We start from the raw sequence: 225237 nt of genomic DNA, 5'->3' as shown, positions 1-225237 counted from the left end.
CGACGACGTACGGAAGCCTGCTGGGCACGCTGCGCCATGTGCTCGCGCTCGGCGAGGACGGGACCGGCGAAGGCCAAGATCTTCTCGACCGTGGTGCCGGCGACAGCGGCGACCTCCTCGGCACTCTCACCCGCACGGATACGGGTCTGAATGTCACGGGGCCGCAGGCTGCTGCTCGGGGTCTTGTTCACGGTTTGCTCCGATCGGCGGGTCGACACAGCCTCGAGTGCTGCACGGAGACGGTCGTCGATGTCGGCGGTGTATTCACGATCCTCGTCATCGACGAGAAACATGCGTAGACCATCGTCACTGACCGAGATGAGCCGCAGAAGGACGGGCCCAGCCTCATCCGGTGCCTGCTCTTCGAGCTGGCCCGGAGTCAGGGGTAGTCCTTCGGCCGACATCCTCTTCTCAATTCTAGAAACGGTTGTGACGACCCTACGCCACTGACCTTCATCGTATGGGGTGCCCATGCCGCGAGACCGTGGCATTTGGGGTTTTTGGGACGTACGAGGCGACCATTTGTCGGTGGAACAGACGCTGACCCTTCTCGTGCTCGACCTGGTCGGGTGCTTCGTCTTCGCGCTCTCCGGAGGCCTGATGGCGGTCCGCAAGGAGCTCGACATCTTCGGCGTGATCGTCCTCGCCTGCGTCACCGGTCTCGGCGGCGGCTTCCTGCGCGACATGGCGATCGGCGCGACGCCGGTCGCTGCGCTCTCCGACTGGCGCTACCTCGCCGTGCCGATGGCGGCCGGTCTGCTGACGTTCTACTTCCATCCCGCGCTCGGCCGCGTGGAGCCGCTCGTCAACGTCTTCGACGCCCTCGGGCTGGGGCTGTTCGTCATCGCCGGCGCGGTCAAGGGCCTCGACTTCGGGCTCTCCCCGCTCGCCGCCGCGGTCATGGGCCTGGCCACCGGCGTGGGCGGCGGCGCGATCCGCGACGTGCTCGCCGGCCGCGTCCCGATCATCCTGCGTCGCAGCGTCTTCTACGCGATCCCGGCCTTCGCCGGCGCCGCGGTCGCGGCCTTCGGCCTGTACGCGGGGGTGCCGGCGACGCTCGCGATGTCGGTCGCGTTCGTGACCTGCTCGGGGTGGCGGCTGCTGGCGATGTGGCGCCACTGGGAGGCGCCGCTGCCGAGGGGCTCGGCCTCGGTCTGAGGCTTCTGCTCAGTGGTCGGAGCAGCAGGGGATCTGGTGGCGCATCTCGAACGGCACCAGACCCGAGACGGCCCGCTGGACGAGGAGCACGCAGCGCCCCTCGCGCCACACCGGTCGCGCGAACCCGGTGAGATCGAGGGTGTCGCCGGGCTCGAGGTCGATGCCCGCCAGTCCCTGGACGGCGTCGACGATGCTGTCGGCCTCGACCGCCGCCACCGTGGTGACCGTCTCGATCCTCGTCCGGCCCGGATAGCGGGCCAGGCGCCCGGCGGTGCGGGCCGCGGCCTCGGCGATCGCGGGGGAGTCGGTGGTGACGTACGCGTCGGGGAGGCGGTCCGCCAGCAGCGCGGTCAGCTCCTCGACCGCCGGACCGCCGGGCCAGTCCAGGACGGCGACGAGGCGGGCGGTCGGCTTGCGCACGACATGGGTGCTGATGACGTACGCGTCGTCGGGCTGCGCCGCGCCGAGCACCTCGTCCAGGCGGTGGACGAGGTGCTCGGCGCCGGCGAGATCCCGGGCTTCGGCGTCGACGGCCAGGGTGGTCATCGAGTCGGGACGACCCAGACCGGGTTGGTGTAGAACCACAGGTCGACCCACGGGTCGGCGTCGCCGACGACGTCGATCGCGGGACCGGCCGGGTCGATGCTCGCACCCAGGTAGCCGGGCTGCGACCGGTTGGCGTCGGTGCCGCGGACGCGCACGTAGAACGCCTCCTCGACGCGACCGAGGTCGTAGCGCAGCTGGAACGTGCCGGTGCGACCCGAGGTGTCGGTCTGCTCGATCACCTTGGTGTCGGGGGCCTTCCAGGTGTCGCGGTCGGTGACGTACGTCGGGTCGACCGCGCCCCGGATCACGTCGACCCGGTTGAGCGACGGGACGAACTGCGACCAGTTCGGGACGTCCTGGGCGGCGATGGTGACGACCAGCGAGATCCGGCTGCCCTTCTTGGCCTTGAGGGTGCCGCCGAGGCTCTCCGAGCCGCCGTCGGAGGAGACGACGCGGACGTCCACCGACTTCACCAGTGCGCCGTGGTCGACCCAGACGCGGCCGTTGCGCAGGCCCTTCATGACCGCCCCGTAGCTGCGCTCGGTGGCGCCGACGTGGGTGCGGCTGTAGTAGCCCGGCCAGAAATCACCGGCGGTGGTGTTGAGAGAGCCCGCGTAGACCGGGTCGCCGTAGCGGCCGTTGGCGTTGAAGGAGGCCGAGTCGGAGCCGTCGGGGCGACGCGAGGTCGTGCCCCAGTTCACGTGGGAGTCGGAGTTGGCGCTGATCGACCACGGCTTGCCCTCGGCGAGCAGCGAGTCCCACAGACCGCCGACGGTCGAGGTGAACCAGTCGAAGCCGCCCCAGGAGCGGTAGGACTCGGCGGGGTAGCCGGGGAAGGAGTTCGGGCCCGGGCCGTTGCCGTAGTAGCCGCGGGCGCTGCCGGGGCCGTAGCCGGCGGGCAGGCCCGCCGCCTGGTGGCCGGGCGCGCCCTCCCAGCCGACCGCGATCCGCGGGTCCGCGTCGCGCCAGGCACGCACCTCGTGCGGGCTGTCGATGCCGTTGCGGGCCGGGTGGTTGGCGAGGAAGAGGGCGTCGGCGACGCGGCGCTTGTCGACCTGCTTGCCGAGCCACTGGATGCCGGCGACGGCGAGCGCCTCGTTCTGCGGGGAGTTGCCGCTGGCGCCCTTGACCGACCCGTCGTAGTCGTTCTCGAACTGCTTGAGCACCGCGACCTCGTTGGCGCCCGGGGCGACGAAGACGGTGCCGTGCTCGGCGGCCGGGATGTTCCACTCCAGGCCCTGGAAGATCAGGGTGTCCTTGAGGATCTTGCGCGCGGCGACGATGTCGGGGTTGACCAGGTCGACGCCCAGCTTCGCGTGGGTCGCGCCGCCGTGGTCGGTGATGACCAGCCAGTCCAGGCCGTACGCCGCGCCGTGCTGCGCCTGGTCGATGACCCGGTACATCGCGTCCGAGCTGTACTGGGTGTGGATGTGGTGGTCGCCGGCGAGCCAGTGCCGGATCGTCGCCCGGTTGCCGCTGCGCGCCGTGGCGGTCGCGGTCTCGGCCATCGCCGGGGTCACGCCGGTCATGCCCGCCATCCCGGCGGTCACCGCGCCGGCGATCCCGGCGGCGCGGAGCAGGTTGCGACGCGTGACCTCGGCGGGACGCAGGTCGCTGTCGGACGCGTCCGAGGAGGCGGCGAGGGTGATCCCGTCGACCTCGTGGGAGTGAGAGTGGGCGTGGCCGTGATCGTGGGCGTGATCGTGGGCGTGGTGCTCGTGTGACACGTTGAAACCTCCGCTGGGGGTAAGCCGTCTCCGCGTGCCCGAGCAGCGGCGCTCAGAGCCAATCGGCGCCGGGTGGCCGGGGTACGTCGCCCGGTTGCCCTCCCGGTGAAATTTTGCCGAGGCGTCGGCCCCGCAGGCCGAGGCGTCACCCGCGTCGGCCGAGGCGTCACTTCCGCCGACCGAGACGTCACCCTGCTTGTTGGTAAGGCTACCCTTACTCGCGTGACGACGACCGACCGCCGCGACGACGACGCCGAGACCCTCGCCGACCTCCTCGGAGGGGCCCGCGGCGCGATCGACGCGACCGTCCCGCCGGTCGCGTTTGTGGCCGGCTGGCTGGTCAGCGGCGAGATGTGGGTGGCGACCGCGGTCGCGCTCGGTCTGGCCGCGTTCGTGGCCGTCTGGCAGTGGCGCAAGGGCCGCAAGCCGCGCGCCGTGCTGCTGGGCGTGGCCGGGGTCGCGGTCGCGGCGATGATCGCGCTGCGTACCGGGCGGGCGGAGGACTTCTTCGTGGTCCAGCTCGCGGTCAACGCGGCCAGCGCCCTGGTGTGGGTGGTCAGCATCGCGTTCCGCTGGCCGCTGCTCGGCGTGGTCGTGGGGCTGATCCTGCGCCAGCGCGGCGCCTGGCGCCGTGACCCCGTCCTGCTGCGCGGCTACGCGCTGGCGAGCTGGGTGTGGGTCTGTCAGTACGTCATCCGGGTCGCGATCTTCGGGCCGCTGTGGTGGTCCGGCGACGTGGTCGCCCTGGCGATCGCCCGGGTGGCGCTCAGCTGGCCGCTGGTCGCGTTGTGCCTGGTGGTGAGCTGGTTCGTGCTGCGCCGTTCGCTGCCCGCCGACCACCCCGGGCTGCGTCACCCTCAGGTCAGCGCCGCCTGAAGCAGCTCGTAGAGCCGGCGGGTGGCGCGCTGCTGGTCGCCCTCCCGGATCACCAGCGCCAGCCCGGCGCGCACGTCCGCGTCCACGATCGGGGTCGCGACCAGATCGGTCCCCGCCACCATCGACTCGGCGAGCACGCAGACCCCCAGCCCGCGGGCGGTGAGCCCGAGCAGCGTCTCCGGGTTGGATCCCGACAGGTCGACCTTCGCGGCCACGCCTGCCCGGGCGCAGGACGTCTCCAGCGCCGTCCGTACGCCGGTCCCCGGCGGGATGCACAGCACCGTCTCCTCGTGGAGGTCGGCGAGCCGCACCCGGGCGCCGGCGAGCCGATGCCCGGCCGGTGTGATCACCGCGAGCCGCTCGTCGCTGACCGACTCCGTGGCCAGGCCGTCGAGGACAGGGCCGGCGTGGGAGATCAGGCCCAGGTCGAGCTCGCCGGCGACCGTACGTTGCTGGAGCCGGTCGGAGGTGTCCTCGACGAGCTCGACGCTGACGCCGGGATGCTCCCGGTGAAAGGTGGCGACGGCGTCGAGGAAGCCGGGGATCGTGCAGCCGGCGATCATCCCGAGACGTACGTGCCCATGGATCAGGTCGCTCAGCTCATCGGCGCTCTGCCGCACGCCCTCGATCGCGCGGATCGCCTCGCGGGCGCGGGGGAGGAGCGTCTCGCCGGCATGGGTGAGCCGTACGTTGCGTGGGCCCCGGACGAGCAGGTCGTGGCCGAGCTCGCGCTCGAGCTTGGCCAGCTGGGCGCTGATGCCCGACTGGCTGACGTGCAGCCGCTGCGCCGCGGCCGTGAACGAGCCGTGGTCGACGACGGCGACGAAATAACGGAGCTGTCCGATTTCCATAAGCAATGATGCTAGCAAGCAGCAGAACTATCTGTTTGAGTGTTCACAGGATCCGGGCCAGGCTGGGTGGCGAAAGCCCAACGACCCAAGGAGAGATCCCGATGACCGCAACCGCTGCCGAGCTCGCCGAGGCGTACTTCACCTCCTGGCAGGACCGCGACTTCACCCGCCTGCGCTCGCTGCTGGCTGATGACGTGAGCTTCGCCGGCCCGCTCGCCACGATCGAGGGCGCCGACGGCTGCATCGCCGGCCTGGAGGGGATGGCGCAGGTGCTCGACAAGATCGAGGTGAAGGAGCGGCTCTCCGACGGGCCGAGCGTGATCACCTGGTTCGACCTGCACACCACCGTCGCCGAGCCCGCCCCCACCGCCAACTGGATGCGCGTCGAGGACGGGCTGATCACCGAGATCCGGGTCGCCTTCGACCCGCGCGCGATCCTGGCGGCTCGCGGCTAGGCGACTTGGTCGCGCGGCTTCGTCCGGGCGGTCTCGCGGATGACCTCGGCCACCAGGTCGGGGTCATCGTTCATCGGTACGTGGCCGCAGCCCGGCAGCCACCGGTGGTTCGCATGCGGGAGGCGTCGTGCAGCCACCTTCGCCTGGTAGGGGAGCAGGGTGAGGTCGCGTGTTGCCCAGGCGATCGTGGTGGGGACCTCGGGCTCGGGCGGCCCGGGGTAGTCGTAGCGGTAGACGCCGCTGAAGAACGTCTTGATCCCCTCCCGCGAGGCGACCATGTTGGCCGTGTCGGCGGCCGCGACAACCGGGTCGATCCGCTCGGGGTGGGCGAAGAAGCAGCTCATCGTGACCGTACGCGCCACCCGTGACTGCAGCACCGTCCCCGCCACCGGCGCCAGCGGCCGCGCGATCGCCTGGATGCCGGCGAACAGGCCGCGCACGTAGAGGTAGTCGACGCGGTTCATCCAGAACCCGGCGGGGGAGAGCGCCGTCACCGTGCGTGCGTGCCCGGCGTCGCCCATCTCCAGCGCGAGCAGTCCGCCGAGGCTGTTGCCGGCGACGTGCGGCCGCTCGATCCCGAGCTCGGCCCGAAGCGCGTGCAGCTCCTCGGTCACCGCCTCCCGCACCGTACGTCCCGCCAGGTCGAACTCCGGCGACTCGCCGTGTCCCGGCAGATCGATCGTGATCACCTCGAACTCGTCGGCCAGCCGCTCCACCACGCCCGCCCACGCCTGCCTGCGGTGCGCGATGCCGTGGATCAGGAGCAGCGGCTCCCCGCTGCCGGTCCGTTCGTACGCGAGCATCCTCGCTCCTTCGGATTGCCTCTGGGTGTCGTACCGATGGTCGGGAGCCTACGTCGCCGAGGTGTCGAGCGGCGTGACCCGGTGCGCAGGAACGCGTGACCTCGCAGATCAGGGTTGTGCAAGTGCAATGTCACACCGTAGTGTGCGATCGCTGTGACTGCCGTCACTTCTGCTGAGACTGAAAGAGGTAGCCGTGGATCTGCTTGTGAAGATCAACGAGTGGTTGTGGAACCCCTTGATCGTGTTGTCCCTGGGCCTGGGGCTCGTCCTGACCGTCCGTACCCGCGTGCTGCAGGTGCGACGTCTGCCGGACATGGTTCGGCAGCTGCGCGGGGGTAGCTCGACCGACGAGGGGATCTCGTCCTTCCAGGCGCTCGCGCTGACGTTGTCGAGCCGCATCGGTGTGGGCAACATCGCCGGCGTCGCGACCGCGATCTACGCGGGGGGACCGGGGGCGCTGTTCTGGATGGGGGTGATGGCCTTCCTCGGCGGCGCGACCGCCTTCGTCGAGTCGACGCTCGCGCAGATCTACAAGGAACGGGTCGACGGTCAGTTCCGTGGTGGGATCCCGTACTACCTCGAGAAGGCGCTGGGCCTGCGTTGGCTGGGCGTGATCGCGGCGGTCACGGCAGTGAGCCTGTACGCCGTGCTCGCGCCCGGCATCCAGTCGAACAACATCGCGGCGAGCTTCGAGGGCGCGTTCGGGGTTCCGACGTGGATCACCGGGCTCGTCATCGTCGCCGCTCTGGGATTCATCGTCCTCGGTGAGCGCAAGCGCATCGTCGGATTCGCCGACAAGGTGGTGCCGTTCATGGCGATCGCCTACATCGTCGCCGCTGTCGTGGTGCTGGCCGTGAACATCACCGCGCTGCCGGACGCGCTGCGACTGGTCGTGTCGAGCGCGCTCGGGGTCGACTCGGTCTTCGGGGGCATGGTCGGCGCGGCGATCGCCTGGGGCGTTCGCCGGGCGATGTTCTCGAACGTCGCCGGCGTGGGGGAGGGGACCTACGGCTCGGCTGCCGCCGACGTCTCGCACCCGGCCAAGCAGGGCCTGGTGCAGTGCTTCTCGATCTACGTCGACACCCTGATGGTCTGCATGGCGACCGGGTTCATGATCATCGTCACCGGCAGCTACAACGTCGCCACCGCGGACGGCGAGGTGGTCGTGAACCATCTCGACGGCGTCGAGGCCGGCCCTGCCTACACCCAGACGGCTCTGGACACGATCGGAGCCGGTGTCGGGGGACCGGTCGTGGCGATCGCGCTCGCGCTCTTCGCGTTCACGACGCTGGTCGCCTTCTACTACATCTGTGACACCAGCCTGACCTACCTGCTGCACGGCACCAACCGCGCGGCCAGCATGGTGCTCAAGCTCGCCCTGCTCGCGATGACGTTCTTCGGGTCCGTCCAGGCCGCCGACCTGATCTGGGCGATCGGCGATGTCGGGTATGCCAGCCTCGCCTGGGTCAACCTGGTCTGCCTGCTGTTCCTGCTCAAGCCTGCCCTCGTGGCGCTCCGTGACTACGACGAGCAGCGGCGAGCGGGCGTCGACCCGACCTTCGACCCCGTACGACTCGGAATCCGTCGCGCCGACTACTGGGTCGCCCGCCAGGCCGAGGCGACGAAGACCGGACACGCGCTGTGACCCTTGTGTGACAGTGCAATGTCACATAACATTCAAGCCACACTGGAACTAGGAGAACGCATGACGCACAAGCCCTGGCGCGGCATCACTGTCGCGACCGCCCTGCCCCTGACCGACGATCTGGCCGTCGACTTCGACGGATACGCGGAGCACGTCGCCTGGCTCGCCGAGAACGGCGTGGACGGTGTCGCCCCGAACGGGTCGCTCGGCGAGTACCACAACCTCACCGACGAGGAGCGCGCTCGCGTCGTCGAGATCGCGGTCGAGGCCTCGCCCGACGGGTTCGGCGTGATGCCGGGCGTGGCGGCGTACGGGTCGCAGGAGACGTGCCGCTGGATCGAGCAGGCCGCCTCCGCCGGCGCGCAGTCGGTGCTGCTGCTCCCGCCGAACGCCTACCGCGCAGATCGTGCGGCCGTGATCGAGCACTACCGCGCCGCGGCTGCGGTCGGGCTGCCCGTCGTGGCCTACAACAACCCCTACGACACCAAGGTCGACCTCACCCCTGACCTGCTCGCCGAGCTCCACGGGGAGGGCCTGATCGTCGCGGTGAAGGAGTTCACCGGAGACGTACGCCGCGCCTACGAGATCCGCGAGCTGGCACCGGAGCTGGACCTGCTGATCGGGTCCGACGACGTCCTCCTCGAGCTCGGCCTGGCCGGTGCGGTCGGGTGGATCGCCGGCTACACGAACGCCTTCCCGCGTGCGTGCAAGGAGCTCTACGACCTGGCCACCTCCGGGCGCGCCGAGGGCATCGAGAAGGCCCTGCCGATCTACCGCGACCTGCACCCGCTGCTGCGCTGGGACTCCAAGACGGAGTTCGTGCAGGCGATCAAGCTGTCCATGGACATCGCCGGGCGTCGTGGCGGTCCGTGCCGACCGCCTCGGCTCCCGCTCGCTCCGGAGACCGCCGAGCGCGTCACCGCGGACACCAAGGCCGCGATCAGCAAGGGCTTCAACTGATCTCCCCGGGTCTGCCGTTCCGACCCGGTCGGAACGGCAGACCCACCCCGCCGACCTCAGAGGAGAATCGAGAGTCATGGAACTGACAGACGTCGCCCGCGAACGGCTCGTCGCCGACGCGGTGCGTGCCGGCGAGATCTGGGCGCAGACGTCGCCCGTGGATCGCGCCACCGTGCTGGGCGCGGTCGCCGACGCGCTCGACGCGGCTGCCGACAGCCTGGTCCCGATCGCGATCACCGAGACGCATCTGCCCGAGCCGCGGTTGCGAGGGGAGCTGACACGGACCACCTTCCAGCTCCGGCTGCTGGCCGAGTCCGCTGCCGCGGGGGAGCACCTCGACGTCCGGATCGACCACGCCGACGCAGACTGGCCGATGGGCGCACCTCGTCCGGATCTGCGGCGTACGGCCGTGCCCCTTGGGCCGGTGATCGTGTTCGCCGCCTCGAACTTCCCGTTCGCGTTCAGCGTCGCCGGCGGCGACACCGCATCTGCGCTCGCGGCCGGATGCCCGGTCATCCTCAAAGCCCATGGCGGTCATCCCGAGCTGTCGCTCGCGACCGCGAAGGTCGTCACCGACGCGCTGCGGGACGCGGGCGCACCGGACGGGCTGTTCGCCCTGGTCGAGGAGGCGTCCGACGCGCGGGCGATCCTGACGCACCCGGAGATCAAGGCCGGCGCCTTCACCGGCTCGATCCCCGCCGGACGTACGCTGTTCGACCTCGCCCAGGCCCGGGCCGAGCCGATCCCGTTCTACGGTGAGCTCGGCAGCGTGAACCCGGTCTTCGTCACGGAGCGGGCGGCGAACCAGCGACCCCAGGAGATCACCGACGGGTTCCTGGCATCGTTCACGCTCGGCGCCGGGCAGTTCTGCACCAAGCCCGGCGTGCTCCTCGCGCCGGCCGGCTCCGACCTGGTCGAGCGGCTGGGCGCCGCGGCCCTTCCAGCGGCGGCACCGCTGCTCAACGACCGGATCGTGGCCGGTCACCGCGAGGTGCTCGACGAGCTCCTCCGGCATCCTGGGGTGACTGCGCTCGTGGGCGGAGACGAGGAACCGGCCGATCCGCCCGCACCGGTCCTGCTCGCGACGACGGCCGACGTCCTCCTCGAAGACGTCGACGGCATCCTGACGGAGTGCTTCGGGCCGACGGCGGTCGTGGTGACGTACCGCGACGAGAAGCAGCTGCTCGAGGTCGCCCGCGCCCTCGACGGTCAGCTCACCGCGACGATCGCGGGTGAGACCGACGACGCGATCGTCCCCGAGCTGGCCGCCACCCTCGCCCGCAAGGCCGGCCGGGTCCTGTGGAACCAGTGGCCGACCGGTGTCTCGGTGACCCACGCCCAGCAGCACGGTGGTCCCTACCCGGCCACCACCGCTCCGGGCACCACCTCGGTGGGCACCGCGGCCCTGAGCCGCTTCGTCCGCCCCGTCGCCTGGCAGGGTTTCCCTGACACGCTGCTTCCCGACGAGCTCCGTGACACGCCGCACCACCCGATCGCCCGGCGCATCGACGGCCGGCTCATCCCAGGAGGGACCGCATGAGAACCACCCGCGTCATCCACGCCGTCGACTCCCACACCGAGGGGATGCCGACCCGCGTCGTCACCGGCGGGGTCGGCGTCTTCCCCGGCGCCACGATGGCCGAGCGGCGGCAGTGGTTCATCGAGAACAACGACGAGCTGCGTACGTTCCTGATGTGCGAGCCCCGCGGTCATGCGTCGATGAGCGGCAGCATCCTGCAGCCGCCGACCCGCCCCGACGCCGACTTCGGTGTGCTCTTCATCGAGGTCAGCGGGCTGCTCCCGATGTGCGGCCACGGCACCATCGGCACCGCGACGGTCCTGGTGGAGACCGGGATGGTGCCGGTCGTCGAACCGGTCACCACGGTCCGGTTGGACACGCCCGCGGGCCTGGTGGTGGCCGACGTCGCGGTGGAGGACGGGCACGCCCGGTCGGTGACGATCAGGAACGTCCCGTCGTTCGTGCTCGGGCTCGATCAGAGCGTCGAGGTCCCGGCGTACGGAAGCGTCGGCTACGACATGGCCTTCGGCGGCAACTTCTACGCCGTGGTCGACCTGGAGAAGCTCGGGCTCCCGTTCGAGCGCGCGGCCAAGAACCAGCTGCTCGAGGCCGGACTGGCGATCATGGACGCGATCAACGAGCAGAACCGCCCGCAGCACCCGGAGCGACCCGACATCTCCGGCTGTCACCACGTCTACCTGAAAGCCCCGGGATCGACGGCGCAGCACTCGCGGCACGCGATGGCGATCCACCCCGGCTGGTTCGACCGGTCGCCCTGCGGGACCGGCACCAGCGCCCGGATGGCGCAGCTGTACGCCCGCGGCGAGCTCGCGCTCGGCACCGACTTCGTCAACGAGTCCTTCATCGGCACCACCTTCACCGGGCGACTCGTGGAGACGACCGAGGTCGGCGGCATCGAGGCGGTCGTCCCGACGATCACGGGCAGGGCCTGGGTCACCGGGACGGCGCAGTACATGCTCGACCCCGACGACCCGTTCCCGGCCGGATTCGAGCTGTGACGATGCCCGGTACGCATCCGGACGTCGTCGTCATCGGCGCCGGCGCGCTGGGGGCCGCGACCGCCTGGTTCGCGACGCGTGCCGGCCTCACGGTCGAGGTCGTCGAGCGAGGCTCGATCGTCAGCGGCACCACCAGCGCCTGCGAGGGAAACCTGCTGGTCTCCGACAAGGAGGCCGGCCCCGAGCTCGACCTCGCCCTGCTCTCGCACCAGCTGTGGCGCGGCGAGCTGGGCGAGTTCGGCGGGCTGTGGGAGTTCGAGGAGAAGGGCGGTCTGGTGGTCGCGGCGACCGCGGGCGGCATGGCGGGCCTGACGGAGCTGACCGAGCGGCAGCGCGCTGCCGGCATCGACGTACGCGAGGTCGCGGCCGACGAGATCCACGACTTCGAACCACATCTGACCCCCGATCTGGCCGGCGCCGCGTTCTATCCCCAGGACTGCCAGGTCCAGCCCATGCTCATGGCGGCGCACCTGCTCCGGCTGGCCCGCGAGCTGGGCGCACGCGTACGCACCGGCACCACGGTCACCGGGTTCCTCCGCGACGGCGATCGCGTCACCGGGGTCCGCACCGACCGTGGTGACATCGCCGCGGGGCACGTCGTCAACGCCGCCGGGACCTGGGCGGGGGAGCTGGCTGCCCTCGCCGGCGTCGAGGTGCCGGTCCTGCCACGGCGCGGCTTCATCCTGGTGACCGAACCGCTGCCGCCGACGGTCTTCCACAAGGTCTACGCCGGTGAGTACGTCGCCAGCACGCAGAGCTCCGACGAAGGCCTGCAGACCTCCACCGTCATCGAGGGCACGCGTGCCGGGACCGTGCTGATCGGGTCGTCCCGCGAGCGTGTCGGCTTCGACCGAACCGTCTCGCTGCCGGCGCTGCGGGAGATCGCCGGCAAGGCGCTGGCGCTCTACCCCGGCCTGGCGCCGGTCGCCCTGATGCGTACCTATCTCGGCTTCCGGCCCTACTGCCCCGACCACCTCCCGGTGATCGGCACCGACCCGCGCGCGCCCGGCCTGGCCCACGTCGCCGGGCACGAGGGCGCCGGCATCGGGCTCTCCGTGGGCAGCGCCAAGCTCCTGGTCGAGGCGATGACAGGAGCGACTCCGACGATCGACATCACGCCGTTCCGCCCCGAACGGTTCAGCCTCCAGGAGGTGTCATGACCGACCAGGTGAGCCTCACCTTCGACGGTGTCGCCATCACCGCAGCCGCCGGCCAGAGCGTCGGCGCCGCGCTCACCGACGCCGGGATCCGATCCTGGCGGAGCACTCGCCGCGGCGGCCGTCCGCGCGGCCTCTTCTGCGGGATCGGCGTCTGCTTCGACTGCCTGGTGACCGTCGACGGACGCCCGAACCAGCGTGCCTGCCTGGTGCCGGTCCGCGACGGGATGCGCCTCGAGAGCGGCGGACTGAGGGAGGTGGACGCGCGTGGTTGAGTTCGACCTCGCCGTGGTCGGGGCGGGCCCTGCCGGGCTGAGCGCGGCCGTCACCGCCGCCGAGCACGGCCTGCGGGTCGCCTTGGTCGACGCCGGTACGCAGCCCGGTGGTCAGTTCTGGCGGCACCCCGACGAGCAGCACCCGCGTCCGGACGAGGGCCGGGGCCAGCACCTGTGGTCGCGCTTCACGGACCTGCGCGCCAGGCTGCACGGACTGGAGTCCGCGGCCGCGACGACCGGACGCATCGAGCTGGTCTCCGGTCACCAGGTGTGGTTCGTGGAGCCTGCCGGAGAGGGTTTTGCGCTCCACCTGACCGCGGTCCATGGCGAGACCCGGCTGCCGCGGGTCCGTGCCGCCGCGTTGGTGCTGTGCCCAGGCGGCTACGACCGGCAGCTGCCGGTCCCCGGGTGGGAGCTGCCGGGCGTGATGGCCGCTGGTGGCGTACAGGCGCTGTTGAAGGCACACAGGAGCGTGGCCGGGCGGCGTGCGGTGGTCGCCGGCACCGGTCCGTTCCTGCTGCCGGTCGCCACCGGTCTGGCCGAAGCGGGCGCCGAGGTCGTCGCGATCTGCGAGGCCGGCTCGCTCTCCGGGTGGGCGCGGCGTCCGATCGACGCCGCGGCGGTGCCGTCGAAGGCGCTCGAGGCGGTCGAGTACGCCGCGCTGCTCGCGAAGCACCGCATCCCCTACCGGATGCGCACCGTGGTCACCGCGATCCACGGTGAGACCGAGGTCGGCGCGGTCAGTGTCGGACGGCTGGATCGCAGCGGCCGGCTGCGGACCGACGTCAGCCTCCCCGACCTCGACGTCGACCTGGTCGCCTTCGGGTGGGGCTTCACCCCGTCGCTCGAGCTGATCACCGCCGTCGGCGCGTCGACGCGCGTGGACGTCGACGAGTCGCTGGTCGCGAACGTCGACGACTGGCAGCGCACCGATGTCCCCGGCGCGTACGTCGCGGGGGAGGCGACCGGGGTCGGGGGAGCGCTGCTCGCGATCGCCGAAGGCGAGCTCGCCGCCCTGGCGGCGAGCCGCGACGCCGGACGCCCCGTCTCCGAGGCGTCGGTGCGGCGCCTGCAGCGGCAGATCGCCCGTGGACGCAGGTTCGCGGCCGCGATGCATCGAGCCCACCCTGTTCCTGCCGGATGGCAGGACTGGCTCCGGCAGGACACCACCGTCTGTCGGTGCGAGGAGACGACCCTCGGTGAGATCTGCGATGCCAGGCGAGAGCTCGGCGCCACGGATGCCCGCACGGTCAAGCTGCTGGCACGCCCAGGGATGGGCTGGTGTCAGGGCAGGGTCTGCGGCTTCGCCGCGGCGAAGCTGGCGAAACCGGTCGGCGAGGCGCTGACGACGTCGGACCTGGCGCCACTGGCCAAGCGTACGTTTGCAGCGCCCGTGTCCCTGGAGACCCTCGCCACCGCCCCGACCGAGAGCGACGGTGCCACGTGACATGACAATGACGCATAAGATCGCACTGTCCGGTGATCAGGAGATGACAGTGTCGGTGCACATCACGAATCTGCAGCAGCTCGAGAAGGTCAGCCTGCGCGAACGAGTCTCGCGGGCGCTCCGCGCCGCGATCGTGTCCGGCGAGCTCGAGCCGGGGGAGGTCTACTCCGCTCCGGCGCTCGGCGCCAAGTTCGGTGTCTCCGCGACCCCGGTGCGTGAGGCGATGCTCGACCTGGTGCGCGAGAACCTCGTCACGACCGTGCCGAACAAGGGCTACCGCATCACCACCGTGGGGGAAGCGGACCTGGACGACATCACCGAGCTGCGGATGTTGATCGAACCTCCGCTGGCGGCCAAGGTCACCGCGGAGATCCCGGCCGAGGACATGCCGAAGCTGCGGGACCTGGCGCGCGCGATCGTCGATGGTGCTCTTGCCGGCGACCTGGTGGCCTACACCGATGCCGACCACGCCTTCCACCTCCAGCTCCTGGCCTATGTCGGGAACGCCCGGGTCAGCGCGCTGATCGCCGATCTCCGGGCGCACACCCGGCTCTACGGCCTGTCCTCCCTCGACGGCAGCGAGCTCGAGGAATCCGCGCGCGAGCACGACCTCATCCTCGACGCGATCGAGGCGAACGACCCGCAGGAGGTCGAGCGCCTGATGCAGGCCCACATCAGCCAGACCCGGGGCCGCTGGGCACGCCCCGAAGGTTCCTGACGTCGCATCTGCCCGTCCGCGGCAGCGAGCATGTCCGACGTCGGGGCCCGGCGAGGCGGCCTGGGCGCAGCGGATCGTGCGCAGGGGAGTGGCGAATGTGAACGGAGAGGTGGGATGCGGTAGTGTTTCGGCAGCAGCGAGCCGCTCCGGCGGCAGCGAATGCGTGATTGGCGCAGTGGTAGCGCACTTCGTTCACACCGAAGGGGTCACTGGTTCGAACCCAGTATCACGCACCAGCCGACAAGCCCCGCCTGACCTGGTGGTTCACCAGTTCAGACGGGGCTTTCGTGTTGTCGAGATGAATCTGCCGGCGGGACTCTAGTGCTGTTCCAACGGCCCATCGACCTTCGACGGATGCTTGGCCAGCGGCGTGACCTGAACGTCCATGTAGGGGAACAGCGGGAGGCCGGAGAGGATCTGGTGCAGCTCGTCGTGGGACTCGACATCGAAGACCGAGAAGTTGGCGTACTCCCCGGCGATCCGCCACAGGTGCGGCCACTTGCCGGCGAGCTGGAGCTCCTGGGCGTAGGCCTTCTCGCGGGCGATGGTGTCGTCGCGGACGTCCGGATCCAGGTCGTGCGGGATCCGGACGTCCATGCGTACGTGGTAGAGCATCAGCCGCGGACCGGGTCGAGGACGAAGCCGTAGTCGACGCTGACCGAGCCGTCGTCGTTGGTGACGGGCGCGAGCACGAGCTCGGGCTTGACCGCCGAGGCGATGTCGTCGTCGTTGTGCTCGTCACCGGGGAAGTAGAGCTGGGCGGTGAGGAGCTCGTGGCCCGGGGCGGACACCTTGACGTGCAGGTGGGCGGGACGCCAGGCGTGCCAGCCGGCGGCGGCGATGAGCTTGCCGCAGGAGCCGTCGGTCGGGATCTGGTAGGGCGCCGGCTGGATCGTGTGGATCTCGAAGGCGCCGTCGGCGCCGACGGTGAAGGTGCCGCGCAGGTTCCACTCCGGGATGCCCGGGGCGAACTGGGAGTAGAAGCCGTCGGCGTCGGCGTGCCAGAGCTCGACCTTGGCGCCGTCGAGCGGGGTGCCGTCGGTGGAGGTGATCTTCCCGGTCCAGGTCAGCGGCGTGCCGGCCTCGCCGTCGCGCATCGGGATGGTGCCGTTGGCACCCTGCTCGGGGGCGTTGGGGACGTAGTAGGGACCCTCGATGGTGCCCTTGTTGCCCTCGCGGTGCTCGGTGGCGACCTTCTCGATCTCGTGCTCGACCCAGACGTCGAGGAAGAGCGGCCACTCGCCGTCCTTGCCGACCTGGATCAGCCACGCCTTGAGCGCGTTGTACTCGTCGTAGCTGACCTTCTCCTCGCGGATCGTGTCGTAGACGGCGTTGAGCACGCGCTTGGCGAGCCGGTCGACGCGCTCCGGCGAGGTGTCCTTGACGGCCTCGAAGGGCGACTTGTCGGCGGCGAACCGCTCGGTGGCGGAAGCGCCCGAGGCAGCGGCGGTGGCGGCTTCGGTGGGCTCGAGGGTCTGGTCGGTGGTCATGAGTGTGTCCTCTCGTGTTGCGGTGTGGGGTCTGGTGTTCAGTTGTCGGTGCGGTAGCGATCCAGCTTCTCCGGATCGATCTCGACCCCGAGGCCGGCACCAGGACGTACGGCGAGCTCGCCGTCGCGGATCTCGAGCGGCTCGGTGAGCAGGTCATCGGCCATGTCGAGGAAGTTGGAGAGCTCGCCGGCGCGGCGGGAGGTCAGCCGGTGGGCGGCGCCGAAGGCGAGCGTGCAGGCGGTGCCGAGCTGGCCGTCGATCTGGTTGCCCATCACGACCTCCAGCCCGAGGCCCTCGGCGAGGTGGAGCACCTGCTGCGACCCGGTGAAGCCGGTACGCGCGGTCTTGATGCTGATGGCGGTCGCGGAGCCGCCGAGCACCTCGCGGGTGACGTCGGCCGCCGTCGGCACCGACTCGTCGGCGATGAACGGCACGTCGATCTGGCTGACCAGCCAGCGGCGCCCGAGCACGTCGTCGGCCGGGTTGAGCTCCTCGGCGAACAGCAGGTCCAGGTCGGCCATCTGCCTCATCGCCCGCGCGGACTCGGCCGCGGTCCAGCCGCGGTTGCCGTCGACGTACAGCTCGATCTTGTCGCCGAACCGTTCGCGCAGGGCGCGGACGACGGCGGTGTCGAGCTCGCTGGGGGAGCGGCCGACCTTCACCTTGAACGTCGAGATCCCGTACGTCTCCCGCATCCGCTCCGCCTCGGCGACCATCGCCTCGGGCGAGTCGAAGCCGAGCATGTGCGAGACCCGCATCCGGTCGGTGAAGGCGCCGAGGAGGTCGACGACCCGCAGGTCGAGGGTCTTGCCGAGGGCGTCCCACATGGCCATGTCGACCGCGGCCTTCGCGGTCGGGTTGCCGACGGTGCGCTCCATCAGCGCCCGGGCGGACTCGCGCTCGAGCAGCGTGAGCCCGGCGAGCTGCGGGGCGAAGAGCTGGTCGATCACGGCGATGATCCCGGCCTGGGTCTCGCCGTAGGTGAACGGCCGCGGCGGCGCCTCGGCGATGCCGACGACACCGTCGTCGGTGTGGACCCGGACCAGCACGTGCCGGGCGGTGTGGACCTCGCCGGAGGCGAAGCGCAGCGGCTTGCGGTAGGGGATGGCGAACGGGATCGCCTCGATCTTGGTGATCTTCATGACCGGGGAGCTTCCAGACGGGGTGCGGTGAACAGGTCGGCTGCCTCGAGGACCTCGATGACGGCGTCGACGACGGGGTTGTCGTCGTCGGTGCGGTAGGCGAGGGAGAGCTCGACGCTGCCCGCGTCGAGCAGGTCGCGGAAGACCACGCCCTCCAGCGGCAGGGCCCGGACCGAGGCGGGGACGACCGCGACGCCGAGGCCTGCGGCGACCAGCGCCAGCAGGACCGCGGTGCTCGGGGCGTCGTGCTCGCGGCGCGGCACGAACCCGGCCTCACGGCAGCTGCGCAGGACGGCCTCGTTGACCGCGGAGTCGCGGGCGCTGTAGCCGATGAAAGGCTCGGTGCGCAGGTCGGCGAGCGCCACCACCGGCTCGACGGCGAGCCGGTGGTCGACCGGGATGGCGAGGGCGAGCGGCTCGACCTCGAGGGTGCGCAGCGTCAGGCCCTCGCCGACCGCCGGCGGTCGCAGTACGCCGAGATCGAGCGCCCCGCTCTGCAGCCGCTCGCACTGGGCCGGCGTGAGCAGGTCGGCGTGGATCTCGAGCGCCACCTCGGGCAGCTCGCGCTTGACCACCCGGGCGATGCCCGGAAGGTGCGAGAACGAGGCGGTGCCGGTCAGGCCCAGGCGGACCAGGCCGTGGCGGCCGGCCCCGATGCGGCGTACGCCTCGGACGCTGTCGTCGATGGCCGACAGCACCCGGGTGGCCTCGGTGCGCAGGAACTCGCCGGCGGGGGTGAGGGAGACCTGGCGGGTGGTCCGGGTGAACAGGGTGACGTCGAGCTCGGACTCGAGCTGGCGGATCGCCTGGGAGAGCGCCGGCTGGGCGATGTGCAGCTGCGCCGCGGCCTGGCCGAAGTGGCAGGTCTCGGCGACGGCGGCGAAGTACCGCAGGTGGCGTAGCTCCATGAAACGCTCCTCACGAGGTGGTGATGCCCGCCACACTAGGACTGCGATAGATAAACAACAAGGACGAAACTGGCGCGTATTGATTGATCTGAGCGATCAATGGATGCCTAGGTCGGGACTGGGCATTCGCCTGGTGTGACGGTCGCCACGTCTTGCGAAGGTGTGGTGACCGTCACCCGTTGGAGGCATCACCATGACCGCACCGCTCACCGAGAGCCTGGGCCACATCGAGAACGTCCTGGCGGACGCCGTGGTCGAGGACCGCGAGGCCGGGATCTACCGCGCCAACCGCCGGATCTTCACCGACGAAGAGATCTTCGAGCTGGAGATGAAGCACATCTTCGAGGGCAACTGGATCTACCTCGCTCACGAGAGCCAGGTGCCGAACCCCGGCGACTACTTCACCACGTACATCGGGCGCCAGCCGGTCGTGATCACCCGCGACAAGGACGGCGAGCTGCACTGCATGATCAACGCCTGCGCCCACCGCGGCGCGATGCTGTGCCGCCGCAAGACCGACAACCGGATGACCCTGACCTGCCCGTTCCACGGCTGGACGTTCCGCAACGACGGCACCCTGCTCAAGGTCAAGGACCCCGACGACGCCGGCTACCCGGAGAGCTTCAACACCGAGGGCTCCCACAACCTGACCCACGTGGCCCGCTTCGACAGCTACCGGGGCTTCCTGTTCGGCTCGCTCAACGAGGACGTGCTCCCGCTGGACGAGCACCTCGGCGACACCGTCAAGGTCATCGACATGCTCGTCGACCAGTCGCCCGACGGGCTCGAGGTGCTGCGCGGCGCCTCGACCTACACCTACGACGGCAACTGGAAGGTCCAGGCGGAGAACGGCGCCGACGGCTACCACGTCACCGCCACCCACTGGAACTACGCCGCCACGACCTCGCGCCGCAACACCGGCGAGTCGAAGAACACCACCAAGACCGTCGACGCCGGCAGCTGGGGCAAGGCCGGCGGCGGCTACTGGTCCTACCCGAACGGCCACCTGTGCCTGTGGACCTGGGCGGCCAACCCGGCCGACCGGCCGCTGTGGGACCAGATGGACACCCTCAAGGAGAAGTTCGGCGAGGCAAAGGGCGAGTTCATGGTCAAGGGCTCCCGCAACCTGCTGCTCTACCCGAACGTGTACCTGATGGACCAGTTCTCGACCCAGATCCGGCACTTCCGCCCGATCTCCGTCGACAAGACCGAGGTGACCATCTACTGCATCGCCCCCAAGGGCGATAGCCCGGAGTCGAGGGCCTGGCGGATCCGGCAGTACGAGGACTTCTTCAACGCCTCCGGCATGGCCACGCCCGACGACCTGGAGGAGTTCCGCTCCTGCTACGTGACGTACCAGGCCTCCGCCGCGCCGTGGAACGACATGAGCCGCGGCGCCGAGCACTGGCTCACCGGGCCCGACGAGGTCGCCGAGGCGCTGGACATGCCGGGTGTCATCTCGGCCGGCGCGAAGAACGAGGACGAGGGCCTCTACCCGGTCATGCACGCCCAGTGGGCCGACCAGATGCGTACGGCCATCGCGAACGAGAAGGGGAAGTGACGATGACGCTCACGCAGCAGAACACCGCGACCGGGACGAAGCTCATCACGCAGAACTCGATCGAGCAGTTCCTCTACCGCGAGGCGCGCTTCCTCGACGACCGCGAGTTCGAGAAGTGGCTCGAGTGCTACGCCGACGACGTCGTCTACTGGATGCCCTGCTGGGACGACGCCGACCTCCTCACCGAGGACCCGCAGACCGAGATGTCGCTCATCTACTACCCCAACAAGGGTGGTCTGGAGGACCGCGTCTTCCGGATCCGTACGGAGCGGTCCTCGGCCACCTCGCTGCCGGAGCCGCGTACGTCCCACAACATCAGCAACGTCGAGGTCATCGAGCGCCGCGGCGACCTGGTCGACGTGCGCTTCAACTGGCACACCATGTACTTCCGCTACAAGACCGTCGACCCCTACTACGGCACGTCGTTCTACACCATCGACTTCTCCGGTGAGCAGCCGCTGATCCGCCGCAAGACCGTGGTGCTGAAGAACGACTACATCCACCACGTCGTCGACATCTACCACGTCTGAGGCGCGCGATGACTGCAACAGAGACCGAGCCGACCACCGGGGTCGCGACCCACCAGGTCGCGCTGTCCTTCGAGGACGGCGTGACCCGGTTCATCACCGTGCGTGAGGACCAGACCGTCGCCGACGCCTCCTACCGGCAGCGGATCAACATCCCGCTGGACTGCCGCGACGGCGCCTGCGGGACGTGCAAGGCGCTGTGTGAGTCGGGGGAGTACGACGGCGGCGCCTACATCGAGGACGCGCTGTCCGAGGCGGAGGCCGCCGAGGGGTACGCCCTGCCGTGCTCGATGAAGCCGCGCTCGGACCTCACGCTGCAGATCGCCACCACCTCCGAGGTCGCCAAGACCGGGGCCGCGAGCTACACCGGCACCGTCGTCGGCCTGGACCGGCTGAGCCCGACCACGGTCGAGCTCTCCATCGACATCCCCAACCGGGGCGAGCTCGCCTTCCTGCCCGGGCAGTACGTCAACATCGCCGTCCCGGGCACCGACGTCACCCGCTCGTACTCCTTCGCGAACGCCCCGCACGAGGAGCGGCTCGTCTTCCTGGTCAAGCTGACCGACGGCGGTGCGATGTCGACCTGGCTGACCGAGCGGGCCGCCGTCGGCGACGAGGTCACCTTCACCGGGCCGAACGGCTCCTTCTTCCTGCGCGAGGCGCGCCGGCCGGTGCTGATGCTGGCCGGCGGCACCGGGCTCGCGCCGGTGCTCTCGATGCTGCGCCAGCTCGAGGTCGACGGCTGCGACCGCGGCGGCCGGCTGGTCTACGGCGTCAGCACCCACGACGACCTGGTCAAGCTCGACGAGGTCGGAGAGCTGATCGCGAGGATCCCCGGCTTCACCTGGGACCACTGCGTCTCCGACCCCGCCTCGACCGCCGCCAACAAGGGCTACGTGATGAGCCTGATCGGCGAGGAGGACCTGCACGACGGCGACGTCGCGATCTACCTCTGCGGCCCGCCCCCGATGGTCGAGGCGGTGCGTACGCACGTCGCCGGCGCCGGCATCGAGCCCACCGGGTTCTACTACGAGAAGTTCGCCCTCGCCGTCCCTGCCGATGAGGCCCCGACCCCCGTCGGTCGAGCCGCGAGCGCCAGCGAGCGTGTCGAGACCAACACAGTCTCGGCGCTGATCGAGTCCCCAGAGGCGCGAACCATTGGCGGGCAGGAGGTGTTCGCGGTCGACGACTCTGTTGGTCTCGACACGCCTTCGCCTAGCGGCTCCGGCGGCTCGACCGACGATGGCGACCGGATTCGCCGCATCGCCGGTCAGCTGGTACTTCCTCCGCTGGTCGAGCCCGGACACGCAGTGGCCGGTGTCGAGACCAACACGGTCGAGGACCTGATCGAGTCTCCCAAGGCGCGAGCCATTGGCGGGCAGGAGGTGTTCGCGGTTGACGACTCTGTTGGTCTCGACAGGCCTCCGCCTAGCGGCTCCGGCGGCTCGACCAGCGGGGGAGCCGGCTCGACCAGCGGGGGCGGAGATACCACCGAGGATGGCTACACGATCGGGGAGGAGCACCCGGACATCTCCGCGTCCGACGCGATCTTCGAGGCGCGGGCGGCGCTGGAGGTGGGGGCGCTCGATCTGACCATCGGGCGGCTCGACTCCCAGCAGCTGGCCGGCTACCGGCTGCTCGCCGAGTCGACCCTGCCGTACGTCGACGGCGACTGGTTCCTCGACGCCCACGGCTACACCGAGTCGAACGCGGCCTTCCACGACTACCTGTTCACCCTCACCGGCAACGGCCATCTGCTGGCCGCCTACCAGGCGCTCGGGGTCAAGGGCCGGATGGAGGACGTGCTGCGCAACGCCACCTGGTGCCACCCGCGGTGCACCCAGGACCACCTCGACATCGTCGAGGCCTTCGAGCGCGGCGACCGGAACGCCGCACGCGACCTGATCAAGGCCCACAGCGAGCGGTCCAAGGAGACGATGCGGCGGGCGATGGCCGAGTCGGCCGCCGCGACCAGGCCGAGGTTCATCACCCCGGGGCGGTTCGCCGGGCAGGTCGTGGTGGTCACCGGGGCTGCCCAGGGCATCGGTGCCCAGGTGGCCCGCCGGGTGGCCGCCGAGGGCGGCAAGGTCGTGCTCGCCGACCGGTCCCCGCTGGTCGCCGAGGTCACCGACGAGCTCACCGGCCAGGGCGGCACCGCCAGCGCGGTGGAGTGCGACCTCGAGCACTACGAGGGCGCGGCCGCGCTGGTGGAGCAGGCTCTGGCCGCGTACGGGCGGATCGACGTGCTGATCAACAACGTCGGCGGGGCGATCAACTTCAAGCCGTTCACGGAGTTCACCGCCGAGCAGATCGACGCCGAGATCACCCGGTCGCTGATGACCACCCTCTACGCGTGCCGGGCCGCGCTGCCGGGCATGGTCGAGCGCGGCCGCGGCGTGATCGTCAACGTGTCCTCGGCCGCGACCCGGGGCATCCACCGGATCCCGTACTCCGCCGCGAAGGGTGGGATCAACGCGATCACCGCCTCCCTCGCGCTCGAGTATGCCGGTGCCGGCATCCGGGTCGCCGCGACCGCGCCGGGAGGCACCGAGGCGCCCCCGCGAAGGATCTCCCGGGGCACACCGACGCCCCGGACCGACACCGAGAAGGCATGGTTCCAGGCCCACATCGATCAGACCCTCGAGACCTCACTGATGCATCGCTACGGCACGCTCGACGAGCAGGCCGCCGCGATCTGCTTCCTCGCCTCCGAGGAGGCCTCCTACATCACCGGCACGGTCCTGCCCGTCGCCGGCGGTGACCTCGGCTGAGCCACCAGGTTCCTCTCTCGGGGCCGTCCCTCCCTTCGCGAGTGCGCTCGCGTCACCCATGGAGATCACCGATGCCCGACAACACCGAAAACACGCACGACAAGAACCGGCGCCAGCTCGCCTGGGTCGTCGCGCTCTCCGCGCTGGCCCTGATGTTCGACGGCTACGACCTCGTGGTCTACGGCACGGTGCTGCCGACCCTGATGGCCGATCCGTCCCAGATCGGGCAGCTCTCCGCGGGTCAGGCGGGCACGCTGGGCAGCTATGCCCTGGTCGGCGTGCTCGTCGGCGCGCTGAGCGCCGGCGCGGTGAGCGACCGGATCGGCCGTCGCAAGGTCGTGCTCGCCAGCATCACCTGGTTCTCGATCGGGATGGCCGCGACCGCGTTCGCGCAGTCGATCGCCGTCTTCGGCATCCTGCGCTTCCTCACCGGCATCGGCCTGGGCGCGATCCTGGCGACGGTCGGTGCCCTGGTCGCCGAGTTCGCGCCGCCGGAGCAGAAGAACCGGCTCAACGCGATCGTCTACAGCGGCATCCCCGCCGGTGGCGTGAGCGCCTCGCTGATGGCCCTGATCGTCGACCCGAGCGGCTCCAACTGGCGGATCCTGATGGCGATCGGCGCCGCGCCGCTGGTCCTGCTGCTTCCGTTCGCCATCGCGAAGCTGCCCGAGTCGCAGCTGTGGCTCGACTCCCGAGGACAGACGGTGGAGGCGGCGCGTGCCGCCGCGGCGACGGACGCGGTCGGCTTCGGCGCTCTCGCGCGCCGGCCGCTGGCCTTCCCGACGATGCTGCTCGGCCTGATGAGCTTCTCCGGCCTGCTGCTGACCTACGGGCTCAACACCTGGCTGCCGAAGATCATGGAGGACAACGGCTACGGCAAGGCGTACGCGCTCACCTTCCTGCTGGTCCTCAACGGCGGCGCCATCCTCGGCGGCCTCCTGGCTTCGTACGTCGCCGACCGGACCGGCGCCAAGCCGGTGGTCGCGACCACCTTCGTGCTCGCCAGCCTGATGCTCCTGCTCCTGCCGCTCGGACTGCCGCTCGGGGTGCTGTTCGCGGCCGTGGCGATCGCCGGTGTCGGGACGATCGGCACCCAGGTGCTGATCTACGGGCTCGTCGCCAACTACTACCCGACCCGAGCCCGCGGGGCCGGCGTCGCCTGGTGCGCCGGGTTCGGCCGGCTGGGCGGCATCGTCGGGCCGATCATCGGCGGAGCGCTCGTCGCTGCCGGGGTGGGCAGCACGACCGCGTTCCAGATCTTCGCCGGCGTCGCGCTGCTGGGTGCCGTGGTCGCCGTGGCGGTCCCGCGCTCCCCGGAGGAGCCGGTCGTGGATGTCGCGCTCGACGACGGCCTGCCGGCCTGAGGAGGCCTAGGGTGTGACCGTGCTCATAGAGCGAGCGGGCTGTGTCGGTCGCGAGGAGGAGCTCGTCGAGCTCACCTCGCGGCTGGCCTCCGCTCGCACCGAAGGCGCCACCGCCGTCCTGGTCCTCGGGGACCCGGGGCTGGGGAAGACCGCGCTGCTGCGCGGTCTGGCGGACCGGGTCACCACGCCGACGCTGAAGGCCCGCGCGGGTTCCTGGGAGCAGGACTGCCCGGGCTCGGTGCTGCGCCAGCTGCTGGGAGATGACCCGCCGGAGAACGCGGTCGCCGCGGCCGACATCCTGGTCGCGAGAGCCCTGGCCGAGTGTGCGGAGGAGTCCGGTCTCGTCCTGGTCGACGACGCCGATCTCGCCGACACGCTCTCGCTGCAGGCGATCGCCTCCGCGCTGCGCCGCCACCGCGACGCACCCGTGCTGGTGGTGCTGGCGGCCACCCGCAGCACCCCGTTCCTCGGCGAGATCGCCGCCGACACCGTACGCATCGAGGGGCTGGACGCGACTGCGATCGGCGAGCTCGCCGCCCTGCGCGGCCGGGTCCTGCACCCGGCGATGGCCGAGGTCCTCACCCGCCACACCGCCGGCAGCCCGCGCGACGCGGTCGCCCTGCTCGACGAGCTCCCGCCGAGCCGCTGGGCACGGCCCGACACCCAGCTGCCCGCCCCCGTCCACGTACGCGACGAGGTCCAGGTCGCGCTCGCCGGCTGCGGCGCCGAGGGTCGTGCCCTCGCCGAGGCCTTCGCGATCCTGGGGGAGGACGCGTCGCTGGGCCAGGCCGCGACCCTCGCCGGGCTCGAGGACCCGCTGTCCGCGGTCGACGCCCTGGTCTTGGCCGGGCTGGTCGAGACCACCCGCGACCACCGCCCCCGATGGCGTACGCCGCTGGTCGGTGTCGCCGTGCTCGGCACGATGGGCGCTCGCCGCGCTGCCGACGCGCACCAGCGCGCGGCCGCGATCGTCGATGACGAGGTCCGGCGGGCTCGGCATCTCGTCGCCGCGACCCCGGTGCCCGACGCCGTGCTCGCCGAGGAGGTCGCCCGGCTGGCGCAGCGGCGTGGTGACGAGGGCGCCTGGGCGCAGGCCGCTGCGCTCTACCGCGACTCCAGCCGGCTCACCGTGGACCCGGTGCGGCGAGACGACCGGCTGATCCGCTCCGTCGACGCCCTGGTCGCGGCGGGCGACGGCATGGGTGCCGCGGCTCTGGTGCCGGTGGTCGAGGGCCTGCGCGAGACGCCGCTGCGCGACGCGGTGCTCGCCTACCTGGCGATTCTGCGGGGCCGGGCGACCGAGGCCGAGGTGCGACTCAAGCGCGCCTGGGACATCGTCAACCCAGACCGGGAGCCGGAGACCGCCGCGCTGATCGCGACCCGTCACGTGCTGCACTCGCTGGCGCTGTGCCGCGGCGAGGAGCTGGTCACCTGGGCCGACCGGGCGATCTCGCTCGCCGGCCGCGACTCGGCGGCGGGCGTCGAGGCGGCCGCCATCCGTGGGCTCGGGCTGGCGATGTCGGGCCGGTTCGAGGAGGCCCACGCGGCGTACGCCCTGGCCGCCCGCCGCGTCGGGCACAGCGCCCAGACCCAGCGGGTCACCATGGGTCGTGGCTGGCTGGGTGTCCTCACCGACGAGCCCGACGAGAGCCGCAGCCGCCTGGAGGGCGTCACCGACCCGCGGATCCTGGGCGGCTCGACACGGATCGCGATGTGGGCGCTGGCCTGGCTGGCGCGGGTGCAGTTCCTGACCGGCGAGGTCGACGCGGCCCTGCAGACGGTCGCGGCCGGGCGAGCGCTCGCCACGACGTCGGGCATCGCGCTGGTCACCCCGCTCCTGGAGTGGACCGCCACCGAGACCCACCTGCTGCGCGGCAGCTGGGAGGACGCCGCCCGCACCGCCCGCGCCGCCGAGATCGGCGCCCAGGGCTACGAGATCATGCGCGTCCCCGCGCTGCTGGCCCGCGCCCACATCGCCGAGGCGCGCAGCGACTTCCGTGCCGTCCTCCGCATCCTCGAGCCGCTCACCCACGCCCCGGCCGGCAGCGTCCTGAGCGAGCCGGCCATCTGGCCCTGGGCCGAGACGTACGCCGCAGCGCTGGTCGCCGAGGGCCGCCTGGACGAGGCCGACGAGTTCCTGCGCCCCCACGAGACCCGTGCCCGCGAGGAGGAGCACCGCTCCGCCCAGGCCAGGCTGGCCACCGCCCGCGGCCGCTGGCACGGCGCGCGTGGCGACCTCGCCGGGGTCCGCGACACGTTCGACCGCGCCCTCGAGCTGCTCGACGGGCTGCCGCTGCGCTACGAGCGCGCCCGGATCACCTTCGCCTACGGCCAGGCGCTGCGTCGGGCCGGCCGCCGCCGCGACGCCGAGGTGCTGCTCTCGTCCGCGCGCGACCTGTGGGACGGCCTCGGCGCGACCATGTACGTCGACGCCGCCGAGCGCGAGCTGCGCGCCGGGGGAGTGCGGGCACCGCGCGGCCAGCGCGGCCCGGTCGACCTGACCCCGCAGGAGGAGACCGTCGCCGAGATGGTCGCCTCGGGCCTCTCCAACCGCGAGGTCGCCGCGCAGCTGTTCGTCTCGCCCAAGACCGTGCAGTACCACCTGACCCGCATCTACGCGAAGCTCGGCGTACGCAGCCGGACCGAGCTCGCCGCGATGGCCGCCGAGCCGACGGAGGAACCATGAGCACCCTCGTCCGCGAGCCCCGCACCGGCCTGAGACGCGACCTGGGCCGGCACGAGCTGGTCAACGGCTTCATCGGGTTCCTGTTCTCCTGCACCGGCCCGGTCGCGGTGATCCTGGCCGTCGGCCAGGGCGCCGGCCTCTCCGCCGGTGTGGTCGCCTCCTGGGTGAGCGCGGTCTTCTGCCTCAACGGCGTCCTGACGATCGCCGCCTCGCGCTGGAGCAGACAGCCGTTGGTCTACTTCTGGACCATCCCCGGGACGGTGGTCGTCGGCCAGGCGATGGCCGCCGGCACCACCTGGCCGGAGGCCGTCGGCGGGTTCGTCATGGCCGCGCTGCTGCTGGTCGCGCTGGCCCTGACCCGGCAGGTCGACCGGGTGATGCACCTGCTGCCGATGCCGATCGTGATGGCGATGGTGGCCGGTGTCTTCCTCCGCTTCGGCACCGACCTGGTCCTCGCCGTCGACCGCGACCTGGCGGTCGCCGGGCCGATGGTGGTCGCCTTCGTCGCCGTCAGCGCGATCCCGCGGCTGGTCCGCTGGCTCCCCGCGGTGCTCGTGGCGCTGGCCGTCGGCGCGGTCGCGGTGAGCCTCGCCGACCGGCCCGCCGTCGAGGTCTCCGGGCGCTGGGTGATCGATCCGGTCTGGACCACCCCGGTCTTCACCGGGTCCGCCTTCGTCGAGCTCACCATCCCTCTCCTCATCACCGTCCTGATCGTCCAGAACGGCCAGGGCATGGCGGTGCTGCGCGCCGCCGGCCACGACCCGCGGATGAACCAGGTGACCGGCTGGTGCGGCGTCGCCTCCCTGATCGCGGCGCCGTTCGGCGGAGTCTCCACCTGCCTGGCCGGGCCGACCAACGCGCTGGTCACCGCCTCGGGGGAGCGGCGTCGGCACCACGCCGCGGCGGTCTGGTGCGGCGTACTCGCGATCGGGTTCGGGCTGCTCGCCCCCGGCATGGTGCGGGTCATCACCACCATGCCCGAGGCGTACGTCGCCGCCCTCGGCGGCCTCGCCATGCTCAAGCCGCTCCAAGGCGCGTTCCAGACCGCCTTCAGCGGTCCCCACGTCACCGGCGCGCTCGTCACCTTCCTGGTGACCGTCGCCGACATCACCGTCTTCAACATCGGCTCCGCCTTCTGGGGTCTGGTGGCCGGTCTCGCGGTCAGCGTGCTGCTCGACCGCCCGGCCACCCCCGGCGGCGACAACAAGGAGAAGTCATGACCACGACCGACACCACCTACCCCGACGCGACGATGCGCTACGGCGCCACCGCCCGTCAGGTCGCCGACGTCTTCGAGCCGGCCGAGGCGACCGACTCGCTCGTCCTCCTGCTGCACGGCGGGATGTGGCGCGACTCCGACCGGATGCGCACCTGGTCGGCCGGCCGGGCGCTGGCCGAGGCGGGCCACCTGACCGCGACCGTGGAGTACCGGCACGGCCCCGGCCAGTGGCGGCAGGCCTTCGAGGACGTCGAGACCGCCATCGAGTCGATCCAGCTCAGCGGCCGGGAGTGGACCGTCCACAACGACGCGCCCCGGCGGATCACCCTGGTCGGCCACTCCTCCGGCGGTCAGCTCGCCCTCTGGGCCGTCTCCCGCCCGGGCATCCTGGTCACCGGGGTCGTCGCGCTGGCCCCGGCCGCTGCGCTGGCAGCGATGAGCGAGGACGGCCTCGGCGACTGCGCGGTCGAGGAGTTCCTCGGCGGCCGCCCGGCCGAGACCCCCGAGGCGTACGCCGCCGCCGACCCGCTCGGCCTCGCTCCGCAGGTTCCGGTGCAGATCCTCCACGGCTCCGCCGACACCGTGATCCCGCTCGCGATCTCCGAGCGCTACGTGGCAGCACACCCCGGCGTACGTCTCGAGGTGGTCGACGGCGCCGACCACGACGGCTGGGGCGACCCGTCGCTGGACACGTGGAGGCACGTCCTGGACGCGGTCGACCGACTGACTCGGTAGTCCCTCCGCGATCTTCTCTCGCCTCACCCCTGCTCGCGGCTCAGCGACCGCGGCGGCAGGAGCGGGTGCGGTTGCAGGTCGACACGACGTACGCCGCATTCGCCGCAGCGCACGTAGAGGACTCGACCCTCCGACGTCTGGTGGCTGGACTCGGTGACCCAGCCGTGCTCGTGGAGAGCGTGATCGCCCCGGGACTGCTCTGCTGCGATGTCGGTCATGCCTGCCACTTTGCTGTAATGGTCTTATGCACCTCAACCCTTACGGCGAGTACGCCGTTCTGATGGCCGCGTCGCTCGCCAACGACTGGCCCGAGGACCGTGCCGGCATCGAGGCCCGGACGCGAGAGTTCGGGATGACGATGGACTTCGGGGAGTCTCCGGACGACCATCGGCGCACTCGGCTGGTGATCGACGAGTGGCTCCGAGTCGTCGATGCGCCGGAGCCTGCAGCACGGGCGCGGCTGCTCAACGACCTGATGGCGCAGGCGACCGCGTATCCGCGGCTGACCGACCACGGGCGGGAGGGGTGGCACATCCACTACCGCGACGACACCAACGATTCGCTTCCCGACGTGCTCCGAGCGGTGATCAGCGTGGGCACGGCGCTTCACCTGACCACTCGCGGCATCCATCGCCTGAGCCGGTGCGCCGCCGGGCAGGTCGAGGGGGACCCCTGCACCGCGGTGGTCGCGGACGTCACCCGCAACGGACGACAGCGCTACTGCTCCGTCCGCTGCGCCAACCGGGCCGCCGTACGCCGGCACCGCGCCCGACGCTCCATGACTGCCCACTGAGGGGCGAAGCCAAGCGCCACCAGCAACTGACGAGGTCGACACGCCGACGCCAACCGGCCTCAGGCGTGGCGTAGCGCGGTTGTGCGGCGCCGATCACACTCAAACGCGGTCTACGGGTTAGGTTCTGCGGCGGCGTTTCCCCCGATTTTGGAGTTTTGATGTCAGACCTGACCTATCAGATGCTGGCGCTGGTGGCCTACATGGTCGCCATGCTCGGCATCGGCGCCTGGGCGTACCGGCGCACCTCGAACCTCGACGACTACATGCTGGGCGGCCGCGACCTCGGCCCGATGGTGAGTGCGCTGAGCGCGGGTGCCTCGGACATGTCCGGGTGGTTGCTCATGGGGCTGCCCGGTGCGATCTACGCGACCGGGCTGATGGAGGGCTGGATCGCCGTCGGTCTGACCGTCGGTGCCTGGCTCAACTGGAAGGTCGTGGCGCCCCGGCTGCGGACGTACACCGAGGTCTCGGGTGACTCGATCACCGTGCCGAGCTTCCTGGAGAACCGGCTGAAGGACAGCACGCGGCTGCTGCGGATGGCCTCCGGCGCCGTCATCCTGGTGTTCTTCACCTTCTACGTCTCCTCGGGCATGGTCGCCGGCGGCGTCTTCTTCGAGAGCTCGTTCAACACCGACTACCACACCGGCATGCTGGTGGTGGCCGCGGTCGTGGTGGCGTACACGCTCTTCGGTGGCTTCCTCGCGGTCTCCTACACCGACTTCGTGCAGGGCGCGATCATGCTGCTCGCGCTGATCCTGGTGCCCGTCGTCGGTGTCTTCGTGACCGGCGGGCCGGCCGAGACCGTCGACAGCATCCGCGCCGTCGACCCCTCGCGCCTGAGCATGCTCGAAGGCGCGACCGCGCTGGGTGTCATCTCCGCGGCGGCCTGGGGCCTGGGCTACTTCGGCCAGCCGCACATCATCGTGCGCTTCATGGCCCTGCGTACGGCAGGGGAGGCCGCCTCCGCGCGGCGCATCGGTATCGGCTGGATGCTGCTGAGCCTGTTCGGCGCCGTCGGCACCGCGCTCGTGGGCATCGCCTACTACCAGCAGAACCCCGACCAGAAGCTGAACGACCCGGAGGCGGTCTTCATCGTCCTGGGGCAGATCCTCTTCCACCCGCTGATCGCCGGCATCATGCTGGCCGCCGTGCTCGCCGCGATCATGAGCACCATCTCCTCCCAGCTCCTGGTGACCTCCTCGGCGCTGGTCGAGGACCTCTACAAGGCGGTCTTCAAGAACGACGCCTCCGACCGCCAGCTGGTCCTGTTCGGCCGGCTCGCCGTGCTCGGCATCGCCGTGGTGGCGGCGTTCCTGGCGTGGCCGAAGACCGGCACGGTGCTCGACCTGGTCGCGTACGCCTGGGCGGGCTTCGGTGCGTCCTTCGGCCCGATCATCCTGCTGGCGCTGTGGTGGCGGAAGCTCACCGCGCCCGGTGCGATCGCCGGTCTGGTCGTCGGCGCCGTCACCGTCGTGGTGTGGGGCAACATCGAGGCGCTCAGCTCGCAGATGTACGAGATCGTGCCGGGCTTCGTGCTCAACACGATCGTCGCCGTGGCGGTCAGCCTGGTGACCTACAAGGAGAACCCGGCGATCGACGCAGAGTTCGACGAGGCGATCCGGCTGCTCGACGCCGAGGGCACGCGCGAGAAGGCGGCGCGGGTCTGACCCGCCGGGCCCGGGATCTCGTGGAAACCACGATCCCGGGCCCGATGGCGTACTGTTGATCGTGTTGAAGGGATGGCTCTGAAAGCCGTCCTGGCCGCACACCACGTCGCGGCTTGTATCTCTTATTCCTGGTTTTCGGTTCGCTGGACATCAGCACAGATGGATGTCTTCAGCGGCCCGGGGCACAGTGCCCCCGGCACGGAACAAAGGAAAAGATCATGGCTCAGGGCACCGTCAAGTGGTTCAACGCTGACAAGGGCTTCGGCTTCATCGCTCAGGACGGTGGCGGCGAGGACGTGTTCGTTCACTTCTCCGCCATCCAGACCAACGGTTACAAGTCGCTCGACGAGAACCAGAAGGTCGAGTTCGACGTCACGCAGGGCCCCAAGGGTCCGCAGGCCGAGAACGTCCGCGTCTCCTGATTCACCACGAAGGGCCCCGACCGCTGCTGCGGTCGGGGCCCTTCGTGTATGTAGGGTCAGTGCAGGTGCAGCTGCCAGTCCTGCGGGACGCGATCCGCAGGCCCGGGCGCGGGCTGCGACTCGGGCCGACTCGTCGGCTCGGCCAACGCCGGGCCCTTCAGCGCCTCTTGGTTCTCGAAGTCCCAGAACCATGTCTCGCCGGGCTCGAAGCTCTGCATGTAGCGGTGGCCCGTCTCGCGGAAGTGGTGGCTGGCGTGCTGTGCCGGGGAGCTGTCGCAGCAACCGACGTGCCCGCACTCGGCGCACCGCCGGAGGTGGAACCACCATCCGGAATCGCTCGCGAGGCACTCGGCGCAACCGGTGCCGGACGGCGGGACAGCGACGTCGATTCCTGGTGTGCCGGTCATGCCGGAGACGTTACCGGTTGTGGCGCTCTCACGTGCGCCGCCCGCCGAACTCCCACTGATGGACCTCGACCCCGACATACAGGGCGGGGGAGAGGACCGCCCGCGCGGCCGTCTCGGAGGCGGCCTCCAGCAGTACGGCCGCGCCGACCATCACGGTCCCGTCGTCGGAGAGCAGCGGCCCGGCCGCGATCAGCGCGTCGCCGTTCGGCAGGTCGAGACGGTCCGGCGTCGGCTCCGTGAACCCGAGGACGAGGTAGCGGCCGCTGTCGGGTCGGCCGTCGAAGTCCCACATGGTCCGGCCGAGCGAGTTGCTCCATCGCCGCAGCATCACGTCGCGATAGGCCCCGGCCTGGTAGCCGGGCTCCTCGAAGGCGAACGCGCGAGCCGTGGCGGCGTCCGGGAGATCGAGGATGTGCACGCTGCCGGTGAGGGTGTCGTCGGAGAACGTCGGGCCGCGGGCGATCATCGTCTCCGCGAACCGGTCCATGTAGGCCCAGTGCTCCTCCACCATCTCGGTGCGCAGCGGCGTCGATCCCGGGCGATCGCGGTGGTAGCAGAAGAACTCCATGGGCCGAGAGTCACCGGCCACGGCCGCCCACGCAATCGGTTTATGCCGGCGGGTCCTAGGGTGGAGCCGTGGTGGGCGATCGCGATCGGAACGAGCAGGGGCGGGCACAGCAGGCTCGCCCGCGCGACGCGCTCGGACGACCGCTGCCCTATGGCGAGGTCGGTGTCGAGCCGATCTCCGAGGAGCCGCTTCCGCCGCAGGAGACCCTGGCGTACGCCCGCGAGCTCCTCGACGCCGGCCGCCCGTTCGCCGCCCATGAGGCGCTCGAGGTCCGGTGGAAATCGTGCCCGGAGGAGGAGCGTGAGCTGTGGCAGGGGCTGGCCCAGCTGTGCGTCGGGCTGACCCACCACGAGCGCGGCAACGCCGTCGGTGCTGCGCGGCTCATCGAGAGGGCGGCGAGGCGACTGGAGGCGTACGGGCAGGGGGATGGGCCGACCTACGGTCTCGATCTCGGGGCGCTGATCGCGTGTGCCCGAGACCGGGTATAGCTCCTTCTGCCTATTGACCGCGAAGGTCCGCGCCGTGCTTGGGTGGAGCCATGAGTCGCACGGCTGAGGTGGACTACCTGGTGGTGGGTGCCGGCGCCATGGGGATGGCGTTCACGGACGCCCTGATCGAGCATGCCGACGTGCGCGTGGCCCTGGTCGATCGTCGCCACGGTGTCGGCGGGCACTGGCTGGAGGCGTACCCGTTCGTACGTCTGCACCAGGCCTCCGCCTTCTACGGCGTCGCCTCGACCCTGCTCGGCGGCGGGCAGCTGCAGCAGCGCGGGCCGGAGGCGGGCCTTCAGGAGCGGGCGACGCAGCCGGAGATCTGTGCCTACTACGCGCGGGTGCTCGACCGGATGGTGGAATCCGGCAAGGTCGAGTTCTTCCCGAACAGCGAGTACGTCGGCGACAACGCCGTCGTCTCGCACATCTCGGGGGAGCGCGTCGAGATGCCCGGTGCCCGGGTCGTCGATGCTCGCTACCTGGCGCCCAGCATCCCCGCGGAGAAGCCGCCGCCGTTCGGTGTCGCGGACGATGCCCGGGTGCTGCCGGTCAACGAGCTCGCGCGCCTCGAGGACGCGCCGAGCCAGTACGTCATCGTCGGCTCCGGCAAGACCGCGACCGACGCCTGCATCTGGCTGCTCTCGCGTGGCGTCGACCCCGACGCGATCTGCTGGGTGCGGCCGCGCGACCCGTGGATGATCAACCGTGCCGTCGTCCAGCCCGATCCCGCGATCTTCCTCGGCATGGCCGCCGACACGATGGCGGCCGCGGAGCGGTCGACCTCGCCCGAGGACTTGTTCCTCCGGCTCGAGGACGCCGGCATCATGCTCCGCATCGACCGCTCGGTCATGCCGACCATGGCGAAGGCGCCGACGCTGGCGACCTGGGAGCTCGAGCAGCTGCGTACGGTCGAGAACGTCGTACGCCGCGGCCACATCCAGCACGTCGACCGCGGTTCCCTCGGCTTCGCCGACGGATCGGTGGCTGTCGCCGATGACGCCCTCGTGGTCCATTGCGCCGCCGACGGCCTGAAGTATCCGCCCCTGGTCCCGGTCTGGGGTCCCGAGGCGATCACGCTGCAGCCGATCCGGGCCGGCTTCCCGTGCTTCGGCGCCGCCATCGCGGGCTACGTGGAGGCCACCCGCGACTCCGACGCGGAGAAGAACCGGCTCTGCCCGCCGAGCCCCCTCGGCAACACGATGGCGTCGTGGGCGCGGATGAACGTCCTCGGCACTCAGGCGGCGATGTCCTTCTCGTCCGAGCCGGACGTCAAGGAGTGGTCGGACCGGGTCGCGCTGAACCCGGCCCGGGTGCCGCCCGGTCACCCCGGATCAGCGGCGCTGGACGATGCGCGGGAGAGGCTGGCGCGGCACACCAAGCCTGGCATCGCCCAGATGGCGCAGCTGGCCGAGATGGTCTGAGGCCGACGTCCTTTCGGGCCGTCAGTGGCCCCGGCAGGCGTCGCCGGGCGACGGCACGAAATCCTTGAGCCCGGCCCGCACGTAGATGCCGTAGCTCTGCACCCCGTGGTAGCGGTCGGTGCCGCCGGGGCTCTGGTTGCCACGTTCGGCGAGCGCGTCGTCGTCGAAGCCCGGCGGGTTGCCCTCGACGGCGTCCGCGGTGTCCTGGCCTGAGAACACGCACTCCGAGGACGCGCGGTCCGGCGCGGGGATGTCGTCGCCGTTGCCGTTCACCTCGGCCGCGCTCGCGGCCCCGGCTCCGGCCAGCACGAGCCCCGCCGCGGCGGCACAGCTCTTCATCAACAGCTTCATGATCTCTGTTCCTTCCCCCTTCGATGCCCCTTGCAGTTTCATCATCAGTCGGCGTCGACGGGTTGTCATACGCCAATCTGGGGGAGTCCCGTGCGGGACCGACGCGCGGCGTGGGAGCCTGTCTACATCTGTTTCATGCGGTTGGCGGAGAGGATGTCGATGGCTCAGGGCGGTGACTCCGCGACGGGGAGCACGGACTGGGAGCGTACGAAGGCCTATCTGCAGCACGACCCGACCAAGTGGAACAGCCTCTCCTGGATCACCGCACGCAGCCTGATCGACTCGGTCAACGACATCCTGGGACGCGGCACGCACAGGCTCGTCGAGAAGCTGCGTGCGCACTGGACTAAGCCGGACGTGCCCCTGACGATCGCCGCCCCTGAGGTCTCGAGGTTCCTGGTCATCGGCGACACCGGCGAGCAGGACCCGTCCCAGTACGTCGTCGCGCCCGCGCTGGCGCGTGCTGCGGCCGCGCGCCCTGACCGGGAGCAGGCCGGCTTCGTGCTCGTGCTGAGCGACGTGATCTACCCCTCGGGCAACGTCAACGACTACGTGGACGGCTTCTACAAGCCGTACCGGTCGAACCGGGTGCCGGGCCTCAAGGCGCCCGCCGACGTACGGACCGAGTTCGCGCTCCCCGAGGACGTCCCGGTCTACGCGATGCCGGGCAACCACGACTGGTACGACGGCCTCTACGGCTTCGCCCACCAGTTCCTGTTCGCGGCGGACGAGCCGCCGACCTGGCCCCGCGAGCTCCTGGCACCGTCGTTCGACGACAGGCTCGGCGCCTGGCAGCTCATCCGGGACCGCTTCGGCCGGATCATGTGGCGCACGCCGAGCGAGCCGGTCGGCAACGCTCTGACGTCGCGGTGGGGCGAGCCGGCGGGCGGCGGGCCGGCACCGGAGTCCCAGCTGCAGCCGGCGCCGTACTTCGTCATCGAGACGGAGCACGTGGACCTGGTGTGCATCGACACCGGCATCGACGGCACCATCGACGAGCGGCAGTTCACCTGGCTGAGGTCGCTGGGCGGCGAGAAGCCGAAGATCCTGATGACCGGCAAGCCGCTGTTCGTCAACGGTGAGCGCCGGAAAGGTGAGGTGTCCGGACGACCCGACAAGACCGTCTACGACGTCGTGGCCGAGAGCGAGCACGGCTACGTCGCGACCGTGGGCGGCGACACCCACAACTTCCAGCTGTACGACCCGCACAGCGAGGGCAGCTCGCGCGACGGCCTGTGGCACATCGTCAGCGGTGGCGGCGGTGCCTACACGCATGCCACGCATCCCATCCGGACGGCCGCCTCAGACGCGCGAACCGACCTGCGATTCCGGCCGACCAGGCTCTTCCCGGCATCGGCCGAGTCCCTGGCGTACTTCGCCCAGCAGCTGGTCCCCAGCATCTGGCGTCTGCTGCTGACCGTCCTGATGTTCGGCGGGGGAGTGGTCCTGGGCCGGTGGCTCGCCGGCGCCGGTGGTGCGGCCGTCGCCGCGATGGTGGTGCTGATCCTGCTGCACCAGCTGCCGCAACGTCTCGGTCACAGTCTCTTCGTACGCCGCCTGCTCCTGCGCCTCGAAGCGCTGGTCATGGGGGTCTCGGCGACGCTGTTCGTGCAGCAGTATCTGCCGGACGCGGCAGAGGCCCTGCTGGTGCTGTTCGGCTGGAGCACCCTGTGGATCTGCCTCAACGCCTGGTGCGTGCGCTGGTCGAGATGGTGGAACCCGGTCGAGTCGGTCCCCAGATGGCATCACGTCGCGTTCGCGTGCGTGCTGGCGGCCCTCGTGGCCCTGGCTCTGGTGCCCTGGGGTGTGGCCCGGCTCGGGTCGGGCGAGGGACGTACGGCGTCGTGGTGGCTGTTCGCCGCGATCGGCATCTACGTCGTCGTGGGGATCGTCGGGTGGCGGACGCGGATCGTCACCACCGTGAACGGCGCGAGGGCCGCGCGTTGGCTGAAGCGCTCGGTGGTGTGGGCCGTGCTCGCGCAGGCCGCCGTGGTGTCGGGCGAGATGCTGCGCGTCCTGAGCGGCGAGGGCTTGACCCTGCTGTTCTTCAGCGGCCTGCTCGGACTCGTGCCGCTGGCAGTGATCGCGGTGGTGATCCTCGCCGTGCTCTTGGCCCCCGACCTTCTCACTCGGCCTCTGGGAGATGAGCCCGTACGCCGGGTGCAGGCGTGGCTCCGCTGGCGGCAGGTCGCTCGGCCCCTCGTGTTCCTCGCAGGGCCCGTGACGCTGGTCGTCTGGTGGTGCCTCACCGATGCCGTCGACTCGGAGTGGATGCGGGCCGCCTTCGCCCTGCCGGCGCTGATCACGGTGACCGCGATCGGCATGTTCGTCATCGACTGGATCAGACGGGAGCACCCGCGCCTGTACACGCCGCTGGTGGTCCTCGTCATCCTGGCCTCCGGCGCGCTCTTGCTGGGCGCGGCGGCGCCGGGTCTGCTCGACGTACCGGGCTTCTCGGAGCTCGGCGGGCTTGCCGACGGCCTTCGGACGTGGTGGCCGGCCGTGGCGGTCGCCGGGGCCCTCTTCACCATGGTCGCGGTCGGTGCCGCCGCCCTCCTCGCCCACCTGGTGTTCCTCGGTGCCCACTCACTCATCGCGGATCCCGGTGCGTGGGTGAGTCCGCGCTACCGCCCGGGCCTCTCGACCCCCTACGACTTCATCAGCGAGGCCGACGCGACCGCCATCATCGCGGCCGAGCAGGAGCAGATGGGCGGCCAAGCCGCCATCGTCGACGGCGTCAGCCGGCGGACCAGACGCCGCGCACAGATCGCCTTCCCCGGCCTGAACCCGCCCTTCGGCCCGATCCAGAAGTTCGTCTCCGAGATCTACTCCCTCGACGAGCCTCCGTTCTTCAAGCACTTCCTCGAGTTCGAGACCTCACCCACCGAGGCCGTGGTGAAGATCCACCGCGTCCGTGGCGACCAGCCCGTCGAGATCGAAGAGGTGGCGAGGATCAGTCTCACGAGTGCGGCTGCCGCGCGGGAATGATCGCTCCCAGCCTCGTGAGACGCAGCCCCGGCATCCAGGCGCGGAGACCCTGATGGCTGGCCGAGCCCGACCAAGGCGGGCTCGGCGAAGAGAACGTGGACGTCAGGCCATCTCGGGGACATGCAGGTGGGCGTACGCGAGTTCGAACTCGTGCACGTCGACGATCTCGCCGCCCGCGTCGCTCGCGGCCCGGCTGCGCATCTCGTCGGCCGCCGAGCGGCTGGCTTCCATCGCGGCGCGGGACTCCCAGGCCGTGGTGGCGCAACCCAGGCCGGACGACCGGTTCACCAGCAGGCTGGCGCTGCAGAACCCATCGGTCTGCTCGAGCTCGGGAAGGATCCCGACCCGGAAGATCTCGGCCATGGCGTCGACGTCGCCCTGCAGCCAGCTGACTCGGGCGCACTCGCCGTGATGGCTACGGTGCATGACGACGATCTCCCACTCGTCGATCTGCATGTCGCCGCCGAGGATGTCCTTCCCTCGATCGCGTAGCGCGCGAAGCTGCTCGTCGCTGGCGCGCATGGCTGCCTCGTCTTCCCACGAACTCGTGGCGATGCATCGCCCGGACTCGCGGTCGACCAGCAGCGACAGGCCTCGACAGCCTTCGATGCTGTCGAGCATGGGCCCGGCCTCGTTCTTGACGAACGTGATGCCCGCGTCGATGTTGCCGGGACTCCCGTGGAACGTAGTGGAACGTGCGTACACAGCCCGCTCCTTTCTAGGACAGGGCAGTGCCCGGACCGGCACCGCCGGTTCTTCCCTGTCTACTCCTCTGGGCGCGGGGAGGCCATACCCAAGCTATGTGGTTCTCGGCCTCCCGTCTGGCTCTGCCAGACATTGTTCTGTGCTGGACGGAGATCCCCGGCGGACCGCTCGCGGCGGTATGACGCGAGCCCTTTCTGTCAGCCGGGGTTGCACGCCCGATCAAAGTTCGCTGCGTAATGGCAAGATGACTACATGGCATCGGACTCCCGGATGGTGGCATTGGGCTTCGGAAAGTTCGCGCGCGCCGACCGCATCTTCGCCCTGGAGCGCATCACTGGGGAGGAGCGCGGCGATGGCCGCCGCACTCGAGTATGGATCGACGGGGTCACCGACCCGTTGATCGCGTCCAGGACCGAGATCACAATCCTTCGCGATATGGGCCAGGAGTCCGCGGTCACCGCACCCGAGCTCGACGAGGCAATGGATCTCGCCGCGCGTCTGGCGGCCGCGGCTGAGGAGGGTCGGGTGGATCTGAGCGATCTGGGTCGTCGTGCGCGGCGCCTTCTTGCGGCGACGACGCCATAGGAAGGGAGGCCCGGACAGCCTGCCCCTTCGGTGAGTGACCCACAGCGGCGAAGTAGCGCGCTCGCGGCGATATGACGCACCCTGATGGCCGCATGATCGAGGTGCCGCTACAAGTAGTGTTCACGCATGCCGACGACCTTGGGCCGAGCGTTCCCCTCGGGCCTGCGCGCTTCGCTCTCGGAGGCTCTCGTCGCCATGCCTCGGCCCCTACACGCACCGTCAGGCGACATCACATCGAGCTACTCCCGCAAGTGGCCAGAGATTACGGTCGGCGGTGAGCCGGTCGAGATTCCGTATCGGGTCTACAACCCTGTTCCGTCGAACAGGGTGGCTCCAGAAGGCTCTCAAGCCACGGTCGCTGTCGATTGCCTCTACACACGACATCACGACGGCTTTGTCCGGCAGCAGGCCCTCCGACGAGTGCTGCGTTTCGAACAGGCGTGGATCATCCCATTCGTTGTGCAGTTGCTCGGCGAGTACGTCATCGAGATCTGCGAGGACATCCACGGCTTCGTCGTGCGCGACCTCCCGCGGCGTCCCGCAATGGTCCGTGGACTTCGGTCGTTCGTGACAGAGAACTCCGACTTCTTCACGCTCACCGAGCTGCGGGCTACGAGCTACTGGGCGTGCTACTACCGCAGCACTCATCTGTATCGGGACACGTATCCCGCCATGCTCGCCCTCAAGGCGATGCGCGACCTGGCAGCTTGAGTCAGAGCGGTCATCGGGCAAGAGCGAGTCGACAGCGGCGGAGTGACGCACATTCTCGGCAGGGGGAATGCCCGCTCTACGTCCTCGGACGGTTGGCCCACTGCAGCAGTGACGCGAACCATCCCGGACGGCGAGTGCGACCATCGACCACTGCTTGCTCGTCGTCGAAGCAGTTGATTACAGGATGCGGGAAGTGGAAGAACTGCGAACGATCAGGGATGCCTTCCTCCTGCCACTCGTATCGGACGCCGATGGAGCCCACGTAGGCCGCCATGATCCACGTGGTGATGCGGTTCATCTGCCGGTCGATTGCTGCGAAGTCTGGACTGATTGAGAGCCCTGTCCCGAAACGCTTGTGGACAGTGTCGGTAGTTATCAACCCCATGTGCGCGTCGGGCATGTCGTTTGCTCCGTCGAGGAACGCACGTAGAGACGGTGGGACGGGCAATCCTGTGCGGGCTATGCGACACCCGAAGTGCTTAGCGTAATAGCGAGCCAAGTTGAGCGTCGACTCCTCCCAGTCGCCGGCGAAGACTTCCTGAAAGTCGACACCAGGCATGATGCGCAGCCATGTCTGGCTGACGTAGGCGGAATAGATCTCATACGCGGTGTCGAACGGCTTGGACCGTTTGTTGTTGCAGGTCTCGCAGAGTGATTTCGGGAACTTGATGACGCCGTAGCGGTCGCGAGTGATCCCGCTGGTTCCGCGGATCTCGCGAGTGCTCTTCCCTCGTTCACCCCAGATCAGCGAATCACCCTCACCCATGAGGCGAGCAAGGTCTGTGCGCTTGAACTTGTGCTCACCCGTCGTGGCGGGCCGCTCCTGGCACCACCAGCACGTCCCGTCCGACGGAACGTGCAGGCGGGCGAAATCATCGGGCCCAAGAACGGGGGGACCCTCGGGGACCTGATCGGACACCACCACATTTCATCACCTGCCGCCGACATTTCCGGTCAATCTTCCCGCCTCCCGGGGGGCGAGGGAGGGAGTTGCTGCACCATCAGGGGAGAGCACATGCCCGTAGTTGGCACTCGTGGCGGAACGACGCGCTCGCATGCCCGTGGATGCTCTTGCGTCAAGCGCTCCGAATCAGCCGCCCCAACGAGCACACCTATGGGTGTGAACGCCGTCCCTCCCGAGTGGACATTGAGCCCTCGACTCGAGAGCTTGCCGCGACGAGCCTGACCGCGCCAGCTTGAAGTCCTCAGGATCCCATGCTGACTGCCCAGGGCCGCCGGTATGTTTCTTCATGTAGTGAGGGCTTAGGGGCCATGGTTCGCACGTGGAGGAAACGTAATGACTTCTAACACTTCCGCTGCGTCCGCAGGGGGGTCAGCTGGAGCGTCCGGAGTCGGCTTTCAGAACCAGGTCTTCGCTTGGGCCGCGAGCTGGCTTGTTGCTGAGGAACCGCTGCCGATTTCGCTCATTGCTGGGAAGGTAGTCCAGGTTGGCGCGCAGACTGGGTTCGAGGTTGATGACGTCGCTGTCCTGACCGACCTGGGGAGCGGCATGTTCGTTCAGGCCAAGGTCGGAATGGCGCTTGGCACTACCGATGACTCCCCTCTTGCGAAGGCGCTTAGGCAGGCGGTTGAGCTGTACCTCGAGGGGACCGTTCCTGAGGTTGGTACCGGGGGGCGGCCTGTGGATGCTTCACGCGATGCCATCGTCCTGTGTACTGACTACAGCGCTCCTGCGACCGTGCGCAATGACCTTCGACAGGCTCTTCGGAGAGTTGCTTCCCAGCCGCCCGGGACGGTTCTCGGGAAGGAACTGACTGGTCCGCAGAATGCTGCATTAAAGGTCGCGCTGGGCCATATTCAGCCGGCCTGGAGCGCTGCGCGTGCCAGCGTGGAGCCGACCGATGAGGAACTGCGTACCTTGTTCAGGGCTCTCCATGTACTGGTCTTGGACCTGGAAGACGGTCGTCAAGACCAGCAGGCTGCACTCAGCACCCTCCATCGTGGCCTCGCCCAGCAGACCTCGGCATTGCTGGCCTGGAAGGTCCTCGTTGATGAGGGCCAAGCGGCCTCCGTGACGCGCCAGTGGCGCGACCGATCAGCGCTCACACTGGCGTTGGCTCAACACGGCATCTCAACAACCTTGCCGGCGAAGCACGCATCGGATATAGAGGTTCTTTGTGAGCGATCGGCAGTAAACCTGCATGCCCTGCATGGAGAAGCGGTGTTACCGGTCGCCGGCGGTCTGTACATTTCGCGCGCCGTCGCCAAGACACTGCGCGAAACGGTGGGGCGTGAGCCCGTGCTCGTTGTTGGCGATGCGGGGGCTGGCAAGTCGGCTGTCATCCAGGACCTGGCGTCGGCAAGGCTAGGCGATGAGGAGGTCATCGTCCTTCGTGCGTCTGATGTCGCCGGCACGAACCGACTCGTAACGAACGCACCGCTGCAAGAGGTCCTGCGAGCGTGGGCAGGACCGCCCGGCCTGCTCGTGATCGACGGCGTGGACGCCTTGCGCGGCTCCGAGGACCGTGAGTACCTAAGCAGCATCGTGGCCGGCCTGGCCGGTACCCGATGGCAGGTCGTCGCGAGTGCTCGCTCCTTCGACACGCGAAACAGCCAGCCTCTCCAACGTGCGTTCGCCGGCGAACCGGTCTCAATGGAAGGAAGCATGGTCGACCCGCAACTTTCTGCTGTTCGGCACCTGCTGGTGGCCGACTTGAGCGACGACGATCTGAACCAGGTGATCGTGGCACCGATGCCTGTCGCCGAGGTCCTCGCTGAGGCTGCCCCTGACCTGCGAAAGCTCTTGCGCAATCCGTTCAACCTACGACTGGCGGCAACCCTCGCCGGCCAGATGACGGCCGGCCAGCATGCCGAACTCGTCAGCGTGCGGAGTCGAGTCGAACTGCTAGGCCACTACTGGACGTGGCGCATCCGCAACCAAGACAAGACGGCACGCGACGCACTACTGAAACGCTTGGCGTCCAGCATGCTGACGAACCGCCGATTGCAGACCACCGAGGAAGAGCCGACTGTTCGCGAGACCGACAGTGTGGCGCTCGAAAGCCTCCTCAGCCAGAGCGTGCTTAGCGCTTTGGACGGCCCGATTCCTGGTGTCGGGCGGGTCTTGGCTTTCTCGCACAACATCCTGTTCGACTACGCCACTGCAATTTACGTCCTTTACCACCCTCTCGACGCAACGGGTTTGGTGAAGAGTCTCGACGCCGACCCGATTCTCCCGCTGGTTGCTCGTCCGAGCTTTGATCTCCTCGTCGACCTGCTTTGGCAGGCCCGGGCGACCGGCGGCTTCTGGCCGGTTGCGTTCTCGGTAGCAGGCAGCGAGCACGTGCTCGCGTCGCTCGCGGTCGCTTCGCGCGTCGTGAACCTGGCTCATGACCCAAACGACCTCCTCGAGCTCGCTTCCAACGGGCATGGCAGCTCGGGCTCGAATGAGCACTTGCCTCGGCAGCGGTTCACCCGCCAGGTCATTGGCGCGATCCGTGCCCGCGCCGTGGTCCCGGACCTAACGACCGCGATGCTTCCGCTCGCCACTCTCGCGAAGCAGCTCGCCGAGAACGCAGAGGCATCCTTCGAGGATGCAGCGCTGGCGACCGATCTACTGATCGCGTTGCATTTCCGGGCACCGGTTTCTGCCAAGGAACCGGATGCTGCAGGCATTGCTGAACGTGCCGCAGCGATTGCGATGCTGCTAGACGCGGCGCCCTCGGACCCTGCGCGCAGGGAGCGGATGGCCGGGCTGCTCGTGCGCCAGGCTGTGGCTGTCGTGGGTATCAGCTCTGAGGTGCGCGCCGCGATGCACCGACTTCTCAATTCCGATGCTGCACTCGCTCAGTGGGGCGGGACCGTTCTAACTTGGTTCCCCGAGGCAGTCGCTCCTGCGATGGCACACGACCCTGACCTCGCCCGGAGGCTTGCGGTCATCTCGATGACCTTCGAGGAGACGCGCGACGAAGACGTCGCATTTGGCGGGGGCTCCGTCCTTCCGTTGCGTGAGTCACGGAAGCAGCAGTCGCAGCATGCTGCGTGGCGGCTCGGGGAAGAGTTCCCGAAGATCTGCGCCGATGACATCGTCACCGCGACCGACATCATCTGCGAGGTCCTGGGAGCGGCGGACTCTGCGGACGACCCCGAGATGTGGCCCATGTTCGCGCATGGAGTGACGGGCTGGCTCGAGCACGGGTACGGATTCGGGGTGGACTTCCACAGCCAGGACAATGAGCAGAAGATGTTGTCTGCCTTGGCCGACGCCCTCGTCGAACAGGAAATCGAAGCCGCGCAACCGGTCGTCACCCTGCTGGTCGACAAGGTCCACAACACCGGCGTATGGGCCGCATTGATGGAGAGTCCGAGGCAGCCCGCAGCATTGTGCCGCGCTCTGTTCCCCGCGTTCGAGTCCGGCAGTTTGTTGACCCATCCCGACACGTTTTCCCAGGCAGCAACTCTGCTGAAGGCTGCCGCAACGGAGGGCACCGTCCCACACCAGGATCTCGAAGCGGTCGTGGGTGAGGCGCTCAAGCTGGTCGATCAGAACGGCCGCAGCGAGTACGTGAAAGACGTGCTCGTAGGCTGCCTCGATGTTGACGCGATCACAGACGAATCCATTGCCGCGCATCGCGCAAGCGTAGGCGAGAAAGCCCCCGACATCCCAGCACCACCGTCGATGATCACTCAGGCACTACCGTACTCTCCAATCGACCACCTTCTAGAGGGCGGTGTTACCGTCGGGCCGCAGGTCGCGGCGGCTGCGCGTGACCTGCATACGGCCCTCGACAAACTTGACGACAACGAGGCATCGGACCCCGACGCCATTGCCCAGCTCGTCGACATGTTCGCTCTGGCCCATGATGTGTTCGCGGCAGCGGAGACAACTCCCAGCCAGATCCAATACTTGCTGGTTGACGCGGCGCGCCGGTTGGCGCGCGCGAAGGACATCACTCCTGAACATGTTCGCGGACCCCTGGTGATCAAGGTCCTTGCTGAGGCCGCGGGATGCAGCGACGCAGGAACCTTCCTCTCGTGAGCGCATGGAGCCCCGGAATGCGTGACAAGGCCATCGACGGACTGGGAAGTCTTGCGTTCCGGGAAACGTGGCGCACGTCGCAACATGGAGACCTCATTGTCGCCCTGGTAACGGACGCGATGGCGGACGAGAACCCCGTCGTGCGCATGTCGGCCGCGCGCGCGTTCCGTGCTGTCTACTTCGACAAACCCTCACCTGTGCGCGTCCGCCTGATCGGCGAACTCCTCCAGGGCGAATCCAACAAAAACGTCCGGAACCAGTACATGCGTCTGCTTGGGTCTGAGGCACATGAGTCGCCTCAGGAGGTGGACAACGTTCTGCGCGGACTCGCGAACGAACCCGATTCACCGACCGAAGCGGACCCGACGGACGACGACGCCCTCGACCTCCCAGTCGAGATAATGACATTCCTAGCGATGCACCACCAGACGCCGTTCGCAACCGAAACAGTGCATACCTGGGCCACCAATGCACCGTGGTCAGAGGAGGCCCTGCGGGCCACGCAATGCGTCCGTAATTACTTGCGGCCGAAATCGGACCCCGCAGTTCAGGGCCGCGCCTTCGACATGGTGACCAAAGCCGCCGACTCTTCCCTCGGGCACTGGATCACCACGCTGGAAGAGGTCTCAGACGCCGAACCGTCGGAATCCGAACAGAACGAACTCAAGCACAGTGTGACGGTCCTGGACAGCATCGCGAACCAGCTGTACTTCGCCAGCGGCGCGTTCGACCGAATGAATGGCGATGAAGATGCGACGGCTTCTCGCACGGCGCAAGAGCGGTTCGCAGACCTGGCAACCCCAGTCCTCATCACGTGCGCCCGCAGCAAAGTCTCAGGCATCGTCCACCATGTCGTGGAAACGCTCATCTTTCTTGCGCCGCTGGACGAAAGGCGCACTCTTCTCTCGACGACGGAGGCAGTCGCATCCGACGGAAGCTATGCTTACGACCCTCTTTCCAGCGACGTGGTCGTCCCATATCTGAAGCGGCTCCTAGCCGAACACCGCCAGCTCGTCCTGTTCGACGACGAAGGCGTGGCCGCGTTTCGAACGCTTCTTTCCGCATTCGCATCTGCCGGCAATGAGTCAGCTCTAGAGCTCGCATTCACATTCTCCGACGTCTTTCGCTAGCCGCACTCGCGCGTCGTCCCTCAGGATGGTCGGGTTCGACGCTGCCCTTGGCTCTCGGATCTCATGCGCGTCGATCTGGGCGGAATGACGCCCACTGCCTCCAAACGCGGTCGTGGTAAGTCAGCGCTTCAGCCGTCGAACGCCTCGACCAGTTCCGCTGGGGCGGCGGCGAGCCAAGCGTCGACCAGCAGGTCGCGAAGGTCGCCAGGGTTGATGACGCTGAGCTCGATGAGCACGGCGGGGTAGTTGTTGAAGTGCTCGATGGTGAAGACGCCGTCGATGCCGGCGGCGAGGACGCCTTCCTTCTCGTGCAGGTCGGCGGTGTTGACCGCGAGGATCGGCGGGTCCGGCGGGGTCTGGTCGCCGAAGCGTTTGATGTCGGCCTTGCTGAACGGGCGCAGCCAGGCGATGCTCTTGCCGCGTACGGCCCAGGTCGGGTGTCCGTAGCGTTCGCCCTCGGTGACCTCGGGCAGCTCGCCGATGATCCGGGCGAGGTCTTCGAGCGTTGCCATTCCTGGAGCGTAACTCCCGGTGTCACCAGATCGGGCCGGATCGCCCGAGCTCGTCGGTAAGGTCGGGTCGGTGACGTCGATGATCGACTCGGTGGTGTCTCGGCTGCTGCGGACGCGGGCCGTCGTACGTGCGCCGATCTGGCTCTATCGGCACAACGCCGGGTGGCTCTTCGGGCCCCGGATGCTGATGCTCGAGCATGTCGGTCGTAGATCGGGGGTCGCACGGTACGTGTGCCTCGAGGTCGTCGAGCGGCCGAGTGCGGACGAGATCGTGGTGGTGAGCGGCTTCGGCACGGGTGCGCAGTGGTACCAGAACCTCTTGGTCGAGCCGTCGTGTCGCGTCAGCATGGGGACGCGAACCGGCGTCACGGCCACGGCGCGGTTCCTGACCGACGAGGAGGCCGCTGCCGCGTTGGGCCGATATCAGCAGGCGCACCCGAAGGCATGGCAGCGGCTGCGTGGGGCGATCGAGGCGGCGGTCGGTCACGAGGTCGAGACGCTGCCGATGGTGAACCTGAAGCTCGAAGGAGACTGAGATGCGTCGTAAGTGGCTGTGGTTGCTGAAGAACACGCTCAACCGGGTGACGACCCGGGCGGCTCGCTCGGGGCACGGCCCGTTCTCGCTCGTGCGGCACGTGGGGCGGAAGTCGGGGAAGACGTACGAGACGCCGATCATCGTCGCGCGGGTGCCGGAGGGATTCATCGCGGAGCTGACGTACGGCGAGGGCGTCAACTGGTATCGCAACATCGTCGCCGCTGGTGGCTGTGAGCTGATGGTCGACGGGCGGTGGCATCAGGTGTCCGCGATCGAGCCCTATCCGTCCGAAGCCGGGCGGGACGCATTCGGCTATCCGGCCAAGCTGGTGCTGCAGGTGCTGCAGCGGCACGAGTTCAGGCTGCTGCGTACGGCCTGAACGCCTGGACTAGGGTTTCGCGGGTGTCCAGCATGCTGATCAGTGCCCGCAGTGAGGCGCGTCAGTTTGTCGAGCCACTGGGGCGTCGCTGGTTGCACGTGCAGGCGGTGGCCGACTCGGCGATCGGCGTCGCGGACAAGTTGGGATTGGACTCGGAGACACTGGTCGCCGCGGCATGGCTTCATGACATCGGCTATGCCGATGAGTTGCGCGGGACCGGCTTCCATCCCGTTGACGGCGCCCGCTACTTGAGGCGCACGGGGTGGAATGAGGAGGTCGTACGCCTGGTAGCCCACCACTCGTGCAGCAGATTCGAGGCTGGGCTGCGCGGGATGAGTGGCGCGCTCGGCGAGTTCCCACGTCCGTCGCCTGACCTCGAGGATGCGTTGTGCTTCTGCGACATGACGACGGGTCCAGGAGGTGAGCGCGTGACGGTGGTGGATCGGCTGGCCGAGATCCAGGCGCGCTACGGAGAGGGCGACGTCGTCGGTCGCTTCGTCGAGGTTGCGCGCGGCGACATCGTTGAGACCGTGCGCCGGATCGAGGACCGTCTTCTGACGGCCGAGTGATCAGGGGTTGGGATCGAGGTGTGGGTAGTTGCGGTTGAGCGCCCAGTCGATCCTCATGCGTTGGCTGCGGTCCATCTGGAGACTTGGCACCTTGTCGGGGGAGACCCACTCGACGTGCGTGCTCTCGGCCGACGGGGTGGGTTCGCCGGCGAGGTAGCGGCCGGAGTAGATGATGGTGAACTCCTGGCGTACCTCGCCGTTGGAGGTGTACTCGATGCGATGGCGAGGATCGGTCCAGATCCCGACGAGGCCCGTGACCTCGATGCTGATGCCGGTCTCCTCGAGGGTCTCGCGAACCGCGCAGGCCGTAAGCGACTCACCCGGATCCATCGCCCCGCCCGGCATTGACCAGTTCCCGTTGTCGTCACGTCGGATCAAGAGGATCCGGCCAGGGTCGTCGCGTACGAAGGCGCCGGCGCTGGGTTTGATGCTGTTGACCTCAGGAGCGGAGGGGTCGTCGTACCAGTCGATTCTGCGGCCCATGTCGATTCACCTTATGGGGCTGGGGGAGTGGCGGTCTCCCAGACACGGTCGAACGCCTTCTCGTAGTAGCCGAACAACCCGCCGGTCCCGACGCGTTCGTAGTGGAAGACCGGTGAGTCCTTGGCCCCGATCCCGTGGGTGTGCGGGTTGACGAGCATGTCGTCGTCGAAGCGGTAGATCGACGCGTACAACGGCACGTCATGTACCCGGATCTCAACTCCCGGAAGGCCGCGTACGTCGCGGAGGTAGTCGAGCGTGGAGGCTGCGCGTGCGGGAAGTGTCGGGAGGCCCTCAGCCACACCTCGCCGCCTGACCTCCTCAGAGCTGGAATCGCCGAGCAAGATCCTGACGCTGCCATCGTCGGCAGCCATCCGTCTGATCTCGCGAGGTAACCCGAAGGCCTCGACCACGAACCCACCGGAGTAGACGAGCACTTCGAGTCGGCGGCTGACTCGCGACGAGAGCGAGCGCCACACGTCGCCCGGGACGCTGTCCCGCGTGGGCCACATACCGACGAGTTCAGAGGCGGTTGCCGTTGTCGCAGCCAGCCCGGCCCGGAGGCTCGGCCACAGGTACGTCTCTTCGTGGCCGAGCACCGTCGCGACCCGAGCGCGGGTGCCGCGGTGTGGGACGCGGTCCTGGGTGAGCCATCGCTCCACGCTTTTCGGATCGACTCCGACGGTGGCGGCCAGTCCCGCCGTGGTCATGTCGCGTGCCGCGAGCGCGGATCGGAGCCTGGGATTTGGCATGCCGTCAACGTACCGGACAAACGTCCCCATATGTCCCTTGCGGGAGGTGCAAACGTCCCGGCCTTCGGGGCGATGGTGGTTGAGTCCCCGGCGCGCCGGGCTGCACACGGTGCTGGAGCGCTGGGGACCTCCAGTCCCACTCTGCTCCTGAGAAGGAACCGATGAGCACGTACGCGCCTGCAGGTGTCACTCGCCCCGGAAGGCCTCGGGTCATCCCACACGCGGCAAGCGTGGCCGCGCCGCGCGACGAGATCCTTCAGGCAGCGGCGGAGCTCTTCGTCAACCGCGGGTACGCGGCGACCTCGACCCGGGACATCGCGGAGAAGGTCGGGATCAGGCAGGCGTCGCTCTACTACCACTTCGCGGGCAAGCCGGGGATCCTCGCCGAGCTCCTCGAGCTCTCCGTGCGGCCCAGCCTCGACCAGGTCGAGAGGATCGAGGGGGAGTGCCCGGCCGACCTGCCGGAGGCCGCGCTCTACCTGCTTGCGTTGATCGACGCGGACACGCTCGCGACGGTGCCGCACAACATCGGCAGGCTCTACCGGATGCCGGATGTCAGGAGCAGCGAGGTCTTCGGGGAGTTCCAGCCTGCGCTTCGGGAGTTGGTCGCTGCGTACGGCCGGTTGGGTGCTGCGGTCATCAGTGGTCCTGTTGCCGCGACGGTGAGCGTGGACCAGCTGGGTGGGCTGTTGGTCCAGGTGGTCGAGGTGGTGATCAGGATCCGTGCCCGCGGCGACGAGGTCACGCGTGCCGATGCACGGGCGATCGCGGCGACCTGCCTGCGGGTATGCGGTGTGCGGGATGGGAGGATCGCGCTGGCCGCAGCTGCTGCCGACGAGCTCATGCCGATGTTCGCGACGGACGCTCGGAGTCGCGGAGCCGGCGGCTGACGAGCGAGAAAGGGAGTGAGTCCCATGGGAACGGGGATCGATCTCCTGCTTCGGGCTCGCAGTGCCGACGCGGATTCGTGGCCCTCGATGTTCGGGCCAGAGGCGTCCGGACCGGTCGATGCGGTGGACAGGCCGGCGATCGTTGCGACGCTGCTGACCGAACGGCACGCGGGTGATCTCGACCTGCTTCGAGCTGTCACTGCGTACGAGATCGCCTCGCGCAAGGAGGCGGGTGACGGTTGTGGGGATGTCCTGCTGGCCTGCTGCTGGATGCTCTTCTGCGATGGTCGCCTCGAGGATGTCCCTCTGATCTGGCGCGCGAAGAACATCAACTTCGACGCGTACTGCTACATCGACGCAGCCCTTCTGCTGCCCCAGGGATTGGATGCGTCGATCGCTCTTGCTGCGCGGGCCGGGGTCGACGATCTTCTTGCGTATCTGCAGCGATTGCTGCCCGGCGACATGGTCGAGGAGATCACGAGCTGGCGTACGTCGTCGTTCTTCGCGGCATGTCCTCCGCCGACATCGGAGACCGTCGATCTGGCCGCCTGGCTACGGGACGACTGACTCCTTGCGGGCCGGATGCCGGCTCGCACGACCATGATCAGGGGTTGGGGTCGAGGTGGGGGAAGTCGCGGTTGAGGGCCCAGTCGATCCTCACACGCTGGCTGCGGTCCATCTGAAGGCTGGGAATGATCGCCGGAGACACCCATTCGGCGTGGGTGTTCTCAGGCGAGGGGGTGGGCTCGCCGGCGAGGTATCGGCCGGCGTAGATGATGGAGCACTCCTGGCGTACCTCGCCGTTGGCGGTGTTCTCGATCCGGTGGCGAGGATTGGTCCAGATCCCGACCAGGCCGGTCACCTCGATGGTGATGCCGGTCTCCTCGAACGTCTTGCGGACCGCGGCCGCTGTCAGCGACTCGCCGGGCTCCATCGCCCCGCCGGGCATGGTCCAGTTGCCGGTGTCGTTGCGGCGGACCAGCAGGATGCGGCCCGGGTCGTCGAGTACGAAGGCGCCGGCGCTGGGCCGGATGCTGTTCACCTCAGGGGCTGCGGGATCGTTGTGCCAGTCGACTCGCTGGCTCATGCCGCTCGCGCCCGGGGCGCGAGGGCGTGGCGGTTGTATGTGCGCGTCGATTGTCGGCCGAGATCCCACGGTCGCGAGCATAGCCGAATCAGCCGAGGTCAAGCGCAGAGAAACGGGGCTGTGCCGGTGACTATTTCGCCCCCTCGACGCTGGTGACGATGGGCTCGATCCTCAGGGCTTCGATGAGGCCGTCGCGGTCGGCGCGGACGACAGGAGAACCGTCACGGGGTGAGGCGCAGCGTTGATCGCCTGCCGGATCTCGGGCCAAGCCGGTTCGTCCGTGGTCGCGAGGTCGTCGGCTGTCTTCGACACACGGACATCGTCGCAGGTCGTGCAGGGGAGGAAACCTGGTTGCGGTCGGATCTTCGTGGACAGGACGATGCGTACCGTGAAGAAGATCGAAACGGCCGTCGCAGGGGCGATGGCGGTCACCACGAGGGTGACCGGATGAGCGCGCGGCTGCGCGCGCTCGCGCAGGAGAACGAGCAGTTCATCGCGGCCGGGTTCTACCGGCGTGCGGATGGCACGAAGGTGCTCATCGGCGATGCCGTCCAGGCGGCGCGAGAAGGGACACAGCTGTACGGGCCGGAGCCGGTCGAGGTGCCGTCGACCGAGCCGGTGGAGACGCGGTTCGCGGTCACCGGCGGCAGCAGCCTGTGGGAGGCGCGGCAGCTGCCGGCACCGGTGGCGGTGCTGAACTTCGCCTCGGCGAGGAACCCTGGCGGCGGGTACGTCAACGGGGCTCAGGCGCAGGAGGAAGCTTTGTGCCGGGCGTCGGCGCTCTACACCTGCCTGCTGGAGGCGCCCGAATACTACGAGCACCATCGCGCGGTCCGAGACCCGTTCTACAGCGACCGGGTCATCCACTCGCCGGGTGTACCGGTCTTCCGTGACGACCGCGGCGCGCTGCTCGACGAGCCGGTGCTGGTCGGGTTCCTGACCTCGCCCGCTCCGAACGCGGGCGTCATCCGCAGGCAGGTTCCGGAGCGTACGGACGATATCCCGGCTGCGCTCGCGACCCGTGCGGCGCGTGTCCTCGAGACCGCGGCAGCGAACGGGTACCGCAGTCTCGTCCTCGGTGCCTGGGGATGCGGGGTGTTCCAGAACGACCCGGTCATGGTCGCTGGATCGTTCCGGGACCTGTTCGGTCCGGGCGGGCGGTTCGAGGGGACCTTCGAACAGGTGGTGTTCGGGGTGCTCGACCGTACGCCGGGAGCGGTCGTGCGGCGGGCGTTCGAGGATGCTTTCGCGGACCTCGCGTCATGATCTCGACAACCCGCCGACGCTCCGGGTGATGGCTCTGCCGGCGCGGGCAGCCGACTAGCTCGTGACGGCGCCGACGGCGGCCGACTGCACCGTACGCCGGTACTTGCCGAGCACTCCGCGCTGATACTTCGAGGGAAGTGGCTCCCAGCCGACCTTTCGCCGCTCCAGCTCCTCGGGTTCCACCTCGACATCGAGGGTGCGGTTGACGACGTCGAGGACGATGGGGTCGCCGTCGCGGACGAAGGCGATCGGGCCGGCGTCGACGGCCTCCGGGGCGATGTGGCCGACGCAGAGGCCCGTGGTCCCTCCCGAGAAGCGGCCGTCGGTGATCAGCAGGACATCCTTCCCGAGGCCAGCGCCCTTGATGGCTCCCGTGATGGCGAGCATCTCCCGCATGCCCGGGCCGCCCTTCGGGCCCTCGTTGCGAATGACCACGACGTCGCCCGCGACGATGAGGCCTGCCTCGAGGGCGTCCATCGCGGCCCGCTCCCCGTCGAAGACCCGGGCAGTGCCGCGGAAGACGGTGTCGTCGAAGCCGGCCGTCTTGACGACCGCACCCTCGGGCGCGAGCGAGCCCTTCAGGATGGTGAGACCGCCGGTGCGGTGGATCGGCCGCTCGAAGGAGTGGATCACGTCGTCGTCGAGCCTGGGCGGGCTCAACTCGGCGAGGTTCTCCGCCATGGTCTTCCCGGTCACCGTGAGGCAGTCGCCGTGGAGCAGTCCCGCGTCCAGGAGCGCCTTCATCACGACCGGGATCCCGCCGATCTTGTCGACGTCGTTCATGACGTACTTGCCGTACGGCTTGAGGTCGGCGAGGTGGGGGACCTTCTCTCCGATCCGGGTGAAGTCGTCGAGCGTCAGGTCGACCTCGGCCTCGTTGGCGATGGCCAGCAGGTGCAGCACGGCGTTGGTGGAACCGCCAAGCGCCATCACGACGGCGATGGCGTTCTCGAAGGCCTCCTTGGTCATGATCTGGCGCGCCGTGATGCCGCGGCGCAGCAGCCCGACCACGGCTTCACCCGAGCGGTGGGCGAAGCCGTCGCGGCGTCGGTCGACGGCGGGAGGCGCGGCCGAACCGGGCAGCGACATGCCCATCGCCTCGGCGACAGCAGCCATCGTGTTGGCGGTGTACATGCCCCCGCAGGCGCCCTCGCCAGGACAGATCGCCTTCTCGATGCGGGTGACCTCATCGCGGCTCATCTTCCCCGCGATACAGGCCCCGACCGCTTCGAAGGCGTCGATGATCGTGACGTCGCGGCCGTCGACCTGCCCGGGCATGATCGAGCCGGCGTAGAGGAAGACCGAGGCGAGATCGAGCCTCGCGGCTGCCATCAACATGCCGGGCAGCGACTTGTCACAGCCCGCGAGCAGCACGGAGCCGTCGAGCCGCTCGGCGCTCATCACCGTCTCGACCGAGTCGGCGATGATCTCGCGCGACACCAGCGAGAAGTGCATACCCTCGTGACCCATCGAGATTCCGTCGGAGACGGAGATGGTGCCGAACTCCAGCGGATAGCCGCCGGCCGCGTGCACCCCGTTCTTCACCGCCTTTGCGAGCCGGTCGAGGGAGAGGTTGCACGGGGTGATCTCGTTCCACGACGACGCGACGCCGATCTGCGACTTCGCGAAGTCGTCGTCGCCGAGGCCGACGGCCCGCAACATGCCTCGGGCAGCGGTGGCCTCCAGGCCGTCGGTGACGGCGCGCGACCTGGGTTTGATGTCAGGTGTCTCGGGGCTCGGTGGGTTCACATGTACGAGGCTAGCCGTGTGTGATGACCTTGGGCGGGAGCGCAACCGTACGAGGTTTGGAGTCGGAGATCTGTGCCCACTGGACCTTTATCGAATGGTCGCCGGCGCGCCTTAGGTCGTTGGCCCTGGGGAGGGCTATCCGAACCAGGTTCGGATAGCCCTCCCCAGGGTTGTGGCCCGGTGCCGAGCATGTGTGACAACTTTTGCGCAATACGTAGCCAATCCGCGCAAAACTCTGCATGATGGACGGACCTCGTCAGGCCCACCCCCACCCTTGGGAGTCACGATGCCGAAGCGTTTCCCCACCGCCCTCCTCGCGTCCGTGACGGCCTTCGCCGGCGTGATCGCGATCGCGCCCGAAAGCCACGCCGCCCCAGTGGTTGCGTTCACCCTGACCTCACCCCTGCTGACCGTCCAGGTGGCCGAGGACTTCCCGGCCGTGCTCGGCTACCGGCACACCGCCGGCGGCGAGATCGGCGGCGCGGCCACGGTGCCCACGGACGTACGCATCAACGGCACAACGCACACGGCGACCGTGACCGGCACCCAGGTAGACGCCGACACCGCGACCTACCGGCTGACCTTCGCCGACCTGCCCGGCGTCGAGCTCGACGCGAAGCTCGAGGTGGCCGTCGACGTCGTCACCTTCGCGGTCACCAAGGTGACCGACACCGCCGAGCACCGGGTCGGCACCCTCGACATCCCGGGGCACGACCTCCTCTCGGTCAGCTCCGACCAGGCCGGCGCCACCGTGAGCACCGCGATCGTGAGCGCGGACCGCACCAAGAACGGCGACACCCACACCGAGGTCACCGCCGACCTGGCCACGACCGCGACGCCGGTCGGGTCTGCATACGCCATCGTCGACACCGACCAGCTGGCCGCCGCCATCGAGACCAACTCGGTCTACGACCAGAGCGGCGGCGACTCGACCAACGAGCGCGGCCGGATCTGGCGCAAGGTCAGCGCCACCGACAACGGCCGCCGGGTCGGGCTGTGGAGCGGCCAGTGGACCTACCGCGCGACGGGCTCGCCCTACACCGAGGAGCTCCCGTGGGCGAAGGTCACCGTCACCCCTGACGCCAACGATGACCAGCGGGTCGACTGGCAGGACGGCGCGATCGCGCTGCGCGACATCCAGCGGCCCATGAATGGCGCGGACGAGACGCCCGAGCGGGTGGTCACCCACATCCCGTTCAACTTCGCCAGCCAGGCGACCCATCCGTTCCTGCGTACGCTCGACGACGTCAAGCGGGTCTCGCTGGCCACCGACGGGCTGGGTCAGCTGGCCGTGCTGAAGGGCTACGGCTCCGAGGGCCACGACTCCGCGCACCCCGACTACGGCGGCAACTACAACACCCGCGCCGGCGGGCTCGAGGACCTCAACACCCTCGCCCGCGAGGGCGAGAAGTGGGGCGCCGACTTCGGCGTCCACGTCAACGCGACCGAGGCCTACCCCGAGGCCAAGACCTTCGACGAGACCCTGGTCAACGAGAACAGCCCCGGCTGGGACTGGATCGACCAGTCCTACTACATCGACCAGCGCACCGACCTCGCGACCAAGAACATCGTCGACCGCTTCGCTCAGCTGCGCCGCGAGACGCACGACAACCTCGACTTCCTCTACATCGACGTCTACTACTCCTACGGCTGGCTGCAGGAGCGGCTCGCTCAGGAGCTGCGCGGGCAGGGCTGGAACATCGGCACCGAGTGGTCCTACCACTTCGAGGAGGACGCGCTCTGGTCCCACTGGGCCAACGACGAGTCCTACGGCGGCGCCACCAACAAGGGCCTGAACAGCCAGATGATCCGGTTCGTACGCAACGGGCAGAAGGACACCTGGAACCCCGACAAGCTGCTCGGGCACACCGAGATCGTCGAGTTCGAGGGCTGGACCGGTGAGAACGACGTCGACGCCTTCTACGACAACATCTGGCGGACCAACCTGCCGACGAAGTACCTCCAGCAGAACCCGATCCTGCGCTGGAGCGCCGACGAGATCGTCCAGGACGGCGGCGTCCGTGTAGTCAACACCGGCTCCACCGCCGCGACGCGGAAGATCTACCAGGACGGCGACCTCGTCCTCGACGGCGACGCCTACCTGCTGCCCTGGAAGGACGACACCAAGCTCTACCACCACAACACCGACGGCGGCCGGACGACGTGGAGTCTCACCGACGAGTGGAGCACCAGCGGTCGGCTCAACGTCTACGAGCTCACCGAGCAGGGCCGGGTCGCGGCCGGCAGCGTGCCGGTGCGTGCCGGCAAGGTCACCCTCGACGCGAAGGCGGGCACGGCGTACGTCCTGACCAAGACCCCCGGCAGCTCGCCCGAGCCGCAGTGGGGCCAGGGCAGCCACGTCGCCGACCCCGGCTTCAACGCCGGCAACCTGGAGGCGTGGCACCCGAGCGGCCCGGCCACCACGGGACGTACCTCGACCGGGCAGCAGGTCGCCGTCCTCGGCGCCGGCGGGCAGGCCGCGATCAGCCAGCGCCTCCACGGCCTGCGCAGCGGCCGCAACGCGCTGGGCGTCTGGGTGGAGGTCGAGCCCGGCCACAGCCGCCCCACCACGGTCACCGTCACCTCCGGCGGGAAGACCTACACCAACCGCGTCGAGCGCTCGAGCGCCAAGAACCTGGTCGCCGCCGACGAGCTGCACAGCACCTACTTCCAGCGGGTCGAGGTGCCCTTCGACGCCGGCCGGGACGGCACCGCGACCGTCAAGATCTCCGCGGCGGCGGGCCCTGGACGCGTCCGCGTGGATGACGTACGCGTCGTCGCGATCGACCGCGACCTGGCTCCCGCCCCTGGGGCGAAGGTCATCGTCCAGGAGGACTTCGAGGAGGTCGTCCAGGGCTGGTCGCCGTTCGTCAAGGGCACCTCGGGCGGCGTCACCGACCCGCGTACGCACCTGGCCGAGCGCCACGAGCCCTACACGCAGAGCGGCTGGAACGGGAAGGTCACCGACGACGTGATCAGCGGCGACTGGTCGCTCAAGTCGCACGCCGAGAACGGCGGTCTCGTCTACCGCACCGTCCCGCAGACCGTACGTCTCGAGCCCGGCCACCGCTACCGGGTCTCCTTCGACCACCAGGCCGAGCGGGACGACGACTACGAGTGGGTGACCGGCTACGACTCGGTCGCGAGCGGCGAGCCGCGCTCGGTCGAGGTCGCTGCCCGCCCGATCGGCCGGGAGGTCGAGACCGCCCGGTTCAGCGACGAGTTCGTGGCCGGCGGCTGCGGTGACTACTGGGTCGGTCTGCGGACCGCCGACGGCAACGGCGCGAACGGCGACATCAGCATCGACGACTTCACCGTCGAGGACCTCGGCGAGGCGGCCGACCAGCCGGCCTGCGCGACCCTCGCCGTCGACGCCGGCGAGGAGAAGCTGCTGCCGGGCGGCGTCAGCGAGGTCACCGCGACGCTGACCAGCGACGAGGCGTCGGCGACCGGCGCCGGGAAGGTCGACCTCGAGGTGCCGGAGGGCTGGACGGCGGAGGCCTCCACCCCGGCGGCCTTCGACTCGCTCGCTCCCGGGGCGAGCCACACGGTCACCTGGAAGGTCACACCGCCGGCCGACGCCGCCGAGTCGAGCTATCGGCTCGATGCTGCTGCGACGTACGAGATCGCGGGTCGGACGCGCACGGTGACCCGCTCCGCCACCGTGCAGACCGCGCCGCCCCCGCCGACCGCGGACACCTACGCCAGCGATCTCGGCTGGATCTCGGGCACCAACGGCTGGGGACCGGTCGAGCGCGACACCAGCGTGGGGGAGAACGCCGCCGGTGACGGCCGGCCGATCACGCTGAACGGCAAGGTCTACGCCAAGGGCTTGGGCGCGCACGCGGTCTCGAAGGTCCGCTACTACCTGGCCGGCAACTGCACCTCCTTCACCGCCGACGTCGGGGTGGACGACGCCCAGACCTCGCGCGGGTCGGTGCGGTTCTCGGTGGTCGCGGACGGGCGTACCGTCGCCGAGACCGGCACCCTCGGGCCGGCCAGCGCGACCGAGTCGGTCACCGCCGACGTCACCGGCGCCGACTTCGTCGACCTGGTCGTGGGCGATGCCGGTGACGGGATCGGCAACGATCACGCCGACTGGGCCGACGCGATGTTCCGCTGCGGCTCCTGAGGCGCCGGAACTGCGTAGGCTGTCCGGGACCCAGGAAGGGGGCCCATGAGACAACAGCGACTCAACCAGCTGCTCGAGCTGATCAGCGAGCACGGGCACGTCACGATCGCGGAGGTCGAGAGCGCGCTCGGTGTCTCGGCGGCGACCGCCCGCCGCGACATCGGGCACCTCGCCGACCAGCGGCTGGTCACCCGGACGCATGGTGGGGCGACGGCGCTCGGGTCGGCGTACGAGCTGCCGCTGCAGTACAAGATCGGTCGCCAGGCCGAGGCCAAGCGGGCGATCGCGGCCGCGGTCGCCGACCTGCTGGTGCCGGGGGAGACGGTCGCGCTCAACGGCGGGACGACCACCAGCGAGGTGGCACGCTCCATCGGGCGCCACCCCGACCTGGCCGAGGACGACAGCATCACCGTCGTCACCAACGCGCTCAACATCGCCTACGAGCTGTCGATCCGGCCCAACGTCAACATCGTGGTGACCGGGGGAGCAGCCCGCACCCAGTCCTACGAGCTGGTCGGTCCGCTGAGCGAGGGGGTGCTGTCGAAGATCCACATCGACACCGCGATCCTCGGCGTCGACGGCATCAGCACTCGCGCCGGCCTCACCACGATCCACCCGGCCGAGGCCAAGATCAGCGCCGACTTCATCGCGGCCGCGCAGCGCACCATCGTCGTGGCCGACAGCACGAAGCTCGAGCATCCGACGTTCGCGCGCATCCGCGATCTCGACTCCGTCTCCATGCTGGTCACCGACCGTGCGGTGCCCGAGCCGCTCGCGAAGGCGCTGGCCGAGCACGGCGCGGAGATCGTCATCGCGACTGAGCGAAAATGATCATTTAGCGCACTTTATTGACAGAAACGCGCAGCGCGTTGGATGATTCGGCTCCAGCCTGGCAACACATCGGAGGGTGACCCGACACCATGACCGCATCCGCACCGACGCATCTCGCCGCCGAGATCGCGACCCAGCCCGCCAACTGGCTGGCGGCCCGTGACACCGCCGAGCGCTTCGCCGACGCGCTGCCGAAGCCGGGGGAGAAGGTCGCGGTCGTCGGCTGCGGCACCTCGCTCTACATGGCCCAGGCGTACGCCGCGCTCCGCGAGGAGCAGGGCCAGGGCATCACCGACGCCTGGACGCCGACCGAGGCCCGGATCGACCGCGGCTACGACCGGCTGCTGGCGATCACCCGGTCCGGCACGACGACCGAGGTCATCGACCTGCTCACCCGGGTCGAGGGACGGATCCCGGCGTCGGTGATCTCGTCCTCGCCCGGCACCCCGGCGCTCGAGGTGGCGGAGCCGATCCTGATGCCCGAGGTGGACGAGAAGTCCGTGGTGCAGACCCGCTTCGCGACCACCGCGCTCGCGATGCTGCGCTGGCACCTCGGTCACGACCTGACCCGGGCCTCCGAGCAGGCCCAGCAGATCATCGACGCCGGTGCGGACGGGTCCGGTCCGGCGCTGACCGCCGACCAGCTCACCTTCGTCGGCCGAGGCTGGACCAACGGGGTCGCGCAGGAGGCGGCGCTCAAGCTGCGGGAGTCGGCGCAGCTGTGGACCGAGTCCTACCCGATGATGGAGTATCGTCACGGCCCGCTCTCGATCAGCGCCCCCGGCCGGGTCGTGTGGGCCTTCGGCGACCTGGTGTCCGGCTTCGCCGAGGACGTCGCGGTCACCGGCGCCGACCTGATCCGCTCCGAGGTCGACCCGCTCGCAGAGCTGGTGCGGGTGCACCTGCTCTGCGTGGAGCGGGCCCGTCGCGCCGGCCTCGATCCGGACGCGCCGCGCAACCTGACGCGCTCGATCATCCTCAGCCCGGCTGCCGCCCCTCCCGCGTGATGCGAGCCCTCGCGTTCGACGTCGGCGGCACCTCGGTGCGAGGCGCCGTGGTCGGGCCTGACGACGTGGTGCTGGCCGAGTCGCGGGTGGCCACCCGGACCGGCCCGGCCGTGCTCGGCGACATCGCGCGGATGGGCGAGGAGCTCCTCGCCGGCCTGAGCCCGGCCGCCCGGGCGGAGGTCTCCGGGGTCGGCGTCGCCTTCCCCGGTCTCGTCGACACCGAGTCCGGCATCTCCCGCCGGGCGGTCAACCTCGGCCTGGTCGACACCCCGGTGGCGGCGCCGCTCGCCGAGCGCCTGGGCCTGCCGGTCACGGTCGTGCACGACACGGCCGCCGCCGCGGGCGCGATCTGGGCCGATGCCGGGTCACCGGCCTCGGCGCTCGTGGCGGTGCTCGGCACGGGTGTTGCTGCGGTGACGTACGTCGAGGGTCGGGCGGTCGTCGGGGTCTCCGGGCAGGCCGGCGAGCTCGGCCACCTGGTGGTCGACCCGGCCGGGCCGCCGTGCGTCTGCGGCCGGCGCGGCTGCGTGGAGGCGCGCGCGGGCGCCCGCGCGATGCTGGAGAGGTACGCCGCGCTGGGCGGCGACACCAGCGACACCAGTGACGCCGGGATCACCGGTGTCGCCGAGCTGGTCGTGCGAGCCGAGCACGACGGACTCGCCGCCGAGGTCTGGTCCGAGGCGATCACCGCGCTGGCCGACGGCTTCCTCGCCGTCGGAGCGCTGCTGGCCCCCGGCGAGATCATCCTGGGCGGCGGCATCGCCGAGGCCGGGGGAGCGCTGCTCGACCCGCTGCAAGCCCGGATGCACGAGCGCGCCGGCGTGACCGCGGTGCCACCCGTACGCCTCTCCTCCCTCGGCGGCCGGGCAGGCCTCGTCGGCGCCGCCAGACTCGCCCTCGCCCCGACGGAGAATCGCGCATGATCCTCACGGTCACCCTCAACCCGGCGATCGACGTGACCTACCGGCTGCCCCGGCTGACCGTGGGCGAGGTCCACCGGGTTGCCGAGGTCACCACCCGGCTCGGCGGCAAGGGCGTGAACGTCGCCCGGGTGCTGCACCAGCTGGGCGAGCCGACGCACGCGATCGGTCTCGCCGACGCCCGGTTCGCGGAGGCCCTCACAGCGGAGCTGCCGTCGACGTTCCTGCCCGAGCTCGAGGACGTACGCCGCGCCCTGGTCGTCGTCGCCGAGTCGACGACCTCGCTGTGGGAGCCCGGCCGGCAGGCGGCGCCCGGCGCCGACCAGCGGCTGCTCGACCTCGTCGAGGCTCGGCTGGCGGCCGCGACGGCCGTCACCGTCTCCGGCAGCCTGGCACCCGGGGTGCCCGTCGACCTGCCGGTGCGGATCGCGCGGCTCGCGGCCGCCGCCGGCGTGCCGGTGCTCCTCGACCTCGACGACGCGGCGCTGGCCGCGGCGGTCGGGACCGGGGCCGTCCTGACCCCCAACGAGGACGAGATCGCGCGACTTCTCGGGCGCGCCCCCGACGACCTGGTGGCCGCGGTCGCCGAGCTCGCCGAGCGCCACGGCGGACCCGTCGTGCTGACCCGCGGCCGGCTCGGCCTGGTCGCGTGCGCCGACGGCGCCTGCTGGGAGGTGAACCCGCCCGCCGGGATCTCCGGGAACCCGACCGGCGCCGGGGACGCGGCCGCCGCGGGGCTCGCCCGCGGTCTCGCCCACGGCAGACCGTGGCCGGAGATCCTGCGCGACGCCGCTGCCCTGGGCGCCGCCGCGGTGGTCGCGCCGATCGCCGGCGAGATCGACGCCGCGACGTACGCGTCGGTCCTGGCGGACATCAAGGTCGGACGAGTCGACAAGGAGGCCTGAGATGCCCCTGGCACCGATGTCCCTGCTGCTCGACCACGCTCGGGGAACCGGTCGCGGGCTGGGCGCGATGAACGTCATCCAGCTCGAGCTGGCCGAGGCGATCGTCGCCGGCGCCGAGCACGCCGGCCGTCCGGTCGTCCTGCAGATCTCGGAGAACACCGCCGACTACCGCGGCGGCCTCGCGCCGTTGCTGGGCGCCACCCTCGCGATCGCGGAGCGCGCCACGGTGCCGGTGTGCGTCCACCTCGACCACGCGACCCGGGTCGAGCTGGTCGAGGAGGCCGTCGAGCTGGGCTGTCCCTCGGTGATGTTCGACGCCTCCAGGCTCGACTACGACTCGAACGTCGCCGCCACCGCCAAGATCGCTGCCTGGTGCCACGAGCGCGGCGTCTCCGTCGAGTCCGAGCTCGGCGAGGTGGGTGGCAAGGACGGCGTGCACGCACCGGGAGCCCGCACCCGGCCGGACGAGGCCACGGCCTACGTCGAGGCCACCGGGGTCGACGCGCTCGCGGTCGCGGTCGGGTCCTCGCACGCGATGACGACGCGCACGGCGTCCCTCGACAACGAGCTCATCACCCGGCTGGCCGACGCCGTCGACGTTCCGCTCGTGCTGCACGGCTCCTCCGGGGTCCCCGACGAGGGCATCGTGGCGGCCGTCCGGGCCGGGATGACCAAGATCAACATCGCGACCCACCTCAACGCGACCTTCACCCGGGCCGTTCGCGAGGCCCTGACGGACGAGGCGAAGGTCGACCCCCGCAAGTACCTCGGCGCCGGCCGCGACGCGGTCGCCGGCGAGGCAGCGCGCGTGCTCGCGCTGATCGGTGGACCGATGGTGGACCGCGCCGTGTGACCTGCGTTACAGTCGCCCTCGACTTCGATTGATTCTGACTAATTAGGGCGTGATGCGATCATGTTCAATCAATTACTCAGACGGTTTCTGGTCGCGGGAGTCGGGTTGGCTGCGGGCCTGGTCGCGCTCAGCCCGGTCAGCTCGGTGGCGGCCGAGGCGACCGGCGAGCTCGGCGACGTCAGCGGCTTCGAGCGCGACGGCGACAGCTACACCTTCGCCTCCGGAGAGGCAGCGCTGCGCGTGACCTTCGAGGACACCGACATGGTCCGCGTACGCCTCGCCCCGAACGGCGAGTTCGACGACCCGGCCAACGAGGACCCCACCGACCCCGCCGCTCCCGACGCCGACATCGTCGTCAAGCGCGACTACCCCGGCGGGCAGTCGCAGGTGAAGGAGACCGACGCGGCGTACGTCATCAGCACGGCGAAGGCCGTGCTCACCGTGACCAAGCGGCCGATCACCCTGCGCCTCACCGACCCGAGCGGGCGGGTGCTGATGTCCGAGGCCTCGCCGCTGACCTGGGACGACAACGGCACCTCGCAGCACCTGGAGCGCGGCGCCGAGGAGCAGTTCTTCGGCGGCGGCATGCAGAACGGCCGGTTCAGCCACCGCGGCGAGACGATCAAGATCTCGCGCGACTTCAACTGGAACGACGGCGGCAACCCCAACGCGGTGCCGTTCTACGTCTCCTCCCGCGGCTACGGGGTGCTGCGCAACACCTTCGCGCCCGGCAGCTACGACTTCGGCGCGCCGACCACGACCACCCATGACGAGCAGCGCTTCGACGCCTACTACTTCGTCGGCGACGCCAAGCGCGTCATCGACTCCTACACCGAGCTGACCGGCCGACCGGTCGCGGTCCCGATGTACGCCCTGGAGGTCGGCGACGCCGACTGCTACCTGCACAACGCCAACCGCGGCGAGCGCGAGACCCTGCGCGACTCGAAGGCGATCGCAGACGGCTACGCCGAGCACGACCTGCCTCTGGGCTGGATGCTGGTCAACGACGGCTACGGCTGCGGCTACGAGGACCTGGCCGAGACCGGCGATATGCTCAACGACCACGGCGCCGAGCTCGGCCTGTGGACCGAGGACGACCTCACCGAGCAGGAGACCGAGGTCAAGGCCGGCGTACGCGTCCGCAAGACCGACGTCGCCTGGGTCGGCCCGGGCTACCGCTTCGCGCTCGACGCCTGCGAGCAGGCCCGCGACGGCATCGAGACCAACAGCGCCGACCGCTCGACCGTGCTCACCGTCGAGGGGTGGGCCGGCACCCAGCGCTGTGCCGCGGTGTGGAGCGGCGACCAGTCGGGGAGCTGGGACTACATCCGCTGGCAGATCCCGACGTACGCCGGCTCCACCATGTCCGGCCAGCACCTCGCCACCGGTGACGTCGACGGCATCTTCGGCGGCAGCGCGGAGACGTACGTCCGGGACATGCAGTGGAAGATGTTCCTGCCGATGACCTACCTGATGAGCGGGTGGGCCGCCTCCGACAAGCAGCCGTGGCGCTACGGCGAGCCCTACACCTCGATCAACCGGAAGTACCTGAGCCTGCACGAGCGGCTGCTGCCCTACTTCTACACGCACACGATGCGGGCCCACCGCAACGGCGTCGGTGCGGTCAAGCCGCTCTACCTCAACTATCCCGAGGACCCGAAGACCTGGGGCGACGCGGTGAAGTACGAGTTCCTCGCCGGGGACGACTTCCTGGTCGCGCCGGTCTACGAGGACAGCACGACCCGCGACGGGATCTACCTCCCCGAGGGCACCTGGGTCGACTACCGGAGCGGCCGGGTCCACCAGGGGCCGACCACGATCGACGGCTACAAGGCTCCGCTGGACACGCTGCCGCTGTTCGTACGCGCCGGTGCGGTCGTGCCGCAGTTCCCGGAGGGCACGCTCGACTGGCAGCAGGGCAAGAAGTCGGGCCGCCTCGACCTGGACATCTACCCGCAGGGCTCCTCGTCGTTCGTGAACTACGAGGACGACGGGCGCAGCCAAGCACACGCCTCGGGCGAGTCCGCCACCCAGAAGTTCCAGGTCGACGCGCCCGAGCAGGGCCGCGGCCGCGTCGTGGTGCGACTGGGCGAGGTCGACGGCTCGTACGCCGGCAAGCCCGCCTCGCGCGAGTACGGGCTCTCGGTGCACGCCGACGCGGAGCCCGGAAGCGTGGAGCTGGGTGGCAAGGAGCTGCCCCAGCGGGGCTCCGCCGCCGAGCTGGAGAACGCGGCGACCGGATGGTTCCACGACGCCGCGACGGGCGTCACGTCGGTGAAGACCGGGAAGCTGTCCACGTCCGCGGCGGCCGTGGTCGCGCTGAACGGCTCCTCCGCCGTCGGCGGCGGCCACCCGGGCGACCGCAACGTGAGCCTCGACGCCACCACCTCCGCGATCGCGGTCGCCGGTGAGGCGGCCGAGGTCAGCGCCACCTTCATCAACGACACCGGATCCCGCGTGCAGCTCGAGTCGGTCACCGCCACCGCTCCCGAGGGCTGGGACGTGCGCGCGGGTGGTCCTGTGTCCGGTGGACTCGCGCCGGGCGCGTCCCGCACCGCGACCTTCAGCGTCACGCCGCCGGCGGATGCGGAACCCGGACGTGTCCAGATCGGCGTCGAGGCGACGTACGTGACCCACGACCGGACCTACACGGTGACCGACTCGGCGACCACGACCGTCGCCCACCCGGACCTGGCCTCGGCGTTCAACAACGTCGGCGTGACCAGGGCCGAGGACCCGGCGCCGGGTGACATCGACGGGGGAGGGAGCAGCTTCCTCGCGAACAAGCTCGCCGAGAAGGGGGTCACGCCCGGAGCGACGGTGAGCGCGAACGGCTTCGACTTCAGCTGGCCGGAGTCGGAACCGGGCACCGCGGACAACGTGGCCTCTGGCGGCGAGACGATCAGGGTCAGCGGGCGCGGCAACGCGCTGGCGTTCCTCGGCACCGGCACCAGCCTGTCGGCGTCGGGGAAGGCGACGGTGCACTACGCCGACGGCACCACCTCCACGGGGACGCTCGGCTTCCCGAACTGGTGCTGTGCGGCGACCGACAGCTACGGCGCCAAGGTGGCCGTCACCACGCTCGGGAAGAACACGCCGAGCGGACCGGCCTACCCGACCGTCTCTTACCGGCTGTTCACCAAGACGCTGCGCACCGACCCGGCCAAGGAGATCGCGGCGGTCACGCTGCCCTCGAACGCGGCGGTGCACGTCTTCGCGATGACGGTCGGCGACGAGGAGATCGTGCCGCCGGCCCTGGCGGACGGCCAGTACTCGCTCGGTAACGTCGGCTCCGGCCTCGCTCTCGATGCCGCCCGCAGCACCACCAACGGGCAGCTGACCACGTCGGCGGTCGGGGCGGCGGCGTCGCAGAAGTGGGTGGTCACCCGGAATGAGGACGACGGCAGCTATCAGCTGAAGAACGCCGGCACCGGTCTGTGCGCCGACGTCGCCTACGGCTCGAGGACGAGCGGCGACCCGGTCGTGGAGTACACCTGCACCGGCACGCCCAACCAGCGCTGGGTCATCGCGGCCGACGGTGCGGCTCTGAAGATCTCCGCCAAGCACAGCGGTCTCAGCCTGGCGGTCCGTGCTGACGGGCTCGTGATCCAGCAGACTGACGCCGGGACGGAGGCCCAGCGCTGGCGGGCGACGCCGAACTAGTGGTGACCGGCGCTTGACCCTGGGGAGGGTTGTCCGAACCTGGTTCGGACAACCCTCCCCAGGGTGCCGCCCTAATCAGCGGGCGAGGGAGTGGAGCAGGCCGGTGACAGCAGCCGCAGCGGCAGTCGGGTCTTGCCTGCGGATCCCGTCCAGGACGGCGGCGTGCTCGTCGGCGAGCTCGTCCGTCTCGTCATCGAGATGGATCATCGTGCGCAGGGTGTCCTCGAAGCCCGCGTAGAGCTCGATGAGGAGCGGGTTGTGGGTCGCCGTGACGACCCCGAGATGGAACTCCGCGTCGGCGTCGACGAAGGCGTCGGCATCCCCGGCCGCGACGGCGGTAGCTCGCCGCTCCATGATTGCGGTCAGTGCCTGTAGGTCGTCGTCGGTACGCCGCTGGGCGGCCAGCGCAGCAGCCTGGGTCTCGATCGCGTGGCGGACCTCGAGGACGTGCTGCAGGTCGACCCGGCCGACCTGGCGTCGCATCATCGCGGCCACCTCGTTGGCGGCGGCGACGTACGTCCCGTCCCCGCGACGCACCTCCAGCAGGCCGGTGTGGGCCAGCGCCCGCACCGCCTCGCGCACGGTGTTGCGGCTGACACCGAGCGCCGCGGCGAGCTCCGGCTCGGGCGGGATGCGGGCGCCGACAGCCCACTCGCCGTCGGTGAGCAGCTCGCGCATGCCGTCGATCGCCTGGTCGACCAGGGAGCGGGGCGTGGTGGTGGAGAGTGGCACCGTGCCGTCCTTTCGTCCAATCATCCTACGTCTGGCATCCTAGGGGGTGTGACCTCCCGACTCCAGTCCCGCCCCGAGTCCCCGTCGACGACCACCGCCGTACGGTCGGCGGCCTGGCTTCTGGTCGCGGTCCTGCTGGTGGCGGCGAACCTGCGCGGCGGCGTCACGTCCCTCGGTGCCCTGCTCGACGGGCTCGACGGGCTCTCGGCCGGCACCAGGTCCTTCCTGACCTCGCTGCCGGTGCTGTGCTTTGCGGTGGTGGGTGCGACCGGGATGACCCTCGCGCGTCGGCTCGGCGTACACCGTGGCCTCGGCGTCGCGCTCGGCCTCCTGGTGGCCGGGCTGCTGGTCCGGGTGATCGGTGACCCCTGGCTGCTGCTGGCCGGCACGTTCGTCGCCTGCGCCGGCATCGCGCTCGCCAACGTACTGCTGCCTGCGGTCGTCAAGGAGGGCTTCCCGGACCGGGTCGGCGCCGTCACGGGTGCCTACAGCGCGATCATGTCTCTGGGCGCGGCGATCGCCGCCGGTGTCACGGTTCCGATCGCCCATGCCGCCGGAAGCTGGCGGGTCGGTCTGGGGGTCTGGGCGCTGCTCGCCGCCCTGGCCCTGCTGGCGTGGGTGCCGCACCTGCGGGACCGCGGCCACCGCCGCGGTGGTGGGACCCGGGTCTCGCTGTGGCGCGAGCCGGTCGCCTGGGCGGTGACGGTCGTGTTCGGCACGCAGTCGCTGTTCGCGTACGTAGTGATGAGCTGGCTGCCCAGCATCTACGCCGACGCCGGCTTCAGCCACGCGATGGCGGGACTGCTGCTCTCGGTGAGCATCCTGGTCGGCGTACCCGTCTTCTTCCTGGCCCCGTCGCTCGCGATCCGCGCGTCGTCCCAGGGTCACCTGATCGCGGTCCTGACCGCGCTCCTGGCGGTCGGCTTCGCCGGGCTCTGGCTCGCGCCCGTCGCGGGCGCGTGGCTCTGGGCGGTGCTGATCGGCATAGGCGGCGCGGTCTTCCCGGTGACGCTGACGCTGTTCAGCATCCGCACCGCGACCACCGCCGGCACCACCGCGCTGTCCTCGATGGCGCAGAGCATCGGCTACCTGCTCGCCGCCGGTGGCCCGTTCGTCGTCGGCCTCCTCCGCGAGTCCACCGGCTCGTGGTCGGTGCCGATCGCGCTGCTGCTCGGTGTCGGGGCCGTCCAGATCGTCGCCGGGTACGTCGCCGGCCGCCCGGTCGTCATCGGAGGCTCGGCCGAGGACTAAGCCTCTGGCTAGGGCGCCGAACCTCGGTTACACTTGCACCAGTTGGCTTCAGATGAGTGTAGGGAGGCTCTGAGATGTCGGAGATGCTGAATGACGACGTACGGATGCTCCGTGCAGCACTTGATGACGCGGACGAGACGGTGCATGTCTCCTTGAGTCTGCCGCGCGCCAGCGCGGAGAAAGTGCTGGCGCTCCTGGATGCCGAGCGTACGTCTGGTGCTGTGGTCGTGCCGATCAAAGAGGCGTTCACGACGACGGAGGCAGCCAGTTTCCTCGGGGTCTCGCGCCCGACCTTGATGAAGATGATCGCTGCCGGCGACATCGAGCACGTCATGGTGGGTTCTCACCATCGGATCCCGGCTGAGCCGCTGGTGGCGTTCGAGCGCGCAAGGCGGGCCCGACGGGCGAAGGCGGCGGATGCTCTGGCCGAGTTCTCGAACGAGATCGGTTTCGTCGATTGACCTTCAGTGTCGTCCTCGCGGACGCCAACATTCTCTACTCCCGCACGCTTCGGGACTACTTCCTGTACGCCGCCGACGCAGGCGCGATCGAGATCCACTGGTCCCAGGAGATCTTGGATGAGATGTCCCGCAACCTGCGGGCCAGCCTCGGCCTTGATGTCGAGGACACCGACCGGCTCGAAGAGCTGATGAACGCTTACCTGGAGTATGCCCTCATCGACGTCACCACCGACGCGGCCAACGATGTCGCAGACGTCGAGATGGATGCGAAGGATCGACACGTTCTGGCGGCCGCGATCTCGGCGGACGCCGACATCCTCCTCACCGACAATGTTCGGCACTTTCCGAAGTCATGGATGGACGAGCGTGGCATCGAGCTGATCGGCTCCGGCGACCTGGTCGTCCGCCTCGCCGATTCGATGCCGGCCAAGATGCGGCTGGCGCACGAGATGACTCTGAGACACTCGAAGAAGGACGAAGGGGACCTGCTCGCCACACTCGCGCGATGCGCGGGTGACCGTGCGGCCGCTGCGGTTCGGCGGGCAGTTGCTGGTGATTGACCGACACGTCGGTTCTTCCACGCATACGTCGGCGGGCCCGCGATACTGCTGGACATGACGACAACCGCGGAGCGGACGGATCGGGTCGGGCTCTCGGTCGTGGCGGTGGTCATCGTCCTGGCTGCCGAGGTCGTGCGCTCGGTGGTCATGGACCGGCTCCGCTGGGAGGTCGGGTATCCCGAGATGTTCGCGGTCCAAGGTGCCTCGATGACGCTCGTCCTCATGGCGTACGCAGCGGTGCTGATCTGGCGTGGACGCACGCTCGTGCGTCGTCTCACTGCCCCGCTCCTGGTGCTTCCGACGTGGCTGAGCCAGATGTCCGTGCTGGTCGTCCTCTTCATGCTGACGCGTGGTCCGGTCGACCTCGTGCGCACCGAGTGGTGGATGGTGCTGACGCGGGTCCTGTTCGTGATCTCGGTGGTATGCCCGGTGGTCGCATGGGGCGTCGCTCGACGCCGAGGCACTCTATGGCTGATCGGCCTCCTGGTCCCGGTCGGTCTCGCGGTCGGGTGGCTGGCGGGGCGATCGAGGTTGGATGCGTCGTTGCCTCCCCAGGCACTGAGCACCGACCTGGTCTTGACCGCCTCGGTCTTGGTCATCCCGATCCTCGGCTGCCTCGCCTGCTGGGGCATCGAGGCCCTGTCGCGCCGACGGGCATGAGATCAGGATCGTAGTCCGGATTTCTTTGCGTCCTTGGGCAAATTCGGATCGATCGGGGTGACCCGCACGCCGAGCGCGGCGTGGGCGTAGCTGGCCAGCTGCTGCTCGGCCCGCTCGAGACTGAGTGACGAGTTGTGGGCGAGCAGGTGGAGGCCGAACGCGTCCTCCAGGGCCACGAAGTTGCGGGCGATGGCCTCGGCCGAGTCGGTCAGCGTGAAGGCGCCCGTGGCGCGGCCGACCTCGAGCACGGCGGTGTAGAGCGAGACCTCGCGGTCGAAGAGCAGGGTCATCAGGGTGGCGTGCATCGGGCTGCGGCTCGCGTTGACCGAGATCTCGTCGAGGACCTGGCTCAGGAGGAGGTCCTCACCTCGGGGAAGACCGGAGTACATCAGGCGGCCGAGCTTCTCGGCGGGGGAGAGGTCGCCCCCGATCGCCCGCTGACGTGACCAGTAGTAACGGTCGGTCGCGGCTTGGTGGGCGGCCTCGATGAGGCCGTCGAGCTCGGGGTAGTAGTAGGCGATCAGGCGCGGCGAGATGCCGGCCTCGGCGGCGATGTTCTTCATCGTGGCGCCGGCCAAGCCGTGGGCGGCGATGACGGTGAGCGTTGCCGCGGTCAGGTGTTCGCGCCGAGCGGCCTGGTCCTTGCGTCGAGCCATGCTCAACCGTAACGCGTGTGTGAAATCTGCGGGCGATTGATTGACACCTGGTGTGGCGAGGCTCATATTTGCGGTGAAGCGCAAAGAAAGGATTTGCTTGTGCGTACCCACCAGGACTGGCGAGAGATCGCCGCCGAGGTCCGCCCCCGGACCCGAGCGTTCGTCGGCGGCCGTTCCGTCGACACTGCGGAGGGCTCCTTCGAGAACCGCAACCCCGCGACCGGCGCCCTGCTCGCCGAGGTCGCCGACGCCGGCGCCGCCGGGGTCGACGAGGCCGTGCGCGCGGCGCGCGCTGCGTACGACGACGGCGGCTGGTCGCGGGCGGGGGTCGCCTTCCGGCGGGAGCGGATGCTCCGTTTCGCCGACCTCCTCGCCGACCACGCCGCCGAGCTGGCGGTCCTGGACTCGCTCGACATGGGCAAGCGGGTGGTGGATGCGTACGACCTCGACCTGCCGTTCTCGGTGAACCTGTTCCGCTACTACGCCGAGGCGATCGACAAGATCAACGACGAGGTCGCGCCCACCCCGCCGGGCACGACCGCCCTGATCCGCCGCGTCCCGCTCGGCGTCGTGGGCGCCGTCGTGCCGTGGAACTACCCCGTCGACATGCTCGCCTGGAAGGTCGCCCCGGCGATGGTGGCCGGCAACAGCGTCGTGCTCAAGCCCGCCGAGCAGTCCCCGTCCTCGGCGCTGCGGATCGCCGAGCTCGCCAGCGAGGCCGGGATCCCGGACGGCGTCCTCAACGTCGTCCCCGGACTGGGTGAGACGACCGGCAGGGCTCTCGGGCTCCACCCGGGCGTCGACGTGCTGGCCTTCACCGGCTCGACCGAGGTGGGGGCGTACTTCCTGCAGTACGCCGGGCAGTCGAACCTCAAGCAGGTCTGGCTCGAGTGCGGCGGCAAGAGCCCGCACGTCGTCTTCGCCGACGCCGAGGACCTCGCCGCCACGGCCAAGCAGACCGCCTTCGGCATCTGGTTCAACCAGGGCGCGGTCTGCTCTGCGCACTCCCGGGTCCTGGTGCAGCGCGAGGTCCACGAGGAGTTCGTCGACCTCGTCGCCAAGGAGGCCGAGGCGTACGCCCCGGGCGACCCGCTCGACCCGGCCGCCGGGATGGGCGCGATCGTCTCGCCCGAGCAGACCGACCGGATCATGGAGTTCGTCGACGGCGCCAGGGCCTCAGCCGCCCGGCTCGTCACCGGCGGCGACCGGATCACCCGCGACGGCAGCGACTGCTACGTCCAGCCGACCGTCTTCGACGACGTCGACCCGGCCTCGACCCTCGCTCGCGAGGAGGTCTTCGGTCCGGTCCTCGCGGTCACGCCCTTCGACACCGAGGACGAGGCCGTCACGCTCGCCAACGACACCGCCTACGGCCTGGCCGCCTCGGTCGCGACCGGCAGCCTGAGCCGCGCGCACCGGCTCGCCGAGCGGATCCACGCCGGCACGGTGACCGTCAACGGCGTCGACGCCTTCAGCGCCTGGACCCCGTTCGGCGGGTTCAAGGGGTCCGGCTTCGGGCGCGACCTCTCGCTGCACGCCCTCGACAAGTACGTCGGTCTCAAGACCGTCTGGATCAACCACTGACCGCCAGCCCGACCGGCCATCCACCACAGCCAGGGACACACCATGACGCAGACCAACCAGCCGACCGCGCTCGCGGCCGAGCAACAGACACATCTCCGCAAGACGCTGCGACGCTTCGACATCGTCTTCCTGCTCATCGCCGCCGTCGTCGGCCTCGAGACCCTCGGGCAGGTCTCGCTCTACGGCGCCGAGGCGTTCACGTGGGCGCTCGTGCTCGCGATCTTCTTCCTCGTGCCGTACGGCCTGATCTTCGCCGAGACCGGCGCGGCCTTCAGCGAGGAGGGCGGGGCCTACACCTGGGTCCGCGACGCCTTCGGGCGTCCGGCCGCCGCCGTGGCGGCGATCCTGACCTGGATCACCCAGCCGGTGTAGGTCGGCGGCTCGATGGCCTTCCTCGCGGCCGAGACCGTGAGCGTCCACATCACGCCGCTGGAGCACGGCTCGGTCGGTGACTACGTCTTCAAGATCGTGTTCATCTGGATCACCGTCGTCGCGGCGATCGCCAGCCTCAGCAAGGGCAAGTGGCTGCCGACCAGCGGCGCGATCCTCAAGGTCGGCCTGCTCGCCTTCTTCGTGTTGACCACGATCATCTACGCCGCGAGGAACGGTGTCGTCGGCCTCAGCGGTGGCGACTTCAGCCCGACGCTGCTCGGCCTGTTCGGCTCGGTGCCGATCCTGCTCTTCGCCTACCTCGGCTTCGAGTCCTCCAACAGCGCCGCCGGGGAGATGGAGAACCCGGCCCGCGACGTACCGGTCTCGATCTTCCGCTCCTGCGCCACCGCCGCGGTCTGCTACCTGGTGCCGATCTTCGCGATCCTGCTCGTCGTCCCCAGCGACGACATCACCGGCATCGGTGGGCTGCTCGACGCCGTCGGCACCGTCTACTCCGTCTACGGCCCCGCGGCCGAGCCGCTGCTCGCCCTGACCGCCGTCGTCTTCGTCTACATCCTGATGAGCCAGGGCGCCGCATGGATGATCATTTCCGACCGGATGCAGGCGATGACCGCCGCCGACGGCTCCTTCTTCGGCGGGTTCTTCGGGCGCTTCCACGAGGGCCTGGGCACCCCGGTCCGGGTCAACCTGCTCTCCGGCGTCGTGGCCACCGCCTTCCTGCTGGTCGCCATGCAGGTCACCGGTGACGGAGCCTCGATCTTCGGCGTCGTGCTCACCATCTCCATCTCGACCTTCCTGCTCAGCTACCTGCTGGTGATCCCGGCTGCGATCCGGCTGCGAACCCGCTACCCGGAGCGTCCGCGCCCGTTCCGCGTTCCCGTCTCCGACCGCGGCTTCGCGGTGCTTGGCTGGCTGGCCTTCGCCTGGATCCTGCTCGGCTCCTGGGTCGCCGTCTTCCCGGGCACCCTGGAGCGGCTCTTCGGCGAGACGTACCCGTTCGAGGAGATCTGGGGTGTCAGCCAGCTGACCTTCGAGGTCTTCACCCTCGGCACCCTCGGCTTCCTGCTCCTGCTGTGCGCCGTCGGGTACGTCCGAGGTGCCCGCGTCCGCGCCCAGGTCGGCGCGCCCGTCCCGTCCGTTCCCGCCAAGGAGCCCACCCGATGACCGCTGCCCCGTACGACATCCTGTTCGAGCCCGTCCAGATCGGGCCGTTCACGACCAAGAACCGCTTCTACCAGGTGCCCCACTGCAACGGGATGGGCTACCGCGACCCCAGCGCCCAGGCGGCGATGCGCAAGATCAAGGCCGAGGGCGGCTGGTCGGTGGTGTGTACCGAGCAGGTCGAGATCCACGCGACCTCCGACATCGCGCCGTTCATCGAGCTGCGGATCTGGGACGACCAGGACCTGCCCGCGCTCAAGCGGATCGCGGACGCGATCCACGAGGGCGGCGGCCTGGCCGGCATCGAGCTCGCCCACAACGGCATGAACGCGCCCAACCAGCTCAGCCGTGAGACCCCGCTCGGCCCCGCGCACCTGCCGGTCGCTCCCGACACGATCGCTCCGGTCCAGGCCCGCGCGATGTCGCTGCAGGACATCGCGGACCTGCGCCGCTGGCACCGCAACGCCGTCCGCCGCTCGCTCGAGGCCGGCTACGACATCGTCTACGTCTACGGCGCCCACGGCTACGGCGCCCCGCACCACTTCCTCTCGCGGCGCTACAACAACCGCACCGACGCGTACGGCGGCACGCTGGAGAACCGGATGCGGCTGCTGCGCGAGCTGCTCGAGGACACGATCGAGGAGGTCGCAGGCAAGGCCGCCGTGGCCTGCCGGATCACGGTCGAGGAGGAGATCGACGGCGGCATCACTCGCGAGGACATCGAAGGCGTGCTGCGCGAGCTCGGCGAGCTGCCGGACCTGTGGGACTTCGCCATGGGCAGCTGGGAGGGCGACTCGGTCACCTCCCGGTTCGCGCCGGAGGGCCGTCAGGAGGAGTTCGTCGCCGGGCTGAAGAAGCTGACCACCAAGCCCGTCGTCGGCGTCGGCCGGTTCACCTCGCCCGACGCGATGGTGCGCCAGGTCAGGGCCGGCATCCTCGACCTGATCGGCGCGGCCCGCCCGTCGATCGCGGATCCGTTCCTGCCCAACAAGATCCGCGACGGCCGGCTCAACCTGATCCGCGAGTGCATCGGCTGCAACATCTGCGTCTCCGGCGACCTCACCATGTCGCCGATCCGCTGCACCCAGAACCCGAGCATGGGGGAGGAGTGGCGTCGCGGCTGGCACCCGGAGAAGATCCGTGCCAAGGAGAGCGACTCGCGCGTGCTGATCGTCGGCGCGGGCCCCTCCGGGCTGGAGGCCGCGCGTGCCCTGGGCCTGCGGGGCTACGACGTGGTGCTGGCCGAGGCCGGCCGCGACCTCGGCGGCCGGGTGACGCAGGAGTCCGCGCTGCCGGGACTGTCCGCGTGGGGCCGGGTCAAGGAGTACCGCGAGGCCGTCCTCGCCGATCTCCCCAACGTCGAGATCTACCGCGAGAGCCCGATGGCGGCCGCGGACATCGTCGAGTTCGGCTTCGAGCACGTCATCACCGCCACCGGGGCAACCTGGCGCACCGACGGCGTCGCCCGCTTCCACACCACCGCGATGCCGATCGCCGAGGGTGCGCAGGTGCTCGGGCCCGACGACCTCTTCGCCGGCCGCCTGCCCGACGGCAAGAAGGTCGTCGTCTACGACGACGACCACTACTACCTGGGCGGTGTCGTCGCCGAGCTGCTCGCGCAGAAGGGCTATGACGTCTCGATCGTCACCACCGGCTCGCAGGTCTCCTCGTGGACCAACAACACCTTCGAGATCAACCGGATCCAGCGCCGCCTGATCGAGAACGGCATCACCCGGGTGACCGACCACGCGGTCGTGTCCGTCGGGACCGGCGGCGTCCGGGTCCAGGACGTGTACGCCGGCGCCGAGCGCGACCTCGACTGCGACGCGGTCGTCATGGTGACCGCCCGGCTCCCGCGCGAGGAGCTCTACCTCGACCTGGTGGCGCGTCGCGACGCCGGTGAGATCGCCTCCGTACGCGGCATCGGCGACTCCTGGGCGCCCGCGACGATCGCGGCCGCGGTGTGGTCCGGTCGCCGCGCGGCCGAGGAGTTCGACGCCGTCCTGCCGTTGAACGACGAGGTGCCGTTCCGGCGCGAGGTCACCCAGCTGGCCTGAGATCGAGCTCGAGGATCCGGTGGTCCGAGACCTCCGGCTCCGCACGGACCCGGAAGCCCGCGACGGCTTCCGGGTCCGAGACGAGCAGATAGCTCGCATGTCGCACCGGCTTGGGGTACGACGACGTGCGGGTGTCGGCCGTGCCGACCAGGTCGTGCAGCCCGATGTCGCGCAGCACGTCGAAGGTGGCGCTGTCCGGCAGCAGATTGAGGTCGCCGGCCACCACCACGAGGTCGCCGGGAGCCCAGGTCGCCTCGACGAAGGCAGCGAGCCGCTCGGCCTGCTCGCGCCGGGCCGGAGTGTCGCCCTTGCCGGCCGGGTCGCGCAGGCCGTGCAGCTGCACGACGCAGACGGTGCGACCGGCCGTACGGTCGACGACCCGCACCGCCTGCACCGCGCGTGGGCGGTCAGTGACGGTCCACTCGTCGTGGTCGACGAAGCCGCCGTGCACGAACGCGCTCGCCATGCCGATGAGCGGCAGCTCCTCGCTGACGTACGTGCCGAGGCCGAAGTCCTGCTGGTGTCGGCGACCCTCGCCGTCGGTCACCGGCCCGGCGTCGCTGGCCAGGAACAGGCCCTCGTGCGACGGCAGCAGGCGGCGGACGTCGTCGTGCAGGTTCGCCCGCTGGGGGAGCGACCGCTCACCGTCGGCGAAGGACGTCCAGCCGGACAGGCCAGCCGTGCGGGTCACCTCCTGGAGGCAGACGACGTCGGCGGCGGTGGTGCACAGCCAGGCCGCGAGGTCGTCGTACCGGGCGCCACCCCACGCGTTGACCGAGACGATGTGCATGCGCGGAGTCTGTCAGACGGCGTGCCGGCCCCAGGCCACGTGTCGAGCCAACGCCGAAGGCCCGGACCCCGTGCGGGATCCGGGCCTTCGACCGGTGCGGCTGTGCGCCCTTGATCAGCCGCGCGCCTGACGGTCGTACGCCGCGTAGCTCCGCTGCGTCGCGATGTGGCCGGCGACGTGCTTGGCGTCGTGCCAGACGCCCCAGATGAAGCTCGAGCCACGGCGGGAGAGCCAGGGGAGTCCGACGAAATAGACGCCGGGCTCGGTGGAGACGCCGCGGCGGTGGGCCGGGCGGCCGTTCTCGTCGAGGGCGTCGACCTTCAGCCAGCCGTAGTCGGTCGCGAAGCCGGTCGCCCAGATCACCGTGGTGATGCCGGCCTCGGCCAGGTCGACGGAGAGGACTGGCGTGGTCGCAGCCGAGGGGATCGGGCCGAGATTGCGGGCCGAGGGCTCCTCGGGGAGATCGATGCCGTTGCGAGCGACGTACTGGTCTGCGGCGTCGAGGAGGGCGAGGTAGCTGGCGTCGCCTCGGGCGATGTTCTCGGCCAGGTCCTCGCGGAAGGTGAGCGTGCCGGCGTCGAACCGGTCGGTCATGCCGACGAGCTGGATCCCGCCGGCCTCGAGCGTGCGGAAGTCGACGGTGTGGCCGCCGCGGGCGCCGCTGACGGCGATGGTGACGTGCTCGGCGCCGGCGGCCGGGGTCTCCAGGTCCCACAGGCCGAGGACGCCGAGCCACCAGCAGAAGTCGCGGCCGCGGTAGCTGCGCGGGGGACGGTCGTGCGGGCCGACGGAGAGGTAGACCTGGCGGCCGGAGCGCTGCAGCTCGTCGGCGATCTGGACGCCGGAGGAGCCGGTGCCGACGACCAGGACGTTGCCCTCGGGGAGCTGGTCGGGGTTGCGGTATTCGCTCGAGTGCAGCTGCCGACGGACCGCACCGTCGGGGACGATCGGCGGGTAGACCGGCTTCTGGAACGGGCCGGTGGCGGCGACGACGAACCGGGCGTCGATGACGCCGTCGGAGGTCTCGACCCGGAAGCCCGGACGACCCTCGTTGCGGGTCACCGAGGTGACCTCGACGCCGGTCCGGATCGGGGCGGCGATCTTCTCGGCGTACGCCTCGAAGTAGGCCGCGACCTGGTCCTTGGTGGCGAACGCGTCCGCGTCGACGTCCTGGAACTCCAGGCCCGGGAACCGGTCGTGCCAGGCCGGGCCGTTCGCGACGAGCGAGTCCCAGCGCATCGTGCGCCAGCGCTCGGCGATCCGGTCGCGCTCCAGCACGAGGTGGGGTACGCCGTTGTCGCTCAGGTGCTCGCTCATCGCCACCCCGGCCTGACCTGCGCCGACGACGAGGACCTCGATGTCTTCGTTTGCCATACCCGAAATCCTGAGGTGCGGCCCTGCGCATGTCCAACAGATGTTGTTGGCCTTATCCATCGGATCAGTTGATGCAGGAGTCGCCGCCGCCGTTGCATCTGTTTCATTGACGATAGTCGTTGGAAACATCTGTTGGACACATGCTCCGGGACGAGGTGAACTGGACGTCGTGGAGACCAAGAAGAGCAGCATCGTCGTCGGCGGACACACCCGGATCCGCCCGTTCAACACGAGCGTCACCTACCCCGAGCAGAACCTCGACAACGACCTGTGCCAGGCCGTCGTCGCGGGCAACACCGTCTACGTGCGGGGCCAGATCGGGCAGAACCTGGACACCAGCGAGTCGGTGGGCATCGGCGACGTCGAGGCGCAGACCGAGCAGGCGATGGCCAACATCAAGATGCTGCTCGAAGAGGCCGGTGCCGAGATGGAGCACCTGGTCAAGCTCACCATCTACATCGTCGACCCGCGCTACCGCGAGGTCGTCTACCGCACCATCGGCCGCTGGACGAAGGGCGTGCACCCGATCTCGACCGGCCTGGTGATCTCCGCCCTGGCCCGCCCGGAGTGGCTGGTCGAGGTCGACGCGATCGCGGTCATCCCGGAGGCGTCGAAGTGACCTTCTCCGTCCTCGCCACCGACGGCAACGGCGCCGTCGGCATCGCCGTGACCTCCTCCAGCCCGGCTGTCGCCGCGCGCTGCATCCACCTGCGCCCCGGCGTCGGCGGCGCCTCCTCGCAGAACATCACCGACCCGCGCCTCGGCACCGAGCTGCTCGACGCGCTCGCCTCCGGGCTCGACGCCCGGGCGGCGCTGGCCGCAGTCACCCAGGGCCGCGAGCACATCGACCACCGCCAGCTGACCGTGCTCGGTCTCGACGGGGCCGGTGCGGCGTACAGCGGGTCGGGCTCGCTCGGCGTGCACCACCACGTCGTCGCTCCGCGGGTCGTCGCTGCCGGCAACCTGCTGTCCGGCACCGAGGTCGTCGACGCCGTCGTCGCGGGCTTCGAGGCCGCGACCGGAGAGCTCGAGGAGCGGCTGCTCGCCGCGCTCGAGGCCGGGCTGGCCGCGGGCGGCGAGGCCGGACCGCTGCACTCGGCGGGCCTGTCGGTCGTACGCGACGTCGCCTGGCGGGTGACCGACCTCCGCGTCGACTGGAGCGAGCGCCCGATCGAGGAGCTCCGCGACCTGCTGAAGGTCTGGCTGCCACAGCGCGACGACTACGTCACCCGCGGTCTCGACCCCACCGCCGCACCGTCCTACGGCGTGCCCGGAGACGAGTGACCTCGATGGCCACCACCGCGAAGCAGGACGCCGCCGCGACCGTCAGCAGCGACGCCGGGCGGCTCATCCGGCTCTCCGAGCAGCTGCACGCCCACCCCGAGACCGCCTGGGAGGAGCACCGCTCCTCGCGCTGGGTCGCGGAGTCGCTCGAGGAGGCCGGGTTCACCGTGACCCCGGCCTACCTCGGCCTGGAGACCGCCTTCCAGGCGAGTTTCGGCAGCGGTCCGTTCCGGCTCGGCCTGTGTGCCGAGTACGACGCGCTCCCCGGTCTCGGCCACGCCTGCGGCCACAACCTGATCTCCGCGATCGCCGTCGGCGCCGCCCGTGCGCTCGCGCCCCTGGCCGACGCGGCCGGCCTGACGATCGAGGTCTACGGCACCCCCGCCGAGGAGGGCGGCGGTGGCAAGATCGAGCTGCTCGAACGCGGCGCCTTCGCCGGGCTCGACCTGGCGATGATGGCCCACCCGGCGCCCGTCGACGTGGCCGAGGCCGAGCCGTTCGCGGTCTCGCACTCGCACGTCGAATACCGAGGCAAGGCCGCCCACGCCGCGGCCTACCCCGAGCAGGGTGTCAATGCCGCCGACGCCTTCACCATCGCCCAGGTCGCGATCGGCCTGCTCCGCCAGCAGCTGCCGCCGACGGTGCGCGTGCACGGCGTGATGACCAATGGGGGAGAGGCGCCCAACGCCATCCCCGCGCGCACCGAGGGCCGTTGGTACGTCCGCGCCGAGAGCCTCGCCCAGCTCGCCGAGGCCGAGGAGAAGGTCTGGCGCTGCTTCGAGGCCGGCGCCCTCGCCACCGGCGCGACGTTCACGGTCGAGCCGGAGAGCAAACCGTACGCCGAGTTCCGCACGTTCGCGCCCGCGCTGGCGGCGTACCGGCGCAACGCCGAGGAGATCGGCCGGGTCTTCGACGACGGATCGCCGGCGCGCCGGATGAACCGGGCCTCGACCGACATGGGCAACGTCTCCCAGGTCGTGAACGCGATCCACCCCTACGTCGGCATCAACTCCGGCACCGCCCTCAACCACCAGCCCGAGTTCGCCGCGCACTGCGTCGGCGGGGACGCCGAGAAGGCGCTCCTCGACGCCGCGACCGCGCTGGCCTGGACCGCGCTCGACGTCGCCGACGAGGCGCGTTGTATCGAGCCTGTCGAGATGACCGCCCGATGACCGCCGTCGATGCCCCGTCCACCCGCACCGAGCACGACTCGCTCGGCGCGTTCGAGGTCCCGGCCACCGCCTACTGGGGCGTCCACACCGCTCGCGCGCTGCGGAACTTCCCGGTCAGCGGCACACCGGTCGGGAGCCATCGCTCGCTCGTCGCCGCTCTCGGCGCGGTCAAGCTCGCCGCGGCCCGTGCCAACCACGACCTCGGCCTGCTCGACGACCGCCGCCACAGCGCCATCGCCGCGGCTGCCCAGGACGTACGTGACGGGGTGCTCGACGACCAGTTCGTCGTCGACGTGATCCAGGGCGGCGCCGGCACCTCGACCAACATGAACGCCAACGAGGTCGTCGCCAACCGGGCGCTCGAGATCCTCGGCCTGCGTTCGGCAGCTACGACGTGATCCACCCGCTGGACCACGTGAACCGCTGCCAGTCCACCAACGACGTCTACCCGACCGCGGTCCGGCTCGCGCTCGTCGGCGCGATCGACCGCCTGGTCGAGTCGACGGAGGCCCTCGCCGACTCCTTCGCCCGCAAGGCGACCGAGTTCCGCGCCGTCCCCAAGATCGGACCTACGCAGCTCCAGGACGCCGTCCCGATGACGGTCGGCCAGGAGCTCGGTGCCTTCGCGACCACGCTGCGCGAGGAGCTGGCCCGGCTGGCCGACTCACGCACGCTGCTGTGCGAGATCAACCTCGGCGCCACCGCGATCGGCACCGGGATCACTGCCCACCCCGACTACCGCCGGCTCGCGGTCCGCCACCTCGCCGAGATCACCGGCCTGCCGGTGGTCGGGGCCGGTGACCTGGTCGAGGCGACCAGCGACACCGGCGCGTTCGTGCAGGTCTCCAGCGTGCTGAAGCGGATCGTCGTCAAGGCCTCCAAGATCTGCAACGACCTCCGGCTGCTCGCCTCCGGACCGCAGGCCGGCCTCGGCGAGCTCCGGCTCCCCGCCCGCCAGGCCGGGTCGAGCATCATGCCCGGCAAGGTCAACCCGGTCATCCCGGAGATGGTCAACCAGGTCGCCTTCTGGGTGATCGGCAACGACCTCACCGTCACCATGGCGGCCGAGGGTGGCCAGCTCCAGCTCAACGCCTTCGAGCCGGTGATGGCGCACGGCCTGCTCCAGGGCTTCACCTGGACCGCCGCGGCCTTCGACTCGCTGCGGGAGACGTGCGTCGACGGGATCACCGTGGACGCGGCCAAGCTCGCTGCCGCTGCCGCCACCAACGCCGGCCTCGCGACCGCGCTGACCCCGCTGCTCGGCTATGCGAGGTCCGCGGAGATCGCCAAGGCGGCCCTCGGCGGCGCCGGAGCGGTGCGGGACCTCGCGCTGGCGACCGGCGGACTCGACCCGGCGGTCCTCGACGCGCTGCTGCGCCCCGAGACGCTCGCCAACCTCGACGCGACCGGCTTCGACGGCGCCAACGGTGTCGACGGGGCGAAACGAGAGTGACGTCGGGCAGGATGGCTCGCATGGCCGAGCCGTCCTTCACCCTGACCCAGCTGCGCTACTTCGCGGCAGCTGCGGAGCTGGGCTCCATGACCGCCGCGTCACGGCAGCTGGTGGTCTCGCAGTCGGCCGTCTCGACGGCCGTGGCGCAGCTCGAGAAAGAGCTCGGCGTCCAGCTCCTCCTCCGCCACCACGCGCGCGGCCTGACGTTGACGGCCGCCGGCGAGGAGTTCTACCGCGAGCTGCGCAGCTACCTGGTGCACACCAGCGAGCTGGTCGAGGTCGCGCGCTCCGCGGGCCAGGCGCTCGTCGGCGACCTCACCATCGGCTGCTTCACCACCCTGGGCCCGTTCGAGCTGCCCCGGCTGCTGGCCGCCTGCGAGCAGGAGCACCCCGGTATCCACGTCTCCGTCCTCGAGGACGAGCACGCCGCGCTCAAGCACGCGCTTCGCTCGGGCCGCTGCGAGCTGGCGCTGATGTACGGCTACGACCTCGACGACGACATCGACCACGTCCGGGTCGGCGTCGCGGCGCCGTACGTCCTCGTCGGCAAGGGCCACCGGCTGGCCCGCCGGAAGAAGATCGCCCTCGCCGAGCTCGAGAAGGAGCCGATGGTGCTGCTCGACCTGCCCCACAGCGGCCAGTACTTCGAGCGGCTGGTCGAGTCGGCCGGGTTCCGCCCCGAGATCCGCCACCGCAGCGCCGGCTTCGAGACCGTCCGCGCGATGGTCGCCAACGGCCAGGGCTGGTCGGTGCTCAACCAGCGTCCGGCCAGCTCCACGACGTACGACGGTGCCGAGATCGTGACCCTGGAGATCAGCGATCCGGTCGAGCCTCTCGAGGTCGTGCTGGCCTCGATGAAGGGCGTGCGCCTCACCGCCCGCGCCCAGGCGTTCGTCCGCTCCTCGGGCCGTGCAGCACGTCGGCGGGAAGGCCGCTGACGCGACCTTCCCGCCGACGGCCGGGGGAGTGGTGGGTGGCTCAGGCCTGCGGGGCGAGCGCCACCTCGCTGGGAGCGAGCTTGCGGCCGCGCGCCAGCAGGTAGTAGATCGGCGCGGTCGCGACCAGGCCCAGGATCCAGCTCAGGTCGGCGCCGTTGAGCTTGTCCGCGACCGGACCGGTGTAGAGCGGCGTCGCCATGAACGGGATCTGCACGATGATGCCGATCACGTAAGCGAGGATCGCCTGGCCGTTGAACCGGCCGTAGATGCCGCCGTCGGCCGCGAAGATCGAGTCGAGGTCGTAGTTGCCGCGGTGGATCAGGTAGAAGTCGATCAGGTTGATCGCGGTCCACGGGACCAGCACGACGAGCAGCGCGAGCACGATGTCGACGAAGTGCGAGATGAAGTTGCCGGAGACGCCGATGGCGAAGTACGTCGAGGCGGCCATCACCACGAGCGAGAGCACCACGCGGCTGCGAGCCGTCGGGATCCAGGTGGCGACGAAGGTCTGCACGCAGGTGATCACCGAGAGCACGGTGCCGTAGAGGTTGAGTGCGTTGTGGCTGATCACCGACAGGAGGAACAGGATCAGCAGCGGGGTGCCGAAGGCCCCGGTGGTGTCGCGGACGCCGGTCATGACCTCGATGCCCGGCTTCATCGCCAGCGCGACGATCGCGCCGAAGGTGAACGGCAGGATCGAGCCCAGGGTGCAGCCGAGGTAGGTGGCGTAGAAGGTCGCCTTCACCCCGACGCCGGCGGGCAGGTAGCGCGAGTAGTCCGAGACGTACGGGGCGAACGCGATCTGCCACAGCGCACCCAGCGAGACCGTGGCGAGGAAGCCGGCGGTGCTGTAGCCGCCCTGCGTCCAGAAGCCGGCGGGCAGGCCGGAGACGAAGATGGCGATGGTGCCCAGCACGATGCCGATGCCGAGGACCCAGGTGGCGATCTTGTTGAGCGAGTGGATGACCTTGTAGCCGATCACCGCGATCAGGCCGGAGCCGAGCGCGCCGATGACGATGCCGGCTTCCACCGGGATGGGCTCGGCGATGCCGTGCAGCGACTGGCCGGCCAGGACGATGTTGGAGGCGAAGAACGCCAGGTACATCACGGCTGCGATCACCACGACGATCAGTGCGCCGTACGAGCCGAACTGGCCGCGGCTCTGGATCATCTGCGGGATGCCCATCTGCGGGCCCTGTGCCGAGTGCAGTGCCATGAAGACGCCACCCACGAGGTGGCCGACGATGATCGCGACGACGCACCAGAAGAGGTCGAGGCCGAAGACGGTGACTCCGGCGGCACCGGTGACGACGGGCAGGGGAGCGATGTTCGTCCCGAACCACAGGGTGAAGAGGTCGCGCACCTTGCCGTGGCGGTCCTCGGGTGGGATGTAGCCGATGGTGTGCTTCTCGACGACTGGCTGGTCTGGCATTTTTCATTCTCCCAATGGGTGTGAGGCGCACCACCCATGGTCGTGACCACCAGGTTCCTCTGGCAAACGAATCCTTTTGGGGTAAGGCATCGGCAAAACCGATGCACGGCCGGCTCGGCGCCAGGCATGAGCCGAGTGTCCCGCATACCCGTGCTCGCTTTCTTAGGTAAACCTTTCTAAGGTCAGCCTTACCAAATGAAAGGATGGCCGTGAAGCCTCTCTCCGCTGTTGTGGTCTCGGTCTCGGTTGCCCTGCTCGGGGCAACGCTCACCTCCTGCTCCTCCGACGACGCGCTGGTCGTCTACAACGCCCAGCACGAGCAGCTCATGGAGGAGCTGGTGCCGGCCTTCGAGAAGGAGACCGGTATCGACGTCGAGCTCCGCAACGGCAAGGACCTCGAGCTGGCCGCCCAGCTCGTGGCCGAGGGCAAGAAGTCACCGGCCGACGTCTTCCTCACCGAGAACTCACCGGCGATGGCCGCGGTCGAGCGCGAGGGACTGCTGGCGAAGCTGCCGGAGGATGTCACCGCGCCGATCCCGGAGCAGTACCGGCCGACGAGCAACGCCTGGACCGGGTTCGTGGCCCGCTCCACCGTGCTGGTCTACAACACCGACCAGATCACCGAGGCCGAGCTGCCCGCCTCGATGCTCGACCTGGCGAAGCCGGAGTGGAAGGGCAAGGTCTCCTTCTCGCCGACCGGTGCTGACTTCCAGGCGATCGTCGCGGGGGTGCTGGCGACCCAGGGCGAGGAGGCCACCAGGACGTGGCTCGAGGGTCTCAAGGCCAACGGCACCGTCTACGACGGCAACAACGTCGTGCTCGAGTCCGTCAACGCGGGCGAGTCGCCGGTCGGGATCATCTACCACTACTACTGGTACCGCGACCAGGCCGAGGCCGGCGAGGTCAGCGACAACTCGAAGCTCCACTTCTTCGGCAACCAGGACCCCGGCGCCTTCGTGAGCGTCTCCGGCGCGGGCGTGCTGGCCAACGCCAAGCACAAGTCCGACGCCGAGAAGTTCGTCGGCTACCTCACCGGCAAGACCGGCCAGCAGGGCCTGGCCGACAGCTACGCGCTGGAGTACCCGCTCAACCCCGAGGTCCAGCTCGACCCGCCGGTCAAGAAGTTCTCCGAGCTCGCGCCGCCCGCTGTGGCGGTCTCCGACCTCGACAGCGCCGCGGTGGTCGACATGATGACGGAAGTCGGTTTCCTCTGAGCAGCGTGCATCTCGGCACGTTGGACACCGTCCGGTACGGGCGGTGGCTGGTCCCGGCGCTGGCCGGCGCGATCGTCGCCGCCTGCCTGGTGCCGGTCGGGTACGTCCTGTGGTCGGCCGCGTCGGTCGGACCGGACGAGGCGTACGACTTCCTCGTCCGGCCCCGGATCGGTGAGCTGCTGTGGAACACCGGCCGGCTGATGGTCGGTGGGGTCGTCCTCTCCGTGGTGTTCGGGGTCTGCGGGGCGTGGGTGGTCGAGCGGACCTCCCTGCCCCTGGCCGGGTGGTGGCACGGGGCGCTGTGCGCGCCGCTGGCCATCCCGGCCTTCGTCAACGGCTACGCCTGGGTGGCGACCACCCACGCGGTGCAGTCCTATCCCGGGACGGTGCTGGTCGTCTCGCTGTCCTACTACCCGCTGGTCTACCTGCCGACGGTGGCCGCGCTGAGGCGCCTCGACCCCTCGCTCGAAGAGGTCGCGGCGGCGCTCGGGCGGCGGCCGCGGGAGGTCTTCACGCGCGTCGTCCTGCCCGCCCTCGCCCCGGCCGTCCTCGGCGGCGCACTGCTGGTCGGGCTGCACCTGCTGGCCGAGTACGGCGCCCTGCAGCTGCTCAACTACCCGACGCTGACGACCGCGATCCTGCAGCAGTACGGCACGGCCTTCAACGGTCCGGCCGCGACCCTGCTGGCCAGCGTGCTGCTGCTGGCCTGCCTCGGGCTGCTCGCCCTGGAGATGCTGGCCCGCGGGCCGGCCCACCGGGCGCGGGTCGGCAGCGGTACCGCCCGCCCCGCGCCGAGGACCCGGCTCGGCCGCTGGACCGCGCCCGTCGTGCTGGGGCTCGGGTTCTTCGTGGCGCTGGCCGTCGGCCTCCCCGCGGCCAGCCTGGTGCGCTGGCTGGTGAAGGGTGCCTCGGCCGAGCTCGACCTGGCCCGGATGCTCCCGGCCGCCGGCACCAGCATCGGCCTCGCCGCCGTCGCCGGGCTGGTCGCGACCGCTGCGGCTCTTCCGGTCGTCTGGCAGGCGGTGCGCCGCCGTTCCAGCTGGTCGCTCGGCGTCGAACGGGCGGCGTACACGACCAGTGCGCTGCCGGGCGTCGTGGTTGCGCTGGCCCTGGTCACGGTCGCGATCAGCTGGCTGCCGGGGCTCTACCAGACCCTGCCGCTGCTCGTGGCGGCGTATGTCATCCTCTTCCTGCCGCGGGCGCTCGTCGCGGTCCGCGGGGTGCTGGAGCTGGTGCCGCCGCGGCTGGAGGAGGTCGCGCTGACCCTGGGGCAGAGCCGGGCCGGGGCGATGCGGCGGGTCACGCTGCCGCTGCTCCTGCCGGGGCTGGTCACGGCCACCGCGCTGGTCGCGCTCGCGGTCTCGACCGAGCTGACCGCCACCCTGCTGCTGGCCCCGATCGGGACCACGACCCTGGCCACCGAGTTCTGGAGCGAGGCGTCGGCGGTCGCCTACGGGGCCGCGGCGCCCTACGCGCTGGCGCTGGTGCTGCTCGCGGTGCCGGCGACGGTGCTGCTGGGGCGCTCCTCGAGAGGGGAGGCCCGATGACTGCGCTTCAGGTGAGCGGGCTGCGCGCCGGCCACGGTCGGCGCGAGGTGCTCGACGGCCTCGACCTGACCGTCGAGGACGGTGTGACCGCCGTGCTCGGTGCTTCCGGCTGCGGCAAGACGACGCTGCTGCGGTGCGTGGCCGGGTTCATCACGCCGACCGCCGGCGAGATCAGGATCGCCGGCCGCTCGGTGGTCGGGCTGGCGCCGCGCCGGCGGGGGATCGGGTACGTCCCGCAGGAGGGCGCGCTCTTCCCGCATCTCGATGTCGGCGGCAACATCGCGTTCGGGCTGGGCCGTTCCGTCGGGCGCCCGGAGCGACAGGATCGTGTGGCTGAGCTGCTTCGGCTGCTCGAACTGCCGGGCGAGCTCGCCGAGCGCCATCCCCACGAGCTCTCCGGCGGCCAGCAGCAGCGGGTCGCGGTCGCTCGTGCGCTCGCGCCCCGGCCGGGTCTGGTGCTCCTCGACGAGCCGTTCTCCTCGCTGGACGCGGGGCTGCGCGAGGAGTCCGGTCGCGCCGTCGTGCGGGCGCTGCGTACGGCCGGCGCGGCAGCGCTGCTGGTCACCCACGACCAGGGCGAGGCGCTCTCGTTGGCCGACCAGGTGGCCGTGATGGCCTCCGGGCGGTTCCTCCAGGTCGGCTCCGCGGTGGACGTCTACCTGACCCCGGAGCATCCCGGCGTCGCCGCGTTCCTCGGCTCGGCGACGTTGCTGCCCGGCGAGGCGGGGCCCGATGGCAGGGTCGACTCGCCGTTCGGCGAGGTCGCGCTCACCGCGCCGCAGCCCGCCGGGCCGGTGACGCTGGTCGTCCGCGCCGAGCAGGTGCAGGTCTCGGCCGACGCCACCTCGGGCACCAAGGGCGTCGTCGAGGAGGTCTCCTTCTTCGGTCACGACGCCACCATCCGGGTGCGGCTGAGCGATGACGTACACGTCACCGCCCGCGTCGCCGGCACCGGGATCCCCGACATCGGGACCACGGTCGCGCTCGAGGTCGTCGGGCCGCTGGTCGGCTACGCCGGGGATCTGCGATGAGCTCCACGATCGCGACCGGCGCGCATCTGCTCCTCAACGGTAGGCCGGGGGATCCGGCGGTGATCACGGCCGAGGCGACGCTGACCTACGCCGAGCTGGAGCAGGCGGTGACGGACCGCGTGGCTGCGTACGGTGTCACGCGCGGGGTCGTGCTGCTCGAGGCCGGCAACGACCTGGACTCGGTGGTCGGCTACCTGGCCGCGCTCGCCGCTCGACGGCCGGTGCTGCTGACGCCGCCCGGCAGCGACCTCGGTGAGCTCCGGGCGCGCTACCGGGCCGCGTTCGAGGGCTCGGCGGTGCTCCACCCGGACCTCGCCCTGCTGCTGTCGACCTCGGGCTCGACCGGGTCGCCGAAGCTGGTCCGGCTCTCGCGGGACAACCTGGCCGCCAACGCGGCCAGCATCGCCGCCTACCTCGGGCTCACCTCCGCCGACCGGGCGATGACCTCGCTGCCGCTCCACTACTGCTACGGCCTCTCGGTGCTCAACTCCCACCTCAGCGCCGGGGCTGCGGTGATCCTCACCGACCTCTCGGTCGCCGACGAGTGCTTCTGGGAGGTCGCCGCCCGCAACGGCGCCACCTCGTTCGCCGGGGTGCCCTACACCTTCGACCTGCTCGACACCTCGGGCTTCGCCGAGCGCTCGCTGCCGTCGCTGCGCTACATCACCCAGGCCGGCGGCAAGATGCCGCCCGAGACAGTCCGTCGCTACGCCGCGCTTGGCGCGTCCCGCGGATGGGACCTGGTCGTGATGTACGGCCAGACCGAAGCCACCGCCCGGATGGCCTACCTCCCGCCGGACCTCGCCGCGAGCCGGCCCGAGGCGATCGGCATCCCGATCCCCGGCGGTCACTTCCGCCTCGATCCCGTCGACGGCGTGGGGGAGGGCATCGGCGAGCTGGTCTACAGCGGGCCGAACGTGATGATGGGGTATGCCGAGAGCGTCGGCGACCTCGCCCGCGGTCCCGAGCTCACTGAGCTCCGCACCGGCGACCTCGCCCGGCAGGCCGACGACGGGCTGTGGGAGATCACCGGCCGGCGCAGCCGGTTCGGCAAGGTCCTCGGGCTGCGTCTCGACCTCGATCGGATCGAGTCAGAGCTCTTGTCCGGGGGAGTGCGTGCCGTCGCGCCGGGTGGCCGCCTGCACCTGTTCACCACCGATCCCGGGTCCGTCGCCGGGCTGCCGGAGCGCGTCGGTGGCATCGTGGCGCTGCCACGCGCGGCGGTCCAGGTCCACCGGATCGACGAGGTGCCGCGTACGCCGAACGGGAAGGTCGACTACGCCACGCTCAACGCCTGGGCGAGCGTCGCCGACGCCGGCCCGCCTGCCGGACCGGCGGTCGAGGGGCTGGCCGCAGGCACGGACGCCGAGGCGCTGCGTACGGTCTATGCCGCCGTGCTGGGGCGCCCCGACGCGACCGTGGCCGACAGCTTCGTCTCGCTCGGCGGCGACTCGCTCTCCTTCGTCGAGATCGCGACCCAGCTCGGCGAGCGGCTCGGCACCCTGCCGACCGGCTGGCAGCACCGGAGCATCACCGAGCTCGCCGCGAGCGCGCGGAGCCCGCGACGCTGGCTGCGGCCAGTCGAGATCCCGGTCCTGCTGCGCGCCGTGGCCATCGTGGCCATCGTCGGCAGCCATGCGGATGTGTGGACGCTGCTGGGCGGCGCGCACATCCTGCTCGCGGTGGCCGGCTTCAACCTCGCCCGGTTCGGGCTCACCGCTCCGACCCGGGTTCTGCGCGCCCGTCGGCTGCTGCGGGGTGCGGCCGCGGTCGCGCTCCCGGCCGGCCTCTGGGTCGCCGCGGTGGCTCTGGTCAGCGACCGTTACCACTGGCCGACCGCGCTCGGGCTCAACCAGGCGCTCGGCAGCGACGAGTGGACCCGCGACTGGCAGCTGTGGTTCCTCGAGGTCATCACCTGGTCCTTCGCCGGGCTCGCCGTCCTGCTGCTGGTGCCGGTCCTCGACCGATGGCAGCGACGCCATCGCTTCGGTGCGGCGGTCGCGGTGGTGGGTGCGACCCTGGCGGTGCGGTATCTGTGGGTCGGCCTCGAGGCCGGCGCCACCGAGCGCTACACGATCGGCTGCGTCCTGTGGTGCCTCGCGCTGGGATGGGCCGCGGCCGAGGCGCAACGGCCGTGGCAGCGTTTCCTCGTCGCGGTGATGGTTGTGGTGGGGACGTACGGCTTCTTCGGCGACCCGGTCCGTGAGGCCACCGTCGCCCTCGGCATCCTCGTCCTGCTGATCCCGTGGCCCGCCCAGGTGCCGTGGCCGCTGGCCCGGGTGACCGCGGTGCTCGCCGCGTCGTCGCTGTGGATCTACCTCGTCCACTGGCAGGTCTACCCGGGGCTCGAGGCCGCGGGACTGGGGTGGCTCGGCGTCCTCGCCTCCCTTGCTGCAGGAGTGGCCGTCGCGCTCGGTCCGGCGGCCTGGGTGAGCCGCGCCCGGGTCGCTAGATTGACCGCGTGAGGATCACGGTCGTACGCGGGGACATCACCGAGCAGCAGGTCGACGCGATCGTCAACGCCGCCAACTCGTCTCTGCTGGGCGGGGGAGGGGTGGACGGGGCGATCCACCGGCGCGGCGGCCCGGCGATCCTCGAGGAGTGCCGACGGCTGCGGGTGGGGCACCTCGGTGGTGGGCTTCCCGTCGGGCAGGCCGTCGCGACGACCGCGGGGAACCTGCCCGCGCGGTGGGTGATCCACACGGTCGGCCCCGTGTTCGGCGAGGGCCACGACAATATCGGTCCGCTGGCCTCGTGCTTCCGAGAGGCGCTCCGGGTCGCCGACGAGCTCGGTGCGCGCACCGTCGCGTTCCCGGCTATCTCGACCGGCGTCTACCGCTACCCGCTCGAGGAGGCCGCGTACGTCTCGCTGTGGACCCTCGCCCGGACCCCGACCTCAGTCGACGAGGCCCGCGTGGTGCTCTTCGACCAGAAGGCGTACGACGCCTTCGACCGTGCCCGCCAGGCCCTCGATCCCTCGGACGCCGAGGTCGAGGCCGAGCTGCGGAAGTTGCCGGAGAAGATGTGGCGGGAGACGTTCGAAGCGGCCGACGGGCTGACGGCCGAGGACCGCGACTGGACGTGGGGAGGTGGCCAGAAGACGGAGAGCGGCGCGACCCAGGCGCCGTACCCGGTCTACAGCAACCGGGTCCGACAGCTCTACGTCTCGCTGCCAGGCGCCACCATCGACTGGATGAAGTGGATGAGCGGCAACCCGCTCCTCTCCGATCCCGCCCGTCTTGCCGACCTGCCCGCCGCTGACGCCGCCCGCCTGGCGACCGTCTATACCCGCGGCGAGCGGTTCAGCGACGGTGTCTTCGGGCGTGCTCTTCAGGACGGCTCCCTCGACGCGATCGTCGCGCGGCTGCGTACCTGGTACGACACCGAGCGGTGAGACCATGCCCTTGTCTCGGGACCTAAGGGGATGTTGTGAACTCTCGTGTAGTCGTCGTGGGCGTCGTGATCGTGCTGCTGATGGTCGGTGGTGGCGTCTGGAAGTGGCGCAGCGGACTGACGCCTCGCTATGAGAAAGCGACGGTGTGTGGAGTACGGGCAGACCTCGTCGAGGATCTGCTCGGCACCGACAGGTTCGTGGAAAGGTATGGCTTCGGCAAGCGCTGCTCGGCCATCGTCGGGGGAGAAGGGGCCGATGACGGCGAGGTCGAGTTCATGGCGCTCGCCGACGATGCGGCCAGCTGGCCGACGCGGCTCCGGAGGGTGGAGTCGAGCGCTCACTGGATGAGCTTCAACGGCGGGCGCGGCGGCTTCGGCCGCGCCGACGGCGGCTTCGAGGGCACCTGGGTGTGTTCGCGATACTGGCCGGGGTTGCCGGCTGTCTCCGTCTGGTCCTCCTCCGAGGTCGAAGGGTCGGCGAAGGCGTTCGGCAAGGTGCTCCGGGCGGCGGCTGAGTACGAGGCCGGGTGCGTCGCCGATCCGCTCGACGGACCCTTCGAGACGTACGCCGAGCCGACCGCCTGTGGGATGAGCACCGGCGGCGTCGCGTCTGTGCTCGGCACTTCGTTGTTCCGGGGCGCCGATCCTGAGCCGCTGCCTCTCGGCGAGCGGGGGAGTTGGAGCTGTGCGGTCCTCACCGACAGTGTCGGCGGAGAGGTGGGCAGCGTTGTGGCCGCGGCGTCGGTCGAGCAGAACGACTGGGACGACGAGCACCGGCGGATCGACGCGGTGAAGGACCCGTTCGCGGTTGCCGGTGGGCGGGCGTACGTCCGTGCGGACGGCCGGAGTGCGCGGGCCTTCTGGGCGTGTGATCTCGGGCCGGATGTCGAGGGTGGGGGCATGGTCGTGACGATCGGTGCCACGGGGGTTGCTCGGCAGGCTGTGTCGCTTGGCGATGTTCGGGTGATGGTTGTCGAGGTCGCGCGGGCTGTTGGTTGTGGGGCGGGCGGCGAGTGACTCTCGGTGGTCGAGCTTGTCGAGACCAGCCCGGCTCCCTGCCGGAGCGTTCTGCCAAGGGCCGGTCTGGGCCGCCGACCCTTTCCTGGAGGGTCTTCTCGATCTGGTCCGGCGTCAAGGACGCCCTTCGGGCGCCGGCTTCGCCGGCCGCCTTCGGCGGTCCTGGACTCCGGACCAGATCGAGAAAAAACTTGGCTGGCTATCGGGGCGGCGGCCCGGGTGTGGCGCAGCAGAAGAGGTTGTTCACTGACCGCGAAAGCGGGCGTTTACCTGGGAAAATAGGTTCCCGCAGGGATGGTTCCGGAGTAGAATAGGACTCATCACAGCACACCCTTGAAGGCGGGAAAGCGATGAGTCTCGGGAGCGGGATCGACCACTGGGGAACCAACCCCGGCGACTCGATCGACGCTGCTCTGACGGCTATCGAATCCTCCGTTCAAGAACTGCTCGCGACCGATCCGGCGTATTGGCGGACCGGGCAGAAGAAAGACCTCCTCGAACGGCTCGAGAAGCTGCAGGCCCAACAGGCCGCGTTGAAGCTCCGAGTCCTCGCTGTTGGCGGTGATATCGCCGAAGAGACCGGGGCCAAGGACGCCTCGGGGTGGCTACGGACCGAACTGCTGGTCGACAAGACGGTGGCCCGTGCCCAGATCAAGCTGGCGGTCGGGGTCGCGAAGTACGACCTCGTCGCCGCCGGTCTGGCCGAGGGCGTCGTGTCTTTGGACAAGGCTCGGGTGATCATCAAGGCGCTCGACAAGATCGGCACTGATCCGGTCGCCAGCGCCGACGACCTCGTGCTGGCCGAGAAGCTCCTGATCGACCACGCCACCCACCTGACCGCCAACGAGCTGCGGATCGTGGGCAACCGGATCCTGGCCGAGATCGACCCTGAACGGTTCGAGGACGCCGAAGCCAAAGCACTGCTGGCGGAGGAAGAACGCGCCCAGCAGAAGACCGCCCTGCGGGTGTGGGACAACTACGACGGCACCATCGGGTTCGACGGGGTGTTGCCGACCTCGGTGGGGATGAGGTTCAAGCGGCTGGTCGAGGCCTACGCCCAACCTAGGAAGCAGCAACTGGTCGACAAGGGTGCCCCGTTGCCGCCGTGGGAACGGCTGATGGGACAGGGATTCTCGCGCCTGCTCGAGACCATCGACCCCGCGGCCCTGCCGCGCCATGGCGGGGACGCGACCACCATCAACGTCGTGATCAGCCTCGAGGAGCTCCACAAAGACCTCGGTGTCGCGACCCTGGGCTACGACGAGACCAACGGCACCACCATCTCTGCCGCGGAGGCGCGGCGGATGGCGTGCAACGCCACCATCATCCCCTGGGTGTTGGGTGGCGACAGCGAGGTCCTCGATGCCGGCCGGGGCAGTCGGTTCTTCCAGCCGATCCAACGCAAAGCACTCCGGTTGCAGGCCAAGTGCTGTCAGGCCGAGGGCTGTGACATGCCACCGGAGTGGTGCGACGCCCACCACCTAGATCCCTGGGCTGCTGGCGGCAAGACCAACCTCAACGATGGGGCGCTGTTGTGCCCGCATCATCACCGTCTGGCGCACAACCCGGCGTACGTTCATGAACGGTTGCCGGACGGCCCCATCCGATTCACCCGCCGCCCCTGATTGGGCCGTTGGATACCCGCCGGAAGTCACGGGCGGTGAGCCCTAGGTTCGGGGCATGGTTACGCATGTCGACATCGATCCGGCCATCCGCTACTTCGGCACTCCGGTGGTGCTGCTTTCCATGCTCAACGAGGACGGCACCACGAACCTGATGCCGATGCGGTGTCCTGAGCCTGTCGAAGGGTCGTCGGTCTTCTGGCTGGGACGTACGGCGGTCCTCGGGATCGGTGGGTCGTCGCAGACGGCGATCGCGCCGGAGCTGCGACTCGACGGCTTTGCCGTCGGATGACCCCGATCGCTGGCGTCCGCTGGTGATGAGCTTCCAGCAGTTCTACGGGTTCGGGGAGCGGGTGCACCCGTCGCGGCTGGCGAGCATCGACGAGGAGCTCTATCGGTGACGGCTGCGGGATCGATACATCCGCACCGCGGAATGTGGTCCGGACCGACATAGACCTGTGGCGACGGTCACATCTACCGTCGATCTGCCTGCCGGGCGGCGGCGGGCTGGTCTCGTACAGGAGGATCGGTCATGCGTCTCGGGAGTTCGCTCAGACTCGTACGAAACCGAGGCGGTGCCGCGCTCGCGGCCCTCGGACTGGTGGTCGCCGGTGGCGCCGCGGTCGCGGTGGCGCCCTCCGCCGGCAGCACGGCCGCGGCCGCCGCCGGCACGTGGACGGCCCGGACAGCGGGAGGCATGACCACCCAGCTGTACGTCCCCAGCAGCGCCCCGATGCTCGGCACCGGACGTGCGCTCATGGTCAACCTGCACGGCTGCGTCCAGACCTCGGCCAACCTGCGCGACGGGGGCAACTGGACCGCGACCGCGGACGCGCGCGGGATGGTGGTGGCCATCCCCGCGGCACCGAACGGCGGCGTACTCCTCGGCTGCTGGGACTACTACGACAGCAACCATTCTCGGACCTCGCCCGGGCGGCACGACGACAACCTGCTCCAGCTGGTCAGAGACCTGCTCGCCGATCCAGCGCTGGACATCGATCCTGACCAGGTCTACCTGTCTGGGCTGTCCTCGGGTGGCGGCGAGACGATGGTGATGGGCTGTCTCGCGCCCGACGTGTTCGCCGGGATCGGGATCAACGCCGGTCCGTCGGTGGGTACGACCTCCAGCCAGATCGGGTCGGTGGCGGTGACCCAGTCGCAGGTGACCAACACCTGCCGGACCTTCGCCGGCTCCTCCTCATCAGGCTTCGGCAGCCAGCTCACCTCGGTGGTGTACGGCTCCAACGACACCACGGTCGCACCCGGATACAACACCCTGAATGCGCAGGTCATGGCGGGGATCTACGGCGCCTCGTCGCAGTCGTCGTTCTCCCTGGCGGGCCTGGCCGGCAACAACACCGCCGGCTCCGGGACGCTCTGGTCGGACGGTACCGGTCCGCGGGTGTCGCTGATCCAGAACACCGGGATGGGACACAACTGGCCGGCCGGTGCGGCCCGGGCGGCTCGTACATCACGACGAACTCGATCGACTACCCGGCGTACGTCACCGACTTCTTCTTCGACAACAACCGCCGGGTCGAGCGGGGCACGGGGCCGACGGACCCGCCGACAGAGGAGCCCACCGACCCGCCGACCGATCCCGGCCTCTACTGCGGTTCGGCGACCAACGCCCAGCACGAGGCAGCCGGACGCGCCCACTCGTACGGCACCAACCCCTACAACCCGTTCTACGCCGACGTCTCCGAGGACTACATGGGCCAGGGCGACGCCACCGTGACGACCCTCCAGGAGTCGGCGGGCGGCCGCTTCGACGTCGTCGCGAGCTGCTGACGTAGGCTTCGTCTCCCGACGAGAACGAGGTGCAGCATGACGGCGAGCAAGTCGGCTCGTGAGAGGAAGGCAGCCGCACAGGCCGGACCGCTGGCGACCGTGAGGATCGATCTCGACGCCCAGGACCAATTCGTCTACAAGGTCACCTGCACGGAGTGCGTCGTCCGGGACCGGATCAAGTGGGCGACGTATCGCGCAGGGGAGGACGACGGCTTCATGGCGGCGATGGACCGATGGATCTTCCACCTCACGCAGAAGCACCCCGAGGCGGACGCCCCGTGCCTGAAGTTCCTGCCCGAGGCCCAGCAGCGGCTCCAGGAGCGGAGGGAAGGCCGATGACGCCGGAGGCGATCACCACTCGGCGATGATCGACGACTCCGGATCCAGGGGCGTCCACGCGGAGGCGAGGTGCGCCAGCCGCTTGGCGGAGGCGATCCCGCGGACCGTCGCGATCTTGCCGTCGAGGATGTCGAACGCGACGATTCCGGCGACGTGGCCGTCGACCACGGCCAGGATCGCAGGGGTGCCGTTGACGATCGCGTAGTGGATCACCGGCGTTCCGCCGGCCATCCGCCGTTTCGCGGGGGTGGGCCGGAATCCGGCTCGCGCGATGGCCGCGACCTTGCGAGGCGTGTCGTAATGGAGAAGTCGGTCGTTGAGGCCGGCCCCGTCCGTGATCGCGATGGCATCGTCGGTGAGCAGCGCCACCAGGCGATCGGTGTCGCCTGTCGACGCCGCCTCGAGGAACGCCTCGACGGTCCGGCGAGCCGTGGCCGCATCGACGTCGAGGAGCCCGCAGCGCCGGCCGGCAGCCATCCGTCGTCGTGCCCGGTGGAGGTGCTGCTGGCTCGCGGACTCGCTGATCTCCAGGATCTCGGCGATCTCGGCGTGGGTGTAGGAGAACGCCTCACGCAGGACATAGACACCGCGCTCGACGGGCGTGAGCCGCTCCATCAGCGCCAGCACGGCGAGCGAGACCATCTCGCGCTGCTCGACCGTCTCGGCGGGACCGAGCATCGGGTCGCCGTCGAGGACGGGTTCGGGCAGCCAGGCGCTCGCGCGCTCCTTGCGCATGTGTGCCGACCGCAGGCGGTCGAGGCTGAGGTTGGTGACCACCTTGGACAGCCACGCCTCGGGGACCTCGATCCGCTGGCGGTCGGCACCCTGCCACCGCAGGTACGCGTCCTGGACGGTGTCCTCGGCCTCCGATGCCGACCCCAGCAACCGGTACGCCAGGGAGGCCAGCCGGTCGCGGCTGGCCTCGAAGCGATCCGCGTCGAAGCGGTCGATGACCTGGCTCACGCCGCGACACGCTCCCGGGCGGGGCTCGGCGAGGTCGTCACCCGGAACCGGCGGCGAGGCAGGCAGAAGGTCGGGTGCGAGGTGGCCCACAGCGAGCCCGCGAGGATGGCCGCCTTGAAGCGTACGGCCCTGCCTCCGTCCACGTGCTTGGGCTTCGCGCGTCCCTGATCGTCGACCATCTGGAGGATGGCGTCCTTCCGTCCGAGGCTGATGTGGTTGCCAGCGTAGGCGAGCTTGGTGGTCGGAACGGCGCGACCGGTCAGCTCGCCCACGATCGCCTCGACTGCCTGCCGCCCGGTGTGCCCGGCCGATGCGCACGACATCGGCAACGGCCGGCCGTTGTCACCGATCGCGTGCACGCTGTCGCCGATGGCGTACACGTCGGGATGCGAGATCGACCGCATCATCCGGTCGACGACGATCTGGCCCGCCTCGGTGACCTCGAGACCGCTGGCTGCGGCGATGGGGTTGACCGCGAACCCCGCCGTCCACACGGTGGCGTCGGCAGCCAGCACGGTGCCGTCGGCGCAGAGGACGCGGCCGGCCTCGACCGACTCGACCTCGGCGTGCTCGACCACGGTGACGCCGAGCCGCTCGTACGCCTGGCGCAGGTGGCGACGCGCTCCGGCGGAGAGTCGGGAACCGAGCTCGCCGCGCGCCACCAGTGTCACCGCCAGCTCCGGCCGCGACTCGGCGATCTCCGCCGCGGTCTCGATCCCGGTGAGCCCGTCGCCGACCACGACAACATCGCCACCCCGGCCGCTCTCGCTGAGCTGGTCGAGGCGGCCCCTGAGCCGCAGGGCCGAGGGGCGACTGGCGATGTCGAAGGCGTGCGCGCCGGCTCCCGCCACGCGGGAGTCGCCGCTGCTCCCGAGGGCGTAGACCAGCGTGTCGTACGCGACCTCCGCGCCGCCGTCGGAGTCGGCGACCGCAATGGTGCGGCGGTCCGGGTCGACCTCGACGACCCGGGCCACGCGCACCGTGATGCCGGTGCCGGCGAAGACCTCGGTGAGCTTCGGTGCCGCGACGTCCTGGCCGACGGCGAGCTGGTGCAGCCGCATCCGCTGGACGAAGTCGGGCTCGGCGTTGACCACGGTGATCTCGACGTCCTTCGGCGAGAGCCGACGAGCGAGGGTACCCGCTGTCCATGCGCCGGCGTATCCGGCCCCGAGCACTACGATGCGGTGCTTGCGCTGTTCGTTCATGGCGATGCTCCTTCTCTCCGATGTGCTTGCGAGAGATGAGCGAGACACGGGGCCGATTGCTGACACCTAATCAGTGTGATCTAGGACACATTCGCGGCGGCTTTGATCTCATCGAACTGCGCGCCCATCCGGGCGGCGAGTGCCTCGGCGGCGCGCAGCGGGCGGACCATCACCTTGAAGTCGACGATCTTCCCCGCGTCGTCGTAGGTGAGGAAGTCGCAGCCGTTGAGCTCGAGGCCGTCGACCTTGGCGGTGAACTCGTAGGCGTGGTGGGCGCCGTCGTGGATCTCGCGTACGTAGCTGAAGTCCTCGAACACCTTCACCACCGCCCGCAGGATCGCGGCGGTGATCGCCTTGCCTGGGTAGGGCTTGAACGCGACCGGGCTGGTGAACACGACGTCCTCGGCCAGCATCGCCTCGACGGCGTCCATGTCCTTGGCCTCGATCGCCTCGCGGAAGGTGGTCATCGGCGGCTTCCTCCTGGGTCGGTCTGGTGGGAGAGAGCCTAGAGGGCGGGGTGATGCGACGCGCCGTTCCTCACCGATCCGCCGCCCCTGCCGAAGGCGTAGCCGATGCCGATGCCCACCGCGGCAGGGACGACGACGAGACCGGCGAGGAACGGGGTCAGGTTCCACAGGTCGCTCCACAGCACGCCGACGTCACGACCGTCCTCGAACCAGATCCGGAACGGACCGCTGAGGCCGACCGCGCCGGCGACCAGCGCCCATCGCACGAACACGGGCGCGAGACGCTTCGCGTGGTAGCCGTCCCAGAGGCCCCAGAGCCCGGAGACGGTGAGCAGCAGCGCGAAGTAGAGCAGGCCGGCGCCGATGGTGGCGTCCTCGGTGCGGAAGATGAGGTCGGTTGCGATCGAGAACAGGATGCTGCCGCCGACTATCACGGCCAGCCGTACGAATAGCTTCATGTCTTCAGGTTCCTGGATCGAGGGCGCGAGGCGCATGAGTGTGGGTACTCAGATCCGCGGGAACCGCCTGGCCATTGACAACGATCAGCCGTGCCTCGATGGTGTTCGATAACGATTTCGAAGTCGAAGGGATTCGCCATGGCTGGATGGAGCACGAGGATGCGGACGATGACTGCACTGGTGGGCGCGATCGGGGCGTTGGGCATGGCCGCCGTCGCGGCGACCCCCGCCGCCACAGCCGTGAGTGCCCTGGCTGTGGCGAACGACGACTGGCAGCCGAGCCGGGACCCCGGGTTCGTGCCAGGAGGCGCGGTCCATCCGACGTCTACGCCGCTCGCCGCCGCCAGGGGGAAAGGCGACGTGGCCGCCCTCACCTTCGACGACGGTCCCAACCCCGGCGAGACGGATCGCCTGCTGGACATCCTGGCGGCCCACGAGATCACCGCGGTCTTCTGTGTCATCGGCCAGAACATCACCGCCCCCGGCGGCGCCGAGATCCTGAAGCGGATCGTCGCCGATGGCCACACGCTGTGCAACCACTCCACCTCCTACGCCGACATGGGCAGCTGGTCCCACGCCCAGGTCGAGCAGGACCTCAAGGCCAATCTCGCCACGATCCGAGAGGCGCTGGGGAACCCGGCTCAGAAGGTGCCCTACTTCCGGGCTCCCAACGGCAGCTGGGGCAACACCGGCGAGGTGGCCGCCTCCCTCGGTATGCAGCCGCTCGGGCTGGGCAACGTGATCTTCGACTGGGACGGCAACGACCTCTCCGAGGAGACGCTGACCGACAACCTCCGGGCGGCGATCCAGCCCGGTGCGGTGGCTCTGGCCCACGACGGCGGCGGCAACCGTGAGAACACCGTCGACGCGGTCGAGACGGTGCTCCCGGAGAAGCTCGCTGAGGGGTACGCCTTCACCCTGCCTCAGGGCGGCATCCCGGACGCCGACTGGACGCCGAGGCGGTAGCGGCCGGCGTCAGGGTGCGACGGTCACGTCGGCTCGTGAGCTGTCCGGCCCGAGGTCGAACGTGGCGGTCGCGCTCTGGACGCTGAGGCGATAGTTGCCCGCCCACCCGCGCACCTTCACCCTCCCCTCCGAGTCGGTGCGCAGGTGGGTGGGTTCCATCCACCACTCCTGCTTCACCAGCCGGTGGAGCGCCTCGTACGCCGGTTTCGGTGTTCCGTCGGCACGCACCAGCCCAGCGGGCGCTCCGAGCCAGGACCCGAGGTCCGTGAGTCCCCAGTAGGTGATCGCCTCGACCGACGGGTGCGAGAGCAGGGTGCGGTAGTGACGTACGAGCTCGTCGGCCTGTCGCTCCTCGCCCTCGGGCGTCGAGGGCCAGCTGGGCACCTGGTGGTCGTTGAGGTCCTCGATCTCGGCCGGCATGAGGTCGCCGGAGAGGAGCGTCGTCTCGCTGAGGTGGAGCGGGAGGCCGTAGCGGGCGAACCGCTCGAGGACCTCCAGGGTCCGCTCCTCGCCCCAGTAGCCCTGGTGCATGTGGCTCTGCAGGCCGATCGCGTCCACCCGGATCCCGGCTTCGAGCACACCTTCGATGAGGCACTCGTAGGCCGTGGACATGTTGAAGTCGTTGAGGACGAGACGTACGCCGGGGTCGGCCGCTCGCGCCTCCTCGAAGGCCAGGCGTGCCATCGGGATGCGGCCGAGCTGGCGGCACAGACGGGTGATGGCGTTCTGCTGCTCCTCGTTGTCGAAGACCGGCATGATCACCAGCTCGTTGATCGCGTCCCAGGTGTCGACCAGGCCGCCGAACGCGGCGACCTCGCGGCGGATCCGGGCCCGGAGGACCTGCTCGACCTCCGCTGTCGAGGCGTCGAGGAGCCAGGTGGGGGCGAGCGTGTGCCAGGCCAGCGGATGGCCCTTGAGGGACACGCCGCGGTCGCGGAACCAGCGTGCCGCGGTGAGCGTGCGCTCGGTCAAGGGCTCGCCTCGCACGGGCTCGAAACCGGACCAGTAGAACGGCAGCGTCGCCGTGTTGAACACGTCCAGCCACAGGTCCACGAGCCGCTCGGCCGCTTCTGGGTCGGCGCCGCCGAAGACAGCACCGGGGGACTCCGCCGTGTCGGCGTTCGCCAGCCCGATGAAGTCGAAGCCGATGTTGCCGAAGGCGAAGGCGTGGCGGGTCTGCTCGACGAACACGTCGGTGTCGGCGCAGGCGCTGCCGTCGGGTCGGCGCAGCGTCAGAGTCACCTCGTGGGAGCGGTGCCGGAGGGTCGGGTCGGGGGAGAGGGGCTGGTTCACGAAAGGACCTCTGTGGTGGGAGACGACGAGCGTGAATCGTTATCGACAACGATTGAAGTGCGCAAGAGGTGTGTCCGGTCGGAGGTCGACTAGATTGCGCGTCGTGAGTGGATCGACGAGCAGTCGCAGTGCCCTGGTGGTCGGCGCGGGGATCGGAGGCCTCACCGCGGCGCTCGCGCTGTCGCGGACGAGATGGCGGGTGACGGTCCTGGAACGGGCCCCGGAACTCGACGAGGTCGGTGCCGGCCTCTCGATCTGGCCGCGGGCGTGGCGGATCCTGGGCGACCTCGGGATCGCGGACCGACTCGTCGACGGGACCCGGCCGGCGATCCAGGCTGGGCTGCGCCGCCCTGACGGGCGCTGGCTGGCGAAGGTGCGGGCCGAGGCTTCCGGGCGGACGCCGGTCATGGTGCACCGGGCGCGGCTCCACTCGGCGTTGGTGGGTGCGCTCGAGGAGCGCGAGGACGTCGAGGTACGCACCGGGGTCACCGTCACCGGCCTGGCCGGCCTCGACGCCCATGGTCCGGCCGACCTGGTTGTCGCCGCCGACGGCATCCGGAGCGTCATCAGGAACGAGCTGCACCAGCGCGAGGACGTACGTTATGCCGGCTACACCGCCTACCGCGGCGTCACCGCGGAGCCGGTGCCCGGTGAGGCCTCGACCACGGGCGGGGAGACCTGGGGGAGCGGGGTGCGGTTCGGGTGCGCCCCGCTGGTCGACGGTCGCACCTACTGGTTCGTGACCGCCAACCGGCCGGCGGGCGAGAACAGCGGCGACCACCACGCCGACGTGACGGCGCTGGTCGGCGACTGGCACGAGCCGATCCCGCAGCTCCTGGCGGCGACACCGCCGAGCGCGGTGATCCGGGGCGACATCTGCGACCTGCGGCTCCCGCTGAGACGGTTCGACCACGGGCGTGTCGCGCTCCTCGGCGACGCGGCGCACGCGACGACGCCCAACCTCGGCCAGGGCGCCTGCGCCGCCATCGAGGACGCCGCCGTGCTCGCCGCGCAGCTCGCCGGCCACGCACGCATCGACAGCGCGCTGGTCGCGTACGACCGCATCCGCCGACCCGCGACCCAGCGGCTGGTGCGGGCCTCCCGGCTGGTCGGGGTGCTCGGCCAGGTCGACAACGGACCGGTCGTGGCGGCGCGTGACGCCGGTCTGGCCGGGGTGGGTGCGATCGCGGGGCTGGTCAGCAGGTAGGCGTCACACGCGCGGGAGAGCCGGTGTCTGGATGACCATGACGGCTACGTATCTCTCCCTGACCCTCATCGCCTCGATCGCCGCTCTCGGCGGGGCGGTGCTCAACCTGACCGGCCACCGGATACCCGTGACCGAGGCCCAACGGCTCTCCGTGCCGTTGGAGTGGCTGCGGTTCCCGATCGGCGTGTCCTACGCGTTGGGCTTCCTCGGTCTGCTGGCCGGGGTCGCGGTGCCGGCGATCGGGGTCGTCGCAGCCGCCGGTTTCGTGGCCTTCTTCCTGCTCGCGATCGGCGCACACCTGCGGGTGGGGGACCGGAGCCCGGGTCGCGCCGGGGCCGGTCTCGCGCTGGCCGCGGCGACGCTCGTCGTCACGGGGTTGTGGGCGGCGAGGCAGGACGATCTCGGTGGGGTCGTGGCGGCGTACGTCAACGATCTGCCGGACCCATGGTGGCCGGTCGTGCTGCTCGCGGTGATCCAGGTCGGCGACGCGGTGATGTGCTTCAAGCCGGTCGGCTTCATCGCCACGTGCTTCACCGACGTCGGGCTGCCGCGGGCGCTGTGGCCGGTGATGCCGTGGGTCAAGGTCGCCGCCACCGCCGGCCTGGTCGCCGGGCTGTGGGTGCCGTACGTCGGGGCGCTGACCAGCGCGGCGCTGGTGGCCTACTTCGTCTGCGCCGTCTCCGCGCACATCCGGGCCCGCGACATCGGCCGCAACCTCGTCCTCAACGCCACGCTGTCGCTGATCCTGTGCGTGGCCGTGTTCGTGCTCTGCTTCCTGCGCTGAGACGCTCTAGGCGACGCCGAACCAGCTCAGGCACGGCTCGACGCCGCTGACCTCGATGCCGCTGCGGTCGTTGCGCTCCCACCGTTCCCGGCCGAGCCGGAGGCGGTGGGAGACCAGCACCTCCCCGTCGCGTACGTCGCGGGAGATGCCGTCGGGCTCGTAGCCGAGCTTGGTGGACACCCCGACCGACGCGGCGTTGTCGGGAAAGGCCTCGGAGGTGGCGTAGGCGGCGCCGAGGTGGTCGAAGGCGAGGGTGAGTGCGCCGAGGCGGGCCTCGGTGCCGAAGCCGCGGCGGTGATGGGGCAGGCCGAGCCAGGAGGCGGTGCTCACCTCGCGCCGCTCGGCGAATTCGGTGGCCGAGACCCACACCATGCCGATCGGGTCCGCCTCGACGAAGACGGTCAGCCCCAGGCTCCAGTCGCCGGGCTGCCACTCGCCCCGGCTCGACCAGGCACTGCGCAGCACGTGGCGGGCACGATCCAACGGAGGCTGCTCGGCCCACGGCGTCAGGAACGGCCGCTCGGTCGGCTCGTGCACGCCGTCCGCGGCGACCTGAGCGAGACGGGTGAGCTCGTCGTCGGTCGGCAGCCGCAGCTCCAGGCGCGGGGTTCGGATCACCAGGCCGAACAGCGGCCACACGTCGATCAGCGTCATCGGGCCATCATCGAGAGGGGCCGACGGTGTGGGCAACCGGTTATCACCGCTCGGCGCGGCTCGGGTCCCGCACGTAGTCGGGAGGTCGGGCGCTGCCGAGGTGTAGCGGTCGACCTCCTCGCCGCTGTCGCAGGTGCACAGCACGATGGTGACCTCGCCGGCACGCGGCCAGATCGCCTCCCAGGTCGCACCGGCCTGCTCCCAGCGGAGCAGCCGCTCGAGGTCGTCGGTCATCGGGTCGGGGCCGGTCAGCCGAGGACGGCGTCGACGGACTGGGCCCAGAGGCCGGCAGCCTCCTCGACCTCGGCCGAGTCGACGACCAGGGCCGGGATGAACCGCACCACCTGGCCCCACGCGCCGCAGGTGAGCAGCAGCAGGCCACGCTTCGCCGCCTCCTGCTGCACCGCGGCGGCGGTGGCGCCGTCCGGCTCGCCGTCGGGCGTGCGGAACTCGTTGCCGAGCATCAGCCCGAGGCCGCGTACGTCGGTGATGGCCTCGTGCTTGCCCGCGACCTGCTCCAGGGCGGAGCGCAGCTCGGCGCCGCGCTCGGCGGCGTTCTTCACCAGGCCCTCCTCCTCGATGACGTCGAGGGTCGCCAGGGCTGCCGCGCAGGCGACGGCGTTGGCACCGTAGGTGCCGCCCTGCGAACCCGGCCAGGCCTTCGACATCAGCTCCTCGCTCGCCGCGATCGCCGACAGCGGGAAGCCGGAGGCGAGACCCTTCGCAGTCATGATGATGTCGGGACGGGAGCCGAAGTGGTCGTGTCCCCAGAACTCGCCGGTGCGGCCGAAGCCGGTCTGGACCTCGTCGATGATGAGCAGGATGCCGTGTCTGTCGGCGCGCTCGCGCAGGCCGTCGAGGAAGGCGCGGTCGGCCGGCACGTAGCCGCCCTCGCCAAGGACCGGCTCGACCAGGAACGCGGCGGTGTCGGCCGGGGCGCTCTGGGTCTGCAGCGTGTAGTCGAGCTGGCGCAGCGCGAACTCGGTCGCCTGCTCCTGCGGCCAGCCGAAGTGGGGCGCGTCGGGGAACGGCGAGACCACGACGCCGGCCATCAGCGGGCTGAAGCCGGCGCGGAACTTGGTGCCCGAGGTGGTCATCGAGGCGGCCGCGACGGTGCGACCGTGGAAGCCGCCGTGGAAGACGACGATGTTGGGGCGGCCGGTCGCATGGCGGGCCAAGCGGATCGCGGCCTCGGCGGCCTCGGAGCCGGAGTTGGCGAAGAAGAGGCTGTCCAGGCCGTCGGGGAGGACGGGGCCGAGACGGTCCACGAGGTCGAGGAGAGGGCGGTGCTTGACCGTCGTGTACTGCCCGTGGACCAGGTTCGCGATCTGGCGCTGGGTCGCCTCGACGACCTTCGGATGACTGTGTCCCGTGCTGGTCACGCCGATGCCGGCGGTGAAGTCGAGATAGCGGCGGCCGTCCTCGTCGAAGAGCTGGACGCCTTCGCCGCGCGCCGCCACGACCGGGGTCGCCTGCTTGAGGATGGGGGAGAGCTTGGCCACCGTGGACTCCTGTCGATTGTTGACAATCTGACCCGCTACTACACTAGGCGAGCGTTGGCTGGCTGTCAGCCGGACGGCCGGATGCTGACCTGGGAGGCTGATGCGGGATGGGCGGAGAACCGAACGAGGCACGGGTGGTGGCAGCGGTCCCGAAGGGACTTCTCGTCGCAGGTCAGTGGGGGGATGCCGGCGACGGCGGCACCTTCGACGTGGTCGACCCGTCGACGGCCGAGGTGCTCTGCGCGGTCGCCGACGCGACCCCCGACGACGGGCAGCGTGCGCTCGACGCCGCCGCGGGCGCGCAGAAGGAGTTCGCCGCCACCGCCCCGCGGGCTCGGGCGGACATGCTCATGGCCGCCTTCGACCTCCTGCACGAGCGCATCGACGACCTCGCGCTGCTGATGACGCTCGAGATGGGCAAGCCGCTGGCCGAGGCGAAGGGCGAGATCGCGTACGCCGCGGAGTTCTTCCGCCACTTCGCCGAGGAGGCGGTGCGGATCGAGGGTGGCTACCAGACCGCTCCGGCCGGCGGCGCCCGCTTCCTGATCACGAAGCAGCCGGTCGGCCCGGCGCTGCTGATCACGCCGTGGAACTTCCCGATGGCGATGGGCACCCGCAAGCTCGGCCCGGCGATCGCGGCCGGCTGCACCAGCATCATCAAGCCTGCCGCCCAGACGCCGCTCTCGATGCTGGCGCTGGGGGAGATCCTGCGCGAGGCGGGCGTCCCCGACGGGGTCGTCAACGTGCTGCCGACGAGCCGGCCGGGCGAGCTGACCGAGCCGCTGCTGCGCTCCGGGGTGATCCGCAAGCTCTCCTTCACCGGCTCCACCGCCGTCGGGCGGGTGCTGCTCGAGCAGAGCGCGGAGAAGGTGCTGCGTACCTCCATGGAGCTCGGCGGCAACGCCGGCTTCGTCGTCTTCGAGGACGCCGACATCGATGAGGCGGTGGCGGGCGCGCTGGCCGCGAAGATGCGCAACACGGGGGAGGCGTGCACGGCCGCCAACCGGCTCTTCGTGCAGCGCTCGATCATCGGCGAGTTCGGCGAGCGGCTCGCCAAGGCGATGTCCGAGCTGCCCGTCGGCCGCGGGGTCGAGGAGGGCGTACGTGTCGGGCCGCTCATCGACGAGACGGCCAGGGAGAAGGTGCAGACCCTCGTGGACGACGCCGTGGCCGGCGGCGCGCGAGTGCTGACCGGCGGCACGGCCCCCGACGGACCGGGCTACTTCTACCCGCCGACCGTGCTCACCGACGTACCCGTCTCGGCTCGGATGGGCAGCGAGGAGATCTTCGGCCCGGTCGCTCCGCTGACCCCGTTCGACACCGAGGACGAGGTGGTCGCGGAGGTCAACGACACCGAGTACGGCCTGGTGAACTACGTCTTCACCAACGACCTGCGCCGCGGGCTGCGGGTCGCCGAGGCGCTCGAGTCCGGGATGGTCGGGCTCAACCAGGGTGTGGTCTCCAACCCCGCCGCGCCCTTCGGCGGCGTCAAGGCCTCCGGGCGGGGGCGGGAGGGCGGGCGTACCGGGATCGAGGAGTTCCTCGAGACCAAGTACGTCGGGATCGCGATGTGACCCGGACCTGATCCGGGTCTAGACGTATCCCTCGTCGTTGTCCTCGGCGTGGATGAGGCGCCGCAGCGCCTCATCCATGTGCTGCTCGACGCGCTTGAGGGTCAGCTTCACGTCGCCGGCCTCGATGGCGTCGACGATCTGGTTGTGCTCCTCGACCAGCTCGAGCGGCTGCTGGTAGGTGCCCTCGAGTGCGGTCAGGCACATCCGCGTCTCGACGATCAGGGTCTGGTGCATCCGGGCCAGGCGCCGGCTGCCGGAGCACTGCACCAGCACGTCGTGGAAGTGGAAGTCGGCGTCGCTCAGCGCCGCCGGGTCACCCAGCTCGAGGGACTTGGTCATCGCCTCGCAGGCGGCGCGGAGCTCGCGCAGCGCCGCGGGGACCCGCGCCTTGGCGATCATCGTGGCGGCGGCTCCCTCGACGGCCGCTCGGGCGACGTAGACGTCTCGGATGTCGGCCTCGTCGAGCTCGATCACGAAGAGCCCTCGGTTGGGCTCGCTGCGGAGCAGGCCCTCCTGGACCAGGCGCTGCATCGCCTCACGCAACGGGCCGCGGCTGACGCCGAACTGGGCCGAGAGCGCGGTCTCGCTCAGCTGCGCTCCGGGCTGGAGGGTGCGCTCCATGATCGCCGTACGCAGCTGGCGAGCGATGACCGAGGCCGTCGACTCTCTGTGCACGGGTTCGAAGCTCGATGTCACTGTCAACGTGGTCTCCGATGGGCTACCGAGAAAGAGGTGGATTGTTGACAATCATTGCATGTGGGCGAGCGGGCCGGGCGCGTCTCACGCACCCGGCCCGCTCGTTCGCAGCCTCCGGTCAGGCCGTCTTGTCCAGCTCGGCCAGCTCGGCCTCGGACTCCGGCGTGCCCGGGATCTCGGTGCCGCGAATCGACTTGCCCGCCGTCTCGACGACGAAGAACAGTGCGATCAGGCCGACCACGGACCCGGCGATCATGTAGTAGGCCGGCATCAGCACGTCACCGGTGGCGCCGATCAGAGCGTTGTTGACGTACAGCGCCGTGCCGCCGAAGGCGGCGGTGGAGATGTTGTAGCCGATCGCCATGCCGCCGTAGCGCACCTGCGAGGGGAACATCGCCGGGAAGGTCGCCGAGATGGTCGCCAGCTGGGCGACGTAGACGATGCCCAGCACGGTGAACCCGAGCACAGCAGGCCAGAAGCCCTGTCCGATCAGCAGGAACATCGGGACCGACAGCACGATCAGCCCGATGAAGGAGCCTCCCCACATCGGCTTTCGGCCGACCTTGTCGGAGAGGGCTCCGGCCATCGGCAGGAAGATCAGCATGGCGACCTGGCCGAAGATCACCAGCAGGTCGGCGTCGGAGCTGCTGAAGCCCGCCTCCTCCTGGAGGTAGGTCGCCATGTAGGCCAGCAGGGTGTAGTTGGCGATGTTGAGCGCCGCGACCAGACCGATGAGCGTGAGGATCGGCTTCCAGAACAACGCGAACAGGTCCTTCAGTGCGGCCCCGGCGCCACCCTCGACAGCGTCCTCCGACTCGAGCTCCTGGAAGACCGGAGTCTCCTCGAGCCGCGTCCGGATGTAGAGGCCGATCAGGCCGATCGGGCCACCGATGAGGAACGGGATACGCCAGCCCCACTCGGTCATCGCTGCGTCGCCGATGATCGACTCGGTGGTGAAGACCACCGCGATGGCGGCGGTGAAGCCGACGATGGTGCCGAACTCCAGGAAGCTGCCGTAGAACCCGCGCTTCTTGTCCGGAGCGCACTCGGCCATGTACGTCGCCGCTCCGCCGTACTCGCCGCCGGTCGAGAATCCCTGGATCACGCGGAGCACCACGAGGAGCACCACGGCCCAGACGCCGATCGAGTCGTACGTGGGCAGGCAACCGACCAGGAAGGTGGCGCCGGCCATCAAGATGATCGTCATCGCGAGGACGCGTTGGCGTCCGATGCGGTCGCCGAGCGGACCCCAGAAGAGGCCGCCGAGTGGTCGCAGGATGAACGAGATCGCGAACGTCAGCGCAGTGCCGGCGAAGCCCATCTCCGGGAAGAAGTTCTCGGTGATCTCGGTGGCCACGTAAGCGAAGGCGCCGTAGTCGAACCACTCTGTCGCATTGCCGACCGCTGAGCCGGTGATCGCTCTGCGCAGCTTCGACTTGTCGGGTTGTGCCTCGTTGGAGGGGATGGTTGGGGTTCCTGACATTTCTTCTCACCTATTCGGTGTGATTGATGGCTGGGGACCGCAGTTTTGACCCACAGTGTCGACAGTAGGTTTGTCAACAATTCTTTCCACGTTAGCGCTGTCCATGGGCTCTGGCTAGATCGCGCCGGTGGTGGCGCAGACTGTTCGGAACGCTTATGGAAAGCCGCGACGCTACCTGAAGAGGGTTCCGAGCCCGGGAAGGGGGCGGGTCGCCCGGGCGAGTCGCAAACCCTCCCAGACGGTCACCTGGTTGGCCGTCAGGACGGGTTTGCCGAGGGCGTTCTCCAAAGCATCGATGCAGGTCAGCGTGTGCATCGCGGTGTCGGGGACGAGGACGGCCTGGGCCTCGGGAACGTCGACCGTCACGGTCATCTCGATGACCTCGTCCGCGCCGAGACGGCCCACGTCGACGGCTGTGAAGATCCCGCTGGCCCCGAACGAGACCACCTCGATCCCTCCAGCTGCGAGAAAAGCCCGGAAGTGTCCGGCAAGGTCCTCTGGGTAGGACGCGGCGACGGCCACCTTCCCGAGCCCGAGTGCGCGGGCCGCCTCGACGAACGCGATCGAGGTCGACGAGGCCGGGACGCCGAGACGCTCGCTGATCGCGGCAGCCTGGGCGGCGGCGCCGTCGCGGCCGTAGACGAAGCTCCCCGACGTACACGCCCAGATCACCGCATCGGGGGAGTGGACCGCGATCTCATCCGCGCCGGCGGCGAGCCTGGCCGCGGAGCCGGTGTCGAGAAGCGCCTCGACGGTGTGCTCGTCGCGGCCCATCGAGGTGTGGACCAGCGGCAGCCAGATCTCGCCTCCGAGCGCGTTCTCGAGGGTGGGGAAGTCGTCCTCGGCCGCGTAACCCGGGTAGAGCAGTCCGACGACCGGTGGGCGGGTCATGAGGCGTGCCCCATCAGGTTGTGGGCGGTCGGCGGGGTGCGCCCGACCATCCGGAGCGCGGCCCACATGGTCGCCCGGTTGGCGGAGATCACGGGCTTCCCGAGCTCGGCCTCGAGCCGGCCGATGATGTCGTACGTCGCCAGGTTGGTGCACGAGACGACGACAGCCTCGGCCTGGTCGGTGTCGGCGGCCCGGACCAGCCGAAGCGTGGTCTCGTCGGGAACCTCCCAGATGTGGTGGCTCAGGCCGAGGTCGCCCGTGCTCACCACGCTGACCCCGGCCTCCGCCAGGAAGCTGCTGAACCGGGCGGCGAGCGTGGCGTCGTAGGGCGTGGCGACGGCGACCCGGGTGACACCGAGAGCGGAGAGCGACTCGAGCACGGCGCCCGACGTGGTGATCGCCGGGGCGCCACCCGCCCGGCGCATCGCCGCGGCCAGTCGGCGCTCGCCGCGCCGGCCGTGGACGAAGCTGCCCGAGGTGCAGGCATAGACGTAGACGTGCGGCTCGGCCGCCGACAGGTCGCGGACGGCCTGCTCGAGGAGCGCGGTCTCGCTGATCTCCTCGGCCATCTCGAGGGTGACCGCGCGGTCGGTGTAGGGCGTCCGGGTGAAGAGCAGGCCGGTGTCCGGCGGGGCCCACCGCCACAGCTCGTGGTCGAGCACCATGTCATGGGGAACGACCACCGCGATGCGTACCGTCGGGGACATGGCCCCTCCCTAGGATTGTTGACAATCTGCAATCTGCCCTCCTAGCGTAGTCTCGGACTGTTGCGGACGTGTGTCGAGTGCGACGGAGGATTCTCTTGGAGCTGGCCCGGCGCCCCGCGATCACGATCCTCTGCCCGCCGGACGGCGGCAGACCGGCCGGGATGGAGAGCATCGAGGCCGACGCCGAGGTCACCTACACCGATGCCGAGGGTCTCGCCGACGCGCTCCGAGGAGCCGAGGCGCTGCTGCTGTGGGACTACTTCTCCGAGGCCGTTCGCGACGCCTGGCCGAGTGCCGACTCGTTGCGCTGGATCCACGTCGCCGCCGCGGGCGTCGACAAGCTGCTCTTCCCCGAGCTGGTCGACTCCGACGTCACCGTGACCAACGCCCGCGGCATCTTCGACCGTGCGATGGCGGAGTTCGTGCTCGGCTCGATCCTGGCCGTCGCCAAGGACATCCACCGCAGCCACGACCTGCAGGCCGCCAGGAGGTGGCACCGTCGCGAGACCCGGCTGATCAGCACCGAGACCGCGCTCGTGGTCGGCACCGGAGCGATCGGCCGCGAGACGGCGCGGCTGCTGCGCGCGGCCGGGATGGACGTACGCGGCGCCGGCCGCACCGCCCGCAGCTCCGACCCCGACTTCGGGGAGATCATCGCGAGCGCCGACCTGGCCGCCCACGTCGCCTGGGCCGACCATGTCGTCGTCACGGCCCCGCTGACCGCCGAGACCCGGGGCCTGATCAGCAAGGACGTGCTCGCGGCGATGAAGCAGGGCAGCCACCTGGTCAATGTCGGGCGCGGCCAGATCGTCGACGAGGACGCGCTCGTCTCGGCGCTCCGGGACGGCCCGCTCGAGGCGGCCTCCCTCGACGTCTTCGAGGTCGAGCCGCTTCCGCACGAGAGCCCGCTGTGGACGATGCCCGGGGTCGCGGTCTCGGCGCACATGTCCGGCGACTACGAGGGCTGGCGCGAGGCGCTGGCGCGCCAGTTCATCGACAACGCCCGGCGCTGGCTGAACGGCGAGCCGTTGGTGAACATTGTCGACAAGCAGCGCGGCTTCGTCGTGCCGGCGGAGACCGAGCGGACATGACCGAGATCGATCTCAGCGCCCTGACCGCCGCCGAGCTCGTCGACGGCTACCGCTCGGGAGCCTTCACCCCGCTGGACGCGACCCGGTCGGTGCTCGACACGATCGCGGAGCACGACCCCGCGGTGAATGGGTTCGTCCGCGTCGATCCCGACGGGGCGCTGGCGCAGGCGACCGCGTCCACCGAGCGGTGGCGCGCGAGGCGACCGCTCGGCGGCGCCGACGGGATACCGACCTCGGTCAAGGACATCTTGTGGACAGCAGGATTGCCGACGATCCGCGGCACCTGGCTCATCGACGAGGCCGGACCGTGGCCGGAGGACGCACCCGCGGTCGCGCGGCTCCGCGAAGCCGGCGCCGTCATCATCGGGAAGACGACCACGCCGGAGTTCGCCTGGAAGGGCGTCACCGACTCGCTCCGCCACGGCTCCACCGGCAACCCGTGGGACCCGGGCCTGACGTCGGGCGGCTCCAGCGGCGGAGCCGCCGCAGCGGTCGGCCTCGGCATGGGCCCGTGGGCGCTCGGCACCGACGGTGGCGGCTCGGTCCGGATCCCGGCCTCCTTCACCGGCACCGTGACGATCAAGCCGACCTACGGCCTGGTGCCCCTTTATCCCGCCAGCCCGTTCGGCACCCTCTCCCACGCCGGCCCGATGACCCGGACCGTGACCGACGCCGCGGCCCTCCTCGACGTGATCGCCGGCTTCGACTCCCGCGACTGGTCGGCCGTGCCCACGCCGCAGACCTCATTCCTGGCGGCGCTCGACGACGGCATCGAGGGGATGCGGATCGGGTTCTCGCCCACGCTCGGGTACGCGAAGAACGACCGCGAGGTCGAACGGCTCGTCCGCGCGGCAGTCGGCGTGCTGGAGTCCGAGGGCGCCCGCGTCGACGAGATCGACCCCGGCTTCGCAGACCCGGTCGAGGCGTTCGAGGTGCTCTGGTTCTGCGGCGCGGCGAAGGTCATCGACGCCTACCCGCCGGGCGCGATCGACCGGATCGACCCGCTGCTGCGTGAGGGCATCGAGACGAAGGGTCGCGGCTCCGCCGCCGACTACCTGGACGCCACCGCGGTCCGGATGGATCTCGGGCGGCTGATGGGGCGGTTCCACGAGACGTACGACCTTCTGGTCACCCCGACCATGCCGATCACCGCCTTCGAGCGCGGCCTGCAGGCGCCGGAAGGATGGCCCTCGGTGTGGTGGCCGAGCTGGACTCCCTACACCTACCCGTTCAACATGACCCAGCAGCCGGCGGCGAGCGTGCCGTGCGGCATCACGGACGCGGGTCTGCCCGTCGGCCTCCAGATCGTCGGCGCTCGCCACGACGACGCCCGGGTGCTGCGAGCGGCACGGGCCTACGAACGGGCGAGCGGTGAGCTGTTCGTCCGACCTGTCGACAATCCTCGAGGAGCCCGATGAGCCGCTACATCACCGTCACCCTGGAGCGCCGCGGCGTGTCCTGCCTCGCCCGCCTGCTCGACGAAGAGGCGCCACGGACCGCGGGCGCCGTGTGGGACGCGCTGCCGCTCAGCGGCCAGGTCTTCCACGGCAAGTACGCGCGCAACGAGATCTACCACCTGGTCCCTGCCTTCGCCGCGAAGGAGCCGGGCAAGGAGAACACCACGGTCACCCCGATCCCCGGCGACCTGTGCTACTTCGCGTTCTCCTCCGACGACCTCGGCAACCCGTCCTACGGCTACCCGGAGGACCGCGGGCCGGGCACGATGGCCGAGATCGTCGACCTCGCCCTCTTCTACGGCCGCAACAACCTGCTCATCAACGGCGATCAGGGATGGGTCCCGGGCAACGTCTTCGGCACGGTCGTCGACGGCCTCGAGGAGATGGCGAAGGCCTGCCAGGACGTCTGGATGAGCGGCGCCACCGATGAAATCCTCACCTTCGCGCGCTCCCACGAGGACGGCTAGGAACCGGACGGATTGGGTATCGGACGGACGTCTGGGTTTCCGTCGATAGGGTTTGGGCATGTCTTGGTTGGAGTGCAACACCCATCACTGGGACGACTGGTCGCTGGCCGAGCTCGTCGAGGCCAAGCAGGGGCAGCGGGTCAGCCTGGTGGTTCCGGCACGCAACGAGGCCGCGACCGTGGGCGACCTGGTCACCACGTTGCGCACCAGCCTGATGGAGACCTCCGACCTGGTCGACGAGCTTGTCGTCATCGACTCCGACTCCTCCGACGACACCGCGCGGATCGCCTCCGACGCCGGCGCCGATGTCTACGCCTCGGCCGCGATCCGGCCCGATCTGGGGTCCTATCCCGGCAAGGGCGAGGCGATGTGGAAGTCGCAGTTCGTGACCACCGGCGAGCTCATCGTCTTCATGGACGCCGACCTGACCGAGTGGGACACACATTTCGTACGCGGTCTGGTCGGCCCTCTTGTCAACAATCCGACGATCGAGCTGGTCAAGGGCTTCTACCGGCGCCCGGGCGAGCACGGTCTCGACGGCGGCCGGGTCACCGAGCTGGTCGCGCGCCCGCTGCTGGCGCTCCACCGCCGCCCGCTGCGGGACCTGATCCAGCCGCTCGCGGGGGAGTGGTCGATCCGGCGCTCGCTGTTCGAGCGGCTGCGGGTCCCGACCGGATACGGCGTGGAGCTGGCCGCGCTCGTCGACACCCTGGACATGCGGGGGATGGACGCGATCGCCCAGGTCGACCTCGGTCAGCGCGACCACAGCCACCAGGACCTCTTCGACCTCGGCCTGATGGCGACCCAGATCGTGGGCATGATGTCGCGGCGCCTCGGCACCGGTCCGGCGGGCGACGACGTCGAGATGCGGCAGTACATCCCGATCGACGGCTCCACCAAGGTGCTCGACCGGAGTGTCAGTCTCTTGGAGCGTCCCCCACTGAGTGACGGCGAGGGCGGTATGGTCGCCTGATGCTGCGCCTCGGACGACACGAATTCGGTGATGACGAAGCGCTGATGATGGCGATCGTCAACCGCACGCCCGACTCGTTCTTCGACAAGGGAGCGACCTGGGCCGAGGATGCGGCCTTCGAGCGCGTACGCCTGGTGGCCTCCCAAGGCGCCGAGATCGTCGACATCGGCGGGATCAAGGCCGCCCCTGGGGCCGAGATCGACGCTGCCGAGGAGAAGTCCCGCGTGGTCGACTTCGTCGCCCGGGTGCGGGAGGAGTTCCCGACGCTGGTCATCTCGGTCGACACCTGGCGTGCCGAGGTGGGCGACGCGGTGTGCGCCGCCGGCGCCGATCTGATCAACGACGCCTGGGGCGGTGCCGACCCCGAGCTCGTCGACGTCGCCGCTGCTCATGGCGCCGCGATCGTGTGCACCCACACCGGCGGTGTGACGCCGCGGACGCGCCCCTACCGGATCGAGTACGACGACGTGGTGCGCTCGGCGGTCGACGACACCGTCGCCTACGCTCAGCGCGCCCTCGACGCCGGTGTCGCCAAGGAGTCGATCGTGATCGACCCGGCCCACGATTTCGGGAAGAACACCTTCCACTCCCTGGAGATCACCCGCCGGCTGGGGGAGATGGTCGCGACCGGCTGGCCGGTGCTGGTCTCGCTGTCCAACAAGGACTTCGTCGGGGAGACGCTCGATCTGCCGGTCGGGGAGCGGCTCCTCGGCACTCTGGCCGCGACGTCGGTCTGCGCGATGGCCGGTGCCCGCATCTACCGGGTCCACCAGGTCACCGAGACCCGGCAGACCGTCGACATGGTCTGGACGATCGCCGGACGCCGCCGTCCGGCCCGAGCGATCAGGGGGCTGCAGTGACCCGCGTGGCGCTGGTTCCGGGATGTCTGGCCCTGCTGCCGGAGTACGCCTCGATCGACGACCCCGTCGACGAGCTCCGCTCCGCCTGTCTGGCCGCGGTGGCCTGGCTGGGCGAGGACGTACGCGTCATCGCCGGTGCCCAGGGCGCCCGGGTCGCCGCCGCCCTGCTGGCCGAGGTCGGCACGGCTCCGGTGACCAGCCGCGAGGCGGCGTACCTCATCGTCGGCAACGGCTCGGCCCGTCGCAGCGAGAAGGCGCCGGGCCACCTCGACCCGAGGGCCGCCGAGTTCGACGACCTGCTCGGCAAGGCCCTGACCACCCCTGACCCCGAAGCGCTGGGCGCACTCGACCAGGATCTGGCCGCGGAGCTGTGGGCCGACGTCCGCGCGATCGTCGAGGCCGCCGGGCTGCTGCGCGACGTCGAGACGGTGGCGGTCGACTACGACGACGATCCGTACGGGGTGCGCTACTGGGTCGCCCGCTGGGCGGTGCCTTCGGCCTAGTCGGGCTGGGCGAGCAGGTCGGTGAGGCCGGCCGCGTAGATCTTCGGTGTGACGTCGCCGAGCATGAGCCGCTGCAGGATGAAGCCGGGCAACAGGCCGGTGAGGACCATCGCGATGCGCTCGGGGTCGGCGTCCTTGCGGAACCGGCCGGCGTCGATCGCCGCCTCGGCGTAGGTGCGCCAGGCGTCGCGGATGCGCCTGGCCTCGGGCGCCATCAGGTCACGGACCTCCGGGTCGCGCGCCGCCTCGGCCCAGGTCTGTAGCGCGATCTTGGGCAGGTCGACGTCGAGCTCCTCGGAGAGGTCGAGGAGGTGCTGGGTCGCGGCCTCGATCGCCACCTCCGGCGGGGGAGCGGCGACCTCGGACCCGTGGGAGGGCGTGAAGCGGGTGATGGCCTCGGCGATCGTCGTCAGGCCGGACTCGGCGATCGCGCGGATGATGTCGTTCTTGCCGCGGAAGTAGGTGTAGACGGAGCCCGCTGACAGGCCGGACTCGTTGATCACCGCGGCCATCGTCGTCTTGTGGAAGCCGTCGCGCGCGACGCAGCGCAGCGTCGCCGCGATGATCTGCTGGCGCTTCTCGGCCCGGTGCTCCTCGCTGATCTTCGGCATGGCGGCAGCATACCTCAAAAGAAAACGAACATTCATTCTTGATAAATCCGGCGGGGTGGAGGAGAGTGTCCCTCAAAGAGAATGAACATTCGTTTTTTTACGAAGGAGTCGTCATGTCCACGTCAGCGAAAGCCGTGATCGGGGTCAGCCTCGGTCTGGTCACCCTGCTCACCCTGCTCATCACCGCGTTCGCCTGGCCTTCCAGCGAGATGGAGCCGCGTGCGCTGCCGTTGGCCGTTGCCGGTCCGGCCGAGGCGGTCGACCAGATCGAGACGCAGCTCGCCGCCAACGCGGGGGAGGACGCCTTCGACGTGACCGCGGTCGCCGACCGCGACGAGGCGGTCGAGGCGATCGAGGACCGCGAGGCGTACGGGGCGATCGTCGTCGGCCCCCAGGGCCAGGAGGTGCTGACCGCGACGGCCGCCAGCGCCAACGTCGCCCAGCAGCTCACCGCGATGGCGACCGCGATGGGCGCCGAGACCGGCACCGCTCCGACGGTGACCGATGTCGTCGCGGCGCCCGAGGACGACCCGCGCGGACTCGTCTTCGGCACCGCCGCCCTACCCCTCGCGCTCGGCGGGATCATGGCCGGCGCGATCACCTCGCTGGCGCTCAAGCGCACCCGCGACCGTGTGGCCGCCGCGTTCCTGATCGCGATCGGAGGTGGTCTGGCGATGACCGGAGTGATCCAGGGCTGGCTCGGCGCCCTCGAGGGCGACTACCTCGTCAACGCGGGTGTCGTGGCGCTCGGCATCCTGGCGGTCGCGCTGCCCATCGTCGGTCTGCGCCACTTCATCGGCATGGCCGGCGTCGGGATCATGGCGCTGCTGGTCATGCTCGTGGGCAACCCGCTCTCCGGCATCTCCTCGGCACCGGAGATGATCCCGTTCGGCTGGCTCGGCCAGCTCCTGCCTCCGGGGGCGACCGGCTCGGCGCTTCGCGGCCTGGCGTTCTTCGACGGCGCCGGGACCACCACGCCGCTGATCGTGCTCGCCTGCTGGGCCGGCGTGGGCCTGCTGCTCACCGTGCTGCCGCACCGCGAGAAGGGCAGCGCCGCAGGCGAGAGCGCCCAGCGGACCGAGCAGCGTGACCTCGACGCCGTGGCGCGGTAGAAATAGAGGGATGACTCATCCGCACGAGCCGGTCGGCGAGTGGTGGCGCGAGCAGGTGGCCGCGCTCCACCGCTGGGGCCGGCTCGTGCTGCGTGATGAGGAGGACTCGGTCCACCAGATGCGCGTGACCGTACGCCGCATGCGCAGCGCCCTGGCGACCTATCGTCCTCTGCTCGACACCGACCGCGCCGAGCCGCTCCGCGACGAGCTGAAGTGGCTGGCCGACCTCCTCGGAGACGTACGCGACGCCGAGGTGCTCCGCAAACGACTGCGCCGCTGGGCTGCCGAGCACGGTCCGGGACCGTCGGGTGTCGACGCGCTCCGGGCCTCGCTCGCCGAGCGTCAGGCCACGGGGCGCGCCCGGCTGCTGCCGGAGCTGGACGGCGAGCGCTACCGCGCACTGGTCGCAGGCCTCGCCGCCAGCGACGGTCTTCCCTGGGCAGACGGTGCGCCGGGCAAGAAGGCGCTACGCAAGCGGGTCCGCAAGAGCTGGCGACGTCTGGCGGCCGCGGTCGAGGCCGCCGAGCGCGCCGAAAGTCCTGCGGAGCGGCGCCGGCAGCTCCACGAGGCGCGCAAGAAGGCCAAGCGCACCCGCTATGCCGCCGAGTCGCTGCGCGAGGTCTTCGGCAAGGACGCCGAGCGCCTCGCCGACGCCACCAAGTCGGTTCAGTCGGCCCTCGGCGATCTCAACGACTCGGTGGTCATGATCCGGGCGATCGTGGAGATCCCGGCCCCCGACGACGTCCTCCTCGACTTCCTCGCGGCCGAAGAGGCAGCTGCCATCGACGCCGAAGAGCGGTTCGCCCCCGTCTGGAAGAAGGCGAACCGCTCGAAGGTCCACGGCTGGCTGGGTTAGCCGACGGCCTATCCGACCGGAAAGTCGAAGTAGGTGTCCGGGTAGGGCTCCTCGACCAGCGAGTAGTGCCACCACTCGTTGTCGTAGCGGCTGAACCCGCACGACTCCATCACCGAGCACAGGTGGGCCCGGTTGCGGGCCGCAGCCTCCGAGACGCCGGCGGCGCTGTGGTGGGAGACCTCGTCCATCAGGTCGTGGCCACCGCCCATGTCCAGCAGCGCACGCGTGGCCAGGGAGAACAGGGTCAGGTCGACGGTGCTGCCGCGGCTGTGGCCGGACCGGGTGGCGACGTACCCCTTCTCGAACATCTCCTGACGGGTGATCGCCGGGTAGTGGATGCGCTTGCGCTCCTCGTCCTGCGCGTCGAGCGGCTCCTCCGCCCAGCGCAGGAACGCGTCGACCGCGCGCTGGGGGCGGTAGCCGTCCCACAGCAGGATCCCGAAGCCGAGTGCGGCGGCCTTGTCCCGCGCCTGGGCGAGCGCGGCGCACAGCTCGCGGGTGCCGACGATCCGGTTCACCAGGTAGCCGTCGACCGGCTTGCCGGTGAAGTTGTCCCAGGTGGCGTACTTGCTGTCCCAGCGGATGCCCGGCACCAGCTCGTCGACGAAGACGAAGCCTTCCCTCATCGCGCCGTCTCCTCCAGTGCAAGGGCGACGGCACGGTCGAGGAACTCGGTCATCGAGATCCCCGCGGCCGCCATCATCCGCGGGTAGCGGCTGTAGGAGGTCAGCCCGGGCAGCGTGTTGACCTCGTTGAGCACGACGGTGCCGTCGGCCTTCAGGAACATGTCGACCCGCGCCAGGCCGCGGCAGCCCAGTGCGCGGTAGACCCGCTGCGCCTCGGCCTTGACCAGCTCCCGCGCCTCGGCCGGGATGTCGGCCGGCACGATGAAGGTCGCGTTCTCCGAGCCGGTCTCGGGGGCGTCCTCCTGGTGGATCTTGAAGAAGCCGTGCGAGAGCGCGACGTGGTCGACCTCGCCGGTGATCAGGTCGGAACCGTTGCCGAGGATCGCGCAGCCGATCTCCTCGGCCACGACGCCCTCCTCGATGAGCACCTTGTCGTCGTACTGCCGCGCGGTCGCCACCGCCTCGTCCAGCTCCGCGGCCGAGGTCACCTTGCTGACCCCGAACGACGACCCGGATCGGGCCGGCTTCACGAAGACCGGGTAGGGGAGTACGCCGGGGTCGCCAACAGTCTGCACAGTGTCGCCGGGGAACAGCGTCCAGAACGTCGGGGTCCGGATACCCGCATCGGCGACGACCGTGTAGGCCAGCGACTTGTCCATGCACAGCGCCGAGCTCTGCACGTCGCAGCCGACGTACGGGATCCCGGAGAGCTCGAGGAGGCCCTGGGTCGCGCCGTCCTCGCCGAGCTTGCCGTGCAGGACCGGGAGCACGACGTCGAGCCGGATCGTCTCGTAGTGTCCGTCCGCCAGGACGAGCAGCCCGTGAACGCTGCGGTCGGGGGAGAGCACGACCGGGCGGTGCGCGCCGTCCTCCCAGCTCGCCGCCGGACCGTCGCACAGCCGCCAGTCGCCGCTCTTGGTGATGCCGATCCAGTAGGTCTCGTACCTGTCGGCATCGAGGTGCTTGGCGACCTCCTGTGCTGACTTCACCGAGACGGGGTGCTCCTCGAAGACGCCACCGAAGATGATGCCGACCTTGAGCTTGGACATGCTGCTACCTGCTTTCGAATTCACGACAGTTCACGATGGAGTTCTCGACCGTGTCCATCAGGGCATGGTCGGTGAAATAGGCGATATGGGGGCTGACCAGCACGTTCGGCATCTCCTGGAGCCGTGCCAGCCAGCCGTTCGGGACCTCACGGCCCCGGAGGTCGGCGTAGAAGATGCCCTCCTCGCCCTCGATGACGTCCAGCGCAGCGCCACTCAGCCGCTCGTCCTCGAGGGCTTCGACGAGTGCCGGGGTCTCGATGAGCGCGCCGCGGCCGGTGTTGACGACGTACGCGCCGGGCCGCATCCGGCCGATGCGGCGCCGGTCGAGCAGATGGTGCGACTCCCCGGTGAGCGGCGCGTGGAGGGTCACGATGTCGCTGCGCTCGACCAAGGTGTCGAGGGTGACGTGCTCGACGCCGTCCGCTGCGGGCCGGGGCCGGACGTCGTGGGCGAGTACGTCGCACCCGAAGCCCCGCAGCCGGTCGATGACCGCCGCGCCGATCCGCCCGGTCCCGACCACGCCGACGGTGAGGTCGCGCAGCTCCCGGCCCCGGGTGGCTCCCGGCCGGTAGTCGTGGGCGTCCGTGCGCCGGATCGTCGCCTTCGCCTGGCGCACCGCCATGAGCATCAGCATCAACGTGTAGTCGGCGACCGAATCGGCTGAATAGGAGACGTTTCCGACCGTTATCCCGATGCTCGCCGCGAAATCGACATCGATGTGGTTGAAACCGATGCTCCGCGTCGAGATATATCGGATCCCGACCTTGTGGAGCGCGAGGAGAGTCGCGTTTGATATCGGCGTCTTGTGGCTGACGCTGATGCATCGGTTCCCGCGGGCGAGACCCGCGTTGTCCTCGGTGACGGGCTCGATCGTCATGGTCAGCGAGACCCCGTGGGCAGGCGCCAGAGAGTCGAAAATGCGCTTCTCATCAGGGGCGCAGCCGTAGACCGTGATCCCGGTGGTCGGAGAGGTCACGGTGTGCGTCGCCGGGTCGGTAGGCGCGGTCAGGGACGGCTCGTGGTAGATCATCCCGGCCAGCAAACCGCAGGAGCAGTTGCGGCCCCGTATGCAATTTCCGATATGCCGACGATAAGTTATCGTCCGCATATCGATTAGCGGATACGCAGTGGCAACACGCGATTTCGAAAACTGAGGGGATGATTCCCCTCAGCCTGGACGAAATAGCCTCGTTGGTCGGCGGAAAGGTCGTCGGTGACGGCTCCGTGACGGTCAGCGCGCCCGCCGTGATCGATGGCCGCGAAGCCGACCCGGGCGGCCTCTTCGTCGCCTTCGCGGGCGAGCACACCGACGGCCACGAGTACGCACCACAGGCCGCTGAGGCCGGCGCGGTCGCTGCGCTCGGCTCGCGCCCGACGGCACTGCCGACCGTCGTCGTCGACGACGCCCGGGCCGCGCTGCAGCGTCTGGCCGCTCATGTGGTCGCGCTGCTGCGTGACGAGCTGACGGTGGTCGCCGTCACCGGCTCCCAGGGCAAGACCAGCACCAAGGACATGATCGAGGCGGTGCTCTCGACCGCGGCACCGACCGTCGCAACCTCCGGCTCGTTCAACAACGAGCTCGGCGTACCGCTCACCATGCTGCGTGCCGACGCGACCACGAGGTTCCTCGTCCTGGAGATGGGTGCCCGCCACATCGGCGACATCGCCGAGCTGACCGGACTGGTCGCTCCCGACATCGCCGTGGTCACCAACGTCGGCCGAGCCCACCTCGGCGAGTTCGGATCGCGCGAGGCGATCGCCGTGGCCAAGAGCGAGCTGGTGCAGGGGATGGCAGAGGGCGGCACGGCCATTCTCCACGCCGACGACCCGCGGGTGCTCGCGATGGGCGACCTCAGCGACGGTCCGGTGCTGGCCTTCGGCGCCGGCGAGCGGGCCGGGGTCCGCGTACGCGACCTCTCGCTCGACCGGCTCGGCCGGCCCACCTTCACGCTCGGGCATCAGGGCGAGACCACCGTGGTCAGACTCCCGTTCGTCGGCGCCCACTGGATGCTCAACGCCGCCGCGGCGGCCGCGGCCGGGCTGGCCGCCGGCGTCCCGCTCGACCAGGCCGCGACCGCGCTGAACACCGCCTCGATCTCGAAGTGGCGGATGGAGCTGCGCGCTCTGTCCGGCGGCGCGACCCTCCTCGACGACTCCTACAACGCCAACCCCGAGTCCACCCGCGCCGGCCTGGATGCGCTCACCTCGATCGACGCCAAGCGCCGCATCGCGGTCCTCGGCGAGATGCTCGAGCTCGGTGAGGAGAGCCGCGACGCCCACCGCGAGATCGGGACGTACGCTGCCACCCGCGCCGACCTCGTCATCACCGTCGGCGAAGCCGCCGCCGTCATCGCGGACGGCGCGGACCGAGCCGGTGGCAAGGCACTCGCCCTACCCGACAACGCCGCCGCGATCGAGTGGCTCGGCAGCCACCTCGCTCCCGGTGACGTCGTGCTCGTCAAGGCCTCACGCGGAGCCCGCCTCGACCAGGTCGCCGCAGCACTGACCACTTCGCTGGATTCTGCAGCGCTTTCAACTGAAATCCCCGATTGTTGGCAGTCGGCCCAGACTCTGCACAGTGCGGAGCGTGATCGTCCAGATCATTGCCCGCGTGTCGGTGACGATTCACGAGGTGCTCGGAGAACTGCGCGCGACAGCGCTGGATGAGCGCGACAAGGGTGACAAGTTCGAGCGGCTGATCAAGGCGTACCTGAAGACGGATCCGGAGTGGGCTGCTCGGTTCTCTGACGTGTGGCTGTGGCCGGAGTGGCCGGGACGCCATGGGGTCTCGGACATCGGCGTCGACCTGGTCGCGAAGAACAGGGACCTCGAGGGTTTCTCGGCGATCCAATGCAAGTTCTACGAAGCTGGGAAGAAGGTCGCCAAGAGCGACATCGACTCGTTCCTCGCTGCTTCGATGCGGCCTGACTTCGGGTTCTCGCAGCGCTACGTCTTCGATACGGCGGCTGGGTGGTCGCACAACGTCGAAGCCGAGGTGCAGGGAGTGGTTCAGCGCGTGGACATCGCCTACCTCGACGATGCTGCGATCGACTGGGATCAATTTCGCTGGGAGACGCCTGAGATCGTCGTACCCACGGGCAAGAAGATGCTACGGCCGCACCAGGAGCGCGCTCTGGAAGATGTCTTCAAGGGCCTGCAGACCCACGATCGCGGCAAGCTCGTCATGGCCTGCGGAACGGGCAAGACGTTCACCAGCCTGAAGATCGCCGAGCATCTGGCCGGTGTCGGCCGGTCCGTTCTCTTCCTCGTCCCCAGCATCCAACTGCTCTCCCAGACTCTGCGTGAGTGGATGGCCAACGCTGAGGTCGAGATCCGTCCGTTGGCGGTGTGTTCCGACGTACGTGTCGGCCGCAAGACCAGCGGAGACGACGTGGACATGTCGACGATCGACCTAACCGAGCCCGCCACGACCGACGCCGATACTCTGACCGCTCGGCTCAATGTCGGTAGGCACGCGAAGGAGCGGATGACGGTCGTCTTCTCGACCTACCAGTCGATCGATGTGATCGCCGAGGCGCAGAGGAAGGGGCTGGGGGATTTCGATCTGGTCATCTGCGACGAGGCTCACCGCACGACCGGGGTGACCCTCGCCGGTGGCGATGACTCGGCGTTCGTCAAGATCCACGACAACCAGGCGATCGCGGCCAGGAAGCGTCTCTACATGACCGCCACGCCGCGGGTGTTCGGGGAGGACGTACGCCGCAAGGCCAAGGAGTCCGAGGCGATCCTCGCCGATATGAACGACGAGACCCTCTTCGGCCCCGAACTGCACCGTCTGGGCTTCGGTGATGCGGTCGAGGCCGATCTGCTCACCGACTACAAGGTCCTGGTGCTGGCCGTTGATGAGCAGTACGTCGCGGAGAACTTCCAGCAGGCGATGGCCCAGTCCGGGGAGATCAAGCTCGACGACGCGGCCAAGCTGATCGGCTGCTGGAACGGCCTCTCGAAGCACTTCCGGCAGGACGAGGCCGGCGACTTGGATCTGACGCCGATGAAGACCGCGGTCGCGTTCGCGAAGGACATCACGACCTCGCAGCTCGCCGCGGACAGCTTCCCGATCCTCGTCGATCGTGCGCTCCAGGACGAGGCAGGAGACAGGAGAGCGCTGCGGGTCGAAGCGCGTCATGTCGACGGCACCATGGGTATCCACGAGCGCAACGGACACCTGACGTGGCTTAAGGAGGAAGCGCCGCAGGACACCTGCCGCATCCTGACCAACGCACGGTGCCTCTCCGAAGGCGTCGATGTCCCCGCCCTCGATGCCGTTCTCTTCCTCACCCCGCGCGGCTCCCAGGTCGACGTGGTCCAGTCCGTCGGGCGGGTGATGCGGAAGGCGCCGGGCAAGGAGCTCGGCTACATCGTGCTCCCGATCGTGGTCCCCTCCGGCGTCACTCCGGAGGTGGCGCTGAAGGACAACGAGCGTTACAAGGTCGTGTGGCAAGTGCTCCAGGCGCTGCGGTCCCACGACGATCGCTTCCACGCCATGATCAACCAGATCGAGTTGAACAAGAAGCGCTCGGACCGGATGGTGATCGACAACGTCACCCCAGGTCAGGATGCCGAAAGTCTTCGAGGAAAGGAGGGCGCCGGCTCGGAGCAGATGGCCCTCGACTTCGGCTTCGAGGGCTTCCGCGACGCGATGTACGCCCGGATCGTCCAGAAGGTCGGCGAGCGGAAGTACTGGGACACTTGGGCCAAGGACGTCACCGAAATCGCCCAGAAACACGTCGTCCGGATCAAGGGCCTGCTCGCGGACAAGGAGTCGAACCAGGCCAAGGAGTTCGACGCCTTCCTCGCCGGTCTACGTGGCTCGCTCAACGAGTCGATCACCGACGCCGATGCGATCGACATGCTCTCCCAGCACCTGATCACGCGGCCGATCTTCGAAGCGCTCTTCGAGGGCTACTCCTTCAAGGACACCAACCCGGTCGCCCGGATCATGGAGCTCATGCTCGCCAGCCTAGACGAGCACCCCCTCGCCGCCGAGAACGCCCCGCTGGAGTCCTTTTACGACTCCGTCCGCCGCCGCGTCGCGGGCGTAGACAACGCGGAGGGCAAGCAGCGGATCCTGATCGAGCTCTACGACAAGTTCTTCGCCACCGCGTTCAAGCGGACCGTCGACAAGCTCGGCATCGTCTACACCCCGGTCGAGATCGTCGACTTCATCCTCCGCTCGGCCGACGACGTGCTCCGTCAGGAGTTCGGCCAGGGCCTCACCGACGAAGGCGTCCACATCCTCGACCCCTTCACCGGCACCGGCACCTTCATGGTCCGCCTGCTCCAGTCTGGTCTGATCCAACCCCACGACCTCGCCCGCAAGTATGCCACCGAACTGCACGCCTCCGAGATCCTCCTGCTCGCCTACTACATCGCAACGGTCAACATCGAGACGACCTACGCGGAACTCACCGGCGAGACCAAGGAGTACCTCGGCCTGGTCCTGAGCGACACCTTCCAGTCCTGGGAGCCCGACGACACCCCGGACTTCGAGATCTTCGCCGAGAACAACGAGCGCCTCCAGCGCGTCAAGGGCCTCCCGATCACCGTCATCGTCGGCAACCCGCCGTACTCGGTCGGGCAAGGTTCGGCGAATGACGAAAACGCCAACGAGGCGTACTCGGCGCTCGATGGCGAGATCGAGCGCACCTACGTGGCTCGATCGAGGGCGACCTCCCGCAAGGCGATGTATGACTCCTACATCCGGGCGATCAAGTGGGCGACCCTGCGGATCCAGGATCGCGGTGTAATCGCGTACGTCACCAACGGCGGCTTCCTCGACTCCAATACCGCCGACGGCATGCGCAAGACTCTTGCCGACGAGTTCTCATCGATCTACGTCTACAACCTTCGCGGCAATCAGCGCACCGCTGGCGAGCAGTCACGCAAGGAGGGTGGCAAGGTCTTCGGTGGAGGCAGCCGAGCCACAGTCGCCATTACTGTGCTCGTCAAGAACCCAACGGCAACGGGTGCCGCCGCGATTCATTACACCGACATCGGCGACTACCTCACGGCTGAACAGAAGCTCGCAAAGGTCGCGGCCGCCGGGACGATCACGGGGCTCGAATCCGTCACTCGCATCTCGCCGAATGAGCACGGCGATTGGCTCAACCAGCGGTCCGGCTCCCTTGACGAATACCTCCCTATCGGCGCGAAGAGTGCCGACTCGGTCTTCGAGCGCTACTCGAAGGGACTGAACACTGCGCGATCTCAGTGGGCATACGGGTCGTCACGCGCAGCCGTGATCGGCACCGTCGAGCGAATGCTTGCCGCCTACGAAGCAGACCGGATCCGGATCAAGGCGGAGCCCGATGCCCGGCTCACAAGCGACGAATCCGCGATCAAGTGGAGTCGCAGCCTCAAGCAGTCTGTGCGCCGAGGACGGTCGATTCGCCTTCGCGAATCGGGCCTTCGACGGGCAGCGTTCCGGCCGTTCTTTGCTCAGTGGGCCTACTTCGAACGATCGTTCAACGATCAGGTGTACTCGCTGACGGAGTTCTTGCCATCCACAGGGGTTCCGAATACGGGAATCGTGCTGACTGACGTTTCATCGCACTATGAATTCTGCGCGCTTGCCGTCGATACGTTGCCGGACATGCACACGCTCGACACTGCCCAGTACTTTCCCCGCTGGCGCTTCGAGCAGGTGGACGACTCAGGAATGCTCGACCTCGGCGGCGATGGCGAGGTGGTCGACGGGTACCGCAAGATCGACAACATCACCGACGAAGCGCTGACACGGTTCCGGGCGAAATACCCCTCCGAGACGATCACGAAGGACGACATCTTCTTCTACGTCTACGGGCTGCTGCACAGCCCGGAGTACCGCGAGAAGTACGCGGCGGATCTGAAGAAGATGCTGCCGCGGATCCCGTTCGTGCGAGACTTCGCCGGTTACGCGGAGGCCGGCCGGAGGCTGAGCGAGCTGCACCTGGGGTATGAGTCGGTCGAGCCGTACCCGCTCGAAGGGCTCGACGTGGAGGCGGTCGGCGATCCGTACGACTTCTTCGCGGTCAAGCACAAGAAGATGGTCTTCGCGAAGGTGCGGATGGACGGGAAGCTGGTCGCGGACCGGTCGACGATCGAGTACAACGACCGGATCACGGTGTCGGGGGTCCCGGAGGAGGCGTATCGGTACATGCTCGGGAGTCGGTCGGCGATCGAGTGGATCATCGATCGTTACTGGATCAAGACCGACAAGGCCTCCGGCATCGTCAACAACCCCAACGACTGGTCCCGCGAGGTCGGGGATCCGCGCTACATCCTCGACCTGCTTGCGCGGGTCGTCACCGTCAGCCTCGAGACGATGAAGATCGTCGATTCGCTGCCTCCACTGGAGGTCATCTCGTAAGGATCGCGTCGAGCGAAGCTGGCGGCAACCGGCTCCTCAAAGTAAAGAACTGTTCGAGGTCGTTTAGATTGCAGCCAGCGCGGTAGGAGTAGCAGAGCACCCCACAATCTCGGGAGGACAGTTCCACGCAAGCCGAAGGCCAGACACGTCAGGCGATCCCGCCAGTCATGTACCTACCCGCATCACCGGGTAGCGGCTTCAATGGTGAGCCTGCCGAGATCGAGATGCGACGCCTGCTCGACGGGCGCGTTGCGCTCCTCGCGTACACCGCGCTGGATCGCCTGGCTGACTGCTGTGGATCCGAGCAGGCCTGGGTCCTCTACAAGACCGATCAGCTCGACGAGCTCAACAAGGTCAGCCCGTATGACGTCATCGTCATCGACCAGCCTCTGCCCGACGAGCTGCGGCGGGATGCCCAGTGAGCAAGGTACGGATCGATCCAGGTGACGGCGCGCAGATCGCGACCCTCCACAAGGAGGCGGCCTCGGGCATCGAGAAGACTGCATCCAGCTTGCCTGGAACGGTCGATGCAGGAATCGCGTCGGCTCTGATCAGTGACATCCTGGCGCAGTTGACCGGACACGCCGATCAGCTGTCGATCGCGAACGAGTCGGTCAGGAACATGGTCAGCAGCGTCGTCAAGGACCTGGACCAGACTGACGAAGAGGCCGCTGGTCCGCTCCGGCGCCTCAAGTCCAGCCTCAATCCCGGCGGCGAACACCCGAGGAGTCGGTAGCGATGGCGGGCATCGACACCCATGTACCCGGCAAGCCCGCCCAGGTCCGCTCCGCCGCCGACTTCCTCGGGAAGACTCTCAAGTCCGCGGTCGCCGACGCCGGAGAGGACAGTCAGCGGGCTCGTTCCAAAGCGCGCGACGGCTGGGAGGGGGAGTCCGGCGAGGCATACAGCGGACTGAGCAGCGAACTCGTCAAGGCGGCCGATCATCAGGAAGGGCACCTGAAGGAAGCGGGCCAGAAGTTCGACGCGTACGCCTACAAGCTCGAGGCCGTGCAGAACCGCATGGCGGATCGGCGTACTCGCGCAACCGGTGGAGGCCTGACGCTGTCGGGCGAGGTCATCACCGAGCCGGCACCCGCAGAGTCTCCCGGTGATCTTCCCGCTGGTTCGACGCCTGAGGAGTCTGCTGCCTGGGACCAGAAGAACGCCAAGTTCGAGGCGCAGAACAAGAAGATCGAGCTCTACAACGAGATCGCCAAAGAGGTCGAGGACGACAACAAGGACCTTCAGGACTGGGTCGACTCGAACCTCAAGAAGTTCTGGAGCACGGTCGACGGTCCGTCGCCGTTGGATGTGGTGATCGCCGCCATCAAGAAGCTCCCGCCGGCGATGACAGGGATGTACTTCGACACCAACGAGCGCCGGCTGACCAAGTACGCCAACCACACCCGCGCCGAGGCGGACCGCTTGCGCAGAGAGGCTGACGAGGCCGTCAGGAACCGTCGCTCGGGACACCCGGGCCGGCGAGCCGCCGGTGAAGCGACCGACGTACGAGGCAACCGCGCCACGGCGCGAGGCCTGGACGCCCTGGGCGAAGGCGCCGAGCGTGTCGCCCGCCGGCTTCCCGTGATCGGAACGGTCGCCTCCATCGGTTTCGCCGGCGCGGAGATCGCCAACGGCGAGTCTCCGTCGAAGGTCATCGTCGGTGAAGCTGCCGGTGTAGCCGGTGGTGCCCTCGGTGCCGCCGCAGTCGTCGGTGGTGCCGCTCTGATCGGCGTCGGCGCACCAGTCATCGCTGTCGCGGCTGGAGCGGCTGCGGTGGGTGTCGTTGTTGGTCTTGGGGCCGAATACGCTTATGAGAACTGGGTGTCAGATGAGACCCGCGAGAAGATTGATGATGGTCTGGAGGCTGTGGGCGATGCCATCACATTCTGGGATTGACGCAGCGCGAGGAAACCCGAACGGGCGGTTCGTCGCGCCACCTGTCCTGTCGAAGTCGGTGATTCGCGTCTACGCACTCATCGCGCTGGCGAGCGCGGGCCTCGGACTCGGCCTCTGGGTCCTCTGGATCTCCGGTTCGACCCCAGCTCGGATCGCTGCAGTGCTGATGGCCGCTGTCCTCCTGCTTCCGACCGCTGCGCTGGTGCGGAGCATGGCACGCCGCCGTTCCAAGGTCCTCGTGAGGGACGAGAATCCGGGTGAGGTCGTGCTGCGAGGGTCACGGTTTTTCGCGCTCGCGCTGCTGATAGCGCTGGTCGGCATCATCTTCTATCCGGTCGCGCTTGGCGTGGCGGTCTTCCGCGACGGGGTCGAGGAAGGGTCGGCGTCGATGTTCGGCGTCTCGTTCCTTGTCGCGCTGGCGTGCCTTCCAGTGCTCGTGATGGTGATGCTGGGCAAGTACAGGCTGAATCGCCTGGTCCTGACACACGACGTGGTGACGTACCACGGCTATCGCCGCTCATGGTCGGCACGGTGGGATGAGCTGGACAGGGTCGAGATCACCCCCGAGCAGAAGGTTCAGGTGCTCATTTCCGGGCGTGACACCGAGATTCAGGTTCCGCTGGGCCTCATGGCCAGCGGCCCGGTCCCGCTCGCGGAGTACGTCGACGATCTACTCCGTCATCCTGACCGACGGCCGAGCAAGTCTCCTCCGAGCTAGGCCTGCTACGGAATTCGCTATCCAGGCATAGCCACCACGTGGCCTGGTGCGGTCACACCGACCGCACCAGGCCATCGCTGTTGCTGGCCACCACGTTCGGCGCAGGTGTGAGAACACGGCGGCGCCACCACGGCCACGACAGGATCGCGGCGGCGGTGGCGCCGCCGGCGTTGAGGATGACGTCGTCGACCGAGGAGACCCGGCCGAGGGGCAACAGGTGTTGCAGGACCTCGATCGACACCGAGGCTGCGCCGGCCAGGAGCAGGACCCGCCACACCGAGCGGAGGGCGGGGAAGCGGATGGGGCCGAAGAAGCCCAGCGCACCGAAGATCAGCAGGTTGCCGACCAGGCCGATGGGACCCATGGTCGACATGTCCTCGAAGGGCACCAGGCTCACGTTGCCCGACAGGATGCCGTTGTTGCCGGGCAGCAACGTCAGCGCCACACCCGGCACGGTGCCGTAGACGATGGCGACCTCCGCCAACGAGTGGCGCCAGGCCTGCCGCCAGGCGACGCCGAAGACCCGGCGCACCACGGCCAGCACGGGCACCGCCAGCATGGCCACCGGGAAGGCCAGCACCGTCAGTACGACGATGCCGGTCTCCGTAAGCGCGCCCGATTCGTTCACGATCATCCGAGGTCCTCCCTGATCTTCCTGATCGACTCCGTCATCGATGCCGTCATCGGCTCCGCCGTCGCATGTAGAGGTCGAACGCGCGGTAGAGGATCGGCCGCAGCGGCAGGTCCCACTCACCGACGTACCTCACCGCCTCCCCGCCGGTGCCGACCTTGAACTGGATGAGCCCGACGTGCGGGTCCTCGGCGGACAGGGTCGGGGTGATGCCCCGCAGGTCGTAGACGTCGCAGCCGGCGGCCAGCGAGTCGCGGATCATCGCCCACTGACAGGCGTTGGAGCCACGTACGTCCCGCTTCTCCGTCGACGAGGCGCCGTAGACGTACCAGGCATAGCCTCCGACGCGGACATAGATCGTCGCTGCCACCAGGTCGCCGTCGTGGCGGGCGAGATAGAGCGCAACCCTCCCCGTTTCCTCGGCGGACAGCGCGGCGAACATCGTCTCGAAGTAGGCCAGCGGCCGCGGCGTGAACCGGTCACGCTCGGCGGTGTGCACGTACAGATCGTGGAAAGCCTTCAGGTCCTCGCCGCCGGCGGAGGTGGTGACCTCGACGCCTGCTTTCGCGGCCTTCTTGATGTTGCGCCGCCACAGCTGGTTCATGCCCCGGAGCACGTCGTCCTCGGAACGGGCGGTTCCGTCCGGGTGCCGCAGCCGGATCTCGTACGTGAACTGCGGCTGCCCCGCCCCGAACCCGTCCTCGGGGTTCTGCGGGATCCAGCCGGAGTCGCGGAGATACCGGGTCACCTCGGCGCCGACCGGGTCGGGCCGCCCGGGCAGGTCGGTGAGCCGCGTGACCTCGGGGTCGGCGATGCCCTCCTTCACCTGCGTTGCGCTCCAGGTGTCGGTCGGCACCGGGGGAGCGATCCGGATCGCGAAGGCACCCTGCGACCGCAGGTAGGAGACCAGTGGCGGGAACCAGACGGTGAGGCCGCCGGTCCAGTCGATGTCCGGGCCCCAGGGCAGATAGGCCAGCGTGTGGCCCAGCCGCGGCACCGGCCGGTGCAGCACCAGCCCGGCCCCGGCGAGCTGGTCGCCGGCGTACCAGCCCAGCGACTCGCTGCGCCACTCGGTCTTCACGTCTGCCCACGCCGGGGTCTGCAGGAAGCTGACCGACCGCCGCGACCGGACGTGGGCGAGGTGCTCGGCGGGACTGATCGGTCTGACGGTGAAGGTCACCGTGCCAGTCAACCCGTCGCGATGTCGTCAGGGCGTATGGCATTTCCGATACGTCGGCGATATGTCAGCGACCTAGGATGCAGAGCATGCGGGTGCTGGTGGTCGAGGACGAGCCGTTGATGGCGGGAGCGATCCGGGACGGGCTGCGGCTGGAGGCGATCGCGGCCGACATCGCCGGTGACGGCGACACCGCCCTGGAGATGCTGAGCGTCAACGCCTACGACATCGCGGTGCTCGACCGCGACATCCCCGGACCCTCCGGCGACGAGATCGCCAAGCGCATCGTCGCCGCCGGCACCGGGATGCCGATCCTGATGCTCACCGCGGCCGACCGGCTCGACGACAAGGCCTCCGGTTTCGAGCTCGGCGCCGACGACTACCTGACCAAGCCGTTCGAGCTGCGCGAGCTGGTGCTGCGGCTGCGGGCGCTCGACAGGCGGCGCGCCCACAACCGGCCGCCGGTGCGGGAGATCGCCGGGCTGCGGGTCGACCCGTTCCGGCGCGAGGTCTACCGTGACGGCCGCTACGTCGCGCTGACCCGCAAGCAGTTCGCGGTGCTCGAGGTGCTCGTCTCCGCCGAGGGCGGCGTGGTCAGCGCCGAGGAGCTGCTGGAGCGGGCGTGGGACGAGAATGCCGACCCGTTCACCAACGCCGTACGCATCACCGTCTCCGCCCTGCGCAAGCGGCTCGGCGAGCCTGCGATCATCGCGACCGTGCCCGGAGTCGGATACCGCATCGATGTCGACTCCTAGACGCCCGGGGATGAGCGTCCGGCTCAAGCTCACGTTGAGCTATGCCGGCGTCATCGTGCTCACCGGCGTCCTGATGCTCGCCGTCGTCTGGGTCTTCCTGCTCCGGTACGTCCCCGACGGGGTGTGGCTGGAATGGCCGGACCAGGCCGGCCGGCCGGGCGCGCCCTTCGTCCCGAACCGCTCCGACCTCGAGCGCGCCTTCGCCCCGCGGGCCGCGACCATGATGGCATTCCTGCTCGTGTTCGGGCTGGTGGGAGGCTGGATCCTCGCCGGGCGGATGCTCGCGCCGCTGACGAAGATCACCGAGGCCACCCGGACGGCGGCGACCGGGTCGCTCTCGCATCGGATCGCCCTCGACGGTCCCGGTGACGAGTTCCGCGAGCTGGCCGACGGCTTCGACGACATGCTCGCGAAGCTCGAGTCCCAGGTGGCCGAGCAGCAGCGGTTCGCGGCCAACGCGTCCCACGAGCTGCGTACGCCCCTCGCCATCACCCAGACCCTGCTCGACGTCGCCGCGAACGACCCGAACCGCGACGTCGACGAGCTCCTCGGGCGGCTGAGGCTGATCAACTCCCGGGCGATCGATCTCACCGAGGCGCTGCTCGTGCTCAGCCGTGCCGACCAGCGCTCCTTCGCCCGGGAGCAGGTCGACCTGTCGCTGGTCACCGAGGAGGCGGTCGAGACACTGTTGCCGCTCGCCGAGCAGCGCGGGGTGCAGATCGAGACCTCGGGTGACCCGGCCTCGGTCAGCGGCTCGCCCGCGCTGCTGCTGCAGGTCGCGACCAACCTGATCCACAACGCGATCGTCCACAACCTGCCCGAGGGCGGCACGGTCTCGGTCACCGTCGCCACCGGCGAGCGGAGCGTGGTCCTCACCGTCGCCAACACCGGCGAGAAGCTCTCCCGTGAGCTCGTCGCCACGCTCACCGAGCCGTTCCAGCGAGGCACCCAGCGCATCCACGGCGACCACGCCGGTGTCGGGCTGGGCTTGGCGATCGTCAAGAGCATCACCCGCGCCCACGACGGCAACCTCGCCGTCCTCGCCCGCCCCGGCGGCGGCCTACGCGTCTCGGTCGAGCTCCCCAGGGACTCGTGACGTGCTCGTCGGAGCTGCCTCGCCGGAGGGCTCGGGATAGAGCACCAGCACCAGGAGTACGCCGACGGCGGCTCCGGCCACCTGGGCGAGGATGAACGGCGGGGCGCTGCCCGGGGCGATCCCGGCGAAGGTGTCGGAGAAGATCCGGCCGACCGTGACCGCCGGGTTGGCGAAGCTGGTGGAGCTGGTGAACCAGTAGGCGGCGCCGATGTAGGCACCGACCGCCGGGGCGGCGAGGGTCGCGCGTCCGGTGCGGACCAGGGCGAAGATCAGCGCGACCAGGCTGGCGGTGGCCACGACCTCGGCGAGCAGGTGGGGACCGGTGGCTCGGTCCTTGGCCGACAGGGCCGTCTCGACGTCGAACATCAGGTTGGCCACGACGGCACCGGCGATCCCGCCCGTGCACTGCGCGAACGCGTACGCACCGGTCTCGGGCAGGGTCAGGCCGGTGCCGTCGCGGCGGCCGAGGAACCAGTCCGCGAGCGAGACCACCGGGTTGAAGTGAGCGCCGGAGACCGGGCCGAAGAGGAGGATCAGGGTCGCCAGACCGAAGACGGTCGCCAGGGAGTTCTCCAGGAGCTGGAGGCCGACGTCGCCGGGGGAGAGCTGCTCGGCGGCGATGCCCGAGCCGACCACGACGGCGACCAGCAGCGCGGTGCCCGTGAACTCGGCGAACAGCCGCCTGGCCAGGTCGGTCATGCGGCCCCACCCTGAAGGAGCACCTTGGGATTCGACATGTGCCTATATTGACGGATGTCGATGGGACCCAGGAAGTCGGGGCGTTCCTCAGCGGCTCCTGGCTCCGGTGCGCAGCAGATCGAGTGTACGCGGCTCGATCAGGGTGGAGAGGGCGACCACGCTGGTCGAGCGGACGACGGCGTGGGACTGGTCGATGCGGACGAGCACCTCCTGGAGCTTCGCGTGCGACCCGGTCGCGACCTTGCAGAAGACGTCGAACGACCCGGTCGTGACGTACGCCTCCAGCACCTCGGGGATCTCGGCGAGGTCGCGGCGTACGTCCTCGAGTGCGCCCTGGGAGATCTCCAGCGTCACGAACGCCTGGACCGCGTGGCCGGCCGCGGCAGGGTCGATCGTCGGTGCCCAGTCGCGGATCACGCCGGCCTCGGCCATCTTGCGCAGCCGGCTCTGCACCGTGGCGCGAGCGACGCCGGCAACCCGGGAGAGCTCGAGGTCGCCGACGCGAGGATGGGCGTGCAGCGTCTCCAGGAGAGTGACGTCGAGGTCATCGAGGTTCATGACTCGATGGTAGTCAGATTGCCTAGCTGCAAGCGGTAAAGGCTGGTCCGATCTGGCAGATTGACCAGTGCTCGGTGGTCAACTTGTTTGGTGTGATTCGGCCCACTTGACTTGCCCGCATGACGCTTGCAGACACCCTCACCAACCAAGAGAAGCTCGCCGGACTCGGGCTGGCCGAGCTGGAGCAGCTCGTCGGCCTGGTGGCCTACGACGACAGCTCTGACCCGTTCCCGGTCACCGGCTGGGACGCGGTCGTATGGGCCGTCGGCAACGCCACCCAGACCGCCCACTTCTTCCAGAGCGCCTTCGGCATGGAGTTGGTCGCCTACTCCGGTCCCGAGACCGGAAACCGGGACCACCACTCCTACGTGCTGCGCAGCGGGGGAGTGCGGTTCGTGATCAAGGGCGGCGTCGCGCCCGACAGCGAGATCATCGCCCACCACGCCCGCCACGGTGACGGCGTCATCGACATCGCCCTCGAGGTGCCCGACGTCGACCGCTGCATCGCGCACGCCCGCTCCGCCGGCGCCACGGTGCTCGAGGAGCCCCACGACGTGACCGACGAGCACGGCACCGTACGCGTCGCCGCCATCGCCACCTACGGCGAGACCCGCCACACGCTCGTCGACCGGAAGGCCTACGACGGCCCCTACCTGCCCGGCTATGTGGCCCGCACCTCGACGTACAAGAAGCCCGAGGGCGCGCCCAAGCGTCTCTTCCAGGCGCTCGACCACGTCGTCGGCAACGTCGAGCTCGGCAAGATGGACGAGTGGGTCGACTTCTACGGCCGCGTGATGGGCTTCACCAACATGGCCGAGTTCATCGGCGACGACATCGCCACCGACTACTCCGCGCTGATGTCGAAGGTCGTCGCCAACGGCAACCACCGGGTGAAGTTCCCGCTCAACGAGCCCGCGATCGCCAAGAAGAAGTCGCAGATCGACGAATACCTGGAGTTCTACCAGGGCCCCGGCGCCCAGCACCTCGCGCTGGCCACCGGCGACATCCTGGCCACCGTCGACGCGTTGCGCGACGCCGGGATCGAGTTCCTCAACACCCCCGACTCCTACTACGAGGACCCGGAGCTGCGGGCCCGGATCGGTGAGGTGCGGGTGCCGATCGAGGAGCTGCAGAAGCGCGGCATCCTCGTCGACCGCGACGAGGACGGCTACCTGCTGCAGATCTTCACCAAGCCGATCGGCGACCGCCCGACGGTCTTCTTCGAGCTGATCGAGCGCCACGGCTCCCTCGGCTTCGGCAAGGGCAACTTCAAGGCCCTCTTCGAGGCCATCGAGCGTGAGCAGGAGCGCCGCGGTAACTTCTGATCGCCGAATCTGTAGTTGTGGGCGACGAAACTGTGGTTTCGTCGCCCACTTCTACGGTTTCGGCGGGGGTCAGCCGGCCTGGCTGACCAGGCGGACCGGCGCGTTTCCGGCGCCGTAGCCGTCGTAGCGATCGCGCCGCTCGACGAGCTCGAAGAAGACCTCGCCGACGGTCTCTGTGTAGCAGTGCAGGTACTCACCGTCGGCGTCGCGGTCGTAGAGCAGGTCGAGGTCGCGCAGGGTGGCGACGAGGTCGTCGGCGAGACCGAAGCGGGCGACGAGGTCGTCGTAGTAGTTGCCCGGCACCTTCAGCGGCCGCAGCCCGCGCTCCCGGGCAGCGGCGACGACCTCGATGATGTCGCGGCAGGCGAGCGCGAAGTGCTGTGCCTGACCCTGCTGCCCGTTCGGGAGCAGGTTGAGCGGAAGACGTACGCCGCCGGCCGGTGAGCTCATCACCTGGCTGCGGACGAGGCCGGCGGGTCCGGCGACCTCCTGGGTCGGCTGCGGGGTCAGCGACAGCACGCTGGTGTAGAAGAGGACCGCCTCGTCGAAGCTGTGCCACGGTTGGACCAGGTTGACGTGGTCGATCCGCGCGGCGTTCCCGTCGGGGCGAGACACTCCGCCGTCGAACTCGCCGATCCAGTCCTCGGCGTGGGAGAGGAACACCTCGGTGCCGTCCGGGGAGGTGAAGGCGCGCAGCGCCTGCTCACCCGCGTACGTCCGCCGGTGGACCGGTGGCGCCATCAGCCGTGCGGCTCGCTCGGCGGCCGGGTCCGAGTCGGCGACGTCGAACCCGACGGCCGCGATGTGCGGCTCGGGGGAGGCGCTGGGCACGTCGTTGCACACGACGCGGGCCGAGCCCCACGTCCACAGCCGCACCTGCTTGCTGCGGTGGCGGCCGCCGAAGTCGAAGCCGAGCTGCTCGAGCAGCACCTCCACCCCCGACGTGTCCGCCGCCTTGATCTCCACGAAGTCGAACGCCTCCGGTGCGGTCACCTCGGGCAGGCGGGGGAGCGGGCCGGCCTCCTCGCCGAGCAGCTCGGCGGTGCGGTCGGCGAGCCAGCGCAGCGAGCGCTGGGCCTGGCGGGCGGTGCGGACCGGGTCGGTCTGCCGGAAGGTGTCGTTGAAGACCTCCAGCGAGAGCGGGCCGTCGTAGCCGGCGCGGAGCACGTGGCCGAGGAAGGCGGGCAGGTCGAAGCTGCCCTCACCGGGGAAGAGCCGGTGGTGGCGGCTCCAGGAGAGCACGTCCATGCTGAGCGCGGGCGCGTCGGCGAGCTGCAGGAAGAAGATCTTCTCGGCCGGGATGTCCTCGATCTGCTTGGGGTCGTGGCCGCGGGAGAGGATGTGGAAGCTGTCCAGGCAGATCCCGACATTCGGGTGGTCGGCCAGCTCGACGATGCGCCACGAGCGCCGGTAGTCGTCGACGAAACGTCCCCACGCCAGCGCCTCGTACGCCAGCCGGATCCCGTACGTCGCCGCCAGATCGCTCAGCCGCCGCAGCTGCCCCGCGGACACCTCGTCGTCGTCGACCGTTGCGGTGCCGACGTTGCTGCAGACCAGCATCAGGTCCATCCCGAGCCGCTGCATCAGCCGGAACTTCGCCTCGGCCCGGTGCAGTACGTCGCCGAAGGCCGCCTCGTCGACGCCCTCGGCGTCGCGGAAGGGCTGGTAGAGGTCGAGGGTGAGCCCGAGCCGAGACGCCAGCGCCCGGATCTCCTCGGGGGACTGGGGCGCGGCGATGAGGTCGGGCTCGAAGATCTCGATCGCGTCGAAGCCGGCTTCGGCGGCGGCGTACATCTTCTGGACGAGGCCGCCGCTGAGGCAGACGGTGGCGATCGAGGTGCGCATGGTTCTCCGTTCGTGGCTAATGTACGAAACGGTACATACATTGCCATGCCTTGGGAAGAGGGTCGTGCTCTAGGCTCGGGGCATGGTTCAGTCGCGTGATGCCGAACGCACCCGGTCCGAGCTCCTCGAGGTCGCGACCGAGGTGTTCTCGGAGCAGGGCTATTCGGGCGCCCGGGTCGACGAGATCGCCGAGCGCACCCGCACCACGAAGCGGATGATCTACTACTACTTCGGCGGCAAGGAGGGGCTGTTCCTGGCCGTGCTCGAGGCTGCCTATCGCCGCATCCGCGATCTCGAGCAGAGCCTGCACGCCGGTGACCTCGAGCCGGTCGACGCGGTCCGGCGAATCGCCGAGCTCACCTTCGACCACCACGTCGACCACCCCGACTTCATCCGCCTCGTCTCCGTCGAGAACATCCACCGCGGCCGGCACCTGGAGAAGGTCGAGTCGCTGCGCGAGCTCGGCGCTCCGGCGGCCACCGTCCTCGACGAGGTCCTCGCCCGGGGTCGCGCCTCCGGCGAGCTGCGGTCCGATGTCGATGCCGTCGACGTGCACATGATGATCAGCGCCTACTGCGTCTTCCAGGTCGCCAACAGCGCCACCTTCGGCTACCTCTTCGGCCGCGACATGCTCGCCCCCGACGTACGCGAGCGCCACCGCCGCATCCTCGGCGACATCGTCGTCGGCTGGCTCACCGCCCACTGATCCCCGGCCGATAGAGCCCGTTCCTGCACCGCGGGGACGGGCTCTTTGCCGTCTGGGGGTTGACGAGTCCGGGCACGATGTGATGCCCTTCACTCTCGTAACGTACTAGTTCGTACATTAAGGATCGCCCAGATGAAGTCTTCGTTTCTCGTCGGCCTGATCGGTGCGGGTGTCGGACCCTCGCTGAGTCCGGCGCTGCACATGCGCGAGGGCCTCGAGCACGGGTTGTCGTACGTCTACAAGACGCTCGACGTCAACGATCTGGGTGTCCCGGCCGAAGGCGTGGGAGGCCTGATGAGGGATGCCCGGCGCCTCGGCTTCGACGCGCTCAACATCACCCATCCGTGCAAGGAGCTCGTGATCGAGCACCTCGACCGGCTCGACGAGACCGCGGCCCGGCTCGGCGCGGTCAACACCGTGGTCTTCACCGACGAGGGAGCTGTCGGCTACAACACCGACACGACCGGGTTCGGCCACGCGCTGCGTACCGGGATGCCGGACGCCCCGCTCGGCACGGTGGTGCAGATCGGCGCGGGTGGCGCGGGCTCGGCCGTTGCGCACGCGCTCGTGAGCCAGGGCGTCGGCCGGTTGGTCATCGCCGACATGGACCTCGACCGTGCCCAGGCACGGGTCGAGGAGATCCGGCGTCACCACCCGGACAGCGCCGTCGAGGCGAGCCACGTCGACGAGCTGGCCACGCTCGTGCCCGAGGCCGACGGACTGGTCAACTGCACCCCGATGGGCATGGCCGACCACCCCGGCACGCCCCTCGACACCAACCTCCTCCGCCCCGATCTGTGGGTGGCGGACATCGTCTACCGGCCTCTGGACACCGCGCTGCTGCAGGCCGCGCGCGAGGCCGGCTGCCGGACGCTCCACGGAGGCCACATGGCGGTCTACCAGGCCGTCGACGCCTTCCGGCTGATCACCGGCATCGACCCCGATGCCGAGCGGATGCTCGCCCACCTGCGCGAGCTGGCCGCGGCCGGCTGACCCTGAAATCTCATCCACCACCCCCCACAACCCGCGGTCAGGACCGCGGGACGAACCCCGAGGAGGACCCGATGGCGGGACCTGTCACCGACAGCGGAGAGAACCAAGAAGGCAAGACCCCGGTCCGGGCAGCGCTGGCCAGCTTCATGGGCAGTGCCGTCGAGTACTACGACTTTTTCGTCTTCGGCTCTGCCGCGGCCCTGATCTTTCCGCACGTCTTCTTCCCCAGCACCGGCGACGCCGCGCTGGTGATGTCGTTCGCGACCTTCGCCTTCGCGTACGTCGCCCGTCCCGTCGGCGCGATCTTCGTCGGTCACTTCGGCGACCGGATCGGCCGCCGGAAGGTCCTGCTGTTCACCCTCCTGTTGATGGGTGGCGGCACGTTCCTGATCGGCTGCCTGCCGTCGTACGACCAGGCAGGGTGGATCGCGCCGGCGCTGCTGGTGTTCTGCCGCCTGCTGCAGGGGCTGTCGGCCGCCGGCGAGCAGGCCGGCGCGAGCTCGCTCACGCTCGAGCACGCGCCCGACGACAAGCGCTCCTTCTACACCTCGTGGACGCTGACCGGCACCCAGGGCGGCCAGATCCTGGCTGCGCTGGTCTTCATCCCGGTCGTCGCGCTGCCGGACGAGATCAAGTACGGCATCGGCTGGCGCATCCCGTTCTGGCTCTCGGCGGTCGTGGTCGTGGTGGCGTTCTTCATCCGCAGCCGGCTCAACGAGACGCCGGAGTTCGAGGAGGCCAAGGCCAACAACGAGGTCGCCAAGCTGCCGCTCGCGGTGCTGCTGCGCGACCACTGGGCCGACGTGCTGCGAGTCATCTGCTGTGCCTTCATCGCCGCCGTCTCCACGGTCTTCGGCAACCTGGCGATCGCCTACGGAGTCGCGGTCGGCATGGTCGACTCGATCACGCTGTGGCTGGTCGTCGCGGCCAACTTCGTCGCGCTGTTCACCCAGCCGATGTTCGGCCGCCTCGCGGACCGGGTCGGGCGCAAGCCGGTCTTCGTCTACGGCGCCGTGGCCAGCGCGGTGATGATGCCGTTCTACCTGCTCTCGATGAGCCAGGGCAGCGAGCTGCTCGTCTTCGCGCTCGCGATCGTCACCTTCTCCTTCGGCTACGCCGCCGCCAACGCCACCTGGCCGTCGTTCTACGGCGAGATGTTCTCGACCCCGGTGCGCTTCTCCGGCGTCGCGATCGGCACCCAGATCGGCTTCATGCTGGCCGGGTTCACGCCGTCGATCGTCACCGCTCTGGGTGGCGTGAAGGAGGGCGGCTGGGTCGTCACCGCCGGCTACACCGCCGTCGTCTGCCTCGTCGCCTCGGTCGCCGCCCTGACCGCACGCGAGACCAAGGACGTACGCACCGCCGACCTCGGTCTGCGGACCTCCCGAGCCCCGCAGGGCGCCGTCGCCTGAGGGTGTTTCCGCTGGTCGAGCCGCGAGGCCGTCTGCGGCCGAGCGTGTCGAGACCAACACGGCCCCATAGAGCGCCGAGGGGACTGTGTTGGTCTCGACACGCCTCCGCCTAGCGGCTCCGGCGGCTCGACCAGCGGCGTCACTTCTCGCGGCGGCGACGGTTGCGGCGGCGTAGGACGTCCTTCAGGTCCGCCAGCGGACCCAGGTGGCCGAGCTTCTCGGGGTTGGTGACCGAGCGGATCCGCTGGATCTGACCGTCGAGGATGTCCAGGGTCCAGGTGCCGAGGATGGCACCGTCGGCGTCGCGCATGATGGCGCCGGGCTCGCCGTTGAGCTCGCGCTCCTCCAGGCGGGCACCGATCGCGAGCAGCGGCGGCACTGCCGTGACGAGGAAGCGGGCGGCCCTTTCGGCGCCGAACCGGCCACCGACGCCACCGGCCACGCCGCCACCGTCGTTGAGGGTCTCGACGTCGGCGGCCAGCAGCGCCTGGAGCCGGTCGACGTCGCCGTCGCGCAGCGCGTCGAAGAACCGGGAGGCCAGCTCGACCCGCTTGCGCCGGTCGGCCTCGAACCGCGGCTTGCCGTCGTCCATGTGGCGCCGCGCCCGCGAGGCGAGCTGGCGGCAGGCTGCCTCGGAACGGTCGACGGCGGCCGCGATGTCGGCGAAACTGAAGTGGAAGACCTCGCGCAGCACGAAGACCGCCCGCTCCAGCGGGCTGAGCCGCTCGAGCAGCAGGAGCGCGGCCATCGACACCGAGTCGGCCAGCTCGGTCGCGCGCTCGGGGCTGGCGTAGATGTCCTCGTGCTCGTCGACGCGGGAGTCGGTCGGCAGCGGCTCGGGGAACCACGGCCCGACGTACGTCTCCCGTCGGACGCGCGCGGAGCGGAGCACGTCGAGGGAGATGCGGGTGACGACGGTCGAGAGGTAAGCCTTGAGCGAGTCGGGCTCGGTCGAAGTGGCCTCCAGCCGGAGCCAGGTCTCCTGCACCGCGTCCTCGGCCTCGCTCACGCTGCCGAGGATGCGGTAGGCGATCGAGAACAGCAGCGGGCGAAGCTCCTCGAACTCGATCTCGGTCTCAGGTGTCACGTTTCCTCCTCGGACGACATCTTCCACCCTGGGACGACGCAGCGCCCGAGGTTGTGACATCGGCCGGCGTGGGTTCCAGACTGCTCTCGTGGGTCATCTGATCGCGGCCGGACCGCGCCACTCGCTCGGTGTCTCCCAGGACGGCACTGTCGTCGCCACCGGTGCCGGAGCGTCGGGGGAGTGCCGGACGACAGGCTGGGCCGATGTCATCGACGTGGCGGCGGGCAACGTGCACACGGCACCGAACACCGGACGCTCCCACAGTGTCGGGCTCAGGTCCGACGGCACAGTGGTGGCGACCGGGTGGAACAACGAGGGTCAGTGCGAGGTGAGCGACTGGCAGGACGTGACCGCCGTCGCCGCAGGCTGGCGCCGCACTCTGGGCCTGCGCGCCGACGGGACCGTGCTCGCCGCTGGAAGGCTCGCCGAAGGTGCCGGCGACGTGAGCACCTGGCGGGAGATCGTCGCGCTGGCGTGCGGCGACTGGCATTCGGTGGGCCTCAGAGCGGACGGGACCGTGGTCGCCGCGGGGAACAGCCGCCGAGGACAGTGCTCCGTCGACGGGTGGACCGGCATCACCGCGATCGAGGCCGGCTACCTTCACACCGTCGGCCTGACCAGCGCGGGGCGCGTCGTCGCGGTGGGAGACCGCACCGGCGGGGCCTGCGACGTCGACGCCTGGAGGGATGTCGTCGCGATCGCTGCCGGGAGCCGCCACACCGTCGCCGTCACCACCGACGGCCGAGCCATGGCCGTCGGTGGCAACGACGCCGGTCAGTGCGATGTCGCCGGCTGGCGCGAGATCGTCGCGGTGGCTGCCGGGTCCAGGCACACGCTCGGACTACGGGCGGACGGGTCGGTCGTCGCCACCGGGAGCAACGACCACGGTCAGTGCGACGTCACCGGATGGCCGCCGATCGGCCGGTGAGCTAGCGGTTCTCGGCCAGGAAGGCGTCCAGGTCCTCGAGGTCGTCGGTGTTGATGTGGTCGACGCCGGCGGCGAGCAGCTCGGTCCAGACCGCCTCGTGCGCGGGACCGTCGGCGTCCGGCGTCGCCCAGAAGCGCACCCGGTAGCCCTGGGAGTGGGCGTGGTCGACGATCTCGTGGAGCTTGCGGCGCTCGGTCTCCGGCATCGGGCCGATGCCCTGCCAGGTGAACACCTTGGTCCAGTTGTCGCTGACGAGCGGCATCAGCGACGCCGGCATCCCGGAGCGGAGGTCGCCCATCCGACCGTCGTAGAAGCTGAGCCGTCGAGTCGCGCTCCGCATCGTCTCCAGCGGCCGGTCGCCGCTGATCACGGCCTCGACGGGACCGTCCTTGACGACACCGTTCTCGTAGCGGGTGAAGAGCTCCTCGTAGCCGGCGAGCTCCTTCTCGATCGCCGAGTACGTCGCCTCGCCGGTGTTCTTGATGTCGATCAAGAGCTGGAAGGTGCCGTCGTAGCCCGGGTAGACGTCGCGGCCCTTGCCCTTGACGAGCTCCTTGAGCGGGGCGAGGTAGAGACCCTCCAGCGTCCGCGCCGGGTCGAGGTCGACCGCGTCGTGCGCCACCAGGAGCTCGCCGTCGACCAGCCACACGTCGGCCTCGACGCTGGTGAAGCCGTGCTCGAGCGCGTCGAACAGCGGGCGCTCGTGCTCGTAGTCGTTGTGCGCGTGCGCCTGCGGGTGCGGCGTACCGAGCTCTGCGGTCGTACGCGTGGAGTCGGTCGTGCCCGCGGCGGCGGCAGCGGGGGAGAGGAACGCCGCCGCCGCGAGCACCGCGGTCAGGGAGCGGACGAAGGTACGCATCGGGATCTCCTTCGGTGAGGGTGGACCTCAACCTGTCCGGACCGCGTGATCCCGCGGCGACCGCCGTACGTCCCCTGCCTGAACTCCTCCCGACGGGCTAGCCGAGGCAGACGAAGAGGGCCAGCCCGGCGTACGCGAGGTTGACCACACCCCGGGTGATCACGCCGCCGGTGGTGTCGCTGGCGCGGGTCGCGTGGGAGGTGTGACGCAGGTCGTCGAGGTGGACGAGCGTGTAGGCGAGGAACATCAGCACCGCCACGGCAGCCGCCCAGGTGCGGGTGGCCGGGACCAGCAGGCCGATCCCGATCACCACCTCGGCGACCCCCGAGGCGTACACCGTCGCCCGCTTGGCCGGCCACCACTCGGGGACCAGCGGTTCCACCTTGGCGGGCGTGACCAGGTGGGCCACCCCGACGACGATGACGAACGCGGCCAGGAGCCAGGCGACGATGGTGACGGCCAGGCTCACCGACTCCGCTCCTTCGTCAGCGGCATGACGGCTGCCGCCTGGACCCGTCCCGCGCGGGAGCGGTCCTTGAAGCCGAACGCGGATCCCGGACGGCGTGCCTCCATCGACAGCGCCCAGACCGTGCTGCGGCAGACCAGCTCCTTGATCTTCGCGGCCGGCACGCCACGGATCCGGCCGGCGACCGCGGAGTCGTCGCGACGAGCGAGGTTCACCAGGCCGCGCTCGCGGCCGATACTGATGCACTGACCCACGAAGCCGATGCTAGTGGCCTCAGGGGTCCCACCGGCCAGTCGTGTGAGCACTGTCTCGCCGGCGAGCGGACCGAGCTGGTTGGCGGCCTGGCAGCTCATCCGGTACGCCAGCCCCGACGGCGCCGCGGCGTCCCCGGTCGCGATGATCCGGTCGTCGTCGACGCTGGTCAGGGTCTCGTCGGTCACCAGCCGGCCGAGCTCGTCGGTGGTCAGCCCGCTCGCGCGAGCCAGGTCGGGCGCGGCGAACCCGGCGGTCCAGATCGTGACCGAGCTGGGCAGCTCGCGGCCGTTGTCGAGGCGTACGCGACCTTCCTTCACCTCGGTCGCCACGGCTCCCTCGACGATGCCGACGCCCAGCCGCCGCAGATCGCGCTCGGCGACGGCCCGGCCCTTCTCGTGCAGCCATGGTCCGAGCCTGTCGCCACAGATGAGAGCCACGTTCCGGCCGGCCTCGGCGAGCTCGGAGGAGACCTCGATACCGGTCGGCCCGCCGCCGACGACGATCACCGGGGCGTCGGCCGGCGTGGTGTCCAGCACGGCCTTGAGCCGGTTCGCCTCCTCGTAGGTCGAGACGCCGAAGGCGTGCTCCGCGGCGCCGGCGACCCGGGTGGTGCCGGCGCTGCCGACGGCGTAGACCAGGTAGTCGTACGTCATCTCCTGCCCGCTCCCGAGGGCGACGGTCCGCGCGCCCGCGTCGATGGAGACCACGGTGTCGACCGCCAGCTCCACGCGCGGGCTGAGCACGTCGGTGTAGGCCACCACGGCCTCCGAGGTGCCACCGACGAGCTGGTGCAGCCGGATCCGCTCGACGAAGTGGTCGCGCGGGTTGACCAGGGTGATGTCGATGTCGTCGCGCTTGGTGAGCCGGTTGGCGGCCATCACACCGGCATATCCGCCGCCGACGACCACCACCCGGCTCCTGCTCGAGGTTCCTTGGTTGCTCATACCCCAAGGACACCCGTCCCGCGAGGTCTGTGACATCAGGAGACCGTGACGGTGAACCTCGCCTTCGATCCGTCGGAGGCCGTGATCGTGCCGCGATACGTCCCCGGCGATTCGTACGCATGCGCAGCCGTCACCGCATAGACCCCGGCGGCGTGGAGCGAGTCCCGGGGCTCCGAGGTGGTGAACCGTGCGGGCACCGGAGCCGAACCGTCCCCGAAGTCGACGGTCGCCGTGAGCGGTGCGGTCAGCGACGAGCCGCCGGTGCTGTCCGCGTCGTCGACCTTGTCGACGGCGACCGTGGTCCCGTCGGTCTTGGTCCCGGGGGCGGCGAGCAGTCCGACCGACACCGGTTCGACCGACCCGGCCGAGGCCGCAGCATCGGTTCCGGCCAGCTCCGTCGACCAGGCGATCTGCGGCCCGTCGTAGAAGTTGGTGCCGGCTGCGGCCAGTCGCGGACCGACCGAGGCGAGCCGCGCCGCGAAGTCCGACGGCGAGCGCAGCGACTCCGCGGTCCAGCCGGTCTCCCCGTGCGCGAGGATGCGCGGGAAGATCATGAACTCGGCCTGGTCGACGCCCCGGATCGTCTCGGACCACAGCGGCGCCTCGGTGCCGAGGATGTGCTCGTCCCCGACACCCGCGATGACCTCCTGGGGGCTCCAGTCGTAGTAGTGCGCGACGTCGCAGTCGCCCGAGCACGCCTAGGAGAGCCCGATCGGCGTCTTCGGGTGGTACTTCATGTCGAGGTAGGACATGTTGCCCGGCGAGACGAGCAGCTTGGCGCCGTCCTCGAGGACGGCGCGCTTGGCGTGCTCGGTCGTGCCGGCCCAGTACTGCACACCGTCGCCCGCCGTGAGCCCGGACTCGGCGTACTCGTTCCAGCCGATCGTCTTCTTCCCGAGCCCGTGGACGATCTCGAGCGCGCGCTCGACGAACGCCACGTAGCCCTCGTGTCCGTAGCGCTGCGTCATCGCGTGCGACTCGTCGCCGCCGACGTGCAGGAACTCGGACGGCGTGAGCGCGGCGAGCTGCGAGAAGACGTGCTCGATGAAGGTGTAGGTCGCCTCGGAGTTCGGGTCGAGGTAGGAGTAGCCGACGTCGATGGTCCCGTTGTGCGGCGCCACCGGCTCGTCCTCGGTCGCCGGGTGGCTCGACCCGGCGGTGTTGAGCTGCGGGATCGCGGCCAGGGCGGCGTTCGTGTGGCCGGGGATGTCGATCTCGGGGATGATCTCGATCTCGCGCTCGGCGGCGTACCGCACCAGCGAGCGGTAGTCGTCCTGGGTGTAGAACCCGGTGTGGCCGTCGGCGCTCTGGTACGGGTTGCCGAGCACCGCAGTCGCGCCCGAGACCCGGGTCAGCGCCGTGTAGTCGATGTCGTCGCCGGCCGCGCGGCCGGCGTTGGTGATCTCGATCCGCCACCCCTGGTCGTCGGCCAGGTGCATGTGCAGCACCGAGATCTTGGCCGCAGCTGCGGCGTCGATGACCTGCTTGACCTCGCCGACGTCGAGGAACGAGCGGGCGACGTCGAGCATGAGTCCGCGATAGCCGAACCGCGGCGCGTCCAGGACCGAGACCGCCGGCACCGTCCACGTCGTGTTGACGCGCGAGGGAGATGCGGCGAACGCCGGCAGCAGCTGCCGAAGCGTCTGGGTGCCGTTGAACAGCCCGTGCCGACTCGCACCGGTGACCCTGACCCCCTTGGCCGTCGAGGAGATCTTGTACGCCTCCGGGCTGTCCTCGACCTCGCCGAACCCGGCCTCGGGGTCGACGGTCAGGACGACATCGCGAGGGGTCGGTCTGCCGGTGACGACCGGGAGGTCGAAGCCGGTCGCCGGGCGCAGCTCGGCGGCCAAGAGGTCGCCGACCTCGTCGGCGTCCGTACCGCGGGCGACGATGCGGGACTGCCCGGTCAGGACGAAATCCGGCCCGCCCTTCGCGCTCACCTGGAGCGGCTTCGGCACCAGGCCCGGCAGGGGAGCGTCGGACTCGGCCAGGCGTTCCGCCTGGGGTCGAGCCGTGGCGGATGAGGTGGTCGACGCGGCGATGAGCACGGTGGCGACGCCGACTGCCAACGCCGCTGTCAGAATTTGGATAGAGCCCGAACGAATCATGCGCATGCCTCCATCGACGGCGAACTCGGTCAACCATCGAGGGTATCGGGGTCGGCGCTCCGGCGTTGCGAAAACCGGCGATCGTCAGGCCAGGGCGGCGACCGCGTCCGCCAGATCGTCGACGGACCTACGCTCCGGGAGGCTGCCGTCGGGGCCGAGGCTGAGCTGGAACCCCATGAAGGCGGCGTCGATGACATGGGCCGCCCGCTCGGCGACGACGGGATCCACTCCGGACTTGGTCAGATGTGCGATCAGTCCGGCGATCCACAGTGTGTTGGCGTCCTGGACCGCGGTGGCGTACGGCTCCCTGCCGAAGAGACCGAGCGCGGCCGCCTCCACATAGATCCGGCTGCACCGGTCGCCCTCCATCACCGTCCAGAGGTCGTAGACCGCGGAGCGCAGGTCTTCGGAGGGGGCGAGCGCGGCGACCTCGGCGACCGACCGCTCGTTGGAAGTGCGCAGCACGTCGGCGACCAGCTGGTCCTTGGTGCCGAAGTGGTAGAGCAGCACGCGGTTGCTGGTGCCGAGCTCGGCCGCCAGCGGGCGCAGGCTCAGGCCGATCAGGCCGTGCTCGTGGACGTAGTCGGTCGCCAGCTCGGCCCAGGCTGCGCGGCGCTGTGGATCCTTCGCGGGCGCGGTGCCAGCAGTCGTCATGCGGCGACTGTAACAACTGGCAGCATCCTTTTGTATCACCTGGAACAAATTTGTACCACCTGCAACAAATTTGTTCTCCAGGCCCTTGACCTGGCCCTTCGCGTCCGCGCAGGATCATCTGGAATTCACCCGCGGTTGCCTGTTGAGCAACCCGACGCCGGAGGTTTCATGAGCCAGATCTACATCGACGGGCGCTGGGTGCCCGCGCGTTCGGGCGACCAGCGGGAGATCCGCTGTCCAGCCGACGGCGCGGTCGTCGGGACCGTTGCGGAGGCTGGAGCGGAGGACACCCGGGCCGCGATCGCCGCGGCGCGGAATGCTTTCGACAGTGGTGTGTGGCCGGCGACGCCCGCGCGGGAGCGGGGCGACCTGCTGCTGAGGGTCGCCGACCTGCTCGAGCGGGACACCGCGATCATCGCCCGGGCGGAGTCGCTCGACACCGGGAAGCGCCTGGTCGAGAGCGAGTACGACGTCGCCGACGTGGTCTCGGTGTTCCGCCACTTCGGTCACGTCGCCGCCGAGGACGCCGGACGCGTGGTCGACACCGGGAACCCCTCCGTCAAGAGCCGCATCGTCCACGAGCCCGTCGGGGTCTGTGGCCTGATCACGCCGTGGAACTACCCGCTGCTCCAGGTGGCGTGGAAGGTCGCGCCGTGCCTGGCCGCGGGCAACACCTTCGTGCTCAAGCCCAGCGAGCTCACGCCGCACAGTGCGATCCACCTGATGAAGGTGCTCGAGGAGGCGGGCCTTCCGGCGGGTGTCGGCAACCTGGTCCTCGGCGAAGGGCCGACCGCGGGTGCACCGCTGTCCGAGGATCCCCGCATCGACCTGGTCTCCTTCACCGGTGGCCTCGCCACCGGTAAGCGGCTGATGGCCAACGCCGCCGCGACCGTCAAGAAGGTCGCCCTCGAGCTCGGCGGCAAGAACCCCAACATCGTCTTCGCCGACTCCGACCTGGAGACGGCCCTCGACTTCGCGCTGACCGCGGTCTTCCTGCACTCCGGCCAGGTCTGCTCGGCCGGGGCACGGCTGATCATCGAGGAGTCGATCAAGGACCGCTTCGTCGACAAGCTGGTCACGCGCGCCGAGCAGATCCGTCTCGGCGGCCCCTTCGACGAGAACGCCGAGACCGGCCCGCTGACCAGCAGTGCCCACCGCGACAAGGTCGAGGCGTACGTCGCCAAGGGCCTGGCCGAGGGCGCCACCCTCCGCACCGGCGGCAAGCGCCCCGACGACCCCGCGCTCGCCGACGGCTTCTACTACCTGCCGACGATCCTCGACGACTGCACCACCGACATGTCGGTCACCCAGGACGAGTCGTTCGGCCCGGTCCTCACCGTGGAGACCTTCACCGACGAGGACGACGCCGTCCGGATCGCCAACGACTCCATCTACGGCCTCGCCGGCGCGGTCTGGACCAGCGACGCCGGCCGCGCCGAGCGGGTCGCCGCCCGGCTGCGGATGGGCACGGTCTGGATCAACGACTACCACCCCTACGTGGCCCAGGCCGAGTGGGGCGGCTACAAGCAGTCCGGTATCGGCCGCGAGCTCGGCCAGGCCGGGCTGGAGGAGTACCGCGAGACCAAGCACATCTGGCACAACATCGACCCGAGCCCGCAGCACTGGTTCGCGCCGCGCACCCCCGAGGAGAAGTGAAGAAGATGACCCAGACGTACGACTACGTCATCGTCGGCGGCGGATCGGCCGGATCGGCGCTCGCCAATCGGCTCAGCGCCGACCCGTCGACCAAGGTGCTGGTGCTGGAGGCCGGCCACAGCGACTTCAAGATCGACCCGTTCATCCACATGCCGGCGGCGCTGCCGTTCCCGATCGGCTCCAAGCTCTACGACTGGGGCTACGAGACCGACCCCGAGCCCCACCTGGGCGGCCGCAGGGTCTACCACGCCCGCGGCAAGGTGCTCGGCGGCTCGAGCTCGATCAACGGGATGATCTTCCAGCGCGGCAACCCGATGGACTACGAGCGGTGGGCTGCCGACCCGGGGATGAAGGAGTGGGACTACCGCCACTGCCTGCCCTACTTCAAGCGCATGGAGAGCCGCTTCCTCGAGGACGGCACCTCGGGCGCCGACCAGTGGCGCGGTGGCTCCGGGCCGCTCCACCTCGAGCGCGGCCCCGCCTCCAACCCGCTCTTCTCGGCGTTCTTCGAGGCGGCCCAGGAGGCCGGCTACCCGCTCACCGACGACGTCAACGGCTACCGCCAGGAGGGGTTCGCCCCCTTCGACCGCAACGTGAAGAACGGCCGCCGCTGGTCCGCGGCCCGGGCCTACCTCCACCCGGTGATGAACCGCCCCAACCTCAGCGTGGAGACCTTCGCCCACGCGACCAAGATCCGTTTCGACACCTCCGGCGACGTCCCGCGAGCGACCGGCGTGGACTACGTACGCGGCGTCGGCCGCGCCCGCAAGCACCACTTCGTCTCGGCGAAGGAGGTCATCTGCTGCGGCGGCGCGATCAACACGCCCCAGCTGCTCCAGCTCTCCGGTGTCGGCGACGAGTCCCTGCTGCGCTCGCACGGTGTCGACGTCGTGCACCACCTGCCCGGCGTGGGGGAGAACCTCCAGGACCACCTCGAGGTCTACATCCAGTACGCCTCCAAGCAGCCGGTCTCGATCGCACCCGGTCTGGTCTGGCACCAGCGGCCCAAGATCGCCTGGCAGTGGCTCTTCCAGAAGAAGGGCCTGGGCGCGACCAACCACTTCGAGGGCGGCGGGTTCGCCCGGTCCAACGAGGACGTGGACTGGCCCAACCTGATGTTCCACTTCCTGCCGATCGCGATCCGCTACGACGGCTCGATGGCCCCTGGTCAGGAGAAGGGCCAGCACGGCTACCAGGTGCACATCGGCCCGATGTACGCCGACACCCGCGGCCACGTCCGGATCAAGTCCGCCGACCCGTTCGAGCACCCCTCGATGCTGTTCAACTACCTCTCCACGCCCAACGACCGGCGGGAGTGGGTCGAGGCCGTGCGGGTGGCGCGCAACATCCTCAACCAGCCTGCGTTCGCGCCGTTCAACGCCGGCGAGATGTCGCCGGGGCCGTCGGTGGAGACCGACGAGGAGATCCTCGACTGGGTCCGCAAGGACGCCGAGACGGCGCTGCACCCGTCCTGCACCGCGGCGATGGGCACCGGCGAGATGTCGGTGACCGACCCGACCTCGATGAAGGTGCATGGCACCGAAGGACTGCGGGTGGTGGACGCCAGCGTCTTCCCGTACGTCACCAACGGCAACATCTACGCGCCGGTGATGATGGTCGCGGAGAAGGCCGCCGACCTGATCGCGGGCAACACCCCGCTGGCACCCTCGGACGCTCCCTACTACCGCCACCGCGACGACTCGCCCCTGTGGCCGGCGGGAGACCCGCGCAACCAGATCTGAAACCCGATCGTGACCCAAAGCCGGCGCCGGGCGGACTAGCCTCCCGGGCACCCCAACCGGAGGAGACAGCTCATGCCGGAGACCATCGACCCGACGCGTACGCCCTTAGGTGAACCTGCCGCGGCCCCAGACGAGATCCCCTCGACGAAGCCGGAGCTGAACAAGACCGTCTTCTTCGGCTCCGCCGGGGTGGTCGTCGCGTTCACGCTCTTCGCACTGCTCGCGCCGGATACGGCGGGCACGGCGATCGGGCACGTCGTCGGCTGGATCTCGAAGTACTTCGGCTGGTGGTACTTCGCACTGGCCGCGGCACTGATCGCGTTCGTACTGTTCATCTGCCTGTCCCGCCACGGGCGGGTCCGGCTCGGTCCGGAGGAGTCCAGGCCGGAGTACTCGATGTTCACCTGGACCGCGATGCTCTTCGCGGCCGGCATCGGTGCCGACCTGATGTTCTACTCCGTGGCCGAGCCGGTCTCGCAGTACCTCACCCCGCCGACCGGCGAGGGCGGCAGCGTCGCCGCCGCCGAGCAGGCCGTGACCTGGACGCTGTTCCACTACGGCCTGTCCGGCTGGGCGATGTACGCCGTGATGGGCATGGCGCTCGGCTACTTCTCCTTCCGCCACGGGCTGCCGCTCTCGATCCGCTCGGCGCTCTACCCGATCTTCGACAAGCGGGTCCACGGCCGGCTCGGTGACGGGATCGACCTGGCCGCCGTGCTCGGCACGATCTTCGGCATCGCCACCTCGCTCGGCATCTCGATCGCGCTGCTCAACGCGGGCCTCAACGTGCTCTTCGACATCCCCGAGGGCCGCGGCGCGCAGGTCGGCCTGGTCGTGGTCGCGGTGCTGCTCGGCACGATCTCGGCGGTCTCCGGCGTCGACAAGGGCATCCGCCGACTCTCCGAGCTCAACGTGCTGCTCTCGCTGGCGCTGATGCTCTACGTGCTCTTCTCCGACGACACCGCGTTCCTGCTCAACTCGCTGGTGATGAACCTCGGTGACTACCTGGTGCACCTGCCCGGGATGAGCTTCGACACGATGCCGTACGACACCGTCGAGAACGGCGACGTCGGGGTCTGGAAGAACCTGTGGACCCTCTTCTTCTGGGCCTGGTGGGTCGCCTGGTCGCCGTTCGTGGGGCTGTTCCTGGCGCGGATCTCGCGCGGCCGGACGATCCGGCAGTTCCTGGTGGGCGTGATGATGATCCCGTTCGGCTTCATCCTGCTGTGGGTCTCGATCTTCGGCAACAGCGCGCTGGGCCGGATCCGCGGCGGTGACGCCGAGTTCGGCGAGATGACCAACGCCAACTACGCCCAGGGCTTCTACGCCTTCCTCGACAACTACCCCGGAGCGATCGCGCTGGCAGCGCTCGCCACCCTGACCGGGTTCCTCTACTACGTCACGTCGGCCGACTCCGGCGCGCTGGTGATGGGCAACTTCACCTCGCGCCTGCCGCACCCGATGGCCGACTGCTCGATCCCGGTCCGGATCTTCTGGTCCTTCGCGATCGGCGCGCTGACCCTCGCCCTGATGTTCGCCGGCGGGGATGCGTGGCTGACGACGCTGACAAACGCCACGATCATCATGGGACTGCCGTTCTCGATCGTGCTCGCCCTGGTCGCCGTCGGGCTCCACCGCTCGCTACGGCTGGAGTCGTTCAAGTCCGACAGCGTGCGCTACTCGCTGCCGTCCGCGATCTCCTCGGCGCGCCTGGTCGGAGCGACCGACGGCAACGTACGTCCTTCGCTCGCGCAGCGGCTGCGTCGCTCGGTGACCTATCCCACCGCCGAGGACACCGAGCGGTTCATCGGCACGGTCGCCAAGCCGGTCCTCGACGAGGTCGCCGCCGAGCTCTGCTCCCACGGGCTGACGTCGGTGGTGCAGGAGACCAAGGCCGTACGCGGCATCGCCGGTGTCCAGATCCACACCGATCTCGGGGATGCGCCGGCGTTCGTCTACAAGGTCACGCCGCTGCCCTGCTCAGCGCCGAGCTTCGCGGTCGGCCGGGTCACCGGCGACGTCTACTTCCGAGCCGAGGTACACCTCGCCGAGGGCACCCAGGGCTACGACGTCAACGGCTACTCGCACGAGCAGCTGCTGGGGGACGTGCTCGACCAGTACGACCGCCATCTCACCTACCTGCACCTCGTCCAGCAGGAGCAGCTGCACGCCGAGGTACCCGAGAACTCGCCGTCAGCGGAGGACGAAGTCAGCGGAGCAGATCGGTGAGGTCGATCTTGACCGGGAACGGCACCGGCACGTCGAGCCGGTCGCGGAAGATCCCGGTCGCCACGTAGGCGTTGGTGAGGTCGTCGCGCTCGTAGACATGGATCGCGGGCGCGCCGTCCTCGTTCTCGATACGCCAGTAGTTGGAGATGCCCGCCTCGGCGTACTTCTGCGGCTTCACCGACCGGTCGCGGTGAGCCGACTCCGGCGAGACCACCTCGACCACCAGCACCACCGAGTCGGCGTCGTAGTACGAGGCCTGGTCGGAGATCCGGGTCGTGCTCACCAGCACGTCCGGCTCCGGCCGGTTGCGGCGGTCGAGCACCACCGTCAGCTCCCGATCCACCTCGAACCCGTCGGGTGCTTGCGCTGTCAGCGCGTTGGTCAAGGCCGTGACGAGCCGACTGTGCCAGCGACGCTGCGGTGACATGTTGAAGACCAGGACTCCATCGATGAGTTCGGTATGACGCGGCGCCTCGACGAGCATGTCGAGGTCTTCGGAGTACCAACCCTCCTCACGAGGAGGGTGCATCCAGTCGGGCAGCGCGGCCATGTGTCGAGGATAGCGCCTGTCTCCTGGTGAATCTCGCGTAAGCGACTGTTCTTTGCAGACCTCAGCCGAAGTCGATGAGCCGCCCATCCGCATGCAGGACACATCCCCGCCCGATCCAGGCAACAGCGCGCTCCTTGAACCCGACGGCGATGTAGGAGTAGCTCGGCGGGACCCAGACGAGCTCATAGTCGACACCACCGAGAGCCTCCTCAGTAGGACGAACAGCATCACCAGAAGGGTCGAGGCTGCGTACGGCCTGCTCGACGGAGTCGAAGTACTTCCGGCCCTCCTCGGAGAGCTCCTTGGCGCACCAGATGCACATGCCCAACGACTCGATCTGCCCCGGAGAGGCCATGACCGGGGCGTCGAGGCCGAGGAGCTGGGGACAGGCCCGGACGTGCAGGAGACGACCCGTCGCATGTGCCACGAAGAGGGTCTCGGGGGTCTCGAAGGGCATCCCAGGAGACTAGGGGAGCAAGGCATGCCCCGGGAGGTACCCAGAGCAAAGTCAGGACGTTCGGCCCCCGTGATCCGTGTGGCTCAGGTCACGTACGATCCGGGGTATGGCGCATTACCAACAGCGCGGGCACATCCCGCCCAAGCGGCACACCCAACACCGCGACGGAGAAGGGAATCTCTACTACGAAGAGCTCATGGGCGAGGAAGGGTTCTCCTCGGACTCCTCCCTGCTCTACCACCGCCACATCCCCTCGGCGGTGAAGGACGTACGCATCTGGGAGCTGCCCGACCACGGCACGACCCCCAACCACCCGCTCCGCCCGATGCACCTCGGGCTCCACGATCTCTTCCCAGGTGAGGAGTGGAAGAGCCACGACGCGGTCACCGGCCGCCGGCTGGTCCTCGGCAACGGCGACGTACGGCTCCACTACGCGGTGGCGGGGGAGACCTCGCCGCTCTACCGCAACGCGATCGGTGACGAGTGTGTCTACGTCGAGTCCGGGACCGGAGTCGTCGAGACGGTTTTCGGTGACCTGATGGTGGGGGAGGGCGACTACGTGGTGATCCCACGCGCCACCACTCACCGCTGGGTGCCGGTCGGCGACGCACCGCTGCGGGTCTACGCGATCGAGGCGAACTCCCACATCGCCCCGCCGAAGCGCTACCTCTCCCGGTTCGGCCAGTTCCTCGAGCACGCCCCCTACTGTGAGCGCGACCTCCGGCTCCCGACCGACCCGCAGATGGTCGACGTCGACGCCGATGGCGTCGAGGTCTACATCAAGCACCGCGGCCCGGGCGCCGGCGGTATCGCCGGCTCGATCCACGTCACCCCACATCACCCGTTCGACGTCGTCGGCTGGGACGGCTGCCTCTACCCGTACGTCTTCAACATCGCCGACTACATGCCGATCACCGGCAAGGTCCACCAGCCGCCGCCCGCCCACCAGGTCTTCGAGGGCAACAACTTCGTCATCTGCAACTTCGTGCCGCGCAAGGTCGACTACCACGAGCTCGCGGTGCCGGTGCCCTACTACCACTCCAACGTCGACTCCGACGAGGTCATGTTCTACGTCGGCGGCGACTACGAGGCTCGCAAGGGCTCTGGGATCGGCATCGGCTCGATCACCCTCCACCCCGGCGGCCACGCCCACGGTCCGCAGCCGGGCGCGATGGAGCGCAGCCTGGGTGCCGAGTTCTTCGACGAGCTCGCGGTCATGGTCGACACCTTCCGGCCGCTCGAGGTCGGCGAGGCCGGCGCCGCGGTCGACGACGGCAAGTACGCCTGGACCTGGGCAGGGGGCCGCCAGTGACGTCGTGGCTGGACATCAAGGACAGTCAGTTCGGCCTCGAGGCGCTTCCGTACGCCACCTTCCGCACCACCGCGAATCCCACCCCGCGACTCGGGGTGCGGATCGGTGACCTCGTGCTCGACGTCGCCGCGTCGGCAGAGGATCTCGCCGCGGTGTGCGCGGGCGGGCTCGACGGCCTGCTCGCGGCGGGCCCGGAGGCGTGGGCGCAGGTGCGGGCGGAGGTGACCCGGCTGCTCAGCGACCCGACCTGCGAGGCCGAGGTGCGCCCACACCTGGTGCCGCTGGAGGAGGCCGACCTGCTGCTGCCGTTCACGGTCGCCGACTACGTCGACTTCTACGCCTCCGAGCACCACGCCTCCAACGTCGGGAAGATGTTCCGTCCCGACTCCGAGCCGCTGACGCCCAACTGGAAGCATCTTCCGATCGGCTACCACGGGCGCTCCGGCACCGTCGTCGTCTCCGGCACGGACATCGTCCGGCCGACGGGGCTGCGCAAGACCCCTGACGGGATCGTGGACGGTCCCTCGATCCGGCTCGACATCGAGGCCGAGCTCGGGTTCGTGGTCGGCGTCGGCTCCGAGCAGGGCACCCCGGTGCCGCTCACCGAGGCCGCCGACCACATCTTCGGGATCACGCTGCTCAACGACTGGTCGGCGCGCGACATCCAGGCGTGGGAGTACGTCCCGCTGGGCCCGTTCCTCGGCAAGTCCTTCGCCACCTCGATCTCGCCGTGGGTCCTCCCGCTCGCGGCGCTCGACGCGGCCCGGGTGAGCCCTCCGGAACGAGACGTTCCGCTGACCGGCTATCTGGACGACTCCGCGCTCGACCCCTGGGGTCTCGACCTCGCCCTCGAGGTGCGGCTCAACGGCACGCTGGTCGCCGAGCCGCCGTACGCCGCGATGTACTGGACCGCCCCGCAGATGCTCGCGCACATGACCGCCAACGGCGCGTCCCTGCGCGTCGGCGACCTGTTCGCCAGCGGCACGATCAGCGGCCCGGAGCCGGGCCAGCGCGGGTCGTTCCTCGAGCTCAGCTGGTCGGGAGCCGAACCGTTCAAGCTGGACGACGGCTCGGTGCGTACGTTCCTGGAGGACGGCGACGAGGTCACCATCACTGCCACCGCCCCCGCCGCGGGCGGCGGCCGGATCGCCCTCGGCGAGGTCAGTGGGCAGATCCTGCCCGCGAGGGAGCGGCCGTGACGTCGGTCTACGAGTTCACGCCCCGCTACTACGAGGTCGACATGCAGGGGGTGATGTTCAACAGCTGGTACCTCGGCTACGTCGACGAGGCGATGAACCACTACATCGACGCCCGCGGGGTGCCCTATCCCCGCTGGCAGGAGCTCGGGGTCGACGTCCATCTCGCCCATGCCGACCTCGACTGGAAGGCCGGCATCGGCTTCGGCGACCGGGTCCAGGTGGCGGTGCGCACCTCCCGGGTCGGCACGAAGAGCTTCACGCTCGAGTTCGAGTTCCGCCGCGGCGAGGACGTCGCCTGCGCCGTGTCGGTCGTCTACGTCGTCGTCGCGACCGACGGATCGGGCACGACCGCCATCCCGCCGGAGATCGTCGCCGCGATCGAATAGTCGCAAGAACGGTCAAGCGAGGCCCGGACCGTCGGTGTGAGACTCGTCGAGTGCACGAGACAGAAGAAGAGATCGCCGACCTGCAACGCCTCCTGGACGCCTCGATCGGCCGCGCGAGCGGCCATCTGACCGGCATCGTGAACGACGATCATCGCCTGAACGCCCGTCAGCTCGTCACCGAGCTGACGGGCATGAAGGTGTTGGTGCTGGCCACCGTGACCGCCCGCGGCGAGCCGCGGACGAGCTGCGTCGACGGCCACTTCCTGCACGGCCGCTGGCTGTTCGGGACGTCGCCCACCGCGGTCAAGGCCAAGCACATGCTCGCCCGCCCGGCGGTCAGCGCGACCCACGTCGACGGCGAGCGCCTCGGCGTCTTCGCCCACGGGCAGGCGCACGTGGTCTCCGAGGGGCCCGAGTTCGAGGCGCACAACGCCTACTTCACCGAGTTCTACGGCTCCGACCCACAGACCTGGGAGGGACCGGGCGTCGTCTACGCGACCATCGAGCCGGCCTGGATGGTCGCGTACGCCGCGGAGGCTGCTTCGTTTCCGGCGGGCTGAAAGACTTTACGGCCGAGTCGGCGCATCAGCCCCCTCTCGCTCGCTTCGCTTCGCGAGGCACGGGGGCAGATCCGCCGACTCGGCACCACTGGCAAGGCTTTTCTTGATCTCGGTCTTGAGCACCTTGCCGACCTTCGACCTCGGCAGGTCCGGCCAGACCTCGATCTGCTTCGGAGTCTTGACCGCGCCGATCCGCTCCTTGACGTACGCCTTGAGGTCGGCGACGTCGACCTCGGCGCCGGGCCGGGGGAGGACGACGGCGGTGACGCGCTCGCCCCACTTCTCGTCGGGCAGCCCGACCACGGCGCAGTCGGCGATGGCGGGATGGGTCATCAGCGCCTGCTCGACCTCGGTCGAGTAGACGTTGAACCCACCGGTGATCACCATGTCCTTGGCGCGGTCGACGATGTGCAGGAAGCCGTCCTCGTCGAGGAAGCCGATGTCGCCGGTGTGGTGCCAGCCGTGCGCGCTCGCCTCGGCGGTGGCCTCGGGGTTGTCGAGGTAGCCGCGCATCACCAGGGAGCTGCGTACGACGATCTCGCCTCGCTCCCCGGAGTCGAGCAGCGCGCCGCGCTCGCCCATGATCGAGACGGTCACCAGCGGCGCCGGACGTCCGGCCGAGGAGAGCCGCTCTGTCGCGACCGTCCCGTCCCCGCGGAAGTGGTCGGCGGGGGACATGGTGGCGATCATCATCGGCGCCTCGGTCTGCCCGAACAGCTGCGCCATGACCGGCCCGATCCGGGTCAGCGCCTCTTCCAGGCGCGTCGCCGACATCGGCGCCGCGCCGTACCAGAAGCAGCGCAGCGACCTGAGGTCCGTCGACGGCAGCGCCGGGTGGTCCAGCACGAGGTAGATCAGCGTCGGCGGCAGGAACGTGTGGGTCACCTGGTGGCGCTCGACGTGCTCGAGGAACGCCCCCACGTCCGGCGTACGCATCACCACGATCTTCCCGCCGAGGCACAGCACCGGGAAGCAGAGCACCCCGGCGGCATGGGTGAGCGGCGCGAGAGCGAGATAGGTCGGACGCTCGGGCGCACCCGGCCACGGATAGGCCATCAGCGTGATCGCCGACATCGTCTCCAGGTTGGTGCCGGTGAGCATGACGCCCTTGGGTCGCCCGGTGGTCCCGCCGGTGCCCACGACCATGGCGAGGTCGTCGACGGACGAGTCCGGCTCGAACGCGTCGGGTGAGCCGAGGAAGTCGTCCCAGCTGATCGCCCAGTCGTAGGCCGCGTCGAGGCAGACGAGCGTGGTCAGCTCAGGAAGGTCGCCGCGGATCTGGTCGACCAGGCCGGCGAAGGCCGACTGGAAGATCAGCGCCGAGCAGCCGAACAGGTCGAGGAGCTCTCGGTTCTCGGCCGCCTCGCTGCGCGGGTTGATCGGGCACCAGACGCCCCCTGCGCGGCTGATCCCGAAGACGGAGGCGAAGGCGACCGGATCGTTGGCCGAGAGGATGGCGACCTTCGCTCCCGGGGCGACGCCGCGGGCCCGCAGGCCCGCGGCGACGCGCACCGAGAGGTCGACGACCTCGGCGTACGTCCAGGTGTCGTCACCGCAGACGAGGCAGGGTGCGTCGCCTCCGAGCGAGGCACCCTTGTCCAGGTAGTCGACGAGGCGCATCCGGCGCCCTCAGCCCCGCTGCCGGGTCACGACCGGCTCCGCGACCAGCCCGAACGCCCGCAGCTGGCCGAGGAGTTCGCGGTGACCGAAGGCCTGGCAGCCCGAGGCGAACCCCACCCGTCGGGGCGGCTGCTGCAGCAGCGAGTAGGCGACGTACGCCTGCAGCAGCCCGGTCTGCTTGTAGTTCTGGTTGCCGTGGATGACACAGTGCGCGCGGCCCAGCGGGCCAGAGGCGTGCACCGAGTCGAGCGACTTGTTGAGCCGCGGGTTCTCGCGCGGCGGCATCTGGTTCATCACCTGGGCCGCGGTGGCGGTCAGTGCCTCGTCACGCTGCTCGGCGTCCATGTCCTTGGTCGCCTCCAGCGCGCCGGCGACGATCTGCGGGACCCCGTTCATCAGCGCGGCGTTGAAGACGCCGCCTTGGGCCTTGCAGGTGGCCACCTTGGGATCGCGGCGGTACCAGACCGGGTGCGAGGTGCCGCCCCAGGGAAGCGAGAGCGCGAGCTCGTGCTGGCCCGGGACGACGAGCGGGACCAGCCCGGCGGTCGGGTCGAACTCGACGTACGCGTTCTGCTCCAGGTAGTGAGCCTTCGAGGTGGCGGCGTTGACCAGGATCGTGCGGGTCGAGGCGATCGTGGGGGAGCCACCCCAGAAGACCGCGATGTCGAGGGTGTCGAGGCCGGGCTGCTCGAGGCAGATCTCGGCGGCGATCTCCCCGGTGGTGTACATCTGCGCGATGCCCGGCGCGAGCAGCAGCCCCTTCTCCGCATAACCGGCGCCGTACGTCTCTTCGCAGGTGATCAGCCAGTCCTGCTCGCCGGTGGTGTCGGTGTAGTGGACCCCGGCGGCCAGGGCCGCCTCCACGACCTCGGGACCGTACTTCGAGAACGGGCCGACGGTGTTGAGGACGACGCGCGCGCCGGTGAGCAGCTCGGTGAGCGCCTCAACGGTGTGTTCGACCTCGGCGACCTCGTAGTCGGCCGTCTCGATGCCGGGCACGTGGGAGGTCATCGAGTCGACGAGCTTGTCCTTGGAGCGGCCGGCGGCGACGAACGGCACCCCGAGCTCACGCAGGTATTCGCAGACCAGCCGGCCGGTGTAGCCGGAGGCGCCGTAGACGACGACGGGCTTGTTGTCGCTCATGGTCACATCCCCATTCCACCGTCGACCGGGAGGCCGACGCCGTTGACGAAGGCCGCCTGGTCGGAGGCCAGGAAGACGACCGCATTGGCCATGTCCTCGACGGTGCCGAGGCGTCCCGACGGGGTCAGCTCGACCACACCGCCGACGGCGGCCTCCGGGGACTCGAAGAGACCGAGCTGGGCGACGTCGTTGGCCAGCCCGGCACCCATCTCGGTCGGCACCAGGCCGGGGTAGATGCAGTTGACGCGTACGCCGTAGCCGAGCTTGCCGCTCTCCATCGCCGCCACCCGGGTCAGCCGGTCGACGGCGCTCTTGGTGGCGGAGTAGACCGAGATGCCCGGGAAGGCGATCGTGGCGGCGACCGAGGCGACGTTGACGATCACGCCGCCCTTGCCGGAAGCGCCGTCGGGCCGCATCGTGCGGAGCCCGTGCTTGAGGCCGAGGGCGGTGCCGAGCACGTTGACCTCGAGCATCTTCTTCACGTCGGCGGCGTCGAGCTCGGTGACGAGGCTGGTGATCTCGATCCCGGCGTTGTTGACCAGGATGTCGAGCCCGCCGAGGCTGTCGACCGCGGCGGTCACTCCGGCCTCCCACGAGGCGTCGTCGGTGACGTCGAGGTGCACGAAGGTGCCGCCGATGGACTCGGCCACCTTCACGCCCTGGTCGTCCTTCAGGTCGGCGACGGCGACGGTGGCGCCGGCGGCGGCGAGCGCGCGGGCCATCCCCTCGCCCAGGCCTTGGGCACCGCCGGTGACGAGCGCTGTGCGTCCGCTCAGATCGGTCATCTGTGACTCCTTCGTCGCTTTGGTGTCGCTGTGATCAGGATCACAGGCAATCGCGAATCTTGACGACTGTCAAGAGTTTTCTTGACGATTGACCAAAAAAGGTCGACGCCGCATCGAAAGATGGCTGCGAGGGGGTATCGTTGCGGCACATGACCCAGGTCGCCGCTCACAAGGCGTCTCGCCGCACGCCCGCCGACAAGCACGACGCGCGCCGCAAGGCGCTCGCCGAGTCAGCGCTGCGCACCTTGGGGGAGCTGGGCTACGCGCGCTCGAGCCTGCGCGAGATCGCCAACAACTCCGAGTTCAGCCACGGCGTCGTGCACTACTACTTCAGCGACAAGCTGGAGCTGATCGTCTACTGCGTGCGCTACTACAAGGAGACCTGCGTCCACCGCTACGACGGCGTGGTGGCCGAGGCGACCTCGCCCGAGGACCTCGCCGAGCGGTTCGGCGACAAGCTGGTCGAGACGATCGTCGAGGAAGCGCCGATGCACCGGCTCTGGTACGACCTGCGCTCGCAGTCGATGTTCGAGGAGAGCCTGCGCGAAGCCGTCACCCAGATCGACCAGAGCCTGGAGGACATGATCGGGCGGATCGTGGACCGCTACGCCACGCTCGCCGACACCGAGCCGGCCCTCCCCACGCACGTGGCCTACGGGATGTTCGACGGCATCTTCCAGCAGGCCCTGCTAGGCCATCTCAACGGTCGCGACGGCGCCCTGGAGGACCTGCGCGCGCAGGTCGTCGGGCTGATGCCGATGCTGCTCACGCCCAAGGCGTAGCGCTCACACCACCATCGCGACCACGGCCGCGGCGGCGAGGACCGTCGCGGCGATGCGCGCCCTCCCGATCGGCTCGCGCAGCACCAGCGCCGCCGACAGCGCGACCCAGATCAGGCTCGAGCTGCGCACCGCGGCCACCAGCGAGACCGGGGCGTGCAGCGTGGCGTACAGGCTGAGGACGTACGAGGCGGGGATCAGCACCGCGAGCACGGCCACGGTGCGGGCGTGGATCCTGAGCTGGCGCAGGCCCTCGGCGTACTTCCCCCGCACGATCACGCTCCACAGCACCACCTGGATGACGGTGCCGACGGCGTAATAGGCGATCGGGTCGAGGCCGCGCTCCACGACCACCCAGCCGTCGTAGGTCGTGTAGCCGGCGATCGAGGCGGCGATGCAGGCCGACCACAGCAGCGGCTTCGCCTGCAGCGAGCCGCGGGTGCGGACGGTCTCGAACAGCAGAGCTCCGACCGCCGCCGCCATCAGGAGTACGCCACCCCACTGCGCCCAGCTCAGCCACTGCCCGAGCACGACCATGCCGGTGAGCGCCACGACCACCGGTGCCAGGCCGCGGGAGAGCGGGTAGATCTGGCTGACGTCGAAGTCCTGGTAGGCGATCTGGACCAGCCCCATCGTCAGCGCGTGCATCGCGGTGCTGCCGAGCGAGAGCAGGAGGAGCTCGCCGGTGACCGTGATGCCGTGGCCGCGCACGATCATCACCACCGCGGTGACGGTGACGACCAGGCAGCTCTCCACGATCGCGACCGCCCACAGCGCCGGTCGTCCCGCCGGGGCGATGGTCTTCGACGCGGTGTTCCAGGCGGCGTGGGCGACCGCCGAGCCCAGGGCGAGAGTGACTCCGAGCAGCAGCATCCGGGTGAGCCTACGGCGTCGCTGCGCGCTTTGTGACCGAACTCCTCCTAGGCTGGGCCACCCCCGACTCCACGACACCGAGGACTTCTGTGATGGACCCCGTCGACCTGGCCCTGATGCTGCTCCGCCTCGCCGTGGGCGGCACGATGATCGCCCACGGCGTCAACCACTGGCGCGGAGGCGGCAAGATCGCCGGCACGGCCGGCTGGTTCGAGAGCCTCGGCCTGCGTCACGGCACCCTGCAGGCCTGGGCGAGCGTGGTGACCGAGATCGGCGCCGGCGTGCTGCTGATCCTGGGCCTGATCACGCCGCTCGCCGCTGCCGGGGTGGTCGGCGTCATGCTCGTCGCCGCCCTGCTCGCGCACCGCCCCAACGGGTTCTTCGTCTTCAAGGAGGGCTGGGAGTACGTCATGATCCTGGCAGTCGTCGCGGTCGTGCTCGGCGTCACCGGGCCCGGCACGATCTCGCTCGACTCCGCCCTCGGCATCGTCTACGACGGCTGGGTCGGCGGCGCGGTCGCGCTCGGCGCGGGCGTGCTCGGCACCGCCCTCCTCCTCGCCGCGTTCTGGCGGCCGGCGCGTCCGGAGGCGCCGGCCGCTGCTGCGGACGACGACTAACGCCGCGAGCGCACCCCCAGCCGCGCGGTCTCGCCGGTGGCGTCGCGCTCCAGCTCGGCGATGAGGGTGCGGGCGTCGTAGCGGCCCTCGTGGCGGTGCGTTCCGACGAAGAACGTCGGGGTGCCGCGGGCGCCGCTGTCGTTGGCCGAGGCCATGTCCTCGCGGACGTGCTCGGCCAGCGCCGGGTCCTCCAAGTCGCGCAGGAACTGCTCGACGTCGAGCCCGAGGACGCCGGCGTAGCCGGCGAGATCCTTGTGCTCGAGCTGGTTCTGGTGCTCGAAGAGGTGCTTGTGCATCTCCCAGAACCGGCCCTGCCGGCCGGCGGCCTCGGCGGCGACAGCGGCCAGCTCGGCATGCGGGTGCTGGGGGAGGGGGAGGTGGCGTACGACGTAGCGGATGCGGGAGCCGAAGTAGTCGCGGACCTCGTTGGCGGTGCCGGTGGCACGGGCGCAGAAGGGGCACTCGTAGTCGAGATACTCGACCAGGGTGACCTCTGCATCGACGTCGCCGTAGATGTGGTCGCGCTCCGGGTCGACCGGAGGAGTGAGGAGCTTCGGCAACGCGGCGTCACGCTGGCCGAGGAAGCGCGCGGCGACCTGGAAGATCACCCAGCCGAGCACCGAGGCGAGGACGACGGAGAGCAGCACGCCGACGATCGCGTCGCGCTGGAGCGTCTCGGAGTCGAAGGCGAGGGTGGCGATCAGCAGCGCGACCGTGAAGCCGATACCGGACAGCGCGGCGCCACCGAGGACATGGCCGCCGCCGACACCCTGGGGCAGTCGGCCGAGGCGCAGCCGCGTGGCGGCGTACGCTGCGCCGCCGATGCCGAGGGTCTTGCCCAGGACGAGGCCGGCGACGACACCCCAGGTGACCGGCGAGCGCAGCGCTTCGCCGAGCACCCCGTCGCGCAGGTCGACTCCGGCGTTGGCGAGCGCGAAGACCGGCACGATCAGATAGCTCGTCGGCACGTGCAGCGTCTCCTGGAGCCGCTCGTTGACCGAGATCGTGCGGGTCAGCTCGTCGCGGGTCTCGCGCTGCAGGGTGGGCAGCGGCGACTGCCGGAACGCCCGGAACCGCGAGGTCGCGACCTCCATCTGCGCCCGGGTCGGCTCCGCCGCCGGGACCAGCAGCCCGGCCAGCATGCCCGCGATGGAGGCGTGCAGACCTGCCCCGAGGGTCGCCACCCAGGCGATCAGGACGAGCAGCACGTAGGGCCCGGCGCGCCACACCTTCATCCGGTCGAGCACGAAGATCCCGACCAGGGCCAGTCCCGCGACCAGCAGCGGTGCGACCTCGAGATGCTCGGTGTAGGCGACCCCGATGACGCTCACCGCGACGATGTCGTCGATGACGGTCAGGGTGAGCAGGAAGATGCGCAGCTGCGTCGAGACCGCCGGCCCGACCAGGGCCAGCATGCCGAGCAGGAACGCGGTGTCGGTGCCGATCACGATGCCCCAGCCGTGGGCCGCCTCACCCGACGGGTTCAGCAGCAGGTAGATCAGCGCGGGCAGGGCGAGCCCGCCCGCTCCGGCGATCAGCGGCACCACCATGCGGCGGCGGTCGGTGAGCTCGCCGACGGCGAGCTCGCGGCGTACCTCCAGGCCGACGACGAAGAAGAAGACCACCATCAGGCCGTCGTTGACCCAGTGGTGCAGGTCCATCGAGAGTCCGACGTCCCCGAGCCGCACCGACAGCACGGTCTCCCACAGGTGCTCGTAGCCGTGCGACCACGGCGAGTTGGCCCAGGCCAGCGCGAGCAGCGACGCGATCACCAGCAGCGTCGCGCTCGTCGACTCCAGATGCATGAAGTGCCGCAGTGTCGCGCCGAGCTGTCCGGTCAGGTCCTCGTCACGCCGGCACTGCGTCTGCTGTTTCCCCACGGAACAAGCGTAGGCGTCGAGAGGGGTGCTGAGTGGGGGTGCCCACGAGAGAGTCGCCACAGGGGCAGAACGAATATCCAACAGATGCGTGACCTGTCATCCACATCGTCGTTAGCCACCGTGACGGCAGGTAACAGCCGGACGACAGCGTCGACACAGATGGCGCAACCCGGCTCCCGGCCGTTCATGGGGGCTTCCGGTGCATGCGTCCGGGTGTGGATGGACGCAAACGCGCACCTCGTGGACATAGCCCAAGCTAACTATGTCCAATAGGCCTTAAGGCTCATATTTTGTAGAGGATAAAGTCCTTTCAAGTCTTCCTTGAAAGTCCGGAGGGGAGTTAGATGGGCAACATGACAACTAGGCGCTCTCGGCCCGGCCGCCCTAGGCATGTTCCCGATTCAGGTACGACCTCACCGCGCGACCAGATCCTGGATGCCGCCTCGCGGCTGTTCGTCTCCCAGGGTTTCGCGGCGACGTCTACCCGCGAGATCGCCGACATGGTCGGCATCCGCCAGGCATCGCTCTACTACCACTTCGCGGGGAAGGACGAGATCCTCGGCGAGCTGCTCCGCCGGTCGGTCCGCCCGACCACGGACAAGGTGGAGAAGATCCTCAACCGCGTGCCACCGCTCGACTTCGAGACCGCGCTCTACCTGCTGGTCCTCGTCGACGTACGCACCCTGGCCGACGTGCCGCACAACGTCGGCATGCTCTACCAGCTGCCCGACGTGGCCAAGTGCGAGGTCTACGACGAGTTCCGCAACGAGCACGCCGAGCTGGCCGCGCACTACGCGGACCTGGCCAGCGAGGTCGCCTCGAAGACGGTGCGCGCGACGGTCAGCCGCAAGCAGCTGGGTGACCTGCTCATCCAGCAGGTCGAGGGCGTGATCAACATGCGCACCGAGGACCCGGACCGCAGGATCCCGTGCCGCGAGGCGTGGGCCATCGCCGCGACCTGCCTGCGGATCTGCGACGTGCCGCAGGAGAAGATCGACGCGGCCGCCCCGATCGCCATCGACCTGCTCCCGCAGTTCATCGACGACAAGGTGGTCGAGCCGGCCTGAGCCGGCCTCACCGCCGAAACCCGGTGGACTCGGGTGCGGAGGTAGGTTTCGATGTGGGCATGGCCCTCTTCGTCTCGCACACGACCATCGACTGCCACGACGCGTACACACTGTCGGAGTGGTGGAAGACCCTGCTCGGCTACGTCGATGTGGAGGGCGACCCGAACCTCCCCGGTCACGAGGAGTGCATGATCCTCGATCCGGAGACCGGCCACCGGCTGCTGTTCATCGAGGTGCCTGACGACCCACTGCCCGCCAAGCGCATCCACCTCGACCTGCGGCCGCGCACCGGCACGCGCGACGACGAGGTCGAGCGCGTGCTCGGTCTGGGTGCGACGCAGGTCGCCGACCACCGCGGGAAGTACGGCCCCGGGACCGGCTGGGTGATCTTCGCCGATCCCGAGGGCAACCAGTTCTGCGTGCTGCGCTCCGAGGCCGAGGTGGCCGCGCAGGAGGCGCAGGCGTCAGGGTCGTAGGCGCAGCAGCTCGAACATGCTGGAGAAGCCCTGGTCGCCGTGGCCCTGGGCGATCCGGCGGTCCATGAGCGACTTCACCTCCCGCATCCGGACGGTCTCGACGCCGGTCGACTCCCGGTGCCCGATCAGGTCGTCCATCAGCGCGGCCTGCACGTCGAGCGAGCCGAGGTCCGGCCCGTACGTCCCGCTCTTGATCGCGCCGGCCATCATCCTCAGCAGCCCGGCGTAGCCGTTCAGGGAACCGGCGAGCCGGTCGGTGAACGCCTCCAGGTCCATGCCCTCCGCCTCGACCAGGCTGAGGGTGTGCAGGTAGCCGATCAGGAACTCGTAGCCCATCGCGACCTGGGCGTTGAACTCGACGGCCGCGAACCCGGAGTCGGGTCCGTGGTAGGTGAGCGAGCCGAGCTCGGTGAGCACCGGCTCGACGGCCTCGAAGGCGTCGCGGTCACCGCTGAAGGCCAGCGAGATCCTGGACGTGCCCACGTCGGGCGGGTCTCCCATGACCTTCCCGTCGACGTACGCCGCTCCGTGCTCGGTCGCCCAGGCCTCATTGGCCCGCGCCTGTGCCGGCGAGCCGCTGGTCAGGCTGACCAGGGTGCGGCCCGAGGCGGCATCGCCGACGGACTCCAGGACGTCCTCGACCGCGGTGTTGTCCAGCAGGCTGAGGACCGTCACCGGACTCGCTGCCACGGCCTTCGCCGCAGTGGAGGCGACGGCCGCGCCGGCGTCGGCGAGCGCCTCTGCCTTGTCCGCCGTCCGGTTCCAGACCGTGGTCCGGTAGCCGCGCTCGAGATATGCCCGTGCGACCGCCGATCCCATGTTGCCCATCCCGATCACGGTGACGGCGGGTCGCTCGTTGGTGTCCGTCATGGTCTCAACTCCATCTCTCGTGGTGTGTAACCATCGTGAAAGATGAAGTTGACTTGAGGTCAAGGGAGTTCGGCGGTGCGGCTCAGCCCGTCGCGACCGGAACGTCGTGATTGCTCCACTGGCTCCACGACCCCGGGAAGAGGGCGGCGTCGTAGCCCGCGATCGCCAGCGCGGCGACCTCGTGGGCAGCGGTGACCCCGGATCCGCAGTAGACGGCCACGGGGGAGCCGGGCTCGACCCCGAGCGCGTCGAAGCGGGCGCGGAGCTCCTTCACCGGCAGGAAGCGGCCGTCGGCGGCCAGGTTGTCGACGGTGGGGGCGGAGACCGCGCCGGGGATGTGCCCGGCCTTCGGGTCGACGGGCTCGACCTCGCCGCGGTAGCGCTCGCCGGCGCGGGCGTCGAGCAGCAGGCCGTCGTACGCCTCGACGTGCTCGAACGGCAGCACGGGCAGGTGGCCGGGAGTGAGGGTCACCGTGCCGGGATCGGGCACGACGTCGGCGGTGGTCAGCGGGTGTCCCGCGGAGGTCCAGGCGCCGAGGGCGCCGTCGAGGAGACGTACGTCGGCGATGCCTGCCCAGCGCAGCAGCCACCAGGCCCGGGAGGCCGAGGTGTTGCCGACGGCGTCGTAGACCACCACGCTGTCACCCTCGGAGATGCCCCAGCGGCGGGCGGCGGCCTGCAGGTCGGCGAGCTCGGGGAGCGGGTGGCGTCCGTCGGTGGGCTCGCCATGGCCGGCGAGCTCGGTGTCGAGGTCGACGTAGACGGCACCGGGGATGTGGCCCTCGAGATAGGACTCGTGTCCGGGCGGGCCGCCGAGCTGCCAGCGTACGTCGAGGAGGACGGGCGGCTCGCTGGAGGCGAGCGCGGTCGCGAGGTCGTCGGCGCTGATGAGTACGTTCACGGGTTCGATTCTTCCAGGAACGAGGTCATGTGCTGGCCCATCCGGCGGCCTCGGCGCTCAGGTGTCGGCAGACGTGGGCGACGGCCGGCGACGGGTCGGTCCCGGTGACCAGCCAGAGCGTGTTGAGCGGACCGAGCCGGGGCTGGTGGAGGCGTACGACCGTGCCGTCGGCGAGCGCGCCGTCGACCAGATAGCGGGGCAGGACCGAGGCGCCGATCCCGGCCACGACGGCACGGAGGATGCCACGCAGGTCGGGCATGACCAGCGCGGTGCGGTTGGCGGGGCGCTCGTCGAACTCGGTGAGCCAATAGCGCCTGATGATCGGGAGCTCGGGGGAGTAGGCGGCCAGCGGCACGCCCGCGAGCGCCTGCACCGGGTCCTGCGCCAGGTCGGCCGGATCGACCTGTGCCGCGAGCGCCGGCGTCGCGACCAGGAGGAACTCCTCGTCCACCAGCGCGGTCGACCGCAGCCGCTCGTCGCCGGGGCGTACGGAGGAGACGACCATGTCGAGACGTTCGGCCGCGAGGTCGTCGAGAAGGTCTCGGGCGAGGCCGGTGGCCACCGACAGGTCGAGCCCGTCGCGCACCAGAGGCGCCAGGGCGGGCACGACGCGGGTGGACATCACGTCGGCCGCGCCGCCGATCCGGATGTTCGCGGGTCCGATCGGGGGCGCGGCGCCGACCGCGCCACGCAGCTGGTCGACCAGCGGGGTGATCCGAGCGGCGAGTGCGTCGGCCCGGCCGGTCGGCACCAGTCCGGTGCGGGAGCGCTCGAACAGGGTCGCGCCGATCTCGTGCTCGAGCTTGCGGATCCGCGCGGTCACAGCTGGCTGAGAGAGATCGAGGCGCCGGGCCGCGGCGCTGATCGACCGCTCCCGGTAGGCGTGCGCGAACGCTTCCCACAGATCGAGCGAGGTCATAGAAATCATTATGACCGGTCGGGTCCGTTAGGGAGTGAAGCGGCAGCGGATCGTCGTTAGGTCATCACCAAACCGCAACAAGGAGGAACTACTCGTGACACGCGTACTGATGGTCGTCTCGGCGGCCGACACCCTCGTCCTCGCCGACGGCAGCGAGCACCCCACCGGCTACTGGGCCGAGGAGGTCGCCGCCTCGCACGAGACGCTCGCCGGAGCGGGCGTCGAGATCGACATCGCCACCCCGGGCGGTCGGAAGCCGACCGTCGACGCGCTCTCGCTCAGCGAGCAGGGCGGCGTCCAGCCCGAGGACGCCGAGCGCTTCCGTGCCTACCTCGCGACGCTCGAGGACCAGCTCGCGAACCCGCTCGCCCTCGCCGACATCGACCCGTCGGCGTACGACGCCGTCTACATCCCCGGCGGCCACGCCCCTATGACGGACCTCGTCGAGGACCCGGCGCTCGCCGCGGTCCTGACCGGCACCGACTCCGCCGGCCGACCGGTCGTGGCGCTGTGCCACGGTGTCGCCGGTCTCCTCGCCGCCACCGGTGACGGCGGCTGGCTCTTCGGTGGCCGCCGGATGACCGGCTTCACCGACACCGAGGAGCAGCAGGGCGGCTACGGCGACAGCATCCCGTTCTCCGTCGAGCAGCGCATGCGCGCCGCCGGCGGGATCGTCGAGACCGGTGAGCCGTGGAGCGACACCGTCGTCGTCGACGGCACGCTGATCACCGGCCAGAACCCGCAGTCCAGCGTCTCCACCGCGAAGGCGCTCCTGGAGCGGCTCGGCTGATCGCCTCTCGCACCACGGAAGCGGCCCGGCGGCTGCGCGCGACCTTCTCGCTGCGCAGCCCCGGGCCGCCGTCGTCGCATCAGGAGGCGACTTCGCCGTCGGTGTCGAAGTCGGCCTCGATGATGGAGCGCTCGAGCTTGCTGAGCAGTCGGGCGAGCTCGTCACGCTCCTCCCGGGTGAGGTGGTGGAGGAGCGCGTTCTCCGCACGCAGATGGTCCTCGATGGCCCGGTTGATCAGCTCGAGGCCCTTGTCGGTGAGCTGGGAGTAGACGACGCGGCGGTCCTCGGCGTCGCGCTGTCGGGTGATGAGCCCCGCGGCCTCGAGACGGTCGAGCCGGAAGGTCACCCCGGCTGAGGAGAGCAGCGAGCCGCTCGCGAGGTCACGGCCGGCCTTGCGGTAGGGCGCGCCGGCACGGCGCAGCGCGGCCAGGACGTCGAACGAGGCGGAGTTGAGGTCGTGGCGGCCGAAGACCTGGGTCAGGACCGACTGGTAGCGCAGATAGATCCGGTGGACCCTCCCGAACAGCGCGATGGGAGAGGGGTCGAGGTCGGGGCGCTCGTGTGTCCACTGGGAGACGATCGCGTCGACCGCGTCATCGCCACCCGAGGGCTGATTGACGCTGGAACCGGTGTGACTCATGGTCGCAGTGTACGAGCCGACTCGGGCTCCGCGAGACAGGAAGTTAACACGAAGGGGGTTGACGCCGGTTCGTGACGCAGCGCACACTCTTAGGACTTAATGATTAAGCACTTAGGAATTACCGCCTGTCGAGTGCTGTGAACCGAAAGTTCCCCTCACATGGTCAATATCACCCCGGTGCCGCCGGCTGTCACGGCGGAGCAGATCAGTGCCAGGCTCGAGCGGCTCCCGCTCTCACGCTGGCACGTCAAGACCCGCGTGCTCGTCGGCGTGGCCACGTTCTTCGACGGTTTCGACCAGCTGATGATCGCCTACGCGCTGCCCGTGCTCATCCCGTTCTTCGGCCTGAATCCGGGCATGATCGCCTGGACGATCGCGGTGGGCGGCATCGGTATGCTGCTCGGCGCGCTCGCCGGCGGCTGGGCCGCGGACCGCGTCGGCCGGGTCCCGGTACTCATCGGATCGCTGGTGCTGTATGCGGTCACCAGCCTGCTGATGGCGGGCACCTCGACGCTCTGGCTCTTCCTGGTGCTGCGGTTCATCCAGGGGTTCGGCCTCGGTGCCGAGGTGCCTGTTGCCGCGACGTACATCGGCGAGATCACCCGCGCCCATCGGCGCGGACGCTTCGTGCTGCTCTACGAGCTGATCTTCCCGGCCGGCCTGGTCGCCTCCGCGCTGGTCGCGGCGTGGGTCGTGCCCACGCTCGGCTGGCGCTGGCTCTTCGCGCTCGGCGCCATCCCGCTGGTCCTGGTGCCGTTCCTGCGCCGCGTCCCCGAGTCGCCCCGCTGGCTCGCCGCCCACGGCCGCCTCGAGGAGGCCGACCGGGCCACCCGCCGGATCGAGGAGCAGGTCGCGGCCCAGAAGGGCGAGCTCCCGGATCCCGTGCTCAGCGAGGCGAAGGCGGTCAAGCAGGGCCGCGTACGCGTCACCGAGCTGTTCCAGGGCGTCTACCTGCGGCGCACCCTGATGCTCGCGGCGGCCTGGCTGACGGCGTACTTCGTGAACTACGGCATCGCCGCCTGGCTGCCCACGCTCTATGGCCGGGTCTTCCATCTCGATGTCGACACCGCGCTGCGCTACAGCGTCGCGACCAGCATCGCCGGCATCGTCGGCTGCGTCGTCATCGCGCTGACCATCGACCTGATCGGGCGCCGGGTCGCGATCACGGCCGCGATGCTCGGCAGTGCCGCGACGCTGTTCGTCCTCGCCTCGACGGGAGCGACCAGCGCCGGCTCCGTGCTCCTCTGGTCGGCACTGTCCGCGATGTGCATCTTCGCCGTGAACCTGGCGCTGTACGTCTACACCGCCGAGCTCTACCCGACCCGGATGCGCGCCCTTGGGTGCAGCGTCGGCGGCGCCTTCGGTCGCCTCGGCATCATCATCGGCCCACTCGTCGTCGGTGGCTTGATCGACCGCGGCTTCTCGATCGCCGACGTGTTCGTCGTGATGGGGGCCGTCGCGGTGATCGGCGCGCTCACCACGGTCGTGTTCGCGGTCGAGACCCGGGAGCGTACGTTGGAGGAGATCTCCCAGTGAGCGCCTCCGACGTTGCGGTGGACACGGTCGTCCCGGCCGACGAGGTCCTGGTCGCGGGGGAGTGGCGCCGCGGTGGCGGGACCGGATCGGAGAGCATCGACCCGGCCGACGGCAGCGTGATCACGACGGTGCACCACGCCTCCGAGGCCGACGTCGACGAGGCCGTCGCCGGGGGTGCGGAGGCTGCTGCCGAGTGGGGCCGGCGGCTGCCGCACGAGCGAGCGCGCCACCTGCACTGGATCGCCGACGGGATCGAGGCCTCGGCCGAGCGGCTCGCCCGGCTGCAGACCCGCGACACCGGCAAGACGCTCAAGGAGACCTCCGCCCTGGTGGCGAGCGCCGCGGGCACATTCCGCTACATGGCTGCCGCGCTAGAGACTTTCGACGAGGAGCTCACGACGCAGCGGGGCCCTTCGCTCACGATGAGCGTGCACGAGCCGATCGGCGTCATCGGTGCGATCACTCCGTGGAACTCGCCGATCGCCAGCGACGCCCAGAAGATCGCGCCCGCCCTCGCAGCGGGCAACGCCGTCGTGCTCAAGCCGGCCGAATGGACGCCGCTGGTCTCGCTCGCGCTGGGTCGCATCATCACGGACTCCGGGCTCCCGCCCGGCCTGGTCTCGGTGCTGCCCGGCAGGGGATCGGTCGTCGGGGACGCCATCGTGCGCCATCCCGGCGTCGGCAAGGTCTCCTTCACCGGAGGCACCACGACCGGTCGCCTGATCGCACACGCCGCCGCCGACAAGCTGATGCCGGTGACGCTCGAGCTGGGCGGCAAGTCCCCGACCATCGTGTTCGAGGACGCCGACGTCGAGGCCGCGATCGCGGGGGTCCTGTTCGGTATCTACTCCAGCTCGGGGCAGAGCTGCATCGCCGGCTCCCGGCTCTTCCTCCCGTCGGCCCGCGCCGAGGAGTTCCTTGAGCGCCTGGTCAAGGCGGTCGCCCGGCTGCGCGTCGGCCACGGGCTCGACCCGGACACCCAGGTGGCACCGCTGGTCCACCACCGTCACCGCGACAGCGTCGCGGGCCACGTCGACCGCGCCCGCGCGGCCGGCGGGGAGGTGCTGGTCGGCGGTGCGGTGCCCGAGGGTGACGCGTACGACGCCGGTGCCTACTACCTGCCGACCGTCATCGCCGGCCTGGACAACTCCTCGCCGACCTGCCAGGAGGAGATCTTCGGGCCGGTGTTGTCGGTGCTCACCTATGACGACGAGGACGACCTGGTCGCGCGTGCCAACGACTCGGTCTACGGGCTGGCGTGCGGCCTCTGGACCCGTGACTACCGCACGGCCTGGCGGGTGGCCCGCCGGATCGACGCCGGCACGGTGTGGATCAACACCTACAAGCAGTTCAGCATCTCCACGCCGTTCAGCGGCATGAAGGAGAGCGGTCTCGGCATCGAGAAGGGCCGTCGAGGGATCGCGGAGTACACGCGCCAGAAGAGCCTCTACTGGGGACTCGACGAGGCGCCACACCCCTGGGCCGGCTGACCCGGCGCCCCTGAAGGGGAGCGCGAGGTGATCTGGGCCACGGTTCCTCTTGACATGAAAAAGCCTAAGTACTTAAATATTAACCACTAAGAGAAAGGAGTCGGGATGTCGATCGCCACACTGCACTCGTTGCGCAGCGTCCAGCTGCAGGTGCCGACCCTCACCGAGTCGACGGACTTCTACTCCGAGGTCTGGGGCCTCTCGGTCGTCGAGCAGGACCATGACGACACCTGGCTGCGAGGCACGGGGGAGAACCACCACGTCCTGCAGTTGACCCGCGCGGAGCGCAACGGTCTCGGCGCCATCTCGTTCGCGGTGCGTACGCCCGCCGAGGTCGACGAGGCCGCCCGCCGGCTCGCTCTGCGCGGCATCCCGATGCTCACCGAGCCAGGTGCCCTGGACCAAGCGGGCGGCGGCTACGGCATCCGCTTCGCCGACCCGGAGGGCCGTGTGATCGAGCTCGTCGCCGACGTCCATGCCGTCAAGCCGCTCGACCGGGACCGGCCGGTCCCGATCGGCGTGACGCACGTCGTGCTCAACACCATCGACATCGACCGCGCGGTCGCGTTCTACACCGACGTCCTCGGGATGCGAGTCTCGGACTGGTCCGAGCACCAGATGGCGTTCCTGCGCTGCAACACCGACCACCACAGCATCGCCTTCAACCAGGCGGCCTGGACCTCGGTCAACCACGTCGCCTACGAGATGCCGAGCATGAACCACTTCATGCGGGGCATCGGCTCGCTCAAGCAGCAGGGGGTCACCCCGCTGTGGGGCCCCGGCCGTCACGGTCCGGGCAACAACACCTTCTCCTACTTCGCCGATCCCGCCGGGCTGGTGTGCGAGTACACCTCGGACGTCGCCCAGGTCGTCGAGGACCAGTGGCTGTGCAAGGTGTGGCGCCGGGTCCCTGAGCTCTCCGATCTGTGGGGCACCGCGGGCCCGCCGTCCAAGGACGTACGCCGCCACATGGCCGGTATCGAGGACGCGGGAGTGTTCGCCGACCGTCCCGAGCTGGCCGCCGCGTACGTCTCGATGCAGGGCCGCGACCTGATGGAGGTGGCCCGATGACGAAGGTCAGCATCATCGGCGCGGGCGCCATCGGTCGTCCCGTGATCGAGGCTTTGGTGGGCGGTGCGGTCGAGGACGTCGAGGTCGTCGGGGTCGTCAACGACACCCCGGTCGGCGAGTGTCCGGTGCCGCAGATCCGGCTCGCCAAGGCGATCGAGAGCAGCGATGTGATCGTCGAGTGCGCCGGCCAAGCGGTCGTCTCCCGGCACGGAGCCGAGATCCTCGAGGCCGGTCGTCACCTGCTGATCACCTCGGCGGGAGCGCTGGCCGACCAAGAGCTGGTTGCCCGGCTCCGGGCTACCGGACCGGGGCGGATGTTCATCACCTCCGGCGCCATCGGCGGCATTGACCTGCTGGTCAGCGCCGCCAGCCACGGTGCAGTCCACCGTGCCTCGGTGACCACCACCAAGCTGCCCGCGACCCTGCTGCAGCCATGGATGGACGACGAGACTCAGGCACGGGTCCGTGCAACCACCCAGCCGACGACCATCTTCGAGGGCTCCGCGGCCGAGGCGGCGCGTTACTTCCCGCGTTCGCTCAACGTCGCGGCCACCGTCGGGCTGGCGGTGGGCGACCTGGAGCTGGTCGAGGTCCGGCTCGTCGCCGACCCCGCCGCGGAGCTGACCAGCCATGTCATCGAGGCCGACGCGGACGCCGGCAGCTACCGGTTCGAGATCCGCAACCACCCCTCGGCCGCCAACCCGCGTACGAGCGGCGTCGTCTCACGAGCCGTCGTCCGGTCCCTGTCCATGCTCGTCGGCCGCCCGGTCGGCGCGGTCAGCATCATCTGAGGCCGCGATGACGACCACCACGCTCCGTACGACCGGGGTCCACGTCGAGGACACCGGCACCGGCCCGACGATCCTGTGCCTGCACGGCATCGGGTCCAGCTCGGCCTCGTTCGCGCCGCAGATCGCTGCGCTGGCGGGCGAGTTCCGGCTGCTGGCCTGGGACGCCCCCGGCTATGCCCGCTCCGCCGTCCCCGAGGCCGAGCTCGACCTCGACGGTTTCGCCGACGCGGCGGCCGCCGTCATCGAGGAGTACGCAGAGGCCGGCCCGGTCCACGTCCTGGGGGTCTCCTGGGGCGGGGTCATCGCGGTCCGGCTCGCCTCCCGCCACCCCGAGCTGGTCCGAAGCCTCGTGCTCGCCGACGCGAGCCGCGGCTCCGGCACCTCTGCGGAGAAGGCCGCGGCGATGCGCACGCGTGCCGCCGAGCTGGGCTCGGCCGGCAGCGCTGCCTTTGCCGGCGGCCGCGGGCCGCGGCTCGTCAGCTCCGATGCCCCGGGTGAGCTGGTCGACCGGGTCGTCGCCACGATGCGCGACTCGATCCGGCTCCCGGGCTACGGCCTCGCCGCCGAGTCGATGGCCGCCACCGACCTGACGCCCGAGCTCGCCGCCATCGACACTCCGACGCTCGTGCTGTGCGGCGACCAGGACCAGGTCACCGGGATCACCGAGTCCCAGGCGCTCGCCGGCGGTATCCCCGACGCCGTCCTGGTGACCCTGCGCGGCGCCGGCCACCTGGCCAACCAGGAGTCGCCCGAGGCGTTCAACGCCTGGCTCTCCTCCTTCGTCGGGATCGTCGAACGCCTCTACGGCTGACGTCCCCGACCCCCGATTCCGACCCGAGAACGAACCACCGCAAGAGAGGAACGACCCATGTCGATCACCCAGCAACCCCTCACGTACGAGACGGCCGAGAGCCTGGAGGAGTTCACCGACTCCATCATCCTGACCCGCGCCTCGCGCCACGAGGACTGGGACACCCTGGGCTTCCAGGCCAAGGCCGGCGACCAGTTCAAGCGCGCCCAGATCCGCTACGTCGGCTCCGGCGCGACCGGCAACCACGAGAACGACAACCGCACCATCAAGTCGCAGGGCTTCACCTTCTCCAACATGCTGCTGCCCCCGGGGGCGGAGGGCCCCGAGCACACCCACCACGACGCCGAGGAGGCCTTCTTCGTCCTCGAGGGGGAGGTCGAGGTCGGCGTGCACCGCGACGGCCAGGTGGTCAAGCGCACCCTCGGCTACCGCGACATGATCGTGGTGCCGGCCGGCGTGCCGCGGAGCCTGAAGAACAACGGCGAGGTCGACGCACTTTTCTGCGTGATCATCGGCGCCCAGAAGCCGCAGGTCCCGACGTACCCGGAGACCTCCGCGATGCACGGCGTCACCCGGGACTGACCGATGAGCTTCGACGGTGCACCGGTCCTGGTCACGGGCGCGGGTCGCGGCCTCGGGCTGGCGATCTCCCGGCGCCTGGCCCGGGCCGGTGCCCGGGTCTGGCTCGCGGACATCCGCGAGGACTGGCTGGAGACGGCCGGAGCCGCGCTCCGCGAGGAGGGCCACGACGTCTCGACCGTCCCGGTCGACGTCACCGACCACGCCTCGGTGCGGGCGATGGTGAAGGAGACCGGGCCGGTCTACGGGCTGGTCAACAACGCCGCCCGCGCCGACGGGGTCGGCGGCAAGCCGGTCCACGAGATCGACCCGGCCGAGTGGGACTCGCTGATGGCGGTCAACCTGCGCGGCCCGTGGCTGGTCAGCCGGGAGGTCGTCCCGGGGATGATCGAGGCGGGCCGTGGCCGGGTCCTCAACATCGGCTCGGACTCGGCGCTCTACGGCTCCGCCAACCTCGCGCACTACATCGCCTCCAAGGGCGGCCTCGCCGCGCTGACCCGGGCGATGGCGCGTGACCTCGGCCCGCACGGGATCACCGTCAACACCCTGGCGGCCGGTCTCACCACCACCGAGGCTGCGCAGCAGATCCCCGAGCACCGCCACCAGCTCTACCGCGACAACCGGGCGCTGACCCGGGACCAGGAGCCCGCCGACGTCGTCGGGGCCGCGGCCTTCCTGCTCGGCCCCGAGGCCGCCTACATCACCGGACAGCAACTCGTCGTCGACGGCGGCTTCGTCTTCCACTGACGGTTTCACTGACAGGACCAGGACCCATGGATCTCCACCTCGCCGATCGCACCGTGCTCGTCACGGGCGGTAGCTCCGGCGTCGGTCTCGCGACCGTCGCCACCCTCCTCGAGGAGGGCGCGAACGTCATCACCTGCGCCCGCCGTCCCGACGTGCTCGAGAAGGCGCTCGCCGACCTCGGCGCCCCCGCCGACCGGGTGCTCGCGATGAGCTGCGACGTACGCGACGCCGGCCAGGTGCGCGCGGTGGTCGAGGCCGGTGCAGCCCGGTTCGGCGGGATCGACGGGCTGGTCAACAACGCCGGCCAGTCGCGGATGCTCGGGCTCGACCAGGCGACCGTCGACGACTTCCGCGACGAGCTCGACCTGAAGTTCGGCGGCGTCCTCAACGTCACCGGAGCGGCGCTGCCGCACCTGCGGGCCTCCGACGCCGCCGCGATCGTCACCATCAACGCCGTGCTCGCCCGCCAGCCCGAGCCGCGACTGGTCACGACCTCGGCCGCTCGGGCCGGTCTGCTCAACCTGACCAAGTCGATGGCGTCGGAGTACGCACCCGACATCCGGGTCAACAGCGTCTGCCTCGGACTGATCGACACCGGCCAGTGGCGGCGGCGCTTCGAGGCGGACGAGAACGGGACCTTGTACGAGGCTTTCGAGAGCGACCTCGCCGCCGACCGCGGCATCTCCCTGGGCCGGTTCGGCCGGGCCGAGGAGGTCGCCGCGATGGTCGTGACCCTGCTGTCTCCGCGTGCCTCGTACGTCACCGGCGCGGCGCTCGACGTGTGTGGCGGCGTTGCCCGCTACGTGGCCTGAGGAGACCGAGATGACCAACCTGACCACCGCCGCTCCCACAGTTCACACTCCTCATGGGGTGACCTACGCCGACGGCGGCGAGCTGCTCGTAGCGGTGCTCCGCGAGGTGGGTGTCGACACCGTCTTCGGTGTCATCTCCGTCCACAACCTGCCGCTCGTCGAGGCGGTCTCGCGCGAGCTGCGGTTCGTGCCGGTCCGCCACGAGGCGAGCGCGGTCAACGCCGCCGACGGCTACGCCCGGGCGACCGGCGGCCTCGGCTGTGCGCTGACCAGCACCGGAACCGGCGCCGGCAATGCCGCCGGCTCGCTGATCGAGTCGCTGAGCTCGGCCACCTCGGTGCTGCACGTGACCGGCCAGGTCGAGTCGGCCTACCTCGGCTCGGGTCGCGGTTTCATCCACGAGACCAAGGACCAGCTCGGCATGCTCCGGGCGGTCTCGATCGACGCCGTCACGGTGCCCTCGCTCGAGGAGTCGGCCGGCATCCTGCGCGCCGCCGTCGAGCGGGCGCTCGGCGGGCGGGGCCGGGCCGGTGGCCCGGTGAGCGTCGAGTGGCCCATCGACCTGCAGTACCTGCCGCAGCGTGAGGTCGTCGAGATCGTCGAGGTGGCCGAGGAGACGACCACCTCCCCGGAGCCGGCCGGCCTGGACACGCTGACGGAGCTGATCGTCGCCGCCGAGCGGCCGGTCATCTGGGCCGGAGGCGGGGTCGCCGAGGCCGGGGCCGAGCTGACCGAGCTGGTCGAGACGTGGGGCGCCGGCCTGCTGACCTCCAACTCCGGCCGCGGCGCCGTCCCCGAGGATCACCCTCTCGTGGTCGGCAACTACGCCGCCACCCCCGGCGGCGGCCAGCTGCTCGCCGAGGCCGACCTGCTGCTCAGCATCGGCACCCACTTCCGGTCCAACGAGACCCGCGACTACGACCTCGTCCTGACCCCGGTGCACGTCCAGATCGACCTCGACCACGCGGCGCTCGGGCGGGTCTTCCCGATCGCGGCCGGTGTCGCTGCGGACGCCCGCGACGTGCTGCCCGCGATCACCGAGGCCGTCCGAGGCCGCGGACAGGTCGCGGGGGAGTGGCGGGATCGGGTGACCCGGGCACGCCGGGACGTACGCGCCACGCAGCGCGAGGGGCTCGGCGACCACGCCGTGCTCGCCGACGCGCTGCGCTCCGCCCTGCCGCGCCGGTCGGTGCTCGCGCGCGACGTGACCATCGCGTCCTCGTCATGGGGCAACCGGCTCTTCGAGGTCTACGACCCTCGCGACAACGTCTTCCCCCGCGGCGGCGGGATCGGCCAGGGGCTGGGGATGGGGCTCGGCGCCGCGATGGCCCGCCGTGACGAACCGACCGTGGTCATCGCCGGCGACGGCGGCCTTGCCGTACACCTCGGTGAGCTGCTCACGCTCGCCCAGGAGCGTCCGTGGCTGGTGCTGCTGGTCTTCAACGACGGCGGCTACGGCGTGCTCCGCAACATGCAGGAGGCCCGGGGCGTCGACCGCGCCGGCGTCGACCTGACCACCCCTGACTTCGCCGGGCTCGCGGGTTCGCTCGGGCTGCCCTACCAGCGCATCGGCAGCGCCGCCGACGCCGCGACCGAGCTCGAGCAGGCCGTCACCCGACGCGGGCCCGTGCTCGTCGAGGTCGACCTGGAGTCCTTCGGCCCGATGCCGCGCCCGTTCACACCACCGGTCAAGGTTCCCGACCCGACCACGAGGAGGTCGTCATGAGTGTCGCCACCGAAGAGCAGGAGCTGGAGCTTCTGGTCAAGCAGATGACCCTCGAAGCCGACGGCGTGCTGTCGCTGAGGCTCGTCCACCCGGGTGGCGACCCGCTGCCGGAGTGGAGCCCGGGGGCCCACGTCGACCTGACCCTGAAGGGGTCGCTGGTGCGGCAGTACTCCCTGTGCGGCGACCCCGCCGACCGCAGCAGCTACCGGGTCGCGGTGCTGCGAGAGCAGGCCGCCCTCGGTGGCTCGGAGTACGTCCACGAGGGGCTGCGGCCCGGCCACCGGTTGCGTGTGGTCGGTCCCCGCAACAACTTCGACTTCCTCCCCGCCAAGCGCTACGTGTTCGTCGCCGGCGGCATCGGGATCACCCCGCTGCTCGCGATGCTCACCGAGGCCGAACGGCAGGGCACCGACTGGGAGCTCTGGTACGGCGGCCGTCGCGAGGACTCGATGGCCTTCCTCGACGAGCTCGCCGCGTACGGGGACCGGGTGAAGGTCATCCCGGAGGAGACCCACGGCCGGCTCGACCTGAGCACGGCGCTCCCGATGCCCGAGCCGGGCACGCTGGTCTACTGCTGCGGGCCCGAGGGCCTGCTGGCCGCCGTCGAGGAGCACGCCGTGAGCTGGCCCGAGGGGACGCTCCAGGTCGAGCGTTTCAAGGCCAAGCAGATTGACGTCGACCCGGACGGCGAGCAGCCGATCGCCGTCGACTGCCGGCGCTCGGGCCGGGTCGTGCAGGTGCCTGCCGACGTACCGGTCATCGATGCCCTGGAGAGCGCTGGGATCGCGGTCTCGAGCTCGTGCCGCGACGGCATCTGCGGCACCTGCGAGACCAAGGTGCTCGGCGGCATCCCTGACCACCGCGACTCCCTGCTCAGCGACTCCGAGCAGGCGTCCGGCACCACCATGATGATCTGCGTCTCCCGGGCGCGGACCCCCGAGCTGGCGCTCGACATCTGACGCGCCGTACCGACTGCACACGAGGGAGAACAGCAATGGGCTATCTACAGCCGGTCCAGGCGGCGGTCGCCGAGGCGACCCCGTGGGAGACCAAGCTCGCCGGCGCCATCGAAGAGGTCTTCGGTGGCGGCCGGCACGACCTGCCGGGTCTCGTCGAGGGGCTCAACGAGCTCGGCATCCCGGCCCCCGGCGGAGGTCTGTGGACCCCCGAGGGATTCACCACAGCGATCGCCGAGCTCGCCGCGGCGGGGAAGCAGGAGGACTGAGCCATGGGTCCGATGGTCAAACGACAGCTGAGCGCGGATCAGATCCTCGCGACCGGCCTGCGCAACCAGTGGTACGCGATCTGCCCCTCCGACATGGTGCCGCAGGGCGGCGTCCACCGGGTGCGCCGGCTCGGCATCGACTGGGTGCTCTTCCGGGAGTCCGACGGCACCCTGCGGATGCTCGAGGACCGCTGCCCCCACCGCGGCGCACCGCTTTCGCAGGGACAGCACCTCGGCAGCAAGATCGCCTGCGCCTACCACGGCGTCCAGGTCGACGGCAGCGGCAAGGTCGTCTCGGTACCGGGCATGCCCGGCTGCAATCTGGAGGGCAAGACCCTGGTGCCGAGCCCGCCGCTGCAGGAGCTGGGCGGTGCGATCCTCGCCTACATCGGCGACGACCAGCACCCCGACCCCGCACCGGTCGCGCTGCCGGACCCGCTCGTCGACGAGGAGATCTCCTCCTTCCTCTGCTACGCCGAGTGGGACACCCCGTGGCGCTACGCCATGGAGAACCTGCTCGACCCGATGCACGGCGCCTTCCTGCACCGAGAGTCCCACTCGATGTTCGGCGGCGACACCGAGGCCAGGTTCCGCATCCGGGAGACCGACCGGGGCTTCTTCTTCGAGAAGACCGACCAGCGCGGCGTGAACTTCGACTGGGTCGAGTTCTGCCGCACCGGCATCGACTGGGTCGACCTCTCCATCCCGTACCCGCCGACCGCCGGACCCGGTGGCTCCTTCGGCATCGTCGGCATGGGCACCCCGATCGACGAGCGCACCACCGCGGTGTTCTTCTGGCGCTACCGCAAGGTCAGCGGCTGGGAGCGCGACGTGTGGCGCTTCCTCTACCGCACCAAGCTCGAGGCCCGCCACTGGCACGTGCTCGAGCAGGACCGGGTCATGCTCGAGGCGATGGCCGACGACGCCGACCAGGCCGAGAACCTCTACCAGCACGACCTCGGTGTCGTCCGGCTGCGCCGGCTCTACAAGAAGCTCGCCGAGGAGCAGGCGGAGGCGGTTCCGGCCGGGCGCGCGTGAGGCGGGCCCGGCCGGGAGACCGGCGTACGGTCAGCGGACCGGAGCACCCGGGCCGAGCGGGATCCCGAGCGCCCACCACAGGAAGAAGAGCGCGGTCCAGGCCAGGCTCATCGCGATGGCGAGCGGGAGGGTGTAGGAGGCGAGGGTGCCGATGCCGGCGTCCTTGCGGTAGCGCTGCAGGAAGCCGAGGGCCATCACGAAGTAGGGGCTCATCGGAGTGATCGCGGTGGAGCCGGAGTCGGCGATCCGGAAGAGCGCCTGAGTGGTCTCCGGCGGCACCGAGAGCAGCATCAGCATGGGCACCAGGACGGGTGCGGCGATGGACCACATCGCCGAGCCGCTGGTGACCATGATGTTGACGACGCTGAGCAGTGCCAGGACGAGCAGGAACACCACCCAGACCGGGATGTTGCTGGTCTCCAGCGCCTCGGCGGAGTTGACCGCGATGACGTCGCCGAGGTGGGTCCAGTCGAAGTACGCCAGGAACTGGGCGATCGCGAAGAACAGCACGAGCACCGGCGCCATCTGCTTGATCCCCTGGCCCATCAGCGCCGGCACGTCGCCTGCCTTGGTGATGGCACCGGACAGCGTGCCGTACACGATGCCGGAGAGGCCGAAGAGCACCGCGACGATCGCGGCGATGCCGGTGAGGAACGGAGACTCGGTCAGCGAGCCGTCCTCGCCACGCAGCGGGGAGGACGGTGGGATCACGACGGCGGCGATGATGACGATCGCGGCGAGCAGGGCGAGGAGCGACCAGCGCAGCGCCCGGCGCTCACGGCTGTCGAGCTCGAGCGAGCCGAAGTCGCCGTCGTCGGCATCCTCATCGGCGTCCAGGTCGGGCCGCTTGGAGAGCACGAGCTTGGTCATCAGCGTGATCACCGCGGCCAGCAGCACCGAGGAGGCGATGTTGAAGAACCAGTTGCTGACGGGGGAGACGTACGCGCTCTCGTCGACGATCTGGGCCGCGGCGGTGGTGATGCCGGCGAAGATCGCGTCGTTGGGCGTCGGGATCGGGCTGGCGTCGTACCCGCTGGCGATCGCGGTGTAGGCGACCACGATCCCGAGGATCGGAGAGCGGCCCACGGCACGGAAGGCGAGGCCGCCGAGCGGCACCAGGATGATGTACGCAGCCGCCGAGGCCACGTGGGCGACAGTGCCGGTGAACGCGACGGCGAAGACCACCCAGCCGACCGGCACGCGCGAGATGCCGGTCTTCATCGCGGCGGTGAGGAAGCCGGTGCGCTCGGCGACGGCGACGCCCATGATGACCACGACGATGGTCGCCATCGGCGGGAACTCGGCGAAGTTGGAGACCATCGTGGAGGTGGCCATCGCCAGGCCCTCGCCGCTGAGCAGGCTCTGCACGACGACTTCCTCGCCGTCGCCGGGCGAGACGACCGAGACGCCTGCGGCCGCGCAGATCGCGCTGACCACGGCGAGGACGGCCGCCAGGATCCAGAAGAGCCAGAACGGGTGCGGCAGGGCGTTGCCGACGCGCTCGATCACGCCCATGGCCCGGATGATCCACGGCAGCCGGTCGCTGCCGGTGGGGGTTGCGGTGCTGGTCATGTCAGTCACCCTTCGCTGGTGAGGCGGTGGCGGGAGAAGAAGTCCCAGATCACCGTCGCGGACTCGATGGTGTGGGTGACGTGGCCGCCACCGGAGTAGATGTCGCCGCCGGGCCAGACGTGGCCGCCGCCGTCGACGGCGACGTGCTGGACCTCGGCGCCCTGGGCGCACCCGGTCCAGCGGGTGGTGGCGACGTCGCGGTTGGTGCGCGTGGTGGTGGTGGCGCAGCCGTTGTGCTCCGCCCAGCCCTCGACCCACTCGGGGATGGCGGGCAGGTCGCGGTCGGCGTCACCCGCATAGGGGATGGTCGCGTCGGCGACCCCGTGGATCTCCAGGATCGGCGTAGGCGGAGCCTCCTCGCAGCCGACCCGGGCACCCGGGTAGAGCGCGGGTGCGACCGGGGCGATGGCCGCAAAGGTGCCAGGCAGCTGACAGGCGAGGAGGGCGGTCAGGCCGCCTCCGTTGGACTTGCCCGTGGCGTAGACGCGGCTGGTGTCGATGCAGTGGTCGGCCTCGATCGCAGCGAGCAGGTCGCGGGTGAAGGCGACGTCGTCGACGCCCGGGGCCTCGTAGGGAGCGCCCTGCCAGGCCTTGCGATAGCCCGAGCCGGTGCCGATCGCGCCATCGGGATAGGCGACGACGGCCGGGAGGTCGGAGAGCTCGGAGTAGCCCTCGACCTCGACGCCGGTGCTGCCGCGACCGTGGAAGGCGACGATCAGCGGCCAGTCGTCGCGGCGGTCGTAGCCATCGGGCAGACGGAGTACGTAGCTGCGCTCGAGGTCACCGCTGGTCAGCTCGTACTTCTGGCTGCTGTCGGGCTCCTGCTCGGTGGGTTTGGCACAGCGTGTGGTCTCGCCGCCGGCTCGGTCCGAGGCGCTGGCCTTCGTCAGGGCGGTGGTCGCGGTGGGTGCCAGGGACAGCGTGGCCACGGCTGCGATGGCGGCCGCCGGTGCCAGCAGGCGGAGGTGTCGTGGGGACATGTCGTGTGCTCCTTTCGGGGCATCAGGTCGTGCGTTTTCGGGTGTGCTGGATCGCCCGGCGACGCGGTGCGCGTCCCGGTCGGGTCCCGAGCTGGAGGGTGGAGTGGTCTAGGTGTCGAGCCACTCCTTGATGAAGGCGACGATGCGGTCGGTGGCCTCGGCGAGGATCGCCCGGCCGTCCTCCGCGGTGGCGCGACGCGGGTCGCCGAGCACGCCGGTGGGGGAGAGGCGGTCGTAGGGGAGGGCCACGGCGGGGTGTCTCACCGATCTGGCCAGCCGGGCGAACGGGTCGAGCTGGTCGGGCGTGGTCGTGCCGGGATCGAGCAGGTCGTGGCGTACGAGATGGGGGGCGATGTGCAACATCTGGGCGGTCTCGGCCTCGCCGCTGTGCCCGGAGACCGGGGTCAGCTCCATCGCGCCGACCGCATCCCCGGCTAGGACGGTCACCGGCGTCCAGGCGAACTCCAGGTCGGGGCGGTCGCGGAGCAGGTCCTGGGCCAGCGTGCCGAGCGTGGCGTTGTTGCCACCGTGGCCGGTCACCACCAGGAACCGACGCCAGCCGTGGGCGGCCAGCGACTCGACGTACTCACGGACGACGGCGGCGAACAGCGCCGGGCGCAGGCTCACCGTGCCCGCGAAGGCCTGGTGGTGGGGCGAGACCCCGACCGGTACGCCGGGACCGATCACCACCTTGCCCGGGAGCGCCTCGGCGACAGCGTCGGCGAGCGCCTCGGCGCGGATCTGATCGGTGGCCAACGGGAGGCCGGCGCCGTGCTGCTCGAAGGCACCGACGGGGATCACGACGACCGTCCCGTCGTCGGCCGCCTGAGCGGCCTCGAGGGTGGTCATCTCGGCGAGCTTCGCGGTCATCGCTCGGTGTTCCCGGTGTTCTCGGTGCCGAGGGTGGAGGCGATCGCCTCGCGGATCGCGAGCAGGTGCTCGCGGGTCAGCGCGGCCGCGGCGTCGGGGTCGCCGTCGCGTACGGCCTCGACGATGCGGAGGTGGTCGGCGTGGTCGCGGTCCCGGTCGGTGTAGCGGTGCCGGATCTCGATCTGGTCGCGGGCCCGCACCTGCAGCAACGCCTCCACGGTCTCGCGCAGCAGCAGGTTGCCGGAGGCACCCGCCAGCGCGACGTGGAAGTGGAGCTCGGGGCGCTCGTCGGCGTACTGCGGCTTGAGCGAGTTGTCGGCCGAGAGCGTGAGCGCCGCGAGGTCGTCGTCCGTGCGCTGCGCGGCAGCGGCCGCGGCGACCGGCGGCTCCAGGACGATCCGGGCGTCGAGGAGCTCCAGGACCGACTCGCTGCGCGACTCCGAGACGTGCGGGTTGACCAGCAGCCGCCGGTTGACCCCGCCGCTGACGTAGGTGCCCGACCCGTGGCGGAAGCGGATCACGTCGGTGGCCTCGAGGCGGCGCAGCGCCTCCCGGATCGTCGGTGTGGTCACCTCGAACCGCTTGGCCAGCTCGCGCGAGGACGCCAGGGCGTCGCCCGGTTCCAGGCCCGAGGCCTCGATCATGGCGACGATCCCGTCGGCGATGCGTTCAGAGAGCGATGGTGTGTTGCTGGTCACAATAAGTGACTAAATCACTTATTGAATTCGTCGTCAAGGGAGCAGCGCTCGTGGGCGTCGAAGGCTGATCAGGCGTCCGCGGTGACGTGCTGCGCGGCGAGAGCGCGGCGCAGGCGGGCGATCGGGGCGGGGCTGTCGATACCGACGGCGCCGACCTCCCGCCCGTCTCGGAGATAGACGACGAGGCCGTCGCCGCGCTCCTCCTCGTCGGCCGCCGTCGTCTCGCCGACGACCTGGATCCGGTGCCCGTGCCAGGTCGACCAGGCGAACGGGACGGCGGCGAAGACCTCACCGGCTCCGGCGGCGTTCGCACCGGCTACCCGGCCCTGCTCGCCGGCGGCGGTCCAGTGCTCCCTGCGCTCGCCCTCGACGCACGCCACGTCGCCCGCCGCCCAGACTCCGGGAGCGCTGGTGGCCAGCGTGCGGTCGCAGAGGACTCCGCCGGTGCGTGCGTCCAGGGCGACGTTGCTCCCGGCGAGCCATGCCGTCGCCGGCTGGGCGCCGATGCCCAGGACGACGGTGTCGGCGGTCAGGGTCTCACCGGTGCTCAGCTCGACCGCGTCGACGCCGCGGTCGGAGCTGCGTACGCCCGATACGGTGGTTCTGGTGAGCAACCGGACGCCGGCCTCGGCGTGGAGTCCCACCAGCCGGCCGGCCGCGCGCGGACCGACCGCGCGCTTCAGCGGGCGGCTGCTCGCCTCGACCACGGTGACCTCGACGTCGCGGGCGCGGGCAGCAGAGGCGATCTCGGAGCCGATGAACCCGGCCCCGAGGATCACCACCCGCCGCGAGCGGGCCAGGGAGTCGCGTACGGCGAGGGCGTCGTCGTAGCGGCGGAGCACGTGCACTCCGGGGAGACCGGTCAGTCCGGACAGGGTCGTGGCGGTGCTGCCGGTGGCGATCACGAGCGCGTCGTAGCCGAGGTCTCCGGCGCTCGTGGTCACCGTCCGGCGCTCGGTGTCGAGGCCGTGCACCCGGACCCCGGGGAGGTGGCGTACCTGCAGGTCCTCGAGCACCTCGCACGAGCGGAGCACCGGGACGACGGGCTCCTCGTCGGAAGTGAGTGCGGCCTTGGAGAGCGGCGGGCGGTCGTAGGGCGGATGTGGCTCGTCGCCGACGATCGTGATCGGCCCGTCCCAGCCGGCTCCGCGCGCCCCTTCGACCGCGCGGAGCCCGGCCAGGCCGGCGCCCACGACCAGGAGATGACGGTCGTGGAAGGAGGACATGCTCACCCCTCGAGCCGGAGTGCGGAGACCGGGCAGGAGTCGATGGCGGCTCGGACGTACCCGCGGTCGGACTCCGGCACCTCGGCGGCCAGCACGTCGACCAGTCCGTCGTCGCCGATCTGGAAGTAGTTGTCGGCCTGGGCCTCGCACATGCCGATGCCCTCGCACACCGTCTTGTCGGCTTGGATGACACTCACAGCATTGACTCCTTCAGCGGGATGAAATCGACCTTCTCGCGTACGCCGCAGTCCGGGCAGCACCAGTCGTCGGGGATGTCGCGCCAGGCGGTGCCGGCGGCGAAGCCCTCGAGCTCGTTGCCGACCGCGACGTCGTAGACGTAGCCGCACCCGGGGCAGCGGCTGGCCGCCACCTCGTCGTCGAACGACTGCCGGGTCACGTCGTCGAGCTCCTCGACCACGGGGTCGGCCGGAGGCGGGAACGTGGCGAGCAGCTTGTCGAGCCGTCCGGGGCGTACGTTGGCGAGCCGTACGTCGCCGTCGAAGTGCGCGACCACCCGCTTGTCCATCACCCGGCGCCACAGCGGCGGGACGAGGGCCAGGACGATCATCCCGGCGTAGCCGGTCGGCAGTGCCGGGGACTCCCGGTAGTCACGCAGGGTCTGATAGCGCCGCGTCGGGTTCGCGTGGTGGTCGCTGTGCCGCTGCAGGTGGTACAGGAGCACGTTGGTGGCGATGTTGTTGGAGTTCCACGAGTGCATCGGGAGCACCCGCTCGTAGCGGCCCGAGGTGGTCTTCTGCCGCAGCATCCCGTAGTGCTCCAGGTAGTTGACGATCTCCAGCAGCGAGAACCCGATGACGGCCTGCAGGATCAGGTAGGGCAGGATCCCGACGCCCAGCCAGAGCGTCATCGCGGCCCACAGCACCACGCTCATCAGCCACGCGTTGAGGACGTCGTTGCCGAGGTGGAACGGATGCGTGCCCTTGCGCCGATAGCGCTTCGCCTCCAGCCCCCAGGCGCTCCTGAGCGACCCGGACACGGTGCGGAACCAGAACCCGTAGAGGTTCTCGCCCATCCGGGACGAGGCCGGGTCCTCCGGCGTCGCGACGCGTACGTGGTGGCCGCGGTTGTGCTCGATGTAGAAGTGTCCGTAGAAGCTCTGCGCGAGCGCGATCTTGGACAGCCAGCGCTCGTGGCTCTCCTTCTTGTGGCCGAGCTCGTGGGCGGTGTTGATGCCGATGCCACCGATGAACCCGATGGTGAGGGCGAGACCGATCTTGTGCGCCAGCGGCCAGTCCTGGGTCGCGATCAGGTACATCGCGAAGACGAACCCGGCGTACTGGATCGGGAGGAACGCGAACGTGATGTAGCGGTAGTAGCGGTCCTCCTCGAGCTCCTCGATGACGTCGTCGGGCGGGTTGGAGCGGTCCAGCCCCGCCGCGAAGTCGATGGCCGGGACGATGACGAGGACGACGATCGGCCCGGTCCACAGGAACACGCCCCACCCGGTCAGGGCGTAGCCGCCGACCGCGATGAAGGCGAAGGACGGGACCACGAGACCGAGGAGCCACAGGTAGCGCTTCCTGTCCCGCCACCGTTCGGTGGAGCCCCTCTCGACGGTGCCGCTGGCGTCGAGTGTCATCTGCTTCCTCCTGTGACTGCCGTTACGTTCCCTGTCAGAATGGACGTACGCAGCGAGGAAGTCTCTGGTCGATCAGGCCGAATCGGTCACGGAAAACTGTTCATCTTCACAGTTGGGGCCGGAGGAAGGCGTCGTGGTAGTCGAGCGCGAGCAGCAGGTCGCCGGCGCGCTCGCGCAGGGGCCGGCCCAGGAGCCGCTCGGCCTGGGCGACGCGGTAGCGGATGGTGTTCTTGTGGACGCCGAGCCGTTCGGCGAGCCGGTCCGCCGGGTCGGCCGAGGTGAGCACCTCGCGCACCGTCTCGCGGAGCCGGCCGTGCGACGGGTGGGCCAGGCCGCGCAGCGTCGCCCGGGTGAACCGCTCGGCGGCGTCGGGGTCGTGCGCGACGAGGACCAGGGCGGCGACGTCGTCATAGGCGGTCACCGGCTCCTGGCGCCCCGGCGCCAACGCGACCCGCTGAGCCGCCTGGGCATCGTGGTGGGCTGCGACGAAACCGTCCAGCCCGCTCCCGCCGACGCCGATCGTCACCCGGATGGCTGCAGGGTCGATCCCGGTGTCGGTGACACTCTCGGGAGCATCGGTGAGCGCGACCCAGGCCCACATCTGCGGGCCGCCGGGGTTCACGAGCACGTATTGCGGCCGGCCCAGCCGGCGGGTGACCGCGGTGAGCGCCGGCTCCAGCTGCTCGATGGAGTCGGCAGTGAGTGCACGCGCGACCAGTGCGATGTGGCCCGGGATGTTGACCGGGTGGCCGCCGAGGGCGGCGGAGAGCTCGGAGGGGGAGACGCTGCGGTCGGTCAGTGCCTCCGAGACCACCTCGAAGCGGCGGGCGTCGCCGCGCTGACGGATCCGCGTCTCCTCCGCCTGGTGGATCAGCACGGACTGCTCGACCGAGGACCCGAACCATGCGGTCGCCTTCGTCCAGAACCACACCAGCAGCGCCTCGTGGTCGAGATCGTCCGGGGCCTGCCGCACGACCTGGACTGCGAACTCCCAGCACTCCTCCTGAGCCCGCTGGTAGATCTTGAGCATCAGTGGGAGGCCGAGTCGGCGGCGGGCGACCTCGAGCGCGATCGCGTGGGCGGACGGGACCAGCTCGAAGCCGGCCTCCGGCAGCGTGATCCGGTCGAGGAAGGCGTACCAGTGCTGTTCGACGGCTTCCAGGAGCAGCGGGCGGAGATCGTCGAGGTCGATCTCGACGTCGAGGAGGATCGCGTCAGCGGTCGCCGCGGCCCAGCGGGCCACCTCCTCGGGCCGGCGTTGTTCCTCGGCGAAGGCCGCCAACCAGTCGCTGATCTCGGTCATCGCACCTCTCTCGCCGCGCCGGCTTCGCGCAGTCTACAGACGTGGCAGTGCTCAGATCTCCATGCGTAGGATCGCCCCCGGCCACGGCTCGACCTGTCCGGTGTCGACCGTGAACCGTCGCTCGAGCGTGAACCCGAACCTCTCGTAGACGCCGATGAGCGCCTCGTCGTCGCCGGCGTAGCAGTCGAGCCGCATCTGCTTCACACCCCGCTCCCGGGCGATGTCGACGGCGTCGTCGACCAAGGTGCTGCCGATGCCGGAGCCGCTCCGGTCCCGGTCGGTGACGAGCAGCTGCAGGTAGAGCTCCGGGATCGGTGCGGGATCGACGTACGGCAGGGGCTCGTCGGCCACGACACAGAGGCCCACGACCTCGCCGTTCTCCTCGGCGACGCGGGCGGTGCGCTCGGACAGCATCTGCCGGATCTGCTCGACGCGCGCCTCGATGGCGGAGAACGGCTTTGCACCCCACTGCCCGGTGCGGCCCTGCGAGGCGAGCCACGCGACGGCGGCGTCGAGGAGGGTCATGGCGGCTGGGAGGTCGCTGACCGACCCGTCTCTGAGATGCATGGGCGGACCCTGCCATGCGGGGGTTCGCCTGTCGAACGGTTTCGGACGTGTCAGACAGTCGACAAATGGTTCGCCCGCAGGCGTGCGACCCGGTATCGTGCTCGGCGATGGGAACTCTGAAGTAAACGATCGGGACGCTGCGTCGAGGTTTCTCCGCAGCGGGTCCTGAGCGACCGCGTCGTCCGATCGGCGCGGCTCGAGGTCCGTTTCCGATCCCGCATCCGGTGGATGCGTCTCGTCGCGGCGGTCGCCGTCGCGCAGAGGAGTCCTCATGTTCCCGTCTGCTTCCACCCCTTCCACCTCCGTGCGCAGCCACCGTGTCTGCGAGCTGCGCTCGGCCACGGTCCGCTTCGCAGAGCGGATCGTCCTAGACCGTGTCGATCTCGTCGTCGGTCCGGCCGACCGCTTGGCCGTCGTCGGCGACAACGGCGCCGGGAAGTCGACGCTGCTCGACCTGCTCGCCGGCGTCGTGTCGCCGGTCGCCGGTGAGACCCGCGTGGTCGTTCCCGGCGGCATCGCGCACGCCTCCCAGGAGCCGCGGTTCCCTGACGGGGCGACGGTTCGGGATGCCGTCGATCTCCTGCTCGCGGACCTGCGCGCGCTGGAGTCACGCATCCGGTCATGCACCGAACGCCTGTCCCTCGCCGGCGAGGACCAGCAACCCGCGCTCCTCGAGGAGCTCGGCGACCTCGTCGACGCCTACGAGGCACGCGACGGCTACGGCGTCGACCGCCGGGTCGACGTCGGGCTCGACCAGCTCGGCCTCGGCGGTCTGGACCGGGGACGGCCTGTCGACGGGCTCTCCGGAGGTGAACGGGCGCGTCTCGCTCTTGCCGTCGCCCTTGCGGCCAACGCCGAGCTGCTGCTGCTCGACGAGCCGACCAACGACCTCGACTCCGCGGCGCTGGCATGGCTCGAAGACCGTCTGGCGGCGCACCGCGGTGCGATGGTGGTCGTCACGCACGACCGCGCGTTCCTCGAGCGGTTCGCGGACGACATCGTTCAGGTACGCGACGGCGGGCTGCGCCGCTACGGCAACGGCTACGCCGGCTTCCTGACGGCTCGGGCGACCGAGCGGCGACGTCAGGCAGAGCGGCACGAGAGGTGGAAGGCCGAGCTCGCGCGCAACGAGGCACTCGTGGCGGCGAACGCGTTCCGGCTCGAGGCGATCCCGCGCAAGCTCGAGCTCGACGGCTTCGGTCACGGTGCCTTCCGGGCGCGCAGCCGCGACCACGGGGCGATGGGCCGGATCCGGATGGCGAAGGAGCGCGTCGCCAGATTGCGGGCGGAGCCGGTCGCACCGCCGCCCGAGCCGCTGCGGTTCGACGCCGGCCTCGGGGGAGCGGTTGCCACGGGCGGCGACGAGCCCCTCGTCGCCCTCCATGACGTACGTCGCGAGGCGGGTGCCCGGCTCAGGATGGCCGAATGGGTGCTGAGTGCCGGGGACCGCTGGCTTGTCGTCGGACCCAACGGCGCCGGGAAGACCACGCTGCTGCGGCTGCTCGCCGGCGAGATCGCCCCGGACTCAGGGGACGTCGAGCGGGCTCCGGGAGCTCGGGTCTCGTGGCTGAGGCAGGATGTCGCGGCCGCTGCAGCGGGGTCGGTCGTCGGAGTGTTCGCCCGCACCGTCGGGATCCATCGCGACGATGCCGTCGAGCGGCTGCGGCGGTTCGGGCTGCTGCGCGAGGAGGACCTGCGCCGTCAGGTGCGGGCGCTCTCCGTCGGGCAGCGTCGCCGCCTCGACCTCGCCATCGCGCTGGCGGACCCTGGTGACGTACTGCTGCTGGACGAGCCGACCAACCACCTCGACCCGGAGCTCGTCGAGCAGCTCGAGGACGCCATCGAGGCTCATCCGGGCGCGGTAGTGACGGTCACGCACGACCGCCACTGGATCCGCCGTGCCTCCGCGTCGCGGCGGGTGCGCGTCTGCGGAGGCACGGCGGCGGTGGTCACCGCGTGATCGTCAGGCCTCCGCCCGGGCCCGCCCGCCGATGGCGTGGTCGATGCTGGCGCGGCCAGGACCGGCCACAGCCAGGGCGATCGCGATGGCCGCGACGACCGCGACCAGCTCCCAGCCGCCCTGGTCGACGAACACGCCGGAGCTGCGGTGAGCGAACCAGAACGCGCCGACCATGTCGATGACGACCAGAGCCGCGGCCACCGGCGTGAGCAGACCCAGCACGAGGAGAGCGCCCCCGACGAGCTCGACCAGGGCGGCGAACGTTGCGGCCGCCTGGGCGGCGGGGACGCCCATCGCCTCGAACGACTGGCTCGTTCCGTCGAGCGTGTAGGTGGCGAACTTCTGCCAGCCGTGGGCGATCAGGACGGTTCCGACGAGGAGCCGGGCGGCGAGCAGGCCGAGGTCGGTGACGGGAGCAGGGAGCGACTGTCCGAGTTTCATGGGTTCCTTCTCTTGGTTGTGCAGGGGTGTTCAGGTCTGAGGTACGTGGGTGGCCACCCACGATCCGAGCCGGTCGAGGGCGGCCGCGGTGCTGCTCCCGTGGCTCGCGGTGTGCACCGGGCTGCTCAACGGTCCTCCGCCTGGTTCAGCTCGGCGGCCGTACGGACTCCGCTCCAGCGGGCGACGTCCTTGGCCAGGTCGAGCCGGTCCACGGGGGCGGCGTTCTCGAAGTCGCCCCAGTGGGCACGTGGCAGCATCCACATCACCTCGAACTCGTTGCCGTCGGGGTCGGCGCCGTAGACGCTCTTGGTGGCGCCGTGGCTGGACTCGCCGGTGAAGGCGCCGAGCTCGGCGAGGATCATCCGTGCCTGCTCGAGCTCGTCGATGGTGTCGACCTGCCAGGCGAGGTGGTAGAGCCCGAGGGAGCCGCGCGGACGTGGCGGCTGGGCGCCGACCCCGAAGAGGCCGAGGTCGTGATGGTTGCCGGACCGGCGCAGGCGCAGGAACGCTGCGTCGGCCCGGGGCTCGCGGGCCATGACCGTCATCCCGAAGGCGACCTCGTAGAAGGCGATGCTGCGCTCCAGGTCGGCGACGAAGAGGACGGCGTGATTGAGGCGTACCGGGTTGACGCTCATCGGGGGCTCCTCGACTGAAAGGTTGTATCTACAACAAAACTCTCACGGAATACTTGTAGCGTCAAGTTTTTGGTTGTAGCAACAATCAGGCGGACTACCATGGAATCTGTGGACGATGTCTGGCTGGATGACGAGGAGATGGCCGCCTGGCTGCGCCTGATCGCGATCGTGGAGCTGTTGCCCGGGGTGCTCGACTCCCAGCTCCGCCGTGATGCCGGCCTGACTCACTTCGAGTACTTCGTCCTGGCTGTGCTGTCCGAGGCGGATGACCGGACCCTGCGGATGACGGCCCTGGCTCACCGCACCAATGCGACGCTGGCGCGGCTGTCGCACGTCGTGCGGCGGCTCGAGGAGCGGGGCCTGGTCGAGCGGTTCCCGTGTCCCGAGGATGCCCGCGCCACGAACGCCCGGCTCACTGCCGGTGGCTGGGATGCCGTCGTCGCTGCCGCGCCCGGCCATGTCGCCAACGTACGCAGCCACGTGCTCGATGGTCTGACCGTGGACCAGGTTCGGCAGCTGACGGAGATTGGCGACGCCCTGCTCGCGCGCCTCGACCCGAAGGGCACGATGACGGCGCTGTACCGGCCGGAGGGCTCCTAGGCGCTGTCGGTGAACCGGGTCGGGGCTGAAGCATCCCTTGACATGAAACCAAATGGTTTCCTATTTTGACGTCGTGGAGAAGGTGTTTCGAGCTCTCGGTGACCCGACTCGGCGGGCGCTGCTCGACGCACTGCTGCAGGAGGACGGGCAGACGCTGTCCTCCCTGGTGAGCCATCACTCGATGAGCCGTCCGGCGGTGGCCAAGCACCTGGCGATCCTGGAGGAGGCCGGCCTGGTGGTCGTCGCCCGCCGAGGACGCGAGAAGCACCACTTCCTCAACGTGGTGCCGATCCGCGAGATCCATGACCGCTGGGTCACCAAATACACCGAGACCTGGGCGAGCGGCCTCGCCGAGCTGAAACGAGACCTGGAGCGCACGATGGAGAAAGTCTTCGAGATCTACATCCGCACCACGCCGGAGCGACTGTGGGAGGCGATCACCGACCCGCAGATCCGGGCGAAGTACCACTTCGGCGCCGGCGTCCACTCCGACTGGACGCCCGGTTCGGGCTTCACCATGGTCCACCCGGGCGCTGACGGACCGCTCGCGGAAGGGGAGAACGTCGTCGTGGAGCCGCCCACGCGGCTCGTGCAGTCGATGCGCACCCTCTGGTCCGAGGCGGCCGAGGAGCAGGGCACCACCCGCGTGACCTGGGAGATCGAGCCTGTCGGCGACTCCTGCCGGCTCACCGTGACCCATGACCAGCTGAGCGGCGACGCGCCCCCGGAGCTCTACGGCGGCTGGCCCATGGTCCTGTCCGGCCTCAAGACGTGGCTGGAGACGGGGGAGACCCTGACCACCCCGGGATCGCAGATGTACGGACCCAGCTGACCCTCTGGCGACAGCATCGACCGAGAGGAACCCTGATGAGCACCATCACCGATATCCGCACCGTCGGCATCACCATCGCCAGGACGAAGCCATCGGCTTCTACCGCGACACCCTGGACTTCGACGTACGACTCGACGTCGAAGTCCCGACGCGCTGGATCGAGGTCGCGCCGCGGGGCAGCGGCGTCACCCTCGCCCTGGTCGCCGGCGACCGCGAGGCGGGGGAGATCACCGAGACCGGGATCCGGTTCAACGTCCCCGACGCAGCCGCCGAGCGCGAGACGCTCGGCTCGCGCGGCGTGAGCGTCGGCGAGCTGCTGCGCTGGCCGGGCGTACCGCCGATGTTCACCTTCGACGATCCCGACGGGAACCGCTTCGTGATCCTCGAGCAGACCGAGGCGGTGGCGTCATGAGCACCCCGCTGGACAAGACCTTCACCGCGACGCTGACCCAGAGCGACGCGAAGGGCGGCTGGACCTACGTGGTCACCGACTGGACCGCGGACTTCTTCGGCACCCGCGGGCTCGTCAAGGTCTCCGGCGACGTCGACGGGCACCCCTTCGAGGCCTCCTTCATGGCCCTCGGCGACGGCACCCACAAGCTCCCGTTCAAGGCCGATCTCCGCGAGGCGCTCGGCAAGTCCGCCGGCGACAGCGTCACCGTCCACCTCACCGAACGCCGCTGACCGGTCTCAGGATGAGTGCGTCAGGTAGCCCGCGGTGAGCGCGACCATCTCCTCGAGCACGGCCTCCCGCGGATAGGGCGGCCGGTCGAGCACCCAGCGCAGCGCGATGTTCTCCATCGCCACCACCAGCACCCACGCGGTGAGCTGCGGGTCGGGGCGGGTCGTCGCGGCCGATCCGGCGTGCAGATAGGCGGCGGTGAGGTCGCGTACGCGAGTGACGAGTGCGGCATGACGGTCGCGGTTGCGGGAGGCGGGGAGCTCCTCGATCAGTACGCGCAGGAGAGTGGGGTCTTGCTCCAGCCCTGCGAGGAGCGCGTCGGCCACCGACCGGATCGCCGGCGTGCCGGTGCTGCTCGCCTGGAGCGCCAGCGCCGAGGCGGTGCGCTCGGAGACGTCCTCCCAGTAGCGGCTGATCACGATGTCGAGGATCGAGGCCTTGTCGGAGAAGTACTGGTAGAGCGAGCCGGGGCTGATCCCGGCGGCAGCCGCGACGCGGTTGGTCGAGAACGACTCGTAGCCGTCGGCGACGAGCACCTGCCGTCCGGCCGCCAGGATGCGCTCGACCATCGCCTTGGACCGGGCCTGGGTGGGCGTCTTGCGCATGGAGCAACCGTAGGTGGAACGCGAATTGAAAGCGAGCTCCTGCTCGCATCACGCTGAAGGCATGACCACATTCGCGCAGCAGGGCACCCAACCCGCCGGATTCCCCACCCGCTTTCGCGAAGGCGAGGCCCGCGGTCGCCGTCTCGGCAGGCCGTTGCGCCTGATGGGGCGCATCGTCGACGTCGACGAAGAGCTGATGGAGCGGATCGGGCGCGCGTTCAACGAGCGGGACGAGGCCGGCGCACGCCTGGCGGAGGCGATCCGGATGCGAGCCGGGGCTCCTGGCAAGGTCACGATGACCCAGCTGCGTACGGCTCTGGAGCACGGCGTCGCGGCGGTGGACTCCCCGCCTCCGGCGCTGGCTGAGTTCTTCGCCCAGGTCGAGGCGACCCCGGACTGGGTCGACTGGGACCTCGTCGACGAGGGCGGTCGTGTGTTCGCGCGGCTCGGCCAGAACGCGGCCGACGTGCTCCTGCAGCTCTCGCTGATCAGCGGCTACCGGTTCGGGGGACCGCCGGACCTGCTGGTCGCGACCGGCGGTCTGACCGGTAGCACCACCCGGCGGCGACTGGCCGAGACGCAGCACTGGGCGGTGAGCCTGCGCCGGCCGGGCGGTCTCCGGCCCCCGGGCGCGGGCTCCGGGTCGGGCTCGACGTCGGGGGAGGCATGGCGGCTCACCGTCCACGTACGGGCCATGCATGCGCTCGTGAACGCCGGGTTCGAGCAGCGGTGGGACGCCGGCCGGTTGGGGCTGCCGATCAACCAGGCCGACCAGGCCGCCACGCTGGGCCTGTTCGACGGCGTACTCATCATCGGGTGCCGGGCACTCGGCGTGCCGGTCTCGCGAGAGGACGCCCGGGCGCTGATGCATCTGTGGAAGTACGTCGGCTGGCTGATGGGCGTCGACGAGGACTTCCTCGTCGACAGCGAGTGGGAGCGGCACCGGATCAACTACCACGTGCTGCTCGCGCAGGCGGAGATCTCCGACGCCGGGCCGCGGCTCGCACAGGCGGCGGTCGAGGTGCAGCGGGAACGCCGGTTTCCGGGCTGGCCGGAGCCGCTGCAGCGCGTGCGTGGCTGGTACGAGCGGGAGCGGCTGCTCTCGATGCTGACCGTCTTCCTCGGGACCAGGTCGATGCGCGAGCTCGGCCTTCCGAGGAGGCCGCCGTGGGCGCACGCGTACGTGCTGCCGATGAACCTGCTCAGGTACCGGGTCCTCGGCCGGTCCGCGCGGGGGCGGGCTCGTCTGGAGCGGCAAGGGAGCCGCAATGCCGACAGGCTGCTGGCGAGCTACTTCGGGCCGGAGCGCGCGGCGGTCGGCGACCTCCCCGAGTGACGGTCAGCCGCGGGTGGAGCCCGGAGCGGTGAGAGCCGCCTGGACGGTGCCGTCGACCAGGCCGCCGGCCTCGGACGCCTTGATCTCACCCCGGTAGACGGCGCCGGAGGCCGCGTGGAGGACGCTCTGGAGCAGGGTCAGCTGCCACTCGAGCGGCTGGTCGTCGCGGAAGCTGCCGTCACGACGGCCCCGCTCCATCAGCGGCTTCCAGCGGTCGAGCAGGCCGAGGTGGACCGCCTGGAACTGCTCGTGGGGCATGCTCTGCTCGGCGGCGACGATGAGCGCGCCGTACTGCTGCGTCAGCTGCCACGACGCCTCGAGCAGCCGGCTGAGGGCGGTGCGGGGGTCGCCGTCGAGGTCGATCGCGCCGAGCTGCTCGTCGGAATGCCGGATGGCGCGTTCGACGACCTGCGTGACCAGTGCCGCCCGGGACTCGAAGTGGCCGTAGAGGGTGACCCGGCCGACGCCTGCCACCTTGGCGATCTCAGCCACGCTCACGTCGGGATCGCGGGCGAGACAGGTCGTCGCCGCATCCATGATCGACTCGATGTTCTTACGCGCGTCGGCGCGCTTCAGGGTCGTCATCGACGAAAGCCTCCCACGAGATGATGAACATCAGAGTACAGGTTAGGTGTCGTCGGGCCGGGTCACGCCCGCTGCCGCGCCGTCCACGCGCACACCACCTTGGCCCGGACCGAGGCGCCGAGGCGGCGGTAGAAGCGGATCGCCGCGTGGTTGTCCGGCTGGACGCCCCAGGTGATGGTGAGGTCCTCCGAGCGGGCCGCCAGCTCGGTCATCAGCAGCCGGCCGACACCCGCGTCGCGGTGCCCGGGCCGTACGTACAGGTCGTCGAGGGCGACGATGTCGTCGCCCGACCACAGGTGCAGACGGCGTACGGCCGAGACGTAGCCGACCGGCTGGCCGTCGATCTCGGCGAGCAGGACCATGATGTCCGGCTGCGCGAGGTAGCCGGCCCACTGCTCGGCGGTCACGGTGACCGAGTCGGACTGGCCCTGGTGGGCGGCGATCTCGCCGATCAGCGTGCGAACGGTCTCGGCGTCGTCGGGGACGGCGTCGCGTACGGCCGGTCGGGCGGGTGCGGTCATGGTGGCCTCCTAGTCGGTCGGGTGCAGATGCGCGTGCGCGTGGTGGGCGTGGTGGCCGGAGTACTCGCCGGGTCGCGCGAGCATCGCGGCGAGCATGAGGAGCAGCATGAGGACGTGGCCGAGCAGCATCAGTCCGTCGCCGTCGATGGCTCCGAGCCACAGGAACGGGAAGAAGGCGACGAAACCTGCGTACATCGCGGCCGACATCTCCACGACCGGCCGCCAGCCGTGCCCGCGGAAGCGCATCCAGGCGGCCATCGGGATCACCATCATCCCGATGACCATCGCGACGATCATCTGGAGGTAGTGCAGCGCGAAGGTCAGCGCGCGGGATCTGGATCGGTGGGTCTTCGTCATGACGTGGTCTCCTGGTGGGTCTCGGTGGTTGTGGAAGGCCGGCCGGGGATGAGCGCTCCGGCGAGGACGGCGGCGAGTGCTGCGATCACGGCGGCGACCAGGTAGGCCCGCTCGAAGCCGCCGGTGGTGCCCTCGACGAGACTGGCCGCGGCGACACCGGACATCACCGCCGCGCCGAGCGAGGCGCCGAGCTCGTGGAAGGTGCTGAGGATCCCGGAGGCCACGCCGGCGAGGTGCGGTTCGACCTGACTGAGCGCGGTCGCCGACGCGACCACGAAGAGGACGCCCAGGCCGGCCGAGCCGACGCTGACCGCGACCACGGTCGTCAGCGTGCTCATGCTGATCGCGGGTACGACGAGCCCGGCTCCGGCGATGAGCAGCCCGACCACGCCGAGCGGGCGAGCGCCGACGCGGCCGATGAGCCGGCCGGCCAGCTGCGCGCCCACCATCGTCGCCGCGGCGACCGGCAGGAACAGCAGTCCGGTGGTGAGCGGGCCGTGCCCGGCCGCGCTCTGCAGGTAGAACGTCCCGAGGAAGAACACCGCCACCATCAGCCCGGTCGCGACGAACAGCACGAACGTGCCGGACAGAACCGGCCGCCGCGTGACCAGTGCCGGGTCGATCAGCGGGTTCTGCGTACGTCGCAGCCAGCCGGCCAGCAGGACGTAGCCGACGATGCCGGCAAGGAGGAGTCCGGCCGTGCGGGCCGAGGTCCAACCGCCGTCGCCGGCTTCGATGAAGCCGAGGATCAGCAGCCCGGTGGCGGCGGTGACGATCAGCGCGCCGATCAGGTCGAGGCGTACGTCGCCTCCCCATGCGGGCAGCGGCGGCAGCAGCCAGGCCAGCAGGACCGCGACCACCGCGCCGACGGGCACGTTGATCAGGAAGACCCACTCCCAGCCCGGCCCGGCGGTCAGAGCGCCACCGAGAAGCACGCCGATCGCCGCGCCTCCGGCGCCGAGTGCCGACCAGATCCCGAGCGCGCGGTTGCGCTCGTCGCCGTCGAAGAGCCGGACCACGGTCGACAGCGCGGCGGGGGAGAGCATCGCGGCGCCGACACCCTGGGCGACCCGGCCGCCGATCGCCAGCTCTGCGCTGGTGGCGAGGCCGGTGGCCAGCGAGGCCACGGTGAAGACGGTCAGGCCGGTCAGGACCACGGGCTTCGGGCCGAACAGGTCGGCCGCCCTGCCGCCGAGCAGCATCAGGCCGCCGAACGCCAGGGTGTAGGCGCTCACCACCCAGGTGAGGGCATCGCGTCCCAGCCCGAGGTCGGCGCCCATGTGCGGCAGCGCGATCGCCACGACGGTGACGTCGAGGATGAGCATGAACTGCGCCAGGCCCAGCAGCCCGAGCAGCCGCCATCGGCGAGGATCCGCGGGCTGGTTCGTCGTGGGGTCGTGAGTGGTCTCGGTCATGGGGGTCTCATTTCGACTAACATGAACAGTGCTGTTCGAGATTAACTCGAACAGCACTGTTCGACAACCGGGAAAATTCGACCCACGGGAGTCTCCATGACCTCGACGACCGCTCCTTCCGCGCCGGCGTACCTCCAGCGTCCGGTCCGGGGGCACTGGCCGGTCGCGCTCGGGCTGGCTGCGGCAACCTTCCAGATCGTGACCGGAGTCGCGGCCGACGCGGTCGCCCTCACCGTCGTCGTCGCCGCGAGCTGCTACCTGGGCGCAGCGGCCTTCGGCCTGCGCTGGATCGCCTGGGCGAACATCCTCGTCGGCTCGGTCGTGGCCACCCTGCGCGAGCTGGCCGGTGCCCCGTGGTGGCTCGGTCTCGCGGTCTTCGGCGCGGCCATCGTCATGGTCGGCCTGCTGCGCCGCGCTCCCATCCGGCCGCTCTCTGCCGAGGGGTTCGCCATGATCGGGTTCGGCGGCCTCGCTGTCGCCGCGGTGTTGATATCACCTCGGTTCGGCCTGGCGCTGGCAGGTGTCGCGCTCGCCAGCCATGCCGCGTGGGACTACGTCCACTGGCGCCGAGACGTGGTGGTCCCGCGGTCCATGGCCGAGTTCTGCATCGCCTTGGACGTCGTCTTCGGCGCGGCCCCCATCACACTGGCCGTCATCGGATGACGCCGTAGGAGCCCGATCGAGTCCTTACCTGCCCGTTACCAGCCCTCAACGGCGCGGTCATCACGGCCGCGCATGCTGGATACCGAGGATCCTTCAGTCCCGGCAGCTCCCGTGAAGGAGGCGAAGATGGCAGTCGACACGCGCCCTACCCGGAACACCGACGTCCCGCCCACGGTCCACCGTGAGACCCGCATGGCTCGATTCATCCGTTGGGCCGATGACTACACGCTCTGGGCGTTCAACCCGCCGGCCGCGCTGGCCGCAGGAGCGTCCCCGACCCGCAGGGCGGAGGCGGCCGTCCTTGTCGAGGCCGACGTCGACGACCCGGTCGCTGTCCTCCGTGACCTCGAGCGCCTGCGCTGCACGGTCGACAAGCGCCTCGAGGACCTGCACGAGGAGAGCGCGCAGGCCGTCCGGGTGCTGCGGCGTCGCGGCTGGTCGTTCGGACGGATCGCGGCGGAGACGGGGATCAGCAACGTACGCGTGGCGCAGCTCGCCCGAGCATCGCTCGGCCGGGGGCGGTGAGCCTCGGGGTCTCCGGCGGCCCGTCGGCGGCCTGACGCATGAGAGTCGGCCAGGCCTCCTGATCGATCGCGAGCCAGGGCTTGGTGGCGATGTCGACGGGCGTCGTGCCCACGATCGACCGAACCTCGCGGGTGAGATGCGGCTGGTCGGCGTAGCCCGCGCGAGCCGCTGCCTCGGCAGGCGAGCTGCCCAGGGCGAGGAGCCTCGCGGCGTGGTCGAAGCGCACGAGTCGAGCGGCCTGCTTGGGCGAGAGCCCGACCTGGGCCCGGAAGCGGGACCACAGCCGCTGGCGGGACCAGCCGGTCTCCTCGGCGAGGGCATGGACGCCGGAGCGGCCGTGTCGGAGGTGGATCTGCTGCCAGACGTACGCGACCTCGGGGTCGACCGTGCGACGGCCGTCGAGGCGCCCGGCGAGGAAGCGGAACATCAGATCGAATCGTTCGTCCCACGAGCCGGCGTCTCGCAGATCGGCGCTCAGCTGTCCCGCCGCAGGCCCGAGGACGTCGTCGAGCCCGGCGACGGTGCCGACGAGGGCGGAGGTGTCCAGGATCCGAGCGGCGAGCACCGGCGACAACCGCACCTGGAGGCACTCGCCCGGGTCGGAGCCCGTGAGCCGGACGTCGTCGGGCAGCAGCCCGATCGCGACGTCGCCCGGTCCAGGGGTTCCCGCTCCGTCCTCGACGGACCAGCGGTGGACGCCGAGGTCGAAGAGCAGCGTGACCGCGGGGTGGGCGACCATCGAGATGTCGACGGGATCGGTCCCGTCGTAGCGGAACCCGGCCATGTGGACGCCCGGGATCGGCGTCGCGACGCGCGATGCGTGCGGAACCGCGACCTCCACCTGCGACCAGTCCATGGCTTCAGGCTAGGGCGGCGGGCAAGGCCGACATTCGTTCAAGACGACCGGCCGGCCTTTCGGAGATCGTCGGGGCATGACTACGTACGACACTTCGACCGTCCACGGCGTCCACCTCGTCCACGATGGGCCGGAGACGGCGCCACCTCTGCTGCTCATCCATGGCTCGGGGGCCAGCGGGTCGACCTGGGAGCCGATGGTTCCGGCGCTCGCCGAGCGGTTCCATGTGCTCCGGATCGACCTGCCGGGCTGCGGTCGGTCGAGCACGGCGCCGAGCTACGCCGTCCCCGACCAGGCCGACCGGGTCGCCGCCGTGCTGGACGAGCTCGGCCTCACGGAGGGCGTGCCGGTCGTCGGCCACTCCAGCGGCGGGTACGTCGCCACCGCGCTGGCCGAGCGACGACCGGACCTGGTCGGACCGATCGTGTTGCTCAGCACCGGACCGGACATGGAGGCACTGCGGCCGGAACCCGCGCTGGTCAAGCTGCTGACGGGGGCTGCGCTCGGTGCTCTGGTGTGGCCGCTGCGTACCGATGCGCTGCTCCGGAAGGGGATCGCCGCCACCGCCGAGAAGCCGGTGACGATCAGTGACGAAGCGGTCGACGACCTGAGGCGGACGTCGTTCAAGACGTTCCGGGCGATCATGCAGGCGAACCGCGAGTACCTCGTCGAGCAGGACGTCCCCGAGCGGCTGCGCCGGATCGGGCGGAAGCCGCTGGTCATCTTCGGGGACGCTGACCCGCGCTGGGAGCCGGCGTCCGCGCACGCCTACGAGGTCGTGTCGGGCAGCCGGGTCGCGTATCTCCCGGGCGTCGGGCACGTCGCCATGCTGGAGGCGCCGGACGAGACGGCCCGGCTGCTGCTCGAGTTCCTCGGCTGAGGTCGGCTCGCGTCGGCTGCTTCTGGGGTCTAGGTGGTCTCGCGCGGCAGCACGCCCGGGCCCTCGCGGAGCTCGAAGACGAGCTGTGTCTCGGTCTGCCGTACGACGCGGTGGACGGTCACGTGCTGGAGGACGAAGTCGCGCAGCGCCTCGGCGTCCTCGACGGCGACGTGGAGGTGGAAGTCGTCCGCGCCGGCGACGTGGAAGGCCTGGATGACGCCGGGCGTGGTGGCCAGGTCGTCGTAGAGCTTCTCGACGTGCTCCTTGCTGTGGCTGCCGAGACGGACCTTGATCACCGCCTGCAGCGGGTAGCCCAGCGAGCGGACGTCGAGGTCGAGACGGCGGCCGGCGATGACCCCGTTGTCGCGCAGGGCACGGAGGCGGTAGGCGCAGGTGGACTCGGCGAGACCGAGGCGCGCGGCGAGTGCCTTGTTGGTGAGCTCGGGGTTGTCGGCGAGCTCGCTCAGGATGCGGCGGTCGACGGAGTCGAGGGAGGGTTGCAGTTTCGCCAACTAGGACACCCCTGGTCGTTGGTTGTGTTGCTCGAAAGCGGCAAGATCGCAGGTTCGCTGGGATCTTCAGCAATCGATGTGGCCAGAACTTGTGATTCTCGCCACCATCTTGGCATGCCGCTTGTGAACCCTCATCCCGACTCACTCGCCGTCCACGCCGGCCGGGAAGACCTGGCGATGCTCGGCGTCCACGCCCTGCCGCTCGACCTCTCCTCGACCAACCCGCTGCCCGACCTCGAGCGCGGCGGCGAGTCCTACGAGGCCATGGCGACCGGTGGCCACCCGAACCCGGAGGGCGGGTTCGTCTACCAGCGGCTGTGGAACCCCACCGTCGCGCGGTTCGAGTCGGCGCTGGCGAGGCTCGAGCACGCCGAGACCTCGGTCGCGTACGCCTCGGGCATGGCGGCCATGACCGCGGCGATCATCGCCAGCACGTCCTTCAGCGGCAAGCGCCACATCGTCGCCGTCCGCCCGCTGTACGGCGGGACAGACCACCTGCTCGCCTCCGGCCTCCTCGGTGTCGAGGTCACCTTCTGCGCCGAGCACGAGGTCGCCGCCGCGGTCCGGGCCGACACGGCGCTGGTGGTGCTGGAGACCCCGGCGAACCCGACGCTCGACCTCGTCGACATCGCGGGCGTCGTGGCGGCTGCCGGTGACGTACCGGTGCTCGTGGACAACACCTTCGCAACCCCGGTGCTGCAGAACCCGCTCACCCTGGGAGCGGCGATGTCGCTGCACAGCGCCACCAAGTACATCGGCGGCCACGGCGACGTCGTCGGCGGCGTGATCGCCTGCGACGAGGAGACCGCCACCCAGCTGCGCCAGGTCCGAGCCGTCACCGGCGGCCTGCTGCACCCGCTGGGCGCCTATCTCCTGCACCGCGGCCTCGCCACCCTGCCCACCCGCGTCCGCGCCCAGCAGGCGGCCGCGGTCGAGATCGCCGCATGGCTCCGGTCGCACCAGGCGGTCGAGCAGGTCTACTTCCCGGGCCTCGACGACGATCGGGGTCTGGTCGGGAAGCAGATGAGCGGCCCCGGCGCCATGGTCACGATTGCCCTGCGCGGCGGGTACGAGGCCGCCGCCCGCGTCACCTCCTCGGTCCAGCTCTTCACCCACGCCGTCTCCCTCGGCGGCGTCGACTCCCTCATCCAGCACCCCGCCGGCCTCACCCACCGCCCGGTCGCCGCCCACGCCAAGCCCGCCGCGAACCTCGTACGTCTCTCGATCGGCCTCGAGAGTCCGGAGGACCTGATGGCCGACCTCGACGCCGCCCTCTCGGGCGAGTCTGTCCCGATGGCTCGTGCAGCTGATTCCGCGGTCCAAGCCGGGTTGTCGCCCGAGTTCGCCTGAGCGCTGGCATCGCGGGGTGCCGAAAACTCGGTACCTCGCTTCGCGGTTCCACGTCATGCGCGCACCGGGGAGGAACGTCGACGCCACTTCGTCTACAGCCCAGGGAGACGCGATGACGCAGAACGCGAACGTCGACGGCGAGACAGTGGTCTCGACCGAGCTCCAGGAACCGGAGCCGGTCGAGGAGAGCCCGGACGTGCAGAGCCCGCCGGCGGTCGGCAAGTGGCCATGGCAGGTATCGGCGGCCATCGCCGCGGTGGCCCTGGTCGCCGTGCTGTTGGTCCTCGCACTCGGCTGGGCCTACATCGTCCAGCACAACGAGGCACAGGAGCGAGCGGACTGGGAGCAGCTGCTGGGGATCATCGACCGGGTCCAGAACATTGCGCTGTTCGTGCTCGGTGCGCTCCTCGGGGTCTCGGTGACGGGCGCCGCGGCGAAGAGCGCCGCCAGCGCCGCCGACCAGAACAAGAAGGAAGCCGAGAAGCAGCACGGCGCGGCCATGCAGAACATGCAGGCCGCGGAGAACAACATGAAGGTCGCCGAGCTCGCTGCCCGTGACACCCGCGCCGCAGTGACCCAGCTCGCCGCCCAGATCGAGCAGGTGAAGGCCGGCTCCGGCCAAGATGTCCTCGATCGGATCGGGGAAGGCATCCAGGTCATCGACTTGTCCCGGGCCGACTCGCTCGACGCGCTGAGCGAGCTCGACCTGAACGGGGACGGCCGATACGTGATGTTTCCGCAGTCCAGCCTCGACGCCGTACGTGCACCCGACACGAGCGATGCCGAGAAGCTGGTCGCCGACCTCCAAGAGCGGTGGGCGCCCGATCACATCGGGTAGGGAGCGTCTCGTCGCCCGTCTGTGACGTGCTGTGCGAGCATCAGGCCCATGACTCGGGGGCGTTGGTTCGCGGTGGTTGCCGCGGGTGTGCTGATCGCGGGCGCCGTTGTCGGCGGTGTTCGGTGGTGGGGCTCGGACGGGCAGGTCGAGCGGCGGCTGGTGGACGAGGTCGCACAGATGAGCGGGGTGCGCGACGTCGACGCCGATGCGAAGCGAGTTGTGCTGGCCGACGGGATCACTCGAGAGCAGGCGGAGAAGGTCCTTGAACGCTTGGACGCTGCGCCGTTGCGGGGTCGGTGGACAGCACGTGTCGGCGTTGCCGAGGTCGAGGCGTTCTGGGACAGCCGCGACGCTGCGGCCGCGCTGGTGACGTACGGGGCTGTTCGCGAGGGTGCGGTCGAACGGATCAGGCTCGAGGACCAGTCCTCCCAGCTTCTGGCGCGCGTGACGGTTGCCGATGCGAGCGCACGGGTTGAGACGGCGCAGAAGGTGTTCGCTGTGGTGGCAGGCGATCCGAGCTTGGACAAGAAGTCGTGGGAGGTCCTGGTCCACGGCGGTGGGACGTCGTCGAATGATGACACGGTTCGAGTGCGTCGTTCGCCGCTGGATCATCCGGACAAGGCGGCAAGCAGGCTCGGTCAGCTGGCCAAGGCCCTCCGGATGCCGGTGACGCTGGAGGTGGGCCGAGACGGGCGGATCTCCGACCTCCGCACTCAGGTCGACGACGAGCGCGACGCGCCTGCTGTCTGGCGCGCCGTCGAGAGCGTGCTCGAGAAGGGCGAGGTCGCCCGGATCGAGGTCGGTGACGACGAGGACGTCACCACCTACTCGGGTGCCGAAAGTCAGCGCATCGAGCCTGCCTTGGCCGCCGCCCGCAGTCTCCGCGATGCCGGCGCGACAGCCCTGACCGAGGTCGACATGGGGCTCACGAAGATCACCGCCGAGACCGCGACGGTGAGCGATGTCAGAGCCGTGGGAGCTGCCGCGGTCGAGATCGGGCCCGATCTCCAGCTCGCCGTGACCTGGCCGGAGCCGGTCGAGTGGTACGGCGACGGCACCGGTCCGGCGCAGATCGTGGACCGGGCGTCCGAGGTGGCCCGGGTCGCGCCGAAGCTGGCGGAGATCGCGAAGCTCGGCTACGTGATCATGTGGGGCCCCGACCTGGTCGGGATCGACCACGGGGGAGCGTACGTCCTCGCCTATCCCAAGCCGGAGGGCGACTTCCGCCCGGGCGAGCTCGACCGGGTGATGACGATGCTGCGCGACGTCGGTTGGTCGGGCACTCGGCTCGTCGGTGTCGTCTCCGCGCCGTACAACTGCGGCAACGAGAACGAGAAGGGCACGATCGTCGCGTGGATCCGGTCGACGGCGCCGGGGCGAGGCACGGTGGCGAGCACGGACTTCTCCCGAAGGGGTGCCGCGTGCACGGACCAGATCGACGCGGCGCGCCAGGAGGCGGAGAACACGGCCACCCGGGCTTGGAACTCGACCCTCTAGAACGCGCTCGAAGCCGGGTTCGTGCTCAGCACCCGCTGCGCGACGGCTGTGGTCGCCTCGACACCGAGGAAGCCCACGACCCGGGTGACCCGGTCGATGTCGAGCGGGAGCAGGCCGGGGGTGCCGGGGATGTCCGGCGTGAGGCGGAGGTCGAGGTCGTCGCGGCAGGTCATGATCCGCAGGTTGAAGTCGTAGCGTTCCCGGGCGCCCGGCGCCGACAGAGCGCGGACGACGCGTGAGCCGATGCGGCGTACGCCGGTGTCGGCCGCCCACGCGTCGAGGACCTCGATCACCTTCCGTCCGTCGTTGTCGGCGATGTCGGCCCAGACGCCGTCCATCGGGCCGAACTGGTCGAGGAGCGCCGCGGCGGTCTTCTCGCCGATGCCGCTCACGCCGGGCAGGTTGTCGCTGGCGTCACCGCGGAGGGCGGCGTAATCGAGGTAACGAGAGGCCGGCACGCCGTACATCGCATAGAGCCGGGCGGGGTTGAGCAGGGGAGAGCCGTTGATCCCGCCGTTGATCAGCCGCAGGACCTGGGTGTGCTCGCTGATCAGCGCGAACGCGTCACGGTCGGAGGTGATCACGACGCAGTTCCAGCCATTGCGGACCGCCCACGCCGCGGCGGAGGCGTTGACATCGTCGGCCTCGAGGCCCGGGGGAGTGAGGGTCGCCAGCCCGAGGGCGTCGAGCATCGCACCGGCCCGGCCGAGCTGCTCGACCAGCATCGGGTCCTTCTCGGCGCGGCCGGCCTTGTAGTCGGGATAGGCGTCCCGGCGTACGGACGCGGTGCGGTCGTCGAGACCGAAGAGCACCGCGTCGGGGGCGAAGGCGTCGATCGAGTCGAGGATCTGCCGCAGCATGCCGTGCAGCGCCCACGCGGGCCGGCCGGCACGGTCGATCATCCGGGTGTGCGCCCGAGCGTGATGGTTGCGGTGGAGCAGCGACGGCGCGTCGACGACGAGCAGGAGGCGGCGAGGCGAGCTCATCGAGTCGACTGGTTCCGTCCCAGCCGCCAGCCGCCGATCGGCAGGTCGAGCGCCGACTCCGGCCCCCACGATCCCTGCGGGTAGCTCTCCACGGCGGGCCGGTGCTCGAGGACCGGCTGGCAGATCTCCCACAGCCGCTCGACCTCGCGCGCGCTGGTGAACAGGGTGCGATCGCCGTTCATGACATCGAGGAGCAGCCGCTCGTAGGCCTCCAGCGGTCCAGCGTCCGGCGCGTCGCAGGCGAGGTCGAGGCGGAAGACACCCTCGGTCAGCGCCATCCCCGGTCCGGGTCGCTTGGCGCGTACCTCGATCTCGATCCGGGCGTCGTCGCTGAGCTCGATCACCAGCTCGTTGGGCTGGGCCGGACCGGGGTTGGCCGGCTGGAGCCACTGGTGTCGTGGGTCGGTGAACCGGATCGTGATCGTCCGCCGCCCGGCGGCCAGCGCCTTACCGGTGCGCAGGTAGAACGGCACCCCGCGCCAGCGGTCGTTGTCGATCCACGCCTCGATGGCGACGTACGTCTCCACGTCGGAGTCGGCGGCGACATCGGGCTCCTCGCGGTAGCCGTCGTACTGCCCGAAGACCACGCGCTCGGGGTCCAGCGGCCGGACGGCTGCGAAAGCGGCGGCCTTCGCCGCGCGGATCGCACCCTCCCGGAACGCGTGCGGGTCCTCCATCGCCACGAACCCGAGCAGCTGGCACAGGTGGGTGGTGACCATGTCGCGCAGGCACCCGGTGCCCTCGTAGAAGCCGCCACGACCCGTGACGGTGAGCTTCTCGGGAACGTCGATCTGCACCGACTCGATGCTGTGCCGGTTCCAGGCGGGTTCGAAGAGGCCGTTGGCGAAGCGCAGCGCCAGCAGATTCTGCACGGCCTCCTTCCCGATGAAGTGGTCGATCCGGAAGACCTGCTTCTCGTCGAACGCCTCGCTGAGCACGGCGTCGAGCTCGCGCGCCGAGGCGAGATCGGTGCCGAACGGCTTCTCCGCGACCAGCCGGCTGCGGGCGTTCAACCCCTCCCGGGCGAGCATCCCGACCATCGGCTCCACCGCCTGCGGCGGCACGGAGAGATAGAGAAGGCGATGTACGTCGCCCACGGTCTGCCCGCTGTCCAGCGCGAGCCGGTCCTCGGCCTCGTGCACCGCCTCGGCCAGCGCGGTGCCGTCCTCGGCGGAGGAGGCGACGAAGCGGATCCGCTCCAGCAGCGGCCCGGCGACGGACTCGTCGACGTCGTGGACGAACTCCTCCAGCGCCTGGCGCACCTGGTCACGGAACTCGTCGTCGGTGCCGGGCGAGCGCCGCCCGCTGCCGATGACCGCGAACTGGTCGGGAAGCCGCTTGGCGAGGGCGAGCCGGTACAGCCCGGGGAACAGCTTGCGCGCGGCCAGGTCGCCGGTTGCGCCGAAGAGGACGAGTACGTGCGGGGCGGGTTTCGAAGGCACGTGCTCAGTCTCCCACCCGTGGTCACGCTGCCGGTTCATCGCCGCGGACCCTTGCACGGTGTCGGCCTCGGATCCATGGTGGAAGCAACCAACTACTGGAGAGGCACGCCATGTCTTCGCACACCTACCGCGTCACCGAGATCGTCGGTTCCTCCGAGACCGGGCTCGAGGATGCCATCCGCAGCGGCCTCGGTCGCGCCGCCCAGACCCTGCGGCACCTGGACTGGTTCGAGGTCACCCAGATCCGCGGCCACCTCGAAGAGGGCGAGATCCAGCACTTCCAGGTCGGGCTCAAGGTCGGCTTCCGCATGGACGACGACTGACCGGTACAACGCGGCGGGATTCGAAGGCGATCACTTGCACAGCTCGAAGCGGGCGGGATGACCATGATGCCGAGACACCACTCATGACCCTGGTGCCGACGTTCGAGCCGATCACTGCGGTGCCGCCGCGATGTAGGCGTCGGGCGTGTGCGACGACGAGCACCCTTTACGAAGAGGGGGCGAAGCGAACCTTCACCAGAATGACCGGCTACTTCTCCCAGAGCTGGACGGTGAGGCGCACCGAGTCGTTCCTGCGTGGTCGCCTACCAGTGTGTCGCTAGGTCTGAAGAGTCCACCGCTCGATCACGGCGGTCGAACTTGCTGTACCTGAAACCAGGTAGGGCCCTGACGGGACTGATCAGGGCAGTGTGAGTCGGACGATGGTGGATCGATGGATGCATCGCAGCAGACGGCTGATGAGGTGGCGGAGCGGCTCTTCGGGTCGCTCCTCGGCACGGTCGAGATCGTGTCGGTGTTCATCGGCGACCGGCTCGGTTGGTATCGCTCACTGGCGGATGAGGGGCCGGCGAGTGCGGTCGAGCTGGCGGAGCGTACGGGGACACAAGTTCGGTACGCACGGGAGTGGCTCGAGCAGCAGGCGGTGAGTGGGTTGTTGGTGGTCGAGGCCGACGGCAGCCCCGACGAGCGGCGGTTCGCGATCCCGGCGAGCACGGCGGAGGTGATGACGGACCCGACGAGCCTGGCCTATCTGGTGCCCATCGCGCGGATGTTCGGGGCGGTGGGGCCGGTGCTGCCTCGGCTGATGGAGGCGTACCGGGACGGTGGTGGGGTGAGCTGGGACGACCTGGGGGATGACGCTCGGCAGTCGCAGGCGGATGCGAATCGGCCGTGGTACGAGAAGCAGCTCGGGCCGGCGTAGGCTGGTGTGCCGGCCGTCCACGACGCCCTCTCCGCGGAGGGGTGCCGGATTCTCGACGTGGGCTGTGGTGGGGGATGGTCGAGCATCGCCTTGGCGCGCGCCTATCCCGGGGCCACCGTGCTCGGCATCGACATCGACCAGCCCTCGGTCGAGATGGCTGTGGAGAACGCACATGGAGCGGGGGTCGAGGACCGGGTGCGCTTCCTGTGCCAAGACGCGGCGAGCCTGCCGGACGGGACGGTCGATGTCGCCTTCGCCTTCGAGTGCGTGCACGACATGCCGCGACCGGTCGACGTCCTCAGTGCAATAAGGAGGACGCTCGCGCCCGGGGGATCGCTGGTGGTGATGGACGAGGCTGTGGCGGACAGCTTCGCTCCGAACGGCGACGACCTGGAGCAGATCATGTACGGGTTCAGCCTGCTGGTGTGCCTGCCGGACGGACTCTCCTCGCCCCCGAGCGTCGGGACCGGGACGGTGATGCGGCCGTCGACGTTGAAGAGCTACGGCGAAGAGGCGGGCTTCACCGACTTCGAGGTTCTGCCGATCGAGGAGTTCGGGTTCTGGCGCTTCTACCGGCTCTCCTGACCACATCGACCCCAGATCGGGGTTGTCGCTGCGGCGTACCGTGGATCTCCATCCAGCAGATCGCCCGAGGCGGCGCCATGAAGATCAGATCATCCGGGGCTGTCGCCGCGGTCGTCGGCGCAGTCGCGTTCGGCGCGTGTGGCGCAGAGACCCCGTCCGGGACCGCCACTCTGTCGGCGTCGCCCTCGGCGACAGCGTTTTCGACCCCGACCCCGTCCCCGACGGCCACCGCCACCGACACGGCGCCGCTGTCCTCTGACGGGACGCCGATGCGCGGACAGCTGTCGATCCCCAAGATCGGCGTCACCGACCTGGAGGTCGTGCCCTATCGCGGCTGGACGGACGACGCTCCCGGCACCGAGATCCAGAACGGCGGTGTCGCGGCCAGTCCGTACGGTCCTCGGGGCGGCACCGGGCCGGGCGGGATCGGCAACTACCAGGTCACCGCGCACCGGCTCTCGTCGACGAGGGCGTTCCTCAGGCTGCCCGAGCTGAGGCGAGGCGACCGGGTCTCCGTGCGGACCGAGGAGGCGACGTACGTCTATCGCATCACCGGTACCCGAGAGACATCGTTCCGGTCGGAGGCGTCGCTGCGGGCGCAGCGGGCGCCGGTCCCGGGCAAGCCTGGCGTGGCCCCCACGCGCGCGATGATCACGCTGTCGACCTGCGCCACTCCTGAGGACCACGCGGCCGGCAACTATTGGTCCGACGAGTTCGACAATCCCGAGCACCGCATCGACAAGATCGGGGTGCTCGTCGCTATTCGATGATGGTCAGTGGCTCGCGTCGATCGGGGCCTCTTGATGGAAGCCTTCCCAGAGGCGGCCTCCGGCCAGGGCTAGACATTCTTCGGCGGCCTGCTGGAGCAGGGCCGTGTCGCCGGCGAGGGCTGCGGCCAGGCCGACGTCGAGGCGGGACGCCCAGGCGGTTCCGGCAGCGGCGTCGAGGGCGATGAGCTCGCGCATCAGCCACTTCCCGCCGCCGCGCCAGCAGCCGTTGGAGTCGAGGACCAGCTCGGCCGTACGCCGCCACGTCTCGACCGCGATCGCGGTGCCCTCGGGGCCGGGGCCGGATCCCTGCAGGTCGTCGACCAGATCGCTCAGCTCATATCGAGCGCGCGCCAGCGCCGACGGTGGCAGGGGAGCGGGGCCGGCCTCGAGGACGTCCTCACAATGGCGACGTACGGCCGCTCCGCCGTCGCCAGGAAGCAGCGGCACACCTCAAGCGACGAGCCGTGCCATCGTCGGCTTGCGGTTGGCGAGGTCCCGCCCGACGAAGTGGCGGATGCTCGCCTCGGTGTGCACGAAGAGCTCGACGGGCCAGCCCAGATGACGCAGCGACTCGCGGTGGGCCGTCGCCGTCGCGTCGAGCACCGTGATGTCGAGGTCCGACATCGGCGTTGCTCCGCCCAGGACCACCGACCCGCCGAGCCACGCCTGCTCCGCATCAGGAAAACGGGCGGTGACCAGGTCTTGGGCGGCCGCGACAGGATCCGGGCGGTTCGAGTTATGCGTAGAGAGTGCCGGTTCGACGAACGCAGAGTCATCCGGTTATCACCCGGAATGTGACACCCAACACATCTGGAGCCATTGATCTAGAGCGTCTGCTCTATTTAGAGTCTCGGCATGTCCCGACAGCGGCTCCATACGCTCGACGATCTCCTCGACGTCGCCGAGCAGATCGTCACGAGCGGCGACCCGTCCGGGCTGACGCTGCGGTCGCTGGCCACCGCGGCGGGGGCGTCGAACGGGACGATCTACCACGCCTTCGGCTCGAAGGACGTACTGCTCGCGCGGCTGTGGCTGCGGTCCTGGTGCCGTCTCGGCGACCTGATGGCCGAGGCGATGGGGGAGAGGTCCGCCGACGCCTCCGGGGAGGACGCCGTCGTGGCGGTCGCGCTGACCCCCGTCGAGTTCGTACGCCGCTTCCCGGCCAGCGCTCGGCTCTTCTTCGCCCAGCGTCGCGACCAGCTCTTCTCCGCCGACATTCCTCCCGAGCTCGAGACCGAGCTGAACTCCGTGCAGGAGAAGTTCGTCGAGGTGCTGGTCGCGCTGGCGCGCGGCGTGTGGGACCGCGGCGACCGGATCGCTGTCGAGGCGATCGCGGTCTGCGTCGTCGACCTGCCCGGCGGCATCCTGCGCCGCTGCCTCCTCGAGGACCGCGAGGCCGACGAGGCGACCGCGGCCCGGCTGGAGGCGGCCGTCCGCGCGATTCTCACCGTCCCGCTCGAGCCACATCCGTCCACGGCTTCACCTGAAGATCCGTCCACACCGAGGAGCAACCCGTGACCCGAGACCAGTCGATCCTGGCGCAGCCGTTGACGTTGCCGAACGGGTTCGTGATCCCGAACCGCCTCGCCAAGGCCGCCCTCAGCGAGGGTCTCGGGCGTCGCGACTTCACGCCGGGAAGCCGGATCAAGAACCTCTACCGGCGCTGGGCCGACAGCGGGGTCGGGCTCTCGATCACCGGCAACGTGATGATCGACCGCACCGCGATCGGCGAGCCGGGCAACGTCGTCGTCGAGGACGACCGCCACGCCGACGACCTCGCCGAGTGGGCGCAGATCGCCAAAGCAGGCGGATCGAAGGTGTGGGTCCAGATCAACCACCCGGGCCGGCAGACGCCGCGCACGCTCACCGCCCTTCCGGTGGCGCCCTCGGCGGTGGCTGTGCCCGGCACGGGCGGCCTGTTCGCGGAGCCTCGTGCGCTGACCGGAGGCGAGATCGAGGACCTGATCCGCCGCTTCGCCACCACCGCGAAGATCGTGACCGGGGCGGGCTTCGATGGCGTACAGATCCATGGTGCGCACGGCTACCTGATCAGCCAGTTCCTCTCGCCGCTGTCCAACCAGCGCACCGACGCCTGGGGTGGCACGCCGGAGAAGCGGCGCCGCTTCGTGCTCGAGGTGCTCCGGGCGATCCGCGCCGAGGTCGGGACCGAGACGCCTGTCGCGATCAAGCTCAACTCCGCCGACTTCCAGAAGGGTGGCTTCGGTGAGGAGGAGTCGCTCGAGGTCGTCCACGCCCTCGCCGCGGAGGGCCTGGACCTGCTGGAGATCTCCGGTGGCACCTACGCCTCGGCCGCCATGCTGGGTGTGGACCCGTCGCTGAAGGCGAGCACACGGCGGCGGGAGGCGTACTTCCTCGCGTACGCCGAACGCGTCCGTGCCGAGCTGCCGGACCTGCCGCTGATGCTCACCGGCGGGTTCCGCACCGCCGCCGGGATGGTCGACGCCGTCGAGTCCGGTGCCGTGGACCTCGTCGGCCTCGGGCGCCCGCTCACCGTGCAGCCCGACTTCCCGGCCCAGCTGCTCGCCGGCCGCGCCGACGAGAGCGTCGTCAACCCACGGCGCAGCGGGATCCGCATGCTCGACAGCCTCACCGAGCTGACCTACTACAGCGTCCAGATGTGGCGCATGGCGAAGGGCAAGGAGCCGGCGCCCGACCGGCACGCCGCTCTCAACGTGACCCAGTACCTCCTCAACAACGGCCTCGAGAGCCTGCGCTCCCCGCGCGGCTGAACCGGAAGGAAGATCATGCAGACCGTCATCGTCACCAGGACGATCAACGCCCCGATCGAGGCAGTGTTCGATGCCTACGTCGATCATGAGCGCCTCGCGGACCTCCCGATGGTGCTCTCCGCCGAGGTCGTCGTCCCAGGGAGGACCGAGAAGAACGGCCTCGGCGCCGTCCGTGTCGTCAACGGTGGCCTGATCTCGCTGCGCGAGGAGATCACCGCCTTCGAACGGCCAGTGCTGATGGAGTACCGCATCCGCGAGTCCCGCCCGGCCTCCGAGCACGAGCTCGGCCGGGTCGAGTTCGTCGAGGTGCCCGGCGGCACCCAGGTCACCTGGAAGACGGTCTTCGGCATCAGGAATCCTGTCCTGCGCGCAGCCGAGCCGGCCTTCGCCATCGCGTTCCGGGTCATCTTCGGCATGACGCTGGCCCAGACCGCGAAGCGCGCGGCCGCGGCCGCCGCCGGGCAGGTGAGCTGAGCATGACGACCCTGACCCAGACCGACGGCGTGTACGTCCTCGACATCGGCGACACCGAGAACCGGTTCAGCCCCGACTGGATGACGTCGGTGAACGACGCCCTCGACAAGGTCGTCGCAGCGCCCGCGCCACTGGTGCTGACCGCGACCGGGAAGTTCTACTCCAACGGTCTCGACCTGGACTGGCTCGGGCAGAACGCCGACCAGTTCGAGGCGTACGTCGCCGAGGTGCAGGCGCTGCTCGCCCGCCTCCTGGTCCTCCCGGTGCCGACGGCCACCGCGATCAACGGCCACGCCTTCGGTGCCGGCGCGATGCTCGCGATGACCCTGGACTGGAGGATCATGCGCGAGGACCGCGGCTTCTTCTGCTTCCCCGAGGTCGACATCCAGATCCCGTTCACCCCGGGCATGGCCGCGCTGATCCAGGCCAAGCTCACCCCGCGGGCGGCGACCGACTCGATGACCACCGGGCGCCGGTTCCCCGGGCCCGACGCGCTCGCCGCCGGCATCGTCGACGGCACCGCGCCCGAGGCCGAGCTCCTCGAGCAGGCGATCGCGCGCGTCGCCGCGCTCGCGGGCAAGCCGGCCGAGACGCTCGGCAAGATCAAGTCGACGATGTACGCGACCGCGGTCGCCGCCCTCCGGGACACCTCAGCTCGTTGACTCGTCCAGACCCCGACGCTGGTGCATCCGCCCGGCGCCGTCGAGCTCGATGACGGTGTCGATGCCGATCCGCTCCAGGAACCCGAAGTCGTGGCTGACCACGAGCAACGCGCCTCGGTAGGCGTCGAGCGCCTCGGCGAGTTGCTCGACGCTGGTGATGTCGAGGTTGTTCGTCGGCTCGTCGAGGATCAGCAGCTGGGACGGCGGGTCGGCCAGGAGGAGACGGGCGAGGGAGACGCGGAAGCGTTCGCCGCCGGAGAGCGTACGCACCGGGCGGTCGACGCTGTCACCGCGTAGGAGCAGCCGGGCGAGCTGGTTGCGGATCGTGCCCGAAGGCGTCTCCAGCGCGACGGCGCGTACGTTCTCCATCGCGCTCGCCTCGTCGTCCAGCCCGTCCAGGCGCTGGGGGAGGAGGCCGACCAGATCGGTGAGGAGACGGCCGTGCGGCCGCCCCGGCACCGGGTCGCCACCCTGCACGAGGTGGTCGACCAAGGTCGACTTCCCGGAGCCGTTCGCGCCGATCAGCGCCACCCGCTCCGGTCCCTGGATCACGACTGTCCGTCCCCCGTCCTCGAGCTCCGCGATCCGCCGGCCGCGCGGTACATCGGGGTCGGGGAGGGTGAGGTGGATGTGCTCCTCGCTGCGTACGCGGGCACCGGCCGCGTCCACGGCGGCCTGAGCCGCCTTCACCTTGTCGTCGAGGGTCGAGCGGAGCGAGCCGGCGGACGCCTGGGCCTTGCTGGCCCGGTTGCCGGCGAGGATCTTCGGGATCCCGCCGTCCTTCTGGGTCTTCTTGGCCGTCCGTTCGCGGCGGGCGAGCTTCGTCTCCGCCTCGATCCGCTGGCGCTTCTCGACCTTGAGTGCCTGCTGAGCGGACCTCGCGGCCTGTTCGGCGGCCGCCTGCTCCTGCTCCTGGTGCTCCTTCCACGCGCTGTAGGGGCCGCCGAACGTGCTCAGCGTCCCGGCGTACAGCTCGGTCGTGCTGTCCATGTGCTCGAGCAGCTCGAGGTCGTGGCTGACGACCACGAGCGTCCCCGGCCACTGGTCGACGAATTCGGCGAGCTTGGCGCGGGTGGCTCGGTCGAGGTTGTTGGTCGGCTCGTCGAGCAGGGTGATCGGGGTGCGGCGGATGCGGAGGCCGGTGATCGCGATCAGCATGCCCTCCCCGCCGGAGATCTCGGCGACCCGGCGGTCGAGGTCGGCGGCGGAGAAGCCGATCTGGTCCAGGGCCTCGTCCGCGCGGGACTCGATGTCCCAGTCGTCGCCGATCGTGTCGAAGTGGCGCTGGTCGACCTCGCCGGACTCGATCGCCCGGATCGCGGCGAGGATGCCGTCGATACCGAGCAGGTCGGCGATCGTGGCGTCTCCTCGGAGCGTGAGCGTCTGGGGCAGATAGCCGACCTCGCCGGTCGCGTCGATCTGCCCCGAGGTCGCAGACAGCTCGCCGGCGATGAGGCGGAGGAGGGTGGACTTGCCGGCGCCGTTGCGGCCGATGAGGCCGGTGCGGTCGGTGCCGAAGGTGCCGTTGACGCGGTCGAGCGCGACGGTGCCGTCGGGCCACTCGAAGGTCAGGTCGCGCAGGGTGATGGATGCGGTGGACATCGCGGTGGGTTCTCTTTCTCGCCCGTCGAGCGCCGCGAAGGCGTGACGGGAAGTCGGTGACAGGTCGATGGCGAATGCACCGCGAGGTCGACCCGAAAGGGGTCGTGATCGCGCGTCCGCGCAGGCGGACGTGCCGGCATGCCGACGCGAAGGCGTCAGGCGAGAGCCACCGGCAGTGCGGTGGCTAGAACTTGTCCACCTCGATCAGTCCCACGTCGCAGATGCTAACAGGCGCCGATCCGCGAAGCTGAGTCCGAGCGCCCGCATCCGGCCGGGTTGACACGCGACGGTGACGCCCCTCACACTCATCGCCATGAACCTGTCTGACAGGCAAACAGTCAAACCGATCCGGCGTGCCAACGCCATGGAACTCGTCCTCGCCGAGCTGCGCTCGGAGATCGAGTCCGGCACCTTCCCGGTCGGCACCCGGCTCCCGTCCGAGGCCACCCTGGTCCGCGACTTCGGCGTCAGCCGCCCGGTCGTCCGGGAGGCGCTCCGAGCCCTGCAGGCGCTCGGCATGACGGAGTCCCAGTCGGGGCGGGGCACGTTCGTCGTCTCCGACCGGGCCGCCGACAACCCGACGTTCGGCAGCTACTCCGCCCGCGACCTGGTCGAGGCGCGCCGCCATGTCGAGGTCCCGGCTGCCGGGTACGCCGCGACCCGGCACAGCGGCGACGACCTCGACGAGATGCGGAGCCTGCTCGAGCGGATGGAGCGCGAGGAGGACGGCGCCGTCTGGGTCGCCCTCGACTCGCTGTTCCACATCGCCATCGCCCGCGCCTCGGCCAACCCCGTCTTCGGGAAGGTGATCGAGGAGATCCGGGAGGCTCTGGCCACCCAGAGCGCTCTGCTCAACAAGCTCGACGAGACGCGACGTACGGCCTCCGACGCCGAGCACCGCCTCATCGTCGACGCCATCGCCTCCGGGTCCTCGGAGACCGCCGAGGCGGCGATGCGCGCCCATCTCGAGCACGTCGACGACGCGCTCGGAGACATCGTCCGCGACCCCACCACCGACAGGAACACCGATCGATGACCCTGCCAACCTCCACCGGCGCCGAAGCCCATCCCCAGCCCACGGACGCGGGCGACGAGGGCTACGGCAAGTCCCTGACGCCGCGCCACATCACGATGATCGCGATCGGTGGCGCCATCGGCACCGGCCTGTTCCTCGGTGCCGGCGGGCGGCTGGCCAGCGCCGGGCCGTCGCTGGCGATCGCGTACGCCGCGTGCGGTCTCGTCGCGTTCATCGTCGTGCGCTGTCTCGGTGAGATGATCCTCTACCGCCCGTCATCCGGGGCCTTCGTCTCCTACGCCCGCGAGTTCCTCGGTGAGAAGGGCGCCTACACCGCCGGCTGGATGTACTTCCTGAACTGGTCGACCACCGGCATCGCCGACATCACCGCGATCGCCCTCTACGCCCACTACTGGTCGTTCTTCTCGCCGGTTCCGCAATGGGTGCTCGCCCTGGGCGCCCTGGTGATCGTGCTGGCGCTCAACCTGCTCTCGGTCCGCCTGTTCGGCGAGATGGAGTTCTGGTTCGCGCTGATCAAGGTGGCCACGCTGGTGGCGTTCATGGCGATCGCGATCGTCCTCATCGTCACCCGGCACCCGATCGACGGCACCACCCCCGGACCCCAGCTGATCACCGACCACGGCGGGCTGTTCCCTGCTGGCATGCTTCCGATGGTCCTGGTGATCCAGGGCGTCATCTTCGCCTACGCCTCCATCGAGCTGGTCGGCGTGGCCGCCGGGGAGACCGCGGACCCCCGTCGTGTCATGCCCCGGGCGATCAACACCATCATCTGGCGGATCGGCATCTTCTACGTCGGCTCGGTCGTGCTGCTCGCGATGCTGCTGCCGTGGTCGGCCTACTCCGCCGACGAGAGCCCGTTCGTGACCGTGCTCTCGCGGGTCGGCGTACCCGGCGCGGGCGACGTGATGAACCTGGTGGTCCTCACCGCCGCCATGTCGAGCCTCAACTCCGGGCTCTACTCCACGGGCCGGATCCTGCGCTCGCTCGCGGCCGCCGGCACCGCACCTCGCTTCGCCGCCGCGATGAACCGGCACAAGGTGCCGTACGGCGGCATCCTGATGACCGCTGCTGTGTGCGTTCTCGGTGTCGGGCTCAACTACGTCGTCCCCGCCCAGGCGTTCGAGATCGTCCTCAACCTGGCCTCGGTGGGCATCATCGCGACCTGGGCGATCATCCTGATCAGCCACACGATCTTCGAGCGCCGCAGCCGCACCGGCGTGATCGAGCGCCCCACCTTCCGGGTGCCGTGGTCACCGGTGCCGCAGCTCATCGCGCTGGCGTTCCTCGCCATGGTCCTGATCCTGATGTTCTTCGACCACGTCGGCCGGATCACCCTGCTCGCGATGCCGGTGATGCTGGTGGCGCTGGTCGCCGGCTGGTTCGTCGTCCGCGACCGCATCGACACCTCCGCGATGGAGGTGTGATGAGCCTGCCCGACCTGAAGACTCCGGTCGCCGACGCGGCTCCGATGCGGGTGCCGGCCCACCAGCCTCTGGTCGAGCTCTGGCGCGGCGAGATGGTGGAAGGCGTCCACCACGGTTCGGCGGTCCTTCTCGACCCGGAGGGACGGGTACGCCTGGCGGTCGGCGACATCGAGGCGGCGTTCTACCCGCGCTCGGCGGCCAAGCCGATGCAGGCGGTCGCGATGGTACGCGCCGGGCTGGACGTCGACGACGACCTGCTCGCGCTCGCCGCCGCCAGCCACTCCGGCGAGGCCGTCCACCTGACCGGAGCCCGCCGGTTGCTGGCCTCCGTCGGTCTCGGCGAGGACGCGCTGCAGAACCCGCCGGACCTGCCGTACGACCCGGTCGAGCGTGAGGCGTGGCTGCGTGCCGACGCGCGTCCGAGCCGGCTCGCGCACAACTGCTCGGGCAAGCATGCCGCGATGGTCGCGACCTGCCTGGCCGCCGGCTGGACCCACGACCGCTACCTCGATCCGGCTCATCCGCTCCAGGACCTCATCCGCGCCACTGTCGAGGAGCTCACCGGGCAGCGGGTCGCGACGGTCACCGCGGACGGCTGTGGCACCCCGCTGTTCGGGATCTCGCTGCACGGGCTCGCTCGCGCCGCCCGGCGGCTCGTGCTCGCACCCGAGGGCACCGCCGAGCACCGGGTCGCCGCGGCGATGCGCCGCCACCCCGAGATGGTCGCCGGAACCCGCCGTGACGTCACCGCCCTCATGCAGACGGTTCCCGGCCTGCTGGCCAAGGACGGGTTCGAAGCGGTCCAGGTCGCCGCCCTGCCCGACGGCACCAGCCTCGCGCTCAAGATCGCCGACGGCGCCGATCGGGCCCGCCTGCCCGCACTGCTCGCCCTGCTGGCCGAGGGCGGGGTCGACCCCGCCGCCCTCGGCCAGCAGGGCGAGC

At 69.9% G+C, this 225237-nt stretch carries 221 protein-coding genes, 1 tRNA gene and 3 pseudogenes (1 of these 225 only partly in view); 139 read left to right on the top strand and 86 right to left on the bottom strand.

The features are described from left to right. Positions 1–404, bottom strand: the 5' end (the start) of a protein-coding gene (sepH, locus tag G5C66_RS01110) for a septation protein SepH (RefSeq protein ID WP_277602063.1). It extends 625 nt beyond the left edge of the window; 404 of the gene's 1029 nt are visible here — the first part of the coding sequence; its start codon is at positions 402–404; its stop codon lies beyond the left edge, outside the window. A 124-nt stretch (positions 405–528) separates the two neighbouring features. On the opposite strand from sepH, the gene G5C66_RS01105 reads away from it, so the two are divergent. Next, positions 529–1158: a TRIC cation channel family protein gene (locus G5C66_RS01105; protein WP_165108854.1), complete on the top strand. Its 630-nt coding sequence runs from the start codon at positions 529–531 to the stop codon at positions 1156–1158. Between the two features lie 9 nt (positions 1159–1167). Here the strand turns inward: G5C66_RS01105 and G5C66_RS01100 are convergent, their stop codons facing one another. Both G5C66_RS01100 and G5C66_RS01095 read right to left on the bottom strand, forming a co-directional pair. After that, the gene (locus tag G5C66_RS01100) at positions 1168–1704 is read right to left on the bottom strand and encodes a hypothetical protein (RefSeq protein ID WP_165108852.1); all 537 of its coding nucleotides are present in this window, start codon (positions 1702–1704) and stop codon (positions 1168–1170) included. Continuing rightward, positions 1701–3431 carry a histidinol-phosphatase gene (locus tag G5C66_RS01095; RefSeq protein ID WP_165108851.1) on the bottom strand — a complete coding sequence of 577 codons (1731 nt, stop codon included), beginning with the start codon at positions 3429–3431 and terminating at the stop codon, positions 1701–1703. The genes G5C66_RS01100 and G5C66_RS01095 overlap by 4 nt, the downstream gene beginning before the upstream one ends. A gap of 222 nt (positions 3432–3653) precedes the next feature. On the opposite strand from G5C66_RS01095, the gene G5C66_RS01090 reads away from it, so the two are divergent. After that, the gene (locus G5C66_RS01090) at positions 3654–4307 is read left to right on the top strand and encodes a DUF3159 domain-containing protein (RefSeq protein WP_165108849.1); all 654 of its coding nucleotides are present in this window, start codon (positions 3654–3656) and stop codon (positions 4305–4307) included. On the opposite strand, the gene G5C66_RS01085 is transcribed toward G5C66_RS01090, so the two are convergent. Next, positions 4289–5158, bottom strand: a complete 870-nt coding sequence (locus tag G5C66_RS01085) for a LysR family transcriptional regulator (protein ID WP_165108847.1) — start codon at positions 5156–5158, stop codon at positions 4289–4291. The two genes, G5C66_RS01090 and G5C66_RS01085, sit on opposite strands and share 19 nt — an antisense overlap. A gap of 101 nt (positions 5159–5259) precedes the next feature. On the opposite strand from G5C66_RS01085, the gene G5C66_RS01080 reads away from it, so the two are divergent. Continuing rightward, positions 5260–5613 (top strand): nuclear transport factor 2 family protein, encoded by a 354-nt coding sequence (locus G5C66_RS01080; RefSeq protein WP_165108845.1) that lies wholly within the window; start codon positions 5260–5262, stop codon positions 5611–5613. Here the strand turns inward: G5C66_RS01080 and G5C66_RS01075 are convergent. Continuing rightward, entirely contained in the window at positions 5610–6416 is an 807-nt protein-coding gene (locus G5C66_RS01075) for an alpha/beta fold hydrolase (RefSeq protein ID WP_165108843.1), read from the bottom strand. The two genes, G5C66_RS01080 and G5C66_RS01075, sit on opposite strands and share 4 nt — an antisense overlap. Positions 6417–6609: 193 nt before the next feature. Here G5C66_RS01075 and G5C66_RS01070 point away from each other — a divergent pair, with 193 nt between their 5' ends. From G5C66_RS01070 to G5C66_RS01030, 9 genes are all read left to right on the top strand, one after another. Beyond that, positions 6610–8061, top strand: coding sequence for an amino acid carrier protein (locus G5C66_RS01070; RefSeq protein ID WP_165108841.1), 1452 nt, complete (start codon positions 6610–6612; stop codon positions 8059–8061). A gap of 60 nt (positions 8062–8121) precedes the next feature. Continuing rightward, positions 8122–9021, top strand: coding sequence for a dihydrodipicolinate synthase family protein (locus G5C66_RS01065; RefSeq protein WP_165108839.1), 900 nt, complete (start codon positions 8122–8124; stop codon positions 9019–9021). Continuing rightward, complete coding sequence (locus G5C66_RS01060; protein ID WP_338144026.1) at positions 8921–10561, top strand: aldehyde dehydrogenase (NADP(+)); 1641 nt, start codon at positions 8921–8923, stop codon at positions 10559–10561. Before G5C66_RS01065 ends, G5C66_RS01060 begins: the two co-directional genes overlap by 101 nt. Beyond that, positions 10558–11559 (top strand): proline racemase family protein, encoded by a 1002-nt coding sequence (locus G5C66_RS01055; RefSeq protein ID WP_165108836.1) that lies wholly within the window; start codon positions 10558–10560, stop codon positions 11557–11559. The genes G5C66_RS01060 and G5C66_RS01055 overlap by 4 nt, the downstream gene beginning before the upstream one ends. 2 nt (positions 11560–11561) lie before the next feature. Further along, a complete protein-coding gene (locus G5C66_RS01050) occupies positions 11562–12719 on the top strand; it encodes an NAD(P)/FAD-dependent oxidoreductase (protein ID WP_165108834.1) in 1158 nt (385 codons plus the stop codon). Then, positions 12716–12991: a (2Fe-2S)-binding protein gene (locus G5C66_RS01045; RefSeq protein WP_165108832.1), complete on the top strand. Its 276-nt coding sequence runs from the start codon at positions 12716–12718 to the stop codon at positions 12989–12991. Before G5C66_RS01050 ends, G5C66_RS01045 begins: the two co-directional genes overlap by 4 nt. Next, positions 12984–14438 (top strand): FAD-dependent oxidoreductase, encoded by a 1455-nt coding sequence (locus tag G5C66_RS26685; protein ID WP_165108830.1) that lies wholly within the window; start codon positions 12984–12986, stop codon positions 14436–14438. The genes G5C66_RS01045 and G5C66_RS26685 overlap by 8 nt, the downstream gene beginning before the upstream one ends. A 43-nt stretch (positions 14439–14481) precedes the next feature. Continuing rightward, entirely contained in the window at positions 14482–15156 is a 675-nt protein-coding gene (locus G5C66_RS01035; protein WP_165109281.1) for a GntR family transcriptional regulator, read from the top strand. Positions 15157–15317: 161 nt separating this feature from the next. Then, positions 15318–15392: transfer RNA gene (locus tag G5C66_RS01030), tRNA-Val, on the top strand. An 82-nt stretch (positions 15393–15474) separates the two neighbouring features. On the opposite strand, the gene catC is transcribed toward G5C66_RS01030, so the two are convergent. The 4 genes from catC to G5C66_RS01010 are packed head-to-tail and all read right to left on the bottom strand — an operon-like array spanning position 15475 to position 18696. Then, positions 15475–15771, bottom strand: a complete 297-nt coding sequence (catC, locus tag G5C66_RS01025; RefSeq protein WP_165108828.1) for a muconolactone Delta-isomerase — start codon at positions 15769–15771, stop codon at positions 15475–15477. Further along, the gene (gene catA / locus G5C66_RS01020; protein ID WP_165108826.1) at positions 15771–16646 is read right to left on the bottom strand and encodes a catechol 1,2-dioxygenase; all 876 of its coding nucleotides are present in this window, start codon (positions 16644–16646) and stop codon (positions 15771–15773) included. Before catA ends, catC begins: the two co-directional genes overlap by 1 nt. A gap of 38 nt (positions 16647–16684) precedes the next feature. Beyond that, entirely contained in the window at positions 16685–17788 is a 1104-nt protein-coding gene (locus tag G5C66_RS01015; RefSeq protein WP_165108824.1) for a mandelate racemase/muconate lactonizing enzyme family protein, read from the bottom strand. Beyond that, positions 17785–18696 carry a LysR substrate-binding domain-containing protein gene (locus tag G5C66_RS01010; RefSeq protein WP_165108822.1) on the bottom strand — a complete coding sequence of 304 codons (912 nt, stop codon included), beginning with the start codon at positions 18694–18696 and terminating at the stop codon, positions 17785–17787. The genes G5C66_RS01015 and G5C66_RS01010 overlap by 4 nt, the downstream gene beginning before the upstream one ends. A gap of 193 nt (positions 18697–18889) precedes the next feature. Here G5C66_RS01010 and benA point away from each other — a divergent pair, with 193 nt between their 5' ends. From benA to G5C66_RS00975, 7 genes are all read left to right on the top strand, one after another. Continuing rightward, the gene (gene benA, locus G5C66_RS01005) at positions 18890–20257 is read left to right on the top strand and encodes a benzoate 1,2-dioxygenase large subunit (protein ID WP_165108820.1); all 1368 of its coding nucleotides are present in this window, start codon (positions 18890–18892) and stop codon (positions 20255–20257) included. 2 nt (positions 20258–20259) lie between these two features. Next, positions 20260–20787 carry a benzoate 1,2-dioxygenase small subunit gene (gene benB, locus G5C66_RS01000; RefSeq protein ID WP_165108819.1) on the top strand — a complete coding sequence of 176 codons (528 nt, stop codon included), beginning with the start codon at positions 20260–20262 and terminating at the stop codon, positions 20785–20787. An 8-nt stretch (positions 20788–20795) separates the two neighbouring features. Then, the gene (gene benC, locus G5C66_RS00995; RefSeq protein WP_165108817.1) at positions 20796–23555 is read left to right on the top strand and encodes a benzoate 1,2-dioxygenase electron transfer component BenC; all 2760 of its coding nucleotides are present in this window, start codon (positions 20796–20798) and stop codon (positions 23553–23555) included. A 71-nt stretch (positions 23556–23626) separates the two neighbouring features. Beyond that, on the top strand, positions 23627–24919 hold the full coding sequence (locus tag G5C66_RS00990) for an MFS transporter (protein ID WP_165108815.1): 1293 nt from the start codon (positions 23627–23629) through the stop codon (positions 24917–24919). A gap of 19 nt (positions 24920–24938) precedes the next feature. Beyond that, complete coding sequence (locus G5C66_RS26680) at positions 24939–27605, top strand: LuxR C-terminal-related transcriptional regulator (protein WP_206443574.1); 2667 nt, start codon at positions 24939–24941, stop codon at positions 27603–27605. Beyond that, complete coding sequence (locus tag G5C66_RS00980; RefSeq protein ID WP_165108813.1) at positions 27602–28825, top strand: benzoate/H(+) symporter BenE family transporter; 1224 nt, start codon at positions 27602–27604, stop codon at positions 28823–28825. Before G5C66_RS26680 ends, G5C66_RS00980 begins: the two co-directional genes overlap by 4 nt. Further along, positions 28822–29559, top strand: coding sequence for an alpha/beta hydrolase family protein (locus G5C66_RS00975; RefSeq protein ID WP_165108811.1), 738 nt, complete (start codon positions 28822–28824; stop codon positions 29557–29559). Before G5C66_RS00980 ends, G5C66_RS00975 begins: the two co-directional genes overlap by 4 nt. Before the next feature lie 23 nt (positions 29560–29582). Here the strand turns inward: G5C66_RS00975 and G5C66_RS00970 are convergent, their stop codons facing one another. After that, positions 29583–29777 (bottom strand): hypothetical protein, encoded by a 195-nt coding sequence (locus tag G5C66_RS00970; RefSeq protein WP_165108809.1) that lies wholly within the window; start codon positions 29775–29777, stop codon positions 29583–29585. A gap of 26 nt (positions 29778–29803) precedes the next feature. Between G5C66_RS00970 and G5C66_RS00965 the strand changes: the two genes are divergently transcribed. The 3 genes from G5C66_RS00965 (at position 29804) to G5C66_RS00955 (ending at position 32441) form a co-directional block, all read left to right on the top strand. Further along, positions 29804–30352 (top strand): CGNR zinc finger domain-containing protein, encoded by a 549-nt coding sequence (locus G5C66_RS00965; RefSeq protein ID WP_165108807.1) that lies wholly within the window; start codon positions 29804–29806, stop codon positions 30350–30352. Positions 30353–30510: 158 nt separating this feature from the next. Next, positions 30511–32019, top strand: a complete 1509-nt coding sequence (putP, locus tag G5C66_RS00960) for a sodium/proline symporter PutP (protein WP_165108805.1) — start codon at positions 30511–30513, stop codon at positions 32017–32019. A 218-nt stretch (positions 32020–32237) separates the two neighbouring features. After that, a complete protein-coding gene (locus G5C66_RS00955) occupies positions 32238–32441 on the top strand; it encodes a cold-shock protein (protein ID WP_165108803.1) in 204 nt (67 codons plus the stop codon). Positions 32442–32497: 56 nt separating this feature from the next. Here the strand turns inward: G5C66_RS00955 and G5C66_RS00950 are convergent, their stop codons facing one another. Continuing rightward, positions 32498–32848 (bottom strand): UBP-type zinc finger domain-containing protein, encoded by a 351-nt coding sequence (locus tag G5C66_RS00950; protein WP_165108801.1) that lies wholly within the window; start codon positions 32846–32848, stop codon positions 32498–32500. A gap of 28 nt (positions 32849–32876) precedes the next feature. Further along, positions 32877–33416, bottom strand: coding sequence for a YciI family protein (locus G5C66_RS00945; RefSeq protein WP_165108799.1), 540 nt, complete (start codon positions 33414–33416; stop codon positions 32877–32879). A gap of 71 nt (positions 33417–33487) precedes the next feature. Between G5C66_RS00945 and G5C66_RS00940 the strand changes: the two genes are divergently transcribed. Next, positions 33488–33904 carry a DUF309 domain-containing protein gene (locus tag G5C66_RS00940; RefSeq protein WP_338144025.1) on the top strand — a complete coding sequence of 139 codons (417 nt, stop codon included), beginning with the start codon at positions 33488–33490 and terminating at the stop codon, positions 33902–33904. A 50-nt stretch (positions 33905–33954) separates the two neighbouring features. Continuing rightward, the gene (locus G5C66_RS00935; RefSeq protein WP_165108795.1) at positions 33955–35328 is read left to right on the top strand and encodes an NAD(P)-binding protein; all 1374 of its coding nucleotides are present in this window, start codon (positions 33955–33957) and stop codon (positions 35326–35328) included. A gap of 21 nt (positions 35329–35349) precedes the next feature. Here G5C66_RS00935 and G5C66_RS00930 read toward each other — a convergent pair whose 3' ends face one another. Continuing rightward, entirely contained in the window at positions 35350–35679 is a 330-nt protein-coding gene (locus G5C66_RS00930; RefSeq protein ID WP_165108793.1) for a hypothetical protein, read from the bottom strand. A gap of 159 nt (positions 35680–35838) precedes the next feature. On the opposite strand from G5C66_RS00930, the gene G5C66_RS00925 reads away from it, so the two are divergent. Beyond that, a complete protein-coding gene (locus G5C66_RS00925) occupies positions 35839–38667 on the top strand; it encodes a metallophosphoesterase (RefSeq protein ID WP_165108791.1) in 2829 nt (942 codons plus the stop codon). Positions 38668–38769: 102 nt separating this feature from the next. Here G5C66_RS00925 and G5C66_RS00920 read toward each other — a convergent pair whose 3' ends face one another. Then, on the bottom strand, positions 38770–39372 hold the full coding sequence (locus G5C66_RS00920; protein WP_165108789.1) for an antibiotic biosynthesis monooxygenase: 603 nt from the start codon (positions 39370–39372) through the stop codon (positions 38770–38772). A gap of 252 nt (positions 39373–39624) precedes the next feature. On the opposite strand from G5C66_RS00920, the gene G5C66_RS00915 reads away from it, so the two are divergent. Further along, positions 39625–39957 carry a hypothetical protein gene (locus tag G5C66_RS00915; RefSeq protein WP_165108787.1) on the top strand — a complete coding sequence of 111 codons (333 nt, stop codon included), beginning with the start codon at positions 39625–39627 and terminating at the stop codon, positions 39955–39957. 126 nt (positions 39958–40083) lie between these two features. Then, positions 40084–40668, top strand: coding sequence for a hypothetical protein (locus G5C66_RS00910; protein ID WP_165108785.1), 585 nt, complete (start codon positions 40084–40086; stop codon positions 40666–40668). Between the two features lie 76 nt (positions 40669–40744). Here the strand turns inward: G5C66_RS00910 and G5C66_RS00905 are convergent, their stop codons facing one another. Next, positions 40745–41587: a hypothetical protein gene (locus G5C66_RS00905; protein WP_165108783.1), complete on the bottom strand. Its 843-nt coding sequence runs from the start codon at positions 41585–41587 to the stop codon at positions 40745–40747. A 378-nt stretch (positions 41588–41965) separates the two neighbouring features. Between G5C66_RS00905 and G5C66_RS00900 the strand changes: the two genes are divergently transcribed. Continuing rightward, the gene (locus G5C66_RS00900; protein WP_165108781.1) at positions 41966–45667 is read left to right on the top strand and encodes a hypothetical protein; all 3702 of its coding nucleotides are present in this window, start codon (positions 41966–41968) and stop codon (positions 45665–45667) included. Then, on the top strand, positions 45664–46797 hold the full coding sequence (locus G5C66_RS00895) for a hypothetical protein (protein WP_165108780.1): 1134 nt from the start codon (positions 45664–45666) through the stop codon (positions 46795–46797). Before G5C66_RS00900 ends, G5C66_RS00895 begins: the two co-directional genes overlap by 4 nt. Before the next feature lie 128 nt (positions 46798–46925). Here the strand turns inward: G5C66_RS00895 and G5C66_RS00890 are convergent, their stop codons facing one another. Beyond that, entirely contained in the window at positions 46926–47309 is a 384-nt protein-coding gene (locus tag G5C66_RS00890; RefSeq protein ID WP_165108778.1) for an MmcQ/YjbR family DNA-binding protein, read from the bottom strand. A 79-nt stretch (positions 47310–47388) separates the two neighbouring features. On the opposite strand from G5C66_RS00890, the gene G5C66_RS00885 reads away from it, so the two are divergent. From G5C66_RS00885 to G5C66_RS00875, 3 genes are read left to right on the top strand one after another with little or no spacing between them, the layout of a single operon-like run. Next, the gene (locus tag G5C66_RS00885) at positions 47389–47844 is read left to right on the top strand and encodes a nitroreductase family deazaflavin-dependent oxidoreductase (RefSeq protein WP_165109277.1); all 456 of its coding nucleotides are present in this window, start codon (positions 47389–47391) and stop codon (positions 47842–47844) included. Between the two features lies 1 nt (position 47845). After that, a complete protein-coding gene (locus G5C66_RS00880; protein WP_165108776.1) occupies positions 47846–48223 on the top strand; it encodes a nitroreductase family deazaflavin-dependent oxidoreductase in 378 nt (125 codons plus the stop codon). 32 nt (positions 48224–48255) lie between these two features. Then, positions 48256–48792 carry an HDIG domain-containing metalloprotein gene (locus tag G5C66_RS00875; protein WP_165109275.1) on the top strand — a complete coding sequence of 179 codons (537 nt, stop codon included), beginning with the start codon at positions 48256–48258 and terminating at the stop codon, positions 48790–48792. Here the strand turns inward: G5C66_RS00875 and G5C66_RS00870 are convergent, their stop codons facing one another. Further along, positions 48793–49275: an NUDIX hydrolase gene (locus G5C66_RS00870; protein ID WP_165108774.1), complete on the bottom strand. Its 483-nt coding sequence runs from the start codon at positions 49273–49275 to the stop codon at positions 48793–48795. 11 nt (positions 49276–49286) lie between these two features. Continuing rightward, positions 49287–50054: a helix-turn-helix domain-containing protein gene (locus tag G5C66_RS00865; protein WP_165108772.1), complete on the bottom strand. Its 768-nt coding sequence runs from the start codon at positions 50052–50054 to the stop codon at positions 49287–49289. 200 nt (positions 50055–50254) lie between these two features. Here G5C66_RS00865 and G5C66_RS00860 point away from each other — a divergent pair, with 200 nt between their 5' ends. Further along, complete coding sequence (locus tag G5C66_RS00860; RefSeq protein WP_338144024.1) at positions 50255–50914, top strand: TetR/AcrR family transcriptional regulator; 660 nt, start codon at positions 50255–50257, stop codon at positions 50912–50914. A 24-nt stretch (positions 50915–50938) separates the two neighbouring features. Then, complete coding sequence (locus G5C66_RS00855) at positions 50939–51481, top strand: hypothetical protein (protein ID WP_165108768.1); 543 nt, start codon at positions 50939–50941, stop codon at positions 51479–51481. Positions 51482–51518: 37 nt separating this feature from the next. Here G5C66_RS00855 and G5C66_RS00850 read toward each other — a convergent pair whose 3' ends face one another. Together G5C66_RS00850 and G5C66_RS00845 are read right to left on the bottom strand one after the other, a co-directional pair. Further along, complete coding sequence (locus G5C66_RS00850) at positions 51519–52001, bottom strand: NUDIX hydrolase (RefSeq protein ID WP_165108767.1); 483 nt, start codon at positions 51999–52001, stop codon at positions 51519–51521. 171 nt (positions 52002–52172) lie between these two features. Further along, positions 52173–52433 carry a hypothetical protein gene (locus G5C66_RS00845; protein WP_165108765.1) on the bottom strand — a complete coding sequence of 87 codons (261 nt, stop codon included), beginning with the start codon at positions 52431–52433 and terminating at the stop codon, positions 52173–52175. A gap of 15 nt (positions 52434–52448) precedes the next feature. Here G5C66_RS00845 and G5C66_RS00840 point away from each other — a divergent pair, with 15 nt between their 5' ends. Further along, complete coding sequence (locus G5C66_RS00840) at positions 52449–53267, top strand: TIGR02452 family protein (protein WP_165108763.1); 819 nt, start codon at positions 52449–52451, stop codon at positions 53265–53267. Between the two features lie 54 nt (positions 53268–53321). Here G5C66_RS00840 and ilvD read toward each other — a convergent pair whose 3' ends face one another. After that, positions 53322–55016: a dihydroxy-acid dehydratase gene (gene ilvD, locus G5C66_RS00835; RefSeq protein WP_165108761.1), complete on the bottom strand. Its 1695-nt coding sequence runs from the start codon at positions 55014–55016 to the stop codon at positions 53322–53324. Positions 55017–55302: 286 nt separating this feature from the next. On the opposite strand from ilvD, the gene G5C66_RS00830 reads away from it, so the two are divergent. The 7 genes from G5C66_RS00830 (at position 55303) to G5C66_RS00800 (ending at position 67327) form a co-directional block, all read left to right on the top strand. After that, a complete protein-coding gene (locus G5C66_RS00830) occupies positions 55303–59148 on the top strand; it encodes an endo-alpha-N-acetylgalactosaminidase family protein (RefSeq protein WP_165108759.1) in 3846 nt (1281 codons plus the stop codon). A 45-nt stretch (positions 59149–59193) separates the two neighbouring features. Continuing rightward, on the top strand, positions 59194–59979 hold the full coding sequence (locus G5C66_RS00825) for a DeoR/GlpR family DNA-binding transcription regulator (protein ID WP_165108757.1): 786 nt from the start codon (positions 59194–59196) through the stop codon (positions 59977–59979). Positions 59980–60068: 89 nt separating this feature from the next. Next, the gene (locus tag G5C66_RS00820; protein ID WP_165108755.1) at positions 60069–60986 is read left to right on the top strand and encodes an SIS domain-containing protein; all 918 of its coding nucleotides are present in this window, start codon (positions 60069–60071) and stop codon (positions 60984–60986) included. Next, positions 60986–61909 carry an ROK family protein gene (locus G5C66_RS00815; protein WP_165108753.1) on the top strand — a complete coding sequence of 308 codons (924 nt, stop codon included), beginning with the start codon at positions 60986–60988 and terminating at the stop codon, positions 61907–61909. Before G5C66_RS00820 ends, G5C66_RS00815 begins: the two co-directional genes overlap by 1 nt. Next, the gene (locus G5C66_RS00810; protein ID WP_165108751.1) at positions 61906–62811 is read left to right on the top strand and encodes a 1-phosphofructokinase family hexose kinase; all 906 of its coding nucleotides are present in this window, start codon (positions 61906–61908) and stop codon (positions 62809–62811) included. Before G5C66_RS00815 ends, G5C66_RS00810 begins: the two co-directional genes overlap by 4 nt. 1 nt (position 62812) lies before the next feature. Further along, positions 62813–63664 (top strand): class II fructose-bisphosphate aldolase, encoded by an 852-nt coding sequence (locus G5C66_RS00805; RefSeq protein WP_165108749.1) that lies wholly within the window; start codon positions 62813–62815, stop codon positions 63662–63664. 105 nt (positions 63665–63769) lie between these two features. Further along, positions 63770–67327: a TIM-barrel domain-containing protein gene (locus G5C66_RS00800; RefSeq protein WP_241248108.1), complete on the top strand. Its 3558-nt coding sequence runs from the start codon at positions 63770–63772 to the stop codon at positions 67325–67327. A gap of 75 nt (positions 67328–67402) precedes the next feature. On the opposite strand, the gene G5C66_RS00795 is transcribed toward G5C66_RS00800, so the two are convergent. Next, complete coding sequence (locus tag G5C66_RS00795) at positions 67403–68059, bottom strand: FCD domain-containing protein (RefSeq protein ID WP_165108745.1); 657 nt, start codon at positions 68057–68059, stop codon at positions 67403–67405. A gap of 48 nt (positions 68060–68107) precedes the next feature. Between G5C66_RS00795 and G5C66_RS00790 the strand changes: the two genes are divergently transcribed. The 4 genes from G5C66_RS00790 (at position 68108) to G5C66_RS00775 (ending at position 70991) form a co-directional block, all read left to right on the top strand. Beyond that, a complete protein-coding gene (locus G5C66_RS00790) occupies positions 68108–69310 on the top strand; it encodes an MFS transporter (RefSeq protein WP_206443572.1) in 1203 nt (400 codons plus the stop codon). 74 nt (positions 69311–69384) lie between these two features. Further along, the gene (locus G5C66_RS00785) at positions 69385–69771 is read left to right on the top strand and encodes an excisionase family DNA-binding protein (RefSeq protein ID WP_165108743.1); all 387 of its coding nucleotides are present in this window, start codon (positions 69385–69387) and stop codon (positions 69769–69771) included. Next, positions 69768–70331 (top strand): PIN domain-containing protein, encoded by a 564-nt coding sequence (locus G5C66_RS00780; protein WP_165108741.1) that lies wholly within the window; start codon positions 69768–69770, stop codon positions 70329–70331. The genes G5C66_RS00785 and G5C66_RS00780 overlap by 4 nt, the downstream gene beginning before the upstream one ends. Positions 70332–70385: 54 nt before the next feature. Continuing rightward, complete coding sequence (locus G5C66_RS00775; protein WP_165108739.1) at positions 70386–70991, top strand: hypothetical protein; 606 nt, start codon at positions 70386–70388, stop codon at positions 70989–70991. Positions 70992–70993: 2 nt separating this feature from the next. Here G5C66_RS00775 and G5C66_RS00770 read toward each other — a convergent pair whose 3' ends face one another. Next, complete coding sequence (locus G5C66_RS00770) at positions 70994–71647, bottom strand: TetR/AcrR family transcriptional regulator (protein ID WP_165108737.1); 654 nt, start codon at positions 71645–71647, stop codon at positions 70994–70996. Positions 71648–71746: 99 nt separating this feature from the next. Here G5C66_RS00770 and G5C66_RS00765 point away from each other — a divergent pair, with 99 nt between their 5' ends. From G5C66_RS00765 to G5C66_RS00755, 3 genes and pseudogenes are all read left to right on the top strand, one after another. Then, the gene (locus tag G5C66_RS00765; protein WP_338144023.1) at positions 71747–73231 is read left to right on the top strand and encodes an aldehyde dehydrogenase; all 1485 of its coding nucleotides are present in this window, start codon (positions 71747–71749) and stop codon (positions 73229–73231) included. 42 nt (positions 73232–73273) lie between these two features. Continuing rightward, a pseudogene (locus G5C66_RS00760) lies at positions 73274–74788 on the top strand (APC family permease). Continuing rightward, complete coding sequence (locus G5C66_RS00755) at positions 74785–76842, top strand: oxidoreductase (RefSeq protein WP_165108733.1); 2058 nt, start codon at positions 74785–74787, stop codon at positions 76840–76842. The pseudogene G5C66_RS00760 and the gene G5C66_RS00755 overlap by 4 nt, the downstream one beginning before the upstream one ends. Here G5C66_RS00755 and G5C66_RS00750 read toward each other — a convergent pair. Further along, positions 76826–77632: an endonuclease/exonuclease/phosphatase family protein gene (locus tag G5C66_RS00750; protein WP_165108731.1), complete on the bottom strand. Its 807-nt coding sequence runs from the start codon at positions 77630–77632 to the stop codon at positions 76826–76828. The two genes, G5C66_RS00755 and G5C66_RS00750, sit on opposite strands and share 17 nt — an antisense overlap. A gap of 114 nt (positions 77633–77746) precedes the next feature. Continuing rightward, a complete protein-coding gene (locus G5C66_RS00745) occupies positions 77747–79006 on the bottom strand; it encodes a flavin-containing monooxygenase (RefSeq protein ID WP_165108730.1) in 1260 nt (419 codons plus the stop codon). Between the two features lie 169 nt (positions 79007–79175). Here G5C66_RS00745 and G5C66_RS00740 point away from each other — a divergent pair, with 169 nt between their 5' ends. The 6 genes from G5C66_RS00740 to G5C66_RS00720 are packed head-to-tail and all read left to right on the top strand — an operon-like array spanning position 79176 to position 83853. After that, complete coding sequence (locus G5C66_RS00740; RefSeq protein WP_338144022.1) at positions 79176–79625, top strand: RidA family protein; 450 nt, start codon at positions 79176–79178, stop codon at positions 79623–79625. Next, the gene (locus G5C66_RS00735; RefSeq protein ID WP_165108728.1) at positions 79622–80290 is read left to right on the top strand and encodes a DUF1028 domain-containing protein; all 669 of its coding nucleotides are present in this window, start codon (positions 79622–79624) and stop codon (positions 80288–80290) included. Before G5C66_RS00740 ends, G5C66_RS00735 begins: the two co-directional genes overlap by 4 nt. 5 nt (positions 80291–80295) lie before the next feature. Next, positions 80296–81462: a M20 family metallopeptidase gene (locus G5C66_RS00730; protein WP_165108726.1), complete on the top strand. Its 1167-nt coding sequence runs from the start codon at positions 80296–80298 to the stop codon at positions 81460–81462. After that, positions 81459–81860, top strand: a complete 402-nt coding sequence (locus G5C66_RS27115) for a lyase family protein (protein WP_277602061.1) — start codon at positions 81459–81461, stop codon at positions 81858–81860. The genes G5C66_RS00730 and G5C66_RS27115 overlap by 4 nt, the downstream gene beginning before the upstream one ends. Further along, entirely contained in the window at positions 81857–82915 is a 1059-nt protein-coding gene (locus G5C66_RS26325; RefSeq protein ID WP_338144021.1) for a lyase family protein, read from the top strand. The genes G5C66_RS27115 and G5C66_RS26325 overlap by 4 nt, the downstream gene beginning before the upstream one ends. Before the next feature lie 20 nt (positions 82916–82935). Next, entirely contained in the window at positions 82936–83853 is a 918-nt protein-coding gene (locus G5C66_RS00720; protein WP_165108724.1) for a LysR family transcriptional regulator, read from the top strand. 40 nt (positions 83854–83893) lie between these two features. On the opposite strand, the gene G5C66_RS00715 is transcribed toward G5C66_RS00720, so the two are convergent. Then, positions 83894–85285: a purine-cytosine permease family protein gene (locus G5C66_RS00715; protein WP_165108722.1), complete on the bottom strand. Its 1392-nt coding sequence runs from the start codon at positions 85283–85285 to the stop codon at positions 83894–83896. Between the two features lie 203 nt (positions 85286–85488). Between G5C66_RS00715 and G5C66_RS00710 the strand changes: the two genes are divergently transcribed. The 12 genes and pseudogenes from G5C66_RS00710 (at position 85489) to G5C66_RS00665 (ending at position 97239) form a co-directional block, all read left to right on the top strand. Continuing rightward, positions 85489–86499: an iron ABC transporter substrate-binding protein gene (locus tag G5C66_RS00710; RefSeq protein ID WP_165108720.1), complete on the top strand. Its 1011-nt coding sequence runs from the start codon at positions 85489–85491 to the stop codon at positions 86497–86499. A gap of 5 nt (positions 86500–86504) precedes the next feature. Then, the gene (locus G5C66_RS00705) at positions 86505–88046 is read left to right on the top strand and encodes an ABC transporter permease (protein WP_338144020.1); all 1542 of its coding nucleotides are present in this window, start codon (positions 86505–86507) and stop codon (positions 88044–88046) included. Continuing rightward, positions 88043–89077, top strand: a complete 1035-nt coding sequence (locus G5C66_RS00700) for an ABC transporter ATP-binding protein (protein WP_165108717.1) — start codon at positions 88043–88045, stop codon at positions 89075–89077. Before G5C66_RS00705 ends, G5C66_RS00700 begins: the two co-directional genes overlap by 4 nt. Further along, positions 89074–91542: an AMP-binding protein gene (locus tag G5C66_RS00695; RefSeq protein ID WP_165108715.1), complete on the top strand. Its 2469-nt coding sequence runs from the start codon at positions 89074–89076 to the stop codon at positions 91540–91542. The genes G5C66_RS00700 and G5C66_RS00695 overlap by 4 nt, the downstream gene beginning before the upstream one ends. After that, a pseudogene (locus G5C66_RS25685) lies at positions 91539–92015 on the top strand (O-acetyl-ADP-ribose deacetylase); the annotation flags it as partial. The gene G5C66_RS00695 and the pseudogene G5C66_RS25685, both read left to right, overlap by 4 nt. Before the next feature lie 84 nt (positions 92016–92099). After that, the gene (locus tag G5C66_RS25680) at positions 92100–92471 is read left to right on the top strand and encodes a DUF6508 domain-containing protein (RefSeq protein WP_241248132.1); all 372 of its coding nucleotides are present in this window, start codon (positions 92100–92102) and stop codon (positions 92469–92471) included. A gap of 35 nt (positions 92472–92506) precedes the next feature. Continuing rightward, positions 92507–93487 (top strand): hypothetical protein, encoded by a 981-nt coding sequence (locus G5C66_RS00685; protein ID WP_165108711.1) that lies wholly within the window; start codon positions 92507–92509, stop codon positions 93485–93487. 350 nt (positions 93488–93837) lie between these two features. Beyond that, positions 93838–95112 (top strand): HNH endonuclease signature motif containing protein, encoded by a 1275-nt coding sequence (locus tag G5C66_RS00680; RefSeq protein ID WP_165108709.1) that lies wholly within the window; start codon positions 93838–93840, stop codon positions 95110–95112. A 55-nt stretch (positions 95113–95167) separates the two neighbouring features. Continuing rightward, positions 95168–95401 (top strand): hypothetical protein, encoded by a 234-nt coding sequence (locus G5C66_RS00675; protein ID WP_206443571.1) that lies wholly within the window; start codon positions 95168–95170, stop codon positions 95399–95401. Continuing rightward, the gene (locus G5C66_RS26320) at positions 95388–95510 is read left to right on the top strand and encodes a hypothetical protein (RefSeq protein WP_277602060.1); all 123 of its coding nucleotides are present in this window, start codon (positions 95388–95390) and stop codon (positions 95508–95510) included. Before G5C66_RS00675 ends, G5C66_RS26320 begins: the two co-directional genes overlap by 14 nt. A 131-nt stretch (positions 95511–95641) precedes the next feature. Further along, complete coding sequence (locus G5C66_RS00670; protein WP_206443570.1) at positions 95642–96847, top strand: extracellular catalytic domain type 1 short-chain-length polyhydroxyalkanoate depolymerase; 1206 nt, start codon at positions 95642–95644, stop codon at positions 96845–96847. Between the two features lie 89 nt (positions 96848–96936). Next, a complete protein-coding gene (locus tag G5C66_RS00665) occupies positions 96937–97239 on the top strand; it encodes a hypothetical protein (RefSeq protein WP_241248106.1) in 303 nt (100 codons plus the stop codon). Between the two features lie 12 nt (positions 97240–97251). Here the strand turns inward: G5C66_RS00665 and G5C66_RS00660 are convergent, their stop codons facing one another. The 4 genes from G5C66_RS00660 to G5C66_RS00645 all read right to left on the bottom strand — a co-directional run bounded on the left by G5C66_RS00660 (position 97252) and on the right by G5C66_RS00645 (position 100332). Next, positions 97252–98202, bottom strand: a complete 951-nt coding sequence (locus G5C66_RS00660) for a sigma-70 family RNA polymerase sigma factor (protein WP_165108707.1) — start codon at positions 98200–98202, stop codon at positions 97252–97254. Then, the gene (locus G5C66_RS00655) at positions 98199–99407 is read right to left on the bottom strand and encodes an NAD(P)/FAD-dependent oxidoreductase (protein ID WP_165108705.1); all 1209 of its coding nucleotides are present in this window, start codon (positions 99405–99407) and stop codon (positions 98199–98201) included. Before G5C66_RS00655 ends, G5C66_RS00660 begins: the two co-directional genes overlap by 4 nt. Before the next feature lie 80 nt (positions 99408–99487). After that, positions 99488–99874, bottom strand: a complete 387-nt coding sequence (locus G5C66_RS00650; RefSeq protein ID WP_165108703.1) for a nuclear transport factor 2 family protein — start codon at positions 99872–99874, stop codon at positions 99488–99490. A 38-nt stretch (positions 99875–99912) separates the two neighbouring features. Then, positions 99913–100332, bottom strand: coding sequence for a hypothetical protein (locus G5C66_RS00645; RefSeq protein ID WP_165108701.1), 420 nt, complete (start codon positions 100330–100332; stop codon positions 99913–99915). Between the two features lie 168 nt (positions 100333–100500). Between G5C66_RS00645 and G5C66_RS00640 the strand changes: the two genes are divergently transcribed. Continuing rightward, positions 100501–101298 (top strand): polysaccharide deacetylase family protein, encoded by a 798-nt coding sequence (locus tag G5C66_RS00640; protein ID WP_241248105.1) that lies wholly within the window; start codon positions 100501–100503, stop codon positions 101296–101298. A 9-nt stretch (positions 101299–101307) separates the two neighbouring features. On the opposite strand, the gene G5C66_RS00635 is transcribed toward G5C66_RS00640, so the two are convergent. Further along, complete coding sequence (locus tag G5C66_RS00635) at positions 101308–102591, bottom strand: endo-1,4-beta-xylanase (protein ID WP_165108699.1); 1284 nt, start codon at positions 102589–102591, stop codon at positions 101308–101310. Between the two features lie 103 nt (positions 102592–102694). Here G5C66_RS00635 and G5C66_RS00630 point away from each other — a divergent pair, with 103 nt between their 5' ends. Continuing rightward, positions 102695–103798, top strand: coding sequence for an FAD-dependent monooxygenase (locus G5C66_RS00630; protein WP_165108697.1), 1104 nt, complete (start codon positions 102695–102697; stop codon positions 103796–103798). 31 nt (positions 103799–103829) lie between these two features. Continuing rightward, positions 103830–104582 (top strand): DoxX family protein, encoded by a 753-nt coding sequence (locus G5C66_RS00625; RefSeq protein ID WP_165108695.1) that lies wholly within the window; start codon positions 103830–103832, stop codon positions 104580–104582. A gap of 6 nt (positions 104583–104588) precedes the next feature. Here the strand turns inward: G5C66_RS00625 and G5C66_RS00620 are convergent, their stop codons facing one another. Together G5C66_RS00620 and G5C66_RS00615 are read right to left on the bottom strand one after the other, a co-directional pair. Continuing rightward, a complete protein-coding gene (locus G5C66_RS00620; RefSeq protein WP_241248104.1) occupies positions 104589–105470 on the bottom strand; it encodes a GNAT family N-acetyltransferase in 882 nt (293 codons plus the stop codon). A 14-nt stretch (positions 105471–105484) separates the two neighbouring features. Further along, a complete protein-coding gene (locus G5C66_RS00615; protein WP_165108693.1) occupies positions 105485–106738 on the bottom strand; it encodes an aminotransferase class III-fold pyridoxal phosphate-dependent enzyme in 1254 nt (417 codons plus the stop codon). A gap of 107 nt (positions 106739–106845) precedes the next feature. On the opposite strand from G5C66_RS00615, the gene G5C66_RS00610 reads away from it, so the two are divergent. Then, positions 106846–108312 carry an NAD-dependent succinate-semialdehyde dehydrogenase gene (locus tag G5C66_RS00610; protein WP_165108691.1) on the top strand — a complete coding sequence of 489 codons (1467 nt, stop codon included), beginning with the start codon at positions 106846–106848 and terminating at the stop codon, positions 108310–108312. Positions 108313–108330: 18 nt separating this feature from the next. Here G5C66_RS00610 and G5C66_RS00605 read toward each other — a convergent pair whose 3' ends face one another. The 4 genes from G5C66_RS00605 to G5C66_RS00590 all read right to left on the bottom strand — a co-directional run bounded on the left by G5C66_RS00605 (position 108331) and on the right by G5C66_RS00590 (position 112089). Continuing rightward, entirely contained in the window at positions 108331–108987 is a 657-nt protein-coding gene (locus tag G5C66_RS00605; RefSeq protein ID WP_165108689.1) for an FCD domain-containing protein, read from the bottom strand. 139 nt (positions 108988–109126) lie between these two features. Beyond that, complete coding sequence (locus G5C66_RS00600) at positions 109127–110491, bottom strand: MFS transporter (RefSeq protein ID WP_165108687.1); 1365 nt, start codon at positions 110489–110491, stop codon at positions 109127–109129. Between the two features lie 171 nt (positions 110492–110662). Beyond that, positions 110663–111382 (bottom strand): maleate cis-trans isomerase family protein, encoded by a 720-nt coding sequence (locus G5C66_RS00595; protein ID WP_165108685.1) that lies wholly within the window; start codon positions 111380–111382, stop codon positions 110663–110665. Next, positions 111379–112089: a maleate cis-trans isomerase family protein gene (locus tag G5C66_RS00590; RefSeq protein WP_165108683.1), complete on the bottom strand. Its 711-nt coding sequence runs from the start codon at positions 112087–112089 to the stop codon at positions 111379–111381. The genes G5C66_RS00595 and G5C66_RS00590 overlap by 4 nt, the downstream gene beginning before the upstream one ends. A 95-nt stretch (positions 112090–112184) precedes the next feature. Here G5C66_RS00590 and G5C66_RS00585 point away from each other — a divergent pair, with 95 nt between their 5' ends. The 6 genes from G5C66_RS00585 to G5C66_RS00560 are packed head-to-tail and all read left to right on the top strand — an operon-like array spanning position 112185 to position 117440. After that, the gene (locus G5C66_RS00585) at positions 112185–113180 is read left to right on the top strand and encodes a D-2-hydroxyacid dehydrogenase (protein WP_241248103.1); all 996 of its coding nucleotides are present in this window, start codon (positions 112185–112187) and stop codon (positions 113178–113180) included. After that, positions 113177–114598: an amidase gene (locus tag G5C66_RS00580; protein WP_165108681.1), complete on the top strand. Its 1422-nt coding sequence runs from the start codon at positions 113177–113179 to the stop codon at positions 114596–114598. Before G5C66_RS00585 ends, G5C66_RS00580 begins: the two co-directional genes overlap by 4 nt. Further along, a complete protein-coding gene (locus G5C66_RS00575) occupies positions 114595–115104 on the top strand; it encodes a DUF3830 family protein (RefSeq protein WP_165108680.1) in 510 nt (169 codons plus the stop codon). The genes G5C66_RS00580 and G5C66_RS00575 overlap by 4 nt, the downstream gene beginning before the upstream one ends. Positions 115105–115162: 58 nt before the next feature. Beyond that, a complete protein-coding gene (locus G5C66_RS00570; protein ID WP_241248102.1) occupies positions 115163–116077 on the top strand; it encodes a glucosyl-3-phosphoglycerate synthase in 915 nt (304 codons plus the stop codon). Further along, positions 116077–116937: a dihydropteroate synthase gene (gene folP / locus G5C66_RS00565; RefSeq protein WP_165108678.1), complete on the top strand. Its 861-nt coding sequence runs from the start codon at positions 116077–116079 to the stop codon at positions 116935–116937. Before G5C66_RS00570 ends, folP begins: the two co-directional genes overlap by 1 nt. After that, entirely contained in the window at positions 116934–117440 is a 507-nt protein-coding gene (locus G5C66_RS00560) for a class III extradiol ring-cleavage dioxygenase family protein (protein ID WP_165108676.1), read from the top strand. The genes folP and G5C66_RS00560 overlap by 4 nt, the downstream gene beginning before the upstream one ends. On the opposite strand, the gene G5C66_RS00555 is transcribed toward G5C66_RS00560, so the two are convergent. Beyond that, positions 117437–118051, bottom strand: a complete 615-nt coding sequence (locus G5C66_RS00555; protein ID WP_165108674.1) for a TetR/AcrR family transcriptional regulator — start codon at positions 118049–118051, stop codon at positions 117437–117439. The two genes, G5C66_RS00560 and G5C66_RS00555, sit on opposite strands and share 4 nt — an antisense overlap. Positions 118052–118164: 113 nt before the next feature. On the opposite strand from G5C66_RS00555, the gene G5C66_RS00550 reads away from it, so the two are divergent. Both G5C66_RS00550 and G5C66_RS00545 read left to right on the top strand, forming a co-directional pair. Beyond that, positions 118165–119163, top strand: coding sequence for an ABC transporter permease (locus G5C66_RS00550; protein ID WP_165108672.1), 999 nt, complete (start codon positions 118165–118167; stop codon positions 119161–119163). 10 nt (positions 119164–119173) lie between these two features. After that, on the top strand, positions 119174–120019 hold the full coding sequence (locus G5C66_RS00545) for a CHAD domain-containing protein (RefSeq protein WP_165108670.1): 846 nt from the start codon (positions 119174–119176) through the stop codon (positions 120017–120019). An 8-nt stretch (positions 120020–120027) separates the two neighbouring features. Here G5C66_RS00545 and vanX read toward each other — a convergent pair whose 3' ends face one another. Genes vanX through G5C66_RS00530 form a run of 3 tightly spaced genes read right to left on the bottom strand, consistent with a single transcriptional unit; the run spans position 120028 to position 122724 of the window. Continuing rightward, positions 120028–120645 (bottom strand): D-Ala-D-Ala dipeptidase VanX, encoded by a 618-nt coding sequence (gene vanX, locus G5C66_RS00540; RefSeq protein ID WP_165108668.1) that lies wholly within the window; start codon positions 120643–120645, stop codon positions 120028–120030. Beyond that, entirely contained in the window at positions 120642–121694 is a 1053-nt protein-coding gene (vanA, locus tag G5C66_RS00535; protein WP_165108666.1) for a D-alanine--(R)-lactate ligase, read from the bottom strand. The genes vanX and vanA overlap by 4 nt, the downstream gene beginning before the upstream one ends. A gap of 4 nt (positions 121695–121698) precedes the next feature. After that, positions 121699–122724, bottom strand: a complete 1026-nt coding sequence (locus G5C66_RS00530; RefSeq protein ID WP_165108664.1) for a D-isomer specific 2-hydroxyacid dehydrogenase family protein — start codon at positions 122722–122724, stop codon at positions 121699–121701. 128 nt (positions 122725–122852) lie between these two features. On the opposite strand from G5C66_RS00530, the gene G5C66_RS00525 reads away from it, so the two are divergent. The 6 genes from G5C66_RS00525 to G5C66_RS00500 all read left to right on the top strand — a co-directional run bounded on the left by G5C66_RS00525 (position 122853) and on the right by G5C66_RS00500 (position 131680). Then, the gene (locus G5C66_RS00525) at positions 122853–124361 is read left to right on the top strand and encodes a UDP-N-acetylmuramoyl-tripeptide--D-alanyl-D-alanine ligase (protein WP_165108662.1); all 1509 of its coding nucleotides are present in this window, start codon (positions 122853–122855) and stop codon (positions 124359–124361) included. Further along, positions 124306–129063 (top strand): type ISP restriction/modification enzyme, encoded by a 4758-nt coding sequence (locus G5C66_RS00520; RefSeq protein WP_165108660.1) that lies wholly within the window; start codon positions 124306–124308, stop codon positions 129061–129063. The genes G5C66_RS00525 and G5C66_RS00520 overlap by 56 nt, the downstream gene beginning before the upstream one ends. 224 nt (positions 129064–129287) lie before the next feature. Then, positions 129288–129485, top strand: a complete 198-nt coding sequence (locus tag G5C66_RS00515; RefSeq protein WP_206443568.1) for an SAV_915 family protein — start codon at positions 129288–129290, stop codon at positions 129483–129485. After that, entirely contained in the window at positions 129482–129799 is a 318-nt protein-coding gene (locus G5C66_RS00510; RefSeq protein WP_165108656.1) for a hypothetical protein, read from the top strand. The genes G5C66_RS00515 and G5C66_RS00510 overlap by 4 nt, the downstream gene beginning before the upstream one ends. A 2-nt stretch (positions 129800–129801) precedes the next feature. Continuing rightward, entirely contained in the window at positions 129802–130962 is a 1161-nt protein-coding gene (locus G5C66_RS00505) for a hypothetical protein (protein WP_165108654.1), read from the top strand. 58 nt (positions 130963–131020) lie between these two features. After that, a complete protein-coding gene (locus G5C66_RS00500) occupies positions 131021–131680 on the top strand; it encodes a hypothetical protein (RefSeq protein ID WP_165108652.1) in 660 nt (219 codons plus the stop codon). 52 nt (positions 131681–131732) lie between these two features. Here G5C66_RS00500 and G5C66_RS00495 read toward each other — a convergent pair whose 3' ends face one another. After that, positions 131733–132314, bottom strand: coding sequence for a VanZ family protein (locus G5C66_RS00495; RefSeq protein WP_165108650.1), 582 nt, complete (start codon positions 132312–132314; stop codon positions 131733–131735). A gap of 46 nt (positions 132315–132360) precedes the next feature. Next, positions 132361–133491: a peptidoglycan bridge formation glycyltransferase FemA/FemB family protein gene (locus G5C66_RS00490; protein ID WP_165108649.1), complete on the bottom strand. Its 1131-nt coding sequence runs from the start codon at positions 133489–133491 to the stop codon at positions 132361–132363. Positions 133492–133577: 86 nt separating this feature from the next. Here G5C66_RS00490 and G5C66_RS00485 point away from each other — a divergent pair, with 86 nt between their 5' ends. Further along, positions 133578–134243: a response regulator transcription factor gene (locus G5C66_RS00485; protein ID WP_165108647.1), complete on the top strand. Its 666-nt coding sequence runs from the start codon at positions 133578–133580 to the stop codon at positions 134241–134243. 10 nt (positions 134244–134253) lie between these two features. Continuing rightward, positions 134254–135339: an ATP-binding protein gene (locus G5C66_RS00480; RefSeq protein ID WP_165108645.1), complete on the top strand. Its 1086-nt coding sequence runs from the start codon at positions 134254–134256 to the stop codon at positions 135337–135339. Here G5C66_RS00480 and G5C66_RS00475 read toward each other — a convergent pair. Both G5C66_RS00475 and G5C66_RS00470 read right to left on the bottom strand, forming a co-directional pair. After that, positions 135304–136038, bottom strand: coding sequence for an aquaporin (locus G5C66_RS00475; RefSeq protein WP_165108644.1), 735 nt, complete (start codon positions 136036–136038; stop codon positions 135304–135306). The two genes, G5C66_RS00480 and G5C66_RS00475, sit on opposite strands and share 36 nt — an antisense overlap. Positions 136039–136125: 87 nt before the next feature. After that, positions 136126–136596, bottom strand: coding sequence for an Lrp/AsnC family transcriptional regulator (locus G5C66_RS00470; protein ID WP_165108642.1), 471 nt, complete (start codon positions 136594–136596; stop codon positions 136126–136128). 119 nt (positions 136597–136715) lie between these two features. On the opposite strand from G5C66_RS00470, the gene hppD reads away from it, so the two are divergent. Next, positions 136716–137921 carry a 4-hydroxyphenylpyruvate dioxygenase gene (gene hppD / locus G5C66_RS00465; protein WP_165108640.1) on the top strand — a complete coding sequence of 402 codons (1206 nt, stop codon included), beginning with the start codon at positions 136716–136718 and terminating at the stop codon, positions 137919–137921. Positions 137922–137990: 69 nt separating this feature from the next. On the opposite strand, the gene G5C66_RS00460 is transcribed toward hppD, so the two are convergent. Next, a complete protein-coding gene (locus G5C66_RS00460; RefSeq protein WP_165108638.1) occupies positions 137991–139766 on the bottom strand; it encodes a bifunctional sugar phosphate isomerase/epimerase/4-hydroxyphenylpyruvate dioxygenase family protein in 1776 nt (591 codons plus the stop codon). 82 nt (positions 139767–139848) lie between these two features. On the opposite strand from G5C66_RS00460, the gene G5C66_RS00455 reads away from it, so the two are divergent. From G5C66_RS00455 to G5C66_RS00445, 3 genes are all read left to right on the top strand, one after another. Further along, a complete protein-coding gene (locus tag G5C66_RS00455; protein ID WP_165108636.1) occupies positions 139849–140472 on the top strand; it encodes a TetR/AcrR family transcriptional regulator in 624 nt (207 codons plus the stop codon). A gap of 132 nt (positions 140473–140604) precedes the next feature. Continuing rightward, positions 140605–141465, top strand: coding sequence for a shikimate dehydrogenase (locus G5C66_RS00450; RefSeq protein ID WP_165108634.1), 861 nt, complete (start codon positions 140605–140607; stop codon positions 141463–141465). Positions 141466–141536: 71 nt separating this feature from the next. Further along, a complete protein-coding gene (locus G5C66_RS00445) occupies positions 141537–142877 on the top strand; it encodes an MFS transporter (RefSeq protein ID WP_165108632.1) in 1341 nt (446 codons plus the stop codon). 139 nt (positions 142878–143016) lie between these two features. On the opposite strand, the gene G5C66_RS00440 is transcribed toward G5C66_RS00445, so the two are convergent. Then, positions 143017–143964 (bottom strand): RNA polymerase sigma-70 factor, encoded by a 948-nt coding sequence (locus G5C66_RS00440; protein WP_165108630.1) that lies wholly within the window; start codon positions 143962–143964, stop codon positions 143017–143019. Between the two features lie 88 nt (positions 143965–144052). Here G5C66_RS00440 and G5C66_RS00435 point away from each other — a divergent pair, with 88 nt between their 5' ends. Then, the gene (locus G5C66_RS00435) at positions 144053–144892 is read left to right on the top strand and encodes an RCC1 domain-containing protein (protein WP_165108628.1); all 840 of its coding nucleotides are present in this window, start codon (positions 144053–144055) and stop codon (positions 144890–144892) included. A gap of 1 nt (position 144893) precedes the next feature. On the opposite strand, the gene G5C66_RS00430 is transcribed toward G5C66_RS00435, so the two are convergent. The 5 genes and pseudogenes from G5C66_RS00430 to G5C66_RS00405 form a co-directional block, all read right to left on the bottom strand. After that, positions 144894–145751, bottom strand: a complete 858-nt coding sequence (locus tag G5C66_RS00430; RefSeq protein WP_165108626.1) for a phosphatidylinositol-specific phospholipase C/glycerophosphodiester phosphodiesterase family protein — start codon at positions 145749–145751, stop codon at positions 144894–144896. Positions 145752–145848: 97 nt separating this feature from the next. Further along, on the bottom strand, positions 145849–146220 hold the full coding sequence (locus G5C66_RS00425) for a DoxX family protein (protein WP_165108624.1): 372 nt from the start codon (positions 146218–146220) through the stop codon (positions 145849–145851). Further along, on the bottom strand, positions 146217–147416 hold the full coding sequence (locus tag G5C66_RS00420; protein WP_165108622.1) for an NAD(P)/FAD-dependent oxidoreductase: 1200 nt from the start codon (positions 147414–147416) through the stop codon (positions 146217–146219). Before G5C66_RS00420 ends, G5C66_RS00425 begins: the two co-directional genes overlap by 4 nt. 35 nt (positions 147417–147451) lie before the next feature. Beyond that, positions 147452–149374: pseudogene (locus G5C66_RS00410) on the bottom strand (family 20 glycosylhydrolase). 234 nt (positions 149375–149608) lie between these two features. Beyond that, a complete protein-coding gene (locus G5C66_RS00405; protein WP_165108618.1) occupies positions 149609–150178 on the bottom strand; it encodes a TetR/AcrR family transcriptional regulator in 570 nt (189 codons plus the stop codon). A gap of 168 nt (positions 150179–150346) precedes the next feature. On the opposite strand from G5C66_RS00405, the gene G5C66_RS00400 reads away from it, so the two are divergent. The 3 genes from G5C66_RS00400 to betT all read left to right on the top strand — a co-directional run bounded on the left by G5C66_RS00400 (position 150347) and on the right by betT (position 155805). Then, complete coding sequence (locus G5C66_RS00400) at positions 150347–151834, top strand: aldehyde dehydrogenase family protein (RefSeq protein WP_165108616.1); 1488 nt, start codon at positions 150347–150349, stop codon at positions 151832–151834. Between the two features lie 5 nt (positions 151835–151839). Beyond that, the gene (betA, locus tag G5C66_RS00395) at positions 151840–153576 is read left to right on the top strand and encodes a choline dehydrogenase (protein WP_165109257.1); all 1737 of its coding nucleotides are present in this window, start codon (positions 151840–151842) and stop codon (positions 153574–153576) included. Positions 153577–153648: 72 nt separating this feature from the next. Continuing rightward, positions 153649–155805 carry a choline BCCT transporter BetT gene (gene betT / locus G5C66_RS00390; protein ID WP_165108614.1) on the top strand — a complete coding sequence of 719 codons (2157 nt, stop codon included), beginning with the start codon at positions 153649–153651 and terminating at the stop codon, positions 155803–155805. Here betT and G5C66_RS00385 read toward each other — a convergent pair. Together G5C66_RS00385 and G5C66_RS00380 are read right to left on the bottom strand one after the other, a co-directional pair. After that, positions 155786–156355 (bottom strand): Uma2 family endonuclease, encoded by a 570-nt coding sequence (locus G5C66_RS00385; protein ID WP_165108612.1) that lies wholly within the window; start codon positions 156353–156355, stop codon positions 155786–155788. The two genes, betT and G5C66_RS00385, sit on opposite strands and share 20 nt — an antisense overlap. Before the next feature lie 61 nt (positions 156356–156416). Further along, positions 156417–156812 (bottom strand): hypothetical protein, encoded by a 396-nt coding sequence (locus G5C66_RS00380; protein ID WP_165108610.1) that lies wholly within the window; start codon positions 156810–156812, stop codon positions 156417–156419. A 106-nt stretch (positions 156813–156918) separates the two neighbouring features. On the opposite strand from G5C66_RS00380, the gene G5C66_RS00375 reads away from it, so the two are divergent. The 4 genes from G5C66_RS00375 to G5C66_RS00360 are packed head-to-tail and all read left to right on the top strand — an operon-like array spanning position 156919 to position 160269. Beyond that, on the top strand, positions 156919–158124 hold the full coding sequence (locus tag G5C66_RS00375; RefSeq protein WP_165108608.1) for a homogentisate 1,2-dioxygenase: 1206 nt from the start codon (positions 156919–156921) through the stop codon (positions 158122–158124). Next, complete coding sequence (fahA, locus tag G5C66_RS00370; protein WP_165108606.1) at positions 158121–159323, top strand: fumarylacetoacetase; 1203 nt, start codon at positions 158121–158123, stop codon at positions 159321–159323. The genes G5C66_RS00375 and fahA overlap by 4 nt, the downstream gene beginning before the upstream one ends. Next, on the top strand, positions 159320–159709 hold the full coding sequence (locus tag G5C66_RS00365) for a thioesterase family protein (RefSeq protein ID WP_165108604.1): 390 nt from the start codon (positions 159320–159322) through the stop codon (positions 159707–159709). The genes fahA and G5C66_RS00365 overlap by 4 nt, the downstream gene beginning before the upstream one ends. A 50-nt stretch (positions 159710–159759) precedes the next feature. Continuing rightward, a complete protein-coding gene (locus G5C66_RS00360; RefSeq protein ID WP_165108602.1) occupies positions 159760–160269 on the top strand; it encodes a pyridoxamine 5'-phosphate oxidase family protein in 510 nt (169 codons plus the stop codon). A gap of 6 nt (positions 160270–160275) precedes the next feature. Here the strand turns inward: G5C66_RS00360 and G5C66_RS00355 are convergent, their stop codons facing one another. From G5C66_RS00355 to G5C66_RS00345, 3 genes are read right to left on the bottom strand one after another with little or no spacing between them, the layout of a single operon-like run. Then, positions 160276–161889: an acyl-CoA synthetase gene (locus G5C66_RS00355; RefSeq protein WP_241248101.1), complete on the bottom strand. Its 1614-nt coding sequence runs from the start codon at positions 161887–161889 to the stop codon at positions 160276–160278. A 9-nt stretch (positions 161890–161898) separates the two neighbouring features. Then, positions 161899–163032, bottom strand: coding sequence for a DUF5938 domain-containing protein (locus G5C66_RS00350; protein WP_165108600.1), 1134 nt, complete (start codon positions 163030–163032; stop codon positions 161899–161901). Between the two features lie 2 nt (positions 163033–163034). Continuing rightward, positions 163035–163817 carry an SDR family NAD(P)-dependent oxidoreductase gene (locus G5C66_RS00345; protein ID WP_165108598.1) on the bottom strand — a complete coding sequence of 261 codons (783 nt, stop codon included), beginning with the start codon at positions 163815–163817 and terminating at the stop codon, positions 163035–163037. A 149-nt stretch (positions 163818–163966) separates the two neighbouring features. Between G5C66_RS00345 and G5C66_RS00340 the strand changes: the two genes are divergently transcribed. Continuing rightward, complete coding sequence (locus tag G5C66_RS00340) at positions 163967–164599, top strand: TetR/AcrR family transcriptional regulator (RefSeq protein ID WP_165108596.1); 633 nt, start codon at positions 163967–163969, stop codon at positions 164597–164599. A gap of 3 nt (positions 164600–164602) precedes the next feature. Here the strand turns inward: G5C66_RS00340 and G5C66_RS00335 are convergent, their stop codons facing one another. Next, on the bottom strand, positions 164603–165469 hold the full coding sequence (locus tag G5C66_RS00335) for a hypothetical protein (RefSeq protein WP_165108594.1): 867 nt from the start codon (positions 165467–165469) through the stop codon (positions 164603–164605). A gap of 92 nt (positions 165470–165561) precedes the next feature. On the opposite strand from G5C66_RS00335, the gene G5C66_RS00330 reads away from it, so the two are divergent. Continuing rightward, the gene (locus G5C66_RS00330; protein ID WP_165108592.1) at positions 165562–166086 is read left to right on the top strand and encodes a DoxX family protein; all 525 of its coding nucleotides are present in this window, start codon (positions 165562–165564) and stop codon (positions 166084–166086) included. Here the strand turns inward: G5C66_RS00330 and nhaA are convergent. After that, the gene (gene nhaA, locus G5C66_RS00325) at positions 166083–167966 is read right to left on the bottom strand and encodes a Na+/H+ antiporter NhaA (protein ID WP_338144019.1); all 1884 of its coding nucleotides are present in this window, start codon (positions 167964–167966) and stop codon (positions 166083–166085) included. The two genes, G5C66_RS00330 and nhaA, sit on opposite strands and share 4 nt — an antisense overlap. A gap of 353 nt (positions 167967–168319) precedes the next feature. Between nhaA and G5C66_RS00320 the strand changes: the two genes are divergently transcribed. Then, positions 168320–169033 (top strand): TetR family transcriptional regulator, encoded by a 714-nt coding sequence (locus G5C66_RS00320; protein ID WP_165108590.1) that lies wholly within the window; start codon positions 168320–168322, stop codon positions 169031–169033. Positions 169034–169092: 59 nt separating this feature from the next. Continuing rightward, a complete protein-coding gene (locus G5C66_RS00315) occupies positions 169093–169509 on the top strand; it encodes a VOC family protein (protein ID WP_165108588.1) in 417 nt (138 codons plus the stop codon). Here the strand turns inward: G5C66_RS00315 and G5C66_RS00310 are convergent. The 3 genes from G5C66_RS00310 to G5C66_RS00300 form a co-directional block, all read right to left on the bottom strand. Further along, entirely contained in the window at positions 169498–170379 is an 882-nt protein-coding gene (locus tag G5C66_RS00310) for an NAD(P)-dependent oxidoreductase (RefSeq protein WP_165108586.1), read from the bottom strand. The two genes, G5C66_RS00315 and G5C66_RS00310, sit on opposite strands and share 12 nt — an antisense overlap. Before the next feature lie 82 nt (positions 170380–170461). Further along, positions 170462–171280, bottom strand: coding sequence for a rhodanese-like domain-containing protein (locus tag G5C66_RS00305; RefSeq protein ID WP_165108584.1), 819 nt, complete (start codon positions 171278–171280; stop codon positions 170462–170464). Positions 171281–171305: 25 nt separating this feature from the next. Further along, entirely contained in the window at positions 171306–172199 is an 894-nt protein-coding gene (locus G5C66_RS00300; RefSeq protein WP_165108582.1) for a LysR family transcriptional regulator, read from the bottom strand. Between the two features lie 94 nt (positions 172200–172293). On the opposite strand from G5C66_RS00300, the gene G5C66_RS00295 reads away from it, so the two are divergent. Continuing rightward, the gene (locus tag G5C66_RS00295; RefSeq protein ID WP_165108580.1) at positions 172294–172989 is read left to right on the top strand and encodes a DJ-1/PfpI family protein; all 696 of its coding nucleotides are present in this window, start codon (positions 172294–172296) and stop codon (positions 172987–172989) included. Between the two features lie 79 nt (positions 172990–173068). Here the strand turns inward: G5C66_RS00295 and G5C66_RS26315 are convergent, their stop codons facing one another. Continuing rightward, positions 173069–173629, bottom strand: coding sequence for a MarR family transcriptional regulator (locus G5C66_RS26315; RefSeq protein ID WP_165108578.1), 561 nt, complete (start codon positions 173627–173629; stop codon positions 173069–173071). A gap of 159 nt (positions 173630–173788) precedes the next feature. Here G5C66_RS26315 and G5C66_RS00285 point away from each other — a divergent pair, with 159 nt between their 5' ends. The 12 genes from G5C66_RS00285 (at position 173789) to G5C66_RS00230 (ending at position 185455) form a co-directional block, all read left to right on the top strand. Then, on the top strand, positions 173789–175165 hold the full coding sequence (locus G5C66_RS00285) for an MFS transporter (protein WP_165108576.1): 1377 nt from the start codon (positions 173789–173791) through the stop codon (positions 175163–175165). Continuing rightward, positions 175162–176655, top strand: coding sequence for an aldehyde dehydrogenase (locus tag G5C66_RS00280; protein ID WP_338144018.1), 1494 nt, complete (start codon positions 175162–175164; stop codon positions 176653–176655). Before G5C66_RS00285 ends, G5C66_RS00280 begins: the two co-directional genes overlap by 4 nt. Positions 176656–176760: 105 nt before the next feature. Beyond that, positions 176761–177726 (top strand): VOC family protein, encoded by a 966-nt coding sequence (locus tag G5C66_RS00275; protein ID WP_165108574.1) that lies wholly within the window; start codon positions 176761–176763, stop codon positions 177724–177726. Then, entirely contained in the window at positions 177723–178517 is a 795-nt protein-coding gene (locus G5C66_RS00270; RefSeq protein ID WP_165108572.1) for an aspartate dehydrogenase domain-containing protein, read from the top strand. The genes G5C66_RS00275 and G5C66_RS00270 overlap by 4 nt, the downstream gene beginning before the upstream one ends. 7 nt (positions 178518–178524) lie before the next feature. Then, positions 178525–179328: an alpha/beta fold hydrolase gene (locus G5C66_RS00265; RefSeq protein ID WP_165108570.1), complete on the top strand. Its 804-nt coding sequence runs from the start codon at positions 178525–178527 to the stop codon at positions 179326–179328. Positions 179329–179385: 57 nt separating this feature from the next. Further along, the gene (locus tag G5C66_RS00260) at positions 179386–179910 is read left to right on the top strand and encodes a cupin domain-containing protein (RefSeq protein ID WP_165108568.1); all 525 of its coding nucleotides are present in this window, start codon (positions 179386–179388) and stop codon (positions 179908–179910) included. Between the two features lie 3 nt (positions 179911–179913). Continuing rightward, a complete protein-coding gene (locus G5C66_RS00255) occupies positions 179914–180654 on the top strand; it encodes a 3-oxoacyl-ACP reductase family protein (RefSeq protein WP_165108566.1) in 741 nt (246 codons plus the stop codon). 26 nt (positions 180655–180680) lie between these two features. After that, on the top strand, positions 180681–181466 hold the full coding sequence (locus tag G5C66_RS00250) for an SDR family oxidoreductase (protein ID WP_165108564.1): 786 nt from the start codon (positions 180681–180683) through the stop codon (positions 181464–181466). 10 nt (positions 181467–181476) lie between these two features. Beyond that, positions 181477–183192: a thiamine pyrophosphate-binding protein gene (locus tag G5C66_RS00245; protein ID WP_165108562.1), complete on the top strand. Its 1716-nt coding sequence runs from the start codon at positions 181477–181479 to the stop codon at positions 183190–183192. Beyond that, positions 183189–184151, top strand: a complete 963-nt coding sequence (locus G5C66_RS00240; protein WP_206443563.1) for a PDR/VanB family oxidoreductase — start codon at positions 183189–183191, stop codon at positions 184149–184151. Before G5C66_RS00245 ends, G5C66_RS00240 begins: the two co-directional genes overlap by 4 nt. 35 nt (positions 184152–184186) lie before the next feature. Next, complete coding sequence (locus tag G5C66_RS00235; protein WP_165108560.1) at positions 184187–184417, top strand: recombinase-like helix-turn-helix domain-containing protein; 231 nt, start codon at positions 184187–184189, stop codon at positions 184415–184417. A gap of 3 nt (positions 184418–184420) precedes the next feature. After that, positions 184421–185455: an aromatic ring-hydroxylating oxygenase subunit alpha gene (locus G5C66_RS00230; RefSeq protein ID WP_165108558.1), complete on the top strand. Its 1035-nt coding sequence runs from the start codon at positions 184421–184423 to the stop codon at positions 185453–185455. A 30-nt stretch (positions 185456–185485) separates the two neighbouring features. Here the strand turns inward: G5C66_RS00230 and G5C66_RS00225 are convergent, their stop codons facing one another. The 9 genes from G5C66_RS00225 to G5C66_RS00185 all read right to left on the bottom strand — a co-directional run bounded on the left by G5C66_RS00225 (position 185486) and on the right by G5C66_RS00185 (position 194271). Continuing rightward, positions 185486–187027 (bottom strand): AbgT family transporter, encoded by a 1542-nt coding sequence (locus G5C66_RS00225; RefSeq protein WP_165108556.1) that lies wholly within the window; start codon positions 187025–187027, stop codon positions 185486–185488. A gap of 5 nt (positions 187028–187032) precedes the next feature. Then, positions 187033–188007: a CE1 family esterase gene (locus tag G5C66_RS00220; RefSeq protein WP_165108554.1), complete on the bottom strand. Its 975-nt coding sequence runs from the start codon at positions 188005–188007 to the stop codon at positions 187033–187035. Positions 188008–188115: 108 nt separating this feature from the next. Further along, complete coding sequence (locus G5C66_RS00215) at positions 188116–188877, bottom strand: creatininase family protein (protein ID WP_165108552.1); 762 nt, start codon at positions 188875–188877, stop codon at positions 188116–188118. Beyond that, on the bottom strand, positions 188874–189575 hold the full coding sequence (locus tag G5C66_RS26675; RefSeq protein WP_165108550.1) for an FCD domain-containing protein: 702 nt from the start codon (positions 189573–189575) through the stop codon (positions 188874–188876). Before G5C66_RS26675 ends, G5C66_RS00215 begins: the two co-directional genes overlap by 4 nt. A gap of 68 nt (positions 189576–189643) precedes the next feature. Then, complete coding sequence (locus tag G5C66_RS00205) at positions 189644–190801, bottom strand: NAD(P)/FAD-dependent oxidoreductase (protein WP_165108548.1); 1158 nt, start codon at positions 190799–190801, stop codon at positions 189644–189646. A 2-nt stretch (positions 190802–190803) separates the two neighbouring features. Continuing rightward, positions 190804–190998 carry a ferredoxin gene (locus G5C66_RS26305; protein ID WP_165108546.1) on the bottom strand — a complete coding sequence of 65 codons (195 nt, stop codon included), beginning with the start codon at positions 190996–190998 and terminating at the stop codon, positions 190804–190806. After that, complete coding sequence (locus G5C66_RS27010) at positions 190995–192401, bottom strand: fatty acid desaturase (protein WP_165108544.1); 1407 nt, start codon at positions 192399–192401, stop codon at positions 190995–190997. The genes G5C66_RS26305 and G5C66_RS27010 overlap by 4 nt, the downstream gene beginning before the upstream one ends. A 106-nt stretch (positions 192402–192507) precedes the next feature. Continuing rightward, a complete protein-coding gene (locus G5C66_RS00190; protein ID WP_165108542.1) occupies positions 192508–193704 on the bottom strand; it encodes a helix-turn-helix domain-containing protein in 1197 nt (398 codons plus the stop codon). A 51-nt stretch (positions 193705–193755) separates the two neighbouring features. Continuing rightward, complete coding sequence (locus G5C66_RS00185) at positions 193756–194271, bottom strand: GNAT family N-acetyltransferase (RefSeq protein ID WP_165108541.1); 516 nt, start codon at positions 194269–194271, stop codon at positions 193756–193758. A gap of 271 nt (positions 194272–194542) precedes the next feature. Between G5C66_RS00185 and G5C66_RS00180 the strand changes: the two genes are divergently transcribed. Beyond that, positions 194543–196231, top strand: a complete 1689-nt coding sequence (locus G5C66_RS00180) for an ABC-F family ATP-binding cassette domain-containing protein (RefSeq protein ID WP_165108539.1) — start codon at positions 194543–194545, stop codon at positions 196229–196231. A gap of 3 nt (positions 196232–196234) precedes the next feature. Here the strand turns inward: G5C66_RS00180 and G5C66_RS00175 are convergent, their stop codons facing one another. Together G5C66_RS00175 and G5C66_RS00170 are read right to left on the bottom strand one after the other, a co-directional pair. Continuing rightward, the gene (locus G5C66_RS00175) at positions 196235–196672 is read right to left on the bottom strand and encodes a DoxX family protein (RefSeq protein WP_165108537.1); all 438 of its coding nucleotides are present in this window, start codon (positions 196670–196672) and stop codon (positions 196235–196237) included. A gap of 125 nt (positions 196673–196797) precedes the next feature. Beyond that, on the bottom strand, positions 196798–197307 hold the full coding sequence (locus G5C66_RS00170) for a VOC family protein (RefSeq protein ID WP_165108535.1): 510 nt from the start codon (positions 197305–197307) through the stop codon (positions 196798–196800). Between the two features lie 108 nt (positions 197308–197415). On the opposite strand from G5C66_RS00170, the gene G5C66_RS00165 reads away from it, so the two are divergent. The 4 genes from G5C66_RS00165 to G5C66_RS00150 all read left to right on the top strand — a co-directional run bounded on the left by G5C66_RS00165 (position 197416) and on the right by G5C66_RS00150 (position 199423). Next, positions 197416–197907: a MarR family winged helix-turn-helix transcriptional regulator gene (locus G5C66_RS00165; RefSeq protein ID WP_338144017.1), complete on the top strand. Its 492-nt coding sequence runs from the start codon at positions 197416–197418 to the stop codon at positions 197905–197907. Between the two features lie 73 nt (positions 197908–197980). Next, positions 197981–198739 carry a metalloregulator ArsR/SmtB family transcription factor gene (locus G5C66_RS00160; RefSeq protein WP_165108533.1) on the top strand — a complete coding sequence of 253 codons (759 nt, stop codon included), beginning with the start codon at positions 197981–197983 and terminating at the stop codon, positions 198737–198739. Positions 198740–198743: 4 nt separating this feature from the next. Beyond that, positions 198744–199151, top strand: coding sequence for a VOC family protein (locus tag G5C66_RS26670; protein WP_338144038.1), 408 nt, complete (start codon positions 198744–198746; stop codon positions 199149–199151). After that, on the top strand, positions 199148–199423 hold the full coding sequence (locus G5C66_RS00150; protein ID WP_165108531.1) for a DUF1905 domain-containing protein: 276 nt from the start codon (positions 199148–199150) through the stop codon (positions 199421–199423). Before G5C66_RS26670 ends, G5C66_RS00150 begins: the two co-directional genes overlap by 4 nt. A gap of 6 nt (positions 199424–199429) precedes the next feature. Here the strand turns inward: G5C66_RS00150 and G5C66_RS00145 are convergent, their stop codons facing one another. Further along, positions 199430–200026, bottom strand: coding sequence for a TetR/AcrR family transcriptional regulator (locus G5C66_RS00145; protein ID WP_165108529.1), 597 nt, complete (start codon positions 200024–200026; stop codon positions 199430–199432). A gap of 61 nt (positions 200027–200087) precedes the next feature. On the opposite strand from G5C66_RS00145, the gene G5C66_RS00140 reads away from it, so the two are divergent. Then, a complete protein-coding gene (locus G5C66_RS00140) occupies positions 200088–201362 on the top strand; it encodes an oxygenase MpaB family protein (protein WP_165108527.1) in 1275 nt (424 codons plus the stop codon). 3 nt (positions 201363–201365) lie between these two features. Here the strand turns inward: G5C66_RS00140 and G5C66_RS00135 are convergent, their stop codons facing one another. The 4 genes from G5C66_RS00135 to G5C66_RS00120 all read right to left on the bottom strand — a co-directional run bounded on the left by G5C66_RS00135 (position 201366) and on the right by G5C66_RS00120 (position 204240). Continuing rightward, positions 201366–201947, bottom strand: a complete 582-nt coding sequence (locus G5C66_RS00135) for a TetR/AcrR family transcriptional regulator (RefSeq protein WP_165108525.1) — start codon at positions 201945–201947, stop codon at positions 201366–201368. A gap of 62 nt (positions 201948–202009) precedes the next feature. Further along, a complete protein-coding gene (locus G5C66_RS00130) occupies positions 202010–202468 on the bottom strand; it encodes a GNAT family N-acetyltransferase (protein ID WP_165108523.1) in 459 nt (152 codons plus the stop codon). Positions 202469–202477: 9 nt separating this feature from the next. Then, positions 202478–202825 carry a hypothetical protein gene (locus G5C66_RS00125; RefSeq protein ID WP_165108521.1) on the bottom strand — a complete coding sequence of 116 codons (348 nt, stop codon included), beginning with the start codon at positions 202823–202825 and terminating at the stop codon, positions 202478–202480. Next, positions 202822–204240 carry an MFS transporter gene (locus tag G5C66_RS00120; protein ID WP_165108519.1) on the bottom strand — a complete coding sequence of 473 codons (1419 nt, stop codon included), beginning with the start codon at positions 204238–204240 and terminating at the stop codon, positions 202822–202824. Before G5C66_RS00120 ends, G5C66_RS00125 begins: the two co-directional genes overlap by 4 nt. Positions 204241–204336: 96 nt before the next feature. Here G5C66_RS00120 and G5C66_RS00115 point away from each other — a divergent pair, with 96 nt between their 5' ends. Both G5C66_RS00115 and G5C66_RS00110 read left to right on the top strand, forming a co-directional pair. Then, on the top strand, positions 204337–204903 hold the full coding sequence (locus G5C66_RS00115) for a hypothetical protein (RefSeq protein ID WP_165108517.1): 567 nt from the start codon (positions 204337–204339) through the stop codon (positions 204901–204903). Positions 204904–205029: 126 nt separating this feature from the next. Next, positions 205030–205428, top strand: a complete 399-nt coding sequence (locus G5C66_RS00110; RefSeq protein ID WP_165108515.1) for a hypothetical protein — start codon at positions 205030–205032, stop codon at positions 205426–205428. Here G5C66_RS00110 and G5C66_RS00105 read toward each other — a convergent pair. Beyond that, positions 205373–206284 carry a helix-turn-helix transcriptional regulator gene (locus G5C66_RS00105; RefSeq protein WP_206443560.1) on the bottom strand — a complete coding sequence of 304 codons (912 nt, stop codon included), beginning with the start codon at positions 206282–206284 and terminating at the stop codon, positions 205373–205375. The two genes, G5C66_RS00110 and G5C66_RS00105, sit on opposite strands and share 56 nt — an antisense overlap. 76 nt (positions 206285–206360) lie before the next feature. Here G5C66_RS00105 and G5C66_RS00100 point away from each other — a divergent pair, with 76 nt between their 5' ends. Next, positions 206361–207164, top strand: a complete 804-nt coding sequence (locus G5C66_RS00100) for an alpha/beta fold hydrolase (protein ID WP_165108513.1) — start codon at positions 206361–206363, stop codon at positions 207162–207164. Positions 207165–207193: 29 nt separating this feature from the next. Here the strand turns inward: G5C66_RS00100 and G5C66_RS00095 are convergent, their stop codons facing one another. Beyond that, the gene (locus tag G5C66_RS00095) at positions 207194–207676 is read right to left on the bottom strand and encodes an Lrp/AsnC family transcriptional regulator (protein WP_165108511.1); all 483 of its coding nucleotides are present in this window, start codon (positions 207674–207676) and stop codon (positions 207194–207196) included. Between the two features lie 114 nt (positions 207677–207790). On the opposite strand from G5C66_RS00095, the gene G5C66_RS00090 reads away from it, so the two are divergent. The 3 genes from G5C66_RS00090 (at position 207791) to G5C66_RS00080 (ending at position 211361) form a co-directional block, all read left to right on the top strand. Further along, positions 207791–209026, top strand: a complete 1236-nt coding sequence (locus tag G5C66_RS00090) for a trans-sulfuration enzyme family protein (protein WP_165108509.1) — start codon at positions 207791–207793, stop codon at positions 209024–209026. A gap of 112 nt (positions 209027–209138) precedes the next feature. Further along, positions 209139–209864, top strand: coding sequence for a hypothetical protein (locus G5C66_RS00085; RefSeq protein WP_165108507.1), 726 nt, complete (start codon positions 209139–209141; stop codon positions 209862–209864). Between the two features lie 48 nt (positions 209865–209912). Beyond that, the gene (locus G5C66_RS00080) at positions 209913–211361 is read left to right on the top strand and encodes a hypothetical protein (RefSeq protein ID WP_165108505.1); all 1449 of its coding nucleotides are present in this window, start codon (positions 209913–209915) and stop codon (positions 211359–211361) included. Here G5C66_RS00080 and G5C66_RS00075 read toward each other — a convergent pair. Beyond that, the gene (locus tag G5C66_RS00075) at positions 211358–212347 is read right to left on the bottom strand and encodes a 5'-3' exonuclease (RefSeq protein WP_165108503.1); all 990 of its coding nucleotides are present in this window, start codon (positions 212345–212347) and stop codon (positions 211358–211360) included. The two genes, G5C66_RS00080 and G5C66_RS00075, sit on opposite strands and share 4 nt — an antisense overlap. Continuing rightward, the gene (gene zwf / locus G5C66_RS00070) at positions 212344–213789 is read right to left on the bottom strand and encodes a glucose-6-phosphate dehydrogenase (RefSeq protein WP_338144016.1); all 1446 of its coding nucleotides are present in this window, start codon (positions 213787–213789) and stop codon (positions 212344–212346) included. Before zwf ends, G5C66_RS00075 begins: the two co-directional genes overlap by 4 nt. Positions 213790–213899: 110 nt before the next feature. Here zwf and G5C66_RS00065 point away from each other — a divergent pair, with 110 nt between their 5' ends. From G5C66_RS00065 to G5C66_RS00055, 4 genes are all read left to right on the top strand, one after another. Next, positions 213900–214112, top strand: a complete 213-nt coding sequence (locus G5C66_RS00065) for a dodecin (RefSeq protein ID WP_165108499.1) — start codon at positions 213900–213902, stop codon at positions 214110–214112. A gap of 391 nt (positions 214113–214503) precedes the next feature. Further along, the gene (locus tag G5C66_RS25655) at positions 214504–214992 is read left to right on the top strand and encodes a hypothetical protein (RefSeq protein ID WP_241248100.1); all 489 of its coding nucleotides are present in this window, start codon (positions 214504–214506) and stop codon (positions 214990–214992) included. 6 nt (positions 214993–214998) lie between these two features. After that, positions 214999–215577 carry a class I SAM-dependent methyltransferase gene (locus tag G5C66_RS25650; RefSeq protein WP_338144015.1) on the top strand — a complete coding sequence of 193 codons (579 nt, stop codon included), beginning with the start codon at positions 214999–215001 and terminating at the stop codon, positions 215575–215577. Positions 215578–215846: 269 nt separating this feature from the next. Further along, positions 215847–216347 carry a class E sortase gene (locus tag G5C66_RS00055; RefSeq protein ID WP_241248099.1) on the top strand — a complete coding sequence of 167 codons (501 nt, stop codon included), beginning with the start codon at positions 215847–215849 and terminating at the stop codon, positions 216345–216347. A 3-nt stretch (positions 216348–216350) separates the two neighbouring features. Here the strand turns inward: G5C66_RS00055 and G5C66_RS00050 are convergent, their stop codons facing one another. Beyond that, positions 216351–216794: a hypothetical protein gene (locus G5C66_RS00050; protein WP_165108495.1), complete on the bottom strand. Its 444-nt coding sequence runs from the start codon at positions 216792–216794 to the stop codon at positions 216351–216353. Positions 216795–216797: 3 nt separating this feature from the next. Then, positions 216798–216971, bottom strand: coding sequence for a hypothetical protein (locus tag G5C66_RS00045; protein ID WP_165108493.1), 174 nt, complete (start codon positions 216969–216971; stop codon positions 216798–216800). A gap of 231 nt (positions 216972–217202) precedes the next feature. On the opposite strand from G5C66_RS00045, the gene G5C66_RS00040 reads away from it, so the two are divergent. The 4 genes from G5C66_RS00040 to G5C66_RS00025 are packed head-to-tail and all read left to right on the top strand — an operon-like array spanning position 217203 to position 220233. Continuing rightward, positions 217203–217865 (top strand): TetR/AcrR family transcriptional regulator, encoded by a 663-nt coding sequence (locus G5C66_RS00040; RefSeq protein ID WP_165108491.1) that lies wholly within the window; start codon positions 217203–217205, stop codon positions 217863–217865. Continuing rightward, the gene (locus G5C66_RS00035) at positions 217862–219097 is read left to right on the top strand and encodes an oxidoreductase (RefSeq protein ID WP_165108489.1); all 1236 of its coding nucleotides are present in this window, start codon (positions 217862–217864) and stop codon (positions 219095–219097) included. The genes G5C66_RS00040 and G5C66_RS00035 overlap by 4 nt, the downstream gene beginning before the upstream one ends. A 15-nt stretch (positions 219098–219112) precedes the next feature. Continuing rightward, positions 219113–219571 carry an SRPBCC family protein gene (locus G5C66_RS00030; RefSeq protein WP_165108487.1) on the top strand — a complete coding sequence of 153 codons (459 nt, stop codon included), beginning with the start codon at positions 219113–219115 and terminating at the stop codon, positions 219569–219571. A gap of 2 nt (positions 219572–219573) precedes the next feature. Continuing rightward, positions 219574–220233 carry an enoyl-CoA hydratase-related protein gene (locus G5C66_RS00025; RefSeq protein WP_165108485.1) on the top strand — a complete coding sequence of 220 codons (660 nt, stop codon included), beginning with the start codon at positions 219574–219576 and terminating at the stop codon, positions 220231–220233. Here the strand turns inward: G5C66_RS00025 and G5C66_RS00020 are convergent. Beyond that, the gene (locus tag G5C66_RS00020; protein WP_165108483.1) at positions 220222–221835 is read right to left on the bottom strand and encodes an ABC-F family ATP-binding cassette domain-containing protein; all 1614 of its coding nucleotides are present in this window, start codon (positions 221833–221835) and stop codon (positions 220222–220224) included. The two genes, G5C66_RS00025 and G5C66_RS00020, sit on opposite strands and share 12 nt — an antisense overlap. A 313-nt stretch (positions 221836–222148) precedes the next feature. Here G5C66_RS00020 and G5C66_RS00015 point away from each other — a divergent pair, with 313 nt between their 5' ends. From G5C66_RS00015 to G5C66_RS00005, 3 genes are all read left to right on the top strand, one after another. Then, entirely contained in the window at positions 222149–222871 is a 723-nt protein-coding gene (locus G5C66_RS00015; protein ID WP_206443559.1) for a FadR/GntR family transcriptional regulator, read from the top strand. After that, positions 222868–224295, top strand: a complete 1428-nt coding sequence (locus tag G5C66_RS00010) for an amino acid permease (RefSeq protein ID WP_165108481.1) — start codon at positions 222868–222870, stop codon at positions 224293–224295. The genes G5C66_RS00015 and G5C66_RS00010 overlap by 4 nt, the downstream gene beginning before the upstream one ends. Then, on the top strand, positions 224295–225237 hold a 943-nt coding region (locus G5C66_RS00005; RefSeq protein ID WP_165108479.1), incomplete at its 3' end, for an asparaginase. The genes G5C66_RS00010 and G5C66_RS00005, both read left to right, overlap by 1 nt.

This window comes from Nocardioides turkmenicus, assembly GCF_011045035.1.
GTDB classification, from domain to species: domain Bacteria; phylum Actinomycetota; class Actinomycetes; order Propionibacteriales; family Nocardioidaceae; genus Nocardioides; species Nocardioides turkmenicus.
Note: the sequence above shows the minus strand (reverse complement) of the source record. Positions and strands in the feature narration are given on the sequence as shown.

Bases quoted from the DNA above. Each gene is read 5' to 3' on its own strand.
- G5C66_RS01100 (WP_165108852.1), bottom strand. From the start codon at position 1,704: ATGACCACCCTGGCCGTCGACGCCGAAGCCCGGGATCTCGCCGGCGCC.
- G5C66_RS01085 (WP_165108847.1), bottom strand. From the start codon at position 5,158: ATGGAAATCGGACAGCTCCGTTATTTCGTCGCCGTCGTCGACCACGGC.
- G5C66_RS01080 (WP_165108845.1), top strand. From the start codon at position 5,260: ATGACCGCAACCGCTGCCGAGCTCGCCGAGGCGTACTTCACCTCCTGG.
- G5C66_RS01075 (WP_165108843.1), bottom strand. From the start codon at position 6,416: ATGCTCGCGTACGAACGGACCGGCAGCGGGGAGCCGCTGCTCCTGATC.
- G5C66_RS01065 (WP_165108839.1), top strand. From the start codon at position 8,122: ATGACGCACAAGCCCTGGCGCGGCATCACTGTCGCGACCGCCCTGCCC.
- G5C66_RS01055 (WP_165108836.1), top strand. From the start codon at position 10,558: ATGAGAACCACCCGCGTCATCCACGCCGTCGACTCCCACACCGAGGGG.
- G5C66_RS01050 (WP_165108834.1), top strand. From the start codon at position 11,562: ATGCCCGGTACGCATCCGGACGTCGTCGTCATCGGCGCCGGCGCGCTG.
- G5C66_RS01045 (WP_165108832.1), top strand. From the start codon at position 12,716: ATGACCGACCAGGTGAGCCTCACCTTCGACGGTGTCGCCATCACCGCA.
- G5C66_RS01035 (WP_165109281.1), top strand. From the start codon at position 14,482: ATGACAGTGTCGGTGCACATCACGAATCTGCAGCAGCTCGAGAAGGTC.
- catC (WP_165108828.1), bottom strand. From the start codon at position 15,771: ATGCTCTACCACGTACGCATGGACGTCCGGATCCCGCACGACCTGGAT.
- catA (WP_165108826.1), bottom strand. From the start codon at position 16,646: ATGACCACCGACCAGACCCTCGAGCCCACCGAAGCCGCCACCGCCGCT.
- G5C66_RS01015 (WP_165108824.1), bottom strand. From the start codon at position 17,788: ATGAAGATCACCAAGATCGAGGCGATCCCGTTCGCCATCCCCTACCGC.
- G5C66_RS01010 (WP_165108822.1), bottom strand. From the start codon at position 18,696: ATGGAGCTACGCCACCTGCGGTACTTCGCCGCCGTCGCCGAGACCTGC.
- benA (WP_165108820.1), top strand. From the start codon at position 18,890: ATGACCGCACCGCTCACCGAGAGCCTGGGCCACATCGAGAACGTCCTG.
- benB (WP_165108819.1), top strand. From the start codon at position 20,260: ATGACGCTCACGCAGCAGAACACCGCGACCGGGACGAAGCTCATCACG.
- benC (WP_165108817.1), top strand. From the start codon at position 20,796: ATGACTGCAACAGAGACCGAGCCGACCACCGGGGTCGCGACCCACCAG.
- G5C66_RS00990 (WP_165108815.1), top strand. From the start codon at position 23,627: ATGCCCGACAACACCGAAAACACGCACGACAAGAACCGGCGCCAGCTC.
- G5C66_RS00980 (WP_165108813.1), top strand. From the start codon at position 27,602: ATGAGCACCCTCGTCCGCGAGCCCCGCACCGGCCTGAGACGCGACCTG.
- G5C66_RS00975 (WP_165108811.1), top strand. From the start codon at position 28,822: ATGACCACGACCGACACCACCTACCCCGACGCGACGATGCGCTACGGC.
- G5C66_RS00970 (WP_165108809.1), bottom strand. From the start codon at position 29,777: ATGACCGACATCGCAGCAGAGCAGTCCCGGGGCGATCACGCTCTCCAC.
- G5C66_RS00965 (WP_165108807.1), top strand. From the start codon at position 29,804: ATGCACCTCAACCCTTACGGCGAGTACGCCGTTCTGATGGCCGCGTCG.
- putP (WP_165108805.1), top strand. From the start codon at position 30,511: ATGTCAGACCTGACCTATCAGATGCTGGCGCTGGTGGCCTACATGGTC.
- G5C66_RS00955 (WP_165108803.1), top strand. From the start codon at position 32,238: ATGGCTCAGGGCACCGTCAAGTGGTTCAACGCTGACAAGGGCTTCGGC.
- G5C66_RS00950 (WP_165108801.1), bottom strand. From the start codon at position 32,848: ATGACCGGCACACCAGGAATCGACGTCGCTGTCCCGCCGTCCGGCACC.
- G5C66_RS00945 (WP_165108799.1), bottom strand. From the start codon at position 33,416: ATGGAGTTCTTCTGCTACCACCGCGATCGCCCGGGATCGACGCCGCTG.
- G5C66_RS00935 (WP_165108795.1), top strand. From the start codon at position 33,955: ATGAGTCGCACGGCTGAGGTGGACTACCTGGTGGTGGGTGCCGGCGCC.
- G5C66_RS00930 (WP_165108793.1), bottom strand. From the start codon at position 35,679: ATGAAGCTGTTGATGAAGAGCTGTGCCGCCGCGGCGGGGCTCGTGCTG.
- G5C66_RS00925 (WP_165108791.1), top strand. From the start codon at position 35,839: ATGGCTCAGGGCGGTGACTCCGCGACGGGGAGCACGGACTGGGAGCGT.
- G5C66_RS00915 (WP_165108787.1), top strand. From the start codon at position 39,625: ATGGCATCGGACTCCCGGATGGTGGCATTGGGCTTCGGAAAGTTCGCG.
- G5C66_RS00910 (WP_165108785.1), top strand. From the start codon at position 40,084: ATGCCGACGACCTTGGGCCGAGCGTTCCCCTCGGGCCTGCGCGCTTCG.
- G5C66_RS00900 (WP_165108781.1), top strand. From the start codon at position 41,966: ATGACTTCTAACACTTCCGCTGCGTCCGCAGGGGGGTCAGCTGGAGCG.
- G5C66_RS00890 (WP_165108778.1), bottom strand. From the start codon at position 47,309: ATGGCAACGCTCGAAGACCTCGCCCGGATCATCGGCGAGCTGCCCGAG.
- G5C66_RS00885 (WP_165109277.1), top strand. From the start codon at position 47,389: ATGATCGACTCGGTGGTGTCTCGGCTGCTGCGGACGCGGGCCGTCGTA.
- G5C66_RS00880 (WP_165108776.1), top strand. From the start codon at position 47,846: ATGCGTCGTAAGTGGCTGTGGTTGCTGAAGAACACGCTCAACCGGGTG.
- G5C66_RS00875 (WP_165109275.1), top strand. From the start codon at position 48,256: ATGCTGATCAGTGCCCGCAGTGAGGCGCGTCAGTTTGTCGAGCCACTG.
- G5C66_RS00870 (WP_165108774.1), bottom strand. From the start codon at position 49,275: ATGGGCCGCAGAATCGACTGGTACGACGACCCCTCCGCTCCTGAGGTC.
- G5C66_RS00865 (WP_165108772.1), bottom strand. From the start codon at position 50,054: ATGGGGACGTTTGTCCGGTACGTTGACGGCATGCCAAATCCCAGGCTC.
- G5C66_RS00855 (WP_165108768.1), top strand. From the start codon at position 50,939: ATGGGAACGGGGATCGATCTCCTGCTTCGGGCTCGCAGTGCCGACGCG.
- G5C66_RS00850 (WP_165108767.1), bottom strand. From the start codon at position 52,001: ATGAGCCAGCGAGTCGACTGGCACAACGATCCCGCAGCCCCTGAGGTG.
- G5C66_RS00840 (WP_165108763.1), top strand. From the start codon at position 52,449: ATGAGCGCGCGGCTGCGCGCGCTCGCGCAGGAGAACGAGCAGTTCATC.
- G5C66_RS00830 (WP_165108759.1), top strand. From the start codon at position 55,303: ATGCCGAAGCGTTTCCCCACCGCCCTCCTCGCGTCCGTGACGGCCTTC.
- G5C66_RS00825 (WP_165108757.1), top strand. From the start codon at position 59,194: ATGAGACAACAGCGACTCAACCAGCTGCTCGAGCTGATCAGCGAGCAC.
- G5C66_RS00820 (WP_165108755.1), top strand. From the start codon at position 60,069: ATGACCGCATCCGCACCGACGCATCTCGCCGCCGAGATCGCGACCCAG.
- G5C66_RS00815 (WP_165108753.1), top strand. From the start codon at position 60,986: ATGCGAGCCCTCGCGTTCGACGTCGGCGGCACCTCGGTGCGAGGCGCC.
- G5C66_RS00810 (WP_165108751.1), top strand. From the start codon at position 61,906: ATGATCCTCACGGTCACCCTCAACCCGGCGATCGACGTGACCTACCGG.
- G5C66_RS00805 (WP_165108749.1), top strand. From the start codon at position 62,813: ATGCCCCTGGCACCGATGTCCCTGCTGCTCGACCACGCTCGGGGAACC.
- G5C66_RS00785 (WP_165108743.1), top strand. From the start codon at position 69,385: ATGTCGGAGATGCTGAATGACGACGTACGGATGCTCCGTGCAGCACTT.
- G5C66_RS00775 (WP_165108739.1), top strand. From the start codon at position 70,386: ATGACGACAACCGCGGAGCGGACGGATCGGGTCGGGCTCTCGGTCGTG.
- G5C66_RS00770 (WP_165108737.1), bottom strand. From the start codon at position 71,647: ATGGCTCGACGCAAGGACCAGGCCGCTCGGCGCGAACACCTGACCGCG.
- G5C66_RS00755 (WP_165108733.1), top strand. From the start codon at position 74,785: ATGACCGCTGCCCCGTACGACATCCTGTTCGAGCCCGTCCAGATCGGG.
- G5C66_RS00750 (WP_165108731.1), bottom strand. From the start codon at position 77,632: ATGCACATCGTCTCGGTCAACGCGTGGGGTGGCGCCCGGTACGACGAC.
- G5C66_RS00745 (WP_165108730.1), bottom strand. From the start codon at position 79,006: ATGGCAAACGAAGACATCGAGGTCCTCGTCGTCGGCGCAGGTCAGGCC.
- G5C66_RS00730 (WP_165108726.1), top strand. From the start codon at position 80,296: ATGGCCACCACCGCGAAGCAGGACGCCGCCGCGACCGTCAGCAGCGAC.
- G5C66_RS27115 (WP_277602061.1), top strand. From the start codon at position 81,459: ATGACCGCCGTCGATGCCCCGTCCACCCGCACCGAGCACGACTCGCTC.
- G5C66_RS00720 (WP_165108724.1), top strand. From the start codon at position 82,936: ATGGCCGAGCCGTCCTTCACCCTGACCCAGCTGCGCTACTTCGCGGCA.
- G5C66_RS00715 (WP_165108722.1), bottom strand. From the start codon at position 85,285: ATGCCAGACCAGCCAGTCGTCGAGAAGCACACCATCGGCTACATCCCA.
- G5C66_RS00710 (WP_165108720.1), top strand. From the start codon at position 85,489: ATGGCCGTGAAGCCTCTCTCCGCTGTTGTGGTCTCGGTCTCGGTTGCC.
- G5C66_RS00700 (WP_165108717.1), top strand. From the start codon at position 88,043: ATGACTGCGCTTCAGGTGAGCGGGCTGCGCGCCGGCCACGGTCGGCGC.
- G5C66_RS00695 (WP_165108715.1), top strand. From the start codon at position 89,074: ATGAGCTCCACGATCGCGACCGGCGCGCATCTGCTCCTCAACGGTAGG.
- G5C66_RS25680 (WP_241248132.1), top strand. From the start codon at position 92,100: ATGTGGCGGGAGACGTTCGAAGCGGCCGACGGGCTGACGGCCGAGGAC.
- G5C66_RS00680 (WP_165108709.1), top strand. From the start codon at position 93,838: ATGAGTCTCGGGAGCGGGATCGACCACTGGGGAACCAACCCCGGCGAC.
- G5C66_RS00675 (WP_206443571.1), top strand. From the start codon at position 95,168: ATGGTTACGCATGTCGACATCGATCCGGCCATCCGCTACTTCGGCACT.
- G5C66_RS00670 (WP_206443570.1), top strand. From the start codon at position 95,642: ATGCGTCTCGGGAGTTCGCTCAGACTCGTACGAAACCGAGGCGGTGCC.
- G5C66_RS00665 (WP_241248106.1), top strand. From the start codon at position 96,937: ATGACGGCGAGCAAGTCGGCTCGTGAGAGGAAGGCAGCCGCACAGGCC.
- G5C66_RS00655 (WP_165108705.1), bottom strand. From the start codon at position 99,407: ATGAACGAACAGCGCAAGCACCGCATCGTAGTGCTCGGGGCCGGATAC.
- G5C66_RS00650 (WP_165108703.1), bottom strand. From the start codon at position 99,874: ATGACCACCTTCCGCGAGGCGATCGAGGCCAAGGACATGGACGCCGTC.
- G5C66_RS00645 (WP_165108701.1), bottom strand. From the start codon at position 100,332: ATGAAGCTATTCGTACGGCTGGCCGTGATAGTCGGCGGCAGCATCCTG.
- G5C66_RS00640 (WP_241248105.1), top strand. From the start codon at position 100,501: ATGACTGCACTGGTGGGCGCGATCGGGGCGTTGGGCATGGCCGCCGTC.
- G5C66_RS00625 (WP_165108695.1), top strand. From the start codon at position 103,830: ATGACCATGACGGCTACGTATCTCTCCCTGACCCTCATCGCCTCGATC.
- G5C66_RS00620 (WP_241248104.1), bottom strand. From the start codon at position 105,470: ATGACCGACGACCTCGAGCGGCTGCTCCGCTGGGAGCAGGCCGGTGCG.
- G5C66_RS00610 (WP_165108691.1), top strand. From the start codon at position 106,846: ATGGGCGGAGAACCGAACGAGGCACGGGTGGTGGCAGCGGTCCCGAAG.
- G5C66_RS00600 (WP_165108687.1), bottom strand. From the start codon at position 110,491: ATGTCAGGAACCCCAACCATCCCCTCCAACGAGGCACAACCCGACAAG.
- G5C66_RS00595 (WP_165108685.1), bottom strand. From the start codon at position 111,382: ATGACCCGCCCACCGGTCGTCGGACTGCTCTACCCGGGTTACGCGGCC.
- G5C66_RS00590 (WP_165108683.1), bottom strand. From the start codon at position 112,089: ATGTCCCCGACGGTACGCATCGCGGTGGTCGTTCCCCATGACATGGTG.
- G5C66_RS00580 (WP_165108681.1), top strand. From the start codon at position 113,177: ATGACCGAGATCGATCTCAGCGCCCTGACCGCCGCCGAGCTCGTCGAC.
- G5C66_RS00575 (WP_165108680.1), top strand. From the start codon at position 114,595: ATGAGCCGCTACATCACCGTCACCCTGGAGCGCCGCGGCGTGTCCTGC.
- G5C66_RS00570 (WP_241248102.1), top strand. From the start codon at position 115,163: ATGTCTTGGTTGGAGTGCAACACCCATCACTGGGACGACTGGTCGCTG.
- folP (WP_165108678.1), top strand. From the start codon at position 116,077: ATGCTGCGCCTCGGACGACACGAATTCGGTGATGACGAAGCGCTGATG.
- G5C66_RS00555 (WP_165108674.1), bottom strand. From the start codon at position 118,051: ATGCCGAAGATCAGCGAGGAGCACCGGGCCGAGAAGCGCCAGCAGATC.
- G5C66_RS00550 (WP_165108672.1), top strand. From the start codon at position 118,165: ATGTCCACGTCAGCGAAAGCCGTGATCGGGGTCAGCCTCGGTCTGGTC.
- G5C66_RS00545 (WP_165108670.1), top strand. From the start codon at position 119,174: ATGACTCATCCGCACGAGCCGGTCGGCGAGTGGTGGCGCGAGCAGGTG.
- vanX (WP_165108668.1), bottom strand. From the start codon at position 120,645: ATGAGGGAAGGCTTCGTCTTCGTCGACGAGCTGGTGCCGGGCATCCGC.
- vanA (WP_165108666.1), bottom strand. From the start codon at position 121,694: ATGTCCAAGCTCAAGGTCGGCATCATCTTCGGTGGCGTCTTCGAGGAG.
- G5C66_RS00530 (WP_165108664.1), bottom strand. From the start codon at position 122,724: ATGATCTACCACGAGCCGTCCCTGACCGCGCCTACCGACCCGGCGACG.
- G5C66_RS00525 (WP_165108662.1), top strand. From the start codon at position 122,853: ATGATTCCCCTCAGCCTGGACGAAATAGCCTCGTTGGTCGGCGGAAAG.
- G5C66_RS00515 (WP_206443568.1), top strand. From the start codon at position 129,288: ATGCGACGCCTGCTCGACGGGCGCGTTGCGCTCCTCGCGTACACCGCG.
- G5C66_RS00505 (WP_165108654.1), top strand. From the start codon at position 129,802: ATGGCGGGCATCGACACCCATGTACCCGGCAAGCCCGCCCAGGTCCGC.
- G5C66_RS00495 (WP_165108650.1), bottom strand. From the start codon at position 132,314: ATGATCGTGAACGAATCGGGCGCGCTTACGGAGACCGGCATCGTCGTA.
- G5C66_RS00485 (WP_165108647.1), top strand. From the start codon at position 133,578: ATGCGGGTGCTGGTGGTCGAGGACGAGCCGTTGATGGCGGGAGCGATC.
- G5C66_RS00480 (WP_165108645.1), top strand. From the start codon at position 134,254: ATGAGCGTCCGGCTCAAGCTCACGTTGAGCTATGCCGGCGTCATCGTG.
- G5C66_RS00475 (WP_165108644.1), bottom strand. From the start codon at position 136,038: ATGACCGACCTGGCCAGGCGGCTGTTCGCCGAGTTCACGGGCACCGCG.
- G5C66_RS00470 (WP_165108642.1), bottom strand. From the start codon at position 136,596: ATGAACCTCGATGACCTCGACGTCACTCTCCTGGAGACGCTGCACGCC.
- hppD (WP_165108640.1), top strand. From the start codon at position 136,716: ATGACGCTTGCAGACACCCTCACCAACCAAGAGAAGCTCGCCGGACTC.
- G5C66_RS00460 (WP_165108638.1), bottom strand. From the start codon at position 139,766: ATGCGCACCTCGATCGCCACCGTCTGCCTCAGCGGCGGCCTCGTCCAG.
- G5C66_RS00455 (WP_165108636.1), top strand. From the start codon at position 139,849: ATGGTTCAGTCGCGTGATGCCGAACGCACCCGGTCCGAGCTCCTCGAG.
- G5C66_RS00450 (WP_165108634.1), top strand. From the start codon at position 140,605: ATGAAGTCTTCGTTTCTCGTCGGCCTGATCGGTGCGGGTGTCGGACCC.
- G5C66_RS00445 (WP_165108632.1), top strand. From the start codon at position 141,537: ATGGCGGGACCTGTCACCGACAGCGGAGAGAACCAAGAAGGCAAGACC.
- G5C66_RS00430 (WP_165108626.1), bottom strand. From the start codon at position 145,751: ATGCGTACCTTCGTCCGCTCCCTGACCGCGGTGCTCGCGGCGGCGGCG.
- G5C66_RS00420 (WP_165108622.1), bottom strand. From the start codon at position 147,416: ATGAGCAACCAAGGAACCTCGAGCAGGAGCCGGGTGGTGGTCGTCGGC.
- G5C66_RS00405 (WP_165108618.1), bottom strand. From the start codon at position 150,178: ATGACGACTGCTGGCACCGCGCCCGCGAAGGATCCACAGCGCCGCGCA.
- G5C66_RS00400 (WP_165108616.1), top strand. From the start codon at position 150,347: ATGAGCCAGATCTACATCGACGGGCGCTGGGTGCCCGCGCGTTCGGGC.
- betA (WP_165109257.1), top strand. From the start codon at position 151,840: ATGACCCAGACGTACGACTACGTCATCGTCGGCGGCGGATCGGCCGGA.
- betT (WP_165108614.1), top strand. From the start codon at position 153,649: ATGCCGGAGACCATCGACCCGACGCGTACGCCCTTAGGTGAACCTGCC.
- G5C66_RS00385 (WP_165108612.1), bottom strand. From the start codon at position 156,355: ATGGCCGCGCTGCCCGACTGGATGCACCCTCCTCGTGAGGAGGGTTGG.
- G5C66_RS00380 (WP_165108610.1), bottom strand. From the start codon at position 156,812: ATGCCCTTCGAGACCCCCGAGACCCTCTTCGTGGCACATGCGACGGGT.
- G5C66_RS00375 (WP_165108608.1), top strand. From the start codon at position 156,919: ATGGCGCATTACCAACAGCGCGGGCACATCCCGCCCAAGCGGCACACC.
- G5C66_RS00355 (WP_241248101.1), bottom strand. From the start codon at position 161,889: ATGCGCCTCGTCGACTACCTGGACAAGGGTGCCTCGCTCGGAGGCGAC.
- G5C66_RS00350 (WP_165108600.1), bottom strand. From the start codon at position 163,032: ATGAGCGACAACAAGCCCGTCGTCGTCTACGGCGCCTCCGGCTACACC.
- G5C66_RS00345 (WP_165108598.1), bottom strand. From the start codon at position 163,817: ATGACCGATCTGAGCGGACGCACAGCGCTCGTCACCGGCGGTGCCCAA.
- G5C66_RS00340 (WP_165108596.1), top strand. From the start codon at position 163,967: ATGACCCAGGTCGCCGCTCACAAGGCGTCTCGCCGCACGCCCGCCGAC.
- G5C66_RS00335 (WP_165108594.1), bottom strand. From the start codon at position 165,469: ATGCTGCTGCTCGGAGTCACTCTCGCCCTGGGCTCGGCGGTCGCCCAC.
- G5C66_RS00330 (WP_165108592.1), top strand. From the start codon at position 165,562: ATGGACCCCGTCGACCTGGCCCTGATGCTGCTCCGCCTCGCCGTGGGC.
- G5C66_RS00320 (WP_165108590.1), top strand. From the start codon at position 168,320: ATGACAACTAGGCGCTCTCGGCCCGGCCGCCCTAGGCATGTTCCCGAT.
- G5C66_RS00315 (WP_165108588.1), top strand. From the start codon at position 169,093: ATGGCCCTCTTCGTCTCGCACACGACCATCGACTGCCACGACGCGTAC.
- G5C66_RS00310 (WP_165108586.1), bottom strand. From the start codon at position 170,379: ATGACGGACACCAACGAGCGACCCGCCGTCACCGTGATCGGGATGGGC.
- G5C66_RS00300 (WP_165108582.1), bottom strand. From the start codon at position 172,199: ATGACCTCGCTCGATCTGTGGGAAGCGTTCGCGCACGCCTACCGGGAG.
- G5C66_RS26315 (WP_165108578.1), bottom strand. From the start codon at position 173,629: ATGAGTCACACCGGTTCCAGCGTCAATCAGCCCTCGGGTGGCGATGAC.
- G5C66_RS00285 (WP_165108576.1), top strand. From the start codon at position 173,789: ATGGTCAATATCACCCCGGTGCCGCCGGCTGTCACGGCGGAGCAGATC.
- G5C66_RS00275 (WP_165108574.1), top strand. From the start codon at position 176,761: ATGTCGATCGCCACACTGCACTCGTTGCGCAGCGTCCAGCTGCAGGTG.
- G5C66_RS00270 (WP_165108572.1), top strand. From the start codon at position 177,723: ATGACGAAGGTCAGCATCATCGGCGCGGGCGCCATCGGTCGTCCCGTG.
- G5C66_RS00265 (WP_165108570.1), top strand. From the start codon at position 178,525: ATGACGACCACCACGCTCCGTACGACCGGGGTCCACGTCGAGGACACC.
- G5C66_RS00260 (WP_165108568.1), top strand. From the start codon at position 179,386: ATGTCGATCACCCAGCAACCCCTCACGTACGAGACGGCCGAGAGCCTG.
- G5C66_RS00255 (WP_165108566.1), top strand. From the start codon at position 179,914: ATGAGCTTCGACGGTGCACCGGTCCTGGTCACGGGCGCGGGTCGCGGC.
- G5C66_RS00250 (WP_165108564.1), top strand. From the start codon at position 180,681: ATGGATCTCCACCTCGCCGATCGCACCGTGCTCGTCACGGGCGGTAGC.
- G5C66_RS00245 (WP_165108562.1), top strand. From the start codon at position 181,477: ATGACCAACCTGACCACCGCCGCTCCCACAGTTCACACTCCTCATGGG.
- G5C66_RS00240 (WP_206443563.1), top strand. From the start codon at position 183,189: ATGAGTGTCGCCACCGAAGAGCAGGAGCTGGAGCTTCTGGTCAAGCAG.
- G5C66_RS00235 (WP_165108560.1), top strand. From the start codon at position 184,187: ATGGGCTATCTACAGCCGGTCCAGGCGGCGGTCGCCGAGGCGACCCCG.
- G5C66_RS00230 (WP_165108558.1), top strand. From the start codon at position 184,421: ATGGGTCCGATGGTCAAACGACAGCTGAGCGCGGATCAGATCCTCGCG.
- G5C66_RS00225 (WP_165108556.1), bottom strand. From the start codon at position 187,027: ATGACCAGCACCGCAACCCCCACCGGCAGCGACCGGCTGCCGTGGATC.
- G5C66_RS00220 (WP_165108554.1), bottom strand. From the start codon at position 188,007: ATGTCCCCACGACACCTCCGCCTGCTGGCACCGGCGGCCGCCATCGCA.
- G5C66_RS00215 (WP_165108552.1), bottom strand. From the start codon at position 188,877: ATGACCGCGAAGCTCGCCGAGATGACCACCCTCGAGGCCGCTCAGGCG.
- G5C66_RS00205 (WP_165108548.1), bottom strand. From the start codon at position 190,801: ATGTCCTCCTTCCACGACCGTCATCTCCTGGTCGTGGGCGCCGGCCTG.
- G5C66_RS27010 (WP_165108544.1), bottom strand. From the start codon at position 192,401: ATGACACTCGACGCCAGCGGCACCGTCGAGAGGGGCTCCACCGAACGG.
- G5C66_RS00190 (WP_165108542.1), bottom strand. From the start codon at position 193,704: ATGACCGAGATCAGCGACTGGTTGGCGGCCTTCGCCGAGGAACAACGC.
- G5C66_RS00185 (WP_165108541.1), bottom strand. From the start codon at position 194,271: ATGCATCTCAGAGACGGGTCGGTCAGCGACCTCCCAGCCGCCATGACC.
- G5C66_RS00180 (WP_165108539.1), top strand. From the start codon at position 194,543: ATGTTCCCGTCTGCTTCCACCCCTTCCACCTCCGTGCGCAGCCACCGT.
- G5C66_RS00175 (WP_165108537.1), bottom strand. From the start codon at position 196,672: ATGAAACTCGGACAGTCGCTCCCTGCTCCCGTCACCGACCTCGGCCTG.
- G5C66_RS00170 (WP_165108535.1), bottom strand. From the start codon at position 197,307: ATGAGCGTCAACCCGGTACGCCTCAATCACGCCGTCCTCTTCGTCGCC.
- G5C66_RS00150 (WP_165108531.1), top strand. From the start codon at position 199,148: ATGAGCACCCCGCTGGACAAGACCTTCACCGCGACGCTGACCCAGAGC.
- G5C66_RS00145 (WP_165108529.1), bottom strand. From the start codon at position 200,026: ATGCGCAAGACGCCCACCCAGGCCCGGTCCAAGGCGATGGTCGAGCGC.
- G5C66_RS00140 (WP_165108527.1), top strand. From the start codon at position 200,088: ATGACCACATTCGCGCAGCAGGGCACCCAACCCGCCGGATTCCCCACC.
- G5C66_RS00135 (WP_165108525.1), bottom strand. From the start codon at position 201,947: ATGACGACCCTGAAGCGCGCCGACGCGCGTAAGAACATCGAGTCGATC.
- G5C66_RS00130 (WP_165108523.1), bottom strand. From the start codon at position 202,468: ATGACCGCACCCGCCCGACCGGCCGTACGCGACGCCGTCCCCGACGAC.
- G5C66_RS00125 (WP_165108521.1), bottom strand. From the start codon at position 202,825: ATGACGAAGACCCACCGATCCAGATCCCGCGCGCTGACCTTCGCGCTG.
- G5C66_RS00120 (WP_165108519.1), bottom strand. From the start codon at position 204,240: ATGACCGAGACCACTCACGACCCCACGACGAACCAGCCCGCGGATCCT.
- G5C66_RS00115 (WP_165108517.1), top strand. From the start codon at position 204,337: ATGACCTCGACGACCGCTCCTTCCGCGCCGGCGTACCTCCAGCGTCCG.
- G5C66_RS00110 (WP_165108515.1), top strand. From the start codon at position 205,030: ATGGCAGTCGACACGCGCCCTACCCGGAACACCGACGTCCCGCCCACG.
- G5C66_RS00105 (WP_206443560.1), bottom strand. From the start codon at position 206,284: ATGGACTGGTCGCAGGTGGAGGTCGCGGTTCCGCACGCATCGCGCGTC.
- G5C66_RS00100 (WP_165108513.1), top strand. From the start codon at position 206,361: ATGACTACGTACGACACTTCGACCGTCCACGGCGTCCACCTCGTCCAC.
- G5C66_RS00090 (WP_165108509.1), top strand. From the start codon at position 207,791: ATGCCGCTTGTGAACCCTCATCCCGACTCACTCGCCGTCCACGCCGGC.
- G5C66_RS00085 (WP_165108507.1), top strand. From the start codon at position 209,139: ATGACGCAGAACGCGAACGTCGACGGCGAGACAGTGGTCTCGACCGAG.
- G5C66_RS00080 (WP_165108505.1), top strand. From the start codon at position 209,913: ATGACTCGGGGGCGTTGGTTCGCGGTGGTTGCCGCGGGTGTGCTGATC.
- G5C66_RS00075 (WP_165108503.1), bottom strand. From the start codon at position 212,347: ATGAGCTCGCCTCGCCGCCTCCTGCTCGTCGTCGACGCGCCGTCGCTG.
- G5C66_RS00065 (WP_165108499.1), top strand. From the start codon at position 213,900: ATGTCTTCGCACACCTACCGCGTCACCGAGATCGTCGGTTCCTCCGAG.
- G5C66_RS25655 (WP_241248100.1), top strand. From the start codon at position 214,504: ATGGATGCATCGCAGCAGACGGCTGATGAGGTGGCGGAGCGGCTCTTC.
- G5C66_RS00055 (WP_241248099.1), top strand. From the start codon at position 215,847: ATGCGCGGACAGCTGTCGATCCCCAAGATCGGCGTCACCGACCTGGAG.
- G5C66_RS00045 (WP_165108493.1), bottom strand. From the start codon at position 216,971: ATGTCGGACCTCGACATCACGGTGCTCGACGCGACGGCGACGGCCCAC.
- G5C66_RS00040 (WP_165108491.1), top strand. From the start codon at position 217,203: ATGTCCCGACAGCGGCTCCATACGCTCGACGATCTCCTCGACGTCGCC.
- G5C66_RS00030 (WP_165108487.1), top strand. From the start codon at position 219,113: ATGCAGACCGTCATCGTCACCAGGACGATCAACGCCCCGATCGAGGCA.
- G5C66_RS00025 (WP_165108485.1), top strand. From the start codon at position 219,574: ATGACGACCCTGACCCAGACCGACGGCGTGTACGTCCTCGACATCGGC.
- G5C66_RS00020 (WP_165108483.1), bottom strand. From the start codon at position 221,835: ATGTCCACCGCATCCATCACCCTGCGCGACCTGACCTTCGAGTGGCCC.
- G5C66_RS00015 (WP_206443559.1), top strand. From the start codon at position 222,149: ATGAACCTGTCTGACAGGCAAACAGTCAAACCGATCCGGCGTGCCAAC.
- G5C66_RS00010 (WP_165108481.1), top strand. From the start codon at position 222,868: ATGACCCTGCCAACCTCCACCGGCGCCGAAGCCCATCCCCAGCCCACG.